The sequence below is a fragment of the Williamsia sp. Y853 genome (assembly GCF_056786495.1).
Genome location: NZ_JBXCJC010000002.1, coordinates 517,187 through 747,872, shown reverse-complemented (window position 1 = coordinate 747,872; position 230,686 = coordinate 517,187). Strand labels below are relative to the sequence as shown.

General features: G+C 62.6%; 201 protein-coding genes, 2 tRNA genes, 2 pseudogenes and 1 riboswitch (2 of these 206 cut by a window edge). Of the genes and pseudogenes, 123 read left to right on the top strand and 82 right to left on the bottom strand.

The features are described 5' to 3' along the window. A protein-coding gene (pruA, locus tag AC1TPF_RS15410) for an L-glutamate gamma-semialdehyde dehydrogenase (protein ID WP_482137551.1) crosses the window boundary here: on the bottom strand, nt 1-759 show its start. It extends 918 nt beyond the left edge of the window; 759 of the gene's 1,677 nt are visible here — the first part of the coding sequence; its start codon is at nt 757-759; the stop codon falls past the left edge of the window. A gap of 109 nt (nt 760-868) precedes the next feature. On the opposite strand from pruA, the gene AC1TPF_RS15405 reads away from it, so the two are divergent. Then, the gene (locus AC1TPF_RS15405) at nt 869-2,464 is read left to right on the top strand and encodes a PucR family transcriptional regulator (protein ID WP_482144723.1); all 1,596 of its coding nucleotides are present in this window, start codon (nt 869-871) and stop codon (nt 2,462-2,464) included. 97 nt (nt 2,465-2,561) lie between these two features. On the opposite strand, the gene pgfA is transcribed toward AC1TPF_RS15405, so the two are convergent. Further along, the gene (pgfA, locus tag AC1TPF_RS15400; protein ID WP_482137555.1) at nt 2,562-3,782 is read right to left on the bottom strand and encodes a cell envelope lipid trafficking protein PgfA; all 1,221 of its coding nucleotides are present in this window, start codon (nt 3,780-3,782) and stop codon (nt 2,562-2,564) included. Between the two features lie 140 nt (nt 3,783-3,922). On the opposite strand from pgfA, the gene AC1TPF_RS15395 reads away from it, so the two are divergent. Beyond that, nucleotides 3,923-3,998: transfer RNA gene (locus AC1TPF_RS15395), tRNA-Arg, on the top strand. 55 nt (nt 3,999-4,053) lie between these two features. On the opposite strand, the gene AC1TPF_RS15390 is transcribed toward AC1TPF_RS15395, so the two are convergent. From AC1TPF_RS15390 to phnD, 5 genes are read right to left on the bottom strand one after another with little or no spacing between them, the layout of a single operon-like run. After that, nucleotides 4,054-4,635: a TetR/AcrR family transcriptional regulator gene (locus AC1TPF_RS15390; protein ID WP_482144594.1), complete on the bottom strand. Its 582-nt coding sequence runs from the start codon at nt 4,633-4,635 to the stop codon at nt 4,054-4,056. Between the two features lie 17 nt (nt 4,636-4,652). Further along, nucleotides 4,653-5,429, bottom strand: a complete 777-nt coding sequence (locus AC1TPF_RS15385; RefSeq protein WP_482144593.1) for a tyrosine-protein phosphatase — start codon at nt 5,427-5,429, stop codon at nt 4,653-4,655. A 2-nt stretch (nt 5,430-5,431) separates the two neighbouring features. Continuing rightward, nucleotides 5,432-6,295 (bottom strand): phosphonate ABC transporter, permease protein PhnE, encoded by an 864-nt coding sequence (gene phnE, locus AC1TPF_RS15380; protein ID WP_482144592.1) that lies wholly within the window; start codon nt 6,293-6,295, stop codon nt 5,432-5,434. Then, on the bottom strand, nt 6,279-7,094 hold the full coding sequence (locus AC1TPF_RS15375) for a phosphonate ABC transporter ATP-binding protein (RefSeq protein WP_482144591.1): 816 nt from the start codon (nt 7,092-7,094) through the stop codon (nt 6,279-6,281). The genes phnE and AC1TPF_RS15375 overlap by 17 nt, the downstream gene beginning before the upstream one ends. Next, nucleotides 7,095-7,994 carry a phosphate/phosphite/phosphonate ABC transporter substrate-binding protein gene (phnD, locus tag AC1TPF_RS15370; RefSeq protein WP_482144590.1) on the bottom strand — a complete coding sequence of 300 codons (900 nt, stop codon included), beginning with the start codon at nt 7,992-7,994 and terminating at the stop codon, nt 7,095-7,097. A gap of 138 nt (nt 7,995-8,132) precedes the next feature. Between phnD and AC1TPF_RS15365 the strand changes: the two genes are divergently transcribed. Next, nucleotides 8,133-8,951, top strand: a complete 819-nt coding sequence (locus AC1TPF_RS15365; protein WP_482144589.1) for a maleylpyruvate isomerase family mycothiol-dependent enzyme — start codon at nt 8,133-8,135, stop codon at nt 8,949-8,951. A gap of 27 nt (nt 8,952-8,978) precedes the next feature. Continuing rightward, on the top strand, nt 8,979-10,265 hold the full coding sequence (locus AC1TPF_RS15360; protein ID WP_482144588.1) for a family 1 glycosylhydrolase: 1,287 nt from the start codon (nt 8,979-8,981) through the stop codon (nt 10,263-10,265). Here AC1TPF_RS15360 and AC1TPF_RS15355 read toward each other — a convergent pair. Next, nucleotides 10,162-11,199, bottom strand: coding sequence for a hypothetical protein (locus AC1TPF_RS15355; RefSeq protein WP_482137571.1), 1,038 nt, complete (start codon nt 11,197-11,199; stop codon nt 10,162-10,164). The two genes, AC1TPF_RS15360 and AC1TPF_RS15355, sit on opposite strands and share 104 nt — an antisense overlap. Nucleotides 11,200-11,357: 158 nt before the next feature. Between AC1TPF_RS15355 and AC1TPF_RS15350 the strand changes: the two genes are divergently transcribed. Then, nucleotides 11,358-12,164, top strand: a complete 807-nt coding sequence (locus tag AC1TPF_RS15350; protein ID WP_482137573.1) for an SDR family oxidoreductase — start codon at nt 11,358-11,360, stop codon at nt 12,162-12,164. Nucleotides 12,165-12,168: 4 nt separating this feature from the next. Further along, nucleotides 12,169-12,939, top strand: a complete 771-nt coding sequence (gene cobF, locus AC1TPF_RS15345; RefSeq protein WP_482144587.1) for a precorrin-6A synthase (deacetylating) — start codon at nt 12,169-12,171, stop codon at nt 12,937-12,939. A gap of 64 nt (nt 12,940-13,003) precedes the next feature. Here cobF and AC1TPF_RS15340 read toward each other — a convergent pair whose 3' ends face one another. After that, the gene (locus AC1TPF_RS15340) at nt 13,004-13,750 is read right to left on the bottom strand and encodes a 3'(2'),5'-bisphosphate nucleotidase CysQ (protein WP_482137577.1); all 747 of its coding nucleotides are present in this window, start codon (nt 13,748-13,750) and stop codon (nt 13,004-13,006) included. A 25-nt stretch (nt 13,751-13,775) separates the two neighbouring features. Here AC1TPF_RS15340 and AC1TPF_RS15335 point away from each other — a divergent pair, with 25 nt between their 5' ends. From AC1TPF_RS15335 to AC1TPF_RS15325, 3 genes are read left to right on the top strand one after another with little or no spacing between them, the layout of a single operon-like run. After that, nucleotides 13,776-14,663: an Fpg/Nei family DNA glycosylase gene (locus AC1TPF_RS15335; RefSeq protein ID WP_482144586.1), complete on the top strand. Its 888-nt coding sequence runs from the start codon at nt 13,776-13,778 to the stop codon at nt 14,661-14,663. Beyond that, entirely contained in the window at nt 14,660-15,751 is a 1,092-nt protein-coding gene (locus tag AC1TPF_RS15330; RefSeq protein ID WP_482144585.1) for a Ca2+-dependent phosphoinositide-specific phospholipase C, read from the top strand. The genes AC1TPF_RS15335 and AC1TPF_RS15330 overlap by 4 nt, the downstream gene beginning before the upstream one ends. Nucleotides 15,752-15,761: 10 nt before the next feature. Further along, entirely contained in the window at nt 15,762-16,502 is a 741-nt protein-coding gene (locus AC1TPF_RS15325; RefSeq protein WP_482144584.1) for an SDR family oxidoreductase, read from the top strand. On the opposite strand, the gene AC1TPF_RS15320 is transcribed toward AC1TPF_RS15325, so the two are convergent. Further along, on the bottom strand, nt 16,461-17,837 hold the full coding sequence (locus AC1TPF_RS15320) for a cytochrome P450 (protein ID WP_482144583.1): 1,377 nt from the start codon (nt 17,835-17,837) through the stop codon (nt 16,461-16,463). The two genes, AC1TPF_RS15325 and AC1TPF_RS15320, sit on opposite strands and share 42 nt — an antisense overlap. A gap of 134 nt (nt 17,838-17,971) precedes the next feature. Between AC1TPF_RS15320 and AC1TPF_RS15315 the strand changes: the two genes are divergently transcribed. Further along, nucleotides 17,972-18,643, top strand: a complete 672-nt coding sequence (locus tag AC1TPF_RS15315) for a response regulator transcription factor (RefSeq protein WP_482137585.1) — start codon at nt 17,972-17,974, stop codon at nt 18,641-18,643. Here the strand turns inward: AC1TPF_RS15315 and AC1TPF_RS15310 are convergent. Beyond that, nucleotides 18,596-20,056 (bottom strand): sensor histidine kinase, encoded by a 1,461-nt coding sequence (locus AC1TPF_RS15310; protein ID WP_482144582.1) that lies wholly within the window; start codon nt 20,054-20,056, stop codon nt 18,596-18,598. The two genes, AC1TPF_RS15315 and AC1TPF_RS15310, sit on opposite strands and share 48 nt — an antisense overlap. A 142-nt stretch (nt 20,057-20,198) precedes the next feature. Between AC1TPF_RS15310 and AC1TPF_RS15305 the strand changes: the two genes are divergently transcribed. The 5 genes from AC1TPF_RS15305 to AC1TPF_RS15285 are packed head-to-tail and all read left to right on the top strand — an operon-like array spanning nt 20,199 to nt 25,140. After that, a complete protein-coding gene (locus AC1TPF_RS15305) occupies nt 20,199-21,878 on the top strand; it encodes a thiamine pyrophosphate-binding protein (RefSeq protein WP_482144581.1) in 1,680 nt (559 codons plus the stop codon). Continuing rightward, nucleotides 21,875-22,540, top strand: a complete 666-nt coding sequence (locus AC1TPF_RS15300; RefSeq protein WP_482144580.1) for an SRPBCC family protein — start codon at nt 21,875-21,877, stop codon at nt 22,538-22,540. The genes AC1TPF_RS15305 and AC1TPF_RS15300 overlap by 4 nt, the downstream gene beginning before the upstream one ends. Then, a complete protein-coding gene (locus AC1TPF_RS15295) occupies nt 22,537-23,553 on the top strand; it encodes a 3-oxoacyl-ACP synthase III family protein (RefSeq protein WP_482137591.1) in 1,017 nt (338 codons plus the stop codon). Before AC1TPF_RS15300 ends, AC1TPF_RS15295 begins: the two co-directional genes overlap by 4 nt. Continuing rightward, a complete protein-coding gene (locus tag AC1TPF_RS15290) occupies nt 23,550-24,554 on the top strand; it encodes a pyridoxal phosphate-dependent aminotransferase (RefSeq protein WP_482144579.1) in 1,005 nt (334 codons plus the stop codon). The genes AC1TPF_RS15295 and AC1TPF_RS15290 overlap by 4 nt, the downstream gene beginning before the upstream one ends. A gap of 52 nt (nt 24,555-24,606) precedes the next feature. Then, nucleotides 24,607-25,140, top strand: coding sequence for a hypothetical protein (locus AC1TPF_RS15285; RefSeq protein WP_482137595.1), 534 nt, complete (start codon nt 24,607-24,609; stop codon nt 25,138-25,140). A 3-nt stretch (nt 25,141-25,143) separates the two neighbouring features. Here the strand turns inward: AC1TPF_RS15285 and AC1TPF_RS15280 are convergent, their stop codons facing one another. The 3 genes from AC1TPF_RS15280 to pgi form a co-directional block, all read right to left on the bottom strand. Then, a complete protein-coding gene (locus tag AC1TPF_RS15280) occupies nt 25,144-26,127 on the bottom strand; it encodes a mechanosensitive ion channel family protein (protein WP_482144578.1) in 984 nt (327 codons plus the stop codon). Nucleotides 26,128-26,189: 62 nt separating this feature from the next. Continuing rightward, on the bottom strand, nt 26,190-27,584 hold the full coding sequence (locus tag AC1TPF_RS15275; protein WP_482144577.1) for a hypothetical protein: 1,395 nt from the start codon (nt 27,582-27,584) through the stop codon (nt 26,190-26,192). After that, on the bottom strand, nt 27,581-29,296 hold the full coding sequence (gene pgi / locus AC1TPF_RS15270; protein ID WP_482144722.1) for a glucose-6-phosphate isomerase: 1,716 nt from the start codon (nt 29,294-29,296) through the stop codon (nt 27,581-27,583). Before pgi ends, AC1TPF_RS15275 begins: the two co-directional genes overlap by 4 nt. Before the next feature lie 133 nt (nt 29,297-29,429). Between pgi and AC1TPF_RS15265 the strand changes: the two genes are divergently transcribed. Beyond that, entirely contained in the window at nt 29,430-30,404 is a 975-nt protein-coding gene (locus tag AC1TPF_RS15265) for a formylglycine-generating enzyme family protein (protein WP_482137599.1), read from the top strand. Here AC1TPF_RS15265 and AC1TPF_RS15260 read toward each other — a convergent pair. Together AC1TPF_RS15260 and AC1TPF_RS15255 are read right to left on the bottom strand one after the other, a co-directional pair. Further along, entirely contained in the window at nt 30,386-31,117 is a 732-nt protein-coding gene (locus AC1TPF_RS15260) for a hypothetical protein (RefSeq protein WP_482137601.1), read from the bottom strand. The two genes, AC1TPF_RS15265 and AC1TPF_RS15260, sit on opposite strands and share 19 nt — an antisense overlap. A gap of 235 nt (nt 31,118-31,352) precedes the next feature. Beyond that, entirely contained in the window at nt 31,353-32,030 is a 678-nt protein-coding gene (locus tag AC1TPF_RS15255; RefSeq protein ID WP_482144576.1) for a TetR/AcrR family transcriptional regulator, read from the bottom strand. Nucleotides 32,031-32,129: 99 nt separating this feature from the next. Here AC1TPF_RS15255 and AC1TPF_RS15250 point away from each other — a divergent pair, with 99 nt between their 5' ends. Further along, nucleotides 32,130-33,626 carry an MFS transporter gene (locus tag AC1TPF_RS15250; protein WP_482144575.1) on the top strand — a complete coding sequence of 499 codons (1,497 nt, stop codon included), beginning with the start codon at nt 32,130-32,132 and terminating at the stop codon, nt 33,624-33,626. A 26-nt stretch (nt 33,627-33,652) separates the two neighbouring features. On the opposite strand, the gene AC1TPF_RS15245 is transcribed toward AC1TPF_RS15250, so the two are convergent. After that, complete coding sequence (locus AC1TPF_RS15245; protein ID WP_482144574.1) at nt 33,653-35,044, bottom strand: sulfatase family protein; 1,392 nt, start codon at nt 35,042-35,044, stop codon at nt 33,653-33,655. Between the two features lie 134 nt (nt 35,045-35,178). Further along, nucleotides 35,179-35,484 (bottom strand): chorismate mutase, encoded by a 306-nt coding sequence (locus AC1TPF_RS15240; protein ID WP_482137608.1) that lies wholly within the window; start codon nt 35,482-35,484, stop codon nt 35,179-35,181. Nucleotides 35,485-35,635: 151 nt separating this feature from the next. Here AC1TPF_RS15240 and AC1TPF_RS15235 point away from each other — a divergent pair, with 151 nt between their 5' ends. Further along, on the top strand, nt 35,636-37,429 hold the full coding sequence (locus AC1TPF_RS15235; RefSeq protein WP_482144573.1) for a hypothetical protein: 1,794 nt from the start codon (nt 35,636-35,638) through the stop codon (nt 37,427-37,429). 11 nt (nt 37,430-37,440) lie between these two features. On the opposite strand, the gene AC1TPF_RS15230 is transcribed toward AC1TPF_RS15235, so the two are convergent. Continuing rightward, nucleotides 37,441-38,985: a hypothetical protein gene (locus AC1TPF_RS15230; protein ID WP_482144572.1), complete on the bottom strand. Its 1,545-nt coding sequence runs from the start codon at nt 38,983-38,985 to the stop codon at nt 37,441-37,443. A gap of 202 nt (nt 38,986-39,187) precedes the next feature. Between AC1TPF_RS15230 and AC1TPF_RS15225 the strand changes: the two genes are divergently transcribed. Next, nucleotides 39,188-41,740, top strand: a complete 2,553-nt coding sequence (locus AC1TPF_RS15225) for a UvrD-helicase domain-containing protein (protein WP_482137614.1) — start codon at nt 39,188-39,190, stop codon at nt 41,738-41,740. 108 nt (nt 41,741-41,848) lie between these two features. On the opposite strand, the gene AC1TPF_RS15220 is transcribed toward AC1TPF_RS15225, so the two are convergent. Beyond that, nucleotides 41,849-42,994 (bottom strand): M23 family metallopeptidase, encoded by a 1,146-nt coding sequence (locus AC1TPF_RS15220; RefSeq protein ID WP_482137615.1) that lies wholly within the window; start codon nt 42,992-42,994, stop codon nt 41,849-41,851. A gap of 368 nt (nt 42,995-43,362) precedes the next feature. On the opposite strand from AC1TPF_RS15220, the gene sucC reads away from it, so the two are divergent. The 6 genes from sucC (at nt 43,363) to AC1TPF_RS15190 (ending at nt 47,968) form a co-directional block, all read left to right on the top strand. After that, complete coding sequence (gene sucC, locus AC1TPF_RS15215) at nt 43,363-44,526, top strand: ADP-forming succinate--CoA ligase subunit beta (RefSeq protein WP_482144571.1); 1,164 nt, start codon at nt 43,363-43,365, stop codon at nt 44,524-44,526. A gap of 13 nt (nt 44,527-44,539) precedes the next feature. Further along, entirely contained in the window at nt 44,540-45,430 is an 891-nt protein-coding gene (sucD, locus tag AC1TPF_RS15210) for a succinate--CoA ligase subunit alpha (RefSeq protein WP_482137619.1), read from the top strand. Nucleotides 45,431-45,574: 144 nt separating this feature from the next. Next, a complete protein-coding gene (locus AC1TPF_RS15205) occupies nt 45,575-45,928 on the top strand; it encodes a cupin domain-containing protein (protein WP_482137621.1) in 354 nt (117 codons plus the stop codon). Between the two features lie 146 nt (nt 45,929-46,074). After that, nucleotides 46,075-46,770, top strand: coding sequence for a hypothetical protein (locus tag AC1TPF_RS15200; protein WP_482137623.1), 696 nt, complete (start codon nt 46,075-46,077; stop codon nt 46,768-46,770). Then, nucleotides 46,767-47,231: an RDD family protein gene (locus tag AC1TPF_RS15195; RefSeq protein ID WP_482137625.1), complete on the top strand. Its 465-nt coding sequence runs from the start codon at nt 46,767-46,769 to the stop codon at nt 47,229-47,231. Before AC1TPF_RS15200 ends, AC1TPF_RS15195 begins: the two co-directional genes overlap by 4 nt. 101 nt (nt 47,232-47,332) lie before the next feature. Beyond that, a complete protein-coding gene (locus AC1TPF_RS15190) occupies nt 47,333-47,968 on the top strand; it encodes an SACE_7040 family transcriptional regulator (RefSeq protein WP_482137627.1) in 636 nt (211 codons plus the stop codon). A gap of 121 nt (nt 47,969-48,089) precedes the next feature. On the opposite strand, the gene AC1TPF_RS15185 is transcribed toward AC1TPF_RS15190, so the two are convergent. Continuing rightward, complete coding sequence (locus AC1TPF_RS15185) at nt 48,090-51,671, bottom strand: indolepyruvate ferredoxin oxidoreductase family protein (protein ID WP_482137628.1); 3,582 nt, start codon at nt 51,669-51,671, stop codon at nt 48,090-48,092. A gap of 262 nt (nt 51,672-51,933) precedes the next feature. Between AC1TPF_RS15185 and AC1TPF_RS15180 the strand changes: the two genes are divergently transcribed. The 11 genes from AC1TPF_RS15180 to AC1TPF_RS15130 all read left to right on the top strand — a co-directional run bounded on the left by AC1TPF_RS15180 (nt 51,934) and on the right by AC1TPF_RS15130 (nt 66,248). Next, nucleotides 51,934-53,517: a carboxyl transferase domain-containing protein gene (locus tag AC1TPF_RS15180; RefSeq protein WP_482137630.1), complete on the top strand. Its 1,584-nt coding sequence runs from the start codon at nt 51,934-51,936 to the stop codon at nt 53,515-53,517. An 11-nt stretch (nt 53,518-53,528) separates the two neighbouring features. Further along, complete coding sequence (locus tag AC1TPF_RS15175; protein ID WP_482137632.1) at nt 53,529-55,544, top strand: ATP-binding protein; 2,016 nt, start codon at nt 53,529-53,531, stop codon at nt 55,542-55,544. Further along, complete coding sequence (locus AC1TPF_RS15170) at nt 55,541-56,713, top strand: acyl-CoA dehydrogenase family protein (protein ID WP_482137634.1); 1,173 nt, start codon at nt 55,541-55,543, stop codon at nt 56,711-56,713. Before AC1TPF_RS15175 ends, AC1TPF_RS15170 begins: the two co-directional genes overlap by 4 nt. Further along, nucleotides 56,710-57,228 (top strand): MaoC family dehydratase, encoded by a 519-nt coding sequence (locus AC1TPF_RS15165; protein WP_482137635.1) that lies wholly within the window; start codon nt 56,710-56,712, stop codon nt 57,226-57,228. Before AC1TPF_RS15170 ends, AC1TPF_RS15165 begins: the two co-directional genes overlap by 4 nt. A gap of 32 nt (nt 57,229-57,260) precedes the next feature. After that, a complete protein-coding gene (locus tag AC1TPF_RS15160; RefSeq protein WP_482137637.1) occupies nt 57,261-58,097 on the top strand; it encodes an HpcH/HpaI aldolase/citrate lyase family protein in 837 nt (278 codons plus the stop codon). A 27-nt stretch (nt 58,098-58,124) separates the two neighbouring features. After that, nucleotides 58,125-59,777, top strand: a complete 1,653-nt coding sequence (locus AC1TPF_RS15155) for an AMP-binding protein (protein WP_482137639.1) — start codon at nt 58,125-58,127, stop codon at nt 59,775-59,777. Between the two features lie 447 nt (nt 59,778-60,224). After that, nucleotides 60,225-61,427, top strand: a complete 1,203-nt coding sequence (locus tag AC1TPF_RS15150; RefSeq protein WP_482137641.1) for a DUF5336 domain-containing protein — start codon at nt 60,225-60,227, stop codon at nt 61,425-61,427. 183 nt (nt 61,428-61,610) lie between these two features. Next, nucleotides 61,611-63,110 carry a cell division protein PerM gene (locus AC1TPF_RS15145; RefSeq protein ID WP_482144570.1) on the top strand — a complete coding sequence of 500 codons (1,500 nt, stop codon included), beginning with the start codon at nt 61,611-61,613 and terminating at the stop codon, nt 63,108-63,110. Nucleotides 63,111-63,230: 120 nt separating this feature from the next. Further along, nucleotides 63,231-63,839 (top strand): phosphoribosylglycinamide formyltransferase, encoded by a 609-nt coding sequence (gene purN / locus AC1TPF_RS15140; protein WP_482137644.1) that lies wholly within the window; start codon nt 63,231-63,233, stop codon nt 63,837-63,839. Continuing rightward, nucleotides 63,836-65,401: a bifunctional phosphoribosylaminoimidazolecarboxamide formyltransferase/IMP cyclohydrolase gene (purH, locus tag AC1TPF_RS15135; protein WP_482137646.1), complete on the top strand. Its 1,566-nt coding sequence runs from the start codon at nt 63,836-63,838 to the stop codon at nt 65,399-65,401. The genes purN and purH overlap by 4 nt, the downstream gene beginning before the upstream one ends. A gap of 118 nt (nt 65,402-65,519) precedes the next feature. Further along, the gene (locus AC1TPF_RS15130; protein WP_482137647.1) at nt 65,520-66,248 is read left to right on the top strand and encodes a sulfite exporter TauE/SafE family protein; all 729 of its coding nucleotides are present in this window, start codon (nt 65,520-65,522) and stop codon (nt 66,246-66,248) included. A 102-nt stretch (nt 66,249-66,350) separates the two neighbouring features. Here AC1TPF_RS15130 and AC1TPF_RS15125 read toward each other — a convergent pair whose 3' ends face one another. Then, a complete protein-coding gene (locus AC1TPF_RS15125; protein ID WP_482137649.1) occupies nt 66,351-67,604 on the bottom strand; it encodes a CaiB/BaiF CoA transferase family protein in 1,254 nt (417 codons plus the stop codon). 156 nt (nt 67,605-67,760) lie between these two features. On the opposite strand from AC1TPF_RS15125, the gene AC1TPF_RS15120 reads away from it, so the two are divergent. After that, a complete protein-coding gene (locus AC1TPF_RS15120) occupies nt 67,761-69,176 on the top strand; it encodes a sigma 54-interacting transcriptional regulator (RefSeq protein WP_482137651.1) in 1,416 nt (471 codons plus the stop codon). A gap of 16 nt (nt 69,177-69,192) precedes the next feature. Next, the gene (locus AC1TPF_RS15115) at nt 69,193-71,196 is read left to right on the top strand and encodes a vWA domain-containing protein (protein ID WP_482137652.1); all 2,004 of its coding nucleotides are present in this window, start codon (nt 69,193-69,195) and stop codon (nt 71,194-71,196) included. Here the strand turns inward: AC1TPF_RS15115 and AC1TPF_RS15110 are convergent. Further along, the gene (locus tag AC1TPF_RS15110; RefSeq protein ID WP_482138730.1) at nt 71,193-71,861 is read right to left on the bottom strand and encodes a response regulator; all 669 of its coding nucleotides are present in this window, start codon (nt 71,859-71,861) and stop codon (nt 71,193-71,195) included. The genes AC1TPF_RS15115 and AC1TPF_RS15110 overlap by 4 nt on opposite strands. A gap of 140 nt (nt 71,862-72,001) precedes the next feature. On the opposite strand from AC1TPF_RS15110, the gene AC1TPF_RS15105 reads away from it, so the two are divergent. Then, nucleotides 72,002-73,264, top strand: coding sequence for a sensor histidine kinase (locus AC1TPF_RS15105; protein ID WP_482137654.1), 1,263 nt, complete (start codon nt 72,002-72,004; stop codon nt 73,262-73,264). On the opposite strand, the gene AC1TPF_RS15100 is transcribed toward AC1TPF_RS15105, so the two are convergent. Next, nucleotides 73,219-75,162 (bottom strand): NHL repeat-containing protein, encoded by a 1,944-nt coding sequence (locus AC1TPF_RS15100; protein WP_482137656.1) that lies wholly within the window; start codon nt 75,160-75,162, stop codon nt 73,219-73,221. The genes AC1TPF_RS15105 and AC1TPF_RS15100 overlap by 46 nt on opposite strands. A 582-nt stretch (nt 75,163-75,744) precedes the next feature. Here AC1TPF_RS15100 and AC1TPF_RS15095 point away from each other — a divergent pair. Continuing rightward, a complete protein-coding gene (locus tag AC1TPF_RS15095) occupies nt 75,745-77,883 on the top strand; it encodes an MMPL family transporter (protein WP_482137658.1) in 2,139 nt (712 codons plus the stop codon). 13 nt (nt 77,884-77,896) lie between these two features. Here AC1TPF_RS15095 and AC1TPF_RS15090 read toward each other — a convergent pair whose 3' ends face one another. The 3 genes from AC1TPF_RS15090 to AC1TPF_RS15080 all read right to left on the bottom strand — a co-directional run bounded on the left by AC1TPF_RS15090 (nt 77,897) and on the right by AC1TPF_RS15080 (nt 79,388). Then, entirely contained in the window at nt 77,897-78,556 is a 660-nt protein-coding gene (locus AC1TPF_RS15090; RefSeq protein WP_482137659.1) for a DUF1707 SHOCT-like domain-containing protein, read from the bottom strand. 71 nt (nt 78,557-78,627) lie between these two features. Next, the gene (locus AC1TPF_RS15085) at nt 78,628-78,927 is read right to left on the bottom strand and encodes a transcriptional regulator (protein ID WP_482137661.1); all 300 of its coding nucleotides are present in this window, start codon (nt 78,925-78,927) and stop codon (nt 78,628-78,630) included. Continuing rightward, entirely contained in the window at nt 78,924-79,388 is a 465-nt protein-coding gene (locus AC1TPF_RS15080; RefSeq protein ID WP_482137663.1) for a hypothetical protein, read from the bottom strand. The genes AC1TPF_RS15085 and AC1TPF_RS15080 overlap by 4 nt, the downstream gene beginning before the upstream one ends. A gap of 96 nt (nt 79,389-79,484) precedes the next feature. Between AC1TPF_RS15080 and AC1TPF_RS15075 the strand changes: the two are divergent. The 10 genes and pseudogenes from AC1TPF_RS15075 to AC1TPF_RS15030 all read left to right on the top strand — a co-directional run. Then, a pseudogene (locus AC1TPF_RS15075) lies at nt 79,485-79,623 on the top strand (50S ribosomal protein L31); the annotation flags it as partial. A gap of 51 nt (nt 79,624-79,674) precedes the next feature. Continuing rightward, entirely contained in the window at nt 79,675-79,848 is a 174-nt protein-coding gene (gene rpmF / locus AC1TPF_RS15070) for a 50S ribosomal protein L32 (RefSeq protein WP_482137664.1), read from the top strand. A 91-nt stretch (nt 79,849-79,939) separates the two neighbouring features. Beyond that, a complete protein-coding gene (locus tag AC1TPF_RS15065; protein WP_482137666.1) occupies nt 79,940-80,554 on the top strand; it encodes a trimeric intracellular cation channel family protein in 615 nt (204 codons plus the stop codon). Nucleotides 80,555-80,669: 115 nt separating this feature from the next. Beyond that, nucleotides 80,670-81,356 carry a response regulator transcription factor gene (locus AC1TPF_RS15060; RefSeq protein ID WP_482137668.1) on the top strand — a complete coding sequence of 229 codons (687 nt, stop codon included), beginning with the start codon at nt 80,670-80,672 and terminating at the stop codon, nt 81,354-81,356. A gap of 74 nt (nt 81,357-81,430) precedes the next feature. Continuing rightward, nucleotides 81,431-82,870: an ATP-binding protein gene (locus tag AC1TPF_RS15055; protein ID WP_482138732.1), complete on the top strand. Its 1,440-nt coding sequence runs from the start codon at nt 81,431-81,433 to the stop codon at nt 82,868-82,870. 230 nt (nt 82,871-83,100) lie between these two features. Further along, on the top strand, nt 83,101-84,582 hold the full coding sequence (locus AC1TPF_RS15050) for a S1C family serine protease (RefSeq protein WP_482144569.1): 1,482 nt from the start codon (nt 83,101-83,103) through the stop codon (nt 84,580-84,582). A gap of 76 nt (nt 84,583-84,658) precedes the next feature. Next, nucleotides 84,659-85,306, top strand: a complete 648-nt coding sequence (locus AC1TPF_RS15045; RefSeq protein ID WP_482138734.1) for a MogA/MoaB family molybdenum cofactor biosynthesis protein — start codon at nt 84,659-84,661, stop codon at nt 85,304-85,306. A 580-nt stretch (nt 85,307-85,886) separates the two neighbouring features. Further along, nucleotides 85,887-86,492, top strand: coding sequence for an MspA family porin (locus AC1TPF_RS15040; RefSeq protein ID WP_482137672.1), 606 nt, complete (start codon nt 85,887-85,889; stop codon nt 86,490-86,492). A gap of 78 nt (nt 86,493-86,570) precedes the next feature. Beyond that, entirely contained in the window at nt 86,571-87,221 is a 651-nt protein-coding gene (locus AC1TPF_RS15035) for an MspA family porin (RefSeq protein WP_482137674.1), read from the top strand. Between the two features lie 355 nt (nt 87,222-87,576). Next, nucleotides 87,577-89,625, top strand: a complete 2,049-nt coding sequence (locus tag AC1TPF_RS15030; protein WP_482137676.1) for a WD40 repeat domain-containing protein — start codon at nt 87,577-87,579, stop codon at nt 89,623-89,625. Between the two features lie 119 nt (nt 89,626-89,744). Here AC1TPF_RS15030 and mscL read toward each other — a convergent pair whose 3' ends face one another. From mscL to AC1TPF_RS15010, 4 genes are all read right to left on the bottom strand, one after another. Then, nucleotides 89,745-90,614, bottom strand: a complete 870-nt coding sequence (gene mscL / locus AC1TPF_RS15025) for a large conductance mechanosensitive channel protein MscL (RefSeq protein ID WP_482137678.1) — start codon at nt 90,612-90,614, stop codon at nt 89,745-89,747. A 98-nt stretch (nt 90,615-90,712) separates the two neighbouring features. Beyond that, on the bottom strand, nt 90,713-91,384 hold the full coding sequence (locus AC1TPF_RS15020) for an SAF domain-containing protein (protein WP_482137680.1): 672 nt from the start codon (nt 91,382-91,384) through the stop codon (nt 90,713-90,715). 98 nt (nt 91,385-91,482) lie between these two features. Next, nucleotides 91,483-91,809 carry an FmdB family zinc ribbon protein gene (locus AC1TPF_RS15015; protein WP_482137681.1) on the bottom strand — a complete coding sequence of 109 codons (327 nt, stop codon included), beginning with the start codon at nt 91,807-91,809 and terminating at the stop codon, nt 91,483-91,485. A gap of 81 nt (nt 91,810-91,890) precedes the next feature. Further along, complete coding sequence (locus AC1TPF_RS15010) at nt 91,891-92,469, bottom strand: 5-formyltetrahydrofolate cyclo-ligase (protein WP_482137683.1); 579 nt, start codon at nt 92,467-92,469, stop codon at nt 91,891-91,893. A 99-nt stretch (nt 92,470-92,568) separates the two neighbouring features. Between AC1TPF_RS15010 and AC1TPF_RS15005 the strand changes: the two genes are divergently transcribed. From AC1TPF_RS15005 to AC1TPF_RS14995, 3 genes are all read left to right on the top strand, one after another. Beyond that, nucleotides 92,569-93,516, top strand: a complete 948-nt coding sequence (locus AC1TPF_RS15005) for a UTP--glucose-1-phosphate uridylyltransferase (protein WP_482137685.1) — start codon at nt 92,569-92,571, stop codon at nt 93,514-93,516. 151 nt (nt 93,517-93,667) lie between these two features. Beyond that, on the top strand, nt 93,668-94,933 hold the full coding sequence (gene glp, locus AC1TPF_RS15000) for a molybdotransferase-like divisome protein Glp (RefSeq protein WP_482137687.1): 1,266 nt from the start codon (nt 93,668-93,670) through the stop codon (nt 94,931-94,933). A 61-nt stretch (nt 94,934-94,994) separates the two neighbouring features. Next, on the top strand, nt 94,995-95,597 hold the full coding sequence (locus AC1TPF_RS14995; RefSeq protein WP_482137689.1) for a GNAT family N-acetyltransferase: 603 nt from the start codon (nt 94,995-94,997) through the stop codon (nt 95,595-95,597). A gap of 23 nt (nt 95,598-95,620) precedes the next feature. Here the strand turns inward: AC1TPF_RS14995 and AC1TPF_RS14990 are convergent, their stop codons facing one another. After that, a complete protein-coding gene (locus tag AC1TPF_RS14990) occupies nt 95,621-96,211 on the bottom strand; it encodes a dihydrofolate reductase family protein (protein ID WP_482137690.1) in 591 nt (196 codons plus the stop codon). A 268-nt stretch (nt 96,212-96,479) separates the two neighbouring features. Here AC1TPF_RS14990 and sepX point away from each other — a divergent pair, with 268 nt between their 5' ends. Next, nucleotides 96,480-97,664, top strand: coding sequence for a divisome protein SepX/GlpR (gene sepX, locus AC1TPF_RS14985; RefSeq protein ID WP_482137692.1), 1,185 nt, complete (start codon nt 96,480-96,482; stop codon nt 97,662-97,664). Nucleotides 97,665-97,708: 44 nt separating this feature from the next. After that, nucleotides 97,709-97,781: transfer RNA gene (locus AC1TPF_RS14980), tRNA-Ala, on the top strand. A 382-nt stretch (nt 97,782-98,163) separates the two neighbouring features. On the opposite strand, the gene AC1TPF_RS14975 is transcribed toward AC1TPF_RS14980, so the two are convergent. Next, nucleotides 98,164-98,817, bottom strand: a complete 654-nt coding sequence (locus AC1TPF_RS14975; RefSeq protein WP_482144568.1) for a TetR family transcriptional regulator — start codon at nt 98,815-98,817, stop codon at nt 98,164-98,166. Between the two features lie 123 nt (nt 98,818-98,940). Here AC1TPF_RS14975 and AC1TPF_RS14970 point away from each other — a divergent pair, with 123 nt between their 5' ends. From AC1TPF_RS14970 to AC1TPF_RS14960, 3 genes are read left to right on the top strand one after another with little or no spacing between them, the layout of a single operon-like run. Beyond that, nucleotides 98,941-99,108, top strand: a complete 168-nt coding sequence (locus AC1TPF_RS14970; RefSeq protein WP_482137753.1) for a hypothetical protein — start codon at nt 98,941-98,943, stop codon at nt 99,106-99,108. Further along, nucleotides 99,105-101,033 (top strand): linalool dehydratase/isomerase domain-containing protein, encoded by a 1,929-nt coding sequence (locus tag AC1TPF_RS14965; RefSeq protein WP_482144567.1) that lies wholly within the window; start codon nt 99,105-99,107, stop codon nt 101,031-101,033. Before AC1TPF_RS14970 ends, AC1TPF_RS14965 begins: the two co-directional genes overlap by 4 nt. Further along, the gene (locus AC1TPF_RS14960) at nt 101,030-101,911 is read left to right on the top strand and encodes an oxygenase MpaB family protein (protein ID WP_482144566.1); all 882 of its coding nucleotides are present in this window, start codon (nt 101,030-101,032) and stop codon (nt 101,909-101,911) included. Before AC1TPF_RS14965 ends, AC1TPF_RS14960 begins: the two co-directional genes overlap by 4 nt. A 136-nt stretch (nt 101,912-102,047) precedes the next feature. On the opposite strand, the gene AC1TPF_RS14955 is transcribed toward AC1TPF_RS14960, so the two are convergent. Both AC1TPF_RS14955 and AC1TPF_RS14950 read right to left on the bottom strand, forming a co-directional pair. Then, nucleotides 102,048-102,824: a glucose 1-dehydrogenase gene (locus tag AC1TPF_RS14955; RefSeq protein WP_482144565.1), complete on the bottom strand. Its 777-nt coding sequence runs from the start codon at nt 102,822-102,824 to the stop codon at nt 102,048-102,050. A 32-nt stretch (nt 102,825-102,856) separates the two neighbouring features. Continuing rightward, nucleotides 102,857-104,854, bottom strand: coding sequence for a flavin-containing monooxygenase (locus AC1TPF_RS14950; RefSeq protein WP_482144564.1), 1,998 nt, complete (start codon nt 104,852-104,854; stop codon nt 102,857-102,859). A 276-nt stretch (nt 104,855-105,130) separates the two neighbouring features. Here AC1TPF_RS14950 and AC1TPF_RS14945 point away from each other — a divergent pair, with 276 nt between their 5' ends. The 6 genes from AC1TPF_RS14945 (at nt 105,131) to AC1TPF_RS14920 (ending at nt 111,090) form a co-directional block, all read left to right on the top strand. Then, the gene (locus AC1TPF_RS14945; RefSeq protein ID WP_482144563.1) at nt 105,131-106,051 is read left to right on the top strand and encodes an alpha/beta hydrolase; all 921 of its coding nucleotides are present in this window, start codon (nt 105,131-105,133) and stop codon (nt 106,049-106,051) included. Nucleotides 106,052-106,319: 268 nt separating this feature from the next. Beyond that, nucleotides 106,320-107,270, top strand: a complete 951-nt coding sequence (locus tag AC1TPF_RS14940; RefSeq protein ID WP_482137764.1) for an SMP-30/gluconolactonase/LRE family protein — start codon at nt 106,320-106,322, stop codon at nt 107,268-107,270. A gap of 38 nt (nt 107,271-107,308) precedes the next feature. Then, nucleotides 107,309-108,214 (top strand): SDR family NAD(P)-dependent oxidoreductase, encoded by a 906-nt coding sequence (locus AC1TPF_RS14935; RefSeq protein WP_482144562.1) that lies wholly within the window; start codon nt 107,309-107,311, stop codon nt 108,212-108,214. 29 nt (nt 108,215-108,243) lie between these two features. Beyond that, nucleotides 108,244-109,476: a cytochrome P450 gene (locus AC1TPF_RS14930; RefSeq protein WP_482137767.1), complete on the top strand. Its 1,233-nt coding sequence runs from the start codon at nt 108,244-108,246 to the stop codon at nt 109,474-109,476. Nucleotides 109,477-109,484: 8 nt separating this feature from the next. After that, nucleotides 109,485-109,805 carry a 2Fe-2S iron-sulfur cluster-binding protein gene (locus AC1TPF_RS14925; RefSeq protein ID WP_482137769.1) on the top strand — a complete coding sequence of 107 codons (321 nt, stop codon included), beginning with the start codon at nt 109,485-109,487 and terminating at the stop codon, nt 109,803-109,805. Between the two features lie 4 nt (nt 109,806-109,809). Then, nucleotides 109,810-111,090 (top strand): NAD(P)/FAD-dependent oxidoreductase, encoded by a 1,281-nt coding sequence (locus tag AC1TPF_RS14920; protein WP_482144561.1) that lies wholly within the window; start codon nt 109,810-109,812, stop codon nt 111,088-111,090. Here the strand turns inward: AC1TPF_RS14920 and AC1TPF_RS14915 are convergent. The 6 genes from AC1TPF_RS14915 to AC1TPF_RS14890 form a co-directional block, all read right to left on the bottom strand. Then, complete coding sequence (locus AC1TPF_RS14915) at nt 111,087-112,088, bottom strand: alpha/beta hydrolase (protein ID WP_482144560.1); 1,002 nt, start codon at nt 112,086-112,088, stop codon at nt 111,087-111,089. The genes AC1TPF_RS14920 and AC1TPF_RS14915 overlap by 4 nt on opposite strands. 11 nt (nt 112,089-112,099) lie before the next feature. Beyond that, on the bottom strand, nt 112,100-112,789 hold the full coding sequence (locus AC1TPF_RS14910) for a GntR family transcriptional regulator (protein ID WP_482144559.1): 690 nt from the start codon (nt 112,787-112,789) through the stop codon (nt 112,100-112,102). 62 nt (nt 112,790-112,851) lie between these two features. Continuing rightward, nucleotides 112,852-114,114, bottom strand: a complete 1,263-nt coding sequence (locus tag AC1TPF_RS14905; RefSeq protein WP_482144721.1) for a CaiB/BaiF CoA transferase family protein — start codon at nt 114,112-114,114, stop codon at nt 112,852-112,854. A gap of 14 nt (nt 114,115-114,128) precedes the next feature. Continuing rightward, on the bottom strand, nt 114,129-115,205 hold the full coding sequence (locus tag AC1TPF_RS14900) for an acyl-CoA dehydrogenase family protein (RefSeq protein ID WP_482144558.1): 1,077 nt from the start codon (nt 115,203-115,205) through the stop codon (nt 114,129-114,131). Then, complete coding sequence (locus tag AC1TPF_RS14895; RefSeq protein WP_482144557.1) at nt 115,202-116,365, bottom strand: acyl-CoA dehydrogenase family protein; 1,164 nt, start codon at nt 116,363-116,365, stop codon at nt 115,202-115,204. The genes AC1TPF_RS14900 and AC1TPF_RS14895 overlap by 4 nt, the downstream gene beginning before the upstream one ends. Beyond that, entirely contained in the window at nt 116,362-117,159 is a 798-nt protein-coding gene (locus tag AC1TPF_RS14890) for an enoyl-CoA hydratase-related protein (protein WP_482144556.1), read from the bottom strand. Before AC1TPF_RS14890 ends, AC1TPF_RS14895 begins: the two co-directional genes overlap by 4 nt. Before the next feature lie 129 nt (nt 117,160-117,288). On the opposite strand from AC1TPF_RS14890, the gene AC1TPF_RS14885 reads away from it, so the two are divergent. From AC1TPF_RS14885 to AC1TPF_RS14875, 3 genes are all read left to right on the top strand, one after another. After that, complete coding sequence (locus AC1TPF_RS14885) at nt 117,289-118,047, top strand: SDR family NAD(P)-dependent oxidoreductase (RefSeq protein ID WP_482137780.1); 759 nt, start codon at nt 117,289-117,291, stop codon at nt 118,045-118,047. 29 nt (nt 118,048-118,076) lie between these two features. Next, nucleotides 118,077-118,466 (top strand): VOC family protein, encoded by a 390-nt coding sequence (locus AC1TPF_RS14880; protein ID WP_482144555.1) that lies wholly within the window; start codon nt 118,077-118,079, stop codon nt 118,464-118,466. 85 nt (nt 118,467-118,551) lie between these two features. Then, nucleotides 118,552-120,114, top strand: a complete 1,563-nt coding sequence (locus AC1TPF_RS14875) for an FAD-dependent oxidoreductase (RefSeq protein WP_482144554.1) — start codon at nt 118,552-118,554, stop codon at nt 120,112-120,114. 75 nt (nt 120,115-120,189) lie between these two features. Here AC1TPF_RS14875 and AC1TPF_RS14870 read toward each other — a convergent pair whose 3' ends face one another. Beyond that, entirely contained in the window at nt 120,190-120,981 is a 792-nt protein-coding gene (locus tag AC1TPF_RS14870) for an IclR family transcriptional regulator (protein WP_482138739.1), read from the bottom strand. A 419-nt stretch (nt 120,982-121,400) separates the two neighbouring features. Here AC1TPF_RS14870 and AC1TPF_RS14865 point away from each other — a divergent pair, with 419 nt between their 5' ends. The 11 genes from AC1TPF_RS14865 to AC1TPF_RS14815 all read left to right on the top strand — a co-directional run bounded on the left by AC1TPF_RS14865 (nt 121,401) and on the right by AC1TPF_RS14815 (nt 133,040). Then, nucleotides 121,401-122,600, top strand: a complete 1,200-nt coding sequence (locus tag AC1TPF_RS14865) for a 3-ketosteroid-9-alpha-monooxygenase, oxygenase component (RefSeq protein ID WP_482137786.1) — start codon at nt 121,401-121,403, stop codon at nt 122,598-122,600. 54 nt (nt 122,601-122,654) lie between these two features. Next, nucleotides 122,655-123,839, top strand: a complete 1,185-nt coding sequence (locus AC1TPF_RS14860; protein ID WP_482137788.1) for an acyl-CoA dehydrogenase family protein — start codon at nt 122,655-122,657, stop codon at nt 123,837-123,839. Between the two features lie 51 nt (nt 123,840-123,890). Further along, on the top strand, nt 123,891-124,877 hold the full coding sequence (locus AC1TPF_RS14855; protein ID WP_482144553.1) for a VOC family protein: 987 nt from the start codon (nt 123,891-123,893) through the stop codon (nt 124,875-124,877). A 76-nt stretch (nt 124,878-124,953) separates the two neighbouring features. Then, nucleotides 124,954-126,579 (top strand): flavin-containing monooxygenase, encoded by a 1,626-nt coding sequence (locus tag AC1TPF_RS14850; RefSeq protein WP_482144720.1) that lies wholly within the window; start codon nt 124,954-124,956, stop codon nt 126,577-126,579. Between the two features lie 44 nt (nt 126,580-126,623). After that, a complete protein-coding gene (locus AC1TPF_RS14845; RefSeq protein ID WP_482144719.1) occupies nt 126,624-127,550 on the top strand; it encodes an alpha/beta hydrolase in 927 nt (308 codons plus the stop codon). Then, the gene (locus AC1TPF_RS14840) at nt 127,547-128,434 is read left to right on the top strand and encodes an SDR family NAD(P)-dependent oxidoreductase (protein WP_482144552.1); all 888 of its coding nucleotides are present in this window, start codon (nt 127,547-127,549) and stop codon (nt 128,432-128,434) included. Before AC1TPF_RS14845 ends, AC1TPF_RS14840 begins: the two co-directional genes overlap by 4 nt. A 77-nt stretch (nt 128,435-128,511) precedes the next feature. Next, complete coding sequence (locus AC1TPF_RS14835) at nt 128,512-129,393, top strand: SDR family NAD(P)-dependent oxidoreductase (protein ID WP_482144551.1); 882 nt, start codon at nt 128,512-128,514, stop codon at nt 129,391-129,393. Continuing rightward, entirely contained in the window at nt 129,393-131,078 is a 1,686-nt protein-coding gene (locus tag AC1TPF_RS14830) for a 3-ketosteroid-delta-1-dehydrogenase (protein ID WP_482144550.1), read from the top strand. The genes AC1TPF_RS14835 and AC1TPF_RS14830 overlap by 1 nt, the downstream gene beginning before the upstream one ends. A gap of 225 nt (nt 131,079-131,303) precedes the next feature. Further along, nucleotides 131,304-131,822, top strand: coding sequence for a flavin reductase family protein (locus tag AC1TPF_RS14825; protein WP_482144718.1), 519 nt, complete (start codon nt 131,304-131,306; stop codon nt 131,820-131,822). A gap of 47 nt (nt 131,823-131,869) precedes the next feature. Continuing rightward, complete coding sequence (locus tag AC1TPF_RS14820; protein WP_482137797.1) at nt 131,870-132,082, top strand: hypothetical protein; 213 nt, start codon at nt 131,870-131,872, stop codon at nt 132,080-132,082. A 91-nt stretch (nt 132,083-132,173) separates the two neighbouring features. Further along, a complete protein-coding gene (locus tag AC1TPF_RS14815) occupies nt 132,174-133,040 on the top strand; it encodes an alpha/beta fold hydrolase (protein WP_482144549.1) in 867 nt (288 codons plus the stop codon). Here the strand turns inward: AC1TPF_RS14815 and AC1TPF_RS14810 are convergent. Both AC1TPF_RS14810 and AC1TPF_RS14805 read right to left on the bottom strand, forming a co-directional pair. Beyond that, complete coding sequence (locus AC1TPF_RS14810) at nt 133,020-133,715, bottom strand: Dabb family protein (protein WP_482137801.1); 696 nt, start codon at nt 133,713-133,715, stop codon at nt 133,020-133,022. The two genes, AC1TPF_RS14815 and AC1TPF_RS14810, sit on opposite strands and share 21 nt — an antisense overlap. After that, nucleotides 133,708-134,055 carry a hypothetical protein gene (locus AC1TPF_RS14805; protein ID WP_482137803.1) on the bottom strand — a complete coding sequence of 116 codons (348 nt, stop codon included), beginning with the start codon at nt 134,053-134,055 and terminating at the stop codon, nt 133,708-133,710. The genes AC1TPF_RS14810 and AC1TPF_RS14805 overlap by 8 nt, the downstream gene beginning before the upstream one ends. A gap of 107 nt (nt 134,056-134,162) precedes the next feature. Here AC1TPF_RS14805 and AC1TPF_RS14800 point away from each other — a divergent pair, with 107 nt between their 5' ends. Continuing rightward, complete coding sequence (locus AC1TPF_RS14800) at nt 134,163-134,834, top strand: PadR family transcriptional regulator (protein WP_482144548.1); 672 nt, start codon at nt 134,163-134,165, stop codon at nt 134,832-134,834. Between the two features lie 28 nt (nt 134,835-134,862). Here the strand turns inward: AC1TPF_RS14800 and AC1TPF_RS14795 are convergent, their stop codons facing one another. The 3 genes from AC1TPF_RS14795 to AC1TPF_RS14785 all read right to left on the bottom strand — a co-directional run bounded on the left by AC1TPF_RS14795 (nt 134,863) and on the right by AC1TPF_RS14785 (nt 137,669). After that, nucleotides 134,863-135,639, bottom strand: a complete 777-nt coding sequence (locus AC1TPF_RS14795; RefSeq protein ID WP_482144547.1) for an IclR family transcriptional regulator — start codon at nt 135,637-135,639, stop codon at nt 134,863-134,865. Nucleotides 135,640-135,765: 126 nt separating this feature from the next. After that, nucleotides 135,766-136,965, bottom strand: coding sequence for an NADH:flavin oxidoreductase (locus tag AC1TPF_RS14790; protein WP_482144546.1), 1,200 nt, complete (start codon nt 136,963-136,965; stop codon nt 135,766-135,768). Nucleotides 136,966-137,036: 71 nt separating this feature from the next. Next, nucleotides 137,037-137,669, bottom strand: coding sequence for a TetR/AcrR family transcriptional regulator (locus AC1TPF_RS14785; protein WP_482137810.1), 633 nt, complete (start codon nt 137,667-137,669; stop codon nt 137,037-137,039). A 77-nt stretch (nt 137,670-137,746) separates the two neighbouring features. Here AC1TPF_RS14785 and AC1TPF_RS14780 point away from each other — a divergent pair, with 77 nt between their 5' ends. The 5 genes from AC1TPF_RS14780 (at nt 137,747) to AC1TPF_RS14760 (ending at nt 144,869) form a co-directional block, all read left to right on the top strand. Beyond that, on the top strand, nt 137,747-138,610 hold the full coding sequence (locus AC1TPF_RS14780; RefSeq protein WP_482137811.1) for an SDR family oxidoreductase: 864 nt from the start codon (nt 137,747-137,749) through the stop codon (nt 138,608-138,610). A 161-nt stretch (nt 138,611-138,771) separates the two neighbouring features. Continuing rightward, nucleotides 138,772-140,013 carry an ABC transporter substrate-binding protein gene (locus AC1TPF_RS14775; RefSeq protein ID WP_482137813.1) on the top strand — a complete coding sequence of 414 codons (1,242 nt, stop codon included), beginning with the start codon at nt 138,772-138,774 and terminating at the stop codon, nt 140,011-140,013. Nucleotides 140,014-140,045: 32 nt separating this feature from the next. Beyond that, nucleotides 140,046-142,841, top strand: a complete 2,796-nt coding sequence (locus tag AC1TPF_RS14770; RefSeq protein ID WP_482144545.1) for an ABC transporter permease subunit — start codon at nt 140,046-140,048, stop codon at nt 142,839-142,841. Continuing rightward, on the top strand, nt 142,838-143,569 hold the full coding sequence (locus AC1TPF_RS14765) for an ABC transporter ATP-binding protein (RefSeq protein ID WP_482144544.1): 732 nt from the start codon (nt 142,838-142,840) through the stop codon (nt 143,567-143,569). Before AC1TPF_RS14770 ends, AC1TPF_RS14765 begins: the two co-directional genes overlap by 4 nt. 250 nt (nt 143,570-143,819) lie before the next feature. Next, nucleotides 143,820-144,869 carry a hypothetical protein gene (locus AC1TPF_RS14760; RefSeq protein ID WP_482144543.1) on the top strand — a complete coding sequence of 350 codons (1,050 nt, stop codon included), beginning with the start codon at nt 143,820-143,822 and terminating at the stop codon, nt 144,867-144,869. A 76-nt stretch (nt 144,870-144,945) separates the two neighbouring features. Here the strand turns inward: AC1TPF_RS14760 and AC1TPF_RS14755 are convergent, their stop codons facing one another. Then, nucleotides 144,946-146,412, bottom strand: a complete 1,467-nt coding sequence (locus AC1TPF_RS14755) for an FAD-dependent oxidoreductase (protein ID WP_482144542.1) — start codon at nt 146,410-146,412, stop codon at nt 144,946-144,948. Between the two features lie 202 nt (nt 146,413-146,614). Here AC1TPF_RS14755 and AC1TPF_RS14750 point away from each other — a divergent pair, with 202 nt between their 5' ends. The 4 genes from AC1TPF_RS14750 (at nt 146,615) to AC1TPF_RS14735 (ending at nt 150,063) form a co-directional block, all read left to right on the top strand. Continuing rightward, on the top strand, nt 146,615-147,109 hold the full coding sequence (locus AC1TPF_RS14750) for a nuclear transport factor 2 family protein (RefSeq protein WP_482144541.1): 495 nt from the start codon (nt 146,615-146,617) through the stop codon (nt 147,107-147,109). Nucleotides 147,110-147,235: 126 nt separating this feature from the next. Beyond that, nucleotides 147,236-148,027 (top strand): SDR family NAD(P)-dependent oxidoreductase, encoded by a 792-nt coding sequence (locus tag AC1TPF_RS14745; RefSeq protein WP_482144540.1) that lies wholly within the window; start codon nt 147,236-147,238, stop codon nt 148,025-148,027. A gap of 441 nt (nt 148,028-148,468) precedes the next feature. After that, nucleotides 148,469-149,296: a TauD/TfdA dioxygenase family protein gene (locus AC1TPF_RS14740; protein ID WP_482144539.1), complete on the top strand. Its 828-nt coding sequence runs from the start codon at nt 148,469-148,471 to the stop codon at nt 149,294-149,296. Beyond that, complete coding sequence (locus AC1TPF_RS14735) at nt 149,296-150,063, top strand: SDR family NAD(P)-dependent oxidoreductase (protein ID WP_482144538.1); 768 nt, start codon at nt 149,296-149,298, stop codon at nt 150,061-150,063. The genes AC1TPF_RS14740 and AC1TPF_RS14735 overlap by 1 nt, the downstream gene beginning before the upstream one ends. Before the next feature lie 83 nt (nt 150,064-150,146). On the opposite strand, the gene AC1TPF_RS14730 is transcribed toward AC1TPF_RS14735, so the two are convergent. After that, a complete protein-coding gene (locus AC1TPF_RS14730) occupies nt 150,147-150,734 on the bottom strand; it encodes a TetR/AcrR family transcriptional regulator (RefSeq protein ID WP_482137828.1) in 588 nt (195 codons plus the stop codon). Between the two features lie 181 nt (nt 150,735-150,915). On the opposite strand from AC1TPF_RS14730, the gene AC1TPF_RS14725 reads away from it, so the two are divergent. The 4 genes from AC1TPF_RS14725 to AC1TPF_RS14710 all read left to right on the top strand — a co-directional run bounded on the left by AC1TPF_RS14725 (nt 150,916) and on the right by AC1TPF_RS14710 (nt 155,357). Beyond that, nucleotides 150,916-151,524, top strand: a complete 609-nt coding sequence (locus AC1TPF_RS14725) for a carboxymuconolactone decarboxylase family protein (RefSeq protein WP_482144537.1) — start codon at nt 150,916-150,918, stop codon at nt 151,522-151,524. A gap of 200 nt (nt 151,525-151,724) precedes the next feature. After that, nucleotides 151,725-153,179, top strand: a complete 1,455-nt coding sequence (locus AC1TPF_RS14720; protein ID WP_482144536.1) for an aldehyde dehydrogenase family protein — start codon at nt 151,725-151,727, stop codon at nt 153,177-153,179. 138 nt (nt 153,180-153,317) lie between these two features. Further along, on the top strand, nt 153,318-154,157 hold the full coding sequence (locus AC1TPF_RS14715; RefSeq protein ID WP_482144535.1) for a mycofactocin-coupled SDR family oxidoreductase: 840 nt from the start codon (nt 153,318-153,320) through the stop codon (nt 154,155-154,157). Nucleotides 154,158-154,289: 132 nt separating this feature from the next. After that, entirely contained in the window at nt 154,290-155,357 is a 1,068-nt protein-coding gene (locus AC1TPF_RS14710; protein ID WP_482144534.1) for an NAD(P)H-dependent amine dehydrogenase family protein, read from the top strand. A 273-nt stretch (nt 155,358-155,630) separates the two neighbouring features. On the opposite strand, the pseudogene AC1TPF_RS14705 reads toward AC1TPF_RS14710, so the two are convergent. The 3 genes and pseudogenes from AC1TPF_RS14705 to AC1TPF_RS14695 form a co-directional block, all read right to left on the bottom strand. After that, nucleotides 155,631-156,407: pseudogene (locus AC1TPF_RS14705) on the bottom strand (SDR family NAD(P)-dependent oxidoreductase). Between the two features lie 454 nt (nt 156,408-156,861). Then, entirely contained in the window at nt 156,862-158,247 is a 1,386-nt protein-coding gene (locus tag AC1TPF_RS14700) for an ABC transporter substrate-binding protein (protein WP_482144533.1), read from the bottom strand. A 67-nt stretch (nt 158,248-158,314) separates the two neighbouring features. Next, complete coding sequence (locus tag AC1TPF_RS14695) at nt 158,315-159,862, bottom strand: AMP-binding protein (protein WP_482144717.1); 1,548 nt, start codon at nt 159,860-159,862, stop codon at nt 158,315-158,317. A 185-nt stretch (nt 159,863-160,047) separates the two neighbouring features. Here AC1TPF_RS14695 and AC1TPF_RS14690 point away from each other — a divergent pair, with 185 nt between their 5' ends. Next, entirely contained in the window at nt 160,048-161,040 is a 993-nt protein-coding gene (locus tag AC1TPF_RS14690) for an NAD-dependent epimerase/dehydratase family protein (protein ID WP_482144532.1), read from the top strand. A gap of 9 nt (nt 161,041-161,049) precedes the next feature. Here AC1TPF_RS14690 and AC1TPF_RS14685 read toward each other — a convergent pair whose 3' ends face one another. From AC1TPF_RS14685 to AC1TPF_RS14655, 7 genes are all read right to left on the bottom strand, one after another. Beyond that, nucleotides 161,050-161,667: a TetR/AcrR family transcriptional regulator gene (locus AC1TPF_RS14685; protein ID WP_482137844.1), complete on the bottom strand. Its 618-nt coding sequence runs from the start codon at nt 161,665-161,667 to the stop codon at nt 161,050-161,052. Between the two features lie 39 nt (nt 161,668-161,706). Continuing rightward, the gene (locus tag AC1TPF_RS14680; RefSeq protein WP_482144531.1) at nt 161,707-163,314 is read right to left on the bottom strand and encodes an FAD-binding protein; all 1,608 of its coding nucleotides are present in this window, start codon (nt 163,312-163,314) and stop codon (nt 161,707-161,709) included. Beyond that, the gene (locus AC1TPF_RS14675) at nt 163,295-163,645 is read right to left on the bottom strand and encodes a 2Fe-2S iron-sulfur cluster-binding protein (protein ID WP_482144530.1); all 351 of its coding nucleotides are present in this window, start codon (nt 163,643-163,645) and stop codon (nt 163,295-163,297) included. The genes AC1TPF_RS14680 and AC1TPF_RS14675 overlap by 20 nt, the downstream gene beginning before the upstream one ends. Before the next feature lie 25 nt (nt 163,646-163,670). Beyond that, the gene (locus AC1TPF_RS14670) at nt 163,671-164,957 is read right to left on the bottom strand and encodes an aromatic ring-hydroxylating oxygenase subunit alpha (RefSeq protein WP_482144529.1); all 1,287 of its coding nucleotides are present in this window, start codon (nt 164,955-164,957) and stop codon (nt 163,671-163,673) included. 165 nt (nt 164,958-165,122) lie between these two features. Then, nucleotides 165,123-165,353, bottom strand: a complete 231-nt coding sequence (locus tag AC1TPF_RS14665) for a biotin/lipoyl-containing protein (RefSeq protein ID WP_482144528.1) — start codon at nt 165,351-165,353, stop codon at nt 165,123-165,125. 28 nt (nt 165,354-165,381) lie between these two features. Then, nucleotides 165,382-166,377 (bottom strand): alpha-ketoacid dehydrogenase subunit beta, encoded by a 996-nt coding sequence (locus AC1TPF_RS14660; RefSeq protein ID WP_482144527.1) that lies wholly within the window; start codon nt 166,375-166,377, stop codon nt 165,382-165,384. Next, entirely contained in the window at nt 166,377-167,363 is a 987-nt protein-coding gene (locus AC1TPF_RS14655; protein WP_482137854.1) for a thiamine pyrophosphate-dependent dehydrogenase E1 component subunit alpha, read from the bottom strand. The genes AC1TPF_RS14660 and AC1TPF_RS14655 overlap by 1 nt, the downstream gene beginning before the upstream one ends. A 1,061-nt stretch (nt 167,364-168,424) precedes the next feature. On the opposite strand from AC1TPF_RS14655, the gene AC1TPF_RS14650 reads away from it, so the two are divergent. The 3 genes from AC1TPF_RS14650 to AC1TPF_RS14640 all read left to right on the top strand — a co-directional run bounded on the left by AC1TPF_RS14650 (nt 168,425) and on the right by AC1TPF_RS14640 (nt 171,843). Then, complete coding sequence (locus AC1TPF_RS14650; RefSeq protein WP_482137856.1) at nt 168,425-169,795, top strand: MFS transporter; 1,371 nt, start codon at nt 168,425-168,427, stop codon at nt 169,793-169,795. Nucleotides 169,796-169,913: 118 nt separating this feature from the next. Next, nucleotides 169,914-171,038, top strand: coding sequence for a zinc-dependent alcohol dehydrogenase (locus AC1TPF_RS14645; RefSeq protein ID WP_482137858.1), 1,125 nt, complete (start codon nt 169,914-169,916; stop codon nt 171,036-171,038). After that, nucleotides 171,016-171,843: an N-acyl homoserine lactonase family protein gene (locus AC1TPF_RS14640; protein WP_482144526.1), complete on the top strand. Its 828-nt coding sequence runs from the start codon at nt 171,016-171,018 to the stop codon at nt 171,841-171,843. Before AC1TPF_RS14645 ends, AC1TPF_RS14640 begins: the two co-directional genes overlap by 23 nt. Nucleotides 171,844-171,972: 129 nt before the next feature. Here the strand turns inward: AC1TPF_RS14640 and AC1TPF_RS14635 are convergent, their stop codons facing one another. Both AC1TPF_RS14635 and AC1TPF_RS14630 read right to left on the bottom strand, forming a co-directional pair. Then, the gene (locus AC1TPF_RS14635; protein WP_482144525.1) at nt 171,973-172,620 is read right to left on the bottom strand and encodes a TetR/AcrR family transcriptional regulator; all 648 of its coding nucleotides are present in this window, start codon (nt 172,618-172,620) and stop codon (nt 171,973-171,975) included. A gap of 167 nt (nt 172,621-172,787) precedes the next feature. Then, entirely contained in the window at nt 172,788-174,728 is a 1,941-nt protein-coding gene (locus tag AC1TPF_RS14630) for a flavin-containing monooxygenase (RefSeq protein WP_482137863.1), read from the bottom strand. A gap of 334 nt (nt 174,729-175,062) precedes the next feature. Between AC1TPF_RS14630 and AC1TPF_RS14625 the strand changes: the two genes are divergently transcribed. The 4 genes from AC1TPF_RS14625 (at nt 175,063) to AC1TPF_RS14610 (ending at nt 179,372) form a co-directional block, all read left to right on the top strand. Beyond that, on the top strand, nt 175,063-176,241 hold the full coding sequence (locus AC1TPF_RS14625) for a thiolase family protein (protein ID WP_482137865.1): 1,179 nt from the start codon (nt 175,063-175,065) through the stop codon (nt 176,239-176,241). Nucleotides 176,242-176,304: 63 nt separating this feature from the next. Further along, complete coding sequence (locus tag AC1TPF_RS14620) at nt 176,305-177,072, top strand: SDR family NAD(P)-dependent oxidoreductase (protein WP_482137867.1); 768 nt, start codon at nt 176,305-176,307, stop codon at nt 177,070-177,072. Nucleotides 177,073-177,150: 78 nt separating this feature from the next. Further along, nucleotides 177,151-178,581, top strand: a complete 1,431-nt coding sequence (locus AC1TPF_RS14615) for an enoyl-CoA hydratase-related protein (RefSeq protein ID WP_482144524.1) — start codon at nt 177,151-177,153, stop codon at nt 178,579-178,581. Next, on the top strand, nt 178,578-179,372 hold the full coding sequence (locus AC1TPF_RS14610) for an enoyl-CoA hydratase/isomerase family protein (RefSeq protein ID WP_482137870.1): 795 nt from the start codon (nt 178,578-178,580) through the stop codon (nt 179,370-179,372). Before AC1TPF_RS14615 ends, AC1TPF_RS14610 begins: the two co-directional genes overlap by 4 nt. A gap of 68 nt (nt 179,373-179,440) precedes the next feature. Here AC1TPF_RS14610 and AC1TPF_RS14605 read toward each other — a convergent pair whose 3' ends face one another. Continuing rightward, nucleotides 179,441-180,187 carry an IclR family transcriptional regulator gene (locus AC1TPF_RS14605; protein ID WP_482137872.1) on the bottom strand — a complete coding sequence of 249 codons (747 nt, stop codon included), beginning with the start codon at nt 180,185-180,187 and terminating at the stop codon, nt 179,441-179,443. Nucleotides 180,188-180,429: 242 nt separating this feature from the next. On the opposite strand from AC1TPF_RS14605, the gene AC1TPF_RS14600 reads away from it, so the two are divergent. The 8 genes from AC1TPF_RS14600 (at nt 180,430) to AC1TPF_RS14565 (ending at nt 189,649) form a co-directional block, all read left to right on the top strand. Beyond that, nucleotides 180,430-180,906 carry a MaoC family dehydratase gene (locus tag AC1TPF_RS14600; protein ID WP_482137873.1) on the top strand — a complete coding sequence of 159 codons (477 nt, stop codon included), beginning with the start codon at nt 180,430-180,432 and terminating at the stop codon, nt 180,904-180,906. Continuing rightward, nucleotides 180,903-181,718 carry an HpcH/HpaI aldolase/citrate lyase family protein gene (locus AC1TPF_RS14595; RefSeq protein WP_482137875.1) on the top strand — a complete coding sequence of 272 codons (816 nt, stop codon included), beginning with the start codon at nt 180,903-180,905 and terminating at the stop codon, nt 181,716-181,718. The genes AC1TPF_RS14600 and AC1TPF_RS14595 overlap by 4 nt, the downstream gene beginning before the upstream one ends. Next, the gene (locus tag AC1TPF_RS14590) at nt 181,718-182,884 is read left to right on the top strand and encodes an acyl-CoA dehydrogenase family protein (RefSeq protein ID WP_482137876.1); all 1,167 of its coding nucleotides are present in this window, start codon (nt 181,718-181,720) and stop codon (nt 182,882-182,884) included. Before AC1TPF_RS14595 ends, AC1TPF_RS14590 begins: the two co-directional genes overlap by 1 nt. Before the next feature lie 354 nt (nt 182,885-183,238). Next, on the top strand, nt 183,239-184,444 hold the full coding sequence (dctP, locus tag AC1TPF_RS14585; RefSeq protein WP_482137878.1) for a TRAP transporter substrate-binding protein DctP: 1,206 nt from the start codon (nt 183,239-183,241) through the stop codon (nt 184,442-184,444). Then, a complete protein-coding gene (locus AC1TPF_RS14580; protein WP_482144523.1) occupies nt 184,441-185,205 on the top strand; it encodes a TRAP transporter small permease in 765 nt (254 codons plus the stop codon). The genes dctP and AC1TPF_RS14580 overlap by 4 nt, the downstream gene beginning before the upstream one ends. Then, complete coding sequence (locus AC1TPF_RS14575) at nt 185,202-186,491, top strand: TRAP transporter large permease (RefSeq protein ID WP_482137881.1); 1,290 nt, start codon at nt 185,202-185,204, stop codon at nt 186,489-186,491. The genes AC1TPF_RS14580 and AC1TPF_RS14575 overlap by 4 nt, the downstream gene beginning before the upstream one ends. A 301-nt stretch (nt 186,492-186,792) precedes the next feature. Beyond that, nucleotides 186,793-188,853, top strand: a complete 2,061-nt coding sequence (locus tag AC1TPF_RS14570) for a CoA transferase (protein WP_482137883.1) — start codon at nt 186,793-186,795, stop codon at nt 188,851-188,853. A gap of 40 nt (nt 188,854-188,893) precedes the next feature. Continuing rightward, nucleotides 188,894-189,649 carry an enoyl-CoA hydratase/isomerase family protein gene (locus AC1TPF_RS14565; RefSeq protein ID WP_482137885.1) on the top strand — a complete coding sequence of 252 codons (756 nt, stop codon included), beginning with the start codon at nt 188,894-188,896 and terminating at the stop codon, nt 189,647-189,649. Nucleotides 189,650-189,787: 138 nt separating this feature from the next. On the opposite strand, the gene AC1TPF_RS14560 is transcribed toward AC1TPF_RS14565, so the two are convergent. The 7 genes from AC1TPF_RS14560 to AC1TPF_RS14530 form a co-directional block, all read right to left on the bottom strand. Continuing rightward, nucleotides 189,788-190,756: an LLM class F420-dependent oxidoreductase gene (locus tag AC1TPF_RS14560; RefSeq protein WP_482137887.1), complete on the bottom strand. Its 969-nt coding sequence runs from the start codon at nt 190,754-190,756 to the stop codon at nt 189,788-189,790. A gap of 230 nt (nt 190,757-190,986) precedes the next feature. Then, nucleotides 190,987-192,132: a zinc-binding dehydrogenase gene (locus AC1TPF_RS14555; protein WP_482137889.1), complete on the bottom strand. Its 1,146-nt coding sequence runs from the start codon at nt 192,130-192,132 to the stop codon at nt 190,987-190,989. 12 nt (nt 192,133-192,144) lie between these two features. Then, on the bottom strand, nt 192,145-193,263 hold the full coding sequence (locus AC1TPF_RS14550) for a PDR/VanB family oxidoreductase (RefSeq protein WP_482137891.1): 1,119 nt from the start codon (nt 193,261-193,263) through the stop codon (nt 192,145-192,147). Continuing rightward, nucleotides 193,260-194,177: a metal-dependent hydrolase gene (locus AC1TPF_RS14545; RefSeq protein ID WP_482137893.1), complete on the bottom strand. Its 918-nt coding sequence runs from the start codon at nt 194,175-194,177 to the stop codon at nt 193,260-193,262. Before AC1TPF_RS14545 ends, AC1TPF_RS14550 begins: the two co-directional genes overlap by 4 nt. Further along, complete coding sequence (locus AC1TPF_RS14540) at nt 194,168-195,130, bottom strand: alpha/beta fold hydrolase (RefSeq protein WP_482137894.1); 963 nt, start codon at nt 195,128-195,130, stop codon at nt 194,168-194,170. The genes AC1TPF_RS14545 and AC1TPF_RS14540 overlap by 10 nt, the downstream gene beginning before the upstream one ends. Next, the gene (locus AC1TPF_RS14535) at nt 195,127-196,674 is read right to left on the bottom strand and encodes a flavin-containing monooxygenase (RefSeq protein ID WP_482144522.1); all 1,548 of its coding nucleotides are present in this window, start codon (nt 196,672-196,674) and stop codon (nt 195,127-195,129) included. The genes AC1TPF_RS14540 and AC1TPF_RS14535 overlap by 4 nt, the downstream gene beginning before the upstream one ends. A 144-nt stretch (nt 196,675-196,818) precedes the next feature. After that, entirely contained in the window at nt 196,819-197,835 is a 1,017-nt protein-coding gene (locus tag AC1TPF_RS14530) for an AraC family transcriptional regulator (protein WP_482144521.1), read from the bottom strand. A 170-nt stretch (nt 197,836-198,005) separates the two neighbouring features. Between AC1TPF_RS14530 and AC1TPF_RS14525 the strand changes: the two genes are divergently transcribed. The 4 genes from AC1TPF_RS14525 to AC1TPF_RS14510 all read left to right on the top strand — a co-directional run bounded on the left by AC1TPF_RS14525 (nt 198,006) and on the right by AC1TPF_RS14510 (nt 201,644). Then, complete coding sequence (locus tag AC1TPF_RS14525) at nt 198,006-198,791, top strand: thioesterase family protein (protein ID WP_482137900.1); 786 nt, start codon at nt 198,006-198,008, stop codon at nt 198,789-198,791. A gap of 84 nt (nt 198,792-198,875) precedes the next feature. Next, nucleotides 198,876-199,463, top strand: coding sequence for a TetR/AcrR family transcriptional regulator (locus AC1TPF_RS14520; RefSeq protein WP_482137901.1), 588 nt, complete (start codon nt 198,876-198,878; stop codon nt 199,461-199,463). A gap of 110 nt (nt 199,464-199,573) precedes the next feature. Continuing rightward, a complete protein-coding gene (locus tag AC1TPF_RS14515) occupies nt 199,574-200,902 on the top strand; it encodes an NtaA/DmoA family FMN-dependent monooxygenase (RefSeq protein WP_482144520.1) in 1,329 nt (442 codons plus the stop codon). Between the two features lie 25 nt (nt 200,903-200,927). Continuing rightward, nucleotides 200,928-201,644 (top strand): NADPH-dependent F420 reductase, encoded by a 717-nt coding sequence (locus AC1TPF_RS14510; RefSeq protein ID WP_482137905.1) that lies wholly within the window; start codon nt 200,928-200,930, stop codon nt 201,642-201,644. A gap of 134 nt (nt 201,645-201,778) precedes the next feature. Here the strand turns inward: AC1TPF_RS14510 and AC1TPF_RS14505 are convergent, their stop codons facing one another. Beyond that, nucleotides 201,779-203,245, bottom strand: a complete 1,467-nt coding sequence (locus AC1TPF_RS14505) for a lipocalin-like domain-containing protein (RefSeq protein WP_482137907.1) — start codon at nt 203,243-203,245, stop codon at nt 201,779-201,781. Nucleotides 203,246-203,810: 565 nt separating this feature from the next. Between AC1TPF_RS14505 and AC1TPF_RS14500 the strand changes: the two genes are divergently transcribed. The 3 genes from AC1TPF_RS14500 (at nt 203,811) to AC1TPF_RS14490 (ending at nt 209,163) form a co-directional block, all read left to right on the top strand. Then, on the top strand, nt 203,811-207,050 hold the full coding sequence (locus tag AC1TPF_RS14500) for an ATP-binding protein (RefSeq protein WP_482144519.1): 3,240 nt from the start codon (nt 203,811-203,813) through the stop codon (nt 207,048-207,050). A gap of 450 nt (nt 207,051-207,500) precedes the next feature. Then, nucleotides 207,501-207,710 carry a hypothetical protein gene (locus AC1TPF_RS14495; RefSeq protein WP_482144518.1) on the top strand — a complete coding sequence of 70 codons (210 nt, stop codon included), beginning with the start codon at nt 207,501-207,503 and terminating at the stop codon, nt 207,708-207,710. Next, a complete protein-coding gene (locus AC1TPF_RS14490; protein ID WP_482144517.1) occupies nt 207,703-209,163 on the top strand; it encodes a multicopper oxidase family protein in 1,461 nt (486 codons plus the stop codon). Before AC1TPF_RS14495 ends, AC1TPF_RS14490 begins: the two co-directional genes overlap by 8 nt. 447 nt (nt 209,164-209,610) lie before the next feature. On the opposite strand, the gene AC1TPF_RS14485 is transcribed toward AC1TPF_RS14490, so the two are convergent. Continuing rightward, nucleotides 209,611-210,087: a DUF2231 domain-containing protein gene (locus tag AC1TPF_RS14485; RefSeq protein ID WP_482144516.1), complete on the bottom strand. Its 477-nt coding sequence runs from the start codon at nt 210,085-210,087 to the stop codon at nt 209,611-209,613. 69 nt (nt 210,088-210,156) lie between these two features. On the opposite strand from AC1TPF_RS14485, the gene AC1TPF_RS14480 reads away from it, so the two are divergent. Next, nucleotides 210,157-210,834, top strand: coding sequence for a response regulator transcription factor (locus AC1TPF_RS14480; RefSeq protein ID WP_482137915.1), 678 nt, complete (start codon nt 210,157-210,159; stop codon nt 210,832-210,834). Here AC1TPF_RS14480 and AC1TPF_RS14475 read toward each other — a convergent pair. Beyond that, entirely contained in the window at nt 210,831-212,252 is a 1,422-nt protein-coding gene (locus AC1TPF_RS14475) for a sensor histidine kinase (protein WP_482144515.1), read from the bottom strand. The genes AC1TPF_RS14480 and AC1TPF_RS14475 overlap by 4 nt on opposite strands. Nucleotides 212,253-212,319: 67 nt before the next feature. After that, entirely contained in the window at nt 212,320-212,658 is a 339-nt protein-coding gene (locus AC1TPF_RS14470) for a hypothetical protein (RefSeq protein WP_482137919.1), read from the bottom strand. 307 nt (nt 212,659-212,965) lie between these two features. On the opposite strand from AC1TPF_RS14470, the gene AC1TPF_RS14465 reads away from it, so the two are divergent. The 6 genes from AC1TPF_RS14465 to AC1TPF_RS14440 all read left to right on the top strand — a co-directional run bounded on the left by AC1TPF_RS14465 (nt 212,966) and on the right by AC1TPF_RS14440 (nt 218,317). Then, the gene (locus tag AC1TPF_RS14465) at nt 212,966-213,838 is read left to right on the top strand and encodes a universal stress protein (RefSeq protein WP_482137920.1); all 873 of its coding nucleotides are present in this window, start codon (nt 212,966-212,968) and stop codon (nt 213,836-213,838) included. Between the two features lie 146 nt (nt 213,839-213,984). Next, nucleotides 213,985-214,130: riboswitch (cobalamin riboswitch) on the top strand. A 122-nt stretch (nt 214,131-214,252) separates the two neighbouring features. Beyond that, the gene (locus tag AC1TPF_RS14460; protein WP_482144716.1) at nt 214,253-215,218 is read left to right on the top strand and encodes an ABC transporter substrate-binding protein; all 966 of its coding nucleotides are present in this window, start codon (nt 214,253-214,255) and stop codon (nt 215,216-215,218) included. 53 nt (nt 215,219-215,271) lie between these two features. Continuing rightward, entirely contained in the window at nt 215,272-216,276 is a 1,005-nt protein-coding gene (locus tag AC1TPF_RS14455) for a FecCD family ABC transporter permease (protein WP_482144715.1), read from the top strand. Next, nucleotides 216,273-217,061 carry an ABC transporter ATP-binding protein gene (locus AC1TPF_RS14450; RefSeq protein WP_482137922.1) on the top strand — a complete coding sequence of 263 codons (789 nt, stop codon included), beginning with the start codon at nt 216,273-216,275 and terminating at the stop codon, nt 217,059-217,061. The genes AC1TPF_RS14455 and AC1TPF_RS14450 overlap by 4 nt, the downstream gene beginning before the upstream one ends. A gap of 151 nt (nt 217,062-217,212) precedes the next feature. Beyond that, nucleotides 217,213-217,476, top strand: a complete 264-nt coding sequence (locus AC1TPF_RS14445) for an Atu4866 domain-containing protein (protein ID WP_482137924.1) — start codon at nt 217,213-217,215, stop codon at nt 217,474-217,476. Between the two features lie 244 nt (nt 217,477-217,720). Continuing rightward, complete coding sequence (locus AC1TPF_RS14440; RefSeq protein ID WP_482144514.1) at nt 217,721-218,317, top strand: hotdog domain-containing protein; 597 nt, start codon at nt 217,721-217,723, stop codon at nt 218,315-218,317. Nucleotides 218,318-218,335: 18 nt separating this feature from the next. On the opposite strand, the gene AC1TPF_RS14435 is transcribed toward AC1TPF_RS14440, so the two are convergent. Together AC1TPF_RS14435 and AC1TPF_RS14430 are read right to left on the bottom strand one after the other, a co-directional pair. Further along, entirely contained in the window at nt 218,336-219,016 is a 681-nt protein-coding gene (locus AC1TPF_RS14435) for an IF2 family translation initiation factor (protein ID WP_482137927.1), read from the bottom strand. A 31-nt stretch (nt 219,017-219,047) separates the two neighbouring features. Beyond that, nucleotides 219,048-219,605, bottom strand: a complete 558-nt coding sequence (locus AC1TPF_RS14430; protein ID WP_482137929.1) for a CsbD family protein — start codon at nt 219,603-219,605, stop codon at nt 219,048-219,050. 333 nt (nt 219,606-219,938) lie between these two features. Between AC1TPF_RS14430 and AC1TPF_RS14425 the strand changes: the two genes are divergently transcribed. Then, nucleotides 219,939-221,486: an acetyl-CoA hydrolase/transferase family protein gene (locus AC1TPF_RS14425; RefSeq protein WP_482137931.1), complete on the top strand. Its 1,548-nt coding sequence runs from the start codon at nt 219,939-219,941 to the stop codon at nt 221,484-221,486. A gap of 55 nt (nt 221,487-221,541) precedes the next feature. On the opposite strand, the gene AC1TPF_RS14420 is transcribed toward AC1TPF_RS14425, so the two are convergent. The 7 genes in view from AC1TPF_RS14420 to AC1TPF_RS14390 are tightly spaced (at most 10 nt apart) and all read right to left on the bottom strand, a layout consistent with a single transcriptional unit that may run on beyond the window. Then, a complete protein-coding gene (locus AC1TPF_RS14420) occupies nt 221,542-222,954 on the bottom strand; it encodes an NtaA/DmoA family FMN-dependent monooxygenase (protein ID WP_482137933.1) in 1,413 nt (470 codons plus the stop codon). Continuing rightward, on the bottom strand, nt 222,951-224,336 hold the full coding sequence (locus AC1TPF_RS14415) for an LLM class flavin-dependent oxidoreductase (RefSeq protein ID WP_482144513.1): 1,386 nt from the start codon (nt 224,334-224,336) through the stop codon (nt 222,951-222,953). The genes AC1TPF_RS14420 and AC1TPF_RS14415 overlap by 4 nt, the downstream gene beginning before the upstream one ends. Further along, nucleotides 224,329-225,576: an acyl-CoA dehydrogenase family protein gene (locus AC1TPF_RS14410; protein ID WP_482137937.1), complete on the bottom strand. Its 1,248-nt coding sequence runs from the start codon at nt 225,574-225,576 to the stop codon at nt 224,329-224,331. The genes AC1TPF_RS14415 and AC1TPF_RS14410 overlap by 8 nt, the downstream gene beginning before the upstream one ends. Next, nucleotides 225,573-227,285, bottom strand: a complete 1,713-nt coding sequence (locus tag AC1TPF_RS14405; RefSeq protein ID WP_482144512.1) for a dipeptide ABC transporter ATP-binding protein — start codon at nt 227,283-227,285, stop codon at nt 225,573-225,575. The genes AC1TPF_RS14410 and AC1TPF_RS14405 overlap by 4 nt, the downstream gene beginning before the upstream one ends. Then, nucleotides 227,282-228,145 (bottom strand): ABC transporter permease, encoded by an 864-nt coding sequence (locus AC1TPF_RS14400; RefSeq protein ID WP_482137940.1) that lies wholly within the window; start codon nt 228,143-228,145, stop codon nt 227,282-227,284. The genes AC1TPF_RS14405 and AC1TPF_RS14400 overlap by 4 nt, the downstream gene beginning before the upstream one ends. Next, nucleotides 228,142-229,167: an ABC transporter permease gene (locus AC1TPF_RS14395; protein ID WP_482144511.1), complete on the bottom strand. Its 1,026-nt coding sequence runs from the start codon at nt 229,165-229,167 to the stop codon at nt 228,142-228,144. Before AC1TPF_RS14395 ends, AC1TPF_RS14400 begins: the two co-directional genes overlap by 4 nt. 10 nt (nt 229,168-229,177) lie before the next feature. Next, a protein-coding gene (locus AC1TPF_RS14390) for an ABC transporter substrate-binding protein (RefSeq protein WP_482137943.1) crosses the window boundary here: on the bottom strand, nt 229,178-230,686 show its 3' portion. Its footprint extends 135 nt past the window's final position; 1,509 of the gene's 1,644 nt are visible here — the last part of the coding sequence; the start codon falls outside the window, past its right edge — the gene reads right to left on this strand; its stop codon occupies nt 229,178-229,180.

The following is a 230,686-nucleotide window of genomic DNA, read 5'->3' as shown; positions in this document are numbered from 1 at the left end:
TGCCACATCGCTCACCGCGACACCGTCGCCGGCAACAAGGTTGATGACACCGGGAGGCAGTCCCGCCGCTTCGAGCAATTTCATGGTGAAATACGCCGAATAAGTTTGTGTCGGTGATGGTTTCCAGACCACGGTGTTGCCCATCAACATGGGGGCGGTTGGAAGGTTTGCGGCGATGGCCGTGAAGTTGAACGGTGTGATCGCGTAGACAAAACCTTCGAGCGGGCGGTGATCGAGTCGATTCCACACCCCGGCGCTCGAGACCGGTTGTTCGGCGAGGATCTCACGCGCGAATCCGACGTTGAACCGCCAGAAGTCGACAAGTTCGCAGGGAGCGTCGATCTCGGCCTGCTGCACCGTTTTCGACTGCCCGAGCATGGTGGCTGCGGCGATCTTCTCGCGCCACGGACCGGACATCAGATCCGCCGCCCGCAACAGGATCGCGGCACGGGCATCGAAGTCGGTAGCCGCCCAACCCGGCGCGGCGGCCAGGGCTGCGTCCACCGCCGCGCGGGCGTCGTCGTGGGTGGCGTTGGTGAAGGTGCCGAGAACCTCGTCGTGAGCGTGGGGTTGCACAACCGGGGTCGGCGTTCCGGTGCCGGTGACATGGGCACCGTTGATCACGTGGGGTAGGTCGATCGGGGCATCGGCGGTGAGGCTGCGCAGCTCGGTGACGATGCGTCGGCGTTCCGGAGAGCCCGGGGCATAAGTGTGCACGGGTTCGTTGTGCGCGCGCGGGGGTGTGGTGATGGCATCCATCTCCCCATCACAGCCCCGCGGCGTTGCAGAAACGATAGCCAATTGGTCAAAGCGTCTGCATATGCTTGGTCCAGCTGAACAAAGGGGACTGCAGGTGTCCGAACCTGGTATGTCGGCATCGATCACGCTCGGGCGCCTCCTCCTGGCCTTGGACGGCACGCTGGTGACACTGGTCGAAGCGCCTGACGGCCTGGATCGGTCCGTGTCGTCGATGGCTCTTCTCGACGATGATGATCTGCGCCTGGGCGTGGGGCGCGCGGCCCGCGGCGCCGATCTCGCACTGCTGGTCGGTGTCGGTGCCGATCAGGTGATCGCATGGCTGGCGACACTCGGGACCCGGACCCCCACCGCGATTCTGGTGAAGGCACCGACGACGACGTTGGTGCGCCGGGCGGCAGGCGCAGGCGTTGCGGTGGTGGCCGTCGACCCGCACGCCCGGTGGGAGCGCATCTACAACCTGATCGGGCGCGTGCTGGACCAGGCGCGCGCCGGAACGGCGGAATCGATGGCCAGCGGAACCGCCGGTGATCTGTTCGCGCTGGCGCAGGCCGTCGCGGACCGGACCGGCGGACTCGTGAGCATCGAGGACGCAGACTCGCACGTTCTGGCGTACAGCACCTCCGATGAGCACGCCGACCAATTGCGCCGACTGTCGATTCTCGGCCGCGAAGGTCCGCCGGAGATGCTCGACTGGCTGCGGCAGTGGGGGGTTTTCGGCGCCCTGCGAGCCGGGAAGGAGGTGGTGTCGGTGGCCCGGCGGGACGATCTGGGGCTCCGCCCACGCCTGGCCGTCGGCATCCGTGGACCAAGCGGGACAACGTATCTGGGAACGCTGTGGTTGCAGCAGGCCGACACCGATTTCGCGCCGGACTCCGCGGAGATCATCACCGGTGCGTCCGCGGTTGCCGCCCGCATCATCGCGCAGTCGGCGGCGATGCCATCCGTGCACGGCGAGCAGGTTCAGCGCTTGCTCGGCTTTCGGGGCGAGGGCGTCGACATCGCCTATCTTGCTCAGGCGCTGAACATTCCGTCAGACGGTCCGGTGGTTGTTGTCGGCCTGGCGGCGCGAGAACGTGACGATGACACAGGCGGGGGAGGTGATCCGGGGGAGCAGAACCTGCCGGCGCTCACACTGCACGCCAGTGCTTTTCGGCCTGATTCCGTGACCGCTGCGGTCGGCGGGCGGGTGTACGTGCTGTTCCCGCGGACGAGCTGTGGGCCTGCGACCGTGCGGTGGGCGCGGGCGACCGTCGCTGCGGCCGAACGTAGATTCGGGGTGCGGATCCGGGCCGTGGTCGCCGAAGGCGCCGGTGTGATCGATGCGGCCAGACTGCGGGGCGAGGTCGACCGGGTGATCGATGCTGCGCGCCGCGAGGGCGCGCTCATCGACACCGTGACCACCATCGAGCAGTCACGGACCCCGGTGCTCCTCGGTGAGATCGTCGGATTGTTGGCCGCCAACCCAGAACTGGTGGATCCCCGGGTGGCCGAACTCCGTGACTACGACGCTGCGCACGGGACCGAGTTGATATCGAGCGTGCGGGTCTACCTGGACGCGTTCGGTGATGTCCGGCTGGCGGCGGGCAAGTTGCACATCCATCCGAACACCCTGCGGTACCGGATACGTCGAACCCAGGAATTGACGGGGTTGGACCTGGCCGATCCCGCTTCGCGCCTGGTTGTGGCCCTCGCTCTTCGTATTTGATCGCTGAGCAAAGTCCGAGACCGCATATGACAAGAGCCCCCGAGCTTTCGCTCGAGGGCTCTTGCGGCGTTCGTGAGAGAGGCGGACCGGGGTGGGGTCAGCTCCTCGGGAACTGCTGGGTGTCGTCAGTAGCGGAGACCGTCGCCGGGGTGGGGCGCCGGAACAGCAGGATCACACCTGCGATGAAGAGCAGACCGCCGACGGTACCGAGGATCGCCGGAAGGATCACGCCGCCGAGGCGGAGCTGATCGACATAGCCGGAAGCCTTGTCGGACTGCCGTTCGACGGTGGTGTCTTGCCAAGCCATGGTCGCGGCGAAAGCGTCCATCCGGAAGTCACGGATCGGTTGGGCCAGATCAGGATCTTCCCAGCCCGGGGACTTGAAGTACTGATGCTGCTCTTCCAGACCCTTGAGGATGGTGCCGGTCTGCGGCTCGACCCAGACGTGGCGAGTGGACTTCGCGAAGCGGTCCATCACAACTTTTTCCGTGGCCGGGACGCCTTGGATGCCCCACCAGCTCGCCGGCATCTCCAGCGAGGTGCCGAGTCCGGGCTCCCCGTTGGGGGTCGGAAGTGTCACCTGATCGACCTCGGGCACGTCGCTGACGAAGTGGTACGCGGTGAGGCCGTTGATCTCTTCTTCTTCGACGAACGTGGCGGTGACGTCCTGTCGGGAGTTGGAGTCGTAGTAAATCTGATCGGTCTTCTCGACGTCGAAGCCGAACTTGTACTGGTATCCCTCGCGAGGCGCTTCGACGAAGTTGTCGGCGTCCTCGATGGTCACCTCGCCCTCGGGTGCCTGGATGGTGTGGATGCGGGCGATGTTGCCATTCGGCTTGCTGGTGTCGCGGTCGACGGACACGACGTCGACGTTCGAGGTGAGAACGGCATCTTCACAGGTGCGCTTGGCGTTCGCCGGCTCCGCGGTGGGTTCGTAGGTCTCGTCGCCGTCGCGGATCAGGTCGATCATTACGGTCTGCCCGGACTGCAGTGTTGCCTGATCGGAGTTCGACGGGTTGATGATGATGCTGCGACGCTGCTGGGTCAGATGGGCATCAAAGACCTGTGCCTTCGGTTCGCTGATCGAACAGCGGTTGAAGACGCGTGCCGGGGTGTTGTTGTCATCGGTCAGTCCTGCGGGAACCGACGTCGCCACAGAGGTGATATCGAGGTCCAGAGGAACCACTTTGAGCTTGGGGACCAGCCACAACGGAACTGCGAGTGCAGCGGTCACCATGGCGATCCCGATGAAGATCAACGCCGGTGCCAGAATCTTTTTGATGTCATACCCCTCTCGAACGGCGACAAGCGAGCTCAAGTATTACAGCAGTCGTCCGATCGGTTACGCCTGGTCGACGATTCCGGCATACCTGGCGTGTTGCGGTGAGCGCATTCGGGGCCAACTTCGTGCCCGACCCCGGGTATTGTCATCGCGCAGGTAAAGTCTTCACGCGAAGCGCCTTAGTAGCTCAGGGGATAGAGCAACCCTCTCCTAAAGGGTAGGTCGCAGGTTCGAATCCTGCCTAGGGCACCACGTCCGCTGAATGGGTGGACAACTGCGCACAGCGGCAGCGCACGGTGAGTACCGCTCACTTGTTGGTGGTGACAAGTGAGAGCAATGACCGCAACGACGCCTCGATGCGGGGACCAGCGGGATCGCCGCCCAGATGCTGGTAGGCGACCACACCGACGATGGCATCGATCAAGTGGTCGGCAGGGATCGGGAGATCGACCTGGCCGGCACCGACCCCGCGATCGATCGCGTCCAGGAGACGGTGCCGACGGTGGCTGGTGTGCCGGGCGTGGTTGAGATCCCGGATCTTGGGATCGCTCAGACCCAGCTGAATGCGAACGTGTGCGACCTCCGCCTGTTCCGGAGTCAGCTGGTTGCCGGTTATCCCCATGATCTGCAGGATGTCCGCGACAAAGTCGCCGGTGGGCTCGAACTGTTCTGACGGGCGAACGCTATTGAGTGCGGCGACGATGAGCTCTTCCCTGGTGGACCACCGGCGGTAGATGGTTCCCAGTCCGGCTCCGGCGCGTCGCGCGATCGCGCGAGTGGTGACGTCGCGATGCGAAGGCGATTCACGGAGCAATGCCAGCACTGCGGCGAACACCCGCGATTCGACGTCGACATCGAACGGCCGCCCGGGCCGCGCCGCAGTTGGCACGGCCCCGCCGGCCGGGTTCATGCGTGTGCCGACGTCACACGCCGGTGCAGGGTGTCGATCAACCCGTCGGTGAGTCCGGCCGCGCGCAAGGGGCCGAGCGGGTCTCCGTGACGTTCGCGCAGTACCCGCAGCATCGTGGCCATCGCCTCTTCTGAGAAGTCCTCACCGGTGGCGGCAGCCGAGTATTGGCCCAGATCGATTCCGGTCGCAGCGATCAACTGGCGCATCGACGGGGCAGTTCTGGCCTTGATCGCCTGGACATTTGGTCCGGTGGCGGCATAGTCGGCGATGATCGCCTCGTCACCTGCGCCGAGCGCGAGGAGTATCGCAGCGGCGAGCACCCCTGTGCGGTCTTTGCCTGCCGCGCAGTGAAATGCGATGGTGCCCTGACTGAAGGCGGTCAGCGCCAGCGCGTTCACCAGTGCGCCTGCGGATGACTCGTACAGGTCGGCGTAGCCCTCACCCATCCCGACCGCATCGCTCGGACCCGCCAACGCATGTGTATCCGTTGGGAATTGGGTGAGCAGTGGCAGGTGATGGTAAGCGACACCGTGATCGGCCAGCGGGCCACGGCCGGTGGTCCTGGTTTCCTGTGCGCTCTTGAGATCGATGACCGCACTCAGACCGTCCGCCACCAGCTCTGCGGCGAAATCGATTGTGACCAGCGATAAATCGTCGGCGCGCAGAATTCTTCCGGGACGGACCACACCGGTGGCGGTCGGGATACCGCCGAGGTCTCGTAGATTGACCGGGATGGACAGTGGCAGTGGTGTGGAAGCGAGTTGAACTGTCATGGTCAGGTGAGCTTTCTTCTGATGATCGCGCTGATCCGGTCGATGACCGTGACCAGGACGACGATGCTGATGATGATGGCGCTGAGGTGGCCGTAGTTGTACATGCGCATGGCCGTGGTCAATTCGAGTCCGATGCCGCCGGCACCGACCATGCCGAGGATGGTGGCTCCGCGGACATTGCCTTCGAAGAGCAGCAGGGTGTACGAGACGAGCATGGGCGCGGCCTGCGGCACGATGGCATAGCCGACCACCTGACGACGGCTGGCGCCCACCGACTCGAGCGCTGTGATCGGGCCGGTGTCAACGGCTTCCATCGCTTCAGCGTAAACCTTGCCGATCGTTCCGATGGAGCCGAGTGTCATCGCGAGAATGCCTGCGAAGGGTCCGAGTCCCACTGCCGAGACGAACATCAACGCAAAGACCAACTCGGGTACCGAGCGGATGACGTTCATGATCCAGCGGGTCGGGTAGTAGACCCAGGGTGGACTGATGTTGCGCGCCGCGGCGAAGGCCATCACGAGCGAGCACAGTGCGCCCAGCACGGTCCCGACCACGGCCATCTGTACGGTTTCGATCAGCAATTCGACGATGACGTCGAACTTGTCCCACGTCGGCGGAAACAGGCGGGAAAGGAACTCCCACATGTTGACCGAACCGTCGGCGAGCTTGGTGAAGTTGAACTCGCCGCCGGCAAACGACCAGATCAGAACAATTACGGCAACGGGCAGCGCAGCGATCACCCCACGTCGAGGGAGATGGAACGCACTGGTGAGTCGCTGCCGATCCGCAGAACTCAACTCGGGTTGGAGGTTGCTTCTCTTGGGCAAGGTGTCGGTTGAGGTGACCCGTTCACTCGTCGTCGGCACCGGGGACCTCCTGGTCGTAGAGCGGGGTCAGGTCGTCTGCCGAGAGGTTGATCGTGTGGTCGGTGATCATGGTGTGTCCGTGCTGCAATCCGATGATCCGGTCGCTGTACTGCAGCGCGAGATCGACCACGTGCAGACTGATCAAAACGGGGATGCCTTCGGAGTGCGCGATGTCGCGCAGAAGCGAGAGCACCGAGGCGGCCAGCCGTGGATCGAGTGAGGCCACCGGTTCGTCGGCCAAGATCAGTCGGGGTTGCTGCATCAGTGCACGTGCAATCGCCACCCGCTGTTGTTGGCCGCCGCTGAGTGACCGCGCCGGTGAGGTGGCCTTGTTCTCGATTCCGACCCGGTCGAGCAGTTCCAGAGCCCGCATGCGCTGGACGGACGTGAAGCCACCCATCCAGTTGACCGGACCGGCCCGATGAAGTCCGCCGGTGAGGACATTGGTCATCACCGACAGGCGCGGAATCAGGTTGAACTGCTGGAAGACGTGACCCACTTCCGAACGCAGATGCCGCATGTCGCGTCCGGAGGTCCGCGTGACATCGCGGTCGGCCACCACGAGCGAGCCGCCGGCCAGCGGTGTGAATCCGGTGATGGTCCGCATCAGTGTGGACTTCCCGGAACCCGACGATCCGAGCAGGGCCACCACCTCACCGGGGTGCAGGTCGATGTCGACACCGTCGAGCGCAACGGTGTTCCCGTAGGTGACGCGGATACCGCGCCCGGTCACGATTGCCGGCTCGGGAGACGGGACGGAGTCACCGCGGATGGGCGCGGCGAGCGCTGTTTCTGCCATTTAGCCCAAGTCCTTGAGCTGGACACCGGCGACCGCGGCGATCTCGTTGAGCGGATCGAAGATCGAGGAATCCGGGTTCGGGATCGGCTCACCGGTGGTTCCCTGCGCGAGAACACCGAGTTCATCGGCGTGGTCGGCGAAGACTCCGGGAAGCACTTCGAGGAGCTTGTCGCGGGTTGCCTGATTCATCTCGCTGCGGACCAGGATGACCATCGCCACGGGCATCGACGCACTCTGTCCGACGTTGCGGGTTTCGCCCTCGGTGAAGATGCCGTACTTGACCGCCATCGAGGTGAGTACGTTGGCCGTGCACGCGGCGTCGACGCTGCCCTGTTTCAGTGCGGCCCATCCGGCATCGTGTCCGCCGGCAAAAATGGCTTCGTAATCCTTGCCCTGGGTCAGACCGGCTTGAGCGAGCATGTGAACGGGCATGAAGTACCCGCTACTCGACGCCTGATCGGCGAAGGCGATCTTCTTTCCGCGCAGGTCTTCGGGCGAATTGATGTCGGAGTTCGCCATCACCATGCAGGTGGAGACGGGTTTGCCGTCCGAAGCAAACGCCAACAGCGGGTCGACCTCTCCGGTGTTCACGGCAAGTGCAGACGGGAAGGCACTCATCAGACCGAGGTCGACGTGCTGGCTTCGCAAGGCTTCGACAACGCTGAGGTAGTCGGGCACGTCGGTGACGTCGACGCTCATCCCGGTGGCTTTGCCGACCAGGTCGGTGAACACATCGACGGGGTTCGATGCGGTGACGTCGTCGCCGATGGGTGTCATGGCGACTGTGACGGTGGCCTGCGGTTCAGACGAGGTGTCGTCGGTGGAATCGGAGCTGCAGGCGCTGAGCGCAAGAGCGGCGACCGCAAGGAGTGCGGCGGTCAGGGAGAGACGCTTGTTCACGGGGGACCTTTCGGAAGCGGTGTTACCGAAAGGGAATGAAACCCTGCGCAAAAAGACGGGAATTACGGAAACGGCGACATCGAAATTGCATCCAGATGAACATCTACGGCTGGGGCGTTCGACGTATCGTCATCAGCCATGAGCCGAACGATCTTGCCGAAGGAACCACTCGTCGACGCGATGTCGGCGGCGTGGTCAGCTGTCGAATCCCTGGCGACGTCAGTCACCGATGAGCAATGGCAGAGTCCCTCGATTCTGCCCGGATGGTCGGTGGGTGACGTGGTGGCCCATGTCATGACAACCGAGCGCATGCTGCTCGGTGACGCGTTGCCGGAGGTTGACGCCGACGTGGATGCCTTCGACCACGTCCACAACAGCATCGGCGTGATGAATGAACGCTGGCTCGAGTTCTACCGGGCGCAGGATCGTGCGACCGTACTCGCCGACTACCGGGATGTCATTGCGCGGCGGAAGAATGCGCTGGCGATGATGGGCCAGGCCGACTTCGACGCCGATTCGTTCACTCCGGCAGGCCCGGACACGTATGGCCGGTTCATTCGGGTCCGCGTCTTCGATAGTTGGATGCACGAATTGGACCTCTGCGACTCGCTTGGCCTGCCGTTGCCTGTCGATCGGATCGCCGCCGAGGTGGCGTTGGACGAGATCGCTGCCAGCATGCCGTTTGTTGTCGGGAAGAAGGCAGGCGCCCCGGACGGCAGCCGGATCCGCATCGTCATCGAGGGATCGGTGTCGCGGACGTTGAACATCGCGGTCGACGGCCGGGCGGGAATTGTTGATGAACTCGATCGAATTCCAGATCTGACCTTAGTGATCAATTATGCTGAATTTGCTCGGCTGGTCGGGGGTCGATCGACTGGTGATCTTCGTTCCGCTGTCATCGACGGCGACCGGGTGCTCGGCGAAAGAATATTGGCCAACCTGGCCTATGTGATGTGAGCGGGCAGCGAATCTTGGGTAGGGAAGATGCGACGACTGTTGGCGGTGATCCTCCCGCTGATATGTGTGATCGCGATTCCGGCCGCACCCTCCGCCGCCCAGGACGCCGGACTCGGGTCCGAGTTTCTCTGGGGTGTCGGGTCAGCCGGATTTCAGGCCGAGGGCTCCTCTCCTGACAGCAACTGGCTGCGCTACTCCAACAGCGATCGCGTCGACGAGCCGGTGGGCACGTCGGTCGACTTCCGGAATCGCTTTGAAGAGGACATCAACAACGCCAAGGCCATGGGCGTGGGCGTGTATCGATTCAGCGTGGAGTGGGCCAGAATCCAGCCGCAGCCGGGCATGTGGGATCAGCGCGAGCTCGAATACTACGACCGCGTGATGCACTACATCCTGCTGGCCGGGATGCGTCCGATGATCACGCTGGATCATTGGGTGTACCCGGGGTGGGTGGCCGACCGCGGTGGTTGGAACAACCCGACCATGGCGCAGAGTTGGCTTGCCAACGCGCGCAAGGTGGTTGACCGGTATGCCCAGTTCAACCCCATCTGGGTCACCATCAACGAGCCCATCGTCTATACGTACCTCAAGGAATTATCTTTCGGCGGTGTCGAAGCGCAGAACGTCCCGTTGATGCTCGATCAACTGGTGCGGGTCCATCGCAGCATCTATGACCACATCCACTCGATTCAGCCCGGAGCCTGGGTGACGTCCAACTCTGCGTATCTGCCGACCGTCCAACCGGCACTGGATGCGATGTTTCTCGATCGGATCGCAGACAAACAGGACTTTGTCGGTATCGATTACTACTACTCGGTGGCGACGACAGATCTGAATACGTACAACGCCGCGACCGACCAGTTCTGGAAGGCGTCATCGTCGGCCGATGGCCTCTACTACGCGTTGCGCTACTACGCGCGGAAGTTCCCCGGCATGCCCCTGTACATCGTCGAGAACGGAATCCCCACCGAGAATGGGAAGGCGCGACCCGACCGGTATCAGCGGGAAGATCAGTTGCGCGATGCGGCGTACTGGATCGCCAGGGCCCGCGCCGACGGGATGAACGTGGCCGGCTACAACTACTGGTCGATCACCGACAACTACGAGTGGGGCAGCTACACACCACGTTTCGGCCTCTACCAGGTGGACGTGATCTCGGACCCGACGCTGACCCGCAAGCCGACCCCGGCCGTCGCGGCCTACGCCGAGATCATCGCCAACGGAGGCGTTCCGGCCAACTATCGGCCCACCCGCCCGCCTGATTTCTGTTCTCTTGTGGATGCTCCAACGAGCTGCAGTCAGCCGGTACGGTGAACGACGACCGATCAAAGCCGTCATCGAATTCTGATCTGGCCGCTTGTCCCTCCCCGGTCAAATTCTCCTGTGCCGAGCGTTCGGCTTCGGCAGATCCGAACATCGCAACCGCAACCGCGCCGAGGACGGCGAATGTGAATCCGGCGAGCGCCAGCCACTGCATCCCGGGCACCGTCGAGTCGCCGAGCCAGAGCACCCCGACGATCCCGGGCGCCGCGGTCTCCCCGACAACCAGTGCCGCCGTCGACCCGTTCACCTCGCCCAGTTGCAGCGCCACGGTGTGCAGATAGAACCCCGCCGCACCCGCGATGGCGATCACCCACGCGGCCGGATCGGCCAGGATGGTCGGCAATGAGAGCGGATCGATGCCGTCGAGAATGCGGACGCCGATCACGACAGCGCCGAATAACAGACCCGCTGCGGCGCCGGCGGCCACCGACCCGGCACGTCCCATCCGGCGAACCGTGAACAGCGACAAAACCACCAACACGACGGTCACGGCCAACAGCGCCCAGTGCAGCGACGGCGGCGTCGGGTAGTCGCTGTGCGGCTGCGACGCCGAACCCAAGAGCAGCAGTGCCACCAGCACCGTGCCCATCGCGATGTAGTCGCGCGGGTGCAGTTTGATCCCGAGTATCCGCATCCCGAGAAGTGCCGTGACGATGAGGTTGCCGGCGACAATGGTCTGCGACAGGAACAGTGGCAGCATCCGAGCCGCGCCTGCACCGGCAACGAATCCGAGTACGTCGAAGATCGCCCCCGCGACAAAGGCCCCGGTCATCGCGGTGGCAACAGTTGATCGCCACGATGGCGACCCGGCTGCGGTGGACATCCGGTCATCGTCGACGTGTGCGCGGGCCGCCTGCCGTGCTCCGAGGGCCTGCATCACCGACGATAGGCCGTAGCCCACCGCCGCGATGATTGCCAAGCTCACTCCGAGCAGCATGTCGATTTCCCTTTCGCGTGTACTTCTTGGTTGCAACACCTCCAGGATGCTCAGGTATTTCCCAGATTCGCCATTGATTTTTCACAGTCGACGACGTCGAGGGTGTGCTGGTGCCCTCCGAGAGGGTCGGGACCTAGGGTTGGACGATGAGCCAAACCGTCTTGATCACCGGTGCATCGAGTGGGATCGGCGCCGAAGTCGCCCGCCAATTGGTCGCGCGCGGACTCACTGTCCTCGGTACCAGTCGCAGGCCCGGCGCCATCGAGAATCCGATCCCCGGTGTCACCTACCTCGAACTGGACCAGAATGACCCGGCCAGTATCGCCCGCTGCGCGGAGCAGGCCGGAGCGGTCGACATCCTGATCAACAACGCAGGCGAATCGCAGATGGGCCCACTCGAGGACACCCCGATGGAGGCCATCGAAAAGCTGTTCGCCACCAATGTCTTCGGACCGATCGCACTGACGAAGGCCGTTCTTCCCGGAATGCGGGAACGCGGGCGCGGCACCATCGTGATGGTCGGTTCGATGCTTTCGAGTTTCCCGCTCGCCTTCCGATCGTCGTACGGCGCCACCAAGTCCGCGCTCAAAGCCTTTGCCGACGGCAGCCGCCGCGAGCTCGCGCCGTTCGGGGTCGCGATCTGCACCGTGGAGCCGGGCACCATCGCCACCGGTATCGGCGACCGGCGTGGGTATTTCATCGCCGACAACTCGTCCTATCGCGGTGACTACGACACGGTCGCCGCTGCCACCCGCCGCAACGAGGATGCCGGTCTGGCCGTCGGGCCGATGGCCGAAGTGATCGTCGAGGCGGCGCTGTCGAAAGACCCGAAGCCGTTGTACGCCAAGGGGAACCGCGCGCCGATCGTATTCGCGCTACGCCGGATTCTGCCGCGCCGGACGATCGGTGACATCACCGGCAGATTCCACGGACTTTCGAAGGCAAGGCCCTGAGGACATGCGAAAGCTACTTGTCATCGGCATCGGGCCGGGCGATCCACGCCAGATCACCATTGAGGCCATCGATGCGATGAAATCCGTCGACGCATTTTTCGTCCTCGACAAAGCTCCCGAGCGTGGTGTTGCGGTCAAACAATCCCTGGTGGGCCTGCGTAAGGAGATCTGCGACCGCTACCTCGACGGGGATTACCGGTTTGTCGAAGTACCCGATCCGCCGCGTGACCGGAATCCGGACGATTATGCCGCCGAGGTCCGTCGCTGGCACGATGCCCGCGCCGACCTGATCGAGCAGGCTCTGGCCGACGAACTTGGCGAGGATGGTGTCGGGGGGATTCTGGTCTGGGGTGATCCGGCGCTCTACGACAGCACGTTGCGCATTGTCGACACCATCGTTGCGCGCGGGCGCCTGGACCTTGACCACAGCGTGATCCCGGGTATCACGAGTTTTGCGTCGTTGACCGCGGCTCACAAGATCCTGCTCAACCGCATCGGTGAGCCCATCCACATCACCACCGGACGCCGCCTGGCCGAAACCCCGGCCGGGGCGGCGGCCAATCAGGTGGTGATGCTCGACGCCGATTGCACATTCCTGCAGACGGCCTCGCCCGACGATCACATCTGGTGGGGTGCCTACCTCGGCACGCCAGATCAGCTCCTGATCTCCGGCACCGTCGGTGAGGTCGGTGAGCAGATCCGCGACACCCGGACCGCAGCGAGGGCACGCCACGGCTGGATCATGGACATCTACCTGCTCCGCGCACCCCGATGATGTGGCCTTTTGGCGAACAAAAGCCCAGGTGGGCACCGCCAAAAGGGCACATTATCGGGTGGGGCTAGGCGATCTCGGCGAGCGCAGACAGGATCGGGTCGCGGAGTTCGGAGCGGCAGATGACAAAGTCGGGCATGAACGGGCTGCGACGGTTGTATTCGAGTTCGGTTCCGTCGATACGGCTGCAATGCAGCCCGGCGGCCTTGGCGACCCCGACGGGCGCGCAGTTGTCCCATTCGTACTGCCCACCGGCATGGACGTAGGCGTCGGCATCACCGCGGACGACGGCCATGGCCTTGGCACCTGCCGAACCGATCGGGATCATGTCGAGCCCGAGCCGCTGTGAGACGTGGCCGGACTCGTAGGAGGCCCAACCCCGCGAGGCGACCATCCGGCCGGTCAGTTCGCCGTCGACGGTCGGCACGGTGTCGGTGGTGTACACCTCGCCGATTGCCGGCAGCGAGACCGCGCAGTCGGCCGGTTGACCATCGATTGTCAGGGCGATGTGGACCGCCCAGTCGTCGCGGCCGGAGGCGAACTCGCGGGTGCCGTCCAGCGGGTCGATGATCCAGACCCGGTCGGCGGTGAGCCGCCTGCCGTTGTCGGTGGCCTCTTCGGAGAGCACCGCATCGGCCGGGCGGTGCTGTGAAAGAACCGCACCGATCCAGGCCTGTGCCATCGCATCACCGACATCACCGAGCAGATATCCGCCCAGCAAATGCTGATACCGGATGTCCACCAGGATCTTCCCGGCGCCTTCGGCCAACATTCTGGCCAACTCGGCATCGGTCACCGAACCACTGGAGCGCATCTGGTTACTAGAACATACTGTCCTCATGCCGGAGTTACCTGAGGTGCAGGCCATCGCCGACTATGTCGACGGCCGGGCTGCCGGATTTCCGATTCGTCGTGTCGACGTGGCATCGCTGGCGGTGCTCAAAACCGCCGACCCGCCGTACACGGTGCTGGCGGGGAGAACCATCGAATCGGTGACCAGGATCGGAAAGTACCTGGTCATCACCACAGCTGGACCGAATGACAGCGCTGATGACGGCCCGATCCATCTGATCATCCATCTGTCGCGGGCCGGATGGCTGCGGTGGTCGGACAATCTGTCACCGGCTCCGCCGCGTCCTGGCGGCAAGGGGCCCATCGCGCTGCGCGTGCACTGTGGGCTGCCCGGTGAAGGGTTCGACGTCACCGAGGCAGGTACCCAGAAACGCCTGGCGGTCTGGATCGTCCGCGATCCCGCCGAGGTGGAACGGATCAGGACACTCGGTCCTGATGTGTTGTCGCTGAGCCGAGACGAACTGGCAGCGTTGCTGAAAACGTCGGGGGCGCGGATCAAGACGTTATTGACCGACCAGCGGATCCTCTCGGGGGTGGGCAACGCCTACAGCGACGAGATCCTGCACACCGCCAAGTTGTCGCCCTTTGCGACGTCGAAAACGCTGACGCCCGAACAGGTCGATTCGCTGTACTCGGCCATCGGTGAGGTCCTGCGAGGCGCGATCGGTCGGCTCGAAGGCCAGGAGGTGGCGAAGCTGAAGGGGGAGAAGCGGTCTGGTTTGCGTGTCCATGCGCGCACCGGTCTGCCCTGTCCGACCTGCGGTGACACCGTGCGCGAGGTGTCGTTCACCGACAGGTCTTTCCAGTACTGTCCGACCTGCCAGACCGGCGGCAAGGTCCTGGCCGATCGCCGGATGTCGAGATTGCTCAAGTGAGCACGGATCCGCTTCCGGCGGGTTTGCGGCTCAACCAGATCCAGTTCATGGCCACCCACAACTCGTCGCACCAGTTGATGGCGCCCGACGAGCGATTCGGATGGCTGATGGGGTCGAACCTGGATTCATACCGCTACGAACATCTTCCGCTCGATCAGCAACTCGGCGTTCAGCACGTGCGGGGGATCGAACTGGACCTCTATCCCGACCCCGACGGCGGGCGATATGTGCGTCCGTTGGCACGCAGGTGGCGCGGCCGGGGATGCCCGAATCTGGTCGAGCTCCGCTCCGCTCCGTCTCCACGCCCCGAATCGCTCTGGGACGAACCGGGTTTCAAGGTGATGCACGCCCCGGACGGTGACTACCGGACCAGTTGCCCAACGATGATCGGTGCGTTGCAGACCGTGAAGCGCTGGTCGGACACACATCCCGACCATGTGCCCCTGGTGATTCAACTCGAACTGAAGACGACCTGGCCCTGGGCTCGGGTACTGCGCGGTGCCCGGGTGCCGCGGTGGTCGACGGCGATACTCGAGCTGCTCGACGCCGAGATCCGCTCGGTGTTCGACGAGCGGTCGCTGCTGACCCCGGACCGGATCCGCGGCGCCGCACCGACGTTGGAGCGGGCGGTCCTGGAGCGGGGCTGGCCGCGCGTCGACGACGTTCGCGGCAGCGTCCTGTTCTTCCTCGACTACGGCGACCACGACGACATCCGCGACAACTACCGGATCGGCAGGCCGAGCCTGCAAGGCCGGGTGGCATTCACGACTCCACCTCCCGGACAACCCGATTCGGCGTTCATGATGCACAACGATCCTCGCGGACAGGGATTCCTGCGGATTCGTGAACTGGTGAACCGGGGATATCTGGTCCGGACCCGATCCGATGATCCGGTGTCGACCGCCAAGGCCGATGAGCACCGTCGGCCGGTGCTGGCGCTCGCCTCGGGTGCGCACATGATCAGCACCGACTTCCCGGTGCCGGGCCTGGCGTTTCGATGGGGCGACGGCACATTTGTGTCCCGGTTGCCGGACGGGTCGGCGGTGCGGCCGAATCCGGTGACGGCGCCCGTCGGTGGCAGAAGGTAGGTTGCCTGCCATGAGCCGCAACAAGATCTTGATCACCGGTGCCAGCTCGGGGCTGGGCGAGGGTATGGCCAAAACTTATGCGGCACAGGGCCGTGCGCTGGCGCTGTGCGCGCGACGGGTCGATCGTCTCGACAAGTTGAAGTCCGAGCTCGGCGGGCAGGCCTCACAGATCGCGGTGGCCGGGCTCGATGTGACCGATGTCGATACCGTTCCGGTCGTCTTCGGTCGGCTGCGCGACGAACTGGGCGGCCTCGACCGGGTGATCGTCAACGCCGGCCTGGGTAAGGGCGCACCGATCGGGACGGGCAAGGCTCACGCCAACCTCGAAACGGTACGGACCAATCTGATCGGCGCCCTGGCACAGATCGAGGCCGCGATGGAGATCTTCCGGGCGCAGAACTCCGGACATCTGGTGCTGATCAGTTCGATGAGTGCGGTGCACGGGCTCCCGAAGGCCCAGGCCGCCTATTCGGCGTCCAAGGCCGGACTGTCGGCGCTGGGAGAAGGCCTGCAGGCGGAGCTGGCCGGTTCGCCCATCAAGGTCAGCGTGATCCTGCCCGGCTACATCGCCACCGACATCAACGATGGTGTGAAATCGAAGATGATGACCGATCGTGAGGCCGGGGTGGCTGCGCTGGTTTCGGCCATCGAGTCCGAACGTGGTCGGGCCGTGGTGCCGCGCTGGCCGTGGACCGCAATCGACCTGGCCCTACGCCATCTGCCGGCTGCCATCACTCGTCGAATGGTCTGACCGGCGCCTGCGCACCGTCGCCGGGAAGCCGGTGTTCACGGTCAATGAGCGGTCTGCGGCGGGCATCGAAAAGTCTTCTGGCACAGACCACTCGAAGTCGCGAAGCATGCGGTGCAGGACCGTGAGTACTTCCATCCGGGCAAAGTTCATACCGAGGCACTTGTGTACACCGCCGCCGAACGGCATCCACGCCATCCGATGTCTGCCTGCATCACGTTCGGACACGCTGAATCGGTCGGGGTCGAAGTGCGTGGGGTCGGGCCACACGTCGTCGATACGATGGTTTGCCGCCACGAGGACCACCACAAATGTGCCCTTCGGGATGTGGTGACCGCACAGTTCGGTGTCCTTCACCGCTGCGCGCGGCAGTACCGGGACCGGTGGTCGAAGCCGAATGGCCTCCTTCATGGCGCGTTCTGCCAGTGGCATCGATGCCAGGTCGTCGTAGGTGATCATCTCCGGCAATGCCTCGACCTCGGTCCGTACCCGAGCGCGCCACTCGGGGCTTTTGGCCAGCTCGAATGCGGTGGCGGTGAGCGCGATGGTTGCCGTGTCGTGAGCTGCGAAGATCATGAAGATCATGTGGTCGATCACCGCGGCGTCACTGAGTCGATGACCGTCCACCTCGGCGCGGCACAGTTCGGACATCAGGTCGTCCCCATCTGCTGACCGCTTCATGGAGACGAGATCGCCGAAGAACGTCTCCAGCCGGCGGCGGGCCCTCAGGCCACGACTGAACCGGAGCCCCGGTATCGGGAAGCGGACCAGCGCTCCGCCCGCCTCGATCAAATCGACACAGGCGCGGTTGAGTACGGTCGCCTCTTTGCGGTCGAGTTCAATCCCCGCGAACACTTCGAGGGCGATGTCCAACGTGAGATTCTTGAACTCCGTCCGAAGGTCGACGGCCGGACCGACCGGAAGTGCCTGGATCGACTGACGCACCTTCGCCTCCACCTGCCGCTGGTAGACGGCGAGTCGGTCCGCGGTGAACGCCTGCTGCATGATCCGACGATCTCGGTGATGCTCCTCGAAGTCCATCAAGAGGACTCCTCGCTGGAAAAATCTACCCAACGCGAACTCATAGACGGGTTCGTTCGAGAACGCCTTGTCGCGATTGAGTGTCAGTTCTTCTGCTGCGGCCGGACCCTGTGCCACCACGACCTTGCGACGCAGTGCGCTGGTCAGCGCGATGTCGCCGTAGTCACGACGCAACGAAACGGCAAGATCTGCCGGTCGGCGGACCAGTTTGACCGTTGAGATCAGCGGCAGGTTTCGCGGACCACGGACTGCGCGCAATCCGGTGTCGGGAGGCGGCGTGGACAAGACTCTGCTCATGATCGTTCCTTCGATGTGGTCGGGTTCCCGTATCGACCGATATCAATCGGTAGGGGGTTCGATGTGATCCGGTCGCCAGGGCCCGGCCCAAGTACGCTGGAACCGGCGTCGGTCAGTCCGGAGGAGGCCCGAAAGTGCGTGTTCTCGTGGTCGAGGATGACGTTCGCGCGGCCGAGACCGTCCGGCGGATGCTGGTCAGCGATGGTTGGAGTGTGGTCATCGCACGTGATGGTGCCGAGGGATTGTGGCAGGGCACCGAGAATGATTTCGATGTGATCGTGCTCGACATCATGCTTCCGAAGCTGAACGGCTACCAGGTCATCAAAGAGTTGCGCGGCAGACATGTGTGGACCCCCGTGCTCATGCTCTCGGCGAAGGACGGCGAGTACGACCAGGCCGAGGCGCTCGACTACGGGGCCGACGACTATCTGGTCAAACCGTTCTCCGTGGTCGTCCTCAAGGCTCGATTGCGGGCACTGCTGCGACGTGGCGTCCGGGAAAGACCCGCAGTGCTGTCTGCGGGCTCGTTGACCCTCAACCCGTCCGATCACGGTGTGCATCGTGCTGACACCCCGATCAAATTGACGCCCCGAGAGTACTCGGTGCTCGAGTTCTTGATTCGTAACAAGGGCCGGGTGGTCACCAAAACCGAGATCATGCAAGCGATCTGGGATGAGAACTATGACGGCGATGTGAATATCGTCGAGGTGTATATCCGATATCTCCGAAAACGGATAGATATCCCATTCGGTGCCAACTCAATTCAGACGATCCGGGGTGCCGGTTACTGTCTGGCCGACGACTAGTGCGTCGGGTCGGCTGTCGCGGTGGGCGGGTTCGTCCGTCTGCGGCACGGTTGTTTCGGTTCTTATGGTCATCGTGAAGCATGCGCCGCCTCCCGGGGCATCGCTGACGGTGATGGTTCCGCCGTGTGCACGGGCGATCTCCATCGCGATCGGTAGTCCCAGACCCGAACCCGAACGATGTCGGCCACGGTCGACGTCGTGCCGGTAGAACCGGTCGAAGATCTTGTTCCGGCCCGCTTCCGGGACGCCGGGTCCGTCGTCGATGACCTCGATGGTCGCGGTGGAGAGGTCGGTGTTCTTCCTCATCCTGATGGTGATCGTCGACGTCGCGTAATGGGCTGCGTTGTCGGTGAGATTGCGGATCGCCCGCTGCAGTTTGTCCGAGTCTCCGATGACCCGGATCGGCTTGACGTCGGCGATCACCTTCGCCAGACCAAGCGACCGGAGCCGCTGAACCTCGGAGCCGACGATGTCGTCGAGGTCCACTTCGTCGACGGTGAGCGGGATGCCGCGTTCGTCGGCGCGGGCGAGCAGCAGCAGGTCGGCGACCATGCTGTTCATCCGCTGGGCTTCGGGCAACAGGATGGTTCGCACGGTCTCGACATCGATCGATGAATCGGTGTCGTCGGCCAGATCGAGGATGCCGACCAGGGTGGTCAGCGGCGACCGCAATTCGTGCGAGGCGTCCCCGACGAACTCGAGCTGGCTGGCCCGGCTCTTTTCGAGCCGATCGAGCATGGTGTTCATGGTGACCGCCAGTGTGGTCACCTCGTCGTCGGTGGAGGGGACCGGGACGCGGCGACTCAGATCGGAACTGGTGATCGCCGATACCTGCTTCGTGATGCGGGCGACCGGGGCCAGGGCGCGCCCGACGAAGAAATAGATGGCCGCTCCCGCGATCAGGATCACGATCGGGAACTCGACGGCCAGGATGGCCGCGGTACTCAGTAATGCCGACGCATATGCCTGTGTGGAGACGACCGTGATGACGCTGTAGTTGATCCCGTCAAACCGGGCGCCGGTGACCTGCCCGCAGTAGGTGCCGGAACGGCCGGGTATATCGACGTTGTCGATCCGCTGGGTGTTCCACCCTCCCGGGGTCACCGTCGAGATCGGTTCCTGGGTGGCACCTGGGCTGCTCGCCACCACGGCACCGTTCTGGTCGACAACCTGAATGATGTCGATACCTGTTGTGGCGGAGAGGAGGTCGGGATCCACAGAGGGCAGGCCGCCCTCGCTGATCTGATGTGCGATGTCATACGACCGGGTTCCGGTGGACTCGTACATCTCGCGATCCTGGTACCGCTGCAACATGTACAACATGATCACTGCGCCGACGAACATCGCGATCGCAACGATGCAAGTCGCCACAATCGTGGAGCGCACTCGCACGCCCTGATTGCGGCGGAACATCGCGCGGACACTGCATGTCCTGGCCATCGGCTCGGCCTCCGAACTGTTGCTGCGGGTTGTTCCAAGAGTATGTCCGTCGTTCGGTAGATACCAGAGGGCGCTTTCAGGAGCCTTTCAGGCCGACGGGCGCAGGGTTGCATTCATGACAGATCTCAAGCCCACGAAGGCAACGGTTGCCGACGTGATCATCCGAAGGCTAGGTGCCCTCGGTGTTGATCAGATATTCGGCGTACACGGTGCCAACATCGAAGACCTCTATGCGGCGGCACTGGCCGATTCGGACATGAAACCCGTTGTGGCAAAACACGAATTCTCGGCGGGAACGATGGCCGACGGTGCTGCGCGGATCACCGGGAAACCCGCGGTGGTGATGACCACCTCCGGCGGCGGGGCAATGAATGTGGTTGCCGCGCTGGCGGAATCATACGACAGTCGGGTGCCGGTGCTGGCGCTGATCGGCTCGGCCCCCACGGTGTTGGAAGGCCACGGCGGATTCCAGGACATGCTCAGTCCGCCGGACACCATCGACGCCAGGGCGATCTTCTCCGGCGTGACCGGATTGTGCCTGAAAATCGATGCGCCGCAGCAGATCCATGCCGCTCTGAACTCGGCCGAAGAAACACTCGCGGCCAATCTTCCGGTCGCACTGATCATCCCGAAGGATGTTCAGAGCGCACTGGTCGTCGATCGTCCGAGGCTTCGATGTGTTCGCGACCGCACTGTTGCCCCGATCGCGGAGCTGGAAGAGGTTGCCGCGACACTGTCCGATGCGCGCGGCGCCGTGACTGTCCTGGCTGGTGAGGAAGCATCTCGGCAACAGATCGGAGACGATCTGGCCGACCTGGTCACAGCGACGGAGGGAGTCCTTGCCGCCACGCCCGGTGCCCGCGACGTCCTGGGGTCAGGTGTGCCGACGGTCGGTCTGACCGGCGTGATGGGACACCCGTCGGCGGCGTCTGCGGTCGCAAAATCTGCTGTCCTGCTCGTGTTGGGAAGCCGGTTGAGCCTGACCGACCGCGCCGGCCTGGACACCGGCGACACCATCGTCATCCACCTCGGCGCCGAATCGCCGACCATCGACGTGGACACCCACGTCCGGATCACAGATCTGCGGTGGGCGGTACAGGTCATCTCCAAGAACATCGATACCGCGCATGGCAGAGTGAGAAAAATCGTGCCGGGCATCGAGGCCTTGCCGACCCCGGCGCGCGTGTTCCCCGGAGCCGGGCCAATGCTGACGTCCATACAGGTGATCCAGACCATCGGAGACCGGATTCCGGCCGGCGCCAACATCTTTGCTGACGCGGGTAACGTCGGTGCGGCGGCGATCCATCACCTGCCGGTCGGTCGCGGCGGACGGTTTGTGGTCGCGCTGGGTATGGGCGGTATGGGATACGCCTTCGGCGCGGCGATCGGTGCCGCGATGGTCACCGGTCGTCGTTCGGTGGTTTTGGCCGGGGACGGAGCATTTCTCATGCACGGCATGGAGATCCACACCGCCATCGAACATCAGTTGCCGCTGACCGTTGTCCTGTTCAACAACAATGCACACGGCATGTGTGTGACCCGCGAACAGCTGTTCTTCCCGGGTACCCCGAGCGTCAACCGGTTTCGGCCTGCCGATTTCGAGGCCGGACTCTCGATGATGTTCCCCTCACTGAACGTCAGTGGCGCCCGGTCGCGCACCGATCTGGTTGCCGCCGCCGACGTCGCATTCGACGGAGACGGTCCGCATTGTCTTGTGGTGCAGACCGATCCGGACGAACTCCCACCTTTTGCCCCATTTCTTGCCGCCCGTACAACACTCGAGGAGCACCGATGACCGTCACCCTGCCCGCGCTCGAAGACCTCGGACACAGTGCCGATAACCTTCCGGGCCTGCACCGAATCGAGACCCACGACCGGAAGAAGGCCACCCCGATCATCCTGGACATGCTCAGGTCGGTGTACCCGCATGATCAGGTGTTCGGTGAGTTCTGCCCGGTTCAGGCCTATGTCGATGCACCCCCACGCGAGCTGTTCGACTGGCTCTCCGATACCAGATCGCTGGAGGAGTGGACTTACAGTCTGCGTGGATTCACTCCCACCGACGAACCGGGACTGTGGGTCTCGAAGGACCGCCTCGGTGACAACACCAAGTGCTTCACCCGCACGGTCTCCCACGCCGACGCCATGACCGTCGACTATCACTGTGCCTGGGACCAGGGAGAACACCTGTGGATGATCTATCTGATGCGGGTGGTCGACGCGCAGGTGGTGCTGAACAAACCGGGGTCGGTGGTGTTGTGGAACAACTGCAGACACCCGTTCTACGAGAACAACCCTTATCCGGAGACGGCCCCACCGGAGCGTCCGGTCTGGGTGGGCGACTTCTGGGACATGTTCTCCGCCGGACACCAGCTCGAGATGGACAACCTCAAAGCAATTGCCGAATACCGCAGCCATCACGGACTGCCGATCAAGCCAGAATGGATGAGCCGATGAATTCTCCGACGATCTCCCTGGTCGACGTTGCCAGCTACCTGCCCGAGAACCGCGTCCCGGCAGCTTATTTCGCGCAGTATGCCGAATCGGATGATCTGGCCGACAATCTCATGTTCCGGGCACCGGCGTACCGGCATCACGCGGCTCCGGATGAGACCTCGGCCGAGATGATCGAACGCGCGATGGCCGGCCTGCTGGACCGGCACGGCTCCGAGGTCCTAGATGACGTCGACATCCTCATCACGCACAGTCAGCTACCGGAACTGCCGGTGGTGGGGTGTGGCGGTGAGGTCTCGCACCGACTCGGCATCAAACCGGAATGGGTGATCGACGTCCACAACGGCGGATGCGCATCATTCATGCACATGATGAAGATGGCACAACAACTGATGATCGCCTCGGGTGCCCGAAAAGCGTTGATAGCAAATGCCCAGAACAGCGCAGGCCAGGTATTCGTGCAGGATCAGGTACGCGGCAAACCGCAGGCGTCGATACCCGGTGACGGTTCGAGTGTGGCGCTCCTGGAGATGAGCGATGCCTCTCCGATCTTGGCCACCACCTGTCGCTCGTACGGCGAGTACGCAGGCGACATGACGTCGGTGGCCTATCCGCAACGCAAGTATTGGGAGGCGGGCCCGGGTCAGGTTCATATCGGATTCACCGAGACCAAGATCGCCAAAGTACTGGCACGCGGCAATCGGCTGGTTCCGGAGGTCGCCTACGATGTTGCCGACAAGATCGGTGTCGCGACCAAGGACATCGACTGGTTCATCACCAATCAGCCCAACCGGATCTTCCTGCGCAACTGGCGTGATGCCCTGGAACTGCCTGCGGAACGTCATCCGGACACGTTCGAGGAGTGCGGCAACCTGTTCGGTGTCGGCGTGCCGCTGACCCTGGACACCGCGATCGCAGACGGCCGGATCCAGCCCGGCGACATCGTGCTGATGGCAGCATTTGCCCACGCAGGCGACTACGCGGGCGCCACAGCGATCCGATGGGGTGGGCGATGACCGCGCTGATCCCGCTGAACCTCAACGAAAGTCCGTATCCACCCCTGCCAAGCGTGGCGGCAGCCCTGCACGAGTTCGTCAGCAGCGCCAACCGATATCCCGAGTTCATCCCGGACACCCTGCGCTCGCAGGTCGCGGACCATCTCGGGGTTCCCGGCGACTGGGTCAGCATCGGAGCCGGCGCCACCGGCCTGGCTTACCAAGTGTTGCAGGCATTTTGCCCACCAGGAGGGCGGATGGTGTCCGCGACACCAACCTTTGACGGTTATCCGATCCTGGCTGACCTGGCCGGGGTGCATGTCGACGCGGTACCACTGCGTGCCGATGGCGGCACAGACCTGCGGGCCATGGCGGCAGCGATCGGCCCACACACCCAGGTGGTGGTGCTGTGCTCACCCCACAACCCCACCGGATCGGTCATCGACGAACCCGCCCTGCACGCCTTCCTGCGTCGGGTGCCGAAACATGTTGTGGTGATTCTCGATCAGGCCTACTTCGAGTTCGCCGACTACAGGCCGGATCTGCACCTACTGCTACTCCACCATCCGAATGTCATCGTGCTGCGCACCTTTTCCAAAGCACACGGACTGGCTGCACTGCGGGTCGGCTATGCGGTCGGCAGTGCGCAGCTCATCACGAAAGTGCGCCGTTTCGAAGTGCCGTTCGCCGTCGGGTCCGCGGCCGCACTTGCCGTGCCCGCGGCGTTGGCCGCCACCGATGCGCTCCGGCAACGGGTCCGGTCCGTCCGCGAGGAACGAATCCGATTGCAGGCGAACCTGAACGATATCGGGATCACGAGTCTGCCGAGCCAGGCGAACCATGTGTTCGTGCCATCGGACCGACCGCAGGAACTGGCCGCCGACCTGCAGTGCGGTGGTGTCGCGACGAAGGTGTGTGCGGCTCCCGGTGCACTGCGAGGCGTGCGGATCACCGTCGGTGACCGGGCCGCGACGGATTCGGTGGTCGCGGCGCTGATCGAGGAGCAGTCGGTCAGTGCGTGATGGCGGGCGTTTGTGATCTGAACGCTGTCGCAGAAGAAGTAGGCTGGCACGCATGGCAAAAGATGATGGTGAGGTCCACGGACGCGGTGCGTTCCAGCTGTACGGATATGACATGCAGGTCCGGATGAGTGATCTGCTGTCCGACATCTTCGGGCGTGAGGACATCACCTGCTACGCCGGTGATTGGCGCGGCGTTCTGTACTTCACCCTCGACGACGAACCCGGCGTTGATCCGCAGCAGGTGTTCGGCTTTGATCCGTCGACCGGCGAGAGCGGAGAACTGGCGACGTTGTCGGAGGTGATGGCGGCCGTCGACAACGGTGACATCGTCGAAGCCGTTGACGGCGCGGGATTCGAGGCCTGGCTCGCCGAGACCGGGCACAAGGAGCTTCCGATGGGAACCTGCGCGCCCACGCTCGAACTCGAGTTCATCGGGGGTGCGCCGGATGTGCGCGTCAGTGAACCTCGCGACATCGTGACCCATGTGGCGCTGGCCGCCGTGATCATGGGCCGTCTCGAAGTGCTCGGCGTCGAACCCGGCGATCCGATCCCGGACGAGCTGTACGACGAGGCCCGCTGGAACTGAGGGCTATTCACCGGACTGCTGCCCGCCGCTCGCCATCGCGGAGGGACCGAAGTCCCTGCCACTGGGGTAGGGCAGCCGAATGTTGTTGGCCTCGTAGGCTGCCAGGATCTCCTTGCGGATTCGTCGCTGCAGCGCCCACTGGGCATTCGGCCGGGTCTTGAGCAGGATGCGCAGGGTGACCATGTCGGCCGAGATATCTTGAACGCCCAGCATTTCGGGAGGACCGAGGACATCGTCGGCGACAGCGGCGTCGGCCACCACCTGCCGCGCGGCTTCGAGGGCGACTTCTTGCGCGCGTTCCAGATCGACGTTGTGCGCCACCGGGATCTCGATCCGTGCGACGGCGTAGTCCTGACTCATGTTGCCCACGCGGATGATCTCGCCGTTGCGGACGTACCAAAGCGTTCCGTCGACGTCACGAATCGTCGTGACCCGCAGACCGACCGATTCGACCTCACCGATCGCCTCGCCGAGGTCGACGATGTCACCGACGCCGTATTGGTCTTCGAGCAGCATGAACACGCCAGAGGCGAAGTCTTTCACCAAGTTCTGGGCGCCGAAACCGATGGCGAGGCCGACCAGACCGGCAGAGGCCAGGAACGGCGCGATGTTGACCTGCAGAACGCTCAGGCAGGTCAGCACCACCCAGACCAGGATCAGGATCGAGGCCGTCGACTTCAGGACCGACCCGATGGTCTCGGCGCGCTGCTGACGGCGCTGGGCCACCGTGGGGTCGCGCAGCGACCTGGGTGTCCGTTCCCGTAGGTGTCGCAACAGTGCCGGCTGTGCGCGAGCATTGCCCGAATCCGCCGGTGGGCGGCGCGTGGCCCGATTGATCACCCGGTGCACCACGTACCGGGCCACCAGTCCGACAGCGATATAGATCGCTATCCGGATCGGGTTCTCGATGAGCCAAAGACGGTTCGTCTCAGTCCATTCGAACGCAGTGGTCGAGCTCGCCAGAGTGCTCAGGGGTTGGGCAGTCATTCTCTCGACCGTACGTACTTTGTGTCATCTGTCCACCGCTGCGACGCAAAAGCCGTGGTCGGCTACCAATGGGTGGCGGACAGTTCCCAGTGTCCGAGAGCTTTGTTGATCAGTTCATGTAGATCTTCACTGGTTGCAACTGCGGGGTCCGGGGTTGCCAACGCGATGGTCATCACCCCGCCGGACGACGCAGCCCAACCGGCAACGGAGGTTCGCGTCATCTGTGTGGCCTGGGAAGAGAGCCTCGGATGCACGGAGCGGGCAGCGATCACCCGACCACGATGACCGGCGAGCATCGACAAGATGCCGTCGAGTTCACCGAGGTTGGAAGCCAGGCCATCTCGCGAACCCGGGTCGGGGACGAGGGCGTGCGCGGCGCGGTGTCCGATGACCTGCAAGAGTTCGGCAGGCATGCCTGCAGGCGGTCCCAGCCCGGAGCCATCGCCCGCCGCGGCATAGCCGGTTCGTGCGCGCCGACGCAGCAACGGCAGATCCTGACATTCGTCGATCGAGGTGATTCCGATCGCGGCGGTGGTCAAAGAGTTTGCCTCGGTGCCGCCCTGGGCAACCGGAAGTGAGAGTTCGATGGGCCCGGAACCCCGGATCTGCAGTACGAGTTCACCGATCAAAGACGTGAACAGAGTGTTCGATGTTCCGCCATGCGCTGCGGCAGCAGCAGTCCAGGCCTCGGCGTCCACCGAGAAGATGGCGGTCGGTTCCCGCCACTGCGGCGATCCGGAGGCTTTGGGAGGTCCAGCCGGAGAGCGTTTGGCCGCAGCGAACAGTTCGGCGCGATGCGCGCGATCGCGGCAACCTTTCCATAGACTCCGCGCGACCCCGCCGACAACAATTCGAAGCTGCGACGCCGCGTCCCGGAGGTCATCGGCGAGCGTGGGTGAGGGGGAGTGGGCCAACTCGGGAAGCTCTCCTGCCGTGGCCTTTTCATCTGCAGCCATCCCGGCGGCCGTCAACAGTGCCCGGGCGTCGGCAACAACATGCGAGCAGACCAGCGAGACCACGCTGCCGCCCGCATCGAGCCGGGCCACCGACAACTCCCACACCGGACCCGCGCCGATGTCGAGGTGGGTGTTGCTGCGTTCGTCAGCCCAGGCGGTGATGGTTCCCGGAGCCAGTGACCGTGGCTCGTCGTAGATCGGTGCCACGTGTGCATCGGACACAAAGACGTTGCGGGCAGGCCAGATCCGAGGGCGGACCACCCTGCGGGTAAGCGGTCCCATCGCCAAGGCGCGATGGGACGGTTCGAGATCGGCGGCGGTCACAACTGTGTCGAATCGCCAGAGCCCTTGCATGTAGAGGGGAAGGCCCATGCCCTGATGGGTTCGCCAGAAGATGTCATCTGAGACGCCGAGTCGCTCGCTCTGTACACCGAGTCGCTCGCTCCTGGCGCCCGCCCGTTGTGTACGGGCGGTACCGACGGGCCTTCCCCTGCGCTTCATGCCTGTCGGCCGCGATGAGTCCGATACCAGCGCAGCAGCGAGTCGGTGGACGAATCATCCTGAGCCTGTGGCGAATCGGCTTCGGTTATCACCTTCAGTAACTCGGAGGCCTGGGTTTTACCCAGTTCGACGCCCCATTGGTCGAAGCTGTTGATGCCCCAGATCGCGCCCTCGACAAAGACCTGGTGTTCGTACAGTGCGATCAATTGCCCGACAACCGACGGGGTGAGCTTGGGTGCCAGGATCGACGTCGACGGACGGTTGCCCGGCATCACCTTGTGCGCGACCACATGTGGGTCGACGCCCTCCACCGCCACCTCGTCCGCGGTCTTGCCGAACGCCAGCACCTTGGTCTGCGCAAAGAAGTTGCTCATCAACAAGTCATGCATACTGCCGGTACCGAGGGTCGATGAGCCGGCTCCGCCTTCCGCTTCGTAGCTCGCGGGTAGATCATCTGTGGGCTCGGCAAAACCGATGAAGTCGGCCGGGATCATCCGGGTGCCCTGGTGCAGCATTTGATAGAAGGCGTGCTGCCCGTTGGTTCCTGGCTCGCCCCAGAAGATCTCACCGGTTTCGGTGGAGACGTGGTGGCCCTCGATGTCGACCGACTTGCCGTTCGACTCCATCGTCAACTGCTGCAGATAGGCGGGGAACCGCGCCAGGTCGTTCGAGTATGGCAGGACAGCGCGCGACGCGGTGTCCCAGAAGTTGGAGTACCACAACCCGATCAGGCCCAGGAGCACCGGAGCATTCTGATGCAGTGGCGCGGTGAGGAAGTGGTGATCGACGATGTTGAATCCGTGGAGGAACTCGGCGAAGGATTCTTTGCCGATCGCCGCCATCACCGACAGGCCGATGGCCGAATCCACCGAGTAGCGGCCGCCCACCCAGTCCCAGAAGCCGAACATGTTGGAGGTGTCGATCCCGAACTCGGAGACCTTCTCGGCGTTGGTACTCACCGCGACAAAGTGTTTGGCGACGGCGTCGGGTCCGGCACCCAACTTCTCGAGGAGCCAGGCCCGCGCCGCGGAGGCGTTGGTGAGCGTCTCGAGGGTGCTGAACGTCTTGGACGCGATGATGAACAGCGTTGTCTCGGCGTCGAGCCCATCGAGTGCGGCCACCAGGTCGGCGGGGTCGACGTTGGAGACGAACTTGCAGCGGATGTCGGTGTCGACGTAGTGGCGCAGTGCTTTGTAGACCATCACCGGACCGAGGTCGGAGCCGCCGATACCGATGTTCACCACGGTTTTGATCGACTTTCCGGTGTGGCCCTTCCATTCACCGGACCGCAGCTTGTCGGTGAAAACGCCCATCGCGTCCAAGACCGCGTGGACGTCGGCCACCACGTCTTGACCGTCGACCTTCAGGGTCGCGTCGCGGGGGAGTCGCAGTGCGGTGTGCAAGACCGGGCGGTCCTCCGAGGTGTTGATGTGTTCGCCCCAGAACATCGCGTCGCGCTTCTCGGTGACCCCGGTCTGGCGGGCCAGATCCAGCAACAGGTCCAGGGTTTCGCGCAGCACCCGATGCTTGGAGTAGTCGATGTGGAGATCTCCGACGTCGACGGTGAGATCGGTTCCGCGCGTGGGGTCGACGGCGAAGATCTCCCGCAGATGCATCGCGTACACATGTGGCTGATGCGCAGACAGTTCTTGCCAGGGCTGTGACCCGGTCAAATCGAACTTTCGGCTTGGCTCAGTCGGAACGCTGGTCATCGTGACAGCCCCTTCATCGGTGGTGCGAATGTGCTTCTTCACTGCCGTACCTCGACCATCAGCCTAGTCAGACTGTCCATCTCGGGTGGCAGCGAGCACGCCGACTTGATCAAGCGGCCTAGCATCGAGTTCCATGACGTGCTGCACACCTGCCTCCGAATCGGGTGACGACAATGCGACACCGACGATCGCGACCACGGGTATTCATCGTGTTCCGCAGGTGGCGATCGCAGCAGGCAGTTTCGTGATGGGCGACCACACCGGTGATGGGTTTGCCGCCGACGGCGAGCTGCCGTTACACGAGGTGTCGGTCAGTGCGTTCGCCATGGACGCACATCCGGTCACCACTGCGGACTTTGCGGAATTCGCGGCCGAGACCGGCTATCTGACAGTCGCCGAACAGCAGGGTTTCTCCGCGGTGTTCCACCTGCTGATCGCCGAAGGAAGCGACGTGATCGAGCAATATCCAGGCGCGCCATGGTGGCTCGCCGTGGCGGGTGCGAGCTGGCGACAACCGTTCGGGCGGCCATCGAATGTGGACGGTGTGGACGACCATCCCGCGGTCCACATCAGTTGGCTTGATGCGCAGGCATATTGCCAGTGGTCGGGCCGTCGGCTGCCCACCGAGGCGCAGTGGGAGTACGCGGCCCGTGGTGGCCTGGCCGGAGCCCGATATCCCTGGGGTGATGACTTGATGGCGGCAGACGGCAGTTGGTTGTGCAATATCTGGCAAGGGGATTTTCCCGCCCACAACACCGTGGAAGACGGATACCTCGGGACGGCGCCGGTACGCAGCTACGTGCCCAACGGGTTCGGGCTGTGGCAGATGGCGGGCAACGTCTGGGAGTGGTGCGCGGACCTCTTTGACCCCCGGTACTACCGCAGCGCGGACCGCCACGATCCGCCAGGGCCACAGCGGGGCCGGTCGCGAGTGCTGCGGGGCGGTTCCTACCTGTGCCACGACTCCTACTGCAACCGCTACCGGAACTCGGCCCGCTCACACAACACGCCGGTCTCGTCGATGGGCAACGCCGGTTTTCGAACGGTGGGCACGTCCGCAGATGGACCCCTGACCGCGGATCGAGGCGGTCAGGCCACCAGCGCGTGATCGGCGACCGGCCACGCGCCCACCGTCGTGACCGTGTGTCGAAGGCTCTCGAGTTTGGCTGCCCGGACGTGATCGTGGAGCCATCCGGTCGCATCGTCGGGATGACGGTGAGCCATGACCGCCGCGGTGAACGCCAGTGCAGCGCTGTCCGCAGCCACGCTGACACAGTCGAATGCCGTGGTCACCTGACGCGGATCGATGGCTGCGAGCAGGTCCGCGGCTCTCACCTGCGCGAGCGCGGCGCCCGCGGAGGCGATCACCGGGCCGACCTGGATCGTCACCGGGCCGCCGAAGGTGTCGGTGAGCAGCCGGCCGGCCCGATCGGCGAGGAATGCGCGAGCCGTTGTCATCAATTCGAGTCGACCGCCTGCCGGAACGATCACCGTTCCACGGCCGAGCTGAACCCGATGCCACGCAGGAATCGGCGGATCGGTGTCCGGGCAGCGGACAACACCGGATGCGTCTTCGGTGAGATCGGCGAAATAGAGCGCCTCGATGATCAACTGATCGAGCAGAGACGAGACCAGTACGGGTTGGCCGTTCGCCAGATCCACCGCTTCGATTTCGGCTGATCCACAGTCGCGGTTGACGGTGGCATCGAGGCGGGCGGCGACCGCGGCGGTGTGTTCGACGGCGAGGTCGAGCAGCCCTGGGTCGGCCACCGACACGACGATGTCGGTCCCGAGCCCGCTGATGGTGGCGTTGTCCGGCATGGTGCACCTCGCCCGTCTCGGAGTTCGTCTGAACTCCACTGTCGTCTCCCAACCTGGCAGGCGTCTGTGAGGAGACGATGAGCAGCCTGACGAAAATCCGGCACGACGCCAGATCGCCGGACACCGCTCGTAGAAGCCGTCGTAGTCGGTGTCGGAGGCGTATTCGTCGACACAACCGTCGTAGTCGTGGTCGTACTGGCCCTCGTCGACGAAAGTCGCTTTCTTGGCAGTCCGGTCAGGACTCGTCGGGCAACATGGCCCGGGTGAGGGTCACCCGGATCCAGTTCTCGAACTCGTCGTAGGTGAATCCGGCCGTGTCGACCAGTTGCTGATGTGTCTGAGGGCTCGCGATGACCCACGCCGTGTCGGCGGCGGCCGCGGGTGTCAGCCCGGGCCGCAGCGCAGCCGGGTCGAGATTGGCGAGGAGGTTGCGGATGCTCATGCGACGGATCTCCATCAGCGATTGCCAGTCGTCGGCGGCCTCGGGATCGACCGCAGCTGCCTGCGCATAGGTCTTGAAGCCGACGGCGGCACGTTCGGCGAGCAACCGGAACTGGTGGGTCATGTGCGCGATCAGTTCGCGGGGCGCAGCCGCGATCGGATCGAAGGTCCCCAGGATGGCCAGCGGCATGTCGTCGGGGTTGACCGAGCCGGGATGGTGGCCGATCACCTGTGACTCCATCATTCCGCGCAACAGACCGCGTTTGCTGCCCCATGACGAGTAGAGACTCTGAACCGATACGTCAGCGCGTTCGGCAATTTTCGCCACAGTCGCAGCGGCATAACCACTTTCGGTGAATACCTCGATAGCCGCGGTCAGCACGCGTCGGCGGGTCTCGGCTCGGGTGGCGGCGCCGGCCTCTCGCTGCCTGCTGGTCCTCCGGCTTTTTGATTCTGTTTCGCTCTTGCCCACGTAGACAGTATATGTCATTCTTTGGAGTAGCATTCCAAATCATTTGAACGTGACTCAAAAAAACGTTCTGACCGGACATCCTCCGAAAGATCCGAAGCCATGACAACCACACCCCGCACCACGCAGAAACCGATCAACACGCGCGCCATCATGATCGTGGTGTGTATCGCCCTGGCGGCGGTCGTTGCCGCCATGTCTTCGCTCAACGTCGCCCTCCCGGACATCGCCCGAGCGACGCACGCCGGTCAGACACAGCTGTCCTGGATCATCGACGCCTACTCGCTGATCTTCGCCTCGTTCCTCCTGCTGGCCGGGGCAATAGGGGACCGCTACGGCAGACGCAAAACCCTCATCGCCGGACTGGCGATCTTCGGGATCGGATCGGTGGTCGCGATGACCGCCACCTCGGCATCGGAGCTGATCGTGCTCCGCGGAATCCTGGGATTGGGCGCGGCACTGGTCATGCCGGCGACACTGTCGACCATCACCGGAACCTTCCCCGCCGACAAGCGAACGCAGGCCGTCGGAATCTGGGCAGGCGTGGCCGGAGGCAGCGCCATCCTGGGCCTGTTGTGTTCAGGTGTGCTGCTCGAATTCTGGTCGTGGCGTTCAGTTTTCGGACTCAACGTGGCACTGGCAGCCGTCGCGCTCATAGCGGCATGGCGCGTTGTGCCCGAGTCGGCCGACGCTGATGCCCCTCGCCTCGACATCGGTGGTGCGTTGTTGTCGATCGCCGGCCTCGTGGTGCTGGTGTACTCGATCATCGAAGCTCCCGAGGCAGGCTGGCTTTCGGCGCGCACATTGACCGGCATCGTCGGTGGTCTGGTGATCCTGGCCCTGTTCATCGGATTCGAACTGCGTCAGAAAGCGCCGATGCTCGATCCCCGGGTCTTCCTCCATCGCGGACTGAGCGCAGGCAGCCTGTCGATCTTCATGCAGTTCTTCGTGTTCTTCGGGTTCATCTTCGTGGTGCTGCAGTATCTGCAGATCGTGCGGGGTGGGTCGGCGTTGATGTCCGCGATTTCGATGCTCCCGATGGCGGCGGTGATGATGCCTTCGGCCCGGGTGTCCCCGAAGCTCGTCGAGAGGTTCGGGACCCGCCGGGTGTGTGTTGCCGGACTGGTCCTGGTCTCCGCCGGACTGTTCGTCTTGTCGCAGCTGGGCGTCGGCACCTCGTATTGGTTGATGCTCGTCGGACTCATCCCGCTGGGGATCGGGATGGGGACCGCCATGACTCCCGCGACGAGTGCGATCACCGGCGCGCTTCCCGCGGCGCAGCAGGGTGTGGCGTCGGCGATGAACGATCTGTCCCGCGAAGTCGGTGGAGCACTCGGTATCGCCGTACTCGGCAGCCTGCTGACGCAGGGCTACCGCAATCATCTCGAGCTGCCCGGACTGCCGTCCGGCGTGGTGGACAAGGCAAAGGAGTCCTTCGCCGGAGCGGCCCATGCCGGTGGTCAGGTCGCCGCGCAGGCGGATACTGCATTCGTCAGCGGTCTGCAGATCGCGCTGATCGCAGGCTCGGTTGCGGTGCTCATCGCGGCCATCGCCGTGGGCCTGCTACTGCCAAGGGGCGAGCTGGTGGTCTCGGACTGAGGGGGCCTCTGGCGCGCCCGCGCCGGTCAGCGGTGGGTCGGCTCGCCACGGAGTTCGCGCTGGCTGGCCCGGGGGCGCCGAGACGGAAGTGACCGCTCCGCGTTTTCCCCGTCGATCTTGTCGAGCTGGCGACGGTAGCGGGCCATGAAATCGAGGGCGATCTTGTTGCCGTCGGCTTCCGAGGGCAACACGTCGCCGGTGTCGGCGCGCCACCGGTGCAGTCGCGCCTGAAGGTCGGTCACCACGTCCGCGAGACGGGGGTCGTCGACCAGATTGTTCAACTCGAGTGGATCGGTCAGCAGGTCGTACAACTCATGCGGCGCCCGCGGCAGATCCTGGGAACCGTCCAAAGCCCTGGCCGACGGGCTGTCGCGGATGTCCAGCGGCAGACTCAGAGCCGGACGATCGGCGTAGTTCTCGATGTAGCTGTACCGATCGGTGCGGATCGCCCGGATCGGATCGAAGTTGTCGTGGTAGCTCTTCTCCGTGAAGACCTCGTCGCGCACCGTGGCGCAGGCGGTGCCGGTGATCGTCTCGGCGTGTGAAAAGCCTTCCACCGCTTCAGGGATTTCGACACCCAGCAGATCCAGCACGGTCGGGGTGAGGTCGACACCGCTGAAGAGGTCGTCATAGACAAACGGTGTGATGTTGCGGTCGGTGGGTGGCCGCACGATCAGCGCGACCCCGGTGCCCTCGGAATACAGCGTCGATTTGGCGCGCGGAAAGGCCAGTCCGTGGTCGGTGATGAACACGACCCAGGTGGTGCGGTCGAGGTCGAGTTCGGCGAGCGTGGACAGGAGCCGCCCGACCGCGGCGTCGGCCTTGGTGATCGAACCGAGCAGCCCGGCGAGATCCTCACGGACGGGACGGGCGTCGGGCAGAAATGCCGGGACAACAACACTTTTCGGGTCGGCGTGCACATAGTCTTCGGCCGGATAGGGTCGATGGGTCTCGAAGAACCCGGCCGTCAACAAGAACGGCTGCTGCCTGCGCTGCGCGGCGGCGCCGAAGGTGCGTAACCACTCCTGTGACTGTTCCACGACGTGGTCGCACTCCGAATCGGAGATGTCGAATTCGTCGAAGCCCAGACGCCCCGGATCGCTCGACTCGTGTTGCATCCCGAAAAGCGCGCTGTACCAGCCGTTCTCGCCCAGGATCTGGGGGAGTGTCCGGACATCGTCGTGGTATTCGAAACCGTGGTGTGCCAGACCGGTCAAACCGTTCGAATGGGGATACCGCCCGGTGAACAGTGAACCGCGGGCAGGCGAGCACAGCGGTGCGGTGGCGTGGGCGTTGCTGAAACGGATCCCGTCTGCGGCCAGCGTGTCCATCGTCGGACTGTCGACGCCGTCCGCCCCGTAACAGGCCAGGTGCCGACCCAGATCATGCCAATGGATCAGCAGAACATTCTCGGCCATTCACCACTCCTGTATCGGGCTTCGGATCTCCTCACGGCGAGCAGATCCATGTCCCTCGAGTCGACCAATCCTGCAGGCAACGCACCGTCCGAGACCACACTTACGCTCGGCGTGGGCCGAATGTGCGGCCCGCTCTAGCGACCGAGGGGTCCGCGGCCCAGACGCAGCAGCAGCATGGCCAGGGTGTGGCCTTCTTGGCCGAGTTCGCTGAACCGGTCGAGCACCTTCATCTCACGGCTGTGCACGAGGCGGGTGCCACCGGATGCCATCCGGCTCTGTCCGATGCGCTTGGACACCGCGGTCCGGCGTTTGATCGCGGCGAGGATTATCGCGTCGACGCGATCGATTTCGCGGCGCAGGTCATCAATGTCCTCGGGGAGATCTACCACGTCAGACCCAAGATCTAGGCCGGACAGGTCGATCGGCTGGTCAGCAGTCACGGGCCCAAGTGTGCCACGCAGGGTGGTGACGCTGGTAAGAGTGGTCGTTGTGCATCTGTCCACAGCGGCCCTGAGATGGACTGGTCGAGCTCCGCCTTCGGCTTCGTCTCCGCCACGCCCCCGCCCCGTACCGTCACAGCCGGGCTCTGCGGTGAGCGCGACATCTCGGGGTGCGATGGTGCTGTGGATTGCGTCGGCGCTGATCCTCGTTCAACTCGTGGTGCGGATCGCGCTGGTTACCGGCGACTTCTACTGGGACGACCTGATCCTCATCGGCCGGGCCTCCGAGCTCTCGACATTCTCGTGGGATTACCTCATGTACGGCCACGATGGACATCTGATGCCGGGAGCATTTCTGGTCGCAGGTCTGAGTACCGACCTCGCGCCGTTGAACTGGGTGGTCCCGGCGGTCACGCTCGTGGTTCTGCAGTTGGCGGCCTCGCTGGCAGTGCTCAGGATGTTGAACGCGATCGTGGGACGGACGCGTCCGGCGATGCTGGTTCCGCTGGCGTTCTACCTCTTCACACCGCTGACCGTGCCGGCATATACGTGGTGGTCGGCGGGCTTGAATGCGCTGCCGATGCAGATCGCGATGGCAGTTGTCGTGACCGAGGTGGTGCACCTGTGTCGCGGTGGGGTCGCGAATCGGCGGATGGTGATCGGCCGGGCGCTGGTGGCGTTTGTGATCGGGCTGGCGTTCTTCGAGAAGTCCCTCCTCATCGTGCCGGCGGCCATGGTTGTGGCGGTGCTGTGGTGCCTGATGTCCGGCCGCGGTGCCACCGTGCGGCAGGCGGTGCGTACGGCCTGGACATCGGCACGGGAATTGTGGATTGGGCTGTGCGCGATCACCGCTGGGTGGCTGGCGTTGTATCTGATCGTGGTGCCGGTGGACGCCGAGGGTCACTCTCTCGACCAGACGTTGCGGATCGCCTGGCGATCGGTCAATGGAGGGCTCATCCCCGGACTGCTCGGCGGGCCGTGGGACTGGGAACGCTGGCTGCCGAGTCCGCCGTTCGGCACGGTCGGTTGGCCGCTGACCGTCGTCGGCTGGCTGCTGGTGTTGGGGGCTGCCGGTTACGCCCTGTACACCCGCCGCCATGTCGGATGGATACTCGCCGCCGTGGTCGGCTACGTGGTCGTGCTGCAGATACCCATCATCTGGAACCGGACCGGTGACCACACCACCGTCGAGCTGGCCCAGACGCTGCGTTACCTGCCCGACAGTGCACTGTTCATCACCATTGCAATGGCGTTGACGCTGGTGGCACCGGTCCGCAGACGTGACGTCGAGCTCAGCCATCGGCGGTGGTTGCGCCCGACCGCAGTGGTGGCGACCGGCGCGTTCATCGTCAGTTCGGTGCTCGCCACACAGCAGTTCTCGAAGGAATGGGATACCGATCCGACCGGCGACTACCTCGCCAATGCGCGTACGTCGCTGGCGCAGACGCGGGATACCCCGATGTTCGACCATCAGGTTCCGATCCTGGTCCTGCTGCCGCTGGTCAAGCCGTACAACATGGTCAGCAAGGTCTTCGGCAGCCTGTCGGACCGTCCGGAATTCGATGCGCCGACGGACAAATTGCAAGTGCTCGACGACTCCGGGCGATTGGCGCCCGCCGACATCACTCCCATTCGCGGCATCCGAGCCGGTCTCGGGGATTGTGCCGATCCGGAGGTGAACGGTCCCACCGACCTGCAACTCGACGGACCGCTCCTGGTCTGGTCGTGGAAGGTTGCGCTGCCGTACTGCGCGACCTCCGACGGGGAGATCGAAGTGGGCCTCGCCGATGGAGATCCGGTGACCGCACCGGTCAAAGCGGGACTGAACACGGTCTACCTCCAGCTACACGGAGGTGGAGACCAGCTCCGGGTGCGGCCCCTGACGCCGGGGCTGGGACTGCACATCGCGCAGGGACGTGTCGGTGAACTCGTGCGGGTGCCCTGACCTGTCTCGAATCACACCGCCGGTACGGTGACCACCTCGATACCGCTGACCCCCGCCTTCTCCAGCGTCTTCTCGGTGGCTGCGGCGGCATCGGATTCGGCGAAGACCCACCGGACCGGGGTGTCCTGCGCGGCATCGGTCTGGGCCTGCGCGGCCGCGATCATGGCCTCGGTGCCTTCCCAGCTGCTGCTCAGCGCGCCATCGCTGCCGATGTTGTCCGAGTAGCCCGGACCGAACGTTGTGAGCAACGTGCCGTCGGGAGCGCGGCCGTCGAATGCCTGCCCGCCGACGACATAAGTGTTGGTGGAGTTGATGCCGGTGATCTGCTGGTTGTAGTCCCGGCTCTCGAGAGTGCCCTTGAATCCGTCTCGGCTCCAGACTCCGGTCGGCTCGGCGGTGGACACCTGTTCGTTGCCGGCGAGCGCGCGGGTCAGGACTGTGGCGTCTTGATCGAGGTACACGGTGAAGACATATGCGACGTCACCCTTGAGGGTGCCGTCCTCGCCGGATCCGACCGTGAAGGGGCAGCGGGTTTCGCCCCGGCCGTTCAGGGGGATGACAACCGTGCGGGTGCAGGTGCCGCCCACCGGCCGGTCGTTGAGGGTCAGGGTCATGTCGCCGACGATGGTGATGGACCCCGGCGCGCTCGTCCCGGGGGTCGTGGCGACGTACGTGACGATGTACTCACAGACCGGCGGGGTGCACGGGGCCGGGAACACCGCGAGGCGGAATCCACTGGCGTCGAAGTTCGGGTTCAGATACGGCGCCGGGATGTGGGTGAGAGTCGCGGCCTGCTCATCGATCGCGTCGTAGATCCGGCCGATCTCGTCGGCGCCGAGGGGTTCGACGGACAGATCGACCTCGATGACCGAGCCACCCGGTTGATCCAGTGGGCCGGCAACGGTCGAGAGGGTGTTGGTTTCGGCGACAGTCGTGGTGCGCAGGCTGCCACCGGCTACGATCGTGTCGTCCTCTTCGATGACGATGTCCGGAAGTGTTCCCGGTGTGAAGCGCCCGTCAGGGGTTCCGACCAGGCCGGTGGCCTGTCCCCGTTCGGTCATGTCCAGCGAAGCGTTGTCGTTGGACAGTGCCAGGCCGAGTGCGGACGGGGCCAGGAGGCGACCCAGGTCGGGGAATGTTGCCGGGTCCAGGGCAGCCCAATCGCTGGCGACGGCCTCGTAGTTCATCTTGGGCTTTTCCAGATGGCTCTTCCAGAAGCTGGCCGAACCCTTCGCGTACGTCTGACCGTTCACGCCGATGATGTCGGCGGTTTCGCCACCGACCTTGATCGTGCCGCGCAGGTCACCGCCTGCGGTCACCTCGACATCGTCGAGGTTGATCTTGTCGGTGCCGGAGGTGACGGTGCCCGAGTACGTGGCGCCGCGCTGATTCGCGAACTCCAGAGCGACCGCCCCGAGCTGCTTCTGGGCCAGGATCGCCGAGGGTGCCACCGCGGCCCCGTCGGCGGCGCGCGGGATGAACATGGCCACGACGACCGCGATCAGCGCCACCACGGCAATACCCAACGCGACCTTCGGGATTGCATTGCTCTTCAACGTGGTGCCCCCCACCCATTCGTTTTGTCCGGCTGCATCCCCCGGTGTGGTGCGGGTCCCACCCCGCATCGGCCACCGAGTGGCTCACGTGGCGCATGCGTACCAACGTGATCCGAGCTCGAGTGGCGATGATGTTACCGAACGCTTGCCAGGACCGGCGGAGTCGTGAGGTGTCGGTGTGAGCGGGTAACTTTGGGGCACGATGAAAAGCGCTGCTCCCCACCCGTCGCTGCCGGGCATGGCCACTGGAAACCTGCACGAGGGCACCCGCGCCGAATCACGGCGTGCCCAAGAATTGCTCGACGGGCTGAACACGCAGCAGCGGGCAGCGGTACTGCACGCCGGTTCGCCGCTGCTGATCGTTGCAGGCGCGGGTTCGGGTAAGACCGCCGTGCTCACCAGGCGGATCGCCTACCTGCTCGCCGAACGTGAGGTCAGTCCAGGTCAGATCCTCGCGATCACCTTCACCAACAAGGCGGCCGCCGAGATGCGGGAGCGGGTCGTCGACCTGGTGGGCCCGCGAGGGCAACGCATGTGGGTCAGTACGTTCCACTCGACGTGTGTCCGCATCCTGCGGGCCCAGGCGGCGCTGCTGAGCGGGATGAACTCGAACTTCTCCATTTACGACGCCGATGACTCACGCCGGTTGCTGGGCATGATCGTGCGCGACCTGGATCTGGATCCGAAGAAGTTCAGTCCGCGCGGGGTCGGCATCTCGATCTCCAACTTCAAGAACGAACTCGTCGATCCCGATGCGGCGATGGCCGCCGCCGAAGAGGGCAGCGAGCCCGCATCGAAGACGATTGCTCAGATCTATCGGCAGTATCAGCAGCGATTGCGCTCCGCGAACGCCTTCGACTTCGACGACCTGATCGGCGAGACCGTGGGTTTGTTGCAGGCCTTCCCAGAGGTCGCCGAGTACTACCGGCGTCGGTTCCGGCATGTTCTGGTGGACGAGTACCAGGACACCAACCACGCGCAGTACGTTCTCGTCCGCGAGTTGGTCGGTACCGGCGCCATCGGCAACGTGACGCCCGCAGAACTGTGTGTGGTCGGTGATGCCGACCAGTCGATCTACGCCTTCCGGGGCGCGACGATCCGCAATATCGAGCAATTCGAGCGTGACTTCCCGAACACCGAAACGATTCTCCTGGAACAGAATTACCGTTCCACCCAGACGATCTTGTCGGCCGCCAACGCGGTCATCTCACGCAACGTCGGCCGCCGCGAGAAGAAGCTCTGGACAGACTCCGGTGACGGTGAACTCATCGTCGGATACGTTGCCGACAACGAGCATGACGAGGCACAGTTCATCGCCCGCGAGATCGACGCTCTGACCGATTCCGGGGAATTCAACTACTCGCAGATCGCCGCGTTCTACCGCACCAACACCGCCTCGCGTGCGCTGGAAGAGGTGTTCATCCGTCTGGGCATCCCGTACAAGGTTGTCGGCGGGGTCCGCTTCTACGAACGCAAAGAGGTCCGCGACATCGTCGGGTACCTGCGAACGGTCGCCAACCCGGATGACACGGTGAGTTTGCGCCGCATCCTGAACACCCCGCGCCGGGGGATCGGCGATCGCGCCGAGGCCTGCGTCGCGGTCCACTCGGAGAATACCGGGATCAGCTTCTACCAGGCGCTGATCGACGGTTCCGAGGGCAAGGTCCCGCTACTGGGAACCCGTGCGGTCAAACAGATCTCGGCTTTCGTCGAACTCATCGAAGGGTTGCGCAAAGACTTCCTGTCGAACTTCGGTGAGGGCGGATCCGATGCCGCTGACATCGTCGAGCTGGATGCCGGCAGCGAAGCCGGCGACATCGGCGAGCTGGTGGATGCGATCGTCGAACGTACCGGTTACCGCTACGAACTCGAGGGTTCATCGGATCCGCAAGACGGTGCCCGCCTCGACAACATCAACGAATTGATCTCGGTGGCAAGGGAATTCAGTGCCGAGGCCGCAGAAGCGGTGGCGACGCAGATACCGGAAACGCAGATCGGTGAGGCCGCCGACGGAGTCCTGTCGCCCGAGCCCGAGGACCCAGATCTCGAGCCGGATCCGGGTGAGCCCGAACCCGGTTCTCTGGCCGCGTTTTTGGAACGGGTGGCCTTGGTGGCAGATGCCGACCAGGTGCCCGACAACGAAGATGGTGTCGTCACGCTGATGACCCTGCACACGGCAAAGGGCCTGGAGTTCCCGGTGGTGTTCGTGACCGGCTGGGAGGACGGGCAGTTCCCGCACATGCGGTCCCTCGGCGATCCGGCCGAGTTGTCGGAGGAACGCCGGCTGGCGTACGTGGGCATCACGCGTGCGCGCAAGCGGCTGTATCTGAGCCGGGCGATGGTTCGCTCGGCCTGGGGCACTCCGATGCAGAACCCGGAATCGCGCTTCCTGCAAGAGATTCCACAACATCTCATCGAGTGGCGACGGACTGAACCCAAGCGCGGCATGGGGCGCGGGTTGAGCGATGGCACCCGCGACTACGGCGACAACGGCCGCGGCTTCGGTGACGAGCGCTTCGGCGGTTCGGCCGGGTCCGGTTCGCGGCGTCGAGAGTCGTTCGGCTCACCCACCCGTGGTCGTAACAAGCAGGTCCACGTGGAGGTGGGGGATCGGGTCACCCATGCCAAATACGGGATGGGCAAAGTGGTTGCCAAGGAAGGCGCCGGTCCGACCGAACGGGTCAAGTTCGACTTCGGCAGCGCCGGCCAGATCACGCTGATGTCGTTCGGCGGGCTACCGGTAGAAAAGCTCTGAGTCGCCGACAGGAAAAGCCTGCATCAGATCGATGCAGGCTTTCCTGTTGTCTTCAGGTCTCGCAGTGCCGGCGCGGGCTGAAAAGCCCGCGGGAACAAGATGTTCGGGTCAGCTGGCGTAGCCGGAGAGCTGCACACCGTGTGAGGCGAGCCACGGCGTCGGGTCAGTCTTGGTGGTGCCGTTCTTCCAGACCTCGAAGTGGAGGTGGGGTCCGGTGGAGAAGCCTTCGTTGCCGACCTCGGCGATGACGTCGCCCGCGGTCACGGTCTGGCCCTTTTGAACGTGCACGCCGCTCGATGACATGTGGCCGTACATCGTGACGGTGCCGTCAGGTGCCTGGATCTGGACCCAGTGCCCGTATCCGGAAGCCGGGCCTGCCGCGATCACAACACCGTCGGTGACGGCGTGGATGGGCGTACCAAGCGGGGCTGCCATGTCGATACCGCCATGGAATGTTCCCCAGCGGCTGGCGTATGCCGAGGTGAAGTCGTAGGTCCCGAGATCGATGGGGGAGACGATCGTCGGACGGCGCGCTGCGATTTCTGCGGCGACTTTCTCGTCGGCGATCTGCTGGCCGGTCGCGAGCTGGGCCGTAAAGGTGTCCATGTTGACCGGTATCGGTGCAGTAGCCATTGCGGCTGCTGGGCCGCTACCGGTACTGACCATTGCTGCGGGAGTCGGCGTGGCGGTCTTCGCGGCCGTCGTGGGTGTGGCCTCGTCGGATTGCTGTGCAAACGATCCCGTTGCTGCGGCCACTGCGGCACCGGCGGCGACCGCAAGAAGTGCGGCGCGGCCCTTCAGTGCCTGCGGCGGGGCGGTGATGCGGTGTTTACCGCCACTGCGCCCGGGGGAACGTTGTCTTTGTGGAGACCATTCGGGAGCATCGTCTTGCGGGGCGAAGTCGTCGAATTCAGCGCCACGGACCTCAAAGGGATGTTCGTGGAGGATTTCGTCGAACTCGATCTCGGCGACAACGATGTCTTGCGTGACCTCGGCCGGCCGAGGCTGGTCGTAGGCGTCGCGATCGAAACGACGAGTACCGGTGGAGCGGTGGCTTGCACGGGTATCCGTGGCCGAATCGTTACGCCATTGGCTGAGAGGTCCGTCTGCATACTGCTCGAGACCGAAGTCGTCGATCGGGATGATGCTGGTGATCTCTTCGTCACGTAAGGCATCAGGGCGCTGCTCGTCTAGAGTTCCGGCCGAAGCGCGCTTACCTGCGCCGCCTCCGGGTTTCGTTTCACGAGCGTCCAACTGATTGAGCCTTCCTAGCGTGTACAGAAGCAGTCGAGGTAGTTCCACCGAACTGCACGAATAATTTACTGTGACAAATCCGTGACCTTCTGACCTAGCGACGGTAACGAAACGATTGCAACGGCCGCAACCGCTCACGGATTTGAGGCCCCGAATGTGACCTGGATCACGTAATTGCGTACGCTTTCTCGATATGCCTCGTCGCTGGTCGCAGACGAATCCTGCAAATGATTCCCCGAGTGAACAATCAGTAAGTGATCTGAGGCACAAGCGGCGGTAGCAATGGCCGACGGCGTTTCGCGCGGCGTTAGAGTCATCGATGGTTCGCAGGCACCAACTGCGGACAAACCTACGAGATGGTGAGCTGAATGGATCTCTTCGAATACCAGGCGAAGGAACTCTTCGCCAAGCACGGGGTGCCGACCTCGGCAGGACGTGTTACCGACACGGTTGCAGGCGCACGTGAAATCGCCGAAGAAATCGGCAAGCCCGTGATGGTCAAGGCGCAGGTGAAGGTCGGCGGCCGCGGTAAGGCGGGCGGCGTGAAGTACTCCGCTGACGTCGACGCCGCAGTTGCAAATGCGGAGGCCATCCTCGGCCTCGACATCAAGGGCCATGTTGTCAAGAAGTTGCTGGTCGCAGAGGCGAGTGACATCGCCGAGGAGTACTACATCTCCTTCCTGCTCGACCGCACCAACCGCACCTACCTGGCCATGTGCTCGGTCGAGGGTGGCGTCGAGATCGAGGTCACCGCCGAAGAGAACCCTGACGCACTGGCCAAGATCCCCGTCGACGCCGTCAAGGGTGTCGACCTCGCGTTCGCCCGCGAGATCGCCGAAGCCGGCAAGCTGCCCGCCGAGGTGCTCGACGCCGCGGCCGTCACGATCCAGAAGCTCTGGGAGGTCTTCATCAACGAAGACGCACTCCTGGTCGAGGTCAACCCCCTCGTGCGTACGCCGAACGATGAGATCCTCGCCCTCGACGGCAAGGTCACGCTCGACGAGAACGCCGCATTCCGTCAGCCCGGTCACGAGGCGTTCGAAGACAAAGACGCCACCGACCCGCTTGAGCTCAAGGCCAAGGAAAACGACCTCAACTACGTCAAGCTCGACGGTCAGGTCGGAATCATCGGTAACGGTGCCGGTCTGGTCATGTCGACCCTGGACGTCGTCGCCTACGCAGGCGAGAAGCACAAGGGCGTCAAGCCTGCCAACTTCCTGGACATCGGTGGCGGCGCCTCGGCTGCGGTCATGGCTGCCGGTCTGGACGTCATCCTGAACGACCCGCAGGTCAAGAGCGTGTTCGTCAACGTCTTCGGCGGCATCACCGCGTGTGACGCGGTTGCCAATGGCATCGTCGGCGCACTGAAGACCCTGGGTGACGAGGCCAACAAGCCGCTCGTCGTGCGCCTGGACGGAAACAACGTCGAAGAGGGTCGTCGCATCCTCGCCGAGGCCAACCACCCGCTGGTGACGGTCGTCGCAACCATGGATGAGGCTGCCGACAAGGCCGCCGAACTGGCGAGCAAGTAGGAGCTGTAGACCAATGTCGATTTTTCTGAACAAAGATTCCAAGGTCATCGTCCAGGGCATCACCGGCGGCGAGGGAACCAAGCACACCGCGCTGATGCTCAAGGCCGGCACCCAGGTCGTCGGTGGCGTCAACGCCCGCAAGGCAGGCACCACCGTCAGCCATGACGGCGGCGTGGAGCTGCCCGTGTTCGGCACCGTGGCCGAGGCCATCGAGAAGACCGGCGCCGACGTGTCGATCGCTTTCGTGCCGCCGAAGTTCGCCAAGGACGCGATCATCGAGGCCATCGACGCCGAGATCGGTCTGCTCGTCGTCATCACCGAGGGCATCCCGGTGCAGGACAGCGCGTATGCGTGGGCCTACAACGAGTCCAAGGGCAAGAAGACCCGGATCATCGGACCGAACTGCCCCGGCATCATCACCCCGGGTGAGTCGCTGGTCGGCATCACCCCGGCCAACATCGCAGGCTCGGGCCCGATCGGCCTCGTGTCGAAGTCGGGCACGTTGACCTACCAGATGATGTTCGAGCTGCGTGAGATCGGCTTCTCGACCGCCATCGGCATCGGCGGCGACCCGGTCATCGGAACCACCCACATCGACGCCATCGCGGCGTTCGAGGCGGACCCCGACACCAAGATCATCGTGATGATCGGTGAGATCGGTGGCGACGCCGAAGAGCGTGCAGCCGATTACATCAAGGCCAACGTCACGAAGCCGGTTGTCGGTTACGTGGCAGGCTTCACCGCTCCCGAGGGCAAGACCATGGGCCACGCAGGCGCCATCGTGTCGGGTAGCTCGGGCACCGCGCAGGCCAAGCAGGATGCGCTCGAAGCCGCCGGAGTCAAGGTCGGCAAGACGCCGTCCGCGACCGCGGCGCTCGCTCGCGAGATCTACAAGAATCTGTAACAGCGCACTGCGCTGACAACGTCGATGGCGTCGACCCGGGTTTTCCGGGTCGACGCCATCGACATTTGCGTTGGTCCTGGCCCCCGCGGTGCATGACACGTAGTGTCGAATTACTGCTACACCCCCCCCGCGGAAGGCTGATCCATGACCGATGTTCCGGCAGAAAACCCAGGGCCGACAGTCGAATTCACGGTGTTCACCGGTCTCGACGAGGTGGTCGACTCTGGTACCGGCCGGCCGAAGATCGACGTCGTGGCAAAGCTCGCCGGGGCAAATGTGGTGCACCTGTCGCTGCGGGCCGGCCAGGTGATCGACGATCATCGATCGACGATGGAAATCCTGGTGATCGGTCAGCGCGGTTTGATCGAGTTCTCGGTGGGCGGTGAGCGCGTGCAACTCTCGCCAGGATCGGCGGTCCAGGTGGCTGCGGGTGTGACGCACAAGCTTGTCGCCGTGGAGGACTCGGCTGCGACGCTGCTGGTCCTCAAAGGGGCGTAGTAGTCGCGGGTCACCCGGTTCTGCCGCCAGAACACCGAGGTCGAGTATCGTTCTATGAGCGGTAGGGGGTACAAGGCACCGGCTTTGACAGCGGCGAAGAGAGCGGTAGACCAATGGTCACTGGTGCGACGACAGCGTCGAGCGTCGTGAGTGGAGTTCGTGGACTCTATGGTGTGGCCATCCGCATTCCGGTAACCGGCCCGTTGCTCGAGCGCGGAGCGGCGGCGGCTGCCGCGTTGGGTGAGCAGCTCATCGACTCTACGATCGAACTGACCCGGGCCGCGCTCAAAGTCGTCATCCGCGAGGTGATCACCGCACTCGTCGACGAAGTCGATCTGACCGAACTCGTCCTCAATCACGTTGACCTCGACAAGATCGCCACCGAGATCGACTTGGACGGCATTGCCGCGCGGATCGATATCGACGCGATTCTGGGCCGGGTCGACATCGATTCGGTGATCGAGACGGTGGATCTCAATCGTGCGGTGGGCGGCGTCGACATCGATATGATCGCGGCGCGGATCGATATCGACGCCATACTCGGTCGTGTCGACCTGATCGGAATCGCCAACGAGGTCATCGATGGCGTCGACCTGGAGGCGATCGTCCGGGATTCGACCACCACCCTGACCAACGGTGTTCTCGATGACGTCCGCGTCCAAGGAGCCCGGGCCGACGACGTCGTTGCCGGTGTCTTCGGAAAACTGCTGGGCCGCAAGCCGACTCCCCACAACGGTGGGCGAGTGGTCAACGGCGAGGTCGAAGCGACCACCGCGGTCAGCGAAATCGTTGTCGATGTGCACCGGCGCGGGTCCCACGAGCCACCGGCCGGTCAGTCATGACCGATGCGACACACCAGCCGCACCACACCAACAAGGACGCACTCGACACCCGGCTGGCAGGGATCGTCAGCCGGGGCACGGCAGCCGCGATCGACGTGCTGGTTGTCATTGTGATTCTCGGAGCGATGTATCTCTTCATCTTGCTGCTGGACTTGCTGTTCACCACCGGATCGTTCAGCGCACCGAACCCGAACATTCTGGCCTCGGGTGTCGTTTCGTATTCGGTGGTGCTGATCTATCTGACCGCGTGCTGGACGGTATCGGGGCGGACCGTCGGATCGGTGGCGATGGGTTTGGAAGTGGTCAGTCGCAACGGAAGTCGACTCGGCCCGGCCCGCGCGTTGCTGCGGGCAGCGTTCTGTGCGTTCTTTCCGATCGGATTGGCCTGGGTGGTAGTTGACCGCCGCCGCCGGTCGGTTCAGGACATGGTCCTGCGAAGCCGGGTCATCTACGCCTGGTGAGATGGCGTGGGCTCACCGATGCCGCAACCGTCACGTGAAGTCTGTGGAACCGACCGATTTGTTGGAGTGACGGGGGTGTACCTCGGTACTCTCAACAGACCATGACATTTGCAACCGAGGGGACATCTGCGACGGAGGGTTCCCCGTCGCCTGCCCCGGTGACCCGTCGTGGTCTGGCGAAGGCCGCGCGTCGGCGTGAACTGCTTGCTGCGGCAGCCCGACTGATGGCCGAACGGGGTTTTGCCGGTGTGCGACTGGAAGACATCGGCGCCGCGGTCGGCGTCAGTGGTCCGGCGATGTACCGGCATTTCTCCGGTAAGGACGCCGTGCTGGCAGAAATGCTCATCACCATTTCGCAACGCCTGCATGCAGGCGGGCAGGCGGTGGTGGCCGCATCGACCGACGACGTCGACGCGCTGGAGCGGCTCATCGAGTTCCACGTGGATTTCGCGACCACCGAACCGGAGCTCATTCGCGTGCAGGATCGCGACCTGTCGTCCCTGACACCGGAGGCCAGTCGTGAGGTTCGGCGACTGCAGCGCCAATACGTCGAATTGTGGACCGACGTTCTCGTCCGGGTCGACCCGTCGATCCCGCGGCAGGAGGGCCGAACGCGAGTCCACGCGGCCTTCGGCCTGATCAACTCCTCCCCGCGGTTGCCTGAGCTCGAGATCGCCCGCCAGCAGAAATTGTTGGCGCAGATGGCGCGCGCGGCACTGACCGCCGCACGCCCCTGACGAGCTCCCACAGTTCCCTCCCGAAATTCGCGCCGCTTGCCTGCGTGTGCGCCGGTTGCAACCGGCGCGTTCGTGAGTAAGTGGCGCGAATTTGGGAGGTGGGGCAGCGACGGGGCTAGGGTCAGATGCCGAGGGCGGCGGTCTGGACAGCGACGGCCTCGCGATAGCGGTCGACGTTGGCCAGCTTGATGTCCTCGTAGCCGCGGATCATGTCCGGCAACTCGGCAAGCGCGACCGCATCATGCCGGCGGTCCGGGGTGATTGTCCCGTCGGCCAGTCCGGTCAGTACCCGCTCGACCACGTCGCGGTATTCGCCGATCAGAGCGCGTTCGGTCGTGCGGACCGCGGCTCGGGCGAATGGATCGAACCGGGTGCCGCGCAGCCGCTTTGCCTTGGCCAACGCGGCCAGAGCCGGTGCTGCCCGGCGGCCGAGGGCGATCTTGTTCTTCATGCCCATCGCCCGCAACGTCGGTGGATGCAGTCGAACCGCAACCTTGGCGTCGTCGCCGAACTGATCAGCGACCTCGGCGGCAAAGGCGGCATCGCGGGTGAGTCGCGCAACCTCGTATTCGTCCTTGTATGCCATGAGTTTGAACAGATTGCGTGCCACCGCGTCGGTCAGGTCGTCGATGTCGCCGCGTTGGGCAACGTGGGTGACAAACGAGGTGTATTCGGTTGCGTAGGAGAGATTTTGGTACGCGACCAGCTCGTCGGCACGATGCTGAACACGCTGCCGGACACCGGGTCGCACCGTGGTCAACTCGGCGGTCAACCGCACCGCGTCGTTGCTCGGCTGCTTCGGTGGCGGGGCCGGATGGGTGGCGGCGATGGCCGCAGACACCGCGGCGCGATCGGCAACCACTTGACGTCCACGCCGGAACGCCTGCACATTGCGCTCTACCGCAACGCCGTTCAGCTCAACCGCACGTTCGATCGAATCGGCCGAGATCGGCATCGCACCGGATTGGTAAGCGGCACCGACCATCAGCATGTTGGCGTATTGCTCGTCGCCGAACAGGTCGAGTGTCAACGCGCCGGGGTCGAGGTAGATGGCGCGGGCCACCGAGTGGCCGATCGAGTCCGCGATCGCGGTGTGGTCGGGATAAGAGACAGAGGTGTCGATGACCATGGCTCCGGTGGGGATCTTGGTGGTCGACACCACGGCGGTGGTCTTCTCGGGGGAGGCGACCTTGAGATTCGCGGGATCGACGCCAACCAGACCGTCGCAGGACAGGTACATGTCGCAGTCGCCGGTGGCGACCTTGGCTGCCTGCTCGACCACACCCGCGCTGACCTTGACGTCGCTGACGACCGCACCACCCTTTTGTGCCAGGCCGGTCATGTCGACGGTCCTTGCGACATGACCGTCGAGGACAGCGGCCGTGGCGATCACCTGGGAAACCGTCACGACACCGGTGCCGCCGATGCCGGTGACCCGCAACGTGAATCCGTTGTCGATGGATTTGGACGACACCGGTTCGGGCAGTGAGTCGTCGCCGATGTCGGCAACGGTGTGGCGGATCTTCTCCTTGTCGGAGGGGGTGACCGTGACGAAGGAGGGGCAGTCGCCCTGCAGGCATGAGAAATCGAAGTTGCAGGAACTCTGATCGATCCGGGTCTTGCGTCCGAACTCGGTGTCGACGGGGTGCACCGACAGGCAGTTCGACTTCTCGCCGCAGTCGCCGCAGCCCTCGCAGATGCGTTCGTTGATCATCACGCGCTGCGTGGGTGTGGCAGCCTTGCCGCGCTTGCGCTTACGGCGCTGTTCCGCGGCACAGGCCTGATCGTGGATGAGGACGGTGACACCGGTGGTGGTGGCCAGCTCTTGCTGGACGGCCATCATCTCGTCGCGTGGCCGTACCTCGACCCCGGCAGGTAGGTGCAGGGCCCGGGTCCGGATGGGATCGTCGGACGTGACGATGATCCGGCTGACCCGTTCGGCCTGCAGCAGATTCACGATCTGGGGCAGTGTCATCTGACCAACCGGATCTTGGCCGCCGGTCATGGCGACCGTGCCGTTGAACAGCAATTTGTAGGTGATGTCGGCGCCGGAGGCAACGGCCGATCGCAGCGCGAGCGAACCCGAATGCATGAACGTGCCGTCGCCGATGTTCTGCACAAAATGTTGCTGTTCGACGAACGGCGCCATACCCAGCCACTGCGCGCCTTCACCACCCATCTGGGTGACGCCGGCGATGTCACCGACCTGGCTCGGATCCATCAAGAGAACCATTGCATGACAGCCGATTCCAGCGCCGACAAGGGTCCCGTCGGCCACCTTGGTTGAGCTGTTGTGGGGGCATCCCGAACAGAAATACGGGGTGCGGACCGCGAGGGGGATCTCGATCCGTCCTCGACTGCGGCCCTTGGTGTCGAGCCAGTTCTGCGCCGCCGGGATCCGGTGGTGATGGGCGAGGCGGCCGGCGAGTCCGCGGGTGACCGAATCGATGTCGAGTTCGCCGAATCGGGAGAACAGGGTGGAACCGTCTTCATGTGTCTTGCCGACGATTGCGGGGACATTCGGCCGCCGGAAGAGGATGTCGCGCATCATCGTTTCGATGAAGTCACGCTTCTCCTCGACGACGATCACTTCGTCGAGTCCGGAGACGAACTCGTCCATGATCTCGCGCTCGAACGGATAGACCATACCCATCTTCAGGATGCGGATCCCCAGGCGCGGCAAGTCGTCGTCGGTGATGCCGATGAGCCGCAACGCTTCCCGGACGTCCATATAGGTTTTTCCGGCGGCGACGATGCCGATCCGGTCATCGGTGCTGCGTGCCGCGATCCGGTTGAGCCGGTTGATGCGGGCGTACTCGACCGCCCGTGGCAACCGGATCGTCAGCTGATTCTGTTCGAGCTCCATCAGGTTGGCGCCCAACAGTTTTCCGCTCGGTACGTGGGGGCTGGTGCCGAGGTCGCCGTAGACGGGCAGGATGCGATCGGGATGGACATCGGCCGTGCAGGCGCCGTCGGCCACATGTGCGGAGATCTTGAACGACGTCCACAGTCCGGAGACCCGCGACATGATGGCGGCGTGGACTCCGAGATCGAGGATGTCCTGGGAATCGGCGGGGTAGAGGATCGGCATGTAGAGGTCGGCAAGCGCCATCTCGGACGCGCAGGGGATCGTGGAGCTCTTGGCGCCGGGGTCGTCGCCGACGAGAGCCACGGCACCGCCGACAGGGTGGGTGCCGATGATGTTGGCGTGGCGCAGTGCGTCGGTGGCCCGGTCGAGTCCTGGCGCCTTGCCGTACCAGTAGCCAACGACACCGTCCCGGGGGATGCCATCTGTACCGGCGGCCAGTGTGCCGACCTGCGCCGCCACCTGCGAACCCATCACCGAGGTCGCGGCGAGGTCTTCGTTCAGACCGGGGCGGTGGACGATGTCGAACGGGTCGAGGTACTTCGCACGGCGGGCGATCTCGAGGTCGTATCCGGCCAGCGGTGAACCTTCGTATCCGGAGATGAACGACGAGGTGTTCAGGTTCTGGCGGCGATCGAGGCGGGCGCGGTCACGGACCATGCGGACCAAGGCCTGGATGCCGGTGAGATAGACGGTCCCGGTCTCCCGGGTATAGCGGTCATCGAGCGAAAAGGACTCAACACCGGTGTCGGGTCGAGCTCCGTCTCGGGCGCCGTTGCCGTCGAGTGGATCGCGATCGTGATCGCCGTCGCTGCGGTGGTGCTGGACGAGGGTCATGGCTGTTTACCCGGCTCTCTATTTCGTTTGTAATCGCCCCGGGGGTGGTGGGACGAGGACGTGCAATTCGGTAAGCCGATCGTACTGCAGCCTGTGACCGCGCCCACATATGCCGACTCGCGTCGAGGCCGACACGGGCATCGCTCGGCGACGGCCGATGTGGGCAACCGCGACATCGCCGTTCGGAAACACGTGACAATTGGACCGGAAGGCGCGTAACGTCCAATTCAGTTAATCGCTCCTAACTGAAAGGTGGGCGCAGGTGTCCACAACCGCAGTCGCAGGCCAGTGGCGGCAGGCGCACGAAAAAAACGTCACCGAGCTGCGAGAACGGCTCAGTCGCGTCGCACGTGGCGGCGGTGACAAGGCCCGCGAGCGTCACCTGTCCCGGGGCAAGTTGCTGCCCCGCGACCGGATCGACACGTTGCTCGACGCCGGCAGCCCGTTTCTCGAGATCGCTCCGCTGGCGGCCGAGGACATGTACGGCGGCAAGGCGCCTGCTTCCGGCGTGATCGCCGGTATCGGCAGGGTGGCCGGGCGGGAATGCCTGATCATCGCGAACGATGCCACCGTATCGGGCGGCACCTACTACCCGGTGACGGTCAAGAAGCACCTGCGCGCGCAGGAGATCGCGGCCGCCAATCGGCTGCCCTGCATCTACCTGGTGGATTCGGGCGGCGCGATGCTGCTGGAGCAGGACGAGGTGTTCCCAGACCGCGACCACTTCGGTCGGATCTTCTACAACCAGGCCAACATGAGCGCCGCGGGCATCGCGCAGATCTCGGCGGTCCTGGGCTCCTCGACCGCCGGTGGTGCGTATGTGCCTGCGATGAGTGACGAGACGGTGATCGTGCGTGATCAGGGCACCATCTTCCTGGCCGGTCCGCCGCTGGTGAAGGCGGCCACCGGTGAAGACGTCACCGCCGAAGATCTCGGTGGCGGTCTCATGCACTCGACGGTGTCGGGCGTGACCGACCACCTCGCCGACAACGACGAAGACGCTCTCGAGCGGGTTCGTCGCATCGTGTCGACCCTCGGTCCGCAGGAGGCGCCGCAGTGGGAGGTGCAGCCGGTGCGGGAACCGAAAGTTTCGCAGACGGACCTCTACGACATCGTTCCGACGGATGCCCGCACCCCCTACGACGTGCGCGGCGTGATCGAAACAGTTGTCGACGGCGGCGAATACAACGAGTTCAAGGCCGGATACGGCACCACGCTGGTGACGGCGTTTGCCCACATCCATGGACATCCGGTCGGGATCATCGCCAACAATGGCGTGCTGTTCAGTGAAAGTGCCCTCAAGGGCGCACATTTCATCGAGCTGTGCGACAAGCGCAAGATCCCGCTCGTGTTCCTGCAGAACATCACCGGCTTCATGGTCGGACGGGAATACGAGCAGGGTGGTATCGCCAAGAACGGTGCCAAGATGGTCACCGCGGTGGCCTGTGCCCGGGTGCCCAAGTTCACCGTGATCATCGGCGGCTCGTTCGGAGCAGGCAACTACTCGATGTGTGGCCGGGCGTATTCGCCTCGCTTCCTGTGGATGTGGCCGAATGCCAGGATCTCGGTGATGGGTGGGCCGCAGGCCGCCGACACTCTGGGAACGGTGCGCCGCAACCAGATCGAACGCGGTGGCGAGCAGTGGGACCCCGCCGACGAGGAAGCCTTCAAGGCTCCGATCCGGGAACAGTTCGAGAATCAGTCCGGCGCTTACTACTCGACCGCTCGGTTGTGGGACGACGGTGTCATCGACCCGGCCGACACCCGCACCGTGCTCGGGCTGGCGCTGGCTTCCGCACGCCGCGCGCCGTTGGCGCCGGTGTCCTACGGCGTCTTCCGGATGTGAGAGGCACCTCCATGGCAACCAAGACAATCAAAAAAGTTCTCATCGCCAACCGGGGCGAGATCGCCTGCCGGGTCATCCGTACCCTGCGGGCGCAGGGAATCCGCAGCGTTGCAGTGTATTCCGATGCTGATGCCGATTCGCTGCACGTACGCCTTGCCGACGAGGCCGTGCACATCGGACCCGCGGCGGCCACGGCGAGCTACCTCGATATCGGCAAGGTGATCGACGCGGCCAAGCGTGTTGGCGCCGATGCGGTGCACCCCGGGTACGGATTCCTCTCGGAGAACGCAGCTTTCGCGCGAGCACTGCAAGAAGCCTCGATCCTGTTCCTCGGCCCGCCGACCCAGGCCATCGAGGTCATGGGTGACAAGATAGCTGCCCGCGCGGCGGTCGCGGAGCGCGACGTCCCGGTGGTTCCGGGCATCTCTCGACCGGGTCTGACCGACGATGAATTGATCGCGGCAGCATCTGATATCGGGTTCCCGGTACTGATCAAGCCGAGCGCAGGCGGTGGCGGCAAGGGTATGCATCGGGTCGAGGATGCGGCCGGACTTCCGGCCGCATTGAACACCGCCCGTCGTGAGGCCGGAGCCGCATTCGGCGACGACACCCTGTTCCTGGAGCGGTTCGTCGACACCCCGCGCCACATCGAGGTGCAGGTCCTCGCCGATACGCACGGCAACGTCGTGCACCTCGGGGAACGTGAGTGTTCGCTGCAGCGACGGCATCAGAAGGTCATCGAAGAGGCCCCGTCCGCGCTGCTGGATCCCGCAACGCGGGCCCGGATCGGCGCGTCGGCCTGCGACGCCGCTCGATCGGTCGGCTACACCGGTGCCGGAACGGTGGAGTTCATCGTCTCGGCGCATCGCCCCGACGAGTTCTTCTTCATGGAGATGAACACCCGTCTGCAGGTGGAACATCCGGTCACCGAGTTGGTCACCGGCATCGATCTGGTCGAATGGCAGCTACGGGTTGCCGCAGGCGAAAAGCTGGACTTCGGTCAGGACGACGTGACCATGACCGGTCATGCCATCGAGGCGCGCGTCTACGCGGAGGATCCGGCAGCCGGATTCCTGCCGACCGGCGGGCAACTGCTGTTGGTCGACGAGCCGAGCGGACCTGGAATCCGGGTCGACTCCGGCATCGTCACCGGTGGGGTCGTCGGCAGCGATTACGACCCCATGCTGGCGAAGGTCATCGTCCACGGCGAAGATCGCGCTGATGCCATCGAACGACTGGGCGCCGCACTGGCCGACACCCACGTCCTCGGGTTGCGCACCAATATCGATTTCTGTCGGTTTGTGCTCGATGAACCCCGGGTTCGCGATGGTGACCTCGACACCGAACTGCTCGATCGTCTCATCGTCGACTACACGCCCCCCGCCGTCCCGGCCGAAGCGTTGGCCCTCGTCGGCCTGCACCGGACCCGCCGCGCGCGACATGCGGGCACGCCGTGGACCTCTGAGGTCGGCTGGCGGATCGGCGGCGCCGCTGCCACCCGGACGCGCCTGCAGGTCGGCGACGAGAAAGTCACCGTGTCAGTGACCGGACCGGAGACCGATGCGCACGTGGAGATCGGGGACTGGAAGGCGTCGGCGGCGCTGCACGGCGAGCGACTCACGGTTGACGGTGACGGTGCCCGCTGGCTCATCGCCGAATCCGATCCGGACGCCGAGTTGGGCCACGAGAACCACCAGAAGTATTGGATCAGCGGTCCCGATGGCATCTGGGAGGTCGCGACGGCCCATCTCCTGCGTTCGTCGGCCGATGACGAAGCCCTCAGTGAGATCACCAGTCCGATGCCGGGAACGGTTGTGGCGGTGCTCAATCCCGGTGGCGAAGCGGTCGAGGCCGGTGCGCCGGTACTGGTGGTCGAAGCAATGAAGATGGAACACACCCTGACCGCTCCGCGCGGCGGCGATCTCACCGTCAATGTGAAGGTCGGTGACAAAGTCACCGCCGGCCAAGCGCTGGCGGTCGTGATCGATCACACAGCGACAGACAACCCGGAAGGAACACCCGAATGACCGTCACCGACGACTTGACCGCGGAATACGACGAACTCCGCAAAACCGTTGCCGATTTTGCGCAGCAGGTGGTTGCACCGGTATCGGCCAAACATGATGCCGAGCACAGCTTTCCGTACGACGTGGTTCGGCAGATGGGGGAGATGGGCCTGTTCGGTCTGCCGTTCCCGGAAGAGTACGGCGGCATGGGCGGCGACTACTTCGCCCTGGCACTGGCACTGGAAGAACTCGGCAAAGTCGATCAGTCCGTTGCCATCACCCTCGAGGCAGGCGTCGGCCTGGGTGCGATGCCGATCTACCGGTTCGGCAACGAGGAGCAGAAGCAGACCTGGCTGCCCGACCTGACCGCCGGAAAGAAGTTGGCCGGATTCGGTCTCACCGAACCCGGCGCCGGTTCTGATGCCGGGGCCACCGCCACCACCGCCAAGGAAGACGGCGATCAGTGGGTGATCAACGGCTCCAAGCAGTTCATCACCAACTCCGGCACCGACATCACCTCGCTGGTCACGGTCACCGCTGTCACCGGTACTCGTTCGCCCGGCGCTGACGGCCGTCCCCGCAAGGAGCTCTCGACCATCATCGTGCCCAGTGGCACACCGGGATTCACCGCTGAACCGGCGTACAACAAGGTTGGCTGGAATGCCTCTGACACGCACCCGCTGAGCTTCGACGACGCGCGGGTGCCCGCGGAGAACCTCCTCGGCGAACGCGGTCGGGGTTACGCCAACTTCCTGTCGATCCTCGATGAGGGACGGATTGCGATCGCCGCGCTGGCGACCGGTGTTGCTCAGGGGTGTGTGGACGAGAGCGTGAAGTACGCCAAGGAGCGCCAATCGTTCGGCCGCCCCATCGGCGACTACCAATCGGTGTCGTTCTCGATTGCGCGGATGGAGGCGCGGGCCCACACGGCACGCACGGCCTACTACCACGCTGCATCGAAGATGCTGGCAGGCAAGCCTTTCAAGAAGGAAGCCGCGATCGCCAAGCTCGTGTCCAGCGAGGCGGCGATGGACAATGCCCGCATGGCAACCCAGATTCACGGTGGCTACGGATTCATGAACGAGTACCCCGTGGCACGCCACTACCGCGACTCGAAGATCCTCGAGATCGGTGAGGGCACCACCGAGGTCCAGTTGATGCTGATCGCACGTGAGCTGGGGTTCGCATGAGCACCACGTCGGGCAGTGAAATGAACACCAACTCCGGTGGGGAACCGAAACGCGTCACGCAGCGCGGTCTGTACTTCGAAGAGTTCGAGATCGACACCGTCTACGAACACCGTCCCGGCCGGACGGTCACCGAGGCCGACAACGTGCTGTTCACAACGCTGACGATGAACACCCAGGCCCTGCACCTCGACGCGGCGTTCGCCGCAGAGCAGCCGGGATTCGGTGGTCAGCGCCTGATCAATTCGATGTTCACGTTGTCCACCATCGTGGGACTGTCGGTGAGTCAGCTGACCCAGGGCACCTTGGTGGCCAACCTCGGTTTTTCGGAGATCGCCTTCCCCAAGCCGCTCTTCGGTGGCGACACGCTGTACGCGGAAACCGTCTGCACCGGGAAGAGGGAAAGCAAATCAAGGCCCGGTGAAGGCGTGGTGTCCCTGCGTCATATAGGAAAGAATCAGCATGGTGACATAGTTGCTCTTGCACAGCGATCGACATTGGTTCGGAAGAACCCGTGACCATTGAGGTAGAACGCACAGGAGGGAAATCGGTGACGAACTGGAGTCCACCGGGGCCGGCGATTTTGTTCGTCCCGGCTGATCGGCCGGAGCGATACGCCAAGGCTGCCGAACGTGCCGACGCGGTGATCATCGATCTCGAGGATGCGGTCCGTCCCGAAGCCCGCGACGATGCGCGCGAGGCGTTGATCAACAACCCGATCGACCCCAACATCACCATGGTCCGGATCAATCCGGCCGGCACCGGCGATCATCTCAAGGATCTCAAGGCGCTGGCACAGACCGACTATCGCGTCGTGATGCTGGCGAAAGCCGAAAGCGCGGACCAGTTGCTGGCGATCGGATACCAGGTGGTTGCGCTGGTGGAGACCCCGCTCGGGGCCACCCAGGCGGATCAGATCGCCGCGGCGCCCAACTGCATCGGACTGATGTGGGGTGCCGAAGATCTGATCGCCGCGATGGGTGGCCGGTCGAGCCGGTTCACCGCCGCCGAGGAAAACGCCGGCCGGTACCGCGACGTGGCCCGCCAGGTTCGCGGCATGGTCCGGTTGGCCTGTGCCAGTCACGGACGTTTTGCCATCGACTCGGTACACATCGAGATCGCCGACACCGAAGGTTTGCAGTTGGAAGCCCTCGACGCGGTGAATCTGGGCTACGAGGCGACGGCATGTATCCATCCGTCCCAGGTCGACATCGTGCGGGCGGCATATCGCCCCACCGATGGCGAGGTCAAGTGGGCACGCGAAGTGCTCGCGGCCGCTGCAGACAATGTCGGCGGTGTCTTTCGGGTGGGCGGTCAGATGATCGATTCGCCACTGCTCGGACAGGCCGAGGCCATCATGCGAAGGGTTGATCCAGCAACAGCTTGACCAGGTGTGACCGGTGAGGAGACAACGATGTCTGACCGCTCGTCTACGAGGGGTGCCGAAAGCGTGCCGCGCTCGTACGCCAAAGGTGAAGAAGAACCACCGCTGCTGACGCTGACCATCGGCGAATCGCTTCGTGATACCGCGGAGCGATTCCCCGACAGCGAAGCCCTGGTTGACGTTCCGACGGGTCGCCGGTGGACGTATGAAGAACTCCGGCAGCAGGTTCGTGCACTTGCCGCCGGGCTGTCGCGCAGTGGGTTGGGGCCCGGTGATCGCCTGGGACTGTGGGCTCCGAACTGTGCCGAATGGGTGCTGACCCAATACGCCGCTGCGGAACTCGGCGTCATCCTGGTGAACCTCAATCCGGCATACCGGCAAACCGAGATCGAGTTCGCGCTGGCCCAATCCGGTACCCGCATGGTCATCGCTGCCCGTGAGTTCCGCGGTGCTGATTACGCAGGCATGCTTTCCGCCGCTCTAGGCAACTGCGACGCATTGCAATCGGTGGTGTTGCTCGACAGCCCTGCGTGGGATGAGTTGTTGGCCACGCCAACCGAATCCGAGCTCGCCGCCCTGGACAAGATTGCCGCGTCGCTGAGTCAGGATGACGCAATCAACATCCAGTACACATCGGGAACCACGGGGAAGCCCAAGGGCGCCACACTGTCCCACCGGAACATCCTCAACAACGGCTACCTGGTCGGCGAGCTGTGCGGCTACACCGAAGCGGACCGCATCTGTATCCCGGTGCCGTTTTATCACTGCTTCGGCATGGTGATGGGTAACCTCGCGGCCACGACCCACGGTGCCGCGATGGTCATCCCGGCGCCGGGCTTCGACCCGTCATTGTCGCTGAAAGCTGTTGCAGCCGAGAAGTGTACGAGTCTCTACGGTGTGCCGACGATGTTCATCGCCGAGCTGGCACTGGCCGATTTCGACAGCTACGACCTCAGTTCGCTGCGGACCGGCATCATGGCCGGATCACCGTGTCCGGCCGAGGTGATGCGGCAGGTCATCGACAAGATGCACATGGCGGAGGTGTCGATTTGTTATGGCATGACCGAGACCGCGCCGGTGTCGACCCAGACGCGCACCGACGACACGTTCGAGCGACGGGTCGGCACCGTGGGACGGGTCGGACCACACCTGGAGATCAAGATCATCGACCCGGTGACCGGTGACATCGTCGCCCGCGGTGAGACCGGCGAGTTCTGTACCCGCGGGTACAGCGTGATGATCGGGTACTGGAACCAGCCGGACAAGACTGCTGACGTGCTCGACGCCGACGGTTGGATGCACACCGGCGATCTGGCGGTCATGGACAGCCACGGCTACGTCCAGATCACCGGCCGCATCAAGGACATGGTGATCCGCGGGGGAGAGAACATCTATCCGCGTGAGATCGAAGAGTTCCTGTATACGCACCCGGACATCCTCGATGCACAGGTGATCGGCGTACCCGATGAGAAGTACGGCGAGGAACTGATGGCGTGGATTCAATTGCGCGACGGTGCAGGCACTTTCACCGTCGACGACCTCAATGCGTTTGCGGACGGCAAGATCGCCCGCCACAAGATCCCCAAATACGTGCATTTGGTCGACGAGTTCCCGATGACCGTGACCGGCAAGGTCCGCAAGGTCCAGATGCGAGCGCAGGCACTGGAGATCCTCGATAGCTGACGGTACGGATCGTGGAAGTTTCTGGGCAGTAATTCGATTCGCAGCCTGCGAGACCGAATATTCTTCGTGGACTCAAACAAATTGTGGCCGGGTTGTTTTGAATTGGGTCACAGCGTCCAATTCGACGTTTCTCACGGTCCGGTCGATTCATTTCACTTCCATGCCTGGCGGATTCGGCCGCGCGCGCGTGTAGCGGTCCGGGCGGGATCCGCAGACTGAAATCGGCGAGTTCGGCCCACGGTGGCCGGTATCAAATATGGTGATCAAAGTGGCAAATACGCCGACCTCGGGTGCCGACCTGTGGTCTGACGATCAGAGTGTTCGACCTGTTCAGGCGCTGACCGTAGGTTGTAAGTAGGACAACCCGACCAAATCGGCCGCCGTCGGCCCAGACGGATGTACTAGCGTGGGGCGCGACACCCAAGTCCTCAAACGCAGGAGTGGAAAATGAGCTATCAACCCGGGGGGTCCGGCTACGGCTCGCAGCAGCCGTACCAAGGCTCCCAGTACCCCGGCGCGGGACAACCCGAAGCCGGAGCGCCGCAATACGGCCAGGGTTACGGCCAGCAGCCGACCCAGGGATACGGACAACAGCCTGCCGGGCAACAGGGTTACGGCCAGCAGCCCCCGCAGGGATACGGCCAGCAGCCTGCCGGGCAACAGGGTTACGGCCAGCAGCCCCCGCAGGGATACGGCCAGCAGCCTGCCGGGCAGCAACCTGCCGGACAGCAGGGCTATGGCCAGCAGGGCTATGGCTATGGCCAGCAGGGCTACTCACAGCCGGCGGCGCGGCAAGGTCTGCCCGCCGCAATCGGGACGTACCTGGTTTACGCGCTCGGCGCCCTCGGTCTGATCAACTTCTTCCTCGGCTTTGCCCCGGTGATCGACATGGAGGGCCTCGAGAACAACCACATGTTCCAGTGGGAGGCGACGGCGCTGACCATCCTCGGTGCCGCCGGCCTGGTCGCACTGTCGACGTTGCTCCTCAAGCAGGAGACAAAGTTCAGCGGTGTGGTTGCCGGCCTCTCGGTGATCGGCGGACTGCTGATCCTGTTCCAGTTCCTCACCAAGGGTGAGGGCGACGCAGGCATCGGATTCATCCTGGTGATCGTCTTCGGCATCATCCAGGCTGCCGTCGCGGTGGCATGGTTGCTGGTCGAAGCCGGAATCATCAAGACCGCATCGGCGGATGCCTCGGCGACCACATCGTCCAGATCGACCGGCTCGCAGCAGGCCGCAGCAGAATCGGCTCCGAGCTACGGACAGAGTGGCGGATACGGACAGGCGAGCGGGTACGGCGCAGGCTACGGCCAGGCATCGTCCGGCCAGAGCGCATCGAGCTCCGGTAGCCACCAGGCCGCGCAGAGCAATCCATACGCGCAGACCGGTTACGGCCAGAATGCTCCGTCCGCCGCAGACACGGGCGGGCAGAGCAAGTCCGGCAGTTCGGATGCGACGACGGCTGTTCCGACCGCGAACCCATCTGCCACACCGCAGCCGAGTAGCCCCTCGTCCGCGCAGCCGAGTGCTCCGTCATCCGGTGCACATCCGGGGGCAACCTCGTATCAGGTGCCGGGAGCTTCGAGCTCCGAGGACCGCCCGAGCCAGGGCGGCGATCCGACAACTCAGTTCAAGTCACCGGAGCGCTAGAAACCTGCTGAATCGGGTGCGGAAACAATTCCCGTACCGAAGTACACACCGGACAGTTATGGCCTGAGGTCACAACTGTTCGGTGTGTTTTTTTATCCAGGTGTGTCAATTCATCAATTCGTAAACTGCATATCTTCGGCGCGCCTGACCATCGGTACGCGATGCGAATGACACCCTGGTCAAGTGGTCAGTTCTACAGCGGAAAACCTCGCCGCGCGTCTGCGCGAGATACGCCGCTCGCGCCGCGCCGATGAGGTTGGTGCCGCGGATTCGACCCGGGCGCTGGTCCGGCTTGCCTTCGGGACCACAGCTGCCACTCTGGCGCTTCTGATCCTGGTCACGATCGTCACCCTGCTGAGCGTGGGGGACGGCCTCGGGAGTCTGCCCGCGACGGTGGCGTCGATGTGGTTCGCAATTCATCAGGTACCCATGACCGTCGGCGACGTGACCGTCGGTGTGATGCCCCTGGCACCCACGTTGCTGATGATGTTCGTGGTGGGACGGTCCACCGCCCGGGCGACCGACATCGACCGTCCGCACTCCGAGGTCGCGGCCGTGATCCTCGCCGCCGTTGGCGGACCACTGCTCGCCACGGTGCTGTCGCTGGCCGTGGTGATGGATGCATCGACGGTGATGACCTTGCAGAGCCCGAATGCGCTGCTGGCCTTCGTCTGCACGTTCGCGGTCCAGGCCGTGGGCGCGCTCGGCGGTGTTGCCTACAAGTGGTGGCCGACGATTGTGGTGCGGACCGGCGTGGCCGACTGGGTACTCAAGGGTCTGCGCTGTGGCTTTATCGCGGTGATCGCGATGTTCACGCTGGGCGCATTGGTTGTCGCCTTCCGGCTGATCATCAACTGGTCCGTCGCCGGTGAGCTGCTGTCGGCAAGCAATGGTGTGGCCGGTGTCCTCGGATTGTTCTTGCTCTCGCTGCTCTACCTGCCCAACGTGGTGATCGGTTCGGCGGCCGCGTTGGTCGGGGCGCCCGTGCAGGTCGGCGGCGCGACCGTCGACCTCTTCGGTTCGGTCGGCGGACAGGTGCCGCCGCTGCCGATCCTGGCGGTGCTTCCCGACGGCGGTGGTGGCCGGTGGGGTCTGATCTTGCTTGCCGGCGCGGCGATGGTGTCGCTGATCGTCGCCCGACTGTGCGTGGATCTGTCGCTGCTGCGCAACATCCGCACCGTAGTGGTGGCCGCGGGTCTGACGTCCTTGGCGATCGTGGCGGCCTCGGCTGTGTCCGGTGGAAAGCTCGGTGTGCTCGGTGAGGTCGGCGTCAACCTGCCGGTGGTGGGGGTCTTCGCATTCGGCTGGATTGCCGTTGTCGGTTCGGTCATGGCCCTGATCCACAGCGCGCTGCCGTCGACCCGGCGGGCTCGCGCGCGGGCCATGAACCTGATCTACGACGACTATGCCCCGCGGGACCTCGACGAGTTCGACGACCTGGATGAAGCCGCAGAGGCGGTCCCGGCAGAGCTGGAGATCGAGTATCGCGAACCGGCCGAGATCCCGATCCTCGATTCAGACGCCGGTGTCCTGATCGACGTCGCCCCGGCGATCGACGGCTGGGATGTCGACGATTGGGTCACCGAGACCGACTGGGATGATGCCGACTCCGGGATGATCGACGCCGTCGGCGGCGAGGAATTGGTCTCGACCGACGAGTTCGGTACCCGACGGCCTCGCTGAAACAGCAGCGATTAGGCTCGACAGCGCGAGACGAGGCATCTGCGGACCACTCGATGAGGGGCCCGCGTCGTCGTAGATTTCCGTTCAAACCAGAGTTCGAGGAGTTCCACACTGGACGCCATGCCGTCAGTCACCCCGGTGTCCGTTGTCATCCTCGCGTCGGGCGCGGGTTCGCTGGCTTCGGCATTGCTCGACGCAGCCGAGGACGACGACTATCCGGGCAACGTTGTCGCGATGGTGACCGACCGTGAGTGTGCGGCCGAGCAGGCGGCGCGACGACGCGGCGTGGACACTGCGATCGTCCCGATGACGAGCGACCGCTCCGAATGGGATCGCAAGCTCGCCGACACCGTCGCCGCGTTCAACCCCGACCTGGTGGTGGCCGCGGGATTCATGAAGATCCTGGGGCCGGAGTTCATCGCCCGTTTCGGTGGCCGCATCATCAATGCCCACCCCGCGTTGCTGCCGTCGTTCCCCGGCGCGCACGCGGTGGCCGATGCACTGGCCCACGGTGTCAAGGTGACCGGCTCGACCATTCACCTGGTCGACAGCGGCGTGGACACCGGCCCGATTCTCGCGCAGGCCCCGGTCGCCGTGCAGTCCAGTGACGACGAAATCACGTTGCATGAACGAATCAAGATGGTCGAACGGGTGCTGCTTGTAGCGGTGGTTCGTTCGATTGCCACCAAAGGTGTTGTCATCGAAGGACGAAAGGCCCACATTCCGTGAGTAATGACCTGCAGCGCAAGCCCTTCCGTCGGGCGTTGGTCAGCGTGTACGACAAATCCGGGCTGACCGAACTGGCCAAGGGCCTGCATGCCGGCGGCGTCGAGATCGTGTCGACCGGTTCGACGGCCAAGAAGATCGCCGAGGCCGGTGTCCCGGTCATCGAGGTCTCCGAACTGACCGGCTTCCCGGAGTGCCTGGAAGGTCGGGTCAAGACCCTGCACCCGGTGGTGCACGCCGGCATCCTGGCCGACACCCGCAAGGACGCGCACGTCGAGAAGCTCGCCGAACTCGGCATCGCCGCGTTCGAGCTGGTCATCGTGAACCTCTACCCGTTCACCGAGACGGTGGCTTCGGGTGCGACCCCTGACGAGTGCGTCGAACAGATCGATATCGGCGGACCGTCGATGGTGCGCGGTGCCGCCAAGAATCATCCGTCCGTCGGCGTGGTGGTCGACCCCACCGACTACGCAGACGTCCTGGCTGCGGTCGAGGCCGGGGGATTCACGCTTTCCGAGCGTAAGTCGCTGGCCGCGAAGGCATTCCGCCACACCGCCGACTACGACATCGCGGTCGCGGAGTGGATGGGTCGCGTCGTCGCGCCCGAGCCCGACAGCGAGTTCCCCGTCTGGGCGGGCAAGAGCTGGGAGCGCTCGTCGGTGTTGCGCTACGGCGAGAACCCGCATCAGCCGGCCGCGCTGTATGTCAGCAGCACCGAGGCCCCGGGCCTGGCCCAAGCCGAGCAGCTGCACGGCAAGGAGATGAGCTACAACAACTACACCGACGCCGACGCCGCCTGGCGCGCCGCCTATGACTTCACCGACCCTGCGGTGGCGATCATCAAGCACGCCAACCCCTGTGGCATCGCCACGTCGGACGACGTCGCAGAGGCGCACCGCAAGGCGCACGCGTGCGATCCGGTCAGTGCGTACGGCGGAGTGATCGCCGCGAACCGGCCGGTGAGCCTGCAGATGGCCGAGCAGATCGCGGAGATCTTCACCGAGGTCGTCGTCGCCCCGGGATTCGAAGATGGTGCTCTTTCGGTTCTGACCCGCAAGAAGAACGTCCGGGTGTTGCTTGCGCAGCCCCCGCGCCGCGATGCCGTCGAACTGAAGCCGGTGAGCGGTGGGGTGCTGGTTCAGCACCGCGACATCCTCGACGCCGAGGGTGACTCGCCGGAGAACTGGCAGTTGGCGGCAGGCGAAGCTGCCGATGCGGCAACCCTGGCCGACCTCGAGTTTGCTTGGCGGGCCTGCCGCTCGGTGAAGTCCAACGCGATCCTGCTGGCGTCCGATCGGGCGTCGGTCGGTGTCGGTATGGGTCAGGTCAATCGCGTCGACTCCGCGCACCTCGCGGTGACGCGTGCCGGTGACCGAGCTCGTGGCAGTGTCGGTGCCTCCGATGCGTTCTTCCCGTTCCCGGACGGACTGCAGGTGCTCATCGACGGTGGCGTGAAAGCTGTTGTGCAGCCCGGTGGTTCGATTCGTGACAACGAGGTGATCGCGGCCGCCAACGAGGCAGGCATCACCCTCTATCTGACCGGGGCCCGGCACTTCGCCCACTAGCCCCACCCGCAAACGCTCCATCTATACGAAGACGCTCCACAAATATGTGGAGCGTCTTCGTATTTCCGGAGCGTTTGCGGGGGAGCGGGAGTGAGGGGCAGTGAGGTAGGTTGCGGCGGTGGCGGAACTGGCGTTCTTGATTGCCGCCGGCTTCCTTGCCGGTGTGGTTGGTTACGTGACCGGACTTGCATCCCTCGTCAGTTATCCGGCCCTGTTGCTGGCGGGGTTGCCACCGATTACCGCCAATGTCACCAATACGGTGGCCCTGATCCCGGTCGGTATCGGCAGTGCGACGTCGGCGCGGGCATCCATCTCGTTCGACCGACGCCTGCTGGCGTTGCTGGGCTGTGCCGGTGCCGGTGGTCTTGTCGGCGCGGTGGTCCTGTTGCTGACGTCGGCGAGCACGTTCGAGACCGTGGTCCCGTACCTGGTGGCGGTCGCGGCCCTTGCGGTGTTGTGCCAGCCGATGATTCGCCGGATGTCCGGCCATCGAGACATTCCCGGGATTCTGCCCGTCGCGGTGTTCGTGATCGCCATCTATGGCGGCTATTTCGGTGCCGGCGCCGGGATCATCTTCCTGGCCGTCTCACTCATCGCCACGACGCAGACGATATGGCAGGCAACGCTGTTCAAGTCGGTGTTGCTGGCCGCATCGAATGCCGTTGCCGCCCTGGTGTTCGTGTTCTTCGGATCCATCGACTGGGGTGCCGCCGCCGCGATGGGTGTCGGATGCCTGGCAGGCGGCTGGGTCGGACCACCGGTGGTGGCCCGGATCCCGGCGACACCGCTGCGAATTGCCATCGCATTCGCCGGTTTTGGGCTGGCGATCTGGTTGGCCTATCGCTGATCGGCTTCCGAACTTCCCCAAACGCTCCAGATATACGAGGACGCTCCACAAATATGTGGAGCGTCCTCGTAAATCCGGAGCGTCTGCTTGACAGTGGGTGGGTCAGAGGACGCCGTCGTCTTTCAACGCCTTGATCGCCGCGTCGTCGAGGTGCAGGAGTTCACTCAAGACCTCGGTGTTGTGACGACCGGGGACAGACGGCCCCGCATTGCGGATCCGGCCCGGGGTGCCCGTCAATTTGGGGACGATGCCCGGACCGAGGACGTCTTCGCCGATCCGTTCGTCGAAGTGCGGGGTGATCATGTCCCGGGCCAGCAGTTGGGGATCGGTGACCACCTCGGCGACGGTGTTGATCGGCCCGACAACCACCCCGGCCTCTTTGAGCAGCGCGATGAGATGGTCTTTGGGCTGCTCTGCGGTCCACTTGGCGATGATCTCGTCGATCTCGTCCTGGTTCGCTCCGCGGGCCCCGTGATCGGCAAATCGGGGATCGGTCGCCAATTCGGGTTTGCCCATCGCCGCGCAGAGGCGTCGGAAGACGGTGTCCTGATTGGCGCCGATGACAACCATGCTGCCGTCACCGGTGGGGTAGATGTTCGACGGTGCGATGCCCGCGAGCCGGGTGCCGGATGGTCCGCGGACCACACCGCCCTGGTCGTAGTCGGGGATGGTTGATTCCTGGACCGCGAGGCAGGCCTCGTTCAGCGCCACGTCCACGATCTGACCTTCGCCGGTGACGGTGCGGCGGTAGAGCGCGGCGAGCGCTCCGTGCACGGCGAACATCCCGGCGAGCGTGTCCCCGAGCGACAGTGCGATGCGTGGCGGCGGCTGGTCGGGATAGCCGTTGAGGTGCCGTAGACCGCTTTCGGCTTCGGCAACCGAGGCGTATCCCGCGCGGCCTGCATCGGGTCCGGTCTGTCCGTATCCCGACACGCGGACGAGGATGATGCCCCGATTGCGTTCGCGGAGTACGTCGTAGCCGATGTCGAGTTTTTCGAGGGTGCCGGGACGAAAGTTCTCGACGATCATGTCGGCCTGCTCCACCAGCTCGAGAAAGATCTCGCGGCCGCGTTCGCTGCGCAGGTTCAGCGTTATGGCTCGCTTGTTGCGGGCGTAGACGGTCCACAGGAAGTGGTGTCCGTCGCGTTCGGCCTGGCCCCAACCGCGCAGCGGGTCCGGGGAGTTCGGCGCCTCGATCTTGATCACGTCCGCCCCGAGATCACCCAGCAGACGGGCACCAAAAGGGCCGGCGATGAGCGAACCCAGCTCCAGGACCCGGATCCCGTCGAGTGCCCCGGTGGGGACTGCCGGCTCGGATCCCGATGCCTGCGCTTGAGACGATGTGGTGCTTGTCATCTCCTCAGTTTGTCGAATCGCTGGCCGCAGGCGGCAATCGGGCTCGGTCGGGCGCGTCGCGGAAGGGTAACTCGAGAGGGCTTTGAGAAGGCGCCAGGAGTTCCTCTGCGGGCGTAACAAGTGCACTTCCGGGCGCGGCCTCGTAGCGTAGAAGAGGTGAGCACACCCCACACGACGACAATCCGCTCGGCACACCCTTCTCCACGGACCCTCGGCGAGCTTCGTGCCTCGGGTCATGTGCAGCGAAGCGTGAAGGACGAGATCCGCAACAACCTGCTGACCGCACTGCGGTCAGGCGTCGACCCGTGGCCCGGGATCCTGGGTTTCGAGACCACCGTGATCCCGCATCTCGAGCGGGCCCTGCTCGCCGGGCATGACGTGGTGATGCTGGGTGAACGTGGACAAGGCAAGACCCGTTTGCTGCGGACGATAGTCGGCCTGCTCGACGAGTGGACCCCGGTCATCGAGGGTTCGGAACTCGACGAGCACCCGTTCGAACCGATCACCCCGGCATCGATCCGCAAAGCCGCGAACCTGCTCGACGACCTGCCGATCGGCTGGCGGCACCGCAGCGAGCGTTACTCCGAGAAGCTCGCCACCCCGGACACCTCGGTGGGTGACCTGGTTGGCGATGTCGATCCGATGAAGGTCGCCGAGGGACGGAGCCTCGGGGATCCGGAGACCATCCACTTCGGGCTCATCCCGCGGGCGCACCGCGGCATCATCGCGATCAACGAGCTGCCCGACCTCGCCGAACGCATCCAGGTCTCCATGCTCAACGTGATGGAGGAGCGCGACATCCAGGTCCGCGGCTACAGCCTCCGGTTGCCGCTCGACGTGGTGTTGATGGCCAGCGCCAACCCCGAGGACTACACCAACCGCGGCCGGATCATCTCGCCCCTCAAAGACCGTTTCGGTGCGGAGATCCGTACCCACTATCCGATCGAACTCGAGGACGAGATCGCGGTCATCGAGCAGGAAGCCGACCTGACGGCGACCGTGCCGACCTTCCTCATCGAGATCATCGCGCGGTTCACCCGGTACGTCCGCGACAACCCGGCGATCGATCAGCGATCGGGCGTCTCGGCCCGCTTTGCCATCGCAGGCGCCGAAACCGTTGCCGCCGCGGCACTGCACCGGGCCGCGGTGCTCGGTGAGGACCTTGCGGTGGCACGCGTTGTCGACCTCTCGTCGGTGATCGAGGTGCTCCGGGGCAAGGTCGAGTTCGAATCGGGTGAAGAAGGCCGTGAGATCGAGATCCTCGAGCATCTCCTGCGTAAGTCGACCGCAGACACGGTTCGCGAGCACCTCGGTGGTGTCGATCTGGCGACGCTGGTCACCGCACTCGAGGCCAGTGAACCGGTGGTGACCGGTGACCGGGTCTCTGCCAACGATCTGCTGACGTCGATGCCGGAAGGCACCGAGCCGGTGGTGAACAAGATCGCCGAGCGACTCGATGTCATCGACGACGGAGAACGTGCCAGTGCCCTCGAGTTGGCGCTCGAGGGTCTGTTCCTGGCCCGGCGGATCGGCAAAGAAGCCGACGGCACCGGCCAGACCGTGTACGGCTGAACCGAGAGAATTCGACATGCCCCGCAATAATTTTCACCGCTCACGCTATCTGCGGTACACCGGTGGTCCAGATCCGTTGGCACCACCGGTGGACCTGCGCGAAGCGCTCGACGCCATCGGCGACGACGTGATGGCCGGTGGATCCCCACAGTCCGCGATGCGGGAGTTCCTGCGCCGCGGAAGCAACAACATGCGGGGACTCGATGAACTGCGGGAGATGGCCAACAAGCGTCGCGAGCAGATCCTCAAGTCCCGCAACCTGAACGGGACCTTCGAAGAGATCCGCAAGCTGCTCGACGAGGCCGTGCTCGACGAGCGCAAGCAACTCGCGCGGGCCCTCGACGACGACGCCCGGTTCGCCGAGATGCAGATCGAGAACCTTCCCCCGTCGACCGCGCAGGCGGTCCAGGATCTGTCCGAGTACAACTGGCGCAGTCCGGAGGCGAAGGAGAAGTACGACAAGATAAAAGATCTGCTGGGCCGGGAGTTACTCGATCAGCGTTTTGCGGGGATGAAAGAAGCCCTCGAAGGCGCGACCGAGGAAGACCGGCAGCGCATCACGGACATGCTCAAGGACCTCAATGAGCTCCTCGCCGCGCACAACCGTGGCGAGGACACCACCGAGCAATTCGATGAGTTCATGGACAACCACGGGGACTTCTTTCCCGAGAACCCGAGCAACACCGAAGAGCTGATCGATTCGCTGGCGGCCCGCAGCGCAGCTGCGCAGCAGTTCTACAACTCGTTGTCGCCCGAACAGCGGGCCGAGCTCGACCAGTTGTCGCAGCAGGCTTTCGGTTCACCGGATCTGATGGGTCAGCTCTCGCAGATGGATTCCCAACTGCGGCAGGCTCGTCCGGGTATGGGCTGGGACGAGGGCCAGAGTTTCGAAGGCCAGCAGGGGATGGGCATGGGTGAAGGTGCCGGTGCCCTCCAGGATCTCGCTGAACTCGAGTCCTTGTCGGACCAACTCTCACAACAGTATTCGGGTGCACAACTCGATGACGTCGACCTCGATGCGCTGGCCCGCCAGCTCGGGGAAGACGCGGCGGTCGACGCCCGAACACTGGCCGAACTCGAAAAGGCCCTCAAAGAGGAGGGACTCCTCGAACGCGGCAGTGACGGTCAGCTCAAGCTCTCACCCAAGGCGATGCGACAACTGGGGCAGTCCATCTTCCGGGATGTGGCCGAACAACTCTCGGGACGCCACGGTGACCGGCAGACCCGCCGCGCCGGATTGGCCGGCGAGCCGACAGGGTCGTCGCGGGAATGGGAGTTCGGCGACACCGAACCCTGGGACGTCACCCGCACGGTGTCCAATGCGGTGTTGCGCACCATGACCGAGGACCGCGACAAACGGCATGCAGGCAACGCGATGATCCGCGACGGTGTGCGGATCGACGTCCGCGATGTCGAGGTCGCCGAAACCGAAGCCCGCAGTCAGGCCGCGGTAGCGCTGCTCGTGGACACGTCGTTCTCGATGTGGCTCGAGAATCGCTGGACGCCGATGAAGCGGACGGCGATGGCGCTCAACCATCTGATCTCCACCCGGTTCCGCAGCGATGAACTGCAACTGATCTCGTTCGGTCACTACGCCCGGACCCTGGAGATGAGCGAACTCATCGGCCTGGACGGTATGCGCCAACAGGGTACGAATCTTCATCACGCGCTCCTGCTCGCACAGCGGCACTTTCGTCGCCACCCCAATGCCCAGCCGGTGGTACTGATCGTCACCGATGGTGAGCCGACCGCGCATCTGTTGCCCGGCGGCGAGCCGTTCTTCTACTACCCGCCGCATCCGGCGACGCTCGGTGCCACCGTCCGCGAACTCGACAATGTCGGGCGGATGGGTGCTCAGGTCAGCTTCTTCCGGCTCGGCGACGACCCCGGGCTGGTCCACTTCGTGGATCAGATGGCGCGCAGGGTGTCGGGCCGCGTGGTGGCGCCCGACCTCGACGGTCTCGGTGCTGCCGTGGTCGGTGACTACCTCGGCGGAAAGCGACGCCGGAACAACCGTTAGCCCAGGCGACCGGGCCGGACCATGCCCTCCTGATACGCGGCGATCACCAACTGCGCGCGATCGCGTACCCCGAGTTTGGTCATGGCGCGGTTGACGTGGGTCTTCGCGGTCAGGGTGCTGATCCCGAGTTGTCCGGCGAGTTCACTGTTCGACAGTCCGGTCGCCACCAGTATCACCACTTCCCGTTCTCGGGGCGTGAGCACGTCGAACGCGCCGCGACCGCTGCCGACGGTCGGGTGTGAGAGGAACTGGGAGATCAGCAATTTCGTGGCCGACGGTGACAGCAGGGCGTCCCCGCGCGCGACGGTTCGGATCGCGGCGAGCAGTGCGGCCGGCGCCAGGTCTTTGCCGACGAATCCGCTGGCGCCCGCTCGGAGCGCGAGCATCACGTACGCGTCCTGCTCAAACGTGGTGAGGATGAGGATGCGGCACTCGCGCAGGCGGGGGTCGTCGACGATCGCCTTGGTGGCCTGCAGACCGTCGATACCGGGCATCCGGATGTCCATGACGATGACGTCGGGGATGTGATTTCGGGCCGCTCGCACCGCCTCTGCGCCGTCCGAGGCCTCGGCCACCACCTGCAGTCCGGCTTCGCTGTTGATCAACAGGGTGAGGGTACTGCGGAACAGCGCCTGATCGTCGGCGACGACGACGCGGATCGGCATTGGGCGCTCACCGTCAATTGCCGGGAGCCCATTGGATTTCACGCCTTCAAGTTAGCGCGATCGTTAGTTTTGTGCATCAATTCGATTGCCCCCGTCGCCGATCCGGAGGATCCGTGGACTGTGCGAGGTATCGTTCGCGCGTGGATGTAGTCGAGCGGTGGGATCGTTTTCGCAGCGGTCATCCTCGCGTGGCGCGAGTCGTCGTGTGTCTGTTGGTATTTGCGTTTGTGGTGTGGGCATTGCCGTACGACCAACGCGCGGGCCGGGGCGGGGACGCCTCGCTCATCGGTGTGCTGTTCGCCGCCGCGGGCAGCGTGTTCGTCTACTGGCGAACCGACCGTCAGTGGCTCGCGTTATGTGGGACCACGGTGGTCGCCGCGGCGTACTTGGCTTTTGGTGGTGTGTTCAATCCTGCTGTCGAGATACCGATCACCGTGTGCGGTGCCGCGATCGCCGCCACGCGATCGGCAGCGGTGACGATTGTCGCGCTGATGGTGCCATGCGGTGTGGTGCTGGTGGTGTCACTGTTTACGACGTCGTCGTGGATGGAGGTGGAGCGGATCGGCGCGGTGGGCTGGATCGGCATCGGGTTCCTGTTCGGAGTCCTGAGCCGGATGCGGCGGCGTTACGTTGCGGCGGTGGAGTATCGGGCGACGGCGGCCGAACTGATGCGCGACGCCGAGGCGCACACCAGGGTGATCGAAGAACGCGTCCGCATCGCGCGCGACCTGCACGATGTGGCGGCACATCATCTGACGTCACTGAACATGCAGATCGGTACAGCGGTGCACCTGCTGTCGGTCGATCCGGAACTGGCCAAAACTGCCCTGACACATGTCCATCAGACCACCGAGACGGCACTGAAGGACATCAAGGCCACCGTCGGAATGCTGCGGGAGGGAGCCGACGAGCCGGCACTGCACCCGGTGCCGGGGATGGCCGACCTCGACGACCTGCTCGCGGACTTCCGCAGCGGCGGGATGACCATCGACCTCACCCGTCAGGGTCGTGCGCGATCGTTGGCGCCGGGCACCGACCTGACCGCGTACCGGATTGTTCAAGAATCACTTACCAACGCCGCAAAGCATGCCAACGGTGAATCGGTGCGGTTGCGTCTGCGCTACGGCGTGGACACCTTGCTGATCGAAGTGGTCAACCGTGCACCGGCCACCAGTGATTCGGCTTCACCCGGGTACGGACTGATCGGGATGACCGAGCGCGCCAACGTGGTTGGCGGGACGCTGCGGTCGATCCGGGGATCCTCGGCTTTTCAGGTGCTGGTGGAGCTACCGATCGCGGCCGACGACGACAGTGCGATCACCGAGCGCACCGAAACCCCCACCGGAGAGGCCGATGATCAGCGTGGCGCGGGAATCGAGACCGGCGCAGCCATCCCCAGGTAGACGACGATGTGTTCGCCACCCGGGTTGGCCTCCAACGGAACTTCTTTCCAGTTGTTGGTCACCCAGACGTTGCCCGACTGATCCACCGCGATCCCGGTGCTGCGTTCGAGACCGTCGAAGAAGTAGCCGAGGCCGTCCGGTGAGAGTGCGTCGCCGGTCGATGATCCGGGCGGACAGGTCGAGGTGTCGACACCGCAGAAGCTCGAGATCCGCTTGCCTGCGAAGTTGGCAACCCACACGTTTCCATCGCCGTCGGTGGTCAGACCCCAGGGCACCGTGACGCCCCCACCCTGCAGTGGACCGACGAGTATCTGGCCGTCTGGTCCGAGTGCGGCGACCGAACCGCTGCCACCGGTTCCGGTGGGCCGGTCGGGGCAGGGGAGTGTGATCACACCGGAGTTCGCAATCCACACATTGCCTGCGTTGTCGGTGGCCAGGCCCATCGGATGGTCCAGATGCGGTCCGCTGACCGGAGAGTTGGCACGCGGCTTGCCGTCGCTGCCCAGAATCGCGATGTTGTCGCTGACGATGCCGGAGACAAAGATGTTCGTGCCGTTGTCGACGATGTCGAATGGCTGATCGAGCCCCAAGCCATTGAAGTTCTCTGCCTGATCCGGATTGCCGCCGCGGTACACGGTGACGCTGTTGTCGGCGCAGTTGGTCACCCACACATCGTCATTGGCGGAGACCTCCATGCCCTGCGGCCAGGTCACGCCACCCTGGGTGAATCCGGTGTCGTTCGGGGACAGCGCTGTTCCGTCCGGGGTGAACTTCGACAGCGAATTGTGCGGCGGCTGATCCTCGGTGGCGCACCCGGGTTCGGGTGCGGCGAAGCCGTAGTTGCTGACCCAGACATTGCCGCTGTTGTCGAGGTCGATCCCGAAGCCGGCACCGCTCAGGCCACCACCGGTGAACGGGGCTCCGTCGACGAGCTGGCCGGTGGGTCCGAACTTGAACAGCAGGTCGCTGCCACAGACCGGGGCTTGCGGGTCCGCGTTGAACTGATAGTTGTTGTCGACCCAGATGTTGCCGAGATGGTCGATCGCGAAGTTCCCTGGGCCGGAGAGTAATCCGCCGCCGCCGTCGAACCGCAGGGCAAGTGTCCATGCCACCGGGGGAAGAGTCAGGACCGGCGTGTTCGGCGAGGTCACGTATTTGGAGAGGGCGAACAGGGGCAGTACGGAATCCGAAGGGCTCCGGGCGATCTGGGAGAACGCCCGCAGGGTGTCGGCGGGGCGTGCCGAACCGGCAACCGCGGACTCGGAGATGAGTTCGGCACAACGCCCGTGGTCGATCGAGCATGCGGCGTGCATGTCGGTGAGGCTGTTGAAGGTGGCGAGTGTGGACGTTTGAGATCCGTTGGGGGAGCCGGTCAACACCCGGCCGAGTTGTCCGGTCGCCGGATCGACCAGGTTCGTGATCATCGCGGCGGAGTTGGAGATACCCGGATCTGTTCCGTTGATCCCAGTGTTGTCGATGAACTGCGCCATCGCATATCCGGTTGCGACTGTGGTTCGTTCGCTCAGCACCACAAACGGTGATGATCCGACGCCTGCGACAGAGGCGAGGGTGGGCGCGGTGCCGTTGCCGGCCTTGGCGGGACGGGCCAGCAGATAGAGGACCGAGCCGTTCGGTGGCTGTTCACCGACGCTCATCGAGAAGCGGCCATCGGCGCCACTGACGGCGGTCCCCACTTGTGCAGGTGCGCGTTGTCCTTCAACGCCCGAGATCCAGGCCGTGACATTCCAGTTGGCGTCGCCGGCCGCCGATCGCACCTCGCCGTTCAGTGTGTCGCCTGCCGCGGGCGTGGGCGCGGCCGTGACCGACGCCGAACCGGCAAAAACCAGTAGAAAACAACTGAAGACAATCGTCAGCGAACGAAAGGTATTGCGAGACAAACCGGACCACCTCATCACAGGATCCCGTGCGGACATGCCGGCACAGATCGAACAGGGGCCAACCTTAGCGCCCGGAAACGGACACCTGGGCCGGCTCCGGCGGTGCTCGGGCAGCCCGGGCTCGTCGGCGCTCGGAGGCGTGCACGCAGAAAATGCCTGGCCCAAGGGCAGATTGCGGCTTTCGCCACCGTGTCTCGGTCGGTGGGGCTACTTCACATCGACCATTCCGCACATACTGCGACTGCAGTAGTGCGTTCGCCCGGCCTCTTTGTCGTGCCGGCGATTCGGTGGTGTGTGCACGACGCGGCGGCGGTTGTCCTTGATCGCCGAACACCCCTGCTCACGGGCTGAAATGGGCAGTCGATCGAAGATATGGTGTGAAAGTCCTGCCGTGAGTGGGTCGATCACGCCAGGCATTGGGCGGGGGTCGATTCTGCTGCGCCCGAGCACAAAAGGATGTCGTCACGGCCTGCCGGATCGGTAAGCTGCTGTCGCCCTGGGTATTCGCCATGCGTTCGCGAGGTGATCCTTGTTCAGATGGGCTTCGCAGCTTCGCGGTCGGTACTTCAGGAGGATTCGAGAATGTTCGCGTTTATCGCCCGCTACGTGGTCACTCATCCTTGGCGGGTGGTGGCCGGCTGGCTGGTCGCAGTGGTCGCCATCATCGTGCTGTCGCCGAGTTTGGAGAGTTACACCAACGGCAACCAGCAAACCTTTCTTCCAGGATCCTTCGAATCGGTTCAGGCCCAAGACATCGCGAACTCTTCCTTCCCTGGTTCGTCCGGAGCGTCGGGTTCGCTGGTGGTCACCCGAGACGACGGCGCACCACTGTCATCCGACGACCAGCAGACGGTCACGGGCCTTGCCGCGACACTGCAATCCGACGCGATAGCCGGTGTCACGGGCGTCAATGCGTCGTCGCAGTCGCTGTCCGAGGACGGCAAGGCCATGGCGCTTCAGGTCACATTCGCCGGACAGCCCGGCGATGAAGCCGTCAACGATGCTGTCCCGGAAGTGCGTTCGACCGCCGAAGCGCAACTCGAGGGAACCGGCCTGACGTCGGGTCTGACCGGTAACGCGGCCATCCTCGTCGACACCAATACCGCTTATGACGGTGCGGAGAAGATCATCACGATCGCCACCATCGGAGTGATCGTCGTGTTGCTCGGCCTGGTCTTCCGCAGCCCGATCGTCGCGATCCTCCCGGTGATCATCATCGGATTGGTCTACCGCGCGGCGCAGGGCCTGACCGCCCTGGCCGCCGACCTCTTCGACTTCGAGGTGAGCACCTCCCTGGATGCGATCCTGGTGGTGGTGCTGTTCGGTGTTGGCACCGATTATGTTGTCTTCCTACTGTTCCGCTACCGGGAAGAGTTGCGTCGCGGTGCCGAGACGATGACAGGTCTCATCACCTCGGCGTCGGTGGTCGGAAAGGTGGTCGCGTCGTCGGCATTGACGGTGATCGGCGCCTTCGCTGCCCTGTTCCTCGCGAAGTTGGGGTCGCTGACGACCTTGGCGCCGGGCTTGATCATCGGCGTGGCAGCGATGTTGCTGACCGCGCTGACGCTCGTTCCGGCCTTGTTCGCGATTCTGGGTGACCACTTGTTCTGGCCGCTGGGCCCCGGCAGGGATTCGGAACAGTCCGCTTTCGGTGCCGTCGGTTCGCTGGTTGCACGCCGACCTGCGGCGGTGGTCGCGATGGTGATCGTCGCGTTGGCGACGCTGGCCGTCTTCGCCACCGGATACAAGGCGACGTACAACACGCTCGAGGAATTGCCCTCGGACACAGCGTCACAGCAGACGTTCAACACCATGGCCGAATCGTTCCCCTCTGGCGCGCTCAGCCCCACCCAGATCCTGGTGAAGGCACCCGGACCGGTGCCGCAGGATCAGTTGTCGGCGATGATCTCGGCGGTGGGTGCCGTCGACGGAGTCGCGTCGGTCGGCCAGCCGCGCTTCAGCCAGGACGGAACCGCGGCGATGGTGAACGTCGTCCTCGGTGACGATCCCTATTCCACCGCGTCATTGGATCTGGTCGAGGGGCCGGTCCGAGATGCCGCCCACGCGGCGATCACCGACGCGCAGGTGTTTGTCGGTGGCCAGACCTCGATGCTGGTCGATGTACGGGCACAGCTGGATTCAGACACCAAACATGTGTTCCCGGTGGCGTTTGCGATCGTTGCGGTGATCCTCGGACTGCTGTTGCTCTCGGTCCCGGCACCTTTGGGTTTGCTGGTATGTGTGGGCCTGACCTTCGCGGCGACCCTCGGCGCGCTGGTCCTGGTGTTCCTGAAAGGTGCGGGCCTCGAAGGCATTGACTTCTCGACGCCGATTGTGTTGTACCTGTTCGTCGTTGCGATAGGCACCGACTACAACATCCTGATCGCGGCAAGGCTGCGCGAGGAGTTCAAGAACGGGTACTCACCGCGGGAGGCGGCGAAGATCGCGATCGCCAACGATGCTCCGACCGTGGTCGCAGCAGGCACGGTGCTGGCGTTGACGTTCGCCTCGCTGGCCCTGACCGGGTTGAACAATTTGCAAGAACTCGGCGTCGGTGTGGCCGTCGGTGTCCTGTTGGCGTCGCTCGTGATGGCCCCGGTCCTGGTGCCCGCGCTGTCGATTCTGCTCGGCAAGTACTTCTGGTGGCCGTCGAAAGCGGGTACTCCCAAACCCGGCAGCGCCGACGGAGTCGACCAGGAAAAGGAATCGACCGCAGTCTGAGCAGCGCGGTCTGTCAGTCCTTCTTCAGCGACGGCGGGCTCTGGCCGGGCCGCGGGCGGCGAGCCACACCGACACCGCCCAGGAGCGCGAGCCCGCTGATGGTGATGATCGGCGCGCCAGGGGATCCGGGTCCTTCGGCGTCGTCGTGGTCGCCGCCGAAGCCGCCCATGATTCCGATGCCGTTGATCCGGACGGTGGCATCGTGCGGGACGACGATTTCTATGCCGCCCATGATGGCGGTGGCACGGATCGTCAGTGTTGGAGAGGTGAACACTGCGTCGCGCAGGTCGATCTCGACACCACCCATGAGAGCAAAGGCGTTCAGGTGCTCACCGACCGCCGCCCGACCTTTGAGCTCGGAGCCGCTCATGACGGCGATCCGGTTGAGGGTCACCTCGACGTCGACGGGATGAGTGGTGGGCGCGGTGGTCGGCGCCGTCGGCGGCCTGAGCTGATTGGTCGGTAGATCGTCGGTGAGAGCGTCGAGTTCACCGAAGGTCTTTGCCGCGATCGCCTTGTCGGCTCGTTCCTCGTACTCAGCCGGACTCAGGTGTCCTCGGGTCATCGCCAACGAGAGGATGTCGCGCGCCAGGCGTCGGTCTGCGTCGCCGGCTCGGACGTTGCTCAGATCGATGGCAGGTTCGGAATCTCCGGTGGGTGTCAGATCGCTCACCCGCTCACCGTAGTGGATGATGTGCTGTTTTGGCGGAGCCGACCTGGACTTTCTCTCGCCAAAACAGCACATCATCGGGGGTCGGGGGCGCCGTCGAGCAAGATCTGTAGTGCAGTTCTGTGGGCGAGATAGGCACGTTTGCCGGACGTGGTGATCCGGTAAGTGGTGCTGCTGCCCCGGCCGTGGCCGGCTTTGGACGGCGTGAGGTAACCGGCCGACTCGAGGGCCGACATCTGCTTCGACAGGTCCGAGTCGGTGAGGTCCAGGTGTTCCTTGAGAAATTTGAACGACGCAGTGGTGCTGTTGGCCAGAATCGCCATGGCGGCAAGACGTTTCGGGGCATGGATCACCGGGTCGAGGCCATCGATCATGCGAGCCGCACCCGAACCGCCGCCGCTGCCCTGGCGTAGCGCCGTTCGTAGATCATCAGCCCGCAGGTGATGACCACAAAGGCGACCACCGCTGCCGGCACAAGGCCGACGAGCCACCACGCCAGGGCGATCAGTCCGGCAACAATCGGCAGGGCCAGGAAGTAGCGATTCCATTCCACCCGGATTTCGGCAGGCGGCGTGCCCTTGCCTGGCATGGGAAGGGCGCCGTGCCGTCTGCTCATCCAACCGAGGAACACGAATTCGACAACGATCAGCGTGGCAAGTGCTCCGAAGAACAGGGCCTTGTGTTCGTGCAACCAGCCGAAGACCCCGATCATCGCCGCCGCCCAGCCGCCGACTGAGGGGTAGTACCACCACGGTGTCGGTGGGTAGTCGACATAGGGCGCGGCTTCGGCGCGTTCGGCGACTCTCAGGAGTTCACGCGCGTCGTCACTTTCCATACCGGAAAGCTTAGGAATAACTTTCCACTTCTGCAAGTGGAAAGTTCCCGTCGACGGACGCGATGTTCCTGGTCCGACCCTGTATTGGGACTCGCTTTGGCTTGGGAGGGGGGTAACCGGTACCCTCTAGAGGTTGTCGATGTCAGCTCCGACTCGCACCCATTCTCCACAGGGTGCGCATCGGGTACCAGGCACCGCAGGACGAGTGCAGAAGTCCGAGCGCCAGAAATGGTAAACGGACACGCACAAACCCCAATACGTATACGAAGAAATGAAGGGCTGAATCATGGCTGTACCGAAGCGCCGGATGTCGCGGTCGAATACTCGTAGCCGCCGCTCGCAGTGGAAGGCCGACAACCCGGTCTTGCAAGAGGTCAAGGTTGGTGGCGTCGCTCATCGCGTGCCCCGTCGCCTGGTCAAAGCTGTGAAGCTGGGCCTCGTCGATCTCGATCGTCGCTGATCTAGCCCCAAGGCTCAACACTTCAGGCTGGCCGTCGAACTGACGGTCAGCCTTTTGTTGTGCCCGGACCCCGAGGCGGGAAAGGCCTGCGGTGTTGCAGGACGTACTGAACTACGCGGGCATCGCGGTATTCGCATGCTCGGGTGCGCTGGTCGGCATCCGAAAAGACTTCGACCTGTTCGGGATCTTGTCGATGGGGGCTGCCACCGGGGTCGGTGGCGGCATCGTCCGCGACCTTTTGCTCGGCATTACGCCGCCCACATCCGTGCAGCACTGGCCCAATCTGACCATCGCGTTGATCTCCGGCCTGGTCACATATTTTTTCCATCCGGCTTTCAACAAGTTGTTCAGGGCGATCCTGGTCCTCGACGCGATCGGCATGGCCGTGTTCGCGGTCACCGGCGCATCTTTTGCCCTCGACCACGACGCGAGTGCGATGGCCGCAGTCCTGATCGGTATCACCACTGCGGTCGGGGGTGGCGTCCTCCGCGACGTCCTCGCCAATGAGGTGCCGTTGCTGCTGCGCCCGACCGACCTCTACGCGGTACCGGCGATGTGCGGGGCCCTGGTGGTGGTGATCGTCATCGGGCTCGATTGGCCGGAGTGGACGGGCCTGGTCGGCGGCGCAGTCGTGGCGGCCGCGTTGCGAATGGCGAGTCTGCAGTTCAATTGGCATCTTCCGACGGCCCCGCGGCGGCAGTCCTGACCCGGTGTCGGGCTCGCGCCCGGATATGTCGCAAGGCCTACCCGAGACGATGAAACCGTGGCGCGCCGGGGGGATTACTCAGCGCTCTCTCAGCAGGTCACGTAAGACTGTTGTCATGCGCATTCTTGTTGTGGACGACGATCGCGCCGTTCGCGAATCTCTGCGCCGGTCCCTGACGTTCAACGGGTACACGGTGGTCACTGCCGGAGACGGTGTGGAAGCTCTGGAGAAAATCAGCAGCGAACGGCCCGATGCGGTGGTGCTCGATGTGATGATGCCGCGGCTGGACGGGTTGGAGGTCTGCCGTCGACTCCGCAGCACCGGCGACGATCTGCCGATCCTGGTCCTCACAGCACGCGACTCCGTGTCCGAGCGCGTGGCGGGCCTCGATGCCGGTGCCGACGACTATCTGCCCAAGCCGTTTGCCCTCGAAGAACTCCTGGCGCGACTGCGGGCGTTGATGCGTCGCGCGACAACCGAAGCCCCGCCCGACTCGGAGGCCATGACCTTCGAAGACCTCACGATGGACCCGGTCACTCGGGACGTCACCCGCAACGAGCGGCCGATCAGCCTGACGCGCACCGAGTTTGCGCTTCTGGAGATGCTGATGGCCAACCCGCGGCGTGTTCTGACCCGTAGTCGCATCCTGGAAGAGGTGTGGGGCTACGACTTTCCGACGTCGGGTAACGCGCTCGAGGTCTACGTGGGCTACCTGCGTCGTAAGACCGAAGCCGAGGGCGAGATCAGACTCATCCACACCGTGCGGGGCGTCGGTTACGTCCTGCGGGAGACCCCGCCGTAGATCGTGAGCTGTAAACCGTGAGCCTTTATCATCGGCAGTCGACCCCGACCGAGCCGATCACACCGCAACGTCCGATGAATCTCGTCCCGGCCAATGAATTGCCGAGGCAGATGCGTAAGCCGATGCCGCTGACCCGCACCATCTCTCTGCGGTGGCGCATCACCATCCTGGCCGCGACCGTGGTCGGTATCGCGGTGGCCGTCATGGCTGCTGCCGCTTTCGCGGTGGTGTACCGGGCGATGTACGCCGATGTCGATTCCCAGCTGACCAACCGGGCCAACGGGATGACCGAGTTGGCCCGCATCGGCGTCCTCGACGATTCGCCGGAGTCCCTGGTGGCAGGCACGGTGTACTCCACCGACATGTCCGTGGCGTTGGTCATGCCCGGCGGCCGGGGCTTCCAGATCGGGAGTGTGCCCTACGGCGATGCCGAGCAAGAGGTCGTCGATGGCGAATCCGAGTCGTCGTTGCGTACCTCGAACAACCAACGGGTGCTCGCGCGCAAGCTCGTGGACGGCAACACCCTGATCATCTCGCAGAGCCTCGGGGACACCGACGAGGTGCTCGGGCGGCTGGCCTGGGTGCTCGGGGTGATCGGTGCCTGCGGCATCATCCTGGCGGCGGTGGCCGGAACAACCGTCGCCAGAGCGGGTTTGCGGCCGGTGGCGCGGTTGACGCGCGCCGCCGAACGGGTGGCCAGAACCGACGATCTGACACCGATACCGGTGATCGGCAACGACGAGTTGGCAAGACTCACCGAGAGTTTCAACCTGATGCTGCGCGCATTGGCCGAATCGCGCGACCGGCAGTCCCGGTTGGTCGCCGATGCCGGCCACGAGCTGCGGACGCCGCTGACATCGCTGCGGACCAACCTCGAACTGCTGATCGCGTCGTCCGAGCCCGGTGCCCGTGCCGTTCCCGACTCGGACATGGCCGAGTTGCGCGCCGACCTGATGGCGCAGATCGAGGAGCTCTCCACATTGGTCGGCGACCTCGTCGATCTCGCCCGCGAGGACGCCCCCGAGGTGGTCCATGAGGAGATCGACCTGGCGGAGGTGATCGATCGTTGCCTGGAACGGGTGCGTCGGCGCCGCAGCGATGTGGACTTTGATGTCCATGTCAGCCCGTGGTTCGTGTTCGGGGAGAGCGCGGGCCTCTCGCGTGCGGTACTCAACGTCCTCGACAACGCGGCAAAGTGGAGTCCACCCGGATGCCCGGTGGTGGTGAAACTGGTCCAGGTCGAGCCCAACCGTGCTGAATTGACCGTCGCCGACGCCGGACCAGGCATTCCGCCGGAAGACCGGCAGCTGATCTTCGAACGCTTCTACCGGTCGACCGCGGCCCGGTCGATGCCTGGTTCGGGGCTCGGTCTGGCGATCGTCCGTCAGGTGGTGGTCCGGCACGGTGGCACTGTGGTCGCCGGGCAATCCGAGGCCGGCGGCGCCCTGCTGACCATCACCCTGCCCGGTTCACCGACCGCAGCCGAGATCGCTCCGCGCGTCGTTCAGCAGTAGACATCCCCCCGCGGCACCACGCGCAGGCGTGTCTTGCTTCATCCCCGCTCACCGTCATTCGAGGGGCCGAACTGCTCAATGCCGACCCGAACGAGTGCGAGAATTGAGGGGCAAACCAACAGCGGGGTCTCAGCGACATCTCAGGCCGACGTAGCAGGGTATGTATCAGTGCCGGATCTTGGGCGGCAACCGAGCGCAGCGGTGCGCGTGGCAGAAAGCAAGCGTGGGACATGGGCGGCAACGACGACAACGAACGCGGATCCAACACCCCTGAGGGTGGCGGATTCCCGAATCAACCAGACGCCGGTGGTCCCACCGGACCGGCGGGATGGGGGCAGGGCGGCAACGGTCCCGGCAACGATCCCTATGGCCGCACCACGTCGTTTGATCCCCGATCTGCGCAGCAGCCTTCGGGTTACGGGCCGCCTCCCGGCAATCCCTATGGCGCGCAACCAGATCCGTACTCATCGGGTGCACACCCCGGGCAACACGAGCCCAATCCCGGATATGCAGCAAGCAACCCGACCGGCCAGTTCGCCGGTCACAGTGACGCTCAATCGGTTGGCCCACAGTCCTACCCGCCGGGGTTGGCACCGGCATCTCGGCCGGCCGGACGGTCGGGTGGATTCAAGACCGGGATCGCCATCGCAGCAGTTGCGGTGGCACTGGTCGCCGGCGGTGTTGGTGGCGTTGTCGGTGCGAACATCGCCGATGACTCGTCGAGCTCTTCCAGCAGCGAAGGCGTTCTCGGCGGCGATCGAGACAACACGCAACCGGTAGCCGCTCCGGAAGGATCCGTACAGGCGGTGGCGCAGAAGGTGCTCCCGTCGGTGGTGTCCATCAAGGTGATCGGCAGCCAATCGGCAGGTTCGGGCTCCGGTGTGGTGCTCACCGCGGACGGCACGATCATGACCAATAACCATGTGGTGTCCGGTGCCGGTTCCAACCCTCAGGTGATAGTGGTCTTCAATGACCAAAGTACTGCCAGCGCAACGATTATCGGGGCCGACACCATCTCCGACATCGCGGTGATCAAGGTCGACAAGACCGGGCTCACCCCAATTCAGATCGGCACGTCGGACAACTTGGCCGTCGGCCAGGAAGTCATCGCGATCGGTGCACCGCTGGGTCTGGATGGCACGGTGACCACAGGCATCATCAGTGCCTTGAATCGGCCGGTGTCGACACAGGGCGCAGAGAGCGGTCAGGCATCGGTGATGGATGCGATCCAGACCGACGCCGCAATCAACCCGGGCAATTCCGGCGGTGCGCTGGTGAATGCGAACGGGGCACTGATCGGTATCAATACGGCCATCGCCAGCCTTTCCGAGGGCGAGACCGGTGGCAGCATCGGCCTCGGGTTCGCGATTCCCGTAGACCAGGCGATCCGGGTCGCCAACGAACTCGAGAAGACAGGCAAGGCCACCCAGGCGGGCCTGGGCGTGTCGGTGCGTTCGGGTTCGCCGTCGGCCGATGAGCCCGGTGCGTTGATCAGTGAGGTGCAGCCAGGCGGCGCGGCTGCCGATGCCGGCATCCCGAACGGGGCGCTGGTCACCAAGGTCGACGATCGGGTGATCACCTCGGGCGACGCTCTGATCGCTGCGGTTCGGTCGTACGCACCCGGCGACAAGGTCAAAATCACCTATGAGGTGAACGGGCAGAGCAAAACAGTCGACGTAACCCTTGACACCCTGAATACCGGAGGCAGATAGCATCGTGAAATTCCCTGACCTGTCAATCAGCGATTCGAAATCAACCGACACTGCGGTGGGCGGACGACTGCAATCGGTGTCGGTCATCCCGACCGATAGAGTTCCACTCGGAGGTAGTGACATCTCCGACCTGGGTATCGGCGAGGCAGATGTGGTTGCGGCAGATGCCGCGGCTGCTCGGCTTGCCGCCCAGGCAGGAGTGATCGAGGCGGAAGGAATTCAGATGAGGTCGTTGAATCTGGCCGAAGAGGATCTGGGACGGGCTCTGGTGGTCATCGTCGACGATCGCGCCGCGCACGGCGAAGATCAAGCTCTGATCGGGCCGCTGGTCGGGGAATTGCTCGAAGAGGCGGGTTTTCATGTGGACGCCGTCGTGGCCGTCGAATCTGACGAGGTCGAGATTCGCAACGCGCTCAACACCGCGGTGATCGGTGGCGTCGACTTGGTGATCTCCGTCGGCGCAGTCGGTGTCGGTGGACGTGATGTGGCTCCGGAGGCGACCGCAGATCTGCTCGATCGCAAGTTGCCGGGTATTGAAGAGGCCTTGCGTAGTTCGGGTTTGGCGGCGGGCGCGATGGACGCCGGTTTGTCGCGCGGATTGGCAGGCATCTCCGGGCAGACGATCGTTGTCAATCTCGCCAACTCGCGGGCCGCCGTACGCGACGGAATGGCCACCATCACGCCGATGGCCAAACATCTCATCGCGTCGATCTCTGACTTCTGAATCAGGTTGTCGTGTCGGATAAATCGGTAGGCAAACGCAAATTGTCGCGTGCGGAGTTGGACAGAATCTTCGGCGACGAACTACCTGCGACCACCCGAGACGAGCGCCCCAACGGCGGGTGTGATGAAGATCACAGTGGTGTGGATAGGCGGTCTGACGAGTGGTTTATCGCGAATCGGCCGCCACATCACGAGTGAATAGCGTTTTAATCACAGCCCGGTCCAGCGGTTTAACGGATTGGTAACTAAATTCCATCCAGTATTGACAACTGGAAATGTACGCCAGCGTATCCCGGTGTTTAGGACACGCTCACTGCTAACTGTTGCTTGCATTCGCCCAGCGCACTAACGTTCCGCTCGATACGTCCAGTACCAGTGCGGGGGCTGGAAGTGTCCCGCGATGCGCCCCCGAGGGTGTTCGTGGAAGGACTGAAACGTACGGCTGGAATTAACTTCTGGGAAACGTTGGGCTCTCCGCCCGTTAACGCATCCCGTGGATTATTCCGACCAACCGTCAGGTCACTTCAGGCTCGCGATTTGGTTGAGTCTGGATTACACAGCAATCCTGTGAGAGGGAACGAATGAGCAAGTTCAGCATGTTCGGTCTACGCCGCGTTGTCGGCGCTGGAGCCATTACCGCGGTTGCTGCCATCGGCTTGGCCAGCATGGGCGCCGGAAACGCCGCCGCAGGCCCGCTGGCTTCGGGCAGCAAGGTCACTGAAGGCATCGATGGCACCGTGATCAAGATCGAGCGCACCGGCGAGAGCGCTTACCCGGTTCCGTCGGTGGCCAACAACGGCGCAGGCCGCGCCGCAGAGGTCAACGGCAAGGTCAAGGTCTACTCGGGCGGCTCAGCAGGAACGCTGACCACCGGCTACATCGTGGGCTGCCAGGTCGACATCACCGGATTCTCGGGCGGTCTCGGGGCTAACCTGAACGTTCTAGCGTTGTCCGGTGGTGTCTCAGGTTCGTTGTCGATCCCGCTGAATCCGGGCCAGGCTGTTTTCGTGTCGCTGGGCAGCAAGGACTTCGACGGAACTGACGCGTCGATCCAGTACAAGAACCAGAGCATCGATGTGCAGCAGTGCGGTGGATACGCCCAGGCACGCGCCTTCTCGACCGTCGTCACCAGCGGTGACTTCGTTGTGAAGTCGACCCTCTACGGCCAGCCGTTCAGCCTCAACTGATCGTCGGCAGATAATCCCGCCCAAGTCTTGAAACACTTTATCTGCCGCAAGCAGATTGATATTTCCGTAAGGGGAATTATGAAGAACACAACTTCGCGTCGTATCGCGGCGGCCGCCGGTATCGCCGGTGTCTCCGCTGTGGCGCTCGCCTCGATGGGCGTCGGCGCCGCTGCTGCCGGACCGCTTCCCGGTGGCAAAACCACCCAGACCCTCGACGACGGCACCTCGGTGACGGTCAGCCTGTTCGGCGAGAATGTCAGTTACACCCCGTCGATGGCTGCTGTCCCGACCAGTCGCAACGTATGGATGGACGGCAAGATTGCCGTCAACGTCTCCGGTGGTGCCGAAGGCGGCACCATTGAAGCTGGTTACCTTGTTGGCTGCCAGCTCCAGTTCGGTGCCTCCGCTGGGGCCAAGGGTGGCATTGGTGGAGCTTTCCCGGAGACCCCGGGTGGATCTTTCAACGTTGCACCTGACGAAGGCAAGGGCGACGCAGGTTTCACGCTTGCGCCCGGTGAAGCCAAGTCGTACCCATTCTTCGATGAGAGCAACGGCAGCGGCTTCGAATTCGAAGGTGCATCAGGTGGTCTGGTTTATAGCCAGGAGACCATCGGAATTCCCAGCTGCGCCGGATTTGCTGAGGCCAAGGCCTACGTGAAGGTGACCGTCGAGACCGAATCGACCACCGGCATCGTTACCCTGTGGGGCAAGCCGTTCAGCATCGGCTGATAGCAAGCCTGCTCGACAACTGAATATCAACGAAAGCCGGGACGCCACAAGGTGTCCCGGCTTTTGTTGTGCGCCAGATTTCATTCTCGCCCGGGGTTTGCGACAGAAACCGACTGAGTTCTCGTCGATCGATTTGTTAACGCGTGAACGCTTGTCTCGGGGTGCATTGTTGGCCGATTGACCCTCTTCCATACGATCAGGTGACGCGAGATCTATTGCGGCACTGGTACGTTCAGATTCGGAAATCGTCCGGAACAGGTTAGTTTGCGCACTCAGATTAAGAATCTGACGACGGCTGGAATTTTTGCGGCGAGAGCGCGCGCCTAGTTGAGGTCGGCCAATTCGAAGGGGCACGATGAAGTCATCGAAACGATGGATGGTGGCGGCGAAACTCGCGGGCGGTGGAATCGCGGTTGCAGGGGCGTGCGCGATAGGTAACGGTGCCGCCTCGGCGGATACCCCGGATGAGGCGCCGTCGACGGTCGCCGTCGTTGAGTCGTCCGGCTCGGCAGTTGATGCTGAGAGACTTGCTTCGATGCCGGCGAATGGACCAGAGGTGCCGGTGGTCGACACCCAACTCTCGGCCGCTCCGGCGACGACGGATACACCGGCCTCCAGTTCCGACGCGGCACCGGCCAAAGAAGTTGAAGATGAAGTCGGCGATGTCGTTGAGTTCCAACAGGAGACCTCAGTAGTTCCGGGCGCTGAATCGGGTACCGAATACGTTGGCCGGCACCGGCTTCCCGACGTTTCGACTGCCACAGCAGTCGCTGATTTCCACCTCGAAGAGCTGCAGTTCTTGGGCTCTGAGACCGCAGGTACGCCATTGATGTCCGCTGCGGTTGCCGATGAAGTGACCAGCAGCGAAGGAACGGTGATCGACCCACAGATCATCGATCTCCCCGCCTTCAATTCCAGTTATCCCATCGCTGTCAGCCCGGACGGGACCCGCATATACGTCGGAAGCATGCAGGACAGTCGGTTGTGGGTTATCGACACCACAACGAATACGGTCGTTCACATTCAGGGCGGTGGATCGGCGGTTGAGAACGGGGTGGTTGTCAGCCCCGACGGTAAGCGGGTCTACGTGACCGGAATATCGGGTGTCGAGCGCGTCGTCTACATCATTGACACGTCGACAAACTCAGTCCTACCGGACTCGATTGCCATCGATGGAGATGTTTCCGGCATTGTTTTCAGTCCCGACGGCAGCCGTGCTTATGTCGTGGGTCAGGCCACTGATCTTGACGGCAACATCGCAAATGAATTGCAATGGGTGACGGTAGTCGATACTGCATCCAATACTGTGATCGATCGCTTTGAAATCGACGGATCTACAACGGTTTTTGGAGAAGTGGCGATCAGTCCCGATGGCACCCGGCTATACGTGCCGACCCAAGGTCGTACCTACGTCGATGGTCAGCCAATCGATCTAGGGGCGGTCTCGGTCGTCGATGCATCCAGTGGTGAAGTGATCTCAACTGTGCCGGTGTACTTCGGTCCGCCGGTGGCGGGTACGGGTGCGATGAATCATCTGGTGATGAGCCCCGACGGGCGATACCTCTACACCGCGAGTGCCAACGATACGGTTGTCTCGGTGATTGATACCGACACGAATTCAGTAGTCGCGGTGCCCGTCACGTATGAGGGTGGCCAAATCAGCGACCTGGTGGTGAGTCCTGACGGCAGCCGCCTCTACGTCTTCGCATCCCTTACCGACTTCAGCACCGATCAAGTGGTCACCGTGATTGATACTGCTGACAACAGTGTGATCGGCACCTATGTCATTGCCGCGAAGGACTCGAACCTGCCGAATGGCAGCGCCGTGATAACTCCAGACGGCAAGTACATCTATGTGACGGGCCACCAGGGTAATGTGCTGGTATTTGATACAGCGTCGTTTTCAACGGCCACGCCAATTGTTGTGACCCCGCCGATTCGCACCTATCCTTCGTCTAACCAGACGATCACAGAGCTGAATGGGGTCTTCGAAGGTGAACGCTTTGAAAAACTAGTCGGCATCAACAGTGACCTTGCCGCCTTAGCCGGCGTCGGCGCTCTGTCTGCAACATTGCAGTGGATGGGGATACTCAGTGCAGTCGACCGCGGAGCCTATGTGGATGCTGCGTTCTCCACGACGAGCTTCGCTGGTGATCAACTCGCCCAGTTCGGTGCAAAACGCGGAAGTCCAGTGCTGTATCTGACCGGAGTCGCGGTCAATACGTGGTCCTACACGTTCAACGAAGCCGCGAAAGTTGACTGGGAGGGGCGTAACGAGACCTTCGCGTATATGTTCGAAAACCCCTGGGTCGTAGTTGAAGAAGTCGTCCAGGCGCGGACCGAGGTGGCGTGGCACATCGGCGCTGCCCTCCTGAGTCCTTTGACCGGAGGCGTCAAGCCTTAACCTCGAAGGTGTCGTGCGACCAGGTTTGTCCGGTCGCACGATGACCTGTTGTCCGGATTGAGGCAGAACTGACTGTGCCCCGGCCGGGGCCGGGGCACAGTCGTGATGTTGTCGATGGGTTACTGGCTGTGGCGTCCGGGGCCGTCTTCGGGGCGCTCCGGTGGCGGCCCGTAGCCGGGGGGAGGACCGGTCAGCGGATCGGGTCGGTAGCCGGGGTTCTGTGAACCGTAATCGGGTGGCCCGTACTGGGGTGGTCCCGGACGCTGTGGCGGCTGGTTCGGGTTGTAGCCGGGAGGTGGGCCTGCCGGCGGTTGGTAGCCCGGTGGGGGACCGCTCAGCGGATCATTCGCGGGCGGTGGGCCTGCCGGTGGTTGGTAGCCCGGCGGGGGGTTCTGCGAATATGACGGCGGGCGACGGGCCTGTTCGGGCTGGGCCGAGAACTGCTGGGTGCCTGCCTCTGATGCGCTGAGGCCACCGGCAGCTCCGGCCGCTCCCACCAGGGGCTGCGATGCGTGGCCCTCGTGGGCCCGCTCGATGTAGGCGTCGTCCTTGTCGGTCTGTGTGCTCTTGGCCGCAGCGATCTTGGCCTTCTCCTCCGACGCATCTTTGCCTTGCAGAATGTCGCGGATCTCGGTGAGCAATTCGGATTCGGACAAAGCGACCGCGTCGTCGCCGTCCTTGGCGGCAAACGCCTTCAATTTTTCGTACGGCATCACAATGACGAAGTACACAATTGCGGCAATGATCACGAAGTTGATGATTGCGGTTATCAATCCGCCGATATCTACAAATGTCTCGGAGTTGCCGTCGCGAATGGTGAAGCCGAGGCCCTGTGCCGCATCTGTCCCTCCGAGTGAATTGATCAGAGGTTCAATGATGTTGGTGGTGAACGCAGTCACAATGGCGGTGAATGCTGTACCGACAACAACGGCGGTGGCCAGGTCAACGACGTTTCCCCGCATGAGGAAGTCTTTAAAACCCTTTAACATGTCGTGGACCTTCCCACCTGGGAAAACGCGCATATGCTCGGGTGCATTTTTCGATCTTAACCATCTATCGACCCAGATCGTGGATGGAACATGCGGATTCAGTGAAAGACCACGGTGATCGGCGCAGCGAGCGTTGCGACGGCGACACGGTGCGCATCCCGCTCGGGCATGGCCAAAATTGTCGGTCGGGTATCTCGGCCGGATCGCGCTGTGCCGGGTGTGAATACAAGCGCCACCACGGCGTTCTTCACCAGAACGGTTGAAGTTGAAGGTGCTTCGCCATCGTTGGACTCGTCGATGCTCAGGACGTCCACCACGTCGCCCTCGCGTAGAAGGTCCACGATGGATGAGTCGGACAAGGTGACCGGGACCAGGCGGGCATCGTCGCGGCCCAACAGGGCGGCAGGCAGGCGACTGGACAGCACGCGGGTATCGGTGAATATCTCACCGGGATGAACAGGGCCGGTGACCGTTTGTTCGACCAGGTGCGAGAGGTCGGTGATCGCGCCGACGGGGATCGCGGCTGCGTCGACTCTGCGAACTTCCAGGTCGGCGGAGGTCAGATGGATTCCGGGTGCGATCTCGCGGGCGGCGACGACAACCGACTGCAGCTCTTTGTCGCGCTGGGCGCTCAGGGCCGCGACGATCGCGATCACCACCAACGCCGCGGCGCAGATCCGTCGGAGCAGAAGCGCGCGCGTCCAGCCCGGGCGAAGTGCATGCCTCAAACGGTCGAGCGCGGTGGGTTGCAGTGGGTTGCGGTCGGGCATGGCCGAACGCTAGGTCACCAGGGTGGCCAAATCCGATAAGTGCGCGCCTGCCCGACTGAACTGTGGGCAGACGCCGCCACTGTGGATAAACGCCGGTGTCAGGAGGCTGTTGCGGCCGGGGTGCTGGGGGTCGAAGAGCTGGTCGATGAGCTGCTGCTCGAGTCGCTCGACGATGAAGAAGTCGACGACGAGGTCGATTCCTTCTTGCTCGAGGAGTCGCTGGAGCTCGCTTCGCTGCTGGTCGACGTCGACCGGCTGTCGTTGCGATAGAAGCCGCTGCCCTTGAAGACGATACCGACGCTGTTGAACAGTTTGCGCAGCTTACCGGCACATTGTGGGCATTCGGTCAGCGAATCGTCGCTGAACGACTGCACGATGTCGAAGCGGTTATCGCACTGTGTACAAGCATACGAATAAGTGGGCACCGAGGACCTCCGGAAGTATTTAGCCGAGAACTTTGTGGATTCTACAGCGCAGTTGGCACTCTAGGTTAACGAGTGCCAGGGTCAGGTTGTTCCGAGGCGGCGAAAACCGCCCGACGGCGTCAGGCTCCAACCCATCGGCACGTCCAGATCGTCTGCGGGGATCTCGTCGAGAAGCTCATCGTCATATACGACGGCCACCAGGCGTTTTGTGTCGACCGACGGGATCGTTCGGTCGTAGTAGCCCGCGCCTCGACCGAGGCGGACACCGCTGCGGTCCACGGCCAACGCCGGGACCAGCACCAGGTGGGCGGTGTCGATGACCTCGCTCGGCAAGGTAGCCCCTGCCGGTTCCAACAGGCCGAAGCGACCGGTTGTCAATGAGTCGGGTCCGTCGTAGTTCGACCAGCCCAGAGGTGCCGGCGGACCGGGACTGACAACGGGGAGCACGACCCGGTGGCCGCGCTCGCGCAGAGCGTCGAGCATGGCGACGGATCCGGGCTCAGTGCCGACCGGAACGTAGGCGGCAATCGTGGTGGCTTTTTCGCCGGCCAGCTGGTCGGTGTCCTCTAGATGGGCGATCCATGTCACAAGTCGGGCGTCTGCCGCCCGTTTAACCTGCGGTGACATATTCTCGCGTGCCCGCTGTAGGTGTTTTCGCAAAGTAATCTTCGTAAAATTGATGGGTGCAGCCTCTCATCCGAAGCGTTCTGCCGATAGGTTTATCCCTGGATGCCGTTATTAAGCAAAGTAGGGTGGAAAATGATTGATGCGAAGATGAGTCCGACTGACGAGATGGAATACGAATCGGTTCCCGGAACACCCCCTATTCCGAGGACCGCAATAGTTCCTGCCGCCGGTTTGGGAACACGCTTTCTGCCCGCGACCAAAACGGTCCCGAAAGAGCTTCTGCCGGTCGTTGATACCCCGGGTATCGAGCTCGTGGCCGAAGAGGCCAAGGCTGCAGGCGCCGAACGCCTGCTGATCATCACCTCGCCCGGCAAGGACGGGGTCGTTGCCCACTTCGTCGAGGACCTCGTTCTCGAGCACACTCTGGAGTCGCGCGGCAAAGACAAGATGCTGGCGAAGGTCCGCAACGCGCCGTCGTTGCTGGAGGTCGCCTCGGTGATCCAGGAAAAGCCCCTCGGCCTCGGCCACGCGGTCGGCTGCGTCGAAGCACAACTCGACGACGATGAGGATGCAGTCGCGGTCCTGCTGCCCGACGACCTCGTGATGCCCTCCGGTGTGCTCGAAGTGATGGCGCGGACCCGCGCGCGGCGTGGCGGCACCGTGCTGTGCGCGATCGAGGTCCCCACCGACAAACTCAGCGCCTACGGCGTCTTCGATGTCGAGGAACTGCCCGACGCCATCAATCCGAATGTCATGAAGCTCAAGGGCATGGTCGAGAAGCCGAAGGCCGAAGATGCGCCATCGAACTACGCGGCTGCCGGTCGGTACATCCTCGACCGCGCCATCTTCGATGCCCTCCGTCGCATCAAGCCGGGTGCGGGCGGCGAATTGCAGCTGACCGACGCGATCGCACTGCTGATCGAAGAGGGCCACCCGGTCCACGTGGTCGTGCACCGCGGCACCCGTCACGATCTCGGTAACCCGGGCGGTTACCTGAAGGCTTCGGTTGATCTAGCCCTCGACCGCGACGACTACGGTCCCGAACTTCGGGAGTGGCTCGTTCAGCGCCTTGGTCTCTAAGGTCCGCCTGAGAATTTTCGACAACGCGCCCGAACTGCCGGGCCGGTGAACCGATTCGGCCGTCGAAACCCGCTAACGTCATGTCTTGCGTGTGCAGACTCCCCGTGCCGTACGGCTCACGTGGTCAGGGCGGGGTGAGAGGAGATGATCGGTGCGTTCGGTGGAGGATCAGCTGAGTCGGGTGACCGCTGCAGCGGTGGCACCTCGGCCGGTGCGGGTGGCGATCTCCGAATCGCAAGGTCTTCTCTGTGCCGAGGATGTGACGGCCGATCGGCCGCTTCCCGGTTTTGATCAGTCGGCCATCGACGGCTACGCGGTGCGCAGTGTCGATGTCGCCGAAGCCGGCAGTATCGCCGGCGACGACTCCGAGTCGCCGGGGGACCACGTGATCGTGGTCCTGCCGGTGGTCGGGGAGCTCAAGGCGGGTTCGCGTACGCCGACACGGCTGCAACCGCGGCAGGCGGTCCGAGTGGAAACGGGCGCGCCGCTGCCGACCCTCGCGGACGCTGTGGTCCCGCGTCGTTGGACCGACGGCGGTCTCCCGAAGGTGCGTGTCGGTCACGCGGTGCGCAGCGGCCAGTACGTCCGTCATGAGGGCGCTGACGTGCAGCCCGGTGATGTGGCTGTGCGGGCCGGGACGATCATCGGTCCGGCCCAGGTGGGATTGCTCGCCGCGGTCGGATGCGAGCGGGTTCTGGTTCACCCCCGGCCCCGGTTGTCGGTGATCTCGATCGGTGGCGAACTGGTCGACATCGATCGCACCGCAGGCGGCGGACAGGTCTATGACGTCAACAGCTATGCGATCGCGGCGGCCGCGCGCGATGCCGGTGCGGACGTGAACCGGGTCGGCATCGCCGACAGCGAACCGACGCAGCTGCGCGAAATCGTTGAAGGACAACTGATTCGGTCCGAGATCGTCGTCATCACCGGTCCGGTCGGCGGCGCTGCCTCGGAAACGATCAGGGAAGCCCTTGCCGAACTCGGCGAACTCGAGATCACCAGAATCGCGATGTACCCGGCGTCGGTCCAGGGTTTCGGACAACTCGGACGGGACGAGGTCCCGACGTTCCTGCTCCCGGCGAATCCGGTCAGCGCGTTGGTGGCCTTCGAGGTCATGGTGCGGCCGCTGATCCGGATCGCGATGGGCAAGCGTCAGCCGATGCGGCGGGTGGTGCGCGCGCGGACCGTGGGTGCGATCACGTCGGTCGAAGGTCGCCGCGGATATCTGCGAGGGCAGCTGATGCGCGACGAACAGACCGGTGAGTACCTCGCGCAGGTGATTTCCGCACCCGATGGCGGCTCGCATCTGCTGGCCGGGCTGGCCGAGGCGAATTGTTTGGTGATCATCGAACCCGAGGATGTGGAGTTGCGGCCCGGCGACGAGGTTGATGTGGCTTTCCTGGCTCAGCGCGGATAGGACTGCAACTGTGCGGTCCTGGACCAGAGGGGATACGTCGCGGCGAGGGTGGCCGGCAAAGTTGGGTCCGATCGGCGTTGCGGGTGGCACCGTCACGGTCCGGCCAGTCCGTCTGCGTGACGCGCGGGCGTGGAGTCGGTTGCGGATCGAGAATCAAAATTCGCTGATGCCGTGGGAACCCACCGGCACCGGATTGTGGTCGGCAAGGCACAACCCGGCGGCGTGGCCCGGATTGCACTCTGTGCTCCGGGCCGAAGCAAGAGCCGGGAACATGCTGCCGATGGTCATCGAGCTCAACGGCGAATATTGCGGACAACTCACGGTGGGCAACATTCAGCGCGGTGCGCTGCGCAACGCCTGGATCGGCTATTGGGTCGATGCTGCGGTCACCGGTCGGGGCGTGGCCACGGGCGCGCTGGCCCTTGGCGTCGACCATTGTTTCTCGACCGCGGGAATGCACCGGCTCGAAGCGACCGTTCAGCCCGACAATGCCGCGTCGCTCTCGGTGCTTCACAAAGTGGGGTTCCGCGACGAGGGGTTGCTCAAGCGCTATATGGATGTCAACGGGTCGTGGCGCGACCATATTCTCTTGGCGCTGACCATCGAAGAACTGCCCGGCGGTGCCGTCGAAACGCTTGTGCGCCAAGGTCGCGCAACGCGCTGAGCGTCGCCGGAGTAATGCTCTGGTCAGTCGAGGAAGTTGGATGTTTCCTGGCTGTAGGTCGACACGATGTGGCCACCTGAGAAGGTCTGGACGTCTTCGAGGGCGAATTGGGTCGGGTTGAACCTGGTGTCGAACGCGGGCCGGCCTGCACCGGTGACCACGGGGTACGTCTTGACCACCAGCACGTCGATCTGGGGGAGTAACTGGCCTGCGAGATTTCCGCCACCGGCCAGGTAGATGTCCAAGTCGGAGCCCTCGTGTTTGAGCATGTCGACAGTGTCGGCGGGATCGCCACGGATCACCGTGATCGCCGGATCGTCCACGCGTAGCTCCCGCGACACCACGTATTGGTCGAGGTGTGGATACGGGCTCGTGATGTTCTGGGCCAACGCCGGATCGTAGGTGCGACGACCCATGATGATGCTGCCGAATCTGGTCAGTGGTCTGTCAGCGATGCCTGCCTGCGCACGTACATGCCCTGGCAGAGCGTCTCCGAACTCGTCGAGCATCCACTGCATGTAGTCGTCGGAGATCGGATAGAAGTCCACCTCGTCGTTGGGTCCGGCGATATAGCCGTCGATCGAAATCCCGATGTAGTACACAAGCTTTGGCATACCCTCCACCTTCGATCGATTCGGTCTACCGCCGACGTTAATGGACTCGGCCCGTCCTAATCGACTGAATTTGAACGATGGTTAACACGAGCTGACCCAGGCGCTGCACGCCCTGTGCTCAGTCTCGACAAATCGAAGGGTTGTCGGCGCGTCTTCGCTGCTTGAACAGGCTATGGCCATAGCCTGGCTTGGAGCGCTTGTTACTGGTGTGACGAACGCGCACTCGACTGACTGGTCGAGCGAGGTTGCCGAAGGGAAGGAGCTGCCCATGCCGAACTCGCTGTTGTGGGTGTGTCTGGTGGCGATCTGGCTGTTTGTTTTGGTGCCGATGGTCGTGAAATCGCGGCCGACCGTGCGCAAGACATCTGATGCAGCGCTGGCAACGCGCGTGCTCCACCGCGGTGGCCGGACCATTGCGAAGACCAAACGACGCATGGCCTCTGGCCGGCACCCGCACGACGCCGAATGGGAACCGCCGGTTCGCGAATACCGCAAGGTTGTCGCGAAGGGTGGAACCGCCACGGCGGTCAAAGAAGCCGACGTTGATGTGGCCGAGGTTGACGAGGACGTTGACGTCGAGGCACCTGAGGTCGAGAAGACCCCGGTGATGAAAAAGGTTGCCGTCGAGGTCGATTCCGCCGCTGATGTTGTTGATGCCGAAGTCGAGGACGAAGCCGATACTGACATCGAGGCCGAAGCCGACGATGAGGCAGCGGTTGACGCTGAGGTTGTCGACGAGGCTGATGACATCGAGACCGCCGAAGCCGGTGCGGACGACTCCGTCGCCGAGGTCGAAGACGACATCGAGGCCGAGGTCGACGACGACTCCGAAGAAGCTGAACTCGAAGACAGCGAGCTCGACGAGGCTGACCTCGAAGAAGCTGAGTACGACGATGTCGATGACGAAGAGTTCGAGGACGACGCCGAATACGACGACCACGAAGAAGACGACGCCGACGAGGAAGTGGCCGAAGACAATTCGGCCCGCCGAGCCCGCCGCGGCGGCTTCGACCCAGAAGCCGATCGTGAACGCAGCGACAAGCGCTATCGGTTCCGTCAGCGTGTGATGGCCCTGCTGGGTGCCTTGGCTCTGGTCAGCATGCTCGCGGGCGTCATGGTCGGAACTGCCGGCTGGGTCGCGGCAGGCCTGTTGGTCGCCGGGCTCGTCGGCTACATGTCCTTCCTGCGTCGCGCAGTACGCAACGAGCAACGGATTTACCAGCAGCGGATGCGTCGTCTGGCCCGTGCCCGGCGTGAGGAAGAACAGCGTCGCGCCCACCCAGAAGTCGACCCCCGCGCCGACATCCCGGCACGCCTGCGCCGGCCCGGAGCGATTGTTCTGGAGATCGACGACGAAGACCCGATCTTCGATCACCTGCCCCGCTACGTGCCCGCTTCGCGCCTCGAAGACATCGACCGCGACCATTCGTACCGTCGGGTTGTGGGCCAGTAACGACCCAGTGTTAACCTGTTCAAGTTGCTCGCAAGGGCAACGAAGGGGCTATAGCGCAGTTGGTAGCGCGTCTCGTTCGCATCGAGAAGGTCAGGGGTTCGATTCCCCTTAGCTCCACAAAGATCCCAAACGAGCCACATATACGAAGACGAGCCACATACATGTTGGCTCGTCTTCGTATATGTGGCTCGTTTGCCAGTTGGTGGTGACAAAAGGGCGACGTCGATTCCGCGGCGACGGCGTCGAGATCCCGGGTCGAACAGGGTGCTTCAGACGTCCGATGTCGTAGAGGCTGATGTTCCGAACGCGCGTTGGACGCCGATTTCGTTGATACCGGCGTCGCCAAGCTTGCGGCGGTGCGTCTTTAGTTCGTGGTCCGTAAACGTTGGAAGCATTGCCTGCGCTAAATCCAATTGACGCAGTGCTACTCGGTCAATCGCGACCCGATTGAGCCCACGGCGTTCGCCGGGCTCTCGCCCGGCGAGCGGTCGACAGCGACTCAGGCAAGCTCGTCAGGTTGCGGGTTCAGTTCGAGAATGCGGTCGACTGCGTCGATGCCGAGGGTGACGAGTGTGGCCACCAGCTCGGCACGTTCGAGCTTCACGTCGCCGCGCAGCCAGAGCGCTACCCCCTCGGTGGTACCTCCGACCAGCACGCGGGCGATGAGTTGAGCTCGCGGATCGTCGGCCCGGTTGCCTGCGAGCAGGGTCAGCAGCTGGGTGACGAAACGGGCCACCGCGTGATCTCGTGCTGCGCGGAGCCCGCGGTTGCCGGGGGCCTCGAGATACAGACGTGCGACCCGTGGATCGTCGAATGCGGTGAGGATTTCATCGACGGCGACTTCGATCAGTCGGGCTCTCGGTGCGTCCCTGTCGAGTTCCGCGGATGCTGCGGCGATGCGGTCGGCCACCTGCGCGAGCACGTCGGTCAGGGTTTCGCCGGTGAGGTCGTCGAGATTGGAGAAGCTCAGGTAGAGGTGCCGTTTGGAGACCGATGCACGCTCGCAGATCGCCCCCACACTCAACGATTCGATGCCACTCTCGTAGTTGAGGTCGAGGACGGCCTCGGTCAGCCGGTGTCGGCGCGATAGGCGTCGCTCTGTGGCGCTTTGTCCACCGTAGGGCCGCCCAGCGGGCTCGGTCGTTGGCGTCACCTGCTCATAGTGCCATTGCGGGCGGTCGACTGTTCCAGGTGCAGGTCCACACGTTGACGAAGAAACAGTGTGCGATCTACTCTAAGTGAAACCGGAACGACACGGTTTCAGAATGGAGTCCGGATGCTGTGCTGCACGATCTTGCTGCTGCTGATGGTTGGTCTGCGCAAAGTCTTCCTCGTAGCCGGTTCGTGGGCGGGGCGGGAGGTCTCGCAGGCTGCCGCGATGCCGCCGGCCGCACGGCGGGTCGTCACACCGGAGCTGCCGGTGTCGGCGGTGGTGCAACGATGAGCGCGACGCCGGTTTTGCGGCCCGGTCGGTGGGTTCCGGCGCGTCTGTTGCCGCCGTCGCGGCCGCTGCTCTCGCCGGTGACCCGTGGCAAGTTCCGCAGAGTTGCTGCGGTGTACGCCCTTCTGTGGACTGGCGGCTTACTGGTCGCTGCCATGGGCAACCATGTGGCCGGCGTCGCGGCCATGGGGTTGCTGTTCCCGGGCGGCGGTCACCTGGCATCGGGTCATGTCGCGCACGCGGCGATGGCATTGGCCGCATTCGGGCTCGCTGTTCTGGTGTGGTGGATGATTGGTGCGGTCATCGCCCCGATCATCGTATGGCTGGCGTTCCTGCTCGAAGCGGCTGTCACTCATTCTCATGCCCATATGTCGGTCACCTGGATCGCTATCACCGCCGGCCTGGTTCCGGGTGTGGTGGTGGTTGCGTTCGGTGTGCACGTCCTGCGTCACCGCCATCAGGTGGCGATCGCGCGGTCTCTGAACACCGAACTGGCAGATGTCACGTATTTTCAAACCGCGGTGCCGTCGTCTCCCGAACCGCCAGTCGGTGAAGCCTCGGCGGACGACCTGGCGCATCTCCGCTTTGCGCTCGACCTTGCGTTGCAACCGTTGTCGGAGTTCGCCGGTTTTGATCGCCGCGACCAGTTCCGTGAGGCGGCTCTCCGTTATCAGCTCAGCATCTTGGGCTATGCGCTGTCGATGTACCGCTACACGCGGACCCCGGCGTTCTCCGGGTATCTGGCCGAAGCGCAGGAGAGGTCGATCCTGAAAATGGGGGACAAGCGGGTGTGGGGCTACTGGGCGCTGGAAAATGCCTGGGGACGACTGTCTCTAGGTAGAGATCCGGTCAACAACAACGACAACGTGATGCTGACCGGGTGGCAGGGCGCCGCAGTCGGGATGTACGAGAGTTTCGGCGACAGCAGGTTCTCCCGTCCAGGAGGGTTGACCTACACCTGGTCCGACGGACAGCAGTATCGGCACGACTTTCACGACCTCGCCGAGTCCATCCACCGCAATATGCACCGGTCGGCGTACACACTGTTCTCCTGCGAACCCCGCTGGATCTACCCCGTCTGCAACACCTTTGGGGTGAATACCCTCATCGCCCATGACCGACTACACGGTACGAGCTTTCATGCCGACCTCGACGAGGCGATCGCGCGCGCGTATGAAGACGAGTTCGCGCGCCCGGACGGCAAACTCATCGGTGTTCGTAACGAGAGCCTGGGGCTGTCGTGGAACATCTGGGCCAGCGAAGGCGTCAGCCTTCCAACTACCTACTGGATGAACGCCTTTCTGCCCGATCAGGCCCATCGGGCGTGGTGGCTGACGAAACGGGATTCGTTGGAGTTCGACGGGGAGCGTTTTCTCCTCCCTCGGACCGCGGCCAACCGATGCGATGTCGGCAACTACTCGTTCGGTAGTGACTCGTTCGCCCAGACCTTTCTCTCGCTGACAGCGCGCGAGATGGGAGATACCGAGATCGCAGACACCGCATTCGCGTACGTCGACGAGAAGGAACACGTCGAACGCCACGCCGGCGTCGCACGGTATGAAGGATTGTCCACGCAGGGCAACCTGTACTCGCTGCTCTCACGGTTCGCGCGGCCGTCGGCCAATCGCGACTTGATCGGCGCGGGCCTACCCGCCCATTGGCTCTCGGGCCCCCGTCTCGCCAGCGCAGCCTACCCGGACGTTCTCGTCGCCCGCGCCGTCACCGACGGCCGGGCACTGGACCTTGTTCTCTATCCCGGCAATGGCGGCACTCGCACAACGCTGGTGGTCGATCAACTCCAGCCGCACCGCCGGTATACGGTGCCGGGATCGCTCGAAGCGACAGTCGATGCAGACCACAACGGCTGCGCCCGAATAGATCTAGACGTCGAGGGACGCACCGTCGTCCGAGTGGAGCCGATCTCATGACACTGCGCCCCGGCTACCTCGTGTCTCGGCAGATCGAAGGGTTGGATCCGGTCGCCGATGCTGATGAAATCGCTCGGCTGTCACTGGTGACCTTGCACGGCAATCCCGCGCTGACCTACGCCCTGTTCACCGTTGCATTCATGAAACAGGTTGCGGTGCCGACCATGGCCCGAATTCTGCACCGCCGCGGAGGTGGGGACATCATGCAGTTCCCGGCCCAACGCAACGACGACACCCTGCTGTTCTTCGGGCAACTGCTCGATCACGGACCGACTTCCCCGACCGGACGAGCGTGGATCGAACGCCTCAACCAGATTCACGCACATTTCCCGATCCGCAACGACGACTCGCTCTACACGCTCTCGACCCTTGCTCTCGATCCCCACCGGATCACCTCCGACCTCGCGCATTCGCCCTTCACTTCAACAGAATTGGAGGCGCAGTGGCACTTCTGGCGGTCGGTGGCCGAGCTGCAAGGACTCCACGGCGTGCCCGGGACGCGGGACGAACTCCAAAGTTGGGCATCGTCTTACGAGCAGCGCGAGTTCGCACCGAGTAGTGAAGGTCGCGCTGTCGCGAGATCTCTCATCGACGCCTTCGGGGACCGAGTTCTGCCCGGGTACCTGCGGAAGCATGCGGACCGGATCATCTCAGCCTTCTGTCCACCGAATCTTCGCGACATCCACGACTTACCCCACCCCTCGCGGCCATTGCAACTCGCGACGAGAGTGGCAGTCGCCGGTTATGCGCGGTCCACTCCGATACGTCTGGTCGACCTCGACCGATCCATGGTCGAGACCTTCGGTGTCCGGAAATACGGCGAGCGAAAGCCGTCAGAAGTTGGCTACCGACGGTCAACGCGCGGCAGTGGACGGTAGCGACGGTGCCGTTGCTGCCAGTTGAAGGATGGCCAGCCCTCGCCGGACAAGATGTTCGGTGAGGGCTTGCCGCTGTCAGCGGCCGATTCTTCACTCGCTATGTCGACTTTCGACCGGTCGATTGTCAGAGCTGGCTTCAGAGCTCCGGACCGCCGGGTAGGCCGGCATGATAGTGTCCGGCGGTCCAACCGCCGTCGACTGCGATTTCGGCGCCGCTCATGTAGCTTGCTTCATCGCTCGCGACAAAAGCGGTTACGCGTGCCACCTCTGGCGGTTCGCCGATGCGGCGCAACGGAACCCGGGCGTAAGCGGCGTTGAGCGTGTCTCCGGTTTCGCCGGTCGGGTTACCCATCGGTGTGTTGATTCCGCCAGGGTGCACGGAGACCACTCGGATCACCGGTCCCAACTCCAGGGCCTGCGCTTTCGTCAGACCGCGAACCGCCCATTTGCTGGCCACATAAGGACTCATCCCGTTGGTGCCTCGCAAACCGTCCAGCGACGAAATATTGACGACGACACCTGAACCGGATTCCCTCATGGTGGAGGCGACAGTCTTCACCCCCAACATCGAACCCATGATGTTGATCGAGAACAATCGCAGAATCTGTTCGGGAACAACGTCTTCGACGCCGACAAAATATTGGATTCCGGCGTTGTTGACCAGAACATTTACCTTGCCGTGCGAACGCAGAGTGTGCGAAAGTGTCCTTTGCCAGTCGGATTCGTTGCTGACGTCCAAGCTGCAGTACGACGCTGCATCACCCATCTCGGCGGCGAGAGTTCGACCCGCATCTTCGGCAACATCGGCGATGACGACCTGGGCACCCTGTTCGATCATCACCCGGACTGTGGCCGCCCCCATGCCCTGTGCGCCACCGGTGACAATCGCGACTTTTCCTTCTAACCTGTTCACTTCGTGCTCCTTTCACAATCTGAATGTTCCTATTATTTCGATGTGCGGCGAGTGAACTGCAAGTCCTCCGGGTGCGGTTCCCGAAGCATCGTCCAGTAGTCCACGAGACGCCACGGACACGGGACAATGGGACGGCCCAGGCTGTTTCGGTAGTAGCCGGTCGCGTCTTTGCCCGGATGTGCCCACACCGTCTTGTCCAGCGCTTCGTCGACTCGATGGTTGTACTCCGCAAGCGCTTCCGGTTTGACGTCCATTGCTGAATAGCCGTTTTCAACCAGATACTGCAGACATTCGACGATGTAGTGGACGTGCTCTTCACTGGTGATGTTATGGCCTGCACCGTGATTCGGTGCTGCGTTTGGTCCTGCGGTCACGAACAAGTTGGGAAATCCGTCGATCTGAATGCCCATATAGGCACGGGGATCGTCGCCGTCTTTCCACCTGTCGGCCAACCGTTCTCCATGACGGCCGGTGATGTCGATGTACGAGGCGTACTCCACCTTGAATCCGGTGGCAAGGATGATGACATCTGCGGCTATGAACTCACCATTGCTGAGCGTCATACCGTCTCGGTGTACTTGGCGCGGAGACGTGCGGTGCAACGAAACATTGTTTCTCTTCAGAGCTTCCAGGAATCCAGGGTCCTTGACAATCCTCTTGGAATAGGGCCGGATGTCCGGCGTCAGTTTCTCACGCAGGTCTGGTCGATCCGGGAACGACTGTTCGAGATACGCGAGAGAGACCTGCATGACCAGGTCGTTCTTGGGTGACACCGATAGGTGAGTCGCGGCCCACTCCGGATCGATCCGCGCATTCATGTACAGATTGTCCGAAACGAACCAGTAAGCCCTTAGTCGAAACCAGTTCTGAAAGAACGGGAGATGGCGCATAGCCCACCTCTCGGCCGGTGGCACCTCGTTGATGACGGTCTTTTCCGGCACTATCCAATGGGGACTGCGGACGACGGCAGTTAATTGAGCAACGTCGTCGACGATGTTCGGAATCACTTGCACTGCAGTGCAACCCGTGCCGATTACCACGACGTTTTTGCCCTTGAGGTCGAGCTCTGGATCCCACTCCGCGGTATGGATGACGGTGCCGTCGAACTCAGTGAGCCCTGGGATATCCGGAATGTTGGGGGAGTTGAGAACGCCCAAGGCGGTAACGATGGCGGCAGCCGTATGCGTCTTGGGTTCAGCGTTGGCCGACTGGGTGACGACCGTCCATCGCTGGTCCGATTCACCCCACTGCGCCGAGAGCACTCGGGTCGACAGGCGGATGTTCGGATACAGGTCGTACTTTTCGGCGACCGCGTGCATGTAGTCGAGGTACTCCGGACCCGCGGGGTAGTAGCGGGTCCAGTCCGGATTCAGTTCGAATGAGTATGAGTAGTAGTGGCTGGGGGTGTCGACCGCGGCGCCGGGATAGATATTCCGTGACCACGTGCCGCCGATGTCGTCGCGGGCTTCGAATACGGTGTAGCCGAATCCGGCTTCGCTGAGTTTGATCGCCGCATTCAGCCCAACCATCCCGGCGCCGAAGACGATGACGTCGAAGTCATTGGGAGGTATTTTGGTGACGGGCACATGACGGCGGTCCAGCTCGAAACCTGCCTGTTCCATCAAGAGGGGGATGAACTCGTCATCCACCGGGCCGGCCGTGCACAAAGACGCCATCCGCGCGAACAGCTCGGAGTCGGGGACTCCGAGCGTCGCTGACAGGTCTGTGGTGAGTACTTGCCTGGCGCGCGCACGTATCTCGTCGACGACCTCGGCCGGAAACTGTCCAGGGGCCAACGCCGCGGGCCCCGCACCCGTACCGTGTTGGGCCTGCGATCGGGTTGCTTCTTCCCTTAGCGCCGTCTGCGCCTTCGCCAGTTTGTCCTCGAACTCATCGAGCAACGACAGATCGCCGGTTACGTGCACCATCGACATCAACAGCGGGGCGGGCTCGGCTTCATCGATTGCAGACATCAGCGCATCGTGGGTGATCTCCGCGGATGTGGAGACCTCGCTGGGAATCGTTGTCATCAGGGTCCTTTCGATTGATCACCGCGACGAATCGGGTCTGAAATCGCGAGCTGAACAGCTGACTCGGCACACCGCACGAAGCGGGCCGAGGTAAGAGGTGCACGACCCTGGGAGGGTCGCGTTACTGCCCAGTTGTACTGGTTCGTCGGTTCGCCGGGGAATCCATCTCCCGCTGGACGGGATCGATTGGACCGCTACTCCTCTGTGAGTTGTCATGCTTCACAGGTATCCGGTGAAACATGGAAAGCGTCCTCGTCGACAGAATCGGAGCGAGCCATGCCATTGTCGCCTGAAGCCCAGCAGATCGTCGATGCGGCCGCGACGCGGTTTCCCGGTGGAATGAGCGCCATGTCGGTGGCAGCCTTGCGCACAGCGCTGGACGTCGGCGCCGTTGTGCCCTCGACAACGATCCATGAGCGCTTTGACCTCCGTATACCCAGCGCGAGCGGCGGTGTGCCCGTCCGGGTATATCGACCGTCGTCTGAGGCCGAACTGCCTGTTGTGCAGTGGATGCACAGCGGGGGATTCGTGATCGGAGGCCTCGACCAGAACGACGAGTATCTGCGTCGGCTGTGCAATGCTGCAAACGTGGTGGTCGTTTCGGTCGATTACCGGTTGGCACCGGAACACCCGTATCCGGCCGCGATCGAGGATGTCCGCGCAGTCTGGGAATGGGTCCAGACCAGTCCCGCCGAACTCTGTGATCGCGTCAAGTCGATCGCGATCGCCGGCGAAAGTGCCGGGGGCACACTCACGCTGGCGCTGGGGCAGCAGCTAAAGGATGAGAACAGATCTCTGCCGCATGCGCAGATCTGTTTCTACGGAACTGCCGAGACCAGGATATCCAACCCGGACCTTTCGACGAGTCTGCTCAGTCCAGAGGACTGTGAATGGTTCTGGGATCAATATGTGCCCCTGGCAGAGGATCGCAGGAACCCCTACGTCAGTCCTGCCTGCGCTACTGATTTGTCCGGTCTTCCGCCGACACTTGTGGCGACCGCGGAGATCGACGCGACCAGAGACGCAACGGAATACCATGCTCGACGCCTCAAGGCCGCCGGCGTGCAGGTTCAATTGGTGCGGTACGACGGAATGATGCATGGTTTCGCGACCATGCTGACGACCTTGGAACCTGCCGCGAAGTTGTTTGATCGGACGGTGGACTTCCTGCGGCGCACCCTCCACGACCGAGTCTGACCACCCACACCGGCGCGACGGTTCGAGGCAGTGTGGGGCAGGTGGTTGGCTTCCATTGAATGGGATGACGTGGTTTCACACCTCACAGCTGCGCTTATGGTCATCCGTGAAGCGAGTGTGACCCACTTCACGAAGAAGTGGGCGCCCAAGTTGAAACCGTCTCACGGCGAGTGTCGATCAACGGCGAAAACTGTTGGTGTGTAGGTGATCAACGTTGATGCCCCGTCCGGGTCCTTCGGGTCCCGTTTTCCTCGAAAGGTCTTTCACCATGACCAATGCTGTCGGCGAAACCGTTGCTGCCGCCATCGCAGATGCCAAGGCACGCCTGTTTGAGCCTCGGAAGATCTCGAGCGGGTACTCCTGGCCCGAATGCCCACGGTGGCATAGCAACACCTTCTGGTTCACGGATATGTACACCGGCACAATCAAGAAGCTCGATGCCGATGGGCGGGCGACGGTGGTAATCGACGCCAACGGTCGCGCCGCAAACACCGCTGTACCAATTGTTCTCGGTGGTTTCGGATGGCTCCCCGATGGCAGGCTCATCGTGAACTCGATGCACGAGAAGCTCGTTCTGGTCCATGGAGGTGGCGCACCTGATGATCTGTCTGTCTATGCAGATGTCTCGGAGTTGTCACTCGCGGCCACCAACGACATGGTGGTGGACGTCGACGGCCGCGCCTACATCACCCAACTCGGATTCGACCTCTTCAAGGGCGATGAGCCGGTGGCCTCACCGCTGATAGTCGTGGAGCCGGATGGTTCGGCGACAACGCCGGCCGGTGTGGGGCCGCTCATGTGTGCCAACGGGATTGCCCTGAGCGCAGACGGCACGAAGCTGTACACCGCGGAGGTGATGGCCAACAAGATCACCGTGATAGACCGATCACCTGATGGAACTCTTGGAAATGCAAGAGATTTCGCCTCCTGCCCGTTCCTCCCGGACGGAATCGGACTCGACGACGAGGGTGGGGTGTGGGCGGCCATGCCGGGTAGTGGTCACGTCGTTCGTTTCACCGAGGATGGCATCACCGATGCAATCGAGTTGCCCCTCGCTGAGGGTGTTGCGTCGGCATGCCTCCTGGGTGGACCCGACCGCAGCACGCTGTACATGACCGTGGGGGTCGAGGTCTTCGACTTCGAGAAGTCTGCACGTGAAGCGCAAGGATCCATCTGGGTGGCCGACGTCAGGAATCGCGGCGGCGACACCCGCCCCTGAATTCAACATCCAACGGCAGAAAGTCAAGGGAAATCAGCATGGAAACATTGGACTTTGCGCAGAGAGTCGTGATCGTCACCGGAGCGGGCCGGGGCATCGGCCGAGCGCACGCACTACTGCTGGCATCACGCGGTGCATCGGTGGTGGTCGGAGATTTGGGTGCCCGCACCGATGGTTCGGGTACCGATGGTGACGATCCGGCAGCTGAGGTGGTCGCCGAGATCATCGCGGCCGGCGGCAGCGCAGTGGGGTGTACGGGCGACGTCTCGTCCGATGAGGGCGCATCTGAACTCGTGCAGACCGCGATCTCGTCGTTCGGGCATCTCGACGCGGTCATCAACAATGCCGGAATCGTACGCACCGCAGCCTTTCGGGACGTCCCCGACGCGGAGTACCAGCGGCACCTCGACGTTCACTACTTCGGGACGCTGCGCGTGTGCCGCGCAGCCTGGCCGTATCTGGAGGCCTCTGGGTCAGGGCGGGTGATCAACACGATCTCGCAGGCGATGTTGGGCAACCCGGGAATGGCCCACTACGGCGGATCCAAGGGCGCCGTGTTCGGATTGACCCGCAACCTGGCGATCGAGGGATACGAAGCGGGCATCCGGGTGAATGCGATCGCACCCGGCGCAGGCACCCGTATGGCCGAGGCCTCCGCTGACACGTTGTCACCGGAGATCATGGAGTACATGCGGACGGCTCTGCTGCCGGAACACGTTGCACCGGTGGCGGCTTATCTCGCCCACGCATCGTGCGAGGTGACCGGGGAGGTCTTCAATGTGGCCGGAGGAACCGTCAATCGTCTTGCGCTGCTGAACACCGTGGGCATTCACGAACCCGGACTGACGGTCGAGACGGTTGCCGAGAGGATCGACCAGATCATGGCCATCACTCCCGACGCCGTGCCCCAAATCGTCATTCCGGCGCAGTTGCCGGTGTCCTGATTCATTTACCAGCCTGATCGGAGTCACCCATGAGCACAACGGAAGCCACCGCCCCACAGACTGAATATCCATTCGGACCGGTCACCCCAGATGACGCGGTCGATCGGTACCGTGCGATTGCAGCCGATCGGCCGATGACCAAGATGACCATGCCCATCGGAGGTGACGTCTGGGTGCTTCACCGCAACAATGCCGCCCGAAAGATGCTCAGTGACCCCCGCTTTGTGCGCGAACCGTTCCGGACCGGCGAACGTCAGATCCCGTACTTCGTGGAATTCCCCGACTTTCTGAAGAGCACCATCCAATTCGAGGATCCTCCGCACCACACCAAATTGCGCAAGCTCGTCCAGCGGGCGATCTCACCCAAGCGTGTGAAGGCGATGCGCGACTCGGCCGTCGAGTTCGCAAATCAACTGATCGACGAGATGGTCGCCAAGGGTGCAGCAGCCAATCTCGTCGCGGATTATGCAGTGGCGCTTCCCATCCAGATGATTTGCAATCTGCTCGGGGTGCCGCCGGAGGATCGGGCAAAATTTCAGAAGTGGAGTTCGTCGACCCTCGCGACGGCGAATATGCCCGAAGAAGAGGTCACCGCGAACATGACCGAGTTGGTCGTGTACATGATGGCATTGATCGACGAGCGCCGGAGCGAGCCCCGTGAGGATCTCTTGAGCGACCTCGCCAACGCTCGGGACAAGGACGACAGCCTCACCGACGGCGAGATCTTGCCGATCGCGCTGATCCTCATCATCGCGGGATTCGACAACACGGCCAACTTCATCTGCGCCGGAGCGCTTTCCTTGCTGCGCAATCCCGACCAGTTGGCGATTTTCCTGGAAGATCCGGACGGTGTCGCGCCGACAGCGGTCGAGGAAGTCCTTCGTCACGGACGCATGGCGTTGGGTGAGACGGTCACCGGTGGAGGTGGTCTCGTGCCGTTCGTCGCCACCGAGGACGTCGAGATCGACGGCATGGTGATCGCGAAAGGTGAAGCGGTTCTGGTCGACCCGGCCGCGGTCAACCACGACGGCATCTCGTTCGAGCATGACGAGAAGTTCGACATCCAGCGCAGCCACAACCCGCACCTGACCCTGAGCTACGGGCTGCATCATTGCCTGGGCGCGCCGCTGGCGCGTATGGAGATGCAGGTGGGGTTGGCAGAACTGTTCAAACGTCTGCCGGGTCTCGAGCTCTCCGGTGATGCGGTCATCGATCAGGACAACCTGACCCTTCCGATCACCGACATGCCGGTGACCTGGTAGGAGAGCTGATGCCCAAAGTGTTTTACGTCGAGCCTGATGGCTCGGAGCGGGTCATCGACGGCGTGGTGGGTGACTCGGTGATGTCGACAGCAGTCCGAAATGGCGTGCGTGGCATTGTCGGCCAATGCGGTGGCACACTGTCCTGCGCCACCTGTCACGTGTATCTCGCAGCCGACGATCAACAATATTTCGGGGGACCCGGCGAAGACGAGGAAGACATGCTCGAGTGCACCGCGGCCGATCGCGAGGACACATCACGGCTGTCGTGCCAGCTCGAGCTTCGCGATGGCATCGATATCCACGTGACGATTCCCGACGAGCAGGTCTGAGAGCGTGCCCGACACACATCCTGGTGAGGGTTTCTCTGCGAATGATGTTGTGGTGGTGGGTGCGTCACACGCAGCAGTGCATTTCGCCGACCGTCTTCGAGCCGGCGGCCACGACGGAGCGATCACGCTGGTGTCGCAGGAGTCTCACCTGCCTTACCAGCGCCCACCGCTGTCGAAGTCCTGGTTGAAAGGCGAGGCCACCGAGGAGAGCATTGTCCTGCGTAGTGCGGATTACTACGCGGACAACAATATTGAGCTCATCACCTCCTGCCGGGTGCATCGCATAACTCGCACCCGCAGCGGTGGGGTGATGCTTGCTATGCGGTACGCGGACGGAAGAGCGACCGAACGCAGGTTCGGCCGTCTCGTACTCGCCACGGGTGCCGGTGCACGTCGGCTGGCGCTGACCGGCGCCGATCATCCGGATGTTGTCGTTCTTCGAGACCTCGATGACGCCCGCCACCTGGCCGCGCGTATTCCGGCTGGACCGCTGGTGGTTATCGGTGGTGGCTTCGTCGGACTCGAGGTCGCCGCGACGATGCAAGCTCTCGGGGCCGATGTGACCGTCGCGGAGGTGGGCCCTCGCTTGATGGGACGTGCGGTTGGCGCCGGGACCGCCGAGTTCATGCGTCAAGCGCACCGCGACATGGGCGTTCAGGTGTTACTCGGCGCCCAACCCACCGAGATCTTGACCGGGCCAGACGGCATCCATGCGGTGCGCTTGTCCGACGGCACTGAACTTCCGGCGTCCACGGTACTCGTCGGAATCGGTGCCGTACCGCGCACTGAACTCGCCACTCAACTCGGCCTGGTCTGCGACAACGGCATTGTCGTCGACGAGCGATGTCTGACCTCCGACGGTTCGACCCTGGCGATCGGGGACTGCACGATGCAGATTTCCTCCGACGGAACCCGGACCCGGCTGGAGTCGGTGGACAATGCGATCGAGCAGGCCCACGCAGCGGCGATGACGGTGCTCGCCGCCGCCGGGCACCCCCGACCGGCACCGTGGTTCTGGTCTGATCAGGGGGACTGGAAGATCCAGATGGTGGGCACTGCGATGGGGCACACCTCGGTGGTCACCCGTACAGACCCGGCGAAGCCGCGACGATTGGTCACCTTGTATTTCACCGGCGACTCGATGACCGGAGCTGAGTGTGTGAACGCGCCCGCCGATTTTGTCGCCCTGCGCTCGGCGTTGAGCCGGGGACACCACCCGACGCGGGAAGTGCTGGCAGACAGCACGATACCGCTGAAGAAGCTCTTGACCGCCGCGAACAGCTAGGCAACGTCCGGTGCACTGAGCTGCCGAAAACGGGCGGCGACGATCGCGCCGACCTCGCTCACAGCGTGTCGGGCACGCGCGACGTTCGCAGTCTGCATCGCGAAACCGTGACCGACGCCCGGGTAGCGCAGTAGGGCGGTCGGCACGTTCGCTTCGCGTAGGCGGTGACCGTAGTCCTCGACCCCATCGCGCAGTGGATCGGCGTGGCCCACCGCGATGACTGCCTGGGGCAGTCCCGCCAGGGATGTAGCCGTTGCCGGAACTCCGTAGCAGTCGTCCTCGGCCGGATTGTCGCCGAGGTACAGGTTCTTCATCCAATCGATGTCCTGGGCGCTGAGAAAGGGACTGTCACCGAATTGGTGCATGGAGGGGCGATCGGTGCGCCGTTCGACACCGGGGTAGAACAGTACCTGCTGAAAGACGTCTGACCCTCCCGCGTCCCGGCTGCGTAGCGCGGTCGCGGCGGCGAGTCCGCCGCCGGCGCTGTCGCCGCCGACACCGATGCGGCGCGCGTCGACACCCCATTGTTTCGATGTGTCGTGCAACCAGGCCAAGGCGGCATAGGCTTCGTCGTTGGCCACCGGATACGTATGCTCGGGCGCGAGCCGGTAGTCAACATTCACCAGCACTGCCGCGGTCGCGTCGGCGACCTCGCGGGCGAGCCGGTCGAATGAGTCGAGCGATCCCATGATCATGCCTCCGCCGTGGTACCAGACCAGTGCCGGAGCGTGCGTCTGCGGGGCCGACCAGGGGTGATAGACCCGGACCGGCAATAGGCCGTGGGGCCCATCGATGGTGGCGTTGTCGACTGTTCGCATCGACGGTCCTGGCGGTCTGACGATGGATTCCAGTGTTTGCCGGGCGGCGACGACGCCCACGACGTGCATCGGCCGCGACCCTGCCTCACGCATGCGGCGGACGATCGCCGCGACGTCGGGATCCCAAACGCCTTGATCCGGGTCGTCGGTGTTCGGCAAATCGGTGGTGTGCGCGCTCATGGGGGTCCTGTTCAGAGTTCGGGCCGGGCTGAGCCGGTGGGTGTGGACCCGGTCGCCCGGAGCATGTTCCCGGTGCTGGCCTCGCCGCCTCGGCGATGTTCGTTCATCAGCTCGATGAGTCGCTTGTTGTCGTGCTTTGCCAGCGCCTCGATCATCTCGTCGTGCTCGGCCACCACGCGACGCCGAACCTCGGGATCGTAAAGGTAGGCAGCGTGATACGGCATGGCCATCGTCCACAGTCTGCGCAACTCGGCGATGACGAGATTGAGCGGTGACTGCTCGAAAATTGTGAAATGAAATGCCTGATTCTGTAGGCGCATATCCAAGATGTCGCCTCGATCGGCGGCCTCGGTGACCTTGTCGCCTTGCGTACGGATATGGGTGAGCGTGGCGTCGTCGAGTTGTCCGATGGTCGCGATGACCTCGCGTTCGAGAGCCGCTCGCATGAGGTAGATCTGATCAAAATCGGTCTGCTGCAGCCTCGCGACCGTATATCCGACGTTATGGACATGCTGCACAAGGCCTTCTGCGCTGAGTTGACGCAGTGCTTCGCGAATCGGGAGGCGGCTGACACCGAGGCGCTCGGCCATCTCCTCCTGACGGATCGGTTGGCCGGGCAGCAATTCGCCGGTGACGATCAACTTCTCGAGGGCGTCGACCACACGCTGTGCGGCCCGAGTGACTTCTTTTCGCTCAGGCATGACGGGTTGGCGGTGTCAATCGATACAACAGAACGTCTCCGGTCGGTGAGGGTTGTGCGCGATCATCCGAAGATACCCGCCGATCGGAGCTCGGCGAGATGGTCCGGGGTGTAACCCATCGCGGTGAGGATGTCATCGGTGTCTGCGCCGAGAGGTCTCGCCGGCCGAGGAGAACGATGTGGTGACCTGCTCAGCGAGATCGGAACGCCCACGCCCCGGAATTCCTCGGTGTCGACGAACAGGCCTCGATGCGTCACCTGAGGTGACCGTAGTGCCTCGTCGACGGTGTTGACGGGGCTGGCCGCGACCCCCGCAACCTCCAATCGGGACGCCAGCTCGCTACGGTCGTGGCGGGCGATTCGCGCAGCCAACAGCTCCACGAGGGCCTCCCGGTTGGCGTGCCGTTGGCCGTTGTTCCGGAATCGGGGATCGGTTGCCAGTTCGGGGATTCCGAGCACCTCGGTCAAGGCTTGGAACTGGCGGTTGTTGGCCGCGCTCACGAAGAAATCCCCGTCCTTTGCGCGAAAGACCTGGTAGGGCACCACAGTGGGATGGAAGTCCCCGGTGCGCTGCGGGATTTTTCCGCTCTCGGCCCAGTTCGCTGCATGTGGATGCAAAAGTGAGATGACCGAGTCGAGCAATGTCATATCGACGAGTTGACCGAGCCCGCTGCGCTGACGTTCGAGCATTGCGAGCAGAATTCCGCTCACCGCCAAGTTTGCGGCGACAATATCGACGATCGGTACTCCGACTCGGAGCGGACCACTGTCGGCGTAACCGTTGACACTCATCAGGCCACCGAACGACTGGAGTACGGCGTCATATCCGGGTAGCCCACCCATCGGTCCGTCGACGCCGAAACCGGTGATCCGACAGTAGATCAGCGCCGGGTTCGCCTGGGCGAGCACAGTTTCGTAGTCGAATCCCCACCGGGCCATGGTGCCGGCCTTGAAGTTTTCCACGATGACATCGGCGCCGGCGAGCAGATGGCCGAGCAGTTCGCGACCCTCGTCGGTGCTCAGGTCGACGCAGATGTTCTCCTTGCTGTGGTTGAGGCTTGCGTAGTAGGCGCTGCTGGTGTTCGACTCCACGAAAGGTGGCCCCCATCCGCGTGTCTCGTCACCGGTCGGCGCTTCGACTTTGATCACCTCGGCGCCGTGGTCGGCAAGCGTTTGCGCGGTGTAGGGGCCGGCCAGGACCCGGCTCAGGTCCAATACGCGGACGCCACTGAGGACACCGTTGTCCTCATGCGAATCTGCGGTCCGCCAGGCGGATCTGCCGCAGACCGCGGGGCATTCGACAGCAGTCTCGGTGTTGCCTGACATCTTCGTGGTGGCCTTCACTGCGGCTTCTCCTCTGTGGTCGATTCCAGGCCAACCACCGCATCCCACAGGTCGACCTGATTGTCGAGAACCTGTGCTGCAATGTATTCCGCCCATCGGCGTTCAGAACCATGTCGATCACGCCACGTCCACAGGGACGTCGTGAACCTACCCAGGCGATGCTCGGAGGTGAATCCGATCGCGCCATGGATCTGGTGGCCGGCCGCGGCAACCTCGCGGGCTGACGATGATGTGACGAGCTTGGCGACGGCGATCGCCATCGAGGCGTTGCCGGATCCCTTTGTCTCGACCGCTGACGCGGTTGCGGTGTCGACGAAGGCGGTGAGAGCGGCCAAGCCTGCCAGTCGCTGTTGGATGGCTTGGAACTTGGCCAATGGTCGTCCGAACTGTGTGCGTTCGGTTGCGTAGCGGCATGTTTCGTCGCGGATTGCACGCGTCACCGCACCCAGCGCGACAGCATAGGCGAGCGCAGCTCGCTGATCGAACTCCGCACGATCGATCGGTGACGGCGCATGAAACAGCGTGGGGGTCGCGGCGAAGGTGACCGTACCCACCGAAGCTCCGAGCAGGTCCGTGCCGGGCGCCACGGTGAGGCGGTCATTCGACAGATCAATGACGGCTACGGAGGGGCGGTCGCCTGCTCCCTTGCCGGTGAGGAGCAGGACGAGGGTGTCGGCCGCCCCGACGTGGACGACGTCGGTGACGACACCATCGAGTACAACTCCGGTATCGGACTCGCTGGCGAGACAACGATCGCCTGCCACCGCCACAGTCGCGGTACCCGCCGTGAGTTGGTGACCGGCTGTAGCTGCCAACCAGGACGCAAGGATGGTGTGCTCCAGATATGGTGTCAGCGCACCCTTTTCGGTTATCGTCGAGAGCACTGCCAGGGCGTCGGCCAGATCACCGCCGCTCCCGCCGGACTCTTCGGGTATGCCGATACCGGTGAAACCCGCATCGGTCAGTGCTGCCCAGAGCGCGATGTCCACCCGTCCGGGTGAACGGGTGTCACTACCGAGACGATCCACCATTGCGTTTGCCGCAGAGACCAATTCGGCCGTCAACTCGGTCATCGGACCCCCAGTCCTCGGGCGACGATACCCCGCAGGATCTCGTTGGTGCCTCCACGTAAGGTGAAAGCTGGTGTGTGCAGGACGCTGGTCGCCAGAAGATGGGCGAATGGGGTGCCGCCCTCACGCATGGCGGTTGGCGCACCCGATGACCGGATGGCCTCGACGAGGTCGCCTTCGAAGGTGGAGCCGAGATCCTTGACCATCGCGGCCAGCATGTCGGGCTTGCCGCCGGCAGCCAACTCGGCGGCCACCGCCAGGGACATGCGGCGCAGCGCCCAAGCACGCGCGGTCAGAGTGCCCAGTGTCACCCGTTGTTCGTCTGTCGCGCCGTCTCGACGCAGGAGTTCTGACCACGACCGCAGGAGCGGCATCGTGGACAGGTAGCGTTCGGGACCCGAACGCTCAAAAGCGAGTTCGCTCATCACCTGCTGCCACCCGCCGCCGCGCCTGCCGAGTAGCGCATCGGATCCAACTTGGGCATCGTGAAAGATGACCTCGTTGAAATGTGCAGCGCCATCGATACTTTGGAGTGGACGGATCTCGATGTCCGGGTTTGGTAGGTCGACGACGAATTGAGATAGCCCTTCGTGGCGGTCTCCTGCTTCTCCATCACTACGCGCCAGCAGCACCATTGCGTGGGCGAGGTGGGCACCTGTGGTCCAGACCTTGGTCCCGCTGATCGACCATGAACCGTCCGCATGACCCGTCGCCCGTGTCCGGACGGCTGCCAGATCTGATCCCGCGTCAGGTTCGCTCATACCGATGGCAAAGAAGAGCTGCCCCTGCGCGATACCGGGTAGGTAACGCTCTTTTTGCGTCGCGGAGCCGTTTGCCAGAATCCCCGGAGCCATCTGGCGATCGGCGATCCAGTGCGCGGCAACGGGGGCCCCGTGGGCCAGCAGCTCTTCGGTCACTACGAATCGTTCGAGCGCACTGCGACCGTGGCCTCCGTGGACGGCCGGGATGGTCATGCCGAGCCAGCCGTGTTGCCCTAAGCGCTTACTGAAGGCAGCGTCGAATCCGGTCATCCAACTGTCCGTGGTGGGAGTGAACGTTCCAGAGTCGAGTTCTGCTCGGAGGAATGCCCGGACGTCGCGCCGTAGATTTTCGAGCTCCGCATCGGTGATGGTGGCCGTCGACGTTGTTGGTGTCGTGGTCATGACTGCCGGGGTCCTCGTGAAGACCAATTGCTCTGACCCTTGCGGGACATCGACCACATCTGGACGCCACGCTCGATCTCGAGTGCCGACGACCAGCTGACTCCGGGTGGGCCGAGTTCCAGTCGGGCACTGGTCATCACGCGTCGGGTCAATTCAGGATCCGCAGCCGCCGGGCCGGTCAGTTCACCGATGTAGGAGTCGATCTCATCCTCTGGAACAGCCGCGTGCGCCAACCCGCGTTGCACGGCCTGTTCGCCGGTGAGGGAGTGCCCGCAGGCGGCCATCGCGACGGTCTCGGACCAACCGACCGCACGCCCGAGCAACGCGAGGTGACCGCCTCCAGGGTGGATGCTGCGCGCCAGGAAACCACTTTCGAGAACGGCATCAGGAGTGATCACCATCAGGTCGGCGGCCATGGCCAGGTTCAAGCCGGCTCCGACGGCGCCTCCTGTCACCCGGGCAATTGTCGGTACCGGCAGGTTGCCGACCCGCACGAACGCGCCGTAGACGGCAGACGTGCGCGCGACCGCGTCCGGTGATGCGGGGTCCGATGAGGAGGCCGCGAGATCACGGGTATCGGCGCCACTGCAGAAGTATTCTCCGGCAGCGCTCACCACCACCGCACCTATGTCCGTGTCGCGTTCCACCTGATCGCAGAATTCGCCTATCAGCGCGGCCATCTCGAGCGTGATCGCATTCTTGCGGCGCGGATTGTTCAGGGTGAGGTGAGCGACACCGGCGGAGACCGCGGTGAGAATCGGAGCCGCGACCACCGCGGGTTTCTCGGTTGTCATGTCGGCCACGCTAACAGATTGGATACAAAATAGAATCCAATATTGATTGACAATTATGCGCCGCTCCAGTGAACTGGAGCACATTCGTTCGTGACGACGAGCCGCTCGCGGCCGCGACAAGGAGTGCATGTGTTCAGCTTGGAAGGTCAGATTGCGTTGGTGTCTGGTGCGGGGCAAAGTGTTGGCGAGGGAATCGCGAAAGTACTTGCGCGCCAAGGAGCCACGGTCATCGTCAATGACTTGTATGCGGATCGGGCGGAGAAGGTGGTGGCGGAGATCATTGCAGAGGGTAACGCTGCGATCGCCGCCCCGTTCGACGTGACCGACCTGGACGCGGTCACCGAGTCGGTCCGCGGCGCCGAGAAAGCGCTGGGTGGCCACGTCGGCATCCTGGTGAACAACGCCGGCGTCGCAGAGGGGCGTAACCACAGTCCTTTTCGGGAGCTCTCACCGGAACAGTGGGCACCTTCGATCGATCTCAACATCTACGGTGCGATGAACTGCATCAAGAGCGTCATCGATGGGATGTGCGATGCGGGATGGGGCCGTATCGTGCAGATCTCTTCGGGCTCCGCCCGCACCGGGCAGAACATCAATGTGTCGATGTATGCCACCGGTAAGAGTGGGATCGAGGGGTTCATCCGGCACCTCGCCGCCGAAGCCGGGCAGTTCGGGGTCACCGCGAACATCGTGGCACTCGGCCATCAGAAGAATCTGGAGGAGAAGATGTCCGCGGAGGCGATCGAGAACATCCTTGCCACCATCCCGATCGGACGTCTGGGAGACTCGATCGAAGTAGGGGCTTTCTGCGCGTATCTGTCGTCCAATGAGGCGGGCGGCCTGACCGGCCAGACGCTGGACTTCAACGGAGGGTCACAAACCCGATGATCACGAACGTTGATCTTGTTCCGAATATATTGTCACTCACCGCTATCCGGGTTTCTGACCTGGCGAGCTCGCTGGATTTCTACACGGCTGGGTGCGGCTTCGTACGCGGAGCAGAGTTCGGCACCCCGGAGTATGAGGTCGTGGTCGTCCGGGCTGGAGCAGCCGGGATGGAACTGATGGCGGCCCGAGAAGGACAACCGATCGCCGAGGCCGATCACGGCAACATGTTCGTCAAAGTGGTCGTCAACACTGCAGACACGGCGGCGCAGGTTGCGCACGCCTTGGCGCACGGCGGCACCGTGGAAGTGCCTGTCACAGTGTTGGAAGAATACGGGGGAATGGTGATCGCGATGGTCCGTGACCCGGACGGATACCTGGTCGAGTTCACTCAGAAACCACGAGCCGACCAGGACCACTGAGTGGGAACCTCCACGTCGCAATCATGCTGCCGCGCTTAAGGTCACGCAGATCTCAACGAAGCGCAGCGATAGGGAGTATTTGACGATGGACTGGGACAAGTCGTACGACGTGGTGGTGGTGGGTTCGGGCGGAGCTGCCCTGGCAGGCGCTCTGGCGGCGGTTGCTCGTGGACTTTCGACCTGCGTGATCGAGAAAACCCACCTCTTCGGTGGGACCTCGGCATATTCCGGGGGAAGCGTTTGGCTGCCCGGGAATCACGTCCTGGCCCGCGATGGTGTCGATGATTCGATCGAGAAGGGACTGACCTACTTCAGCTCAGTGGTCGGTGACCACACTGCACCAGAGGTACAACGCGCATTCGTGGAGACCGGTCCGCAGGTCGTCGAGTTCCTCGAGAGCTCGGTCGGAATCCCCATGGAACACCGGCCTTTTCCCGATTACTTCGATGCTCCCGGGCGCAGCATGAACGGGCGCAGCATTTTTGCGAAGTCGATCCCGGCACTGGAATTGGGCGACCGATTGGCAGACATTCGTCCGACGGTGGCGCAAGACCAGTTCGGTGACGAGGTCGACCGATCGGTGCTGGACGGGGGCCAGGCCTGGATCGCTCGTATGGTGCAGGCCTTGGACAACTCGGATAACGCCGATCTGCGGCTCGAGACCGCCGCGCAGCACCTCGTGCAGGATGACGCGAAGCGAGTGATCGGAGTGCAGGTACAGACAAGCGACGGCCCGAAGCAGTTCCGTGCGCGGGCGGGTGTCCTCCTCGCAGCGGGCGGCTTTGAACGCTCCGCGACGTTGCGCGCAACGTACCAGCAGATGCCAACGGCCGATTGGACGTCCTCGCACCCTGCGACCGGTGGCGGTGACGCCCTCGGGATGATCCAGGAAGTCGGTGCGGCCACGGCCTTCCTCGACCAGTCCTGGTGGTGTCCGGCGACATTGTTCCCGAACGGCCATGCCGCGTTCACGCTGGGTCTGCGCGCGGGAATCATCGTCGACGCGACGGGTGAGCGGTTCGCAAACGAGCTGCTCCCGTATGACCAGATGGGCCGGGCGATGCGTAGCCGGATGGCACAGGGTGATGGCGATGCATTTTGGCTCGTCTTCGATGACCGGTTCGGTGATGACCTGCCCGCCCTCTGCATGCCGATGCCCGAGCGGGAGGCGTTCGAGGAGGCCGGACTTTGGCACACGGCCGCAACCGTCGGTGCTCTCGCCGAGAAGCTGGGTCTCGACCCGGCCACGCTGGTCACGGCGGTCGATCGTTTCAACAGTCAGGCCCGCGCCGGGCGCGACGAGGACTTCCGGCGCGGCGAGGACCCATTCGGTCAGTTCTTTGTGGGCGCCAACTCGGCTGGTCCCTGTCTGCAGCCGTTGGACGGCTCGCGCTTCCACGCGGTGCGCCTGGTGCTCGGCGATCTCGGCACCAAAGGCGGCGCAGTCATCAACAGTGACGGTGCAGTGATGCGGGAGGACGGTTCGACCGTTGCAGGGCTGTTCGCCGCGGGGAACTCGTCGGCGTCCATCTCGGGTGCGGCATATCCTGCCCCGGGGGTACCGCTCGGCACGGGCATGGTCATGGCATACCGCGCCGTTGCGGTGATGGCCGGCGCAGTCAACGCCGCTTCCGCGACGTCAGAGTAGTGCAGGCCCGGACCGCGGTGGTGCCGTAGGGCCAGCCGCGTCCGGGAACCGCGCAGACGGGACAGAAGTCTCGACTCAGTGCGTGGCGAGGTCCGCCGCCACACAACTGTCCCAGATCTCGCGTGCGGCGATACGAAGCGGCCCAACCAGTTTGCGGTAATCCAACGACATCGCCGGGCCGCAGACCGAGAGCCCACCGAGGTTGCCATAGATGTGGTCTGGCGGTCCGATGGAGACGCCCACGCACCCGATGCCCGGGAATGCTTCACCGCGATCGAAGGCGGCACCGCGATCACGGATCAGACCGAGTTCGTCGTCGAGTTGCCGACGCGAGGTGATGCTCTGGCTGGTCCGACCGATCGGGCTACCGTCCTCGTTGAGGCGTAGATCGCTCCACAATGCGGTTCGCTGGGCTCCTTCGGCGTGCGCGAGCATCACTTTGCCCGCGGCTGTGAGGTGTATCGGTATACGCTGCCCAACCGCCGAAGGTGTTGCGCCCGAGGCGCGGCCGTTGACCTTGGCGAGATAGATGGTCTCTCCGCCGACCGGGCCCGCGAGCTGGATGGTGAACCCGGTGCGCTGAGCAAAGGTGTGCATCAGGGGCCGGGCACGCTGCAGAAGCCGGTTCTGGTTGAGCGCAGCCTGACCCATTTCGTAGGCCTTGGCGCCGAACTCGTATGTCTGCTCCGGCGTACGCGCCAACCAGCTCTCGGCGGTCAGTTGTTCGAGCAAACGGTGCACGGACGAGCGGGGGAGCCCGGTCCGTGCTGTGACCTGAGCCAGTGTCAGTGGACCGGCTCCGTTGAACGTTTCCAACACCAAAGAGATTCGTCCGACAACCGACACTGGACCGCTGCCGGTGCGTATTCTGCTCACTCGATCTCCTGACCTGCTGAATCATCTGTGATGGGGATCACGGTACCGTGTCCGCCGCGTAGCTGAACCCGCATTGGTGGACGGAACGTGTCAGGCCTGACGTCCGGGCGGCGCCGCGCTGGTGGCCGTACTGTTCGCTGCTTGCCGATCGTGGCACACCCGCGCGATGATTGAGTACGGAGATCCCGAAAAATTCTGCTGCTGAACATGTTCGGTGACGCAGCGTAGGAATCCCGCCCGATCCCTGAAACGTCGGGCCGGCTCGCAGCACATGGCATCCCATTCTTCGGGAGACGTGCATCACAGGCCCTCAGTTGCTTGGGAAGCTGATCACACCAGGACGCAGAAAGTCATCCCGATCTGCGCCGGCACCGCCGGCACGTAATCAATGCCCGACTCAGGAGGTACCTGTGAGTTCCAGCCCCGACATTGCCGAGGAGATACGCGTCATCGACAAAGGTGCCCCACCCGCGCGGTTTGCCCGCGGATGGCACTGCCTGGGCCTCGTCCGAGATTTCAATGATGGGAAGCCGCATAAGGTCGCTGCCTTCGGAACGGATCTCGTGGTGTTTGCCGGCGAGGACGGAAAACTCAACGTGCTCAACGCGTACTGCCCCCATATGGGTGGCAACCTGGCCGAGGGAATCGTGAAGGGGAACACCATCGCCTGTCCATTCCATGACTGGCGATGGCAGGGCAACGGAAAGTGCGCGGCAATCCCGTATGCGCGTCGCGTACCCCCGCTTGCCCGCACAAAGACCTGGCCGACCATGCAGGCCAGCGGGCAGTTGTTCGTGTGGAACGATCCGCAGGGCGGCAAACCGCCGGAGGAACTGGCCATCCCCGAGATCGCGGTGTATGGCGAGCCCGGTTGGACGGATTGGGTGTGGAACTCGGTTGATGTCGAGGGTTCGCATTGCCGGGAAATCGTCGACAATGTGGTTGACATGGCACATTTCTTCTACGTGCACTATGGCATTCCGACCCACTTCCAGAACGTCTTCGAAGGGCACACGGCGACACAGTTCATGCGGTCGATGCCTCGGGCCGATGCCGTCGGAGTGAGTGATTCAACCAACTATGGTTCCGAGAATCGTTCGGATGCAACATATTTCGGACCCTCCTACATGATAGATCAGCTTTGGGGTGCTGATGGGGATCTCACGGGCGAACCCGGCATGTACCTGATCAATTGCCACTACCCGATCACCCCCACATCGTTCCGCTTGCAGTACGGGGTGATTGTGAAGAAGGCGGAGGGGATGGCTGATGAGGCTGCCAACGACATTGCCAACGCCGTTGCCAACGGGATCGCGATCGGATTCGAACAGGATGTCAAGATCTGGAAGTCCAAGTCCCGCATAGATAACCCTCTGTTGTCGGAGGAGGACGGGCCCGTCTACCAGCTCCGCCGTTGGTACGAACAGTTTTACGTCGACGTCGAGGACGTCACACCAGAGATGGTGAATCGCTTCGAGTTCGAGATCGACACCGAGCGTGCCGTGAACAGTTGGCAGGCCGAGGTGGAAGAGAATCTCGCCGCCGGCCGCACGGCCTTCGGTGAGAGTGTGTCCAGCCAGTCCGAACCTGCGGCCAATACCAACGCCTGACAACATACCGGCCGCCCGGTCGGCGGTTCCATCCATCTTGATTCAGGAGTCATCATGACCCACGAAGTGCTCGACAACATCGAAGCGATCGCCGACGAATTGCGTGCGGGCGGAGCCGAAGCGGAGTCCCTTGGCCGGTTGCCCGACGATATGGCGAAGAGCCTGCGCCATGCAGGGATCATCCGCATGTTGCAACGCAAGAAGTACGACGGATTCGAGGCGCATCCGCGGGAGTTCGCCGAGGCGGTGATGCGGACGGCGAGCCTGTACGGCTCGGCCGGTTGGGTCGGTGGAATCGTCGGTGTTCATCCGTGGCAGCTCGCGTTTGCGGATCCGAAGGTGCAAGACGAGGTGCTCGGCGACAACAGTGACACCTGGCAGGCATCGCCGTACATGCCCGGAGGCGTCGCAGTACCTGCTGATGGAGGTTATGTGCTGAACGGCCGCTGGCAGTTCTCTTCGGGCACCGACCACTGCGACTGGATCTTTCTCGGCGCCATGGTGGGCGATGCGAAGGGTGCTCCGATCATGCCCCCGCAGGGTCTGCACGTCATCCTGCCTCGCACCGATTACGAGATCGTGGCCGACTCATGGGATGTCGTCGGACTGCGTGGGACCGGCAGCAAGGACGTGATCGTGAAAGACGCATTCATTCCGAGCTACCGGGTGATGGACGCAGGGAAGGTGATCGACGGAACGGCGGCCAAGGAGTACGGAGCCACCGAGACCCTGTACCGGATGCCGTGGTCAACGATGTTTCCACTGGGGATCACGTCAGCCACCATCGGTATCTGCGAAGGGGTGTTGGCTGCCGGAATCGTGTACCAGCGCAACCGTGTCGGTGCGGCCGGCAACGTGATCAAAGACGATCCCTACGTGTTGCATTCGCTCGGTGAGGCAGCTGCGGAGATCGATGCCGCACGGCAACAGGTGCTGGCGAACGTCGACCGGGTCTGGGACCTGGTCGATGCGGGCAAGGAAATCGACTTCCCGATGCGCGCCGAGATCAGGCGTAATCAGGTTCGTGCGGCGTGGCGTGCTGTCCGTGCGGCGGACGAGATCTTCGACCATGCCGGCGGGAACTCGCTTCGAATGGACAATCCGCTGCAGCGGTTTTGGCGTGACGCCCATGCCGGCCTGCATCACGCGATCCATGTCAGCAGCACGCCCTATCATGCCGCTGCGATGGCCTCGCTGGATGTCGAAGTGCCTGCGGGTCCTCTTCGGGTGATGATCTGAATCCCAATTCGGCCGGCCGTTCACCACACTTTTTCTTGAAAGGAGTCTCCGATGACTGAGATCAGAGGACTCGGTTATGTCCGGGTCCAGGCGACCGACATCGACCGTTGGCGCACTTTGGCTTTCGATGTTCTCGGCTTCGCGCCGGGTTCGGGTGTCGAAACCGACGCCCTGCACTTCCGGATGGACGAGCGGGCGTCCCGGCTCACGGTCGAACCAGGCGATGTCGACCGGGTCACGGCAGTGGGATGGGAGGTGCGTGACGGGCAGGCGTTGCGACGATTGGCAGCCACTTTGGACGAGGCCGGTGTCGAATACCATTTGATGCCACAAGACTTGGCTGATGCGCGCCGCGTAGAGGGTGGCCTGTGCCTGACAGATCCGGGTGGAACTCCCCTCGAGTTCTTCTACGGAGCGGTGCTCGACCACAGCCCAGTTGTGACGAAATATTCGCAGACGTTCATCACCGGTGCCCAGGGTCTCGGCCACGTGGTGATGCCGACGGCGAACTTCGACGAATCGTTCCGGTTCTATACAGAAACACTGGGGTTCTTGTCCCGCGGCGCGTTTCGAATGTCCCCGGTGGGAGTCAATCCTCCGATGCGCATCCGGTTCATGGGAGTCAATCAGCGGCACCACAGTCTCGCACTGATGCCGGCGATGGAAGGTCGAGACCCGGGAGTGATCCACGTGATGGTCGAGGTCGACTCGCTCGACGCGGTCGGCCGCGCCTATGACGAGGTGGTGAAGCATGATTTCCCGGTCTCGTCGACGCTCGGGCGGCACACCAACGACAAGATGATCTCCTTCTATGTCCGGGTGCCGGGCGGTTGGGATATCGAATACGGCACCGAGGGCATGTTGGTCGACGAGTCGTACTACACCGCTGAAGAAATCACCAAAGACAGCTATTGGGGTCACGAGTGGTTGTGGGCCAAAGAGATCGCCGCCGCGCAGAAGGCCGCGGGCATCGGAAACCCGGACGCTGAACCCGCAAGCGGCCACGTCGAGGCGCAGAGGGTTGACGTCAGCTCCTGAGCTGCCTCTGCAACGCGAATTACTTTGTCTACCTTCTGCACAAACGATCGAAGATCCCAACAAGGATGTGAGCGGTGTGATTACCCAGGACAGCGATTACGACGTTGTCATAGTCGGGGCCGGATTGTCCGGTTTGTACGCGGTCTACAAGCTACGTGAGCTCGGTATGCGGGTGCACGGCTTCGAATCGGCAGAGGGAGTGGGTGGTACCTGGTACCACAATCGTTACCCGGGTGCGCGCTGTGATGTCGAAAGCATCGACTACTCCTACTCGTTCGACGCCGAACTCCAACAAGAGTGGACGTGGACCGAACGGTTCGCGACACAACCGGAGATTCTGGCCTACCTCGAACATGTTGCCGACCGGCATTCTCTGCGCGGAGCATACGATTTTCTGACCCGCGTCATGTCGGCCGTCTACGACGAGGACAGGCGCTTCTGGATGGTCACCACGGATACGGGAACAACGGTGACCACCCGCTTCTGTATTTTTGCGACCGGAGTGTTGTCAGCGACAAATCTGCCCGACATACCGGGCCGCGATTCGTTCGGCGGCGAGTGCTATCACACAGGCGAGTGGCCGCATCACGAAGTCGATTTCCAAGGCAAACGAGTGGGCGTGATCGGCACGGGTTCTTCAGGCATCCAATCGATCCCGGTGATAGCCCAGGAAGCCGATGAGGTTGTGGTCTTCCAAAGAAGTCCGAACTACTCGATCCCGGCCGGTAATCGGCCGCTGACGCAGGAGTTGATCGACGAGATCAAGGCCACCTACCCCGAGCGTCGGCGATTGTCCCGATCGAGCGGTGGCGGAACACCATTCGACGCCAATCCGCGAGGGGCGCTCGAGGTCGACGAGGCCGAACGCACGAGGATCTACGACGAGTGGTGGCAGCGCGGGGGATACTTGTTCGCCAAGGCGTTCCCGGACCAGACGGCGAATCTGGCAGCCAACGACACCGCACGTGAGTATGTCGAGGCGAAAATCCGTGACATGGTCGCTGATCCGGAGATCGCGGATCAGTTGATACCCGACGATCATCCGATCGGTACCAAGCGGATCGTCACCGACGACGGTTATTTCGAGACGTTCAACCGCGACAACGTGACACTCGTGAATCTGCGTCGGACGCCCATCGAGGAGATCAACGAGACCGGTGTTCGGACCTCCAGCTCGATGTACGACCTCGACATGCTCGTCTTCGCGACCGGTTTCGATGCGATGACCGGTGCGTTGGCGCGCATCGATATTCGTGGTCGTGGCGGCAAGACCCTGCAAGAGGACTGGTCGGCCGGTCCGCGCACGTATCTAGGCCTGACCGCCGCCGGCTTTCCGAACATGTTCATTCTCACCGGCCCAGGCAGCCCCAGTGTGTTGGCCAACATGGTGCTGGGTGCGGAGCAGCACGTCGACTGGGTGGCAGGATGCCTGAAGCATCTTGCAGAACACGAGCTCACCACCATCGAGGCGTCCGAACAGGCGGTTGACGGATGGGTTGCTGAATGCAACGCGAAGGCTGCGGGAACCTTGTTCCCGCAAGCGAATTCGTGGTACATGGGCGCGAATATTGCCGGCAAGCCGAGAGTGTTCATGCCGTATATCGGTGGCTTCGGAAACTACGGCTCTATTTGCGACGAGGTCGCTGGCGCCGGCTACAAGGGATTCGTGCTCACCGGCGCCGCAGACGAGGCGACGCGTTGAGCGCGGCGAAACGCAGACCGGACCTCCATCCGGAAGTCGAAGCGATGCTCGCCGCGTTGGAGTCCGGGTTTCCTGACGTCACTGCATATTCTCCCGTGGAGGTACGCAAGATCATCGTGTCCCGACGGGCACCGCTGACACGCCAACCCGATATGAAATCGGTGCGCGAACTCGAGATCGCCGGGCCAGGCGGCGCACTTGAGCTCCGTGCCTATATTCCACATTCTGGCGACGAGATCGCCCAACCGGTCATCGTGTTCGCTCATGGGGGTGGGTTCGTCTTCTGCGACCTGGACAGCCATGACGAGTTGTGCCGATCCATGGCCGAGGCCGTGGGAGCGATCGTGGTGGCGGTCGACTACCGGCTGGCACCTGAGCATCCCGGGCCTGCGGCGATGGAAGACGTGTACGCCGCGGTGCAATGGGCCGCGGCGAATGCCGCGGATCTCGGGGGCGATCCGAACCGGCTCTTCGTTGTAGGGGACAGCGCCGGAGGCAACCTGGCTGCGACGGTGTGCCTGGCGACCCGCGATCGCGGCGGCGCACCGATCGCCGGTCAGGTGCTCATCTATCCGGTCATCGACGACGACTTCACCACCGAGTCGTACGCGAAGTACGGGGAGGGCTACTACAACACCACCAGCGCCATGCAGTGGTACTGGCAGCAATATGCTCCGCACGGCTCGCACAGTCCGTACGTGGTCCCGACACGGGCGTCGTCACTGGCGGGATTGCCGCCGGCGATCGTCGCCACAGCCGAACTGGACCCGCCCTGCACGTCGGGAGAGAACTATGCGCGACGCCTTTCCGGTGACGGGGTCCCGGTCGTGGCGCACCGATTCGATGGACTGTTCCACGGCTTCCTCACATTCCCGAGCCTCTCGCTGACCGCTGCGGCGCGCGTTGAACTGTGGAACATGATGACGACGTTGCTGGGGACTCCGCGACGTTCCGGTCAGAGGGATTCATGACACAAAAACTCACGGGCCGAACAGCTTTGGTGACCGGTAGCAGTCGCGGTATTGGCCGCGGAATCGCCACCCGTCTGGCGGCGGAGGGTGCGACGGTGGTTGTGACGGCCCGATCGTCGGCGCCCACCGAGTCCGTGCGCAACGGCGAGCGGCACATCCTTGGTGGTTCACTGGATGAGACCATCACGGCGATCGAAGATCTCGGGGGCACGGCCGTTGCGATTCCGGCAGATCTGGAAGACGGTGATCAGCGAGACCAACTCATCGAGTCTGTGGTTGACACCTTCGGCGCCATCGACATCCTGGTCAACAACGCCGGCTTCGCCGACTATTCGACCATCGACGAAATGTCCATGGACACCTTCGACCGCACCATCGAGCACTACCTGAAGGTACCTTTTCGTCTCAGCCAGATTGCCATCCCACATATGCGGAAGCAGGGCGGCGGCTGGATCGTCAACATCGGATCGTCCACCGGACTCAGTCCGATCAGGCCGTATCGCGAATACAACAAGACGTCCGGCGATGTTGTCTATGCGGCGGCAAAGGCCGCTCAGCACAGGCTTACACAGGGGCTCGCCGCAGAGTTGGTCGATGACGGAATCGCAGTGAACGCGGTAGGTCCATCGACCGCCATCATGACCCCGGGCGCGCAGACCTTGCTGCCGGAGGGTTATGAGACCGAGCCGGTCGAGTACTTGGCGCAGACGGTCCTGGAGATGTGCACCGTTCCGGCTGCCGAACGGACCGGACTGGTCGCGTTCAGTCTCCACTATCCGTGGGCGACCGACACCCCGGTGATGTCGCTCGACGGCCGGACCGAACTCCCGCGCAGAGAACCGCCTGCCTGGTCCAACCCGAACATCAAACCAACAGGACTGTAGCCGCTGATGTGCACCACGGCGCACCTCCGAACGACATCGCCATGTGGGGATGGTCGGACGAGACTTCAAGGAGTGAAATGACTTTCGCAGAGGAACGCTATTCTTCCGGTACCGCGGTGGTCACCGGAGCGGCATCCGGTATCGGGGAGGGCCTGGCCAGGCATCTGGCCGGACTGGGGATGACGGTTGTCATCGCCGATCTCAATGCCGATCGGGCGGCGCAGGTCGCCGCCGAGATCGAGAGCACAGGCGGAAAGGCATCGTCATTTGGTGTCGACGTCGGTGACGCCGTGGCCGTGGAAACGATGGCTTCAGACTTGTTCTCGCGCTATGGGTCTGTCGAGTTGCTCATCAACAACGCCGGCGTGGAGTCGGCCGGACTGCTCTGGGAGATCGAGCCGACCCGCTGGCAGCGTCTCATGCAGACCAATGTCGACGGAATGTTCTTCTGCCTCAGATCCTTTGTGCCCCGGATGATCGAGGTCGGCACATCATCGTGTATCGCCAATCTGTCGTCGGTCGGCGGTCTCAATGCGGTCGCGGTGCAGTCGCCGTACATCGTCAGCAAGCATGCGGTTCTGGCGATGACCGAATGCCTTCACCAGGATTTGTCCATACTGCATGCGCCCATTCAGGTGAGTGCTGTGGTGCCACACTCGATTCGGAGCGAAATATTCTTGTCGGCGCAGCGAGAGTCGCCCACCACGAACCCGATCGCGAATGCGGTTTTCGAAGTGATGCAACGCGACAATGTGGAGAAGGGGCTTGATGCGTTGCTCGCTGCCGAGCACATGATCGAGCAGATCGCCCGCGGCGACTTCTGGATCTTCTCCGATGACCAGTTGTGCGCGGCGGCCATGAAGCGCCGAGGTGATCAACTCCTCGAGTTTCGGCCGCCCGCCGATCCACGATCCATGCTCGACCGCATGGGCGTGCTTCTCCCGAAAGAAGTTTCCTGATGAGTTCAACAGAAGATCTGAAGGCACGGGCCCGCCATGAGGTGGATTTGCTGGTGGTCGGCGCCGGAACCGGCCTGGCGGCCGCCCTCACCGCCCACGAGGAAGGACTTTCCGCACTGGTGGTCGAGAAGTCCCCATACGTCGGTGGTTCGACAGCACGGTCGGGTGGAGCCTTCTGGATACCCACCAATCCGTTGCTCGCTGCGGAGCAACCGGGTGACGGCGTGGTGGCCGCCGACTACATCAAAGCTGTGGTCGGGAACTCGGCCCCGGCAGATCGCGGCACCGCCTTTCTCGAGAACGGCAGAGCCGCGGTCGAGATGCTCTCGCGCATGACGCCGATGAAATTTATGTGGGCCAAGGGGTATTCGGACTACCATCCCGAACGTCCCGGTGGTTCCGCGATGGGGCGGACGTGCGAGTGCAAACCGTTTGACGCCTCGGTGCTGGGGGCCGAGCGAACGCGGTTGCGGCCGGGATTGCTGGAGGCGCCACTGCCGATGCCCGTCACCGGAGCCGATTACAAGTGGTTGAACCTGATCGCGAGTCGGCCTCGACAGGGATTGTCGCGAGCCCTCAAGGCTCTGGCACTGGGCGTCGGCGGGATGGCTCTCAAACGGGAATACATGGCGGGTGGTCAGGCTCTGGCCGCCGGGCTGTTTGCGGGCGCGGTCCGGGCGCAGATACCGATCTGGACCGATACCGCGTTGCTGCGACTGATCGTCGATGCCGACGGCCGGGTGAGCGGCGCCGTTGTCAACCGAAATGGCACCGAAACCGAGGTCGTCGCGCGTAGAGGAGTCGTCCTGGCCACCGGCGGTTTCGATCACAATGTGGAGATGCGCAACAAGTTCCAGTCGGAACGGTTGCAGCCACACGCCAGTCTGGGGGCCACGAGTAACACTGGCGACGGCATCAGGATCGCACAGGAGGTCGGCGCTGCGATCGGACTGATGGACCAGGCGTGGTGGTTCCCGGCAGTGGCCGCCCTGCCGGGCAGTGAACCCGCCGTATTGTTGGCCGAGCGTTCGCTGCCGGGATCGTTGATCATCGACCAGACCGGGCGTCGCTTCATCAACGAGGCGAAGGACTACATGTCGTTCGGTCAGCGCGTGCTCGAGCGCGAACACATGGGTGATCCGGTTGAGGACATGTGGCTGATCTTTGATCAGAAGTATCGCAACTCCTACCTATTCGCCGGTGGTATCTTCCCGCGGCAGCCGTTGCCAAACTCGTGGTACGACAATGGAATCGCGCACCGCGCCGACTCGCCTGCGGAGCTCGCCCGGTCGATAGGGGTGCCCGAGGCAGAGTTGGCGGCAACCATCACGACCGTCAACGCCGACGCGAGGACCGGGGTGGATCACGAGTTCCACCGTGGTGAAAGTGCTTACGACCGTTACTACGGCGATCCGTCGGTCACTCCGAACCCCAACCTTCGTCCACTGCAGGGACCTCTCTTCGCGGTCCGGATGGTCCTCAGTGACCTCGGTACCTGTGGTGGCGTGAGGGCTGACTCGAACGCTCGGGCGTTGCGCGAAGACGGTAGTGCAATCAGCGGGCTATACGTGATCGGCAACTCGGCGGCGAACGCGTTCGGTACGACGTATCCGGGTGCCGGCGCGACCATCGGTCAGGGTTTGGTATACGGATATATCGCAGCTCGAACCGCCGCGTCGTCATGACCCGACTACGCACCGCAGCGCAAGTGGTGAAGTGGTGGTACGGGGACGGGTCCTGGTGTGATCCTCGCACGTTCACCCCCATCGAAGCACTTCCGCCAAGCGCGACACCGAGCCCGGCGCCGAACGTGGTCCGATCACTGTTGTACGCCAGGCAGATACGTTGAAGGAACAGTGAGGAGCATCGAGATGACATGTACTGCGAACGGGTCCGGCAATCAAGGGACGATGCATATCGGTGCGGCCATTCCGGTCGTGACACCTGACGTGATGCGCAGTGTGCTTGGGCATTTCGCGACGGGTGTGGTTGCGATCACCGGTATCGACCCGGAGGGGAACGTGCCAACTGGCCTGGCGGCCAATTCATTCACGTCCGTCTCGCTCGATCCACCGCTGGTCGCGTTCTGTGTGGCGGCCACGAGTAACTCATGGCCGCGGGTGCGAGCGGCCGGGCGCTACACGATCAACATATTGTCGGAACATCAGGAGAGCATCTGCCGGCAACTCGCTGTTCGGGGCCCGGATAAGTTCAAGGGCATCGAATGGACACCGTCGCCCTCGGGTGCGCCGGTGCTCACGGACACTCTGGCGTGGATCGAGGCAGAACCCGAAGCCGAGTATCCCGCCGGCGACCACACCATCGTGGTATCCAGGGTTCGACACCTGCACGCGGCGGATCATTCACCGCTGGTCTTCTTCAGGGGTAAATATGAACGCGTGGGCACAGGTCTGGCCGGTGATCGGTGATGGCGATGCAACCGCTCGATTGTGACCTATGCGGACACCGTTTTCTGGTGGAGAAGTTCAGTGCGGTGCACACGTCGATCCAGTGGACCTCGGACGCGTCCCTGTGCCCCGAGATCGCCAATTCGAACGATGAGATCGGCCAACGCAATCGATCGTGCGGTGCACTGCGACGCACGATCGACCGAGCCGTGCGCGACGCTGCGTTGTCAGAGTCAACGGTTGAACTCCCGGCCGGTACGCGTATCCCGCGCCTGCACTGATTCGGCTCGGTGGGCGGGCTCAGGGAAACTCACCGGCCACTCATTGGGATCTTCTGGTACAGAGACGGTTCGGCGATGGCACGCTCTGGTTATGAGTACATCGTATGAAACATCTACTGCCCCTGAGCTGTTCGAGATGGAGACCGAGAACGGCATCCTGCGATACCGTGAGGTCGGTGAGGGGCCGCCTCTGTTGCTGCTGCACGGTTCCGGCCCAGGGGTTACCGGCTGGCGAAATTTCGGCGCCAACGTACCGACGTTCGCGCAGCATTTCCGCACCCTCGTCCTGGAGTTCCCCGGGTTCGGGGTCAGTGACGATTTCGGTGCACCGCATCCGATGATTTCTGCCCAGGCGGCGGTGAACGCATTCCTCGACGGTCTCGGTATCGATCGGGTCCGGATCATCGGCAATTCGATGGGCGGGTTTGTGGCAACCGACTTCGCACTGCAGGCGCCCGAGCGGGTCGAGCGACTGGTCACGATTGGTGGCGCCGGCACCGGTATTTTCAGCCCGGCCCCCGGGGAGGGGATCAAGCGGCTCAGCGAATTCGTCGAAGAGCCGAGCAAAGACTTGCTCATCGCGTGGTTACACTCCATGGTCTACAACCCGGCATTGGTCACTGCAGAGCTGATCGAGGAACGGTGGCAGCAGGCGACCGATCCAGCAACACTGGAGAATTCGCGGCGAATGTACGGCCGTGCTGCTCTGGCGCGTATGGCTGAAGCAATGCGGAGTACGGAGACCACTCCGAATTGGGCACGATTGGGCCGTCTCGATGTCCCGACCTTGATCACCTGGGGACGGGACGACAGGGTGAGCCCCGTCGACATGGCACTGCTCCCGATGCGACTTCTTCCGCAGGGAGAAATCCACATCTTCCCGAATTGCGGGCACTGGGTGATGATCGAACAGAAGGCGGCGTTCGAAGACGTTGTGTCAGCTTTCCTGAAACGTTGACAGCGGCGCCGGCGCCGCCTCGATGAGCGGCGCCGGTGACTCGCAAAAGCTGTGACACACACGGTGTTTGACGATGTAGTCGGTGCTCTCCGGATCGAAGAAGGGGTCTACGTGTGCCCAGTGGATGGGGTGGTACATGTACGGGCCGAGCAGGTCTTCGATCTGCTCGAACTCCTGCTCCCAGACGTGCGTCCACAGGGTGCTGCCCTCGGCGATGGTGACATGACTGAGCTGCCAGGCACGAATCTGACGAATGTGCAGGGGCATCCGTAGTGTCGCAGCTTCGAACCGTTCCAAGGCGAGCTTCGATGCAGAGTCGTCGACGCAGAGCAATAAAGACCGGTAGACGCGTGGTGTTCGGGTCGAATCGCGTCGGCCGGACCGATTGTTCTGGTGACCGCCACCGGAGTACTCCACTCCGTCGACGTGGTCGATCAGTGGGCCGGCGGTCACTGCATCGAGTCGGGTGCGAACCGACTGCCAGGCCTGCTCGTGGTCGAACTGCAGGTGCACCAAAACGTCACCGCCGTTGCGGACACCGGGAAGCGTGGCCGAGACCAAGGCGGTTGTGGTCGGCATCGAAGTCACGGCGGCCTGGATACTTTCGACCACAGCTGACACCGCGGCTTGGTCCATCGGGTCGACAACGTGAATCAAGCGGGTGATCTTATACATCGCATAGCCCTTCGATGTCGTCTGCGTCGGCTGCCATTGAACGCGTGCGTTCGAAGATCAGGGGATCGACCGTTTTCCACCACTGGGAGGGAACCGGATCGTGTCGTCCGTTGACGGCTGCGCGCCACCACTCCTGCGGTCCGGCCACCGTCCAGGTCACGGTGACGGTGTGGCCCTCGTCCTCGATCCATACCGGTGGGCTCACGAGCACGCGGTCGAGGGTCATCCCGCGGTCGACTGCGCCTGGTGCATACTCGTTGAGGTAGGCGCCGATGAAGTCTTTGGTGCTCCCGGGTCTGGTCACAACGCGGTCGACGATGTAGATGGTTCGGTCGTTCATGAGAGAGACGGTATTGCTTACGCCGTCCATCGTCGTTCGGCTTTCCCAGTGGCCGGGAGATACGTGATTGCCGTCGTTGCGTGGAATCCCTTGTAAGATCGGAGTTTATGTCGGGCGACGAGCAATTTCCGAACCTTCCCGCGACCAGCTGGGCGGTCCTGGGAATGCTGTCCTTCGGTGAGCAGCTCACCGGCAACGACCTCAAGAAATGGGCAGACTGGAGCATCGGGTTCTTCTACTGGAGCCCATCCGTCAGTCAGGTCTACGCAGAGCTGAAGAAGCTCGAAGAACTCGACTTGGTCAGTTCTCAGATGGTGAATGAGGAGGGCGTGCGTGGCCGCCGTGTCTATGGGATCACGGAGACGGGCCTGAGCGCTTTGCGAAGCTGGTCGCGCGACGCGCAGGTCGAGATGCCGGTCCTCAAACACAATGTGATGCTTCGGCTGTGGATGGGGCACCTTCATGAACCCGAACAGCTCAAAGATATTGTCGCGGTCCATATCGAGAACCTCAAAGACATGGCGCGGCGAGCAAATTTGCACGCCGAACACTCGGAGTCGGAGCCGGGCTGGGCATTTTCTGAGATGAGCCTGCGGTGGTCGAAGCGGTACTACGAAGCCGAAATTGCGCTCGCTGAAGAACTTTTGGATGATATCGACGAGGCAGCTGCCAAATACCGGCTCGCTGCAAATCTGGATGGCGATGGAATGCCAATCCCTCGTCGACCGGGGATTTGGCGCACGGTCGGCGAGGGAGACGGCGAGGGCACGGATCGCTGAACTTCGGCCGGCCGAGCGACGTCGATATTCAGTCCTCGGCCAGGACGCTGGCCGCCGTGGGGAGCGAACGCAGTAGATTTCGGCGCTGCAAGGTCGGGGTGACCCGGACGCCGACAGACATACTGCGCCATATCGCGTGCGTGGTGAGTTGCACCGGCGTGATCATCCGGCTGTCGAAAGCCATTGCGCGCATGGGTCCACAGATCGACACCGCAGTGGTTGCTTCGCCCACCGGCCCGATCGGAGAAGCGATACAACCAAAGCCGGTCAGTGCGCCGCTGCGCTCGGTGGCGATTCCGCGTTCGCGGATCAAGTCGTCGCCGGGTTCGTTGCGACCTCCGTACGCCAGCAATGCCTTGCCGAGGGCAGAGCGCGCGGCCGGAAGTCGGCCGCCGACTCGAGTCGGGACCTGAGCCGCCAGCCGGCCTCCGATCTTCTCGAGATAGACCACGTCGTCACCGTCGAGAACGGCAAGATGCACGACCATCCCGGTGGTGCGGTAAAGCTGTTGCAGATGCTCCGCCGACGCTGCATGTACACGGTCCTGGTGCACGGCCAGTGACCCCAGTTCGACCAAACGGATGCCGAGGCTGTAGTCCCGCCCCTGGCGTCGCAACCAACGTAGCTGGACGAGCCGATCGAGCATTCGGTGAGCGGACGAGCGGGGGAGTCCGGTGCGCAGCACCACCTCTACGAGGCTCAGGTTGTCCCTGCCATCGAATGCGTCGAGTACCAGCGACAACCGGTCGAGGATGGCGGTGGGAGCCGATTGGCTTTCCTCGGACAAGTCCTGGGTGACAGTCACAACATCACTCCTGTTCGCTCATATACGTCACTGACATGGCTATTTCTATTAGTAATATGCCATAGCGGCGCGCTTTTGTGAAGCAGATCACCGCTGTGGCGACGGCGATGATCGCGACCTGTGGCACTAGGAGGCGGCGAGTGGGCAATTGGTCCCGGTGAAGATGCTGGCCGCGCACAAGTTGCAATGGATGCATAGCGAGCGCGTCGTCGCGTCCTTCTGAATACGATTGATCAGATCGGGCTCGCGGAGCAAGGCCCGTGCCATCGCCACGAATTCGAAGCCGTCGCTCATCGCGGTATTGATGGCGTCGAGGTCGGTGATTCCGCCTAGAAGGACGATCGGGAGATCGAGCTGTTCGCGGAACTGCCGTGCATACTCGCGGAAGTACATCCGCTCGTATGGGTAGTGCTTGAAAACTGATCTGCCGACCACCTTTACGCCGAGCTTGAAGATGCCCTTTTGTGTATCTGCCATCGCCTGCAACGGCACGTCTCCGCGGAACAGGTACATCATGTTCAGAAGTGACGAACCTCCCGTCAGTTCTACGGCGTCGAGATGCCCGTCCTCTTCGATCATGCGGGCGAAACGCAATGACTCGTCGAGCCATAACCCTCCAGGAACCCCATCGGCCATGTTCATCTTTGCCAGGACTGCGATTTCACCGTCAGCCGCCTCGGCAACAGCCTCCAGAATGCGTCGCGGGAACTCGGCTCGGTTCGCGAGCGACCCACCCCAGGAGTCCTTGCGTTTGTTGATCTTTGGACTGAGGAACGAACTCGCCAGATAGTTGTGGCCCAGATGTACCTCGACGGCGTCGAAACCCACGTCACGGGCGTAACGGGTGGCCTGACCATGGTCTGCGATGACCCTGCGGATGTCGTCTTCGGTCGCGGCGTGATCGAAGCCCATGGCCAATGAGTTGAAGCGCGTCGACGGAGCCAGGGATGGTGAACCATTCGAGCGGGCATTTGCCACCGGACCTGCGTGCCCGATCTGGGCGGAGACCTTTGCGCCGGTGGCATGCACGGCGTCGGTCAAACGACGTAGCCCGCTCAATGCTTCAGGGCGCCAATAAATTTGGTCTCGCTCGGTGCGGCCTTCCGGGGACACCGCAAGGTATGCCACGGTGGTCATTCCGACGCCCCCTTTGCCGACGGCGACGTGGAAGTCGATCAGATCGTCGGTGACGAGGGCACCAGTGGTGACCCCTTCAAAAGTCGCGGATTTGATGATGCGATTTCGTAACTCGATCGGACCGAGTTTCGCCGGCATGAGCGGATCGGGAATCGCGGACAGATCCGCGCGTGTCTCGATGGATGTCATGTAATGAACTCCTTCTTCTTGGGCTGTGGCGCAAAGGATTCGGGGAATGTGGTAGGCGACAACTCGCCTGATCAGCGCGTCCTGGACGGGGGTGTGGTGGGTATGCGGATATCCATCCAGCCGAGCATGGCGTCGACTGCATCGGCCGGATCGCCGTCGGCGCCGTCATTTGTCCACTCGAGCAGCGCTGAGAACGTCGCGGCCTGGTAGGCGTTGGCGAGGGCGCGGCACGTCGAAACCTGAGCGGAAGGGATACGGCGATGGATGAAGACTGTGAGCTCGTCGATCCACGGTTTGTATGCGGCGGGTGCCATGGCAACAAGCTCGGGTTCGGCGGAGATGAGCCGAAGCCAATCGGTTCCGATGCGCCGGATGCGGGGGTGGTGGGACACCGAGTGGGCCACCGACGTCCGAATGGCATCGCCGATCGGTAGTGAGTGGGAAACGGAGTTCAGCGCCTCGCGGAGACGTTCGGTGGCCGGAGCGACACCGAGCCAAGCGATTTCGGCTTTGGAGGCGAAATGACGTGAGAGGGTTCTGCTGCTGATGTCGGTGACGGCTGCCAGGTCTGCCCAGCTCGTACTGGCGTACCCCCGCTCGCTCCAGAGCTTCAATGCTTTTTCCGCTATGACGGCGGCGTCGATCACCGACGGTCGACCCCTGTTGCTGTTGCGGGGTGATCGGGTCTGGCGCAGCCCTGGCATGTGACCAGGACAACATTTTTGTCTTAGTCTGTCAAAAAGTCGATGACCTCAGTTGTCGCACGATGCAGGGAGTGGCAATGGGTGTGTATGTGGTGACCGGCTCGGCCTCAGGGATGGGACAAGCGGTGGTCGATGAGCTCCGCGCCGACGGTCACACTGTGATCGGGGTCGATGTCGGGGAAGCTGAGATCCGGGTCGACCTGTCGACCGCGGCCGGGAGGCAAGAGGCTGTGGAGCGGGTTCTGGCCGTGGCCGATGGCCGACTCGACGGCGCCGTTCTCGCGGCGGGGATCGGGCCGACTCCGGGAAAGGGGCGCGCGCGAGTCATCTACGAGGTGAATTATCTCGGGGTCGTGGAATTGCTGGAGGGCTGGCGCGACGCCCTGGCCCGTGCGCAGACCGCGAAAGTGGTGGTGTTCGGTAGCAATTCGACGACAACAACACCGGCTGTTCCGCGGCGCGCCATCCGGGCTCTGCTTGTCTCAGATCTGGACCGTGCCGAACGGGCCGTGGCGATCTTCGGCAAGGCGGCACCGTCGATCGCGTACGCCGCCTCGAAAACCGCGGTGAGTCGGTGGGCGCGCCGCGCGGCGGTCACACCGGAATGGGCTGGAGCCGGCATCAGACTCAACGTCTTGGCGCCAGGGGCGATTGCCACACCCCTGCTCCAGCGCCAATTGGCAACCCCTTCGGAAGCCAAAGCGATTCGCAGCTTTCCAATCCCAGTCGGTGGATTCGGTGAGCCGAAGGAGCTGGCCCGTTGGGTGGTGTTCATGTTGTCGGATGCCGCGAATTTTCTCTGCGGGAGCGTGATATTCGTCGACGGCGGTTCGGATGCCTACTTCCGTGCCGATAGTTGGCCCAAACCGGTACCTGTCGGCCAAATCTTCAGCTACGCGAGGCGATTTCGGGGTCATACCGGGCGAAACCGGATCCTGTAGGAGCCGTTCTCCCAGTGACCGGGAGCACCTATGAGTGCATCGGCAGGCCATCCGCTCATAATCGACCGCTGCCATCTACACGTGATGCGCATCACGGGAAACGACCCGCTGCGGCGACTGCCGCAATCATGCGGGTGGTATTTGCAAAGGAGTCCTGTGTCATGAAACTCGGAAACCGAAATCTTCAACGACGAACCTTCGCCGGCGCGGTTGCGTTGCTATCCATCGCAGCGCTCGGTGCCACGGCCTGTAGCAGCGATGATGCGAGCGGGAGCAATGTTGCCGCCGCGTCGACGACGTCGTTGCCCAGTAACCCGGCCGAAGGCTCGGCGGTGAAGATCGGATTCGTCTCCACGGAGGGCGGTGCAGTTGTATCTCTGCCCGAGGTGCGCCAGGCGGCCGAAGCTGCTGTGGAGTATGTGAACAACAACGGCGGTGGCCTCGCCGGGCACCAGGTCGAATTGGTGGTGTGCAAGCAACAGGAGGACCCGACGTCGGCGACCAACTGCGCCAATCAATTTGTCGAGAAGAAGGTCGCCGCCGTGTTGTCCGGCGGCACATCTCAGGGACCGGCTATCGTCCCGATCGTCACCGGCGCAGGAATCCCGTACGTGACGTTGAATGGGGTGTCTGCAGCCGAACTGACGTCGCCAGACGTCGCTGCACTGGGTGCGGGTCTACCTGGGACGATCTCCGCCATGGCGGCCGCCGCCAAGGATCAAGGCATGAAGAGTTTCACCATCTTCGCCAGTGACGGTGGAGGACTGGGCGCAATCATCGGCGCGATGGGTAATCCGATCTTCAAAGCTGCGGGCGTCGGACTGAATGTTGTCCCGATTGCGCTCGGTGTCCCCGATCCCACCCCGCTCGTCACCGCCGGTCTTAGCGAAAAGCCCGATGGTGTGAGTATTGTCGCCGACGCCGCGACCTGTTCGTCGGTGCTCAAGGCCATCCAGACGTCGGACCCAACGGTCAAGAAGGTCCTGCTCCCCACCTGCTTGGAGCCTGATGTGATCAAGGTCGTCGGCATCGACGCGCTCAAGGGCAATATGGGAATCACCGCCACCGACTACCTGTCGGATCGTCCGGATTCGGTGCTGTACCGCTCGATCCTGACCCAATACGCACCTGATCTGTCAGTCACGGGCTCCGGAGCGCTCGGCTACCAAACCGTGATGGCGGTCATCGCCGCCACGAACGGCATCACCGGTGACGTCACCGCCGCCACCATCAAAGAGGCGCTCAAGTCGGCGCAGAACGTCGAAATGCCCGCTGGCGGCGGAATCACCTTCACCTGCAACGGAACTGCATTCCCGCAAATGCCCTCGATCTGCTCCAACCAGATGCTGCTGGGTGAAATCAACGATGACGGTGTTCCGGTCAACCCCACGGTGACCGGCTAAATCGACACATCCTTTTTGCGAGAGAGAACATCATGACTGACCATCTTGCGTACCTGGCGCTCGGGTTGGGTAACGGCGCCGTATATGCCGCCATCGGCCTTGCGCTCGTCATGACCTTCAAGAGTTCGGGGGTCGTCAACTTCGCTACCGGCGCGGTTGCTCTGTATACCGCCTATACCTACGCGCTGTTGCGCACAGGTGAGCTGATGGTCCCGATACCGGGGCTCCCCAAGACGATCGACTTCGGTCGACCTCTTGGGGTGGCCCCGGCCATGGCGATCTCTCTGGTGATCGCTGCAGCGCTGGGAATCTTGTTCTACGCAGCGATCTTCCGGCCGATGCGCAATGCCTCCACCGTGGCGAAGGCGGTCGCTTCGATCGGCTTGATGATCGTTCTCCAAGCGCTCATCGCGCAGCGGGCGGGAACCGGATTGGTGGCAGTCGAACCGATTTTTGCGCTCGACACGATTTCGATCGGCGATAGCACCATCCCCACCGATCGGATCTGGCTGGCCTTGGCAATCGTTGCCCTGGCCGTGATTGCCACTCTCGTGTTCCGGTACACCAGGTTCGGTGTTTCGACCGAGGCCGCAGCCGAATCAGAGAAGGGCGCCTACCTGACCGGACTGTCGCCGGACAAGATTGCCTTCAGCAACTGGGCATTGTCTTCGGCCGTCGCGGGCCTTGGCGGCATCCTGATCGCGCCGATTGTCGCGCTGAATCCCGTCGCCTACTCGATGTTCATCGTCCCGGCGCTGGCGGCGACACTGGTCGGGAACTTCTCGTCCATCTGGTTGACTGTGATCGCGGGCATCGCGATCGGGTCCCTCCAGGCAGAGGCGACCAATCTCCAGGCGACACTCGACTGGTTGCCCAAAACTGGTGTTTCCGAAGGGATCTCGTTGATCCTGATCGTCGGATTTCTGGTGGTCAAAGGAAGGCCGCTGCCGGACCGAGGAAGCGTTGTACGGCAAGCGCTGGGTCGGGCAATGCGCCCCGACCACCTACTCATCCCTACCGTGGCTGCCCTCGCGGTGGCGGTGATCGCACTGTTTGCGACCTCGGGCAGTTGGCGGGCAGCAGTCATCACCAGCATCATCTTCGGGATCTTGGGGCTCTCCCAGGTCGTGGTGACGGGATACGCCGGCCAGGTCTCACTGGCACAACTCACGCTCGCCGGAGCGTCGGCATACTCTCTCAGCAACCTCACGTCCGACCTAGGTGTGCCTTTCCCGATCGCCCCGATTCTCGCCGGTGCATGTGCGACTGTGATCGGCGTGGTGGTCGGACTTCCGGCACTCCGTGTCCGAGGTTTGCCGCTGACCGTCGTCACGTTGGCGCTGGCGGTCTTCCTCGAAGCGTTCTGGTTCCGTAATCCCTCACTCAATGGCGGAGTGAACGGCGCACCCATCGATCCGCCAAAGCTTTTCGGTATCGACTTCGCGATCGGCGCGGGCGAGAACTACCCGCGCATCCCGTTCGGGTTGATGTGTCTGGCACTGCTGACCGCAGTCGCACTGGCCGTCGCCTGGTTGCGGCGCAGCAGTCTGGGCACCGATATGCTCGCCGTCCGGGCCAACGAGCGTTCGGCCGCCGCCACCGGGATCAACGTTTCAAGGACCAAGTTGATCGCCTTCGCGATCGGTGCGTTTATCGCCGGCCTCGCGGGTGCGATGATGGGCTACCAGCAGACGTTGGCCACACCTGAACCATTCATGGTGTTCGTCGGCATCACCCTGTTCGCGGTTATGTACGTCGCCGGAATTTCGTCCATTACCGGCGGAATACTCGCCGGCATCATGGCACCCGGCGGCCTTCTGTACCTGTTCGTCGATCGATTCCTGAACATCGGTGACTATTACGCGGTGATCAGTGGGCTCTTGCTCATCATCACTGTCATGCTCAATCCCGACGGGATCGCGAGCACCCTGCCAAGGCTTCCGCTGCCGACGCTCGGTAAAAGACGTAAGACAGAAGACGTTGTCGCACAGGAGATCAGCACCACCGATCTGGCCGCAGCCGCGCCTGTTGGCGGGGAACCGTTGCTGGTGATCGATGACGTCACCGTGCGCTACGGTGCGGTCACCGCCGCATCGGAGGTCTCCTTCGAGGTTCGTCGCGGCGAGATCGTCGGTCTGATCGGACCCAATGGTGCAGGTAAGACGACCCTCATCGATGCAATCACCGGGTTCGCGCCGGCGACGGGCTCCATGCGTCTGGGAGACATCGACCTCGGGGGCAGACCGCCGCACGCTCGCAGCAGGGCCGGTTTGGGGCGCAGTTTCCAGGACGTCGAGCTCTATGACGACCTGACGGTGGCGGAAAACGTCACTGTGGGTGCGACGCGGTCGCAATCTTCGTTGGGCGCGGGGGAGCGGGTCCACAGAGTGCTGCATCTTCTCGGGCTGTCCGAACTGGGCGCTGCCGAGGTTGCATCGCTGTCACAGGGACAGCGGCAATTGGTATCTGTGGCACGGGTTCTCGCCGCCGAACCTGTGGTGGCACTGCTCGATGAACCGGCCGCCGGACTGGACAACAATGAAAGCCGTTGGCTCGGTGACAAATTGCGGGCGGCGCGTGATGCGGGTACGTCTATTCTGCTGGTGGACCACGATATGGACCTGGTGCTCACCATCTGCGATCGGGTTGTGGTCTTGGACCTCGGTCGGGTGATCGCTGACGGGCCGCCGAGCGCGATCCGGACAGATCCGGAAGTGCTCCGTGCCTACCTGGGGGTTCCCTCCGATGAGGACATCGGCACCGATGTGGTGGCCGACAAACTCGCGCCAACGAGTCCCGTACTCACATCACAGGAGACATCGTCATGATTGCACTGGAATGTCGTGCGCTCACCACCGGCTACTCCAAGCAGCGGCCGTGTGTCCGCGGAGTTGATCTGACGGTGAAGGCGGGAGAGATCACCTGCCTGCTCGGTCCGAACGGTGCCGGAAAAACCACGTTGTTGATGGCACTCGCGGGCCTGTTGCCGCGGTTTGATGGTGAGGTTCTGGTCGGCGACCATGCCGTCCGTGGCGGTAACCCGCGTGACGCTGTCCGGTCCGGATTGGTACTCGTGGCGGATGACCGCGCGCTGTTCCGAAGTCTCAGCACGGAACAGAACCTGCGGTTGGCTGTGCCCGAGCGTTCCCGGCGGGCCGGCGGGATACGCGAAGTCATCGAGCATTTTCCCTCGCTGGAGAAGCGTCTGAAGGTCGATGCCGGGCGATTGTCGGGTGGCGAGCAACAGATGCTGGCCATTGGTCGCGCAATCCTCCAACGTCCGAAGGTGCTGCTCATCGACGAGTTGAGCATGGGCCTGGCGCCGGTAATCGTCAACGAAATCCTCTCGGTATTAAGAGATTTCGCTACAAACGACGACATGGCGGTGGTGCTGGTGGAGCAACACGTACACCTGGCGTTGCGTGCAGCAGACCGAGCCGCGGTGCTGGTGCACGGCAGCATTGTGCTGGATGATTCCGCCGAATCCCTCCGGTCTTATCCTCGACGGATCGAGGCCGCCTATCTGGGGGAGACCGCCACCACGGTCGCAGGATAGAGCGACGTCAAACCATTGCCGGATCGGTGAGTTCTCGGACTCACCGATCCGGCAATGCTGTGTTTGCCGGCCGCGAATGCTGTTACAGGTGCAGGGAGCACATCGAAATCCAACTGTCTTGTTAACCAACGCAGTTCAGCCTCCCGCTGCGTGGGACGTGGGCCAGGATGTTCCCCGCGGTCGATCTACCGTGATGCCAGTCACGCTCACTGCACGGTGGGTTTCGCCTGAGATAGAAGAGGAGCGCTCCATGACAGCCACGCTCGAACGGCACCCGATGACCCCGGTGGAGCCGCCGTCGGTGATCAAAAATTTTTACACAGCCGACGAGACTGCGACCATCATGTCGGTCATTCGGGACAACGCACCCTGGCGGTTGATCCTCGCCCATCACTTCGCGTCCACCGAGGAGTATCTTGCCGTGTCGGGCGGCAACAACCGTCGGCCAGATGCCCGGTTGTCCGATTTCGTGGCGCCGATCTTCCGTGGATTTCTCGGCAATGACGGAGTGGTCCTCTATCCGGAACTGAATGACATCTACTTCGGCCGTAAGCTGCTGGACACGGCAAAACAGTTGCACGGCGCCAAGTACGGGATGGCACACGACCTTCTGTTCAACATGTGCGGCCCGTCGCATAGCTTCGATGCCGGCCACTTCGACACCGGGAGCTTCCGCGGAATCGGATTGCACAATGCACCGCTCTGGCTGCTGGCGGTGATGTTCAAGTCGGGGCTGTTCGACGCCTGGGAGGTCAAGACTGCGCAGGTGATCACTTACTTTTACAACTCTGACATCGACGGTGGATTCACCTACTGGCCCAAAGGGCCCGACCGGTCACCAGAACGCTTCGCCGCACCGTTCTGGAATACAGCGATACTGACCGACAATTCGCGCATGTACCACCGTCGTGAATCCAGCGGTCCCCGAGATCGGCGCGATCTACCAGGTTTGGACCTGTCGTCGACACTGCACAGTGTCGGTGATGACGATTGGTCGATTCGCAACGGCGATACAGAGATCAGCCACGTGAAAAATGCCGACATGAGAACGCTCGTGCACTACACCGCATTGCTTTTCGATGATCTGGCGGACGTCAAACGCTACCAAGATCACACAGATGACCTCACGATGGAGAAGGCCTTCGGGATGCTCATCGCAGACCTGCGAGCGAAGGGTGTCACGGTTCCCGAACCGAGCGAGCCCAGTACGGACACAGCGTTCATCGCTCAACTCACCGATTTCTACAAGATGGCTCCCCGTTCCTACCCTGCGGAGGCGCCGTTGGAAGTGCGCAGCTGACCGTACGACAAGGACCATCCCGGACGTGCTCCGGGATGGCCCTAGATGTCGTTGGGCTCAGGTTGCCTGCCTTGCGTCAGACCTTCAGTGCAGCAGCGGTCTTGCCGGCCCGCCGACCGAAGAAGCTACCGTCCCCCAAGCTCGCGCCACTGGCGTATCCGCCGGCACACACTCCGGATGTACAGCGTCCGGCGGCATACAGTCCGGGTATTGGTTCGCCGCTGACGTGGAGGACCTCGGCATCAACCGTCGTCTTGAGCCCACCCAGGGTGAAACCACCCACCATGCCGCGCAGGTCATACGCGGCGATGGGCGTTGTCAGCGGTTTGACCCATTCACTCTTTTTGGAGAAGAACGGGTCCGACGACGTGGCCGCATGACGATTGAACAACTCGATCGTCGAGGTCAGGCCGCCGGTGGGAAACCCCATCTCGCCTTCGAGTTCTTCGACGGTCTCGCATACCCATGTCGGCGTCCCCCGCATCACCGCGCTGGTCGAGTCCGTTTGCGTGGCCTCCTCGAAGGAGGCCTCGTCGATCACGAGGAATGCATCACCGCCCTGGCGGAGAAGGGTTTCTTGCGCAATACGACCCGGGTAGGTGTCCTCGGCGACGTAACGCTGACCGCGTGAGTTGACGAGGATTCCACGTGCCATCAGTTGAGGGTCACAGAAGATCGCAACCTCGGTTGCATCCATGTGAGCGGTGGCGGCACCCAATGCCTGACTCATTCGGATCGCCTGGCCGTCATGGCTTTCGATCGATGCTGCCGGTCTACCTGCTATCCGCGGTGCATGGTCATTGAGCATCTCATCGTTGTAGGCGAAACTTCCGGTCGCCAGAACCACACCGCGGCGGGCATGGATTGTGAGGTCGGCCCCGTATTGGCGGGCCACCACACCGGTAACGCGTCCATCGTCATCGATCACGAGGGATTGCGCACGAGTATCGAATACCGTTCTGACACCGAGCGCTTGTGCGCACTCGATCAGCGGTTTCATGAGCATGTGACCACCGGTCTGGTCCCCCTCTACCGCTTTTCGGGGAAGATGCCCGCGGGGTGCCGGTGGGATGAGGGCATTGAACGGCGCAGCGTTCTCACCGCCGGAATACATCAGTCCTTCACTGTGAGGGGGCTCCCAACCCGGCTCACCCCAGAACGATTCGTCGAAGACAACCCCGGCATCAGTCAACCAGTTGTAGTGGGCGACGCTTTCCTCGCAGTAGATGTCGACCTTGCACTCATCGACGCCTGGGCCCAAGGCACTCTTCATGAACGCCTTCATGTTTTCAACTGTGTCGTCGAAACCCAACGCACGCTGCAACGGTGTGCCGCCGCCCAGGTAGATGAAACCACCGGACATGGCGGCGGCACCGCCGCCGCCGCCGAGTCGTTCCAGGACCAGTACGTCAGCGCCGGCGCGTGCGGCCTCGATCGCGGCTGCGACTCCGGCTATCCCGAAACCGGCGATCACGACGTCCGCTTCGTGTGACCAAGTCGCCACGGTTGAGGATCTCACTGGCTTGAGGGTCGGATCTACCACGGTGCCTCCTAGTTGCGTGTTTCATCAAAGTAGGTCAATGCGCACCCTTGTGCGCCAGCGGTACTCCCTCTCACCGGGAGTGGCTGTGCCCGAGAAGATCTATCTCCCGCTGTATGGGCACCCCGGGTTGTCAGGGTCTGGCGGCTCGAACACCATGTGGCATCAGCCAATCAGATGGTTCCCGCCAGTCCCAGGAGTTCCCATGGTTTCCGGTCTCGAAGAGCGTAGCGTTTCCGCGGTTGCGATCGAGCTAGCACAACTCGTGGGTGCCTGGTGGTACCACTACGACGAATGGGATCCTGAAATTCTGCGTGGCATGCTGTCAGAAGACGCGACTTTCAGCTCCCGTACCGATAGTGGCGCAACAGAATACGAGGAGTTCGTGCGAGCCGACATCGCCGGTGCGGACGCGGTGATGGTGTGGCAGGAGAATCATCGAATCAATAGCCCCTATCCGTTGCGGCATTGTGGCTCCAACGTGCATGTCACGAGTTTTTCCGGTGACGTGGTGGAGTTCGCGTCATACATCTTTGTCACCAAGATCGTCGACGGTAGGCCGTTGTCGTTGTCGACCGGAACCGCCTGTGGCGCAGCGCGTATCACCGACCGTGGACTGCTGATGCAACGGCTTGACGTCGTTCTCGACACGACAGATTCGGTGCCCTTGGCGGAACGCGCGAATGCTGGCAGGGCGTGATGGTGGCCGACCGTCACGCGGCTTTCGAACTGCCAGAGGTCGGAAGGGGTCGTATGAGGAGGAATTGGGCGCTGCCCAACGGCATTATCCGAGCAGGATGTCGGCTGACAAAGTGAGGAATGGACGATGAGGATCGCCGGAAAGGTGTTTGCGCTGACCGGAGCTGGAAATGGCATAGGCCGTCAGGTTGCACTCGAACTACTCGCACGGGGCGCTCGAGTTGCTCTGATCGACCGGGATCAGGCCGCATTGAACCAGACCCGGGAACTGTCTGGTCCGGACAGCGCACGGGTGTCGACACACGTGGCCGATGTCAGTGATCCCGATGTGGTCGACGACCTACCTGCGCAGGTGATCGCGGAACACGGTCAGGTTGACGGGCTCCTCAACGTCGCGGGGATCATTCATCGTTTTGTTCCGTCGGCAGAACTCGAGCGGCATGAGATCCGTCGGATTGTTGATGTCAATTTCTGGGGAACCGTACACACAACTCTCGCGTTCCTCCCGGAGCTGCGGAAGCGGCCTGAGGCCGCCATCATCAATATCTCAAGCCTTTCCGCTCTCGTTGCCTTTGCGGGCCAGACGTTCTACAGCGCAACGAAGGCGGCAGTGAAGCAGTTCACCGAGGGCCTCTATGAGGAGCTCATCGATTCGAATATCACGGTGACGGCAGTCTTTCCCGGCAATATCAGTACGGATATAAGTGGAAACTCGGGTGTGACGATGATCGATGCGGGCAGCCGAAAGGTTCGGTCGACAACACCGGAGCAGACTGCTCGCGAAATCGTCGACGCCATCGAGAAGGGTAAAGCTCGACTGTTGGTGGGGGCCGACGCGAAGCTGTTGGGAGCGCTGACCCGACTGGCGCCGGTCATGACCATGCGCCTTGTCGCCAAGCAGATGAAGAGCGTGCTGTGAACCCGGCGGGGATCTGCCGTGGTCGATGCCGTCGTATCTCGGACGTCGTCGAAACGTCCCCGACCGAGACGGTTCCGGGTTTGTTGCGAATCTGAAGGTAGCGAACGTCTCATGAGCGCGGCGCACGGGACCCCCGGCCACTGATGGCCTCCTCTCGACTGCGAGGTTGCGCTCGTGACAGGGTGCCTACCGCGCACCCCCCGCGTACCGGGCCTGTCTGCGTGCGCACCGCCACGTTGAGTGAGCCCTTCTCGCAGCGAAAGGCTCTCAATCTTTGAAATGTTAAGTCGCTCTTCCGCTTTAGTGAGCAACGCGGCGCGAAGGTCTCCCTGATGGTAGGCGTGGTCCATGTGAGAACACTGTCAACCCGCGGGGTGATGTAGTCATTGACAACATTGCTGCTGCGCGTTTACCGTTCACAGGACACAAGGAGGAATGCCAATGAAGACCAGTGAGATATCCCCATCGATCGGCGTCGAGGTAACCGGGGTGTCGGGATCTGCTTTCAACTCCGCCGAGACGGCTGACACGGCCATGCGGCTGCTCAAGCAACGCGGGGTGGTCGTCTTTCGGGGCGCGAACATCAGTGACCCCGACCTCGTGGCCTTCAGCCGGATGCTCGGGGACGTGGTCGTCGCCAAGGTCGGCGGGCTCCCAAATCATCCGGAGGTCTCCCCGGTCACGCTTGATCCGACCAGGAGCAAGCTGGCCGAACTGCGCCGCAGCACCATCTTTTGGCATGTCGACGGGCTCACAGATGATGTACCGCAGAAGGCCACGCTGCTGACCGCTCGGGAGGTGGCCGACGAAGGCGGGGACACCGAGTTCGCGAATACCTATGCCGCTTATGACGCTTTGAGTGACCAGAAGAAGGCCGAACTGGCCGGCTACCGGGTCGTCCACAGCCTGGCCGCCGCCCAGATGTTGGTGTACCCCGACGCCTCGGAGAAAGACAAACAGATGTGGGACAGGCTTCCTTCTCGCGAGCATCCACTGATCTGGAGCCATCGGGATGGGCGGCACTCGCTGCTCATCGGTGCGACAGCCGGCCAAGTGGTCGGCATGACCGCAGTTGACAGTCGAGAGTTCCTCGACAGCATTCTCGACTGGACCACGCAACCGCAATTCGTCCTTCGCCACAAGTGGCGAGTAGGTGATCTCGTCATCTGGGACAACACCGGTCTTCTCCATCGAGCGATTCCCTACGAGGCCACGTCACGACGCCTGATGCATCGCACCACGCTGGTCGGCGATGAGGCGGTGGCGTAATGGTGTCACCGGCATTCTCGGTCCCGCGTGCCGCGATCATTACCGGCGGAGCGTCCGGGATCGGCTTGGCGATCGCCGAACGCTTGGCAGAGGAAGGCGCATCGGTCGCGATCTTCGACCGTAACGCCGACGCGGCTTCCGAGGCCGCCGAGAAGATCACGGGATCGGGCTATCGTGCGATCGGACTCGGCGTCGACGTCACGGACCGGCCGCGGATCGACGAAGCGGTGGAAGAGGTTCGTCGCGAGATCGGGCCGCCGACCATACTGGTGAACTCTGCAGGCATGGACGGCTTCGAGCCTTTTCTGACGATATCCGCAGAAAGCTGGCAGCGACTCCTTGCCGTGAATTTGACCGGAACCTTCGACTGTTGCCAGGCCGTCGTGCCAGACATGATCGATGCCGGATGGGGCCGGATCATCAACATCTCCTCGTCGAGTGCGCAGACCGGCAATCCATGGATGGTGCATTACTCGGCGGCCAAGGCCGGGGTTGTTGGATTCACCAAGGCGCTTGCCAAAGAGTTGGGCCCCAAGGGAATTACGGTGAACACGGTGCCACCGGGCTTCATCGACACCCCTATGCTGCGTCGGACCGAAGAGAAAGGACTCCTCGGTCCGGGTATCGAGGCCGCTGAGTCGACCACCCCGATGCGCAGGGTCGGCAAGCCTGAAGACATCGCGGCCGCATGCGCCTACCTGGCACGAGAAGACGCGGGTTACGTTACCGGGCAAGTGATCCCCGTCAACGGCGGAAGGACCATCTGACATGCGCGAACCGAACCACTGTCCCAACGACAGTTTCCCCACGAGATGCGCGCGGCGGCGGCAGTAGACCCACCGCCAGCCGATCAGTCTGGACGAGGCTTGTCGAAACGGTCGAGGTATTCGGCTACGACCCTCAGGGTTCGCTCATGGCCAGTGGTAATACCGAGACCGTTTTCGAGGCCGATCGTCCGGCCGATGCTGGCAATGACAACCGAGACGACTTCGGCATCCAATCCCGCGTGTTCGGCATGGTCACGAACTACGTGTTCTAGCGCCGCGACCTGGGCCTCACGAAACTGTTCTGCGCCGGCGGCCAGTTCCTCGCGAATCTGCTCCCGATGGGCGCCCAGGGCCATGAACTCTGTGGTCAAACGTGATCCACGAGGGTCGACTGTCATGTCCCACAGTGCATGCAAAGGCCTATCGGAAGCGAGTGCCTGGCGTTGTGCTTCCAGATTGGCCTGGTAGCCGCGCCGCAGAACTGCGAGGAAGAGGTCGTCCATTGTCGGAAAGTAGTAGTAGACCATGGCGCGCTGAACTTCGGCCTTCTCCGCGACCCGGCGCGACGTGGCAGCCGCGTAGCCCTCGTCGAGAATGATCTCGATAGTCGCGTCGAGAAGCTTCTCGCGGGTGCCGGTATTGCGTTGCCCGACACGGCTCGTTGCGCTCATTTCGTTCCTGTCCTATCCCACGCCGTAGTGCTGGCGCGCATCCCGAGCCCTTGACCCAGTAACACGCAGCTGCTAAGCATACAACCAGAGCCTAATTAGGCGATCGCCTAATTATGGAACGAAGCGCCACTGACGGATTGAACGAGCAGTGGTGTCAACGGCGGAAGGACGATGGTCTGACATGGCACGAATTGATCCACTGACCCCCTCAGAGTTCCCTGCGGAAATGCGTGGGGCACTGACAGCTATGGTGCCGCCCCAACCGACCCATGAACCGATGCCCACCAAGGATCGGCCTAAAGCCCTTCTTGCGCTTGGCACTATGGCGCACCATCCCGCTCTCGCTCGCGCCTTCTTCACGCTCAACGGACATATTCTCCGAGCAACAACTCTGTCCGAGCGTCAACGTGAACTTCTTGTCATGAGGGTTGCTGCCGTCCGCAAAAGCCCCTACGAATGGGCCCAACATTTGTTCGTTGCTCGCGATGCCGGGCTGACGGACGAAGAGGTTGGCCGTATCGCGTACGGACCTGATGCACCATTTTGGAGCGATCTCGAAGCGGCCATGCTCCGCGCCGTGGACGAACTCATTCTCGATGGTGCCATCAGCGCTTCCACCTGGCACACACTCGCAGCCGAGCTCGACCGTCAGCAGCTTCTCGACCTGATCTTCACCGTCGGTACCTACGGGTTGCTCGCGTCGCTATTCAACACTTTGGAACTGGGGATTGACGGCGATATCGACAAGCTGATGCAGCAGTACGACACTCTTTTCCCGAATGGGCAATAACGATGCGCATCGGTCTGACCGGACACGGTTCCACCGTCGAGAAGATAGTCAAGCAGGTGGGACAAGACCGCACCGAGCGGGAAGAGTCTCGAAGGCGCACCGTGAAATTTCTGAGTGAACTGACGGCATAGCCAAGCAAGCGCATTCACTCCTGCATGTCCGGTCACTCACGTATTCCCCCTGAAATAGGAAAGGACAAAATGAAGCTGCAATCAATTCTGGATGAGGTACGTGGTCTTCCGGGTTCTGGTGAACTGATTCCGGTCATCAACCCAGTGACCGAGGAGCAGATCACCGAGTTCGCCGATGGAGGGGCGCGGGCCGTTGACGAAGCCGTTGCACGCGCACGGGCCTCCTTCGATTCTGGTGTCTGGCATGGACTGCCGGGCAACGAGCGCGCCAAAATCCTTTGGCGTGCAGCTGACTTGATTGACGAGCACGCAGCCGAACTCGCCGAGATCGACTCACTCAACACTGGTATGCCCCTTGCCCAAGCCCAGTCGATTATGGGTACCAGTGCGGAATTCTTCCGCTACTACGGTGGGTGGTGCACCAAGCTCAACGGAATTTCTCACGACATCCAGATGACCGGAGGAATCACCGGTTTCTATTCGAACATGCACGGCTACACCCTCAAAGAGCCCATCGGCGTCGCTGCACTGATATTCCCCTGGAATGGCCCCGTCTTCAACGCGGCCGCGAAACTCGCACCGGCACTCGCTGCAGGCTGCAGCGTTGTCGTCAAACCAGCTGAAGAAACCCCCCTTTCAGCGCTACTCTTGGTCAAGCTGTTGGCTCAGGCCGGCGTCCCCGACGGTGTTGTCAATCTGGTAAACGGTCACGGACACACCACCGGAGCGGCACTGACCGAACACCCGGACGTCGATAAGATTGCCTTCACTGGGTCCACCGAAGTCGGCAAGAAAATTGTGCAGGCAGCTAGCGGAAATCTCAAGAAGGTCACACTCGAACTCGGCGGCAAGTCGCCCGTCTTGATCTATGACGACGCCGATCTGAACAAAGCCATAATGATGGCGGCAATGGGTATTTTCGTGCACTCCGGGCAAGGATGTGTGTGCGGATCGCGCATCTTCGTCCAACGCGGCGTCTACGACCAGGTGGTGGAAGGCATCGCCACAGTGGCGAACAACCTCAAACTCGGTGGACCCCAAGAGGCCGGCAGCAACATCGGTCCCTTGATCAGTCAAAAACAGCTCGCTCGCGTCCTGGGATTCATCGACGAGGGCAAACGCGACGGTGTCGAAGTCGTTGCCGGCGGACACCGGCTCGATCGGACCGGCTACTTCGTACACCCGACCGTGCTGACCGATGTCAGCCCCGACATGAGGCTCTACAAGGAGGAAATCTTCGGCCCCGTCGTGCCGATCATGCCGTTCGACGACGACGACGAGGTGATTGCCCTAGCCAATGACACAACCTACGGGCTGGCCGCCACCGCCTGGACACAGGACGTCGGCCGAGCTCATCGTCTCGCGAAACGGCTCGATGCCGGCACCGTAACTCTGAACTGTCAATTGGTCTTTGATCACGCCATGCCATTCGGAGGGTATAAACAATCCGGTTGGGGCTACGAGTTCGGTCGCGAAGGCATTGAAGCCTACATGAAAACGAAGTCGGTCTTCACGCAAATATAAGCCGACATTGCCAGATCGGTTGACGTCGCGTGCGTTATCAACGCCTCTATCCCGATCGCTATATCGAATCGGTACGAACACGAGCCCGCCGGGCTCTGCACAACTAATACGGACGAAACTGAAAGGTTAGGTTGAATTATGACCGGACGTTTGGAAGGTAAAGTTGCCTTCATCACTGGAGCAGCCCGGGGACAGGGCCGCAGCCATGCGGTGCGGTTGGCCCAGGAAGGTGCCGACATCATTGCCGTCGACGTCTGCGGCCCGATCACACTCGACAGTCCCATTGCTGCGGCCACACCGGCGGATCTCGCTGAGACCGCTGACCTGGTGAAAGGCCTAGATCGACGAGTGATCACGGCCGAGGTGGACGTACGTGACTACGACGCCTTGAAGTCCGCGCTCGATCTCGGAGTCGAACAACTGGGCAGACTGGATGTCATCGTGGCCAATGCCGGAATCGGCAATGGTGGCGAGACACTGGACAAGACCAGCGAAAGCGACTGGACCGAGATGATCGACGTCAACCTGGCGGGGGTATGGAAGACCGTTAAAGCCGGTGTCCCGCACCTTATTTCTGGAGGACACGGCGGATCGATCATCCTGACAAGCTCGGTCGGAGGCCTCAAGGCGTACCCCAACACCGGGCACTACATTGCCGCCAAACATGGTGTTATCGGCCTCATGCGTACGTTCGCGATGGAACTCGGAGAACACTCGATCCGGGTCAATTCAGTTGCGCCGACAAACGTGAACACGCCGATGTTCATGAACGAACCCACGATGCGGCTGTTCCGGCCAGACCTCGAAAACCCGGGGCCCGAGGATATGCTGGCCGCTTCGCAGATGATGCATGTATTGCCCATCGGGTGTGTCGAACCGGTGGACATCAGCAACGCGGTGTTGTTCCTCGCCTCCGATGAAGCCCGCTTTGTTACTGGCATCACGCTCCCCGTCGATGCAGGGAGCCTCCTCAAGTAGGGGGCATCGACAAAATCAGAAAAGAATTGTCGAGCATCGGACGGCTCGACCAATCCGGACCAACACTGTTGACCCGAACGGATGCACCTCACCGTCCGACCCGATCCGACAGGCGACAAACCGAAGGAACTCATGGACAAGTTGCGCGTAATTCAATGGACGACTGGCAAGGTCGGAAAGCTCAGTCTGCGAGGCATCCTCGACGATCCGCGACTCGAACTGGTCGGTGTCTACGCCTATTCAGACGACAAAGCAGGTTCCGACGCCGGACCACTGTGCGGACGACCTGACACCGGCGTCCTCGCCACCACCGACATCGACGCGCTCATCGCATTGGGCGCCGACACCATTTTCTACAACCCATTCATGGCCGACCTCGACCACGTGGTCCGTCTGCTCGAGAGCGGACTCGACGTGATCAGCACCAACCTGTTCCTCAACGTCGGTGGCATCGCCGGCGAGACGCAGGAGAAGCTCGCCGCCGCGTGCGAGCGTGGCGACAGTTCGCTCTATATCTCCGGAGTCAACCCGGGCTGGATCAACACGATGGTGACGGCGATGACCGCCGTCTGTCGTGATGTTCAGCAGGTGTCGGTCTTCGAGTCGGCGGACTGCTCGGTCTACGAGTCGGCCGAGACCTGGCAGGCGTTGGGCTTTTCGCTGCCGGAGGCGTCCGACGAGGTGTTGGAGATGGCGAAGATGTGGTTGAGCACGTTCCGCGATTCCGTCGGGCGCATGGCACTAGCGCTGGACTATGACCTCGATGACATGGAGTTCTTCATCGAGCACCAGACTGCGTCTGAGGACGTCGATCTGGGCTGGCTGGTGATGAAGAAGGACACCATCGCCGCGATCCGTGCTGGGTGGAATGGCAAGGTGAACGGAAAGACGGTCGTGCAGAACAACGTTGCCTGGTATCTCACCACCAAGCTCAACGGGGACTGGGTGTTTGACGACGACCACTATAAGGTGATCATCAAGGGTGAACCCGGAATCCAGACCCGCATCCGCTTCATTGCGCCCGAGCACTGGGGCAACCACGAGTGGGACACGATGACGGCCATGCCGGCCGTCAGCGCTGCGTTCAACGTCGCTGCCGCACCGGCAGGCATTCTGACCCTGAAGGATGTGGGCTTGCCGTGCGCGCCCGCAGGAATCTGGGACAAAGAACGGAGCGAGGGGCGGTCGGCAACGGTCTGAAGGACGACACGAGTTGAACTGAGGCAGAACGCAACTCGAGGTAGGCTCCGATCCGTAGTCACTTGGAGCAGCGCCGGCGGTGGCGGCGTCAATGCCGCCACCGCCGAACTGCTACTTGAGATCGCTCATGTGCTGAGACCACACACGTCAGCTGTAGGGGATTCACGGCCGTGATCGCTTTGGCTGCTCAAACGCACGCCGCAGTGGCCGAGTGGAAAGCGCAGTCCCGCAACGGGGTGTGTTCGGTGCAGGACTGCGCACGTCCGATCTCTGTCAGGCGGTGATCCAACCACCGCCGTCAGCGTTCACCGTCTGCCCCGACATCCAGTGGCTGTCGTCGGAAGCCAGGAAGACCACGATCGGCGCTACGTCATCGTAGGGATCGCCGAGTCGGTGGAAGACGTTGTCCTTGAAGGCTGCTGTCGCGTATTCCTGCACGTCAGCGGGAAACGTGTGTAGATCGTTCTTGGCATTGTCGGTGAATCCACCTGGGCACACTGCGTTGACGCGAATGTTGTGGACCCCCTATTCTCGCGCTACCACACGTGTCAGCGCGCGGACGGCTTCCTTGACAGGGGAGTAGGTCGACGCCAGCGCGGGGCTTTCCATTCCCCAGCGTGAACCAAAGTTGATGATCGAGGCACCCGCCCCCGGCTTGTCTTTCAGGTATTGAAAACAGAGCTTCATCATGTGCCAGCCGGAGTAGAACGAAATCTCGACCTCGCGCTGGAGGTCGGCGATGTCCTGCTCGAGGAACGGTTTGAGCGTCGTGGAGTGCACGTTGTTCACGAGGATGTCGATAGTTCCGAAGCGCTCCACGGTCGCATTGACGAATGCCGAAAGGCTGTCGACCGATCGCACGTCGCACGGAAATGCCAACACCTCAGCGCCTCTCTCGGCACAGAGCTTTCGTGTTTCCTCGAGTTTGTCTTCCTGGATGTCACAAATAGCGATCTTTGCACCCTCGTCCGCGAAGCGAATAGCCTCTTGTCGGCCGAGGCCACTTGCACAGCCGGTGAGGATCGCGACTTTCCCGTTCAACTTGCCCATGTGGGTCTCCTGATCTTCTTCTGTTTACGTACTGAGAATGAACGCGCTTCCACCACGCGCGTGGATGCTGGCATTGTTTCCGTCTGTGGTTCGCGCAGAGTCCCGAAAGCCGCTGTCTCGCATGTACTCTGCGAGTGCATTCGGGTCAGATCAGGTGATCAAGTTCTCGGCAACGTGGTGTTCATCGTCAACCCGCGGAATATCCGTGGTGTTCTGGCGCTCGGCTGGAACACTCGGTGTGGTTCCGGACCGATTGAGTGAAGCCCCTTTTCAAGAGACACCGCCAACAACTATGCACGGGCGCAGCGGTTTCGGGCACGTCGCGACACTGGCGAACACTGGTCGGGATCTTCCGATTCGGTGGTGCGGATAGCAAGACGGAAGCAGACTCCGATCCGTCTCCACCTGGAGCAGCACCGGCGGTGGTGGCGCCACTGCCACCACCGCCGAACTGCTATTTGAGGTCGCTCATGGACTTGCCGACGTCAGCAAGAGTCATGGGGCTACCGAAATCGGTTGTGTATTTGAAGGCCGGGATATCGCACCGGAATAGGCCCTCGTCCGGATTGAAGTCCGCAGCCTTCCATCCGTTTGTGGTGGCTTCCTCGACGTTGAAGCATGGGGACGGCGGGGCGCCGGGCGTCAGGTTGACTGGGGCAGTCAGGCCGCCGCCGGTCCACGCCGTCTCCTTGATTGCGGCGTTGTAGAGACAGGTACGTGTCAGATCGTCACCGCAGCTTGCGGCGGACTTGGCAAACAACAGCCATGCAGACATGGCGCGCATGGCAGGCAAAGTGATCACCGCGTCCGGAGCGTACTTCTTGTACAGGGCGTTCAGCTCTTTGACCGCCGGTACCGTCTCTGAACTCTCCAGCGGCGCAACGCCTCCGAGGTCTACGTAGTTCGGTATCACGTCCGCCGAGGTACCGAGCGCTTCGACAAACGGTTCGTTGTAGGCATTGTTACCGGGGTTGACCCAGTCGAGCTTGTAGTCCATGTCCACGAGAATTGTTTGCAACTTTGCCCACTGGGCGGGCTCACCGTAGAAGTAGAGTCCCTTGACGCCTTTGCTCTTGAGGGTCTGCGCGTAGGGCGTCCAATCCGAGATCCCCATCGCCGGGTAGACATCGTTATAGACAACGGTGGCCCCAGCCGCTTCCAACGCCTCCTGCGATTGAGCCCCGGCGGTCCTCACCGAGGGTGTGTCGGCACCGATGATCCCCACTGCATCAGCAGAATCCGGATAGGCCTCGTTGACCAGCCAGTATCCGATACCGAAGAAGGGATCGTAACCGGCAACCCGGCTCGGCGACGCGCTGACCTCGAGGTCCGCGCCCACCGACCGGGGTTGGATCACCTGGGCAGGAAAGCTCGGTAGAACACAGCTCAGACGTTCTTTCACACCCAGTGCATCCAGTCCGCTACTTCCGCCGACCAACGCAAAATCTTCACGGCACGCGATGGTCATCTGCTGGCGAACATTCATAAAGGCAGCGTCGTGGATATTGGCAACCAGTTTGCGACCGTTGATCCCGCCGAGGTCATTGCACCACGACGTGAAGACCTTGGCGGCGTCGTCGAACTCCGACACCTTGTTGAATCCCACATCGGACATCACTCCGACTTTGATCTCTGTGTCGGTAACGCCCTGTGTGGGAGCTCCTTTCGCGTCGCCCGATTGGCAGACATCCGACAGGTCGCCAAAGTTGCTCGTCGCACCATCGGCTGTGGCCGTACTTCCACCGCTTCCTTCGTCGGTGTCACCGCCGCGGTCAGCACACCCAGCCACCAGAACCGCGGTCGCCACCAGCGCGACCACCAAGCGATGCGATCTCAACATGTCTTTTCCTTCACTAGTGCGATGATTGGCTGTACGGCAACGGAGTTCGACTGAGCGAGTCCGGACATCAGTGGTCAACCGCGTGAGTGGACGCAACCATTTTTCGAACCAGCGCCTTTTGAACCTTGCCGGTGGCGGTTCGTGGGAAGTCCTCGACCTGATGGATCTCTTCGGGCCACTTCTGCTTCGCCAAGCCGGCATGGCCGAAGTGCTCTCGAAGCTCAGCAATCGTAGGCAGGGCGCTTCCTGGCTTGAGTCGCACCACCGCGGCAGTGTGTTCACCCAGTCGGGGGTCAGGAGCTGATACGGCGGCGGCTTCTGCGATCCCTGGAATCCTCAGCAGAACCTCTTCCACCTCGATCGCGCTGATGTTCTCGCCGCCGCGAATGATGATGTCGCCCTTGCGGTCGGTGACGCTCAGGTAGCCGTCGGCGTCGATGATGCCAATGTCGCCGGTGTGGTACCAGCCCTCCTCATCGAATGCCTTGGCAGTCAACTCGTCGTCAAGGTAGCCCAGGCACAGATCTGGTCCGCGACTCAAGATCTCCCCGTCGTCCGACAGTCGGAGTTCGACACCTGGCATCGCCTTCCCATCCGTGAAGAGCCGTTTGTCCACCGGGTCCGTGTAATGCGAGCCGGTGATCGACGGATGCTCGGTGCTGCCGTAGTAGCGGAACGTGATGACACCCTGATCGTGGAGTCGCTGGGCAACTGTCGCGGGCACCGTCGAGCCTCCCATCCCGGCATACCTCATGTACTCGAGATGCTCCGGGACGAAATCGGGATGATCGAGCAGGCTGATCACGAAATAGGGCGTGCCACCACCGAAAGTCAGGTTGTCTCTGAGCATCAGCTCCAAGGTGCGCTGCGGGTTCCATGCGTCGGTGATGTAGATGGCGGTCTGCTGAACAACCGGGATCAAAAACGCATTGAGCATCCCGATGAAATGACCAACCGGTGAGGCGGTGAGCTGTTGCCCCAACTCAACCGGATAGCTGTTCCCAAGCTGCCGGGTTTCATACCCGAGCGTTTGATGTGTATGAACGACACCCTTGGCATCACTGGTTGTTCCCGAGGTGAAGGCGATCACGGCCGGCGCCGACGCCGCAACGGGGAGGTTCTCGGTCAGCGGCTCACTGTCGAGCAGGTCGTCGAAATCGCGGCCCACCACTCCGACAATCGGGACATCGACGTACAGGTCCGCTTGAAACCGTAAGGGCCCGAACTCGTCGAAGGTGATGAACACCTTTGGCTTTGCCGTCGCAATGATATGCCGGGTTTCCTTCGGCCCATAGAAATGCACAACCGGAATCGAGACCGCACCCAAGAACGATGCTGCCCAGAAGGTTGCCGCAGCCTCCATCCAGTTCGGAAGTTTGAACGCGACAACGTCGCCGGGGCCTACACCTCTCTTCCGGAGCCCTTGCGCCAATCGGCGAGCGATGTGCTCGACATCGGCGAATGTTCCGCTGAAGGGACGAAAATCCGAATAGACGCGAAAGGGGGCGTTGGGCGCACCCGAAAGGCCTTGTGCCAGCGTGTCACCGATGGTCGTCTCGGTCCACCAGCCCTGCTGTACGTAGAGATCCGGCAATTCCGTAGGAAGGTTGCGCATACGTGCGTGCTCGCTATCGATCGGGGCCAGAATCACCTGGCACTGTCCTTGACACAGAGGCAGTGTGACACGCATCATATGAATCAATCAAGTGATCAATTAATTATTTTCCGGTCCGGAGGCGCTCGGTCCTGAGGCGATCATCCGTGCCCATCGAGAAGCCGACACAAATGCAAAGGTGTTACATGGCAAAGAAATTGGTGATCGGCGCGAGCGGTTTTGTGGGATCCAATGTGACCCGGAAGCTCGTTGCTCGTGGTGAGGACGTGCGAGTGATGCTACGTGAGACCAGCTCTGTGAAGGGTATTGAGGACCTCGAGGTCGAGAAGTGCTTCGGTGATGTGTGGGACGCCGACGCGCTGCGCGATGCGATGAATGGTTGCGATGTTGTCTTCTACTGCGTTGTCGACGCGCGGGCCTGGCTGCGAGATCCGACGCCGCTCTTCAAAACCAATGTCGAGGGCCTGCGCAATGTGCTCGACGTTGCGATCGAGGCTGATCTGGAGAAGTTCGTGTTCATGAGTACGATTGCAACACTTGCGGTTCGGTCCGACGGTACTGCGGTCGACGAGGATGATCCCTGCAACTGGTACGAGGCCGGTGGCCCCTATACACAAAGCCGGGTGGACGCCGAGAATCTGGTGTTGGAGTACGCGAAGAACATGGGCTTACCCGCAGTGGCACTGTGCATTTCTACCCCGTACGGCCCACGCGACTGGCAACCAACTCCGCACGGCGGACTCATGGCCAGGATCTCGGCAGGCAAGGCGCCCTTCTATTTTGCCGGCTTGCGACATGAGGTCGTGAGCATCGACGATGCCGCAGAAGCGATGGTGTTGGCCATGACTCACGGCCGTAATGGTGAGCGGTACATCATTTCCGACACATACATGACGTCCAAAGAGTTGCACACGCTCGCAACGATCGCCGGTGGACGGCGAGCACCGTGGCTCACATTACCGACCAAGCTCATGCTTGGCGCGGCTGCCGTCAATCAACTGATCGCCGGCGCGATCGGTCGAGATCCCGTTTTTGTCAGTCGTGCATTCCGGATGTGGAACTACATGTCCGAGCTCGATCACAGCAAGGCCGAACGAGAACTCGGCTGGAAGACAACTTCTTTCGAAGATTCGGTCCGTGAAGCGGTCGAGTTCTACCGTGCCCACGACATCGGATGAGATAGCTCGCTAGTTGTCGAAGAGCGTGCCGCCGAGAAGCAACTTCAAGGCACCAACGGTCGCATGGTAGTCCTCCGGCTCCGAGGTGGCGGCGTAGTCCGTCAGACCTCGGAGCACAATGAAAATTGCATTGGAGGCACTCTCGATACTCACTCCGTCTCGGAGCGCACCTTCACGCTGGGCCTGCTCGATGATGCCACCCACGACACCGCTCAACGTTGAGAAAAGTGTGTCGCGATTTTCCGCCAGATCACGGGCGGTACCGACTCGGATCGCGCGGTCGAACGCGGCGATGAGCGGATACTCTCGCATCATCTGATCGCACTCATCGAGCACCGCCATCAACCTGTCGTGGTAGCCCACATGATGTTCCGCGGCGTCAGCCACCCGTGGGATCGACATCTGCGCGACCTCGTCGAACGTGGCGTTGATCAGTTCCGTCTTGTTGGGAAAATAGTGGTACAGGCTGCCGCTGGTCATCTGAGCTTTGCGGGCGATCTCCCGGATCGTGGCCTTCGCGTATCCCACTTCTGCCACACACTGCATGGTCGCATCCAGAATCCGACGCCGGGTGTCCTCACCGTTGGCGCCGATCGGTCTACCGAGTAACGGTGGCGTGGCTGACACAGTGCCCCCTGACTAGGTGATGGGTTCACTTCGAGTTTGTCATGCGACCCCACGCGCCCGCGACATCCGTCCGGCGTGGGTGCCTGCCCGCTTCCCTGAGAACACACAATCAGCCAAGGCCAGACCGCTGACATAGCTGTTCGAGCAGACACCTGTTGCGCTTCGGCCCGCCGCATACAGACCCTGAATCCTCGTGCCGTTTTCCTTCATGACCTGCCCACTCTCCCCGTCTACCTTCAGACCACCAAGAGTCAGTCCGGGTACAGGTGACGTCAAGGAAGGGCGCACCGAGATATCGATGGCATAGAAGGGCCCGCGGGCAATCGGTGCGCATAACTCGGACGCCTTGTGCCCTGGATCTTCGCTTCGGGACGCGATCGCCGCGTTGTAGGCATCCACCGACGCTGTGAGTCCGTCGGGGGAGATGCCCACCTTGTCTGCCAAATCGCGCAGTGTGGCGGCCTTTCGCCTATCGAACACCAACATGGCGGCAACCTGCAGACGCAGGATCGATTCGGTCTGGGACAAGAACTGCGACTTGGCCCGTTTCCAGGTGGCGGCGTCGAACACCAGGAAGCCTGTGCCCCCGAACTTGTGAATCAAGACTTCCGAGTGCGTCGCGCCATAGAGGTCTTCATTGGCGATGCGTTCGCCACTGGTACCTACCGTGATCCCCTCGATCAACGCCGACGGTGGCGTGAAATACCGCCACGCAGTGACACGATCGAGACGATCTGTGACCCCACCGGCACCGACGCCCAAGCTGATTCCGGACCCGTCGTCGGCGTTGGTACCGAGCGGGCGGATGTGTTGATACGCGGGTGCATGCCGTTGCAACATATCCGGGTTGAAGACAAATCCGCCGGCAGCGAGTATCACCCGGTCCGCAGAGAAGGTCCGAGGCACCGCGCGCTTCTTCCAGAGCTTCTCGGCGAGACCGGTGATCGGAAGTCCCACCGGGGGAGCCCAGTTGGTCAGTTTTGCACCGATGGCGGTCACTCGCTGATGAACTATCTGCGCGGACCGATCGTCGCCAATCCAAGTGCGACAACGTATGCCGCGTACCTCCCCGTCAATGATCACCAGATCATCAACCCGGGTGCGGGGCAGGAACGTCACCCCGAGCCGCAGTGCCGAATCGCGGAGCGCGCGCCAGAGGTCGCGCCCTGACTTGGTGCCCGTTGCCACCTGGCGATGCCCACGCGGTGCGGGTCTAGCGTCCAGTCGATAGGGATATGCCTTCTCGTTGCCTGAGAAGTACAGGTAGTGCATGTCTGTCGGGTAGGTCGTCTTGTATGGGCACAACGAGCCTTCGAATTTAGCTCCGTGGGATTCCAGCCAGGCCAGCTGATGCACGCTGTCATCGCAAAACCGTCTCAAGGTGTCGTCACTGACCGCCCCTTGGACCTCCTGCCGCAGGTAGTCGAACATGTTGTCGGCGTCATCGTCATAGCCGGCCGCCTGTTGATAGGGCGTGCCGCCACCCGCATACACAACACCACCGGAGACGGCCGACGCACCGCCACCCATTGCGCGGTCCACAACAAGAACTCGGGCACCCTCCTCGGCCGCGGCGATGGCTGCGCAGGCACCGGCAGCTCCGAAGCCTACAACTATGACATCGAACTCAGTCGCTACTGTCGGCATGCGCTCTCTCCTCAACACGGTTTGGCGGCTCTGGCTTCACCCCAGATTTTCGGACAACGATGTCGCCGCATGGCATTGCCTGGCAGGCCATCCGAACGCGCCGCGGGTTCGTACGGCGCACTCTGCGGCCGAGGTCGGCAACGAGTTCGATCTCGACTTCGGTACGTTCTGAGAGCAGGTGCATGCCCTCGCTGACCTCGCACCGGCACGCCGTACAGGTTCCCATCCCATAACACACTGAGGGCCAGTAATACCCGGCGCGCCAGGCGGCTTGGATCAGGGTCTCTCCCCGGCGCACCTCAATGTCTATGCCGGCAGGCTCCACCCGCATGGTGAAGCTGTCGACTCCCGATGGATCAGCTGCCGGCAATGTGACGATCGATTTGCGTATGGAGCGAAAAGATCATCGGCTCATACCGCGGCGAGAGCGTTGTGTGCTTGATCGCACCTGATCGGTAGCCCCGTTGTTGCTGATAGACATTGGCCATGTCTTGGCGGAGAACAAAAGGCCAGTCGCCTGGCTCGAGCGGACCCTCTCGCTCGGGTGGAGCAATGTCCTTGTCCGCGTTGCGCGGGATCTGCATCGCAAACGCTTCGAACATCGACGAATTGGGGTCCGTGCCATTGGGACGGAACCGATAGAACAACAGGTTGCCCGTCATTCCCAGAAATGCCATGTTCGGAAAAATGAAACCGAAGGTCGAGGAGTTGGGATCCAGTGCGGGGAGCGGAATCTCGGCCTCGTCAGCGTATTTGTACAGCTCCTCGAAGAACTTCCAGAGCACCTGATCATCGGGGAGGTCGCGGACCCGATCGGCTATGAACTGGTCGCGCGCCGTGGCAAATCCATCGGTCCCGTCGAAGAGCACCTGGTTCTGATCGACAAAGTAGCGCCCCTGTTCCATACCAACTACTGGCGGCTGTCCCATCTCATAACCACCGGGATCCTCCGGATCGAATGGTGCGGTGGTATCGACGTGGCCCATACCGTGATGGAAGTAGGGAATGCGGTCGACGTCGTAGTCGTCGCCCGTCACACCGAGCGTGAGCTCGGGATGCGCCTGCATCACGTGGTACGCCTCCAAGAAGGCCTCCGCTGCGACCTTCCAGTTCCCCGGCACGATCGTGTACTTCCACCACCGCAGGCGCATTCGATCCATCGCCATCGGTGAAAGATGAGTGTCGTACGTACCGAAGAAATCGTCGAGACTCGGCGCATCGTCGTCGAAGTTGATCCAGATGAAGCCGTATCTACGCCCTGAGCGGACCTCACCCAACTTGATCACGGCCGGATCGATCGACTCCTCCACAAATCCTTGACGACAGTAGATATACGACTGCGAGCCGTCGATGTTGAACCGCCAGCCATGGAACGGGCAGACAATCTGATTGCCACCGAAGGTGCCGACGGTGGAAGGCTGGACGAGTTGGGTGGCGCGGTGAGGGCAGACGTTGTTGAGCACCTTGATGCTGCGATCGGCCTGGCGCACAACAACAACAGTCCGGTCAACGATTGTGTACTCGATATAGTCACCGGGTTCGGGGATTTCCTCCTCCCGGCATGCGAACTGCCACGTGTGCAGCCACATCTTGTTGTATTCGAGTTTTGCGAACTCCTCGTCGTAGTACCGCTCGACGGGCACGTGCACTCCGTCGCGAACACCGAAAGGAACCTGCGAAGTATCTACGTCATGTCGCGAGACATATGGCTTTGCAGAGGGTTTCACGGTCGGCGACCCGGAGGATTGAGCTTCCGGGCCAGAGGTCAGATCAGTTGTCACGGGATGCCTTTCATTGATCGATCGGAATCAACCGATTGTTGCGACGACAGTTCCGACCGGATAGTCGATATCAGGCTCACCGATGATGGTGATGCGTCCGGCCGCTGGACTTTCGACCTCGGCCTCGGTCTTGTCTGTCCCCAGTACATAGATGGGCTGACCTGTCTCGACCTCATCACCGTCGCTGCACAGCCATTCAGCGATCTGGCCCTCTTCCACCGAAACGCCGAGTTTGGGTATCCGAACTTCATGTGACACTTGGTAAATTCCTTCTTTGAGTCTGGTGTTATCCGAGCAGGGCCCGGACAGCGGCTTCGATGCGTGGAGTCGGCAAGAAGTTCTGCTCCAGCGAGGAGGCATAGGGCACTGGAGTATTCGCGCCACCGACCCGACCGACGGGCCCGGCGAGTTCACCAAACAGTTCACTATGGATCTGCGCGCTCAGTTCGGCGCCGAATCCACCCCGCGTGACCGCCTCATGCACAACAACGGCCCGCTTGGTCTTGGCCACCGACGTGAAGATCGTCTCGGTGTCAAGGGGCTGGAGCGATCGCAAGTCGATGATCTCCAAGGAGATACCCTCTGCCGCAAGCCGATCTGCGAGCGCCAGACAGTCCGCAACCTGCTTCCCGTAGGTGATCACCGACAGGTCGGTACCGGCACGCGCCACCCGAGCCTTGCCCAGCGGCACCCGGTAGTCACCTTCGGGCACCTCGTCCCGCACGGAGAAGTACAGGCTGCTCATCTCGATCATGACGCACGGATCATCGTCAAAGATGCAGGAGAGCAACAGCCCCTTTGCGTCCGCGGCCGTCGACGGCACCACAACTTTCAAACCTGGCGTGTGGATGAGCTGGTTCTCGAGCATGTCGGAGTGCTGGGCACCAAAGCCTGCACCCGCACCGGTGGTTGTCCGCACAGTCAACGGCACCGGCGTGACACCACCGGACATGTAGCGCAGCTTTGCAGCATGGTTGATCAATTGGTCCGAGGCGACCGTGATGAAGTTCATCAGCATGATCTCGGCGACCGGTCGCATACCCGCAATCGCAGCACCCACAGCAGCGCCCATGATCGCCTGCTCACTGATCGGTGTCCGTCGGATCCGTTCGGGACCGTACTTGGTCTCGAGGCCCTTGTGAATACCGAAGCCGCCCCCCTTGGGGTCCTGGATGTCCTCGCCCAACTCAAAGACCATCGGGTCCAAGTCGAGTGCCACATCCAGGGCGTCGCGAATCGATTCGAGCATCATCATGGTTCGAGTTGCGGTTGCGGTGCTCATCAGTTGGTCTCCTGCGCATAGACGTCGGTGGTCAGTTCCGACGGGTCGGGTAGCGGTTGATCAAAGGCCCATTCCGCGGCGTCCTCGACCTCGGCCGTCGCCTGCTGCTCGATGTCATCGAGAACTGCTGCGGCAACACTGAATTCGTCGATCAGACGCTGCCGATAGATCGGGATCGGATCGTCAGCACCGGCAGCGGCGAGCTCAGCGGCCGGGATGTACTCGCTCTGGTCACCGAAGAAGTGTCCACACAGACGGAAGGTGACGGCTTCGAGCAGGGTGGGTCCGTCACCTCGTCGCGCACGGTCGATCGCTTCGCCGGCCGCGGTGTACAGCGCCACCGGATCGTTGCCGTCGACCGTGACACCCGGAATCGAATAGGCGACTGCGCGATCGGCGATGTTGACGACGGTGGTTCCACCCTCAAGCGATGTGTACTCGGCCCACTTGTTGTTCTGGCAGACGAACACCACTGGAAGTTTCCACAGCGACGCCAGGTTGAGTGCCTCATGGAAGGCGCCGATATTGCTCGCTCCGTCGCCGAAGTTGACCACCGTCACCTGACCGGTGCCCTTGAGTTGCGCCGCCAACGCCAGCCCGTTGGCGATCGGCAGGCCCGAGCCAACCACCCCGGTGGTCACCATCAGGCCATGCTTGGGGGAGGTGACATGCATGGGCCCGCCCTTGCCGCGGCACGTACCCGCAGCGCGCCCGAGATACTCTGCCCAAAGATCCCGCAGCGGTATGCCTTTGGCAATCTGATCGTGCAGGCCACGGTACGTCGTCACGACGTAGTCGGTCGGAGCAAGGTGCGCCGCCACTGACGCGGCAGCGAACTCTTGTCCACGCGGCGAGTAGTACATTCCGCCGAACTTCCCGCTCATCATGGAAGCCCGGTAGGTCTCGTCGAACGCGAGGATGCGTACAGCGGTCCGGTACAGGTCGACCAGGGTCTGCTGGTCGACAACTGTTTCAGTATCTGTCATGGGGTGGCCGATCTCCTCTGGACGCGTCGTCACCGACTTAATTAATCAAACGATTGATTAAGGAACAAGGTATGACGTGAATCACTGTTCCGTCAAGGGTGTATCCCTGTCCCAGGAGACGACCGCCAGCTCCTCGCTCATGCCAGACTTGGGGAGATGGTCGCCGTCGGTCGGCGGTCGTTTCAGTGAGGCGAACGGTCTCGTCGAGTCTGCAATTATCCGGTGGATCTATGGGGACGAAACCGGCGCAATGATGTTCGACTGGCAGCCTGGGCACCGATTCGGACTTGCAGAAGGTGGCGTCGGCGAGCATGTAAGGAACTCGTCGTGGACTGGAAGCCCGTTTCATGTAACCCTGTGTTGGGCTATCCCCAAGCGTCGAATTGTTCGTATATATGAACATCATTCACTTTGTGTGGGATGACGGTGACTATCGCCGAATTGCCATTGATCACGTCGACCCTTGAGCCGGATGAGCTGTTTGCAGGCGGCTCTGAGCTTGCTACGTCACTCGGATCAGCGCTTTGGACGCTTAGGTTGTTTTGCGCTATGGCGCCAGTTGTGGAATGCCGACGGCGAGTGTTCAAACGAAAACGGCGGCTCGTCTCGGTGGTACGACTCGGACAAAGCGTCGTGTTGGGCAGTCTGGTGAGCGTGGAGACCGATGCTCATCTGCGGTAATGGCGTGCTCCGGTGCATTGTGATCGTGCTGTCTTGCTGGTGGAGACTTTCGCCGCAATCGGCGGAATCTGATGTTGAGCGAAAACTGCGTGTACCCAAGAGCGTAGAAGGTCGTGTATCCGAGGTCCATGGCCTCTCGGTCCCCGAGTAGTGGATTCCGGGGTTTTCTGTGGGCTGGACTCCATCGGGCTGGCGCCGTGCCGAACACATCGGCCGCCGGAAGATGTGACTGTTGACACAAGCGATGTGTACGGATTAACGTACAGCCGTACTTAAATAAGAACTGTCTTCATTTCCGGTCGGCGCGCGAGTCGGCAGGTTTTCCCTCAGCTTCCATCCTATGGACGCTCGTCCAATATCCAACACCCAACGGAGGAACCGTGAGTACAGCGTCCGAGCGAAAGACCATGCGGCGCGTGGTCGTCGCCAGCACGGTCGGCAGCATGCTCGAGTTTTACGACTTCATCATCTACGGCACCGCGGCTGCCTTGGTCTTCCCGAAGGTGTTCTTTCCGGCGCTCGGTGGTACGGCCAGTCTCTTCGCTTCGTTTGCCACGCTGGGCGTTGCATTTGTTGCCCGTCCTGTTGGCGGCCTCATTTTCGGTCACTACGGCGACCGCATCGGACGTAAGAAGACCCTCATCATCACCCTCTCGATGATGGGATCGTGCACGGTCCTTGTTGGCTTGCTGCCGACACCGGCGACGATTGGGGTGGCTGCACCGATCTTGCTTGTCTTGTTGCGAATCGTGCAGGGCTTGGCTGTGGGCGGTGAGTGGGCAGGAGCGGTGCTCCTGGCCACGGAGTATTCACCGAAGGCGCGGCGCGGATTGGCAGGCGCTTATCCGCAGATGGGTGGACCGCTGGCGTTCTCGCTGGCGAGCGCGACGTTCCTCATCACTTCTCTCGCCATGGGCGACAGCGACGGCGCGTTCTTGGACTACGGCTGGCGTATTCCGTTCATCTTCAGCATCCTGCTGATCGGGGTCGGCTTCTATGCGCGATTCAAACTCGACGAGACGCCTGTGTTCAAGGCGGCCGCCGAGCAGCAAGCCGCAGATCTGCATTCCGGAAATGAGTCAGTCGAGCCGCAGCAGATTCCGTTCGTCTCCGTGTTTCGCGAACAGTGGCGCGAGGTGATCATCGGTGCGCTCGCCCTGGTCGGTACGTTCTGTGGTTTCTATCTGGCGACGGCCTATCTGACCAGTTACGCGACCGGTACCAGCGGTCCGGGCCTGAGCCGACCGGCTGTACTCGGTATGGGTGTTGTCGCGGGATTGGTCTATGCGGCAACCACATTGGCTGGCGGGATGCTCTCGGACCGGATCGGTCGCAAGCGAACGATTCTGGGTGGAACCATAGCCCTGGCGGCACTGGGTCTCGTTCTGTTCCCAATCATCGACCTCGGCGGTATGTGGGCGTTTGGAGTCGGGCTCGCGCTGACGACGTCCATCCTCGGGTTCACCTGGGGACCCGCGGGTCCGTTGTTGTCCGAGCTGTTCGATACCAAGCATCGCTACACCGGGGCGGGTGCCAGCTACAACCTTGCAGCAATCGTCGGCGGCGCACTCACCCCGATCTTCGCGACAGCACTGTTGAGCAACTGGGGCAGTTGGTCGATCGGTCTGTTGTTGTCGATCTTCTCGGTGGCGAGCATTGCCGGAGTCCTGGCATTGCCCGAGACCCGCGATCGCACGTTGTCCGGAGAGCCCGCCGCTGCCCGGAAGCCTGTCGAAGTTCGCAGCAACTAGCGACTACGTGAGATCGAAAAGATGACCAGTCCAGCCGGCCGCCGCTCGCCGACCATTTTGGGTCGGGAGCAGCGGCCGGCCGGACTGGATTCAATGTGATAGTAGAATGAGGAGTCCGATGTCATTACCATCCACCAGCCGCGCCGCCGTATTGATCGAGCCGAACAAGATTGTCCAGCAGAACATTCCGTTACCCGTGTTGGGCGACGACGATGCGATTCTGCGAGTCGAGGCATGTGGCTTGTGCGGCACTGACATCGAGCAATACCGGGGTGAGATGGCCGCCTCTGACCGACACACACCCTTCCCGTCCATTCCAGGGCACGAGCCGGTGGGTGTAATCGCTGCTATTGGCAAAGAAGCCTCCCGCAGGTGGGGGGTGGAGCCGGGGGACCGAGTGGCGGTTCGTCCGTTCTTCGGGTGCGGTAAGTGTGAGGCGTGTGCGACATGGCAACCTGAAAAGTGCGCTGAGCGGGGCGGAACGTACGGTTTCATCGGTATCGACCGCGCGCCTGCTTTGTGGGGCGGCTACGCCGACATGCTGTATCTGGACCGCCTGTCGGTGGTTCGCAAGATTGATCCGACACTGCCGGCCGGTGTCGCCGCGTTGTACAACCCGCTGGCATCGGGGATGTCGTGGGCGAAAACTGTTCCCGAAACAGGCCCCGACGACCGCGTGGTCATCCTCGGTGCGGGCGTGCGCGGGCTGTGTTGCGTGATCGGCGCCAAGGAAGCCGGCGCAAAGCAGGTGGTCGTCACCGGACTGGCCAAAGACGCCCACAAACTCGAATTGGCCCGTCGTCTCGGCGCAGATGACACCTTGATCGTCGAGCCCGGCATGGACGTAAGCAAAGCGGTGCGAGAACTCACCGGAGGCGGGGCTGAGGTGATCATCGACACGACGCCCAATGCGCCCGATTCGGTACGGCATGCAATCGAGATCGCGGTACGCGGCAGCCGGATTGTTCTGGTCGGGCTGAAGGGCCCACGTGCCGTAGACGGCATCATGCCCGATGACATCATCCACAAGGCGCTCGTTATTCGGGGAGTGTTGTCCACCCCCTTCTCCGAGTTCGAGCCAGCGATCGCTGTGCTCGAAAGTCGCCGCTATCCAATGGAAGACATGCATACGCACTCCTTTGACGTCGCCGACGCCGAACAGGCGATACGGACGCTCGAGGACTCTGCAGACGGCGCGATCCACGTCGCAATCGTTCCCGGTGCGCGAAGCGCATCGTTGTGAGAATCCACCGAGCACGACTGATCTCTCCATCCCGACTGATGTCAACAAGGAGTTTCCGATGAGCGATGTACGCGTGGTCCCGCTGTGCGCCGGCACGGCGGCGCGAACACTGTCGAGATTGCTGATGGGGGCGGACCCTGAGCCGCTCGATCTGACATTCTCTTTTTTCTATGTCCGCGCAGGAGATAAGCACATTCTGGTGGACACGGGTGTGGCGTGTCCGGAAGAGACTGCTCTGCACCATCATCCGCTTGGCCAAACCGCTGAGCAGGATCCGGTGGCAGCTCTGGAAGGCATCGGAGTCGGTGCCGACGATATCGATGTCGTGGTCAACACGCACCTGCATTGGGACCACTGCGCCAACAACCATCGATTTCCGAACGCGACACTGCTCGCCCAGCGGAGTGAGTTGCAGTATGCGATCGCGCCGTTGCCGCTGCACCGTCACGCCTACGACGAGATCGAGGTCGAACATGGGATGTGTACATCACTTCCGGGCTTCATGCGTGCGCAGCTGACGCTCATCGAAGGGGATCTCGAGATCGCGCCTGGTGTGAACATCTTGCATACGCCGGGCCACTCACCCGGAAGTCAGTCCGTACTGGTCTCTGGCACCGAGACATATCTGATCCCGGGCGACAACCTTCCGCTTCATCAGAATCTGAACGGAGACCAGTTCACGCCCAACCCGATTCACGTTGACCTCGAATCTTATTTCGCCAGTATCCGTCGGTCGACGAAGGAAGCCGACGTCATCCTGCCCGGGCATGACCTTCGCGTCTTTGATCGCGCTGAGTACCGTTGATCTGCAGCAATATTCGAGTAGGCTATAGCAGCACGCGATCCTCAAAGGGGTAGCTTCGCGGCCTGCCGCGCCATCGTAGGTTGGGGATGATGCGGCAGGCCAGAGAAGGTCGGATCACGAGGAGTCGCGTTATGCGGGCCGGTGATCGATCGCCCTACGAAGATTCGTCACAGGCTCCACCAAGACACCGGTGAGAGCCTGTTCTACCACCTCTTCCACGAATTGCGGGGTCAGCCCGGGAGTCAAGTGGGGGAGCAGAAGTCGCATAAAGCAGGCTCCCCACACTGTATCCACAAGCACGCCTACATCGGTGTCCGGCCGAAGTTGACCACGGGCCGTGGCAGTCTCGAGTATGGCGAAGAAGTTGGATCGGCGCGGGCCGAAAAAGCGGTCGAATTGCTCTGCAAGTTCGGCATCTGTTTGGGCAGTGCCCACCAATTGCGCGAATATCGGTCCAAAGGGTTTGCGGGTCACCGTATTGACGAACGCAGTGAGCATGTATTTGAGGTCGGCTTCGACGTTTCCGGTATCGCGCAATGCCATTGAGTCGCCGGCCACGTGGAGGTACCCGTCCAACGCGAGAGCTCCGCGTGATGGCCAGTACTTGTATACCGTGGCAGAACTGACACCGGATGCGGTGACGACCTTGTCTACTGTGAAGCCGCCCAAACCCTCGGCCATGAGAACGTTTCCGGCGGCGTCGAGAACCTCTGCGTGTACCTCGGCGAAGGGTCTCCGTCCCCTGCCCCTGCGCTTGACGGGCGGACTTTCGGTCACGCTCTCCTCCTCGGGGTCGGCCGGGCTTGCTCGGTTATGTACTCATACCTAAACATGCCGAAACCAGCCGCTGCCGAAGACCCTTGTTTGGTCCCGGTGCTTCGAAGCAACAACGGCACTCGTCCCCACCGGTAGGCGGGGACGAGTGCCGTCAGGTTGTCTGCTGACTAAGAGTCTTCGCGTTTTGCCGTGACGAAATCCTCCATATTTGCCTGTTTTGTGAACTCCCAGAACTCGACCGTTTTCCACGGGCTGTTCATGATCACGCGACCGCGGTTGTTGCGGTAGTAACTCGAGAACCCCTGGTGGGTCCAGATCATGTTCTGGTGCTTTTCGTCCATCAGGTCGTTGTAGGCGTTACACACATCTGTCCGTACTTCCACTTCGGTCTTGTTGTCGCGCAACATCTGTTCGATAGTGCTCATCACGTAGTTGATCTGGCACTCGGAGATGAAGATGAAGCTGCCGCCGTGACCCAGCGAGGTATTTGGTCCGAACAGCATGAACATGTTGGGGAAGTCCGGTGTGACGGTTCCGTAGTACGCCTTCGGGTTGTCGTCGTCCCAGGCATCGCGCACCGATACACCGTTGCGGCCGTACACGTTGACGGGTGAGAGGAACCGTGCGACGTCGAATCCACTGGCGGCGACGATGACATCGAGCTCGCGGTGGGTTCCGTCCTTGTTGACGATGCCTGTCTCGTCAATCTTTTCGATCGGGACGTCGACGAGTTCGACATTGTCACGGGTCAGTGTGCGGAACCAGCCGTTGTCGAGGAGCATCCGCTTGCCGTTGGGTGGGAAATCGGGGGTGACGCGCGCCGCAAGGTCCTGGCGGTCGCCGAGTTCGGATTCGATGTATCGGGTGAAGAAGCGGCGATGAGCGTCATTGATCTTGTTGAGTGAGCGTTCCGGGTGCGGCCATTCCGGGTCAACGTGTAGCGACGCATAGGTTTTGCTGTCGAAGATCCAGCTCAGGCGCAGGCGGTACCACCACTCGTACAGCGGCACTTCGGCGAACAGGAAGTTGGCGCCTGCCGGGATTTCCTTCTTGAACTTCGGGAAGGGTGCGGCCCACTGGCGTGAACGTTGATACACCTTCAACGATTCCACGCGATCTACGATCGCCGGGACGAGTTGCATTGCGCTGGCGCCGTTTCCGATGACACCGACCCTTTTGCCATCGAGCTCGACTGTTGGATCCCACTTTGCGGTGTGGAGCAAGTCGCCCTTGAAGTCGCTCAGGCCTTCGATGCTCGGCCACTTGGGTGTGCCGAAGGCGCCGACTGCCGTGACCAACAGGTTGGTGGTGATCTCATCCTCGCTGCCGTCGGGATTGCGTAGTTGTGAACGCCAGAGGTGGGCGTCCTCGTCGTAGTGGGTGCCGATCACCTCGGTGTTGAAGGTGATGTGCTGCAGAAGGCCGAAATCTTCAGCGACTCGACGGTAGTTCGCAACGACTTCGTCACGTGATGCGAAATATCGGTTCCAGCGGCCCTGCATGAATGAGTAGGAGTACAGGTGGCTCGGTGTGTCGACACCACAGCCGGGGTAGTGGTGCTGATTCCACACACCGCCGACGTCCGAACCTTTTTCGATGATCCGGAACGGGACGCCGGCCGATTTCAACCGGACTGCCATCGCCATGCCGGACATGCCGGCACCGATGACCAGAACTTCAAATCCGTTGGGCACCAAGTCAACCAGTGAGCGGGTCTGCGTCTCAGGATGTAGATACGAGTCGAGCTTCGCGGCCATCAGGGGCGCGTAATCCTCGGGAATCTCTTCGCCGACAGATACGCGCATGACTTTCAATAGCAATTCGTTGGAGATGTCCGGGATGGCGATGTCGCGGCCGGCACGCCAAGCCAGGATCGCCTCAAAGGCTGCCTGCCGAATGTTGTCTTGTAGTTGAGGATCAAGTCCACCGGTGTCGTTGTCGTCGACCCCCTGGCAGCGTGTCGGGCGGTACGGCTCGTCGAGCCAGCTCAAGTCGCCGGTCATCTGGACGATCATCGTCTGCAGTGTCGGGACATTCGCTTCCTGCAGCGCGGCGCTCAGGTTTTCCTCGAACAGTCGATCGTGCTGCATGGTGATTTCAGACGTCATTTCGCCCGGCCTCTCGTTTTGCGCTACCGATCGCGTTTTCCGGTCCGCGGGGGCGAACGGGTCCGATCGTGCGTACGTGTATACGAACAGCCGTACGATATCTCGTACGGCTGTGCAGTGTCAACGGTTGTGTTGGTAGGAGGGCTTTGTCGGGGTGGTTCTCGGGTTGACCATTGCGATGTCTCATCGCCATTGCGGGTCTACGGAGGCGCCTGTACTATCCTCATATACGGATAAGCGTCCGAAATAACGAATGTAAGACGCCGGTGAAACTTCCGAACCCCAACCGCCCCTCAGTCATGTGCGGTACAGCGAGAAACAGAGGAACTCTGACATGCCAGAAGCCGTGCTCGTCGACATCGTGCGTTCACCCATGGGCAAAGGCAAGCCGGGAGGCGCCTTGTCCCCACTGCATCCCGTTGAACTCCTCGCGCAGGTTTTCTCGGCGCTGGTCGGCCGCAACGACTTCGACCCAGCGCTCGTCGACGACGTGCTGGTCGGTTGTGTCGGCCAGGTCGGAGAACAATCGGGCACTCCCGGTCGGCACGCCTGGTTGTCTGCCGGACTGCCGGTCTCGGTGCCGTCCGCAACCATCGAACGCCGATGTGGCTCGGGCCAACAGGCCATCGATTTTGCCGTACAAGGGATCGTCGCCGGCGCCTATGACATCGCGATTGCCGGTGGTATCGAATCGATGAGTCACGTGCCGATGGGCACGAACCGCAAGAACTCAGATCCAGCCGGCCCCGGCGTCGCCGCACGTTTCCCTGGTATGACGTCGCAGGGCATCGCCGCCGAGCTCGTCGCGCAGAAGTTCGGACTGTCGCGTGAGGCGATGGACGCCCTCAGCGTCGAGTCTCATCTGCGGGCGCAGCGAGCAAGCGACACAGGCGTTTTCGATTCGCAGATCGCGTCCATCGTTTGCCCAGACGGCACGGTCGTGAACAAGGATGAGACCATTCGGCCGCAGTCCTCCTTCGAGTCATTGGCCAAGCTCAAGCCGGCGTTCGGCACCGACGAAGCCCGTTCGCAGTATCCGGACCTCGACTGGCGGGTGACCGCAGGCAACTCCTCGCAGATCACCGACGGCGCCGGTGCCGCACTCTTGATGAGTTCCGAAATGGCCGAGAAGCTCGGTCTGCGGCCGAGGGCTCGGTTCGTGACCGCCGCCGTCGCCGGTGACGACCCGGTACTGATGCTGACCGGTCCGATCCCTGCCACGCACAAGGCGCTCAACCGTGCGGGCATGAAGATCGGCGACCTCGACTACGTCGAGTTGAACGAAGCCTTCGCCGCGGTTCCGCTGGCCTGGCAGACCGAGTTCGACATGGATCCGGTGAAGCTCAACGCCAATGGAGGCGCGATCGCACTCGGGCATCCGCTCGGTGCTTCGGGACTGCGTCTGATGTCGTCTCTTATCGGCAGCCTCGAGGCCACCGGCGGTCGATTCGGCCTTCAGACGATGTGCGAGGCCGGAGGCATGGCGAACGCAACCATCGTCGAACGACTCTGAGCCGCAAGGCAACACGTACAACGCAACTACCTAGGCTCTGCACGAACCACGAAAGGTAAGACATTGAATCTCACGGGAGCATCCGTCATCGTCACCGGTGGCGCATCCGGCCTCGGACTGGCCACAGCCACGCGGCTCGCCGCGCGCGGCTGTGCTGTCACCATTCTCGACCTGCCGACATCGAAGGGTGTCGAGCGGGCCGAGGAGCTCGGCAGCAACGTGTACTTTGAGCCTGCTGATGTCACCGATGACGAGCAGGTTGCCGCCGCGGTTGCGGCGGCCGCCGCACGCGGGCCGTTGCGCGCTGTGGTGCATTGCGCCGGACACGGTGGCACCGTGCGGATTCTCGACCGTGACGACAACCCTGCCGATCCGGAACTGTTCGACCGCGTCATCCGGACCAATATCCGGGGCACCTTCAACATCCTGCGTTACTCGGCCAGTGCCATGGCGAAGAACGGCCTCGTCGACGGCGATCGTGGTGTGGTGGTCATGACTGCATCGGTCGCAGCCTTCGAAGGCCAGATCGGGCAGCTTCCGTACGCAGCGTCCAAGGCCGGCATTGTGGCGATGACGCTCGTCGGCGCACGCGATCTGGCGAAGAAGCAGATCCGTGTGGCGTCCATCGCGCCGGGTATCTTCGACACCCCGATTCTCGATCGTCTCGGTGACGAGGTGAAGAAGCAGCTTGCCGCGCCGGTACCGCACCCGAACCGACTTGGCCAGGCGCCGGAGTTCGCGCACATGGCTGAGGCGATCATCGACAACCCGATGCTCAACGGCGAGACCATCCGTCTCGACGGGGCCGTCCGCATGGGACCCCGCCCCTGAGCCTGACCGGCGAAATCACCACCGGTGGGCGTTCAGCACTCCGAATCTCGAGTTGTCGCAAGCGATGTAAGGAAGCCGATGAAGTCTGTCATCACATGGGAGCAGTCCGGCGAGGGTATTGTCTCGCTGATGCTGGACGACCCGGACCAACCCGTCAACACTGTCAGTGTTGCTTACATCCAAGCGCTTTCGGACGCGGTGGACCGCCTCGAAGCCGAGAGTGACTCGGTGAAGGGGGTGATTCTGCGATCGGCGAAGAAGTCATTCCTCGCCGGTGGTGACCTGAACCGATTGCTCGCCGCCGGTCCCGAGACCCTCGACGACTTCGTTGCGGACATCGACTCGCGTAAGGGTTTGACCAAGCGCCTCGAGTCACTGCCCATACCGGTCGTCGCGGTGATCAACGGGCCGGCGCTCGGCGGAGGTCTGGAGTTGGCGCTGTGCTGCCACCACTCGATCGCCATCGACGATGGCCGTGTGTCGGTCGGCCTTCCGGAATCCAGGCTCGGCCTAATGCCCGGTGCCGGCGGAATTGTTCGTACCGTCCAGCGACTGGGGATCGATCGGGCGCTCGACGAGCTGATTCTGCCCGGACGCAAGTACTCGCTCGGCGAGGCCATCGAGATGGGACTGATCGACGAGGCCGTCGAATCGACCGAGGAAGCCGTCCGGTCCGCACAGACGTGGATCGCGGCGCATCCATCCGGACGCGTTCGTACGGAGATCGCTGATCGTGGGGTAGCCCGGGCTTTGCCGGCCCCCCGTGCGGTGCCGGTCGAACGGGCTGTCATCCGAGCTGCGAACAGCGCATTGACCGCAACGACCCTCGAGGCTCTGCATACCGAGTCCGTGGAGTTCGGTTCGGTGGTGGTCTCTGGTGCGACGAAGAATGCTCTCCAGGCACAGTTCTTCGCCACGAATGCTTTGCGGAAGCGAGCCAAGGCAATCTCCTCTGCTCCCGTCGATCCGGCCGGGGTTCCCGAGGCCGACCGGCCGACTGTCTGGCATGCACCCGACTACGTCGGCGACGGTCAAAGGTTTGCCGAGGTCAGCTGGGACGGCACTGAAGGTGCGTCCGCCTACGTAGCCGGACTCTTACGAACCGGAGTTGTGCCAGTGCTTGTGGGGCTGGGGGAGCGTCCCTTCTCCCAGTGGATCGGAGAGGCTCTGGACCAGGCGGTGATCGATGCAGAGACGAGCGGTCAAGCGCGTGCGTCCATCGACCGGGCGTTGTATTGGACTGGTCTGGACTCAGAGATCGTAGGGCAACATCCGGAGCCCGCGACCGACGACGACGTCGAACTCGCCTGCGATCTACTCGACCGGATGGCCGCCGAAGGTCGCGTAGCGATCGAAGCCGGCGTTCTCGCCTTCGCCGAGGATGCCGACGCCGCGTCGGTACGGATCGCCGGATTCCCAGGCTGGACTGGCGGCATCGATTCTTGGCTCGCCGACGGCCGAAAGTTGGCTCTGTCTCTGCACGCTGCGTCCCGGGAGGACAACCGATGACTGATCACACTGCAAACCTCGAACTGTCCGAGCAGGTTATTGAGCTCTCGCACGACATCGAAAGTCACGTCGCCACAATCTGTTTCGCGAACGGGACGTACAACTTCTTCGACAAGGTGTTGCTCGACCGCCTGGCCTCTGCGATGGAAGAAGCCGCAACCGTTGGTGCTCGAGTGATTGTCCTCGAGAGCAAGGCCAAGCACTTCTGCGCCGGGATGAACTTTCAGCCGGACACCCTGGTTCACAAGGCCGGTCCCCATATCTACGACAGCATCGTCCCGCGGATCTTCGCCCAGCCCTTGCCTGTTGTCGCAGCGATCGACGGTGCGGCGATCGGTGGTGGATTCGGCCTCGCCATGTCGGCCGATTTTCGGATCGCCACGCCGAGAGCGACGTTCGCGGCGAACTTTGCTCGCATCGGTGTCAGTAATGGATTCGCCACTTCGGTGACGCTGCCGCGAATCGTCGGCCACCAGCGAGCGACGGAGATCTTGTACACGGGAAGGCGGATCGGCGGCCAAGAGGCGTATACCCTCGGTCTGTGTGATCGGCTGGTCGAACCCGATGCGGTATCTTCCCAGGCGCACGAGTTCGCCACGGAGATCGCCATTTCCAGTCCGCTCGCCATTGCATCGATTCGACGAACAATGCGTGCGTCGTTGATCGAGTCGTTGCCCTCGGCACTGGCGGAGGAGCGTCGCGAACAGGGTCGACTCCGCGGCACAAAAGACTTCGCCGAAGGTGTGAGAGCTTATCGCGAGCGGCGTAAACCCAATTTCACCGGCGAGTAGATCTGCGCTGAGAGCGGCTCACCCGGTGAGCCGCTCTCCGGCGGTCAAGTCGTCGACTTCGAACGTGCTCAGTGACGTCCGCCGGACGACAGTGACTCGGCGACACTCCGAACCGCGGCGGTCACCGTGTCCATCTTGCCTGCCATGCGAGTCGCGGGGCCGGTGACTCCGATCGACAGCACCACGCTGCCATCAGACGAGAGAATGGGGCTTGCGACGCCGACCAATTCATCGTCACGGTTGATGGCGATTCGAGACTCACGCACCTCGTCGATCTCGGCACGCATGGACTCCAATTTCTCACCGTCGGCGCCCTGGCGACGTAAATAGGCTTCCATGCGCTGCGGGGGCATGAAGGCGAGGAAGCATTTACCGTAGCTCAGGGGCCACAGGGGCCGACGTTGGTGCAGAAGTGGCGATACCCGCACCATTTGTGCTGCCTCGACTGCGTCGAGGTGTACAACGGCGTCACCGACCAGCGATGACAGTACCGCTGTCTCACCGAATCGTTGTGAGAGTTGTTCGAGTTCATAACGATAGGCCGCTGAGGCGCCCGGCGCGCCCCCGAGGAGACTGGCGATGCCCGGGCCGCGAAAGTAACGCCCGTCGCGTTCCGTCAAATACCCGGTGGCCACCAACCCCTTGGTCAACCCGTGAATCGATGATTTCGGGGCGTCGATCGCGTTGGCGAATTCGCCGAGGCGAACTCCCGCGGGTTCGGCTGCGACCACTGCCTCCAGAATCCCCATCACGCGGCTTACGGTGCGATGCTCGGCGGCAGGGCTCGACTCGGCCGCCTTCGTCGTCGACGCCATGCAAATCCTCTTTCCGGCTGTTCGCGCGCGTTCTGTATCGCGCCGCTGCATTGAAGTATGCGAACGCCAATCGTATCAAGGAAACCGACATCGACCGGCCAATCTGCCTCGGTTCAGGGCGAAATCAGCGGCCCCGCTTGGGGACTGCGCGCCTCAGAGGATGCGATCCGAGGCTTGACACAGAGACTCCCTCGTTCGATACTCGTTCATATATAAACACATCCATACGTATTTAGGAATAGATGATGCGAGCTGTCACACAGCGTGGCCTGTACTTCGAGGATCTTGAGACCGACGTCGTCTATAAACACAGCCCCGGCCGAACGGTCGAGGCGTACGACAACACGCTGTTCTCGACGATGACGATGAACGGTCAGAGTCTGCATCTCGACGCGCACGCGGCACAGGAGACGCAGTTCGGTGAGCGACTCGTGAACAGCATGTTCACGCTTTCCACTCTCATCGGCCTGAGCGTAGGACAGCTCACGCAGCTGACCACGGTCGCGAATCTGGGTTTCGAACAGATCTCCTTCCCGAAGCCGATGTTCGCCGGTGACACGCTGTATGCCGAAACCACGGTCGTGGCGAAGCGAGACTCGAAGTCCCGCCCGGATGTCGGCATCGTGACCTTCCTGCATATCGGTCGCAATCAGCGTGGTGAAGTCGTTGCTGAAGCGCGACGCAATGCGATGATGCATCGCCGGCCGGTTGTGCAGTGACCGGCTCGCCGGTTCTCGGTCCGAGTCTGCTTTTCTGCCCGGGTGACCGACCCGAACGGTTCGATAAAGCATTCGATCGTGCTGATTCCGTGATCCTCGATCTAGAGGACGCCGTTGGTCCGGCCGGCAAGGCAGACGCCCGAGCCGAGGTTGCAGTAACGGCAGCCGCTGCTCCCGAGCGGGCCATCGTGCGCGTGAACGGTGCGGACACGAGATGGTTCGCCGATGATGTCGTAACCATGCGCCGGGCAGGGGTCAGAACAGTCATGCTGCCGAAGGCGGCGAACCCAGAGCACTTGGCGCAATTGGCCGACTTCGATGTTGTGGTCCTGATCGAATCCGCTGCCGGCGCCCTGTCCATGTCGCAGTTGGTGCAGGCAGAGAACTGCGTTGGAATGATGTGGGGTGGCGAGGATCTGCTCGCCGACCTCGGGGGTCGCTCCAGCAGGGGGCCCGACGGCCGCTATCGCCCGCTCGTCGAACAGGTCCGTAGCAACTGTCTCCTCGCCGCATCTGCAGCGGGCAAGGCAGCCATCGATGCAGTTCACATCGACATCTCTGACATCGAAGGCCTGCGCCGCGAATCGGACGAGGCCGCAGAACTCGGGTTCCGCTCCAAAGCGTGCATTCACCCGAGCCACGTGACCCACATCCGAGAAACCTTCCATCCCAGCGCAGCTCAGCTCGAATGGGCCAACACTGTGCTCTCGCACCCAGACGCCACCACTGGCGGCGTCTTTCGGATCGGCGATCAGATGATCGACGGTCCGCTCCTCACCCATGCTCGCCACATCGCAGAAAGAAGCCACTGATGGATCTTGAACTGACACCTGACCAAAAAGATCTGCGGACCGCTGCGCGTGACCTGGCTCGGAGCTTCTCGAACGACTACTGGGCCGAGAAGGACCAAAACGCCGAGTTCCCTTGGGAGTTTTACAACGCCTTCGCCGAGAACGGCTGGCTCGGAATTGCTATCCCCGAGGAGTACGGCGGCGGGGGGCAGGGCATCTTCGAAGCGTCATTGCTCCTGGAGGAGATCGCGGCTTCCGGCGCGGGCATGAATGGCTGTAGCACCATGCATCTGACCATCTTTGGCTTGAACACCATCGTCAAGCACGGCAGTGAGGAACTCCGGAAGGAGATCCTGCCCAGCGCAGCCGACGGTTCCCTGCACGTCTGCTTCGGTGTGACGGAGCCGGACGCCGGCACCGACACCACTCGCATCTCGACATTCGCCAAGCGTGTCGAGGGTGGCTATGTGATCAATGGTCGCAAGGTCTGGATCACCAAAGCCGGTGACTCTTCGAAGATGATTCTGATCGCGCGCACCACCAAGCGTGACGAGGTCGAACGTTCCACCGACGGCATGACACTGTTCCTCATCGACATCGATCCGGAGTTCGTGCACCTCAATCCCATTCCGAAGATGGGCCGCAACGCGGTCGCGTCCTACGAGGTCCTGATCGAGGACTACTTCGTGCCAGACACTGCGCGCGTCGGAGACGAGGGTAAGGGTTTCAAGTATCTGCTCGACGGTCTGAACCCCGAACGCATCCTGCTGGCCCACGAAGCGCTCGGCATCGGCCGGGCGTCCATGGAACGGGCAGCTCAGTACGCCAAGGAGCGGGTCGTCTTCGGTCGCCCGATCGGACAGAACCAGGGCATCGCATTCCCCCTCGCGGAGTGCCAGACCCGACTCGATGCCGCTGAGCTGATGGCTCGGAATGCAGCGTGGCGATATGACGAGGGATTGTCGTGTGGCAAGGAAGCGAACATGGCCAAGTGGTTGTGTGCCGACGCCGCATTCAAGGCCGCCGATCAGGCCATTCAGACCCACGGCGGTATGGGTTACGCCCGGGAATACCACGTCGAACGCTACTTCCGAGAGTCCCGCATCCTTCGCATCGCCCCGGTCAGCCAGGAGATGGTCATGAACTACGTGGCGAATCACGTTCTTGGCCTGCCTCGTTCGTACTAATTGTTTTGGCGTCAGGTGCACTCGCCCGCCAGAGTGGTGGGGGAGAGCACTGGACCATGTGTGCTCCGCGGGCTGTGTGGCGTCCACTCGCGAGTCCTTGTCCTGCGGGTGCGTACCGCGATTCTGATCGACCCCGTGATCGAGCGCTTCCTCCGGCCCGGTGCCGGCCCGGTCTGTTTGTTCCGCGCGAATTCCATTCGGCAGCAAGAACTTCGGCGATACAGTTCGTTGGTCCGTCGTCCATCGCAAATGCATGCGGGCTGCCGGCGCACTGTGCGATCAAGGCCTCCGGCCGCACCACCCGGGCGGGCCTCGCGCAAAGTTATCTGGGTCACGAATTGTGTTGACAGGGAGATGCGGCACACCTATCGTGTTCATTATTACGAATTGCTGTTCGTAATTCAGAACGGTGTCAGGTCGCAGCACCTTCGCACAGTCATTGATGGTCCATTGCTCATACTGGGGACCATCGCCGCTCCCGACATGACGGCAAAAGGAATATTACGAATGCGTAGAAGAAGATGGGCAGCCGTAGCCATGGCACTCGCCCTCACATTGACAGCCGGCTGCAACGCCAGCAGACCCGACGAAGTGTCCGGTGCAGTGACGCTGGTATTTGCCGATGCGTACTCGGCCAAGAATCCGGTAGGGAGAGGCGGAGTCAAGCCCTTCCTGGATTATGTGAACGCGCACGGGCCCGCGGTGGGACTCGAGCTGAACGAGTTCGGCAGCGGGCAGCTCGGCAAGCAGAAGGATTTACTCGCGTTGTTACGCAACGGCAGTATCGATCTGGGACCGATCATCCCTGGATACCTGTCGAATGAGTTGCCGTTGTCGGTTGTCGGTGACCTGCCCGGATTCTCGGAGAGCCCTTGCACAGTCGCCCGGGGCCTGCTCCCGATGGTGCGCCCCGGTGGAATTCTGTACGAACAAGAACTCAAAGAGCGCGGCGTGTTGGGACTGTGGACAGTGAACCTCCCGCGGTCTGAGGTGTTTACGAGCGGGTTCAAAGTTGAGCAACCCTCGGACCTCGAAGGCAAATTGATGGCAAGCCCGGGAGGTATCGGTGACCGAGTCCTAGACGGTCTGGGTGCCGCAGGTGTGGCCATGTCCATGCAGGACCTGTACGAAGGAATCTCAAGAAAGATCGTCGCCGGCTCGATCCGTCAGCCGTACAGCATTCCGACCTACAGCCTTGAGGACGTCTTCGACTACGCGACCGTCGGCGCGAACCTGAATGCAGCGACCTCCATCATGGCCATCAGCCCCAAGGTCTGGGACCGGCTGTCCACGGAGCAGCAACAAGTGTTGCTCGATGCTTCGGCCATCGCCCAGACCAGCGTGTGCGAGTCCGTTGATGAAGATTCTAAGAAGGCGAACAACACCCTGCGTGAGGCAGGCGTGACGCTAGTACCCATCGAGGGTCAGACCAAGAAACTCTGGGTTGATGCTGTTGCGCCCGTGCGGGAATCGTGGGTCGACGATCTCGAGTCGCAGGGGTTGCCTGCCGGTCAAACGCTGTCTGACTTGAGGGATGAAATGGGAAAGGTTGACCGATGACGCAGGACGCCATTGTCCACGCATTCCATCAGGGAAGCGCTCGGCGGACACCGTTTGGCTACATGACCGACGAACATCCCACACTCGATCGCATTCAGAACTCGGTGTCTGCGGGCTGCGGTCTGATCTCAGGCGTGGCGATCGTCATGATCGCAGTGATCACTCTCGTCGAGATCTTCACACGCGCAGTGTTTGATTCGCCCCTGGGCTGGGCGGTCTCTTTCATCGAGCAGTTCCTGCTGCCGACGACCGCCTTCTTCGGAATCGTGACCGCTTACCGAAGTGGCGCGCACGTAGCGGTGGTCAGCGTGTTCGAGAAGATGTCGACGCCGGTCCGCAAAGCATTACTTCTCATGGGCTATGTGATCGTCCTGTTGGGAATGGTGGCGGTTGGCTACACCGGTCTCTTGGCAACGGTCTTCTCTTTCCAAACCGGTGAAGGGCCTATGCCCGGGTCTTCCGAACTGCTCATTCCGAGCTGGATCTTCCGGGCGATCATCCCGACGTCGATGGGTTTGGGTGCGATCGTGGTCGCCATCGATCTGTGGCGTGAACTCAGCGCCCCGTGGAATACAGTGGCCACCGACTACGACCCAGGCGATGAGGTCGATGCGATTATCGCAGAGGTCGCCGGTGCAGAAGGAGCGCCGAGTTCGGGTGAAATAGCCAGTGCAGAAAGCAATTCGAGTGACGCGCACCTGGCCGGGGCGGCGAACGTCTCCCTGGACCGTCCCTCCACGAAGCCGGAGTTTACAAAGTGATTGCACTCCTACTCATCGTCATCCTCATCGGGCTCATTCTGCTTCGAGTCCCGGTCTCCTTCGCGATCCTGGCCGCCGGCATCGTCGGCCTGCTATTGCTTCTGACCGCGAGCGGTACCGCTGGTGTACTGGAAGCGATCCCCATCAGCTCAGTGCAGTCGCTCTCCCTCACGGCGATACCGCTTTTCATCCTGATGGCGCATCTGATGTTGATGTCCGGAATGATGGATTCGCTCTTTGATGCGGGGCGAACAGTCTTCGGCCGAACACCAGGCGGAACCGCAATTGCTTCGACGATGGCCGGCGTGGGTTTCTCGGCCGTGTCCGGATCGTCCACCGCAGCAGCGGCAACACTGGCCAAGACCACAACAGGCAGGATGATCGACGAGGGATATCGACCGACCACCGCGACCGGCATGGTGGCCTCGGTGGGCACCCTTGCGGGCATGATTCCACCAAGTGTGATCCTGGTGTTCTACGCCGTGACTGCAGAAGCGAGCATCGGCGACATGATCATCGCCGGGATCGTGCCGGGGTTGATCATCGCTGTTGCCTTGCTGCTCACCATGTTCCTTCCTCTGCTTCGTGATCCTTCCCGCCTACCGCGTGGTGAGAGATCGAGCCTGAAAGAGAAAGTCACACAGAGTTTTCAGGCATCGCCCATCATCCTCATCTTCGTCGCCGTCGTCGGCGCGATCTTCTTCGGGCTCGCGTCACCGACTGAATCCGCCGCACTGGGCGCGCTCGCCGCCCTGCTGCTCGTCATTGCACGACGCAAGCTGACACTTGAAGGCTTCATCGACGCAGTGATCGAAACCGTCAAGTCAAGCTCGATGATTTTTGCAATCGTCATCGCGGCGCACGTTTTCGGCTACGCATTCACGATGACAAAAGCGGCGAACGACATGGTCGACTGGATCGGCGACCTTGCTGTGCCAGCCATCGTCATCATGCTGCTGCTGACACTGCTGTACCTGGTGCTCGGCTTCTTCATGGACCAGATCGCGATCATCGCCCTTACTGTGCCAATTGTGCTTCCGTTGGTCGAGGCACTCGGTTATGACGCCATCTGGTTCGGCATCTTTGTGGTTCTGATGGGTGAGATCGGTTTGATCACACCGCCTCTGGGCATCAACGTATTTGTTGTCGCACGGACCTCCGGTCGTAAAGCCGGCGAGGTCTTCCGGGGCGCTGTACCGTACGCGGCCGCGATGTTGTGCGTGGCTGTCCTGTTCGTGGTGTGGCCCGAACTCGTTTTGTGGTTGCCCGGCAAGATGTCCGGCTAATAATCCGCGCGGGGACGCCTGAGGCCCCCCGCGATCGCTGGACACAGCGCCTTGGTGATCCTCTGGGATCCCCAAGGCGCTTCAAGTCGTGTTCGGTACGGGCGGTTTCAGCAGACCAACACCAACCTATTGTTCGCAATTACGTACGGTGATACGATATTTCGACCACGTGCGGAAGGTGTCAGAGCGCTGACCATTCCGATCACGATACGGCGATAGGTGTACGAGCAAAGTCGCCGACATCAACTTTCCCCAACGCCAATACCGGGAAATCCACGCCTTCAAGGAAGGACATTGCGTGATGACGCAAGCACCCACCATCCCAACGAACACCGAGGCGCAGGAGTCGGCACGCACAACATGGCTGGCGGGTCTCACAGTGGTGACAAGCGGTGACACGCCGGCTCTGCGCATGGCCGCCGGTACGTTGGCCCAGATGGGCGCCGCCGTCAGGGAATTGGCTTCGGGTGCAGACCTCGAGGCAAGCGACGTCGTGTTGATCGATCGGATCGAGAACTCTCCAACCGTCGCCGGAATCCCGTCAGGTTCGGTCATCGAGTACATCGAGTTCGTAGAGCACCGCAACGCAGCGGTCTGGGTGACCGCAAGTGCGTATGGTTTGACCGATCCTCGCGCCGACGTGTTTGCTTCTGAGCTCACGATTTTGGCGGCCGGTGGCATTCTTGGTCACACCCCCGGGCGTGAGCTCGATCCGCCGACCGTCCCTGCCGGAGCGATCGGGCTGAAGCTGGTCGGCAATGTGATCGCGATGGCGGCGCTGCACGGCGTACATGAATCGCGCCGGACCGGCATGCCGGTTCATATCGATCTGTCGGCGCAGGGAGCAATCATCGCGACCGGTTTGGCGCTGGAAATGGGCCACGCTCTCGCCGATTGCCCTGATGCCGGGGGCAGTGCGCGCTACGGCGCGCCGACGGGGTTCTTCAAGTGCGCTGACGGGTCGGTGTATGTGCTCGTTCTCGAAGAGCATCAGTGGACCGGCTTTCGCAATGTGATCGGTTCAGTCTTGGACTCGATTGCCACGTTGGAAAATGCTCGGGAGCACTCGGATGAGGTCGATCAGGCGATGTCGGACTGGGCGTCGACCCGCACGACGAGCGACTGCCAGAGCATCCTGCAGGCAGCCGGTGTGCCGTGCACCATCGTCAACACAGTCGAGGAATTCATCGACCGGGCAGGCACTTCCGGCCGCACCTTTGATCCGTTGGGGCGGGGGTTCGCGAGTATCCCTGCGCGACTGAGCAATTATCAAAGGGCAGGCGACGACTCCCACTCCCGGCCGCCGGCACTGTCGGAGCTCAAAGTCCTCGACGCCGGACACGTTCTCGCCGTACCGCTGGCAGCCGCATGGCTCGGTGCAATGGGGGCGACGGTGACGAAGCTCGAAGATCCGGAGCGCCTCGACATCTACCGTCGGCGGGGACCCTTTGCGAAGGGAACACCTGGCCTCAATCGAAGTGGCTACTACAACCACCTCAACTTCTGTAAATCAATAGTCGACGTCCAGGTCTCGGGCGAGGGGAGCAGCCTCGACGCTGAACCGTACGACGTGGTCATGACCAACCTCAGCCCGCACCGGGCCACCAAGGTCGGCGTCGATGCCGAGGCGATCGCACGGACTCCGAAAAGCACGATGCACCTGGCCTCAAGTGGATTTGGTCTGACCGGCGACTGGGCCGGATACCGCGCCTATGGCACCACCATTCACGCATTCTCCGGGCTTATCGCCGCCACCCAGAACGCGCGAGGTGAGATGTCTGGAGTAGGCACTCCGTGGGCGGATCCCTTGGCCAGTGTGACGGTGACCAACTGGGTCCTGGCGTGGTCGTTGGCCTCTGAGCATGCACGAAGTGTCTCGGTCGATATCTCGATGTCAGAGGTGATGGCCACGCAACTTCTCGACCTCATCGGGACCATCCCGGATGAGACCTACAAGGCCGAGGCAGTTGGAGGAGATATTTTCCTGCGTCTCCCCGAGGCCGGACGCTTCATTGCGGTGACGCTTGTCGACGACGATGACATCGCGACGTTCGAATCTGTGGTCGGTACACCATTGCCGGAGCTGACCCGACGCGGACAAGCGGTCGATCTCCCTAAGGGGCCATTGTCCGACATCTCCGGCGCCACAGTGGAAGCCCGACTGCAACAGGCCGGGCTACGAGCCGCGTTGAACTATACGGCGCATGAGTTCGCCGTCGACCGACGTTTGTACGACACTGAGTTGTTTCAGATGGTCCACAGCAAGACGTTGGGTGATTACCCGACCACCGGTTTGCCGTGGCGTTTCGTCGGAAAACCCAAGGCGCCCTTGACTGCCGCGCCCGAGCGGTCAGAGAGTTGATGCGCGCCGTGTCAGGCGTCGGACGGACTGAAGGAACGTTGTGAAACCGTCATCGCCTACTTCCCCCGACAGCCTGGTCATCGAAGATCGTGCCGCTGCTGTCGGCGTCGTTCGAATCATGAGGCTCAACCGCCCCCGCCAGCGCAATGCGTTGACGACGGCACTACTCGAGGTGCTCCATGTAGCTCTGACTGATGCCGGCGACGACCCGGCGGTCCGCGCGGTGGTCCTGACCGCCGAGGGGTCGACATTCTGTGCTGGCGGCGATGTGAAGGAGTTCGCTGGGCACGCAGCCGATCGCGATGCGGTGATGCTGCGATCGAAACTCATGTCCGACGTTGCCGCGCAGTTGCAACGTGGCCCTACACCCACTGTTGCCGCGGTAAACGGATCGGCAGTGGGAGGCGGAGCCTGGCTTGCTTTGGCCTGCGACATGGTCGTTGCGGCAACTGACCTTCGGCTTGGTTTCCCTGAATTGCAGCATTCGGTGGTACCCAGCTTGGTGATGCCGAGTGCGGTCACCGTTCTCGGACGCAAGCTCGCGTTCGATCTTCTCACCACGGGACGACTGCTGAGCGCAAAGGAAGCAGAGAACTACGGACTCGTGAACCAGATCGTCGAACCGGCGCGAACTTTGGAGACCGCACTTGCGGTGGCCTATCGATGGGCGGACGTTGCCCCCGACGCCATGACCGAGACAAAGCGATTGTTCAACACGATGTGTGAGCTCTCGCCTACAGCCGCCGGCCAACTCGCGTTGGAGGCAACCCGGGGGCTCTGGAAACCCCGTTTGTAGTCATACAGCGCAACTCGGGCCTTCCTCGAGTGAACTGCGGTCATAGACCGCAGACACTGGGGAAGGCCCGTTTCTGTTGTGGGAGTCAGAGCATCATTGATGGCCGGTCAACGCGTGGCCGCGTCGACCCTGACTCTGCTAACCACGCAAGCGAGACAGAATGTCCTGCTGAAAGCGAGCCATCGAGTCGAGGACTTCGTTGGGGCTGGAAAGGTCAGCTTCCTCGTCGAAGCGGAAGTCGGCCCCTCTCACCCCGATGTCGGATAGTTCCGCGAGGTCATCGGCGATAGCGGCGGCGCTTCCCGAAAAGAGACGGCGACCCCCGTCTTGCGCGACTGCGGGCACTTTGTCGCCCGTGCCCGTGACCCGCAGTGCCAGGTTCACCATCTCTCGTTGCCTACCGGCGGCTTCAGCCATATCACCGAGTTTGGTGATGGTTGCCCGGCAGCGATCGAGACTGTCGAGCGGACGCTTGGGGTCATCAATCACCGGATACCACGCGTCACCGACACGTGCTGCGCGGCGTAGCGCCGGTGCGCTCATCCCGCCCACCCAGATCGGCGGATGCGGATTCTGTATCGGTTGGGGATTCACTGTGATCCCGTCGATACTTACGAAATCACCTTTGTAGCTCGGACGTTCAGCCGTCCAGAGTTCGATGAATGCGTCCAGATACTCGTCGGTCAACTGGCCCCGAGGCTTGAAAGGGACTTGGAGACAATCGAACTCTTCCTTCATCCACCCTGATCCGACGCCTAGGATCAGGCGACCGTTCGACAATACGTCTAAAGTGGCCAACATTTTCGCGGTCGGCACCACCGGTCGATATGGGACGACCATCACCGAGGTCGCCAGTCGCAAAGTGGTGGTCAAACCCGCAGCGTAGGCCATCTCGATCAATTGTTCGTGATGCCCGTTTCGAGCGCGCTCGGGGAAGGCCCCGCTGGCGCTGTACGGGTATTCCGCTTCTACAACGTCTGGAATGACGATGTGGTCGCTGAATGTCGCGTAGTCGAATCCCATCCTTTCGCCCTCGGTGACAAATTTTCCGAGGTCGGCATAACTAGCAGTAGCAGGACCATTGGGGACTGCAAAGCCGATCTGCACACGCTCTCCGTTGTTCGTATTTACGTACCGATATACATATTTACCAATAACGTTAGTCGTGTTCCCGCGCGCGGGCAACTACCTGTCGCTAAGCAGCGCAAGTGAATTGGTGAGGATTCCGAGGGGCTTCCGCCGCAACACGCTGATCGGATCAAGGCAACCCACAACGTCCTCGTGCGGTGCTCGACTACTCGAACCCGGTGAATCCATCTACTCCGGGCGCTGCACTCTCACCGGGACGGATCGATGAGGATTTTCGCGTGGCGCTCGGGATCGCCGAGGTCGTTGAATGCCTGGGCGACGCCGTCGAGGCCAACGGTCGCCGTGTGCAGGGGCGACGGGTCGACCTTGCCGGAGGCGATCATGCCCAGCGTTTGGCTGAATTCTGCTGGGTCGTAACCGAAGACGAAGCGCAGATCGATCTCTTTGCTGAGGGCAACAGCTGGGCGGAATTTGTCGACTTCGGTGCACATTCCGACCACTGTCACCAGTGACCGGAGCGGTGCGTTGGCGACTATGTGATCGATGATTCCGGGGACGCCGGCACATTCGAACACCACTGGGCCGCTGGGGGATTGACCGAGTCGATCGGCGCCGAAGAAGATCTTCTCCACTGAGGCGAATGGGATCCGGCGCACGGCTTTGGTCATCTTGAGTGCGAAAGCGAGGAGTTCCGGCGTCGAGTTCACCGGATCCTTGAGTGTGAGGGTATCCCAGGGCGTTTGGACCTTGGGGTCGACGACCACATCGGCACCGCACTGGGTGGCGAGCTTCCGCCGGCCGGATGAGAGATCGGAGGCGATCACCGTCGTGACGCCTGCGGCCTTGAGCATCAGGATCACCGCCAGGCCGATGGGACCGCAGCCGATGACGACGGCGGGGCGTTTCTTGCTGATTCCCGATCGACGGACCGCATGCCGTGCGACGGTGAGCGGCTCGGTGAACGCGGCCTTGTCGGGCGAGACGCCGTCGGGAACGGGGAATGTCAGCGCTTCCTCCACGAGGGTGTATTCGGCATAGCCACCCGCTGCGTGAATGTCGAAGCCCGTCAGATGCATTCCGACCTCGGTGTGCAAGATGGGCAGTGCCGTGACCGTCGTACCCGCAGCCCAACGGCCCCGGGTCTTCGGGCCGTACGACACCACCTCGCCGAGGAACTCATGTCCGAGAATGACTTCCTGGTCCGGAAGGATCGCTGTCGTGTAACCCGATTCGAGCATCAACGCATTCAACTCGGAGGCGTCCTTGGTGGCGTGCAGATCCGATCCGCAGATCCCGGTCCGCAGTACTTTGATCAGGATTTGGCCCGGACCTGGCTCGGGTGTCTTTACCTCGCGAACGCTGAGCTCGCCCTCCGTGCAGACAACGGCCTTCATCGCGTCTATCTCCTATGCATCGATGGAAATTGAGCCCTGGGCGCGAGAGACGCACAGGATCATGTGGTCGCCGCGTTCGTAGTCGGTCAGAACATTGTCTCGGTGCTCCACCTGGCCGTCCAGTAACCGCACCTTGCACGTTCCGCAGAAACCTTGTTGGCAGGAGTAGGCCTGTCCTGGCTTGGTCCGCCGAATCGCCGTCAGAGCGGACTCGTCGGACTTGACCTGTACCTCCACGCCCGTGTTCGCGAGGCGGATCGTGAACGCCTCTCCGCCGAGAATTGGTGGTGGGCTGAAACGTTCGTAATGCAGTGTGTCGATCTGCGGGTCCGGAATCTGTGCGCGAATTGCGTCGATCATTGGTGCCGGCCCACATGTGTAGAGCGCGGCACCGGTTGGTGCGAGGTCGATGATCTTGCCGGCGTCGGGTGTGCCGTACTCGTCGTCGGGCCAGATGTGGATGTCGTGGTCGCCCACGATCTGGCTGATCTCGTCGAGAAAGGGCATCGACGCTCGGTTTCGGCCGGTGTAGATGAGGACGTACTGGTCGCCTCGACGAGCCACATCGCGCAGCATCGGCAGAATGGGCGTGATCCCGATACCGCCGGCGACGAAGACATACCCGCGGGGAGAGTTGATGAACGGGAACGCGTTACGCGGACCCGTCAACGTCAATTCCTGCCCGACCTCAAGGCTGTGTACCTCCGCCGAACCTCCACCACCACCGCGGGTTTCGTCAATGCGGCGGACCGAGATGCGATAGGTGCGTAGATCGTCGGGGTCGCTGTTGAGGCTGTACTGGCGCGTCCGGCCGGTGGGTAGGACGATGTCGACATGGGCGCCGGGATCCCAGGCTGGGAACGGTTGTTCGTCGGTGCGGGTGAACCACAGCGTCCGGACGTCGTTGGCCTCTTCGCTGACGCGCGCAATTCGAACATGTAGTTCACGATCGACGGTGGCCACCGGCGAACGGCCACGGGCCGAACGCTGGGCGGCTTTGGTCCACCATTTCCCGGTCACCGTCTCGAAGAATCGGAAGACGAACGCGTCCGGGATATCGGTTCCCGGCGTGTAGTGAACGGGCTGATCGCCCCTTCCGGCTCGATTCGGTTGGTGTGCAATTGCTCTCATGATGTCTGGGCGTCCGCAAGAGCATCTGCACGCATGGCCGCGGGCGACTTCGCCAGATAGGCGACGGCCTGCGATGTCGAGCCCTCATGGGACGGATGATAGGTCGGCAGGAAGTACTTCCAGGATGCCTTCGCGAAGGTACCCACTCCGGGAACGATGTGACGGACCTCGGCCCATATCAGTTTGACGATGCCGGCCCGGGGTCGCTTGGCGGAGGCCGGGATCGTGGGATCGTTCGCCGTCATGAACTTGACGCCGCGCCACCACAGAGAGAACAGCAGGATTCCGCCCACCGCATAGGTGCGGACCCGGCGCCAGTACCGGCCGTCGATGTGCTTGTAGACGTCGTACGCGACGGTGCGATGTTCGACCTCCTCGGCCCCATGCCATCGGAGCAAGTCCAGCATCGTCTCGTTCGATTTGAGTGCATCGAGCTTGGGGGAGTTGAGGCTCCAATTGCCCAGTACTGCAGTGAGATGCTCGACCCCGGCGACCAATGCGGCACGCTCGATCAGCCATTCTTCCCTGGCCTGGCCCTCGAGGTCACGATCCCCGAGCACCTTGCGGAACATGTCCTCGATTTCCGCGACGTACGGCCTGACATCGAGACCGTTGGCGTTGAAATAGTCCTGCACTCCCTGATGGGAGGCGGCGTGGACGCCTTCCTGGCCGATGAACCCGACGATGTCCTCGTGTAGCTGGTCGTCCTGAATCATCGGCAGAATCTCGCTGAACACCTTCACGAACCAGCGCTCACCCTCGGGGAGTAAGAGATGAAGGACGTTGATGTAGTGCGAGGAGAAGCGCTCACCCGGAATCCACTCGAATGGCAAACCGGCCCAATCGAATTTCACGTTGCGGGCGTGCAGTGCGACCTTGCTGGGATCGCTGTGGCGCTGCGGTGTCATGGCCATCTCGAATCTCCGTTCTGATGCTTCACGCCGGTGCTGATGAACTCAGTGACGAGGGCTGTGATCAGGGTGGGGTTCTGCTCCACTACCCAGTGGTTGCCCGGGATTTCGCGTACACGCAGGCTGTCCACGAACGGTTTTGGTGCTTCGAGTCCGAGGGGCACGGTGACATGCGCGTCGTCGGTCGGGGCGAGAACCTGGACCGGACAGACCGCTCGAGCGGGTCGTGGTGTGAGCAGGTGGCGAAAATTGGCGCGGTACAACTCGATTCCGTTGATCGCGTCGCGCCGGGACCGGCGTCCGGACGGGACCTGACGGTCGGTCGGCACGCCGATGTTCTCGGATCGGGAGATCAACTTCTCGACGACACCGCGCCGTACCAGCAATTCGGGGAGGAACGGCAGTTGGAACGCGAAGATGTACCAGGAGTCGGCGAGTTGACGGAGGAAATCGCGTGGATGACGGTGCCCACGGCGCAACCAGGCGCCGGCCATGTCCAGGCTCGGCCCGGAGATGGACGTGAATGACATGAGTCTTTCGGCGAAAGCTGGATCAGTTGCAGCGGACCAGCTTTGGATCGATCCCCAGTCGTGGGCGATCAGATGGACAGGTGCGTCGGGGCTCGTCAGGGAGATGACGGTCGCGAGATCGTCGCGCAGTTGGGACATCGCATACCCGTCCCGCTTGGCGGGTTGGCCTGATGCTCCGGTACCGCGCACGTCGTATGTGACGACGTGGAAGTCGCCGGCCGCCAAAGCGATTGCCGGTTCCCAGACCGAGTGGTCGTCGGGGAATCCATGGACGAATAGTGCCGTGGGCCTATCGCTCTTGCCGTACTCGTAGATCGCGAGCTTGACGCCGTCGGTGGCGTCGGCGAATCGCGTTGGCTCACCTGGCCGAGTGGCATTGTTGGCGATGAGTGCGGGGGCCCCATGCGTGGTCGGTGCGTTGGTCACTGAATGGCTTCTTTCAATTGTTCGATGGTGGCGTCCGCGAAACCGGCGGCAGGTGAAGCGGCCGACGTGAAGCGAAGCTCGGGGTCGTCGATCGGGTCCTTACCGAGGACGATCCGGTCGCGGTTGAAGTCCTGGGGAGCCCGCCACGGTCCGTGGGCGCCCTGCTTGGGGAACAGGTGCATCGCCCGATTGATGTAGCCCGCGTCGAATTCGATGAACCGCTTGACCTGCATCGAGCTGTCGGAGACGACGGGTACGACGCTGGAGTAGCCGTACTCGCTCATGTGGTCGAGAAGTCGGCAGAACCACTGTGCGACGAGGTCTGCCTTGAGAGTCCACGAATGGTTGACGTACCCGACGGTGAACGCGAAGTTCGGGAGATCGCTAACCATTACGGTCTTGTAGATCACTTGGTCGGGTAGGTCGATGGGCCGGCCGTCGACCGCGAATGCGATCTTTCCGAAGGGCACCATCTTCAACCCCGTAGCGGTGACGATGATGTCGGCGTCGAGCCGCGTACCTGATTCGAGTTCGATCCCGGATTCGGTGAACCGCACGATCTTGTCGGTGACCACCGCGGCGCGGCCCTTCGCGATTGCTTTGAACAGGTCGCCGTCGGGGACCATGCACATGCGCTGGTCCCACGGGTCGTATTCGGGATGGAAGTGGGTATCGACGTCGAAGCCCTCGGGGAGCGCGGCAGCCGTGATCTTACGGACGAGTGCCCGAGCCTGCCGTGGGAATTTCCGGCTGCCCTTGTAGACGAGATTTCCTTTGCGAATGCTGATCTCGCGGGAGATCGAGTAGGCAGTTTTCTCGGGGAGGATCCGTCGGAGTGTGTTCGCGATCGGATCCTTGCGCGGGATGGGGATCACGTACGACGGGGACCGCTGCAGCATTGTGACGTGCTCGGCGTTCTCTGCGATCGACGGCAAAAGTGTGACCGCGGTGGCGCCACTTCCGATGACCACGACTTTCTTGCCCGAGTAATCCAGGTCCTCGGGCCAATGCTGCGGGTGGATGATCTGACCCTCGAAGTCTTCACGGCCCACGAACTCCGGTGTGAAACCCTCATCGGCGTCGTAATAGCCGGCGGCCGAGAACAACATCGACGCGGTCACGTCGAGGCGGACTCCGTCGATGACACGCTCGAGTGTGACCACCCAACGCTGTTCGGGTGTCGAGAAGTCCGCCTGGACAACCATGAAGCCGAGATGGATGTGGCGTTGTAGATCGTTTTCGCTGACCGTTTCCTGGAGGTAGTCGAGGATCTCGTTGGCGTCGGCGATCGAGTTGTCGCGGCGCCACGGCTTGAAGCCGAATCCATATGCCTGCAGATCGGAATCAGAGCGAATCCCGGGGTAGCGGAACAGATCCCACGTGCCGCCGATCGATTCGCGCGCATCGACAATAGCGAAGGTTCGGCCGGGCTGTGACTGCTTGAGGTTGTATCCCATCCCGATCCCGGCCAGACCGGCGCCGACGACGAGGACGTCGACGTGATCGAATGCGACGCCTGAATCGGGCGCAGGGGCTGTAGGCATGTCAACTCCCGTAGTTGAGCTTCTGTGTGACGTTGCCTACAAGCGTCGCAAGAGGGTGGCGTTTAAACTTGTCTTCAGGCGACATTGATTTGCCATTTGACGACAGTGGCTCGTTCGACGGAGGCGTCAGTGCGGCGCGCCAACCTAGAGGATCGGATCCTCCGGGCGACTGCCGCGTCGGCGTTTGAGCAGGGCTCGCGGCGACTCGCCGTACCAGCGGCGGCAGGCACGGGTGAAGCTGCTCTGCTCGGCATAGCCCAGGGCCGAGGCGATCTGTGAGGCCTGCAAGCCGGTTGCGGCGAGCTCCCAGGCGCTCGCCCGTCGAACCTCGTCGAGAATTTTTTCGAAGGTGGTGTCTTCGGTTGCAAGTTCGCGTTGCAGCGTGCGCTCGTGCAGCGACACCGCTCGGGCCACCTGGTTGAGGCCGGCCTCGCCGACCAGGAGTAAACGCCGCGTGACGTCGCGGACATGCTCGGCCAGTGCTACGCCGGAATGGACCCGGGCCAGGTATTCCTGGGCAAGTGTGAGTGCGGCTTCGTCGCGATCCTCGATGGCACGGGTGAGATGCGCCGGCGACAGGTGGATGGTGTTCTGGCTCTGCCCGAACTCGGCCGGGCAACCAAACACATCGAAGTAGGACTCCAGTGGTGCGAGCCGCTCATGCTGGAACGTGACCTTTATCGGCCCCACTCTGTCGCCGATCATGACGTTGATGGCGTTCATGGCCAGTGCCTGGTTCTTTTCCACCATCTGGCGCCGGTCGAAGTCGTTGTGGAGGATCGTCGAGTACGAGTAGATCGCCGATCCCGGCGACGTGGTCAGCCGCGCGGTGTCGGCCGGCGCAAGGTTTCCGACGAAGCGGCAGAAGTTCGTGATCGCTTCGCCCACTGTCTCGGCATTGCGCAAGATGACGCTCAGCGGTCCCAGCGATGCGATGCTCTGCATGCCACCGAGGCGCAATCCGAAGTCGAGACAGTCGAATTCGCGAGCTGCGTGGCCAAGTACCGCGGCGGCGTCTTCGTAGCGGACATACCGGTCGAAGTCGCCGACCGCGAGCGGATCGATGCCCCGCGACCGGAGAAGGCTGTCGGCATCCCCGCCGAGTTCGGTGATGAGCTCATCTGCCCGGGAGATCAGCGAACCTCGCGTCAAGACGGCCACGAATCACAGTGTGGGGGCAGTGTCGTACAAAGACAAGTTCGGTCTCGGTGGTACCCAACTGTCGCTGAACGGTGTTGCACGCTCGTGCTACAACGATCATGTCTCGGCGACGCTGATCGAGCCCTCGAGATCTTCGTTCGCACCACAGATATTCATCAGGAGGAACATTCATGCCGACGTTGGCCGAGGTCATCAATCCGTTCGATGAGGGGACAAATTTTGTTGTCCCCGAGTCGTGGACCCAGGGCCGCACGGCGTTCGGAGGCCTCACCGCAGCCTTGGCTGTCGAGGCGGCCCGACAGGCTCACGGCCCGGACCTTCCCCCGCTGCGATCGGCACAGTTCGCGTTCACCGCGCCGGCTGTCGACACGGTCCAAGTGGCCACTCACATGGTGCGACAAGGTCGTTCGACCACAAGCATCGCGGTGGAATGTACAAGCCAATCTGAGGTTGCATCACTGGCCACGTTGGTGTTCGCACGTCCACGTTCGAGCATTGTCGATCACTCGTCCATCACTCGGCCCGATGTTCCCGGACCCGATGAGTGCCCGCCGTTCGCCGAGGCTTCGTCGCTGCGGCCGGCGTTTGTCGAAAACTTTGACATCCGGCGCGCCGGAGGAACCACACCCCTGTCGAGGGTCGATCGGCCCGAGTTTGTTGCCTGGGCCCGCCATCTGGACGCGACCGGGGTCGATCCTCATGTTGCGGTGGTGGCGCTTGCAGACTGCCTCGCTCCCGCGGTCACCACCTCGTTCGTCGAGTGGGCGCCCATCAGCACCATGACCTGGACCCTGCATTTTTGTAGCGACACCGTCGCCGACCCGTCGGGATGGTTCCTCATCAGATCATCGAGTGACTATGCAGCGAACGGCTATTCGTACCAGACGATGGCGGTCTATGACGCGGACAAAGCCCTCGTCCTGACCGCGACGCAAACGGTCGCGCTCTACGCCTGACGCCCGGTGCCTCCGGAGAGTTTCTCCGCTTAAGCTGGGGGTCGACGCCGGGAACTTCTCAGCGTCGAAGGAGGGAGGCCGGGTATGGCTGAAGTGAAGACTGTGCCACGGCGTCCGCGCGCCGACGGTGAGAGGAATCGCGCCCATATCCTGGCGGTCGCGGAGGAGGTGTTCTCGGAGGAGGGGATCTCGGGCTCGATCAACGAGATCGCCAAGCGCGCCGGTGTCGGTGCGGGCACCCTGTATCGACACTTTCCATCTCGGGATGCGTTGCTTGCTGAGTTGCTTCGCAGTCGTGACGAGGAGTTGGCGGCTCGTCGGGACGCTATCGAGGCTGATGAATCGGATTCCGCCACAGCTCTTCAAAAATGGCTCGACGCGGTAGCCCAGTGGTCCTCGGCGTTCGAGGGCCTGCCGAATCCGTTGCGCGAGGCGCTGACTCAAGAGACGTCGCCGTTGGCGCTCACCTGTGAAGGGTTTGTCACCACCACTGAGCACTTCCTCGACGCGGCCCAACGTGATGGGGCGGCGCGCGGCGGGGTGCGGGGTCGCGAGTTGTTCCTCGCAGTGCTCGCGATGTCATGGGTCAGTGGTGCCGCCATGGCGGACGAGACGTCGTCGGAGGCGTTGCGGGCGCTGATGCGATCGGGCTGGGCCCGATCTGCAGACTAGCGGCAGTAAGCGCGTAGGCGAGGTGTGATTCGACCTGAGCTTGCTAAACGGAGAACCTATCCGTAACGTCGAGCGCAGCGGAGAGCCTCTCCGGATAGCGAGGTCGAACGATGGATAAGCCGCAGATGCTGCTGGCCATGCAGTTGGTGGGCGGATACGGCAGCGAACCGGGGGCCTGGCGGTTGCCAGATGTGAACTTGGACAGCCACACCGACATGGACGCCTACGTCCGCTTCGCGCGAAGCGCAGAGAACGGCAAGATTCAGTTGCTGTTTTTCGCCGATACGCCGGCCTTGGACATCGATCTTGCGCGGCAACCTTTGAACTACGTGCTCGATCCGATTGTGGTGATGACGGCGATAGCACGGGAGACTTCACGGATCGGATTGGTGGCGACGAGCTCGACGACGTTCACAGAACCGTTCAACCTCGCCAGGCAATATAAGGCGCTCGACGTGATCAGTCGCGGCCGCGTGGGTTGGAATGCGGTCACCACCTCGAGTCCCCAGGCGGCGGCCAACTTCGGTGCCGCTATTCCTCCGCGGCAACAGAAGTACGAGCGGGCCCACGAGGTGATTCAGATCGTCGAGTCTTTGTGGGGCAGTTGGCAGAAGGACGCGTTCATCGGTGATGTCGAAGGCGGTGTTTACGCCGACCCCGACAAGGTGAGTCCAGTGAACCTGCGGGGCAAGTACGTGGCTGCGCGGGGCCCGCTGGCCATTCCGCCGTCCGAGCAGGGGCAGCCGGTGATCTTTCAGGCCGGTGGCGGCCGGGAGGGGATCGAGTTGGCCGGCATGTACGCGGACGGTGTGTACGCCAACCCTTACACCATCGAGAGTGGGCGTGCGCAACGGCAAGCGCTGCGTGCGTCCGCGGTCGCGGCCGGCCGTGAGGCGGACGATGTGAAGATGTTTGCCGGGTTCATGCCGACCGTCGCCGATTCGAAGGAGCATGCACTTGCGCGGCGTCGTCGTCTGGATGAGTCGATCGATCTCGAACAGCGTGTCGGGTACTTGGGAGCAATGTTGGGACTTCGGTTGAGCTACGACGATATTGATCGCCCGGTCTCCGGTGCCATGCTCGCCGCCGCCGTGGCCAACCCTGGCGATCCGCGATCGGAACGGGCGCTCGAGGTGGTCCGAGAAGGCTGGTCGCTGCGAGATGTCATAGCGCACGGCGTGATCGACTATCACCCTGTTGTCGCCGGAACGCCCGAGGATATCGCCGATCACATGCAGGGATGGTTTGAAGCCGGTGCGTGCGATGGCTTCTCGATCGCCGTGGACGGTCTTCACGACGGCGTGAACGCGTTTGTTGATCGGGTTGTGCCGATCCTGCAGGAACGTGGGATCTTTCACTTCGACTACGACGGTCCGACCTTGCGGGACAACCTCAAGGCCGCACCACGCTACGGGCGCGATGCGCGCGTATCACACTGACCTCCAAGAGAATAGAGAACACGTCATGACAACACTGGGAATCATCGGTAGCGGAAACATCGGCACTGCAGTCGCACGGTTGGCAGTCGCCGCCGATATCAACGTTGTGATCGCCAATTCGCGAGGGCCCGAGAGCCTTACAGGTTTGGTTGAGGAACTGGGACCCCACGCGGCAGCGGGCACCATCGAGGAAGCCGCGGACGCGGGGGAGGTCGTGTTGCTCAGTATCCCGGCCCACGCCTACAGTGCGCTGCCCAAGGGGTTGTTGAGCGGGAAGACGGTACTCGACACCGGAAACTACTATCCGTCTCGGGACGGCCGCATTGCCGACCTCGACTCGGGAACGGTCAACCAATATCAGTGGAACCAGCAGCATCTGCCTGATGCTCTTTTGGTGAAGGCGTTCAACAACATTCTTGCGCACCACATTCCGCAGCTGGCGCGTCCGTCCGGTGCTTCGGACCGCAGCGCTCTTCCTATTGCCGGAGCTGATTCTGATGCGGTCGCCCTCGCTGCGGGTCTGATCGACCGCCTGGGTTTTGACACCCTCGATGTGGGATCCGTTTCGCAGACGTGGCGTTTTGAGCCGGAAGCGGCCGGTTACACACAGGTCTACCTTGCCGATCCGACTGTGCCGGTCGAAGAGTTCATGACCGCTCCGGCCGCGCCGGTATCGAAGGGGAAGCTCCGTGCGGCACTCGACGCCGCCACACCCGTGGATGTCGCCAACCGCCTATTTTGAAAGACGTAGGAGGCACCGGCGGAATACGCACCGTCGCCGCCAGTAACAAAGGTCTCACCTTGCGTACAGCGCAGCAGCACGGACAGCGTTATGTGCGCTACTCCGAATTAGCCGAGCAATCGGCCTCGTTGGTGTCAGAACGCCTGCTCGATCCACGCGTCACCTGAGACCGGCTTGCCCTGGAACGTGCCCACCGGGTCGGCAGTGCCCTCGTAGACGGGTGCGCTGCCCACGGCGAACTCCTGGTCTTGGAGTCGCGTCGTGACGGTGATGTCTGCATCGAAGGAGGGGATCTCGACGCGGAACTGCTGGGCGTAGCCGTTCCCGCTGTCCGGGCTTGTCCACAGCTCGCCGACCGGCGTCACCTTGCTCGCCACGTAATAGAGGTTGCCGTCCGCATCCTGCAGGGTCGCGTAGGCATCTACCGAGACGTCGATCTGCGGTTTGTAGCCCTCGGCGATGATGCCTGCGTTCGAGATCGTGTAGCCATTGTCGAGTTGCATGTCTTGCAGTAGCCAGCGAACGCGGGTGTCGGACGTGTTGCCGCCGAAATTGCCGTACTCGTGGTCCATCCAGGTGGTGCCCTCGACCGCGAACTCCTCGCCGTCGACGGTGATCGTGCCCGATGCCGCGAGCCTGGTGTACGAGAGGTAGTAGTTGTCCTTGGTTATGTCCTGTGTCGTGGCACTGGGCTCAATCCCTGTGCCCCAGACGTAGAACGGACGCCCCTGCTGAGAGAAGGTGAGATCGAATTCGACCTCGTCGAGGGTCTTATCGTCGACGAGTAGCGCCTGCACAGCGATGTTCTTGCTCGGGTCTGCCTGAGGTGCAGTCATCGATACGTGGTTGCGGACGGCGACCGCGGTGGCACCCTGGCCGTCGCCGCCGGTGAGAGTCACGGTAGGCGTGGTCGTGTAGCCGGTGCCCGGCTGCAGCAGGGCGACCTGGCCGACGCCGCCGTCGGCATCGAGGATGGCGATGCCCGAGGCACCGGATCCGTCGCCCTCGATCTTCACGTCGGGGGCCTTCTTGTATCCGGATCCCGCGTCCGGCACGCTGAAACCGCCGACCGCCCAGCCGGGATCACCGAGCTTCGCGTACCAGTCCTTTTTCGGATCGCCCTCTGCCCAGGTCGCGACGTCGAAGGCGCCGAAGGGGGTCGGCCCGTACACCTGCGTGCGCTGGTAGTGGCGCTCGTTCTTGACGTCGCTGAGGGAGACCTGAGTCATCGCGAAGTGCTGACCGGTAAAGGATGCGGCGTTGATTTCGAAGCCGAACGTCCGGTCGCCGGCGCGGAGCGTGCCGATGTGCCACCACCATTCGGTGGGGGCACTTTCGTGGCGGTACATGTCCTTGGGCACGCTGAGGACGGCGTTCTCCTCGGGTACCGGGTCGGGTTTGGTCGTGCCGGTCCATATCGGGTTGGCCGGGACGGGAACGCTCGGCGCGGGGACTGCGCCCGAAACGTTCGATGCGGTGACTGCTCCCGAATCATTCGGCGCGGCAACTTCTTCCGCGCCTCCGCACGCGGTCAGCGCCGCCGTGAGTGCCGCGACGACGCCGAGCGCGGACGCGCCGCGCATTAGCGTGCGAACTGACATGAAATGCTCCCTCAACTCCTGAAGTACCGAACATCGGCGCTTTCGCGACCGACGTTATGGAACGACTGCATAGAAATAGCAACAACGGGTCTGTCCGCGGTCTATGCGCCTCAGGAGGGTTCTCGGCCTGAGCAGGTCTTAGCTGTTCGGAAAACCGTCGAAGTGATCGCAGGCAGATTGTTGGATCGCTGATTGCGCGGATATGCAAAAAACTTGCACCGCAGAAGTTTCCACGCTTTTCAAGCGGCCGTCTTTTGCTCCGATTTGGTTTTCTTATGCAAACATAGTACTTATGCCCGCGTCGGACCGTGTGACCATTCAACTGATCGGAGAGATCTCAGTTCGATGTGATGACCGCGTGGTTGATCCCCAAATTATCGGAGGTCCGCGCTGTTCCGAGACACTCGCGTACTTGACGGTCAACAGGCAACGTGACATTCCGCTCGACGAAATCGGGTCGATCCTGTGGCCGAATATCAGGCCACAGTCGTGGAACTCCACGGTACGCACGGTGATTTCCAAGGTGCGTGCAACTCTGGAAGCGGCGAATGTGCCAGGCGACTGTATGCGATCGCGTCGTGGTCATATCCAGTTTGTACTTCCGGAATCGGTCCGAGTTGATCTGGAGTCAATCCGGACCGTGTGCCACAGCGACGATGAGACCAACTGGGTGCGGGCAGACCTCGCGCAGGCTGCACATCGGCTCCTTGCCGGCCCGGTGCTGCGTGGTGTCACGGGGGACTGGGCGGATGCGGTCAGAACCGAGTGTGAGCAACTTCGTCTGCAGGCTTTGGATATCGACGGCCAGAGCTCGTACGAACTCGATGCATTGGATCGCTCCGTGTCGTGTGCGGAGTTGTTGATCAATCTTGATCCGCTACGAGAGCGCGCGTACCGGCTCGCGATGCGCGGCTACCTCCGTCTCGGTGATCGAGGACAAGCCCTGGATGTGGCGGCACGGTGTCGGGATATCCTGTCGCGTGAACTGGGCGTCGATCCCTCTCCGGAGACTGAACAACTGTTTCTTGAAGCATTGAGGACCGAGACTGCTTCTGTCACAACTGCGCCTGGAGAGTCATTCGACGGTCCTGACAGTGGGGGCTGCTCCAAAGTCCTGGTGAGCCTCGACCGTGAACTCGGCATCATCGCCTCCGCGTGGGAAAAGGCCGCCGGTGGTGTGGGCCAGTGCGTAGTTGTCACCGGTGATGCCGGACTGGGCAAGACCACCCTCATTTCCGAAGCGATCGATCGCGCACAAGCCATGCACTACGACGTTCTCTTCGGTCGGTGCAGCGAGGACGCGATCATCGCATTCGAGCCGTTCGTGGAGGCTGCCGGCCGCGAACTCGACGCGATGGGAGTTGCGCAGGCGCGGCGGTGGTTGAGTGAGAATGGCTCTGACATTTTGCGGTTGATTCCGCATGTGGCACGCAGATTCGATGATCTCGCTCCAGTGGAATCTGCCGGCGATGATCGGTCACAGATGGTGACTGCAGTCCACCAGTGGCTCACTGCTCCGACACGATCAGTTCCAACTCTCCTTTTCATCGATGATCTGCATTGGGCGTCGAGTGCAACGCATTCGCTCCTTCGCTATCTGCTGCAGGCGTGTTCGACTCGGCCCGTGTGTTTTGTACTCACCGCCCGCACGCATGCTTTGGATGATCCGGATCTCAATACGACGCTCAATACCGCTACCCGGTTAGGTGGGGTGCACCGGATCGCATTGAGCGAGTTCACCGTCGACGACGTTCGGGAGTTGGCCTCGACCCTGGGATCAAACTTGGACCCGGCGGAATTGCACGCGCGTACGAATGGGCATCCTTTGTTCGTGACTTCGCTGTTTGCCGCCGGTCCGGCAAACAACAGCTCAACGCTACCGACGTCGGTGGTCGAGTTCGTGCGTCGCGCCGAACATGGTCTGGGTTCTGCCGCACAAGATGTGCTGCGGTTGTGCGTGGTGATCGGAATGTCGGCTTCTCGTTCAGTCTTGCGCCTGGCCGCTGACACCATTGTCGATGATGCTGAGTTCTCTGAAGCACTCGACGAACTCCTTCACACACGCCTGGCGACCCTCGTCGAGTCCAGGCAACGTGCGCTGGCCAGTAGTCGGGGAATGTACTTGTCCGGCACCATTGATGACACTGTCGCGCTGCGGCACCCATTGGTTCAGGAAGTGGTGTACTCGGACATCTCGCCGGGAAAGCGCGCAACGCTGCATTCGCGCGTTGGACATGCGTTGGCTCAACGGGGGATTCACACCGAGCCTGAAGACTACGCGCGTGTTTCCTACCATCTGAGCCGCGGACTGACCACTGACCGACATCGCGCAGCTGTGTTCGCGCGGCAGGCCGGAGACCAGGCTTTCGCCCTCGGGGCCTATGAGGATGCGCTGGCGCACTACACCTATGCCGCGGAACAAGTCCCGGACGGTGAGGACAGTGACCGCCATTGTCGGATGCTGATCGGGATCGGACGTGCCCGCCGCGCGCTCCGCGATCCAGGCGCCCGCGCGGCCGCGTTGGCAGCGGTGGCGATGGCCCGCCGCCTGGGTGATCGTGCGCTCCAGGTCGATGCAGTGCTGGCCAGTGGGCGACGGGGGATCGAATTCGTGCAGCGCTACGAGGTCGACAACGAACGCGTGGACGTCATCGATGCAATCTGCACGGATATGGCCCAGACCGGCCAAGATTCCTCTGCCGACTTCGCAACTCTGTTGTCCCAGCTGGTTATCGAGCATGCGTGGGACGACAGCCGATCTGACCGCGACAGAATGCTCGAGCAGGCGGCCGGCATCGCCCGCCGGCTCGGAGATGGTCCGCTACTCGCCAACGTATGCGTTGCCGCGCTCATCGGATTGCGGATTCCGCACAGCCACAGCATGACCACCGCAGCTCTGCGCGAGTTGAACAGCTTGGTCGATTCACATGCCGGCGCGTTGCCTGATGTGACCACCGTGGTGTGGCTGTCGCGGGCCCGGCTCGAAGAGGGCGATCTGATCGGGGCTCGATCTGCTCTCGACACGATCACCGACGCGCACATCGATGGTGATCCCGAACTGGATTGGCTGGTCAAGTATGGCCGACTCGGTGTGGATCTGGCTGCCGGTCGTCTGGGCCAGGCGCAGGAGCAACTGATTCAGATTCGCGCGATTCCGCCGTCACCGGTCGATACCGGCTATTACGGCAGGCTGCTTCCGGCGTTGACGGCTCTGGGGACACTCCGAGGGAGTCTGCAGGAAGTGGTGGACCAATCCGCCCTGATGCGTGCTCATTTCGATACGAATCACACGTTGCGACCGGCGTTGGCCGCTGCCCTCCTCGACATCGGTGAGCGCGACGGCGCAGCCGAACTCCTGGAGTGGTACACCCCAGAGCGTATCGCCGGCATTCCGGTCGACCCCATGTGGCTGTCCACGGTGACCCTCATCGCCAGGGCAGCAGCCGACCTGTCCGCGGCGGAGCTGTGTGAACAGCTATATCAGCGTCTCGTAGATCATGCCGACTGCACGGTCCTGACATGGGCCAGCCTCTATGGCGTGGTGCACCACCATCTAGCGCACCTGGCCCTGGGTTTCGGTGATCTCCCTCGGGCCGGTTACCACGTCGCTGATGCACAACAAGCCCATGCTGACCGTGGATTCGGTGGATGGGAAGCCGAATCGAACTATCTCGGACTACGAATCGATGCCGCCCAAGGTGCTCTCGATCAGAAGCAGGTGGCGCGGGTTCGCGCGCAGGCAGCACAGATCGGCGCCACAGCGGTCGTTCGCCGGATCGACGCTCTGCGCTCCGGTCAACCATGACGGTGCTCGATGGCAATGCCGCAAGGCAATTGCAAAAAATACGCACTTTGTAGCTGTACTGAACCCGGTGTGCGGAGATCCAGGCCCGCGCAAGACCCGAAATGGACGTAGATATGACCTGCTCGACGCTGTGGTCGGTTGCAAGTGTCTCGTGAATGTGCGATCGGCCAACTTCGGAAGTCAGGCGTTGGTGTGGCGCTCAGTGCCGTGGCGTTGACACTCATGGTGAGTGGATGCACCGATTCCGGGTCTGGAAGCCGCGACGGGTTGAAACCGGTTCCGACCCGGACCACACCGGCCGCGACATCGTCGGTCCCAGCCACCGACCCTGGTGGGGTGCTGGCGGTCAACGACTTCACGGTCTTGCCAAACTTTGTGTGTCTGAAGGATGTACCGGCCCGAGTGGTTGTGACGGTCGGCTGGAGTGCGCCGTCGGCGACGGAGGTAACGATGTCTCTGGACGGTCAGGCACTGCCGGTCGGGATTCAGGACAGCCTGCCATATCAGGTTCCGGCGGGCGGACCGACCGGCATCGGAGCAGCAGTCGTCTTCGCCTGCGACGGAACGACTTCGCGCACCATCGATATCGAGTGGACAGCGCCGGGAATCCTGCCGGCCTCTCGCACTGTCACCGTCACCAAGGAGTCCAACGATGGCTGATGCCACGTCCCAGGCCGGCTCGGTCAGCCGACGCCGGTTTCTCACCGGCAGCGCCGCACTGATCGGTCTGCCACTACTCGGGGCCCCGTTGCTGACTGCGTGCGCCTCGGGCAATGCCGCCTCGGGCGGCGCGACCTGGTTCGAGCCGAATGTCCGAGCGAGTGAGAACGGTACGCTGAGGACTCAGCTGCGCGTTCGGGATTCCGATGTGGCCTTGGGCGGTGGGAAGGTTCAGGCGGTCACGTATGAGGGCACCTATCCGGGACCGACACTGGATGTGCGTCCAGGCGATCGCATCGAGGTCTCCTTGATCAATGAGATCGGCGAACCGACCAATCTGCACACCCATGGGTGGCATGTCTCGCCGAAACAGCCGAGCGACGATGTCTTGCTGGCCGTGGAGCCGGGCGAAACGTTTGACTATGCCTATGATCTCCCGTCGGACCACTCGGCCGGAACGTTCTGGTATCACTCGCATCAGCACACGCTCAGTGACACACAGGTTTTCGGCGGTTTGTTCGGCGCCCTGATCGTGCGTGGTGAGCTCGACGAACTTCCGGGCGTCGCGGGTAGACCCGAGCGGCTTCTCGTGCTGAGTCAGACTGAAATCGCCGACGGTCAGATGGTTCCGGGTGACAAGAGCTCGAACAACCTGCAGCAGACGTTGGTCAACGGCACGTTCCAGCCGACCACCGAGATCGCGCCGGGGGAAGTGCAGCGTTGGCGAATCATCAACGCGAGTTCTTTGTTCCTGCGACTGCAGCTCGACGGACATCCCATGCACGTGATCGCCATCGATGGCGATGCACTGACCTCCGTTGAGACACGGGACGTCATCGAGGTGGTCCCAGGGGGACGGGCAGATGTGCTCATCGGGGGAGCCGATGAGGGAACATACCAACTGCAGTCACTGAGCTGGGAAGAGTTCGGCCCCTTCTATTCATCGATGGTTCCGGCCCCGATGCCCTTGCTCACGTTGGTGTCGCAAGGTGACCGGCAGAGTCCCGAACCCGTTCCCACTGCACTGCTGCCCTTCGACGACCTTCGCGACGCCGTCATCGATCGCAGACGCGAGTTCGTCTTCGAAGAGATGGAGCCGCGCGGTACCGGCGACATCGAGCACTTCATGTATTTCATCAACGGCACCACGTTCGATCACCACGTGGTCAACGAGACCATGACACTTGGTGACACCGAAGAGTGGCACTTCATCAATCGGACGTACGAACCTCACCCAATTCACATACACGTCAACGATTTTCAAGTTATTGCGATCAATGACGAGCCTGTCGACCAGCAGCACTACCGGGACACAGCAATGCTCCCGCCGTTCGGTAGCCTGACCATCCGGCACCGTTTCGAGGACTTCACCGGCCAGTTCGTCATGCACTGCCACATCCTGTTCCACGAGGACCACGGCATGATGCAGCTACTCGAAGTGGTCGATAGATAACCACGATCAGATTTTGTCGCAACATGATTCGCCCACCGCGCTGAGAGCGCAGTGGGCGAATCAGGTTGCCGATGGTCAGCTGCTGTCGAGTAGTCCGGCAAGTCCCGAGAGGGGACCAGGCGAATCCGTTGCTTTCGCCTTCCACATTGATACTCGTTTCCTCAACTCGATCGACCGCGTGACCTGACGAGGCTCGCGCATCCGTGCACTGCATCTGGATGTGTCATTGTCACGCGCTGGGGCCGAAACCGGGGATTTGCCCTCCGATGGTGTGCCGCGGGCATTCGAGCCCACATGTGGACCCAATCAAACTCCGGAGGTGCAACTTTTTCGCATTCTCGGGCTTTGACGGGCCATCCGGCGATCAGACATGGCCGTGATGAATGTTCAGCGGGACTTCCTCCCGTCCGTCACGAGGCCCAGATCGTCGTCGCCCTCGATAAGGGATCAGCGCGTCCCATGCCACACTGCCCGTGCACCACTGTCGCCGATCCGGTAGACCATCACGATTGAACCAATCGCGAAGATGAGCAACGCGAAACCGGCGAGCAGAGTTATTCCGGTGCGGGCGCGTGTTCGCAACCTCTCGAGGCGCGACACTGTCCAGTCGAGGTGCAGCGCCCACCAGATGACAGCGAACACGAATAAGGGCGCCGCCCATATCAGTGCTTGATCTCCCAGTTCGGCGTGCTTCTCAATCAGCGAATTCGGCGGGACCTTTTGCTCGAGCGCTTCGCCCGCGCTGGTGGTCAGCGGTACGAGGACGAGTGCGACAAGGGCCAGCACGGGTGTGATGACCCCGAGTTTTCGTCGCGCGGCGGGCCACACCACGCCGAGCGCCGCGCAGATCGCTGCCAGCGGAAGGAGAACGACCACGAAATGCACCAACAGCGGGTGGAGCGGTAAGCCGTTGATGGAGTCCATGCGGCAGACGTTAGGCGGAGGGTGCTGAAGTAACGCTGAGTACGGCGCGAGGTGGGTACGGTTGGCCGCATGAAAGTGCTCGTCGTCGAGGACGACATCAACGGCGCTGAGACGATTCGGCGTCGTCTGCGTGCTGATGGTTGGGCTGTGGACGTGGCGCACAACGGTCTCGACGGTTTGCACATGGCTCAGACGCGTGGATACGCCGCGATTGTCCTCGACGTCATGTTGCCGAAATTGAACGGATATCAGGTGATTCGCGCTCTGCGTGAACAAGATGTGTGGACCCCCGTGCTCATGCTGACCGCGAAAGATGGTGAGTACGACCAGGCTGACGCGTTCGATCTGGGCGCCGATGACTACTTGATCAAACCGTTTTCGTTCGTGGTGCTCAATGCGCGGTTGCGGGCGCTGCTCAGACGTGGGTCGCCGGAACGACCCGCGGTTCTCGCGGCAGGCGACCTGTCCGTCGACCCGGCCTCTCATGTTGTGCAACGCGGGGTTACGACGATCGAACTCACCCCCAAGGAATTTTCTGTACTGGAGTTTCTGCTGCGCCACAAGGGAACCGCAGTGTCAAAGACCCAGATCATGGGATCGGTGTGGGACGTCAACTATCACGGAGATGAGAACATAATCGAGGTCTATATCGGATACCTCCGCAAACGGATCGACCTTCCGTTCGGTCGTGCATCAATCGAAACGGTGCGAGGCGTCGGATACCGTCTGCGTGACGATGGTGGCTAGAGTGGCGAGCCGAGTGGGAGTTCGATGACGATTGTTGCCCCTCCGAGCATCGGGTCGGTTACGTATACGCGTCCACCGTGAGCACGCACCACTTCGTGGACGATCGCCAGGCCCAAGCCCGTACCGCCGCCGCGGTCCCTGTCCATGTCGAGCCGCACGAACCGGTCAAAGATCCGTTCCCTTAGCTCATCTGGAATGCCGGGGCCATCGTCGGAGATCTCGACTCGCACGGTTCGCCGGTGCTCGTCGACAACCATCCGCACCTCCACCTGCGTGGACGCGTAACGAATGGCGTTGTCAAGGACGTTGCGAAGCATGGACGAAAGTCGTTGTGGGTCACCGGCCACACGCGCGGGCACCAGGGTTGTCCGGATCGAGATGGCATGCGCCAGTTCGCTTCGCCGGACACCTTCGTCCACCACCTCATCGAGGTCGACGCCAACGCTCTTCAGTCGCAGACCCTGTTCGTCAGCGCCGGCCAGGAATAACAAGTCGGTGACCAGATCGCGCAAGCGGGTGACCTCCGGTTTGAGGATCTGATCCGCTGTCGCAACATCGATTGGCTCACCGGTCTTGATTGCCAGGTCGACGATGCCGACCAACGTCACCAGGGGGCTGCGTAACTCGTGCGAGGCGTCTCCCACAAACTGCAGCTGCCGCGAGTAACTGTTTTCAAGGCGGTCGATCATCGAATTCATCGTGTCGGCGAGTGCGGCGATCTCGTCTCCGGATTCGTCGACCGTTATCCGAGCGCTGAGGTCGGTCGTCGAGATTTGCGAGGCTTCGCGGCGGATCTTCTCGACCGGCTTGAGTGTCCGGCCGACCAACACATACACAAGCCACACCACCAGCGCGAGTACAAACGGGAAGAACGCGCACAGGAGAACGAAGACGAAGACCACGACTTTCCTCGCGCGGCCTTCAGACGCGGCGACCTCCACGCCGACATCGCCTTGCGCGGTCGAGACGCCGACAGCCACGCCTCGGTACTCGGTGTTGCCGCCGTCGAGTCGGACATCACCGAATGATCTCTGCTCGCCCGGTTGCGGAATAGACGGCTGCAGTGCAGATTCTGGATCCTCCGGTTTGCTCGTGGCCAGTACATGCCCGCTCGAGTCGACGATCTGGATCAGGTCGACCACGTCCGAAGTCGCCGGCAACGAGCGATCCACATCATCCACCGTGTTGCCGCGCAGGACAGCTATCACCTCTTGGGCCTTGGCTTCGGTTGCCCGGTCGGCGGCTTCCAGCAACGTTTGGCGCAAGATGAGCAGCATCGCAGCCGCGCCGACGGCCAGCGCGAACGCGACGAGCACCGATGCCACGAGCACGAGACGCCTGCGAACCCCGGTCGTTTGTCTGCGTAGCCACACGCGTGCAGGGGCGAACCTGATGGGCCGGGGGTTTTGACCGTCCATCGCCCCACCCTAGGTGGGGGAGCCGCTGTAGATCGGCGCCTGCGTCCGATCGCCTCATTTGAGGTGGCTACACCGCAATGCTGTCGGCTGGTTCTTCATTGCCGAGGTTGAGGCCACCGAAGTAGTGCGCAAGAAAGAAAGCCATCGCAACTCCGCCTGCGACTACGGCGGTCTCATCCCGGGCAGTTCTGGGACGCCGGCGCAGCAACGCGCTGCCGACAGCGAAGTTGATCGCGCCCCATCCGACATTCTCGATGGGGGAGGACAGCCCGACTCCCGGCGGTTTCGCGAACGGGGTGGGAAACCTCTGGCCGGTTATTCCTTTGACCGTGTGCGGGACAGTGTTGACGAGCAGGGCGCCCGCGATGAATCCCGAGATCGTCCCGGTCGTAGTGCGAGCAAACATCACGTGTTGTCTCCCTTGATGAGCTGGTGAGTCCGAGGCTACTGGAGGAACCGGACATCTGTTTTCTCCACGCGCAGAACGGATATCGGCCCGTCGTCGCACTGGATCAGTGGCATGACACGTGCGCGCGGCAGTCCTTGTTCGAGACCGCTGGTCGACCAGCGGTTGGACAACGCTCGTATCGGCTCAGAGCGAGCTGGACACGTTTCGATGTTTGGTTTGCGGTTCGCCTGCAACCGGCGACCAGATCGGCGATCGTGGAGTGACTGGACATGTTGGACGATCTCAGCTGCAAAGGGGACAGGCAATGGCTACGGTGAACGCGCCAATAGTAGTGGCAGTCGATGGCTCTGAGCACGGGCAAAACGCGCTGACGTGGGCTGTTGCCGCCGCTGAACGTGAAGGTCGGACGTTGCGGGTCGTCACGGCGGTCGGAACCATCGTGGCGGGCTACGCGCCGGGCGTGGTGATGACCCAAGACATCATCGACACCCTCCACGACGACGCCCAGCGCATCGTGGACATCGCTGTCGGTACGGTCAAAGCAGCCAATCCCGACGTCGCAGTCGGGGGACAGGTGTTCGACGGTAAACCCGCGCTCGTATTACGCGAGATCTCCAGCTCAGCGCACATGGTGGTGGTCGGCAGTCGGGGGATGGGCGGAGTCACCGGCCTGCTGCTCGGGTCTGTCAGCACCGACGTCTCCGCCCACGCCGACTGCCCCGTCGTCGTGGTCCCCCGTCGACCTCCCACAGCCGGCCCGGTGGTGGCAGGCGTCGACGGCTCTCCCAACTCGCAAGCAGCATTGACCCACGCCTTCATCCAAGCCGACGAACTGAACACCTCGCTGATCGTGGTGCATGCCGATCCAGGATTCTCCAGTGGCGGGAACGACGGACACCCCGAGGTCAGTCAGCAGGTCCACGATGAAGCCGCCGAGCGCCTCGGCGTACTGATGGCCGGCCACCGCGAGGACCATCCCGACGTTGCGGTCGAAACGCGCATCGCGGCCCAGGCCCCCGCGCCGTACCTCGTCGACACAGCCCGTGACGCTCAACTCATCGTGGTGGGAAGCCGCGGCCGCGGCGGGTTTCGCGGACTGCTCCTCGGCTCGGTCAGTCAGGCCATTCTCCACACCGCTTTCTGCCCGGTCATGGTTGTGCACGCCCCCACCAGGTGACCCGGTGGACTCCGACGATGCGGAAGGCTTCGAACCGGTTCGGAGACAAGTGTTCCCAATTGTCATCACTTTCCATTGATCGAGCTGAGATACGGCCGCCCGATCGAGGAGTGGACAGGCCCGCGGCGGAGGTGCCTGACGGCCGGCATGTCACTGCCGTATATGGTTGCCGAGGCCGTCCATGCGGCCACGATCAGCGAGGGAACCCGGTGTGAATCCGGGACTGACGCGCAACGGTAACGACCTCGAATGGGGTCGGAGTCCGGTTACTCACCGATCGGTCTAGAAGTTCCTCGGCTCCGCGACTGGGCCCTGATGTAGGAGTACCGCTTCATGCGCACATCTTGGCGGCACATTGGTGCCACCGCCCTTATGATCACCTCGGCCCTGCTCCTCTCGGCATGTTCGTCGACGATGGATGAACCGGTGTCGGAGACGATTTCAGACGGGTCCGCCTTTCCGCTGACCATCGAGAACTGCGGTCATACCGTCACCATCGACGCACCGCCGCAGCGCGCGGTGTCGCTGAACCAGGGGTCCACCGAGATCCTGCTCTCGCTCGGGCTCGCAGATCGGATGGTCGGCACCGCCACCTGGACCGATCCTGTTCGTGAGAACCTTGCCGACGACAACTCCCGCGTGCCGCGCCTGGCGGACAACAATCCGTCCTTCGAGGTGGTCCTCGACACCGAACCCGACTTCGTCTCAGCATCTTTCGGTGGCACACTCGGACAAGGTGGCGTCGCCGACCGCGACCAGTTCGACAAGCTCGGTGTGCCCAACTACCTCTCGCCCACAGACTGCGACGGCAAGACCGACGCGAGCGTGAATGCCGACGGTGCCCGCACCGACCCCCTGCGCATCGACACCGTCTACAAGGAGATCCGGGACCTCGCAGCCATTTTCGACGTCCGTGACCGCGGTGAGGCGTTTATCGCCGAACTGCAGCAACGGTTCGAGGCGGCAACGGGATCGGTGGACGCCGCGGGTGTGTCGTTGGCGTACTGGTTCGCCGACACCAAGACTCCCTATATGGCCGGATGCTGCGGTTCGTCGGGCATCATCACCAATTCTGTTGGCGCCGAGAACATATTCGCCGACACCACCAACGAATGGCCTCAGGTCAGCTGGGAGAGCATCCTCGACCGGGACCCCACCGCCCTCGTGCTCGCCGACCTCAGCCGGCGCAGCATCGACGGCGACGCCCTCGACAGCAAGATCGCATTCCTCGAATCGAACCCGGTTACCCAGCGGCTCACCGCCGTTCGCGACAAGCGGTACATTGTGCTCAACGGTGCCGATCTGAACCCGTCGATCCGCACCATCGACGGTGCGGAGAAGACCGCGGCCGCGCTCGAGCAGTGGGGACTGTCGCGCTGACCGCGGTCAGCACCCACCGCGAAGTCCGACCGGCACGGACCGATTCCCGACCGGTGCTCGGGATCCTCCTGTTGGTCGGTCTCGTGGTGCTGGCCGTGTCCATCGCCATCGTCATCACCATCGGACCCGCCAACCTGTCCGTAGGCGACGTATACGCGGTGGTGCTCGATCACCTCGGTCTCGGCAATTCGGGGGTGAGCAGGATCAAGGACGGCATCGTGTGGGAGCTTCGCCTCCCGCGCACACTGCTCGCGGCCGTCTGCGGTGCCGGCCTGGCGCTGTGCGGGACGATCATGCAGTCTTTGCTGCGCAATCCGCTCGCCGACCCGTTTGTCCTCGGCATCTCGTCCGGGGCGTCCACGGGCGCAGTGGTGATCGTTGTTCTCGGACTGGGCGCCGGAGCGGTGTCGCTGTCGGTGGGCGCGTTCCTCGGGGCGGTTCTCTCCTTCGCCCTTGTGATGCTGCTGGCCCTCGGCGCCGGCGGCGGAATGTCCCGGGTGGTGCTGGCCGGAGTGGCCTGTACACAACTGTTTTCGGCCTTGACGTCATTCATCGTGATCTCCTCGGCCGACGCCGAGCAAACCCGCGGTGTGCTGTTCTGGCTCCTCGGTTCGCTGTCCGGTGCCGACTGGACCAATGTCATGCTGTGTGGCACGGTCACCCTGATCGGCCTCCTGGTATGCCTGACGCAGTCGGCAGCGCTGGATGCCTTCACCTTCGGTAACACAGCTGCTGCGTCCCTCGGCATCTCGGTGCGCTGGGTCCGGGTGCTGCTGCTCGGCATCACGGCACTTGTCACCGCAACCCTGGTGAGTGCCGCCGGGGCGATCGGTTTCGTCGGTCTCGTATTACCGCACGCCGCCCGGTTCCTCGTCGGCCCCCGGCACAGTCGGCTGCTGCCCACCGCTGCGGTGGTCGGCGCGACCTTCATGGTGTGGGTTGATACGCTGGCCCGCACTGTTTTTGCGCCCCAGGAAGTTCCGGTCGGTGTCGTAACGGCCCTGATCGGTGTTCCGGCGTTCGCGCTCATCCTCGTCCGGATGAGGTCGAGCCAATGACCCTGTCTGCCAAAAACATTGAATGGAGCCGAGGCGGGCAGTTGGTGCTCGATGGAGTGTCCATCGACCCCGTGAAGGGTGAGACCATCGGTTTGCTCGGCCCGAACGGCTCCGGAAAGTCGTCACTGCTGCGGGTGCTCAGCGGCGTCGCGCATCCGGATGTGGGCCGCGTTCTCCTCGACGACATCGAGATCAGGAACCTGCGGCGACGTCAGATCGCCCGCCGGGTGGCAACGGTGGATCAGCACTCCGATACCGAGGTCGACATCACTGTCCTCGACATCGTGCGGCTCGGCCGCATTCCGCACCGTGGAGTGTTCGGTGGTGATGAGTCCGCAGATGATGTGGCCGTCGAGTTGGCGCTCAAGCGCACCGCGATGACGTCGAAGGCGAATCGACTGTGGCACAGCCTTTCCGGCGGTGAACGTCAGCGCGCTCAGATTGCGCGGGCTCTCGCCCAGGAGCCGGACGAATTGTTGCTGGACGAGCCGACCAACCACCTCGACATCCGGCATCAGCTCGACATCCTGGCCTTGGTGGCCGAACTCCCGCTCACCAGCTACATCGCGTTGCACGATCTCAATCTGGCGGCGATGTTCTGCGATCGGGTGATGGTCCTCGACCACGGGCGGGTTGTGGCCGTCGGCACCCCCGCCGAGGTGATCACCGCCGAGCTGGTGGAAAAGGTGTATCAGGTCCGGGCGTCCGTCTCCATCGACCCTGTCATCGGATACCCCGAGGTCACGTATCGGCCGCAATCGGCGAGCATCCCCGCGCCGGGTTGATCGAACCCAACTGAGTCCGGATTCGCAATTGAGCGTGGGTGCAATGCACCCACGCTCAATTGCAGGATTCGCCATATTCTCGAACCACCTCAACCGGATGTCGGCAGGTGGGAGGGAACGAGAAAGATATGGATTCACGGATGGGAGTGGCATGAGCAGCACATCGACGTCAGACCTCGACGTCGTCGGAATGTGGGTTACGGCAGACGGATACATACGTCAGGAATTGTTACCGAACGGGCGCTACGACGAGGCGCGAGGCAACACTCCCAGCGCTTACACGGGTACGTTTACCGTGATCGGCGCACATCTGGACTATCGCGACGACACCGGATTCACCGCGACCGGGGATGTTCGCGATGGTGTGTTGTACCACGAGCACCTGGTGCTCTATCGCGAGGAACAGACTTCATGAGTCTGTCCTCTCACCCGCATGTCGCTGCGATCGCCCCGACCTGTCTCTCCGACCGCTCGAGGTCGGTTGTCGCGCGATGAGCCCGGCGCCCGGCGACGTGCGGAGGTTGTTCAGTTATTGTCAATGGAATAATCATTCACTCGGACAGGGGTTTTCAATACTGCCCGGCGACGGATCGTCCGACCGTCGAGGTGTCTGCGGTTTCAATGGTTTTGCCGTGCTCAACGAAGGAACATAGTCGGAGATGACAGGTATCGAGAATGGGCGGGTGATCGGCGCGCCGTCCGCTGAGTTGAGCCCATTCGTGGAGTTGATGGACGCATTTCGCGAACTGCAGCAAACGCTTTGTGTGGTCGCGCCGTCGGCAGAGGTGGCACTGGCAGCGGCCGCCGCGCTTGAAGATGTGACTGCGTGGTTGAAGGACTTCGAGGTTCGTCCAGAAGATGATCGGCCCGCCCGGGAGCTCGCAATGCGGGGGATCGGGCATCCGGTGTTTGTCCCGTACCGCGCACACGATACGTCGGACACGACGCTCCTCGGATCCGTCACGTTCAGCTACGCGCACATGGGTGGGGGAGGTGCCGTGCATGGCGGTGTGGTCACGATGCTCTTCGATGACCTCCTCGGCATGTTCGTCGGCCGCAAAGGACTATTCGGTTCGCGTACTGCGTATTTGAAGGTTGACTATCGCAGTGCCACACCGGTCCACCAGGAACTGCGCGTGGACGCGGCGATAGACAGAATCGAAGGCCGGAAGACGTTCGTCACCGGAACCCTCTCCCACGGCGGCGTGGTGTGTGCGGTGGCTGACGCGCTGTTCGTGCAGCCGCAACCCGATTGACCGAAAGTCGCTGTGCGGTCAGTTTTTGTTGTCCGCGCGGTCAGCCTTGCGCTTGTCTTTTTCGGCGTCGGCGAGTTTCTCGATGTGATCGGCCTGGTCGCGTTTGGTTGCCGCGGCGTCCCGCTTGGCTGCTGCTTCCTTTGCTTTTGCTGCAGCGTCAGCGGTCGCTTTCAGTTCAGCCGCATTGATCTTGGCCTGCTCATCCCGCTTGGCGGCTTCGGCCTCTTGTTTGCGCTTGGCAGCGAGTTCGTCGGCCTGTCGCTCGGCCTCAGCGGTCCGTTGCCGAGCTTTCTCAGCGGCGGTTCGTTTGTCTTCTTCCGCCTGCCGTGCCGCCTCATTGATCTCTGCCTGCGTGGTTTCGCGTGCCACCTTCCGGTCTTCGACGGCGTTGTCGGCCTTGGCCTTCAATGTAGCGGCGGCCTGCTGACGCTTGCGCTCGGCTTCGGCCTCCAATTGCGCTGCGCGACCGAGGGCTTCGCTCCGTTTGGTGAGCGCGGATCCGCGTTTTTCGATCAATGGATCCCCCAGAAGATTCCCGACGGTCGAGTCGAGAACACCCAACGAGCGTTCGAACAGAAGCCGGGCGGCCGCCTCCGAATCCAGTCGCGACACGACTCTATCCTCGATGAGCTGCAACGGGATTCGGGCGATCCGGTACTGCGTACGTAGCACAACCAACGGTATTTCGGTGATGTTCATCTGCACTCTCCTCAACTTGTGTGTGGTCGCTCTACGGAAGGTCGGCTTGATCGGTGAGGCCGTCTGCCTGACGTCGCAACCGTTCGGCCTCCGCCCGGGCGCGGTCGGCCTCCGCCACCGATTCCTTGTGTTCGTCGACTGCATCGACAACATCATTTGCGGTCTCGGCGACCTCGACCCGCTCCTGCGCTCGCGCTTGCTGTTGTTTGGCCTTGGCTTCGAGCTCGGCCTGTGTCTGTTCGACCGTGAGCTTGTGCTGCTCCTGCTGCGCGGCCGCACCCTTCTGGGCCTGCTTCACCGTCTCGGCAACCCGCTCGGTCGTCGCGGTCTCGGCTTGCACCTCGGCCCGTTCCTGCGCGCTTTCAGCCCGGGCCTCGGCGGCTTCGTGCTGAGCCTTCTCGGCTTCCGCTTTGGCCAGGGCCTCCTCGGCGTTTGCTTCTTTGCGCTTCTGGGCCTGAGTTTGCTCGAGCTGCCCCTCCGCTGTCAGCGAATCGTTGCCGGTCACAGCGCCGGCCACTTCCTTTGCCTTGCCTTTGACCGAGTCGAAAAGGCCCTTGCGGGCTTGCTCAGCTCTGCTGTCGTCAGTCATGCTCACTCCCTCCATGGCATCGATAGGATGCTCACACGTTGAACCCCGGGTTCAGGTGTCCATTGATTGGTGGGGTTCCCCAAGCTGCTCGGTTCGAACCGGAAAGTCATCCAGCGTGTGACCACGGGCACATTCGGCGGCGGTGTTGGGGGTGTCCCCGCATCCAATATCCGCTCGACTTGTTCGCGTTCGCTGTGGTTGCAACTGGAGCGAACGCAGGTAGTTGGAGCAGATTTCCAATCGTAGATGGCCGGTTTCTTATATCACGCCGCATTGGTCCTGTCGCAGGAATCTGGGCAGATCGTCGTGAAGTGTGGTGCCTATTCTGTTGCCGTGACCACATCAGGGGAGCCCACGACCTCCGGTCGAATTCGAAGCACTGCGTTTGCTCCGAAAGTGATGTCCGCGGCTGACGCCGTGAAGTTCATTCATCCGGGTGAGACTGTCGCCATCAGTGGTTTTGGCAGTGCCGGCACACCCAAGGTCACCATCCCCGCCCTGGCGGCGCGCATCGAGCACACTCGCGGGCAAGGATCGACATTCACGATCAACCTCCTGACCGGCGCCTCCGTGTCCTCCGAGGCCGAGAAGGTTCTCTGCGAAATCGACGGAATCGCTCTGCGGATGCCGTACCAGGCGGAGGTGACGGCTCGTGGACGAATCAACGATGGCCGCATGGACTACGTCGACATCCACCTCTCGCACGTCGCGCAGCAGGTGTGGGAGGGCTACTACGGCAATGTGGATGTGGCCATCGTCGAGATCGCAGGCATCACCGAGTCGGGTGAACTGATCCCCGCCGCCTCGATCGGCAACAACAAGACCTGGCTCGACGTCGCAGACAAGATCATCCTCGAGGTCAACTCCTGGGTGCCCGAGGCGATGGAAGGCATGCACGACGTCTATTACGGCACCGCGCTGCCGCCGAATCGCAAGCCCCTCGAGATCACCCATGTCGAGGACCGCATCGGCCAGACAACATTCCGGGTTGATCCGTCCAAGGTCGTTGCGGTCGTCGAGACCAACTGCCGCGACAGTGCCAGCCCCGTGACCGCGCCCGACGCCGTCAGTGAGGCCATCGCCGACCACGTCCTGGATTTTCTCGACTACGAGGTGCGCGCAGGTCGCTTGCCTGCCGACACACTCCTCCCGCTGCAGGCCGGTATCGGAAACGTTGCCAACGCAGTGCTCGGTGGCTTGGACAGGGGGCCGTACAAAGGTCTGAACTGTTACTCCGAGGTCCTTCAGGACGGCATGCTGCGTCTGATCAAGGACGGAACCGTCGCCCATGCGTCGTCGACGGCCCTGGTCCTGAGTGAAGCCGGCATGGAAGAGCTGACCTCGAACGTCGACTTCTATCGGACTCGCATCACCTTGCGTTCGCAAGAGATCAGCAACCATCCCGAGGTGATCCGTCGTCTCGGCATCATTGCGATGAACGGCATGCTCGAAGCCGACATCTACGGCAACGTGAACTCGACGCACATCATGGGCACGAAGATCATGAACGGCATCGGCGGGTCGGGCGACTTCACCCGCAACGGCTACGTATCCATGTTCCTGAGCCCGTCGACGGCTCGCGGTGGTGCCATCTCCGCAATCGTCCCGATGGTCCCGCACATCGACCACACCGAACATGACACCCAGGTGATTGTCACCGAGCAGGGTTTGGCAGATCTGCGCGGCCTGTCGCCGCGACGTCGGGCACGACTGATCATCGACAACTGCGCGCACCCCGAGTTCCGCCCGTTGCTGCACGACTATCTGTCGCGCGCCGAGGCTATGCCCGGTGCGGGACAGACGCCCCACCTACTGGGTGAGGCCTTCGCGTTCCATCAGCGCTACCTCGACACCGGTTCGATGCGGCTGTCCCAGGTCTGAACTGCTCATACGGCTGATCCAAGAACAGATCGCGGTCGAAAGACGGGGGTCGCGCTCACGCGTCAACCGTGCGAGCGAGTGAGTTTTCGTGAGCTTCCGCCCAGTTGGTTGGGCCGTCGATGAACGCTCCGCGGTAGGCGGCGGCGGGGTGTCGATCGCTCAAACGGTCGGCTCCGAAGAGCTTCTTACGCAGAGTTCCCTCGGCGTAATCACTCTGGGCAAGGCCGCGCTCGCGTAACACCGGCAACACCTTGTCTGCGAACTCCTCGAAAGTCCCTGGTATCACCCAGTTTATGACGTTGATGCCGTCGACACCGGCCGCCTGCCAGAGTTCCAGTGCGTCTGCGATCTGCTCCGGCGTGCCCACCACGACGGTGTCCTTCAGTCGCTGGAGCGACATGTCCCCCACGGTGGGCTCTCGGTCGACGATGTGCTGACGCGCGTAATCCAGGAACCCTTGCATGGTATTGGTCTGGATTTCGCTCAGGGGCGTGTCGGCGGGGTAGACACGCCCGTCCGGGTCGACGATGGCCATGTGTGCGGCGTAGCCGTCGGAGCTCGCGAACTGCTGGTAGTACTCGAACTTCTCGTTCGCTTCGTGCTCGGTGTCGCCGACGACAAAACTGAGACCTTGGTGGAAGGTGATGTCATCGGGGTTCCTACCGAATGACACCGCCAATGCCCGGGTCTCTTCGATCTGTTGGCGCGCGACCTCGGGCGTCGGAGCCACCAGGAAAACTGCTTCGGCATTTCGTGCCGCGAAGGCGCGGCCGGGGCCCGATGATCCGGCCTGGAAGAGGACGGGGGTGCGCTGCGGCGAGGGGGAGGGGAGGAATGGTCCTTCGACCCGGTAGCGCTCACCGGAATGAAAGATCTTGTGCACCTTGGACGGATCCGCATGCAGACTCCCGGCCTTGTCGCCGAGCAGCGCATCGTCATCCCACGATCCCTCCCAGAGCTTGTAGACGACGTCGACATATTCGTCGGCCCAGCGGTAACGCTCGCCGTGGTCTTCCAGGGACTCGTATCCGAAGTTGCGATAGCCGTTGTCCTGGGTGCCGGTCACGATGTTCCAGGCAATCCGCCCCTTGCTGACGTGGTCCAGCGTGGCGAGCTGGCGGGCAAAGTTGGTCGGATGCTGTTGGAACACATTGGACGTCACTGCGAGTCCGAGGTTCTTGGTGTGCGTCGCCAGTGCCGCGACCAGCACGGTTGGATCGTTGCTGGGAATCTGCAGACCCTCGCGCAGGTACACCGAATAGTCGGCCTCGGAATCGCCGTACAGGCCTGAGACATCAGCGAAAAAGATCGAGTCGAACTTGGCTGCTTCCAGGGTCTTGGCGAGATCGATCCAGGTTTCGACGTCGTTGAAATTGCTTTGCTGCGCATCCGGCCTGCGCCACTGTCCGTGGTGGATGTGGCTGGTCGTGTTCATGACAAACGCATTGAAGAAGAGGCGGTTGGTCATTGGGTGCTCCTGCTGTCGGTAATGGGAAGGTGATGAGCGCGGTGGCTTTCCGGCAGGAACGGTCCCCGCTCGAAAAGTTTCTCCCGCAGGGTCCCGGGGGCGTATTCACGCTGAACCAGTCCGCGGTCTTGCAGTACGGGGACAACGAATTCGATGAAATCGTCGAAGGTGTTCGGGCGGACCAACTCAAGGAGTCCGATGCCGTCGATACCCGCGTCGTACCACCGCCCGATCTCGTCGGCAACCTGTATCGGGTCACCGACGATCCGCTTGAGGAGATTGTTGCCGAGCAAAAGGTCCCTGAAGGTGAGCTGTCCGCGTTGCTCTTCTGGCACTGACTCTTTGAGGCCTTTGAGGAATCCTTGCATGCCGTCGGTGGAGAGGTCCGCGAGCGGCTTGTCCAAGTCGACCGAGGCGAAGTCGACATGCAGGTGCCCGCTGATTTGCGCCAGCATCGCCTCGTCGTCGATCGACTCCTGGTAGCGCGCGTCTTTGCGCCGAGCCTCGTCCTCGGTTCTGCCGACAACGATCGAGAGTCCGGCAAAGAACTTCAGGTCCTCTGGCGCCCGGCCCGCGGTCTTGGCCCGGGCACGAAGGTCCGCGACCAGTTCTGCGGCAGCTTCGGGCGACGATGCGGTGACAAAGGTCAATTCGGCATTCGCGGCAGCGAAGTCCCGGCCGACCGGTGACCCGCCCGCTTGGAGCAAGACCGGTGTGCGTTGAGGGGAAGGCGGCACGTGGTGGGGACCCTGAACTGAGAACTGCTTACCCTCATGACCGATCTCGTGGATCTTGTCGGTGTCGACGAATACACCGCTCTCGACATCCCTGACGAGCGCACCGTCGTCCCAACTACGCTCCCAGAGCTTCAACGTGACGTCGAGGAACTCCTCGGCCCAGACGTAACGATCGTCATGCGCAGGCAGCCCGTCGAGGCCGGCATTGCGTGCACCGTTCTCGATCACCGAGGTGACGACGTTCCACGCGATTCGCCCATCACTGAGATGGTCGAGCGTGGACAGCTGTCGGGCGAACGCGTACGGCTTCTGGTAGAACACCGAGCTGGTGACAACGAAGCCGAGATTGGTTGTGTGCGAGGCCAATGCGGTTGTCAGGATGAGCGGATCGCCGGTCGGGAACTGCGTACCGTGCCTGACCGATGCCTCCCAACTGCCGCCATAAACGTCGTAGGCGCCGATGATGTCCGCAAAGAAGAGGAAATCGAAGTGTCCGCGTTCCAAGGACTGGGCGAAGTCGATCCAGTGGTCCAGACGCTCGAATTCTCGCTGTTTTTCGGCCTCCGGTAGACGCCACAGGCCGTGTAGCGCATGTGATCCGTTGTTCATGACAACTGCGCCCAGGATGAGCCTGCGTTCACTCATCGGTTGCACCTGGTGCGCCGGCGGTGACGGCGACCGCATGATCCTGGACTGCCTCCCACGACTTGGTCATCGACGAACTCGGGGACGTGCCGTTCAGCACGTGGTCACCAACGATGGTCTGGCGGTAGATGGCCGGATTGTGGGATGCCAGTGTCCGGGCATTGCGCCAGTGTCGATCGAGCCGGAATCGCTCGGTCACCGCCGAAGCCCCACCGACCTCGAATACCTCACTGGTCAAGCCGAGCACCAACTCGATGACAGCGGTCTGGGCCGAGAATGCCGCCAGGTCGGCTGCATCGAAGAGCTCGGGTGTTGCCTGCTGTGCCGCAACGGCTTCGGCAATGACGCCGACTGCGTCTGAGACGGCCAGTGTGGTCGCAGTCGCTGCGAAAGAGGCGCCGGCCGCCTTGCCGACGACCTGCTGGATTTGTGGATCCTGTTGGGGGTCAGGGTAAGCCGGATTCATCAGATTGCGCCCACGCTGGTTGACGAATCGTGCGATGTCGTCGACTGCCGCTTTGCTGATTCCGGCAAGGGTTGCCAGGTGGATGAGCTGAAAGAACGCCAGCAGGTACGTTCCTGTGAAGTGGCCGGTGGGATAGGGCTCGACATCCTGGTCCGGGATGAGCACGTCCTCGAATATCGTGGTCCCACTGCCGGTCAGACGTTGCCCGAACCCGTCCCAGTCATCGATCCTCTCCACGCCGGATGCACTGGTGGACACCAATACATTTGCGCTTTGGACAGAATCGACCTTGGCCGAGGTGTGAATCCAGTCGGCGAACAGGCTCCCGGTGGAGTAGAACTTCTTACCGGTCAACCGCCAACCGTCGTCCACCTTGGTAACCGTGGTCGCACTTTCCAAGAACGATCTGTTTCCGGTCTCCGACTGCGCGTTTCCGACCAGTGCGCCCCCGGCGATTATCCGCAACCATCGCTCTCGGACCACGGCGTCGGGATGACTCAACCGGGACTCCACAAATCCGAAGTGCCCACGGAGCAGCTGAGGCAGGTTGGAATCTGCTCGGCCGAGTTCGATGAGCTGACGGATGAATTGGGGGATCGTTGCCCCCAGACCCCCATATTCCACCGGTACCCGGATCTTGCCGAAGCCGGCGTCGCGTAGCCATTCGACCTCGTCGGCAGGCAGTCGGCGATCGGATTCTCGGCCGATGGCACCATCGGCGATTCGTGCGTAAACCGGAGCGAACTGCTCGACGAGGTCAGCATCAGTAGTCATCGAGCAACCCCTAGACGTGGGAGGGCGGTCAGAAGCCCTTGAGTGTAAGCGTGTTTCGGACGTTCGAAGACGTCATCGGCCGACCCTGATTCGACGACTTTGCCGTCTTTCATCACGAGTATCCGGTCACTCATGTGATGGATCACGCCGAGATCGTGGGAGATGAACAGGTAGCTCACACCCAACTCGTCCTGGAGGTCGGTGAGCAGATCGAGAACCTGCGCCTGGATCGAGACGTCGAGAGCGGAAACCGGTTCATCGCAGACGATCACGTTTGGTTCCGGAGCCAACGCCCGGGCGATCGCGACGCGCTGCCGCTGACCACCTGAGAGTCGCAAGGGCGAGGCCGACAGATGACGGTCGGACAATCCGACCTGCTCGAGGAGACGGACGCTACGCTCGAGTGCCTCAGTCCGGCCGGCGGGCGGCCGTTTTCCGGTCGAGAGGGCGTCGGCCAGGATTCGACCGACCGGCCATCGAGGGTCGAATGAACTGAGCGGATCCTGGTAGACAACGCCGATCTGGCTTCGCCGGTGTCGTCGCCGGTCTGACGTGAGTGCTGTCCATGGCTCGCCGTGCAGGAAGACGTCGCCTGCGGTGGACTCGACGAGCGCCAAGGCCATACGCGCGGTGGTTGTTTTTCCGGAGCCGGATTCGCCGACGATGCCAAGTGTTTCGCCACCGAAGAGTTCGAACGAGACGTCGTCGACAACGGTCCGGTCGACTTTGTCCGGACCGCGGTAGACCTTGGACAAGTGGCGGGCCTCGAGCACGATCCGATCGTTCTCGATGGGTTTGCGGACACGGGGCAGGATTGCCTCGTCCTTGGACGGACGGACCAGCCTTGTGCCTCGGGTGTGGGTGGAAGGAACAGCGTCGAGGAGCTGTCGGGTGTAGGCGTGTTTCGGTTCGCGGAGCACGTCATCGACCGTTCCCTGCTCGACGATCTCCCCGTCCTTCATGACGGCCACGTCGTCGGCGAGCCTTGCCACCACGGACAGATCGTGACTGATCAGGATGATTGCCTGGCCGCTCTGTTTGGTCTCGGCGAGGAGATCGAGGATTTGAGCCTGAATAGTCACATCCAACGCAGTGGTCGGCTCATCCGCGATGAGGAGTGGAGGGGCCAGTGCGATCGCAGAGGCGATCAGGGCTCGTTGTCGTAGTCCACCGGACAGCTCGTACGGTCGTTGGCGCGCCTTGACCTCCGGTTCGGGGACGCCCACCGAACGCAGCAGTTCGATGGCCTTTGCCCGACGCTCGGACTTGGATCCCCAGCCGTGCACCTTGAGTGGCTCGGCCACCTCGTCACCGACTCGGCGGAGCTGGTCGAGGGAAACCATGGCGTCCTGGAGGACGAAGCCGATTTCGCGACCCCGGATACCGCGCCAGGAGCGCTTGCTCTGCCGAAGGAGATCGCGGTCGCCGAGTGTGATCTCGTCGGCCTCGACCCACGCATCGTCACCCGTGAGGCCTACCAGGGTGCGGGCCGTGACCGACTTGCCTGAGCCGGATTCACCGACGATGGCCAGGCACCGGCCTGGACTTGTGCTGAATGAGATCCCTTTGACAACTTCGCTGTCGCCGAAGGAAACCCGGAGGTTTTTGACGGTGAGGACCGGGCCTTGGCCTTGCGCCGCTGCATCTTTGGGTGAGACCGAATGCGCAGGCGAGATCACCTGATCAACGGGGAGAGTGGTTGCGGTCATCTGCCCGCTCCTTCCAATCGTTGTTGGATAGCCCTACCAAGGGTGGTGACTGAGATGACGAAGATCACGATGACCAGACCGGGGAGGATCGCGAGCCACCAACTCGTCGTTATGTAATTGCGGCCCGAGTCGAGAAGCGCTCCCCACTCAGGATTCGGTGGTGGAACACCAAGGCCGAGGAAGGCCAATGCCGAGGCCCACACAATCGACTGGCCGATTCCGAGAGTCACGACCGCGACGAGTGGTCGCATCGCGTTGGGAAACAGGTGACGCGTCAGCACGCCCCAGCGACTGTGCCCCAGGGCGTGAGCCGACTCGATATAGCCGGACTGCTGGACGGTGAGAACTTGCCCACGCACCATGCGGGCGTAGCCAGGCATGGAACTGATGCCGACGGCAACGATCGAAGTTGTCACCGACGGACCGAACACCGCGACCACCAATAGTGCGGCAAGCAGCGAGGGGAAGGCGAAGAAGACTTCGAGGATGCGGGTGATGATCGTATCCACGACACCACCGGCCAACCCTGCCACGAAGCCGAACAGGATGGCCAGACCCATGGCAAGGGCCGTGGCCCCGAGCCCGATGCCCAGTGAGAGCCGGGTGCCGTAGACCACGCGGGAAAAGAGGTCCCGCCCGGCTTCATCGGTGCCGAAGAGGTGGTGCCACGACGGTGCGGCGAGGGCATCGTTCAGGTCGATCTCGGTGGCGGTGAACGGAGCCAGGACACCGGGCGCGATCGCCGCGATCGCTACGAGCCCGATGAATATTGCTGACAGCGCGATGCTCGGACGAATTCCACGCAGCGCGAATCGCTTTGAGCTTACGGTCGCACCGGTGGGTGCCGTGAGGATGGTCATGAGTCACGCAACCTGGGGTCGATGATGGTGTAGACGAGGTCGACGAGCAGGTTCGCCACGATGTAGATCGCGGCAACCACGACGACGATGCCGGTCACGGTGGGGACGTCCCGGCTGCTGACCGCAGTGACGAGGACTTGGCCGATTCCCGGGCGGCTGAAGATGCTCTCGACGATGACTGCGCCAGAGATGAGTGCACCGAGCGCCCAGCCCGACAGGCTGATCGCCGGTAGCACCGCGTGGCGCAGCGCATGGGTGAGCCGTACCGCAGTCTCACCCATCCCGCGTGTCCGGGCTGTGGTGACGAAGGGCTGATCGAGGACCTTCTCGAACTCGTCCCGGATCACCTGACCGAGGAACCCGCTCAGCGGGATGGCCAGGGTGAGAACGGGAAGGACGGTGCCGGCGGCCCCCGACCCGCCGATGACGGGAAAAATCGGGATCTTGACGGCGAAGAGCACCAGCAGGATCATGCCGACCCAATATTGGGGAAGGCTGGCCGTCAACGCCTCGAATGCCGATCCGAAACTGGCCGTTGCCTTGCCCCGCTTCACGGTCAGCAGGCTGACCGTGACCGCGATGACCCACGCGACGGCCAGCGCCAGAACAGTGAGCACCAGACTTGGGCCGATCTGGCCGCCGATGATCTCGGTCACCGGCTTGTACTGGGTGTACGACGTACCCAGATCGCCCTTGAAAAGGCCGCCGACATAGTGCAACCACTGCACGTACAGCGGGTCATCGAATCCGAACTCCTGCTTCACCGGCGCGAGCTGATCGGCGGAGTAGGCCTGCGGGTTACCTGTTCGAAGATTGAGGATCGTGGCCGCCCGGTCCCCGGGAACGAGTAACTGTGCAATCCACGCAAGCGAGGCAGCAGCAATGAGAACCGCGACGGCCGAGAGAATCTTGACGGCGAGACGGCGCGCGGTCCGCGGGGTTGCCCACGCGGGCCGACGCGACTTCTCAGTCGGACGCAATTCTTCGGGCAGCCGCGCCTTCTCAGGAGTGATGGTGGTCATGTCAATTCACTCACTTCGTGAAGTACGCATCGGCGAACACGGGCTCGCCCTGGGTCTTCTCGACCCAGAAATCGTGGAGTCCGTTGGAGACCGCGATCAATGTGTTCTGGGTGTACAGACCGACCCCGGCGGCCTCATCTTGGATGTTCTTCTGCGCCTGCTTGTATTCATCGAAGCCGGCTGCGGTGTCCGCGTTGGTATTTGCCTGATTGATCAGGGCGGTCAATTCGGCGTTGTTGTAGAACGATTTGTTGTTGCCGTTGGGGTTGTTTTCTTCATTCTGGCGCCAGACGATCCAGAGGATCGCCGGACTCGGACTCGTCCAGTAGCCCGGGCTCGCGTCATAGGCATCCGGTCCGCTGAATTCGCCGCCGAAGAGTTCGGCCAGCGTGACCGGGGTCAGCTTCACGTCGAAGCCTGCGTTCTTCCACTGTTCCTGCAGTGCCTGGAGTACGGTCGCGCCCTCTTGGGTGATGATGGAACCGGCCCCGTAGACGACGTTCACCTCAAGCGGCTTACCGTCCTTGGTGTAGATGCCGTTGGTGCCCTTTGTCCATCCCGCCTGGGCGAGCAGTGCGGCGGCCTTGTCAGGGTTGTACGGGTAGGGGTCGCCTTCGAGATAGCCTGGTGTCGACTGCGATACCGCCGGGTTGGGCTCATAGGGAAGCACGCCGTGGAAGCCCGCCTCGACCGCTGACTTGCGGTCCGCTGCATAGGCGAAGGCTTGGCGGACGAGCTTGTCGGTAAAAGGGCCCTGTTCGGTGTTGATGGCGAACGAGTTGGGTTTGCCGGGAGTGATGTAGCGAATCGTGTTCTTGAACTTCGATTGTGCATCCTTCCAATTCACCGTCGGGATTTCGTATGCCACGTCCGTTTGCCCGGTCGTCAGAGACGCGTATCGCGATGTGCCGTCGGGCACGAACTTCCAGTTGACCTGGTCGACGTAAGCGGGCCCCTCATGCTTCGCGGTGGCAGGCCACGAAGTGTAGGCGGGGTTGCGCTTGAAGATCACCTCTTGCCCCTTCTTCCACGAATCGACAGTGAAAGCTCCCGAGCCGATTGGTTTTTCGCAATTCTCTTGCGTGCTCTGGGTCTTGAGTGCGGTCGGCGACTGGATGCCGAAGTAGCCCTGGCCGATGAGCCGGAGGAATTCGGGGTAGGGCTGGTTGAGATGAATTGCCAAGTGCGTCGGGTCAATTGCTTCGGCCGATTCGTAGTACGGATCGATCGAAACCTTGGCCGTCGGGTTGAGGCCGCCGTTCTCGAACTGTTCGAAGTTGTAGGCCACCGCGGCCGCATCGAGCGGCGTGTTGTCGGTGAACTTCACATTGTCTTTGAGGGTGAAGGTGTAGGTGAGGCCATCGGGGGAGACCTCCCAGGAGGTCGCGAGCCACGGTTTGATCGCGTCGTCCTCGTCCACGGTCACGAGCGCGTCAAGTACCTGCCGCGAGATGTAGGCCTGTTGGATCCAACCGCCGAAGATGCACGGTGGCTCCTGGACGTGCGCGTAGGTGATCGT

Excerpts from the sequence above, each read along its gene's own strand:
- sucC (WP_482144571.1), top strand. The coding sequence starts at position 43,363 with ATGGATCTCTTCGAATACCAGGCGAAGGAACTCTTCGCCAAGCACGGG.
- AC1TPF_RS15055 (WP_482138732.1), top strand. The coding sequence starts at position 81,431 with ATGAATCTCGTCCCGGCCAATGAATTGCCGAGGCAGATGCGTAAGCCG.
- AC1TPF_RS14430 (WP_482137929.1), bottom strand. The coding sequence starts at position 219,605 with ATGACTGACGACAGCAGAGCTGAGCAAGCCCGCAAGGGCCTTTTCGAC.
- AC1TPF_RS14740 (WP_482144539.1), top strand. The coding sequence starts at position 148,469 with ATGAAGACCAGTGAGATATCCCCATCGATCGGCGTCGAGGTAACCGGG.
- AC1TPF_RS15260 (WP_482137601.1), bottom strand. The coding sequence starts at position 31,117 with ATGCCGGACAACGCCACCATCAGCGGGCTCGGGACCGACATCGTCGTG.
- purN (WP_482137644.1), top strand. The coding sequence starts at position 63,231 with ATGCCGTCAGTCACCCCGGTGTCCGTTGTCATCCTCGCGTCGGGCGCG.
- AC1TPF_RS15170 (WP_482137634.1), top strand. The coding sequence starts at position 55,541 with ATGACCGTCACCGACGACTTGACCGCGGAATACGACGAACTCCGCAAA.
- AC1TPF_RS14555 (WP_482137889.1), bottom strand. The coding sequence starts at position 192,132 with ATGAAGGCCGTTGTCTGCACGGAGGGCGAGCTCAGCGTTCGCGAGGTA.
- rpmF (WP_482137664.1), top strand. The coding sequence starts at position 79,675 with ATGGCTGTACCGAAGCGCCGGATGTCGCGGTCGAATACTCGTAGCCGC.
- AC1TPF_RS14855 (WP_482144553.1), top strand. The coding sequence starts at position 123,891 with ATGACTGAGATCAGAGGACTCGGTTATGTCCGGGTCCAGGCGACCGAC.
- AC1TPF_RS15225 (WP_482137614.1), top strand. The coding sequence starts at position 39,188 with ATGAAAAGCGCTGCTCCCCACCCGTCGCTGCCGGGCATGGCCACTGGA.
- AC1TPF_RS14535 (WP_482144522.1), bottom strand. The coding sequence starts at position 196,674 with ATGCCTACAGCCCCTGCGCCCGATTCAGGCGTCGCATTCGATCACGTC.
- AC1TPF_RS14580 (WP_482144523.1), top strand. The coding sequence starts at position 184,441 with ATGACGCAGGACGCCATTGTCCACGCATTCCATCAGGGAAGCGCTCGG.
- AC1TPF_RS14990 (WP_482137690.1), bottom strand. The coding sequence starts at position 96,211 with ATGCCAAAGCTTGTGTACTACATCGGGATTTCGATCGACGGCTATATC.
- AC1TPF_RS14630 (WP_482137863.1), bottom strand. The coding sequence starts at position 174,728 with ATGACGTCTGAAATCACCATGCAGCACGATCGACTGTTCGAGGAAAAC.
- AC1TPF_RS14875 (WP_482144554.1), top strand. The coding sequence starts at position 118,552 with ATGGACTGGGACAAGTCGTACGACGTGGTGGTGGTGGGTTCGGGCGGA.
- AC1TPF_RS14700 (WP_482144533.1), bottom strand. The coding sequence starts at position 158,247 with ATGTTGAGATCGCATCGCTTGGTGGTCGCGCTGGTGGCGACCGCGGTT.
- AC1TPF_RS14730 (WP_482137828.1), bottom strand. The coding sequence starts at position 150,734 with ATGAGCGCAACGAGCCGTGTCGGGCAACGCAATACCGGCACCCGCGAG.
- AC1TPF_RS14515 (WP_482144520.1), top strand. The coding sequence starts at position 199,574 with ATGGATAAGCCGCAGATGCTGCTGGCCATGCAGTTGGTGGGCGGATAC.
- AC1TPF_RS14890 (WP_482144556.1), bottom strand. The coding sequence starts at position 117,159 with ATGACAACCGAGAAACCCGCGGTGGTCGCGGCTCCGATTCTCACCGCG.
- sepX (WP_482137692.1), top strand. The coding sequence starts at position 96,480 with ATGCCGAACTCGCTGTTGTGGGTGTGTCTGGTGGCGATCTGGCTGTTT.
- AC1TPF_RS14800 (WP_482144548.1), top strand. The coding sequence starts at position 134,163 with ATGTCGGGCGACGAGCAATTTCCGAACCTTCCCGCGACCAGCTGGGCG.
- AC1TPF_RS14505 (WP_482137907.1), bottom strand. The coding sequence starts at position 203,245 with ATGTCAGTTCGCACGCTAATGCGCGGCGCGTCCGCGCTCGGCGTCGTC.
- AC1TPF_RS14615 (WP_482144524.1), top strand. The coding sequence starts at position 177,151 with ATGAAGTCTGTCATCACATGGGAGCAGTCCGGCGAGGGTATTGTCTCG.
- AC1TPF_RS14725 (WP_482144537.1), top strand. The coding sequence starts at position 150,916 with ATGGCACGAATTGATCCACTGACCCCCTCAGAGTTCCCTGCGGAAATG.
- AC1TPF_RS14605 (WP_482137872.1), bottom strand. The coding sequence starts at position 180,187 with ATGGCGTCGACGACGAAGGCGGCCGAGTCGAGCCCTGCCGCCGAGCAT.
- AC1TPF_RS15350 (WP_482137573.1), top strand. The coding sequence starts at position 11,358 with ATGAGCCAAACCGTCTTGATCACCGGTGCATCGAGTGGGATCGGCGCC.
- AC1TPF_RS14790 (WP_482144546.1), bottom strand. The coding sequence starts at position 136,965 with ATGACATCCATCGAGACACGCGCGGATCTGTCCGCGATTCCCGATCCG.
- AC1TPF_RS14660 (WP_482144527.1), bottom strand. The coding sequence starts at position 166,377 with ATGAGCACCGCAACCGCAACTCGAACCATGATGATGCTCGAATCGATT.
- AC1TPF_RS14735 (WP_482144538.1), top strand. The coding sequence starts at position 149,296 with ATGGTGTCACCGGCATTCTCGGTCCCGCGTGCCGCGATCATTACCGGC.
- AC1TPF_RS14545 (WP_482137893.1), bottom strand. The coding sequence starts at position 194,177 with ATGGCCATGACACCGCAGCGCCACAGCGATCCCAGCAAGGTCGCACTG.
- AC1TPF_RS14480 (WP_482137915.1), top strand. The coding sequence starts at position 210,157 with ATGAAAGTGCTCGTCGTCGAGGACGACATCAACGGCGCTGAGACGATT.
- AC1TPF_RS15005 (WP_482137685.1), top strand. The coding sequence starts at position 92,569 with ATGATTGATGCGAAGATGAGTCCGACTGACGAGATGGAATACGAATCG.
- AC1TPF_RS14715 (WP_482144535.1), top strand. The coding sequence starts at position 153,318 with ATGACCGGACGTTTGGAAGGTAAAGTTGCCTTCATCACTGGAGCAGCC.
- AC1TPF_RS14810 (WP_482137801.1), bottom strand. The coding sequence starts at position 133,715 with ATGTATAAGATCACCCGCTTGATTCACGTTGTCGACCCGATGGACCAA.
- AC1TPF_RS14945 (WP_482144563.1), top strand. The coding sequence starts at position 105,131 with ATGCCATTGTCGCCTGAAGCCCAGCAGATCGTCGATGCGGCCGCGACG.
- AC1TPF_RS14500 (WP_482144519.1), top strand. The coding sequence starts at position 203,811 with ATGCGATCGCGTCGTGGTCATATCCAGTTTGTACTTCCGGAATCGGTC.
- AC1TPF_RS15165 (WP_482137635.1), top strand. The coding sequence starts at position 56,710 with ATGAGCACCACGTCGGGCAGTGAAATGAACACCAACTCCGGTGGGGAA.
- AC1TPF_RS14460 (WP_482144716.1), top strand. The coding sequence starts at position 214,253 with ATGGATGAACCGGTGTCGGAGACGATTTCAGACGGGTCCGCCTTTCCG.
- AC1TPF_RS15115 (WP_482137652.1), top strand. The coding sequence starts at position 69,193 with ATGCCCCGCAATAATTTTCACCGCTCACGCTATCTGCGGTACACCGGT.
- AC1TPF_RS15365 (WP_482144589.1), top strand. The coding sequence starts at position 8,133 with ATGAGCCGAACGATCTTGCCGAAGGAACCACTCGTCGACGCGATGTCG.
- AC1TPF_RS14695 (WP_482144717.1), bottom strand. The coding sequence starts at position 159,862 with ATGCGCAACCTTCCTACGGAATTGCCGGATCTCTACGTACAGCAGGGC.
- AC1TPF_RS14860 (WP_482137788.1), top strand. The coding sequence starts at position 122,655 with ATGACCCACGAAGTGCTCGACAACATCGAAGCGATCGCCGACGAATTG.
- AC1TPF_RS15275 (WP_482144577.1), bottom strand. The coding sequence starts at position 27,584 with ATGAAGCGCAGGGGAAGGCCCGTCGGTACCGCCCGTACACAACGGGCG.
- pgi (WP_482144722.1), bottom strand. The coding sequence starts at position 29,296 with ATGACCAGCGTTCCGACTGAGCCAAGCCGAAAGTTCGATTTGACCGGG.
- dctP (WP_482137878.1), top strand. The coding sequence starts at position 183,239 with ATGCGGCACACCTATCGTGTTCATTATTACGAATTGCTGTTCGTAATT.
- AC1TPF_RS15020 (WP_482137680.1), bottom strand. The coding sequence starts at position 91,384 with ATGCCCGACCGCAACCCACTGCAACCCACCGCGCTCGACCGTTTGAGG.
- AC1TPF_RS14465 (WP_482137920.1), top strand. The coding sequence starts at position 212,966 with ATGGCTACGGTGAACGCGCCAATAGTAGTGGCAGTCGATGGCTCTGAG.
- AC1TPF_RS14965 (WP_482144567.1), top strand. The coding sequence starts at position 99,105 with ATGAGCGCGACGCCGGTTTTGCGGCCCGGTCGGTGGGTTCCGGCGCGT.
- AC1TPF_RS15335 (WP_482144586.1), top strand. The coding sequence starts at position 13,776 with ATGCCGGAGTTACCTGAGGTGCAGGCCATCGCCGACTATGTCGACGGC.
- AC1TPF_RS15040 (WP_482137672.1), top strand. The coding sequence starts at position 85,887 with ATGAGCAAGTTCAGCATGTTCGGTCTACGCCGCGTTGTCGGCGCTGGA.
- AC1TPF_RS14765 (WP_482144544.1), top strand. The coding sequence starts at position 142,838 with ATGATTGCACTGGAATGTCGTGCGCTCACCACCGGCTACTCCAAGCAG.
- AC1TPF_RS14520 (WP_482137901.1), top strand. The coding sequence starts at position 198,876 with ATGGCTGAAGTGAAGACTGTGCCACGGCGTCCGCGCGCCGACGGTGAG.
- cobF (WP_482144587.1), top strand. The coding sequence starts at position 12,169 with ATGCGAAAGCTACTTGTCATCGGCATCGGGCCGGGCGATCCACGCCAG.
- AC1TPF_RS15085 (WP_482137661.1), bottom strand. The coding sequence starts at position 78,927 with ATGATCGATGGCCTCGACCCGGTGATCCATGCCCCGAAACGTCTTGCC.
- AC1TPF_RS15290 (WP_482144579.1), top strand. The coding sequence starts at position 23,550 with ATGACCGCGCTGATCCCGCTGAACCTCAACGAAAGTCCGTATCCACCC.
- AC1TPF_RS14925 (WP_482137769.1), top strand. The coding sequence starts at position 109,485 with ATGCCCAAAGTGTTTTACGTCGAGCCTGATGGCTCGGAGCGGGTCATC.
- AC1TPF_RS14400 (WP_482137940.1), bottom strand. The coding sequence starts at position 228,145 with ATGACCATCCTCACGGCACCCACCGGTGCGACCGTAAGCTCAAAGCGA.
- AC1TPF_RS14510 (WP_482137905.1), top strand. The coding sequence starts at position 200,928 with ATGACAACACTGGGAATCATCGGTAGCGGAAACATCGGCACTGCAGTC.
- AC1TPF_RS14645 (WP_482137858.1), top strand. The coding sequence starts at position 169,914 with ATGTCATTACCATCCACCAGCCGCGCCGCCGTATTGATCGAGCCGAAC.
- AC1TPF_RS14680 (WP_482144531.1), bottom strand. The coding sequence starts at position 163,314 with ATGCCGACAGTAGCGACTGAGTTCGATGTCATAGTTGTAGGCTTCGGA.
- AC1TPF_RS14590 (WP_482137876.1), top strand. The coding sequence starts at position 181,718 with ATGGATCTTGAACTGACACCTGACCAAAAAGATCTGCGGACCGCTGCG.
- AC1TPF_RS14720 (WP_482144536.1), top strand. The coding sequence starts at position 151,725 with ATGAAGCTGCAATCAATTCTGGATGAGGTACGTGGTCTTCCGGGTTCT.
- AC1TPF_RS14440 (WP_482144514.1), top strand. The coding sequence starts at position 217,721 with ATGACAGGTATCGAGAATGGGCGGGTGATCGGCGCGCCGTCCGCTGAG.
- AC1TPF_RS15060 (WP_482137668.1), top strand. The coding sequence starts at position 80,670 with ATGCGCATTCTTGTTGTGGACGACGATCGCGCCGTTCGCGAATCTCTG.
- AC1TPF_RS14960 (WP_482144566.1), top strand. The coding sequence starts at position 101,030 with ATGACACTGCGCCCCGGCTACCTCGTGTCTCGGCAGATCGAAGGGTTG.
- AC1TPF_RS15285 (WP_482137595.1), top strand. The coding sequence starts at position 24,607 with ATGGCAAAAGATGATGGTGAGGTCCACGGACGCGGTGCGTTCCAGCTG.
- AC1TPF_RS15190 (WP_482137627.1), top strand. The coding sequence starts at position 47,333 with ATGACATTTGCAACCGAGGGGACATCTGCGACGGAGGGTTCCCCGTCG.
- AC1TPF_RS14570 (WP_482137883.1), top strand. The coding sequence starts at position 186,793 with ATGACGCAAGCACCCACCATCCCAACGAACACCGAGGCGCAGGAGTCG.
- AC1TPF_RS14470 (WP_482137919.1), bottom strand. The coding sequence starts at position 212,658 with ATGTTTGCTCGCACTACGACCGGGACGATCTCGGGATTCATCGCGGGC.
- AC1TPF_RS15095 (WP_482137658.1), top strand. The coding sequence starts at position 75,745 with ATGTTCGCGTTTATCGCCCGCTACGTGGTCACTCATCCTTGGCGGGTG.
- AC1TPF_RS15405 (WP_482144723.1), top strand. The coding sequence starts at position 869 with ATGTCGGCATCGATCACGCTCGGGCGCCTCCTCCTGGCCTTGGACGGC.
- AC1TPF_RS15035 (WP_482137674.1), top strand. The coding sequence starts at position 86,571 with ATGAAGAACACAACTTCGCGTCGTATCGCGGCGGCCGCCGGTATCGCC.
- AC1TPF_RS14825 (WP_482144718.1), top strand. The coding sequence starts at position 131,304 with ATGCATATCGGTGCGGCCATTCCGGTCGTGACACCTGACGTGATGCGC.
- AC1TPF_RS15340 (WP_482137577.1), bottom strand. The coding sequence starts at position 13,750 with ATGCGCTCCAGTGGTTCGGTGACCGATGCCGAGTTGGCCAGAATGTTG.
- AC1TPF_RS14930 (WP_482137767.1), top strand. The coding sequence starts at position 108,244 with ATGAGCACAACGGAAGCCACCGCCCCACAGACTGAATATCCATTCGGA.
- mscL (WP_482137678.1), bottom strand. The coding sequence starts at position 90,614 with ATGTTAAAGGGTTTTAAAGACTTCCTCATGCGGGGAAACGTCGTTGAC.
- AC1TPF_RS15195 (WP_482137625.1), top strand. The coding sequence starts at position 46,767 with ATGACCGATGCGACACACCAGCCGCACCACACCAACAAGGACGCACTC.
- AC1TPF_RS14395 (WP_482144511.1), bottom strand. The coding sequence starts at position 229,167 with ATGACCACCATCACTCCTGAGAAGGCGCGGCTGCCCGAAGAATTGCGT.
- AC1TPF_RS15310 (WP_482144582.1), bottom strand. The coding sequence starts at position 20,056 with ATGTTCCGCCGCAATCAGGGCGTGCGAGTGCGCTCCACGATTGTGGCG.
- AC1TPF_RS14710 (WP_482144534.1), top strand. The coding sequence starts at position 154,290 with ATGGACAAGTTGCGCGTAATTCAATGGACGACTGGCAAGGTCGGAAAG.
- AC1TPF_RS14690 (WP_482144532.1), top strand. The coding sequence starts at position 160,048 with ATGGCAAAGAAATTGGTGATCGGCGCGAGCGGTTTTGTGGGATCCAAT.
- AC1TPF_RS15110 (WP_482138730.1), bottom strand. The coding sequence starts at position 71,861 with ATGCCGATCCGCGTCGTCGTCGCCGACGATCAGGCGCTGTTCCGCAGT.
- AC1TPF_RS15250 (WP_482144575.1), top strand. The coding sequence starts at position 32,130 with ATGACAACCACACCCCGCACCACGCAGAAACCGATCAACACGCGCGCC.
- AC1TPF_RS14655 (WP_482137854.1), bottom strand. The coding sequence starts at position 167,363 with ATGACAGATACTGAAACAGTTGTCGACCAGCAGACCCTGGTCGACCTG.
- AC1TPF_RS14610 (WP_482137870.1), top strand. The coding sequence starts at position 178,578 with ATGACTGATCACACTGCAAACCTCGAACTGTCCGAGCAGGTTATTGAG.
- AC1TPF_RS14805 (WP_482137803.1), bottom strand. The coding sequence starts at position 134,055 with ATGAACGACCGAACCATCTACATCGTCGACCGCGTTGTGACCAGACCC.
- AC1TPF_RS14475 (WP_482144515.1), bottom strand. The coding sequence starts at position 212,252 with ATGGACGGTCAAAACCCCCGGCCCATCAGGTTCGCCCCTGCACGCGTG.
- AC1TPF_RS14745 (WP_482144540.1), top strand. The coding sequence starts at position 147,236 with ATGAGGATCGCCGGAAAGGTGTTTGCGCTGACCGGAGCTGGAAATGGC.
- AC1TPF_RS14445 (WP_482137924.1), top strand. The coding sequence starts at position 217,213 with ATGAGCAGCACATCGACGTCAGACCTCGACGTCGTCGGAATGTGGGTT.
- AC1TPF_RS14485 (WP_482144516.1), bottom strand. The coding sequence starts at position 210,087 with ATGGACTCCATCAACGGCTTACCGCTCCACCCGCTGTTGGTGCATTTC.
- AC1TPF_RS14750 (WP_482144541.1), top strand. The coding sequence starts at position 146,615 with ATGGTTTCCGGTCTCGAAGAGCGTAGCGTTTCCGCGGTTGCGATCGAG.
- AC1TPF_RS14950 (WP_482144564.1), bottom strand. The coding sequence starts at position 104,854 with ATGACAACGATTCCCAGCGAGGTCTCCACATCCGCGGAGATCACCCAC.
- AC1TPF_RS14970 (WP_482137753.1), top strand. The coding sequence starts at position 98,941 with ATGCTGTGCTGCACGATCTTGCTGCTGCTGATGGTTGGTCTGCGCAAA.
- AC1TPF_RS14495 (WP_482144518.1), top strand. The coding sequence starts at position 207,501 with ATGTCTCTGGACGGTCAGGCACTGCCGGTCGGGATTCAGGACAGCCTG.
- AC1TPF_RS15295 (WP_482137591.1), top strand. The coding sequence starts at position 22,537 with ATGAATTCTCCGACGATCTCCCTGGTCGACGTTGCCAGCTACCTGCCC.
- AC1TPF_RS14785 (WP_482137810.1), bottom strand. The coding sequence starts at position 137,669 with ATGCCAGGGCTGCGCCAGACCCGATCACCCCGCAACAGCAACAGGGGT.
- AC1TPF_RS14780 (WP_482137811.1), top strand. The coding sequence starts at position 137,747 with ATGGGTGTGTATGTGGTGACCGGCTCGGCCTCAGGGATGGGACAAGCG.
- AC1TPF_RS15300 (WP_482144580.1), top strand. The coding sequence starts at position 21,875 with ATGACCGTCACCCTGCCCGCGCTCGAAGACCTCGGACACAGTGCCGAT.
- AC1TPF_RS15050 (WP_482144569.1), top strand. The coding sequence starts at position 83,101 with ATGGGCGGCAACGACGACAACGAACGCGGATCCAACACCCCTGAGGGT.
- AC1TPF_RS14450 (WP_482137922.1), top strand. The coding sequence starts at position 216,273 with ATGACCCTGTCTGCCAAAAACATTGAATGGAGCCGAGGCGGGCAGTTG.
- AC1TPF_RS14435 (WP_482137927.1), bottom strand. The coding sequence starts at position 219,016 with ATGAACATCACCGAAATACCGTTGGTTGTGCTACGTACGCAGTACCGG.
- AC1TPF_RS14770 (WP_482144545.1), top strand. The coding sequence starts at position 140,046 with ATGACTGACCATCTTGCGTACCTGGCGCTCGGGTTGGGTAACGGCGCC.
- AC1TPF_RS15305 (WP_482144581.1), top strand. The coding sequence starts at position 20,199 with ATGACAGATCTCAAGCCCACGAAGGCAACGGTTGCCGACGTGATCATC.
- AC1TPF_RS14550 (WP_482137891.1), bottom strand. The coding sequence starts at position 193,263 with ATGAGAGCAATTGCACACCAACCGAATCGAGCCGGAAGGGGCGATCAG.
- AC1TPF_RS15245 (WP_482144574.1), bottom strand. The coding sequence starts at position 35,044 with ATGGCCGAGAATGTTCTGCTGATCCATTGGCATGATCTGGGTCGGCAC.
- AC1TPF_RS14675 (WP_482144530.1), bottom strand. The coding sequence starts at position 163,645 with ATGCGGGTGGAGCCTGCCGGCATAGACATTGAGGTGCGCCGGGGAGAG.
- AC1TPF_RS14845 (WP_482144719.1), top strand. The coding sequence starts at position 126,624 with ATGCTCGCCGCGTTGGAGTCCGGGTTTCCTGACGTCACTGCATATTCT.
- AC1TPF_RS14835 (WP_482144551.1), top strand. The coding sequence starts at position 128,512 with ATGACTTTCGCAGAGGAACGCTATTCTTCCGGTACCGCGGTGGTCACC.
- AC1TPF_RS14815 (WP_482144549.1), top strand. The coding sequence starts at position 132,174 with ATGAGTACATCGTATGAAACATCTACTGCCCCTGAGCTGTTCGAGATG.
- sucD (WP_482137619.1), top strand. The coding sequence starts at position 44,540 with ATGTCGATTTTTCTGAACAAAGATTCCAAGGTCATCGTCCAGGGCATC.
- AC1TPF_RS15185 (WP_482137628.1), bottom strand. The coding sequence starts at position 51,671 with ATGACCCTCGTCCAGCACCACCGCAGCGACGGCGATCACGATCGCGAT.
- AC1TPF_RS14895 (WP_482144557.1), bottom strand. The coding sequence starts at position 116,365 with ATGACCACGACACCAACAACGTCGACGGCCACCATCACCGATGCGGAG.
- AC1TPF_RS14900 (WP_482144558.1), bottom strand. The coding sequence starts at position 115,205 with ATGACCGAGTTGACGGCCGAATTGGTCTCTGCGGCAAACGCAATGGTG.
- AC1TPF_RS15320 (WP_482144583.1), bottom strand. The coding sequence starts at position 17,837 with ATGAGCAGAGTCTTGTCCACGCCGCCTCCCGACACCGGATTGCGCGCA.
- AC1TPF_RS14910 (WP_482144559.1), bottom strand. The coding sequence starts at position 112,789 with ATGCCTGAGCGAAAAGAAGTCACTCGGGCCGCACAGCGTGTGGTCGAC.
- AC1TPF_RS14415 (WP_482144513.1), bottom strand. The coding sequence starts at position 224,336 with ATGAGTGAACGCAGGCTCATCCTGGGCGCAGTTGTCATGAACAACGGA.
- AC1TPF_RS15265 (WP_482137599.1), top strand. The coding sequence starts at position 29,430 with ATGACGTGCTGCACACCTGCCTCCGAATCGGGTGACGACAATGCGACA.
- AC1TPF_RS15360 (WP_482144588.1), top strand. The coding sequence starts at position 8,979 with ATGCGACGACTGTTGGCGGTGATCCTCCCGCTGATATGTGTGATCGCG.
- AC1TPF_RS14490 (WP_482144517.1), top strand. The coding sequence starts at position 207,703 with ATGGCTGATGCCACGTCCCAGGCCGGCTCGGTCAGCCGACGCCGGTTT.
- AC1TPF_RS14405 (WP_482144512.1), bottom strand. The coding sequence starts at position 227,285 with ATGACCGCAACCACTCTCCCCGTTGATCAGGTGATCTCGCCTGCGCAT.
- AC1TPF_RS14830 (WP_482144550.1), top strand. The coding sequence starts at position 129,393 with ATGAGTTCAACAGAAGATCTGAAGGCACGGGCCCGCCATGAGGTGGAT.
- AC1TPF_RS14420 (WP_482137933.1), bottom strand. The coding sequence starts at position 222,954 with ATGACCAACCGCCTCTTCTTCAATGCGTTTGTCATGAACACGACCAGC.
- AC1TPF_RS15325 (WP_482144584.1), top strand. The coding sequence starts at position 15,762 with ATGAGCCGCAACAAGATCTTGATCACCGGTGCCAGCTCGGGGCTGGGC.
- AC1TPF_RS14940 (WP_482137764.1), top strand. The coding sequence starts at position 106,320 with ATGACCAATGCTGTCGGCGAAACCGTTGCTGCCGCCATCGCAGATGCC.
- AC1TPF_RS14775 (WP_482137813.1), top strand. The coding sequence starts at position 138,772 with ATGAAACTCGGAAACCGAAATCTTCAACGACGAACCTTCGCCGGCGCG.
- AC1TPF_RS14625 (WP_482137865.1), top strand. The coding sequence starts at position 175,063 with ATGCCAGAAGCCGTGCTCGTCGACATCGTGCGTTCACCCATGGGCAAA.
- AC1TPF_RS14410 (WP_482137937.1), bottom strand. The coding sequence starts at position 225,576 with ATGACTACTGATGCTGACCTCGTCGAGCAGTTCGCTCCGGTTTACGCA.
- AC1TPF_RS15280 (WP_482144578.1), bottom strand. The coding sequence starts at position 26,127 with ATGACTGCCCAACCCCTGAGCACTCTGGCGAGCTCGACCACTGCGTTC.
- AC1TPF_RS15125 (WP_482137649.1), bottom strand. The coding sequence starts at position 67,604 with ATGACAAGCACCACATCGTCTCAAGCGCAGGCATCGGGATCCGAGCCG.
- AC1TPF_RS14760 (WP_482144543.1), top strand. The coding sequence starts at position 143,820 with ATGACAGCCACGCTCGAACGGCACCCGATGACCCCGGTGGAGCCGCCG.
- AC1TPF_RS14935 (WP_482144562.1), top strand. The coding sequence starts at position 107,309 with ATGGAAACATTGGACTTTGCGCAGAGAGTCGTGATCGTCACCGGAGCG.
- AC1TPF_RS15030 (WP_482137676.1), top strand. The coding sequence starts at position 87,577 with ATGAAGTCATCGAAACGATGGATGGTGGCGGCGAAACTCGCGGGCGGT.
- AC1TPF_RS14905 (WP_482144721.1), bottom strand. The coding sequence starts at position 114,114 with ATGTCAGGCAACACCGAGACTGCTGTCGAATGCCCCGCGGTCTGCGGC.
- AC1TPF_RS15385 (WP_482144593.1), bottom strand. The coding sequence starts at position 5,429 with ATGACAGTTCAACTCGCTTCCACACCACTGCCACTGTCCATCCCGGTC.
- AC1TPF_RS14525 (WP_482137900.1), top strand. The coding sequence starts at position 198,006 with ATGCCGACGTTGGCCGAGGTCATCAATCCGTTCGATGAGGGGACAAAT.
- AC1TPF_RS15080 (WP_482137663.1), bottom strand. The coding sequence starts at position 79,388 with ATGGAAAGTGACGACGCGCGTGAACTCCTGAGAGTCGCCGAACGCGCC.
- AC1TPF_RS15205 (WP_482137621.1), top strand. The coding sequence starts at position 45,575 with ATGACCGATGTTCCGGCAGAAAACCCAGGGCCGACAGTCGAATTCACG.
- AC1TPF_RS15155 (WP_482137639.1), top strand. The coding sequence starts at position 58,125 with ATGTCTGACCGCTCGTCTACGAGGGGTGCCGAAAGCGTGCCGCGCTCG.
- AC1TPF_RS15375 (WP_482144591.1), bottom strand. The coding sequence starts at position 7,094 with ATGGCAGAAACAGCGCTCGCCGCGCCCATCCGCGGTGACTCCGTCCCG.
- AC1TPF_RS14915 (WP_482144560.1), bottom strand. The coding sequence starts at position 112,088 with ATGAGCGCGCACACCACCGATTTGCCGAACACCGACGACCCGGATCAA.
- AC1TPF_RS14840 (WP_482144552.1), top strand. The coding sequence starts at position 127,547 with ATGACACAAAAACTCACGGGCCGAACAGCTTTGGTGACCGGTAGCAGT.
- AC1TPF_RS15150 (WP_482137641.1), top strand. The coding sequence starts at position 60,225 with ATGAGCTATCAACCCGGGGGGTCCGGCTACGGCTCGCAGCAGCCGTAC.
- AC1TPF_RS14600 (WP_482137873.1), top strand. The coding sequence starts at position 180,430 with ATGATGCGAGCTGTCACACAGCGTGGCCTGTACTTCGAGGATCTTGAG.
- AC1TPF_RS15175 (WP_482137632.1), top strand. The coding sequence starts at position 53,529 with ATGGCAACCAAGACAATCAAAAAAGTTCTCATCGCCAACCGGGGCGAG.